General features: G+C 71.5%; 194 protein-coding genes and 9 pseudogenes. 100 read left to right on the top strand and 103 right to left on the bottom strand.

Annotation, left to right across the window (positions count from 1 at the left end; genetic code table 11):
• Window positions 1–30: 30 nt before the first annotated feature.
• The 3 genes from ACFY1E_RS11390 to ACFY1E_RS11380 all read right to left on the bottom strand — a co-directional run bounded on the left by ACFY1E_RS11390 (window position 31) and on the right by ACFY1E_RS11380 (window position 2,892).
• Window positions 31–1,026, bottom strand: coding sequence for an N-acetylglucosamine kinase (locus ACFY1E_RS11390; RefSeq protein ID WP_389074906.1), 996 nt, complete (start codon window positions 1,024–1,026; stop codon window positions 31–33).
• Window positions 1,027–1,055: 29 nt separating this feature from the next.
• Window positions 1,056–1,733, bottom strand: a complete 678-nt coding sequence (locus tag ACFY1E_RS11385) for a uracil-DNA glycosylase (RefSeq protein ID WP_389074135.1) — start codon at window positions 1,731–1,733, stop codon at window positions 1,056–1,058.
• 73 nt (window positions 1,734–1,806) lie between these two features.
• Window positions 1,807–2,892: a WD40/YVTN/BNR-like repeat-containing protein gene (locus ACFY1E_RS11380; RefSeq protein WP_389074133.1), complete on the bottom strand. Its 1,086-nt coding sequence runs from the start codon at window positions 2,890–2,892 to the stop codon at window positions 1,807–1,809.
• A gap of 280 nt (window positions 2,893–3,172) precedes the next feature.
• Here ACFY1E_RS11380 and ACFY1E_RS11375 point away from each other — a divergent pair, with 280 nt between their 5' ends.
• The 3 genes from ACFY1E_RS11375 (at window position 3,173) to ACFY1E_RS11365 (ending at window position 6,196) form a co-directional block, all read left to right on the top strand.
• Complete coding sequence (locus ACFY1E_RS11375) at window positions 3,173–3,757, top strand: hypothetical protein (protein WP_389074130.1); 585 nt, start codon at window positions 3,173–3,175, stop codon at window positions 3,755–3,757.
• A 216-nt stretch (window positions 3,758–3,973) separates the two neighbouring features.
• Entirely contained in the window at window positions 3,974–4,801 is an 828-nt protein-coding gene (locus ACFY1E_RS11370; protein WP_389074128.1) for an MIP/aquaporin family protein, read from the top strand.
• 171 nt (window positions 4,802–4,972) lie between these two features.
• Window positions 4,973–6,196 (top strand): MFS transporter, encoded by a 1,224-nt coding sequence (locus ACFY1E_RS11365; protein WP_389074126.1) that lies wholly within the window; start codon window positions 4,973–4,975, stop codon window positions 6,194–6,196.
• A gap of 56 nt (window positions 6,197–6,252) precedes the next feature.
• Here the strand turns inward: ACFY1E_RS11365 and ACFY1E_RS11360 are convergent, their stop codons facing one another.
• The 5 genes from ACFY1E_RS11360 to ACFY1E_RS11340 form a co-directional block, all read right to left on the bottom strand.
• Window positions 6,253–8,136 (bottom strand): phospholipase C, encoded by a 1,884-nt coding sequence (locus ACFY1E_RS11360; protein WP_389074123.1) that lies wholly within the window; start codon window positions 8,134–8,136, stop codon window positions 6,253–6,255.
• A 204-nt stretch (window positions 8,137–8,340) separates the two neighbouring features.
• The gene (gene efeB / locus ACFY1E_RS11355) at window positions 8,341–9,564 is read right to left on the bottom strand and encodes an iron uptake transporter deferrochelatase/peroxidase subunit (protein WP_389074120.1); all 1,224 of its coding nucleotides are present in this window, start codon (window positions 9,562–9,564) and stop codon (window positions 8,341–8,343) included.
• Entirely contained in the window at window positions 9,561–9,797 is a 237-nt protein-coding gene (locus ACFY1E_RS11350; protein WP_389074118.1) for a hypothetical protein, read from the bottom strand. The genes efeB and ACFY1E_RS11350 overlap by 4 nt, the downstream gene beginning before the upstream one ends.
• Entirely contained in the window at window positions 9,794–11,023 is a 1,230-nt protein-coding gene (locus ACFY1E_RS11345; RefSeq protein ID WP_389074115.1) for an EfeM/EfeO family lipoprotein, read from the bottom strand. Before ACFY1E_RS11345 ends, ACFY1E_RS11350 begins: the two co-directional genes overlap by 4 nt.
• Window positions 11,024–11,225: 202 nt before the next feature.
• Window positions 11,226–12,908 (bottom strand): acyl-CoA dehydrogenase family protein, encoded by a 1,683-nt coding sequence (locus tag ACFY1E_RS11340; RefSeq protein WP_389074113.1) that lies wholly within the window; start codon window positions 12,906–12,908, stop codon window positions 11,226–11,228.
• A 72-nt stretch (window positions 12,909–12,980) separates the two neighbouring features.
• Here ACFY1E_RS11340 and ACFY1E_RS11335 point away from each other — a divergent pair, with 72 nt between their 5' ends.
• The 3 genes from ACFY1E_RS11335 (at window position 12,981) to ACFY1E_RS11325 (ending at window position 18,735) form a co-directional block, all read left to right on the top strand.
• Window positions 12,981–13,724, top strand: a complete 744-nt coding sequence (locus ACFY1E_RS11335; protein WP_389074111.1) for a PaaX family transcriptional regulator C-terminal domain-containing protein — start codon at window positions 12,981–12,983, stop codon at window positions 13,722–13,724.
• Between the two features lie 169 nt (window positions 13,725–13,893).
• Complete coding sequence (locus tag ACFY1E_RS11330; RefSeq protein WP_389074108.1) at window positions 13,894–14,406, top strand: hypothetical protein; 513 nt, start codon at window positions 13,894–13,896, stop codon at window positions 14,404–14,406.
• A gap of 9 nt (window positions 14,407–14,415) precedes the next feature.
• Window positions 14,416–18,735: an HAD-IC family P-type ATPase gene (locus ACFY1E_RS11325; RefSeq protein ID WP_389074106.1), complete on the top strand. Its 4,320-nt coding sequence runs from the start codon at window positions 14,416–14,418 to the stop codon at window positions 18,733–18,735.
• 7 nt (window positions 18,736–18,742) lie between these two features.
• Here the strand turns inward: ACFY1E_RS11325 and ACFY1E_RS11320 are convergent, their stop codons facing one another.
• Window positions 18,743–19,819 (bottom strand): NADH:flavin oxidoreductase/NADH oxidase, encoded by a 1,077-nt coding sequence (locus ACFY1E_RS11320; protein WP_389074103.1) that lies wholly within the window; start codon window positions 19,817–19,819, stop codon window positions 18,743–18,745.
• 92 nt (window positions 19,820–19,911) lie between these two features.
• Between ACFY1E_RS11320 and ACFY1E_RS11315 the strand changes: the two genes are divergently transcribed.
• Complete coding sequence (locus tag ACFY1E_RS11315; RefSeq protein WP_389074100.1) at window positions 19,912–20,277, top strand: ArsR/SmtB family transcription factor; 366 nt, start codon at window positions 19,912–19,914, stop codon at window positions 20,275–20,277.
• Here the strand turns inward: ACFY1E_RS11315 and ACFY1E_RS11310 are convergent.
• Window positions 20,200–21,585 (bottom strand): nucleobase:cation symporter-2 family protein, encoded by a 1,386-nt coding sequence (locus ACFY1E_RS11310; protein ID WP_389074097.1) that lies wholly within the window; start codon window positions 21,583–21,585, stop codon window positions 20,200–20,202. The two genes, ACFY1E_RS11315 and ACFY1E_RS11310, sit on opposite strands and share 78 nt — an antisense overlap.
• A 132-nt stretch (window positions 21,586–21,717) precedes the next feature.
• Entirely contained in the window at window positions 21,718–23,073 is a 1,356-nt protein-coding gene (locus ACFY1E_RS11305; protein ID WP_389074095.1) for an FAD-dependent oxidoreductase, read from the bottom strand.
• Between the two features lie 190 nt (window positions 23,074–23,263).
• Here ACFY1E_RS11305 and ACFY1E_RS11300 point away from each other — a divergent pair, with 190 nt between their 5' ends.
• Window positions 23,264–23,731 carry a DUF6214 family protein gene (locus ACFY1E_RS11300; RefSeq protein ID WP_389074092.1) on the top strand — a complete coding sequence of 156 codons (468 nt, stop codon included), beginning with the start codon at window positions 23,264–23,266 and terminating at the stop codon, window positions 23,729–23,731.
• Here ACFY1E_RS11300 and ACFY1E_RS11295 read toward each other — a convergent pair.
• Entirely contained in the window at window positions 23,716–24,405 is a 690-nt protein-coding gene (locus ACFY1E_RS11295) for a TetR/AcrR family transcriptional regulator (RefSeq protein ID WP_389074090.1), read from the bottom strand. The two genes, ACFY1E_RS11300 and ACFY1E_RS11295, sit on opposite strands and share 16 nt — an antisense overlap.
• Window positions 24,406–24,603: 198 nt before the next feature.
• Between ACFY1E_RS11295 and ACFY1E_RS11290 the strand changes: the two genes are divergently transcribed.
• Window positions 24,604–24,852, top strand: a complete 249-nt coding sequence (locus ACFY1E_RS11290) for a DUF2630 family protein (protein ID WP_389074087.1) — start codon at window positions 24,604–24,606, stop codon at window positions 24,850–24,852.
• A gap of 16 nt (window positions 24,853–24,868) precedes the next feature.
• Here the strand turns inward: ACFY1E_RS11290 and ACFY1E_RS11285 are convergent, their stop codons facing one another.
• The 3 genes from ACFY1E_RS11285 to ACFY1E_RS11275 all read right to left on the bottom strand — a co-directional run bounded on the left by ACFY1E_RS11285 (window position 24,869) and on the right by ACFY1E_RS11275 (window position 26,839).
• Entirely contained in the window at window positions 24,869–25,558 is a 690-nt protein-coding gene (locus ACFY1E_RS11285) for an HAD family hydrolase (RefSeq protein ID WP_389074084.1), read from the bottom strand.
• Window positions 25,555–26,229 carry a phosphatase PAP2 family protein gene (locus tag ACFY1E_RS11280; protein ID WP_389074082.1) on the bottom strand — a complete coding sequence of 225 codons (675 nt, stop codon included), beginning with the start codon at window positions 26,227–26,229 and terminating at the stop codon, window positions 25,555–25,557. The genes ACFY1E_RS11285 and ACFY1E_RS11280 overlap by 4 nt, the downstream gene beginning before the upstream one ends.
• Before the next feature lie 61 nt (window positions 26,230–26,290).
• A complete protein-coding gene (locus ACFY1E_RS11275) occupies window positions 26,291–26,839 on the bottom strand; it encodes a DUF5134 domain-containing protein (protein WP_389074079.1) in 549 nt (182 codons plus the stop codon).
• Window positions 26,840–27,003: 164 nt separating this feature from the next.
• Here ACFY1E_RS11275 and ACFY1E_RS11270 point away from each other — a divergent pair, with 164 nt between their 5' ends.
• The 4 genes from ACFY1E_RS11270 (at window position 27,004) to ACFY1E_RS11255 (ending at window position 32,227) form a co-directional block, all read left to right on the top strand.
• The gene (locus ACFY1E_RS11270; RefSeq protein WP_389074077.1) at window positions 27,004–28,668 is read left to right on the top strand and encodes an FUSC family protein; all 1,665 of its coding nucleotides are present in this window, start codon (window positions 27,004–27,006) and stop codon (window positions 28,666–28,668) included.
• Window positions 28,665–29,207: a MarR family winged helix-turn-helix transcriptional regulator gene (locus ACFY1E_RS11265; RefSeq protein WP_389074074.1), complete on the top strand. Its 543-nt coding sequence runs from the start codon at window positions 28,665–28,667 to the stop codon at window positions 29,205–29,207. The genes ACFY1E_RS11270 and ACFY1E_RS11265 overlap by 4 nt, the downstream gene beginning before the upstream one ends.
• A 101-nt stretch (window positions 29,208–29,308) precedes the next feature.
• Window positions 29,309–31,909, top strand: coding sequence for a cellulosome protein (locus ACFY1E_RS11260; RefSeq protein ID WP_389074904.1), 2,601 nt, complete (start codon window positions 29,309–29,311; stop codon window positions 31,907–31,909).
• A 24-nt stretch (window positions 31,910–31,933) separates the two neighbouring features.
• Window positions 31,934–32,227 (top strand): DUF1905 domain-containing protein, encoded by a 294-nt coding sequence (locus ACFY1E_RS11255; RefSeq protein WP_389074901.1) that lies wholly within the window; start codon window positions 31,934–31,936, stop codon window positions 32,225–32,227.
• Here the strand turns inward: ACFY1E_RS11255 and ACFY1E_RS11250 are convergent, their stop codons facing one another.
• Window positions 32,228–32,992 (bottom strand): VOC family protein, encoded by a 765-nt coding sequence (locus ACFY1E_RS11250; protein WP_389074072.1) that lies wholly within the window; start codon window positions 32,990–32,992, stop codon window positions 32,228–32,230.
• A gap of 176 nt (window positions 32,993–33,168) precedes the next feature.
• On the opposite strand from ACFY1E_RS11250, the gene ACFY1E_RS11245 reads away from it, so the two are divergent.
• Together ACFY1E_RS11245 and ACFY1E_RS11240 are read left to right on the top strand one after the other, a co-directional pair.
• Window positions 33,169–34,083 carry an N-acetyltransferase gene (locus ACFY1E_RS11245; protein ID WP_389074069.1) on the top strand — a complete coding sequence of 305 codons (915 nt, stop codon included), beginning with the start codon at window positions 33,169–33,171 and terminating at the stop codon, window positions 34,081–34,083.
• A gap of 87 nt (window positions 34,084–34,170) precedes the next feature.
• Window positions 34,171–34,767, top strand: a complete 597-nt coding sequence (locus tag ACFY1E_RS11240; RefSeq protein WP_389074067.1) for a response regulator transcription factor — start codon at window positions 34,171–34,173, stop codon at window positions 34,765–34,767.
• Between the two features lie 79 nt (window positions 34,768–34,846).
• Here ACFY1E_RS11240 and ACFY1E_RS11235 read toward each other — a convergent pair whose 3' ends face one another.
• Window positions 34,847–35,239 carry a VOC family protein gene (locus tag ACFY1E_RS11235; RefSeq protein WP_389074064.1) on the bottom strand — a complete coding sequence of 131 codons (393 nt, stop codon included), beginning with the start codon at window positions 35,237–35,239 and terminating at the stop codon, window positions 34,847–34,849.
• A gap of 70 nt (window positions 35,240–35,309) precedes the next feature.
• Here ACFY1E_RS11235 and ACFY1E_RS11230 point away from each other — a divergent pair, with 70 nt between their 5' ends.
• Entirely contained in the window at window positions 35,310–35,849 is a 540-nt protein-coding gene (locus ACFY1E_RS11230; RefSeq protein WP_389074062.1) for a GNAT family N-acetyltransferase, read from the top strand.
• Between the two features lie 19 nt (window positions 35,850–35,868).
• Here the strand turns inward: ACFY1E_RS11230 and ACFY1E_RS11225 are convergent, their stop codons facing one another.
• On the bottom strand, window positions 35,869–36,552 hold the full coding sequence (locus ACFY1E_RS11225) for a glycerophosphodiester phosphodiesterase (protein WP_389074059.1): 684 nt from the start codon (window positions 36,550–36,552) through the stop codon (window positions 35,869–35,871).
• Between the two features lie 393 nt (window positions 36,553–36,945).
• On the opposite strand from ACFY1E_RS11225, the gene ACFY1E_RS11220 reads away from it, so the two are divergent.
• The 6 genes and pseudogenes from ACFY1E_RS11220 to ACFY1E_RS11195 all read left to right on the top strand — a co-directional run.
• The gene (locus ACFY1E_RS11220) at window positions 36,946–38,343 is read left to right on the top strand and encodes a DUF6421 family protein (RefSeq protein ID WP_389074057.1); all 1,398 of its coding nucleotides are present in this window, start codon (window positions 36,946–36,948) and stop codon (window positions 38,341–38,343) included.
• Window positions 38,340–39,134, top strand: coding sequence for an SDR family NAD(P)-dependent oxidoreductase (locus ACFY1E_RS11215; protein ID WP_389074055.1), 795 nt, complete (start codon window positions 38,340–38,342; stop codon window positions 39,132–39,134). Before ACFY1E_RS11220 ends, ACFY1E_RS11215 begins: the two co-directional genes overlap by 4 nt.
• Window positions 39,131–40,201, top strand: coding sequence for a threonine aldolase family protein (locus ACFY1E_RS11210; RefSeq protein ID WP_389074053.1), 1,071 nt, complete (start codon window positions 39,131–39,133; stop codon window positions 40,199–40,201). The genes ACFY1E_RS11215 and ACFY1E_RS11210 overlap by 4 nt, the downstream gene beginning before the upstream one ends.
• 63 nt (window positions 40,202–40,264) lie before the next feature.
• Window positions 40,265–40,693, top strand: coding sequence for a PH domain-containing protein (locus ACFY1E_RS11205; protein ID WP_389074051.1), 429 nt, complete (start codon window positions 40,265–40,267; stop codon window positions 40,691–40,693).
• A 71-nt stretch (window positions 40,694–40,764) separates the two neighbouring features.
• Window positions 40,765–41,358, top strand: a complete 594-nt coding sequence (locus ACFY1E_RS11200) for a transglutaminase domain-containing protein (protein ID WP_389074049.1) — start codon at window positions 40,765–40,767, stop codon at window positions 41,356–41,358.
• 1 nt (window position 41,359) lies between these two features.
• Window positions 41,360–41,569 (top strand): annotated as a pseudogene (locus ACFY1E_RS11195) (cytoplasmic protein); the annotation flags it as partial.
• Between the two features lie 79 nt (window positions 41,570–41,648).
• On the opposite strand, the gene ACFY1E_RS11190 reads toward ACFY1E_RS11195, so the two are convergent.
• Together ACFY1E_RS11190 and ACFY1E_RS11185 are read right to left on the bottom strand one after the other, a co-directional pair.
• Window positions 41,649–42,377 carry a lysophospholipid acyltransferase family protein gene (locus ACFY1E_RS11190; RefSeq protein WP_389074047.1) on the bottom strand — a complete coding sequence of 243 codons (729 nt, stop codon included), beginning with the start codon at window positions 42,375–42,377 and terminating at the stop codon, window positions 41,649–41,651.
• 184 nt (window positions 42,378–42,561) lie between these two features.
• On the bottom strand, window positions 42,562–42,978 hold the full coding sequence (locus ACFY1E_RS11185; protein WP_389074045.1) for a DUF4395 domain-containing protein: 417 nt from the start codon (window positions 42,976–42,978) through the stop codon (window positions 42,562–42,564).
• A 75-nt stretch (window positions 42,979–43,053) separates the two neighbouring features.
• Here ACFY1E_RS11185 and ACFY1E_RS11180 point away from each other — a divergent pair, with 75 nt between their 5' ends.
• The 4 genes from ACFY1E_RS11180 to ACFY1E_RS11165 all read left to right on the top strand — a co-directional run bounded on the left by ACFY1E_RS11180 (window position 43,054) and on the right by ACFY1E_RS11165 (window position 46,234).
• The gene (locus ACFY1E_RS11180; RefSeq protein WP_389074899.1) at window positions 43,054–43,467 is read left to right on the top strand and encodes a TlpA family protein disulfide reductase; all 414 of its coding nucleotides are present in this window, start codon (window positions 43,054–43,056) and stop codon (window positions 43,465–43,467) included.
• Window positions 43,468–43,672: 205 nt separating this feature from the next.
• A complete protein-coding gene (locus ACFY1E_RS11175) occupies window positions 43,673–44,188 on the top strand; it encodes a flavin reductase family protein (RefSeq protein ID WP_389074043.1) in 516 nt (171 codons plus the stop codon).
• A 220-nt stretch (window positions 44,189–44,408) separates the two neighbouring features.
• Window positions 44,409–45,197, top strand: coding sequence for an electron transfer flavoprotein subunit beta/FixA family protein (locus ACFY1E_RS11170; RefSeq protein ID WP_389074041.1), 789 nt, complete (start codon window positions 44,409–44,411; stop codon window positions 45,195–45,197).
• Window positions 45,198–45,271: 74 nt separating this feature from the next.
• Window positions 45,272–46,234: an electron transfer flavoprotein subunit alpha/FixB family protein gene (locus ACFY1E_RS11165; protein WP_389074038.1), complete on the top strand. Its 963-nt coding sequence runs from the start codon at window positions 45,272–45,274 to the stop codon at window positions 46,232–46,234.
• Between the two features lie 58 nt (window positions 46,235–46,292).
• Here the strand turns inward: ACFY1E_RS11165 and ACFY1E_RS11160 are convergent, their stop codons facing one another.
• On the bottom strand, window positions 46,293–47,225 hold the full coding sequence (locus ACFY1E_RS11160) for an endonuclease/exonuclease/phosphatase family protein (RefSeq protein WP_389074036.1): 933 nt from the start codon (window positions 47,223–47,225) through the stop codon (window positions 46,293–46,295).
• Window positions 47,226–47,435: 210 nt separating this feature from the next.
• On the opposite strand from ACFY1E_RS11160, the gene ACFY1E_RS11155 reads away from it, so the two are divergent.
• Both ACFY1E_RS11155 and ACFY1E_RS11150 read left to right on the top strand, forming a co-directional pair.
• Window positions 47,436–48,740 carry a DUF6986 family protein gene (locus tag ACFY1E_RS11155; protein ID WP_389074033.1) on the top strand — a complete coding sequence of 435 codons (1,305 nt, stop codon included), beginning with the start codon at window positions 47,436–47,438 and terminating at the stop codon, window positions 48,738–48,740.
• Between the two features lie 96 nt (window positions 48,741–48,836).
• Window positions 48,837–50,714 carry a protein kinase gene (locus tag ACFY1E_RS11150; protein WP_389074031.1) on the top strand — a complete coding sequence of 626 codons (1,878 nt, stop codon included), beginning with the start codon at window positions 48,837–48,839 and terminating at the stop codon, window positions 50,712–50,714.
• Window positions 50,715–50,726: 12 nt separating this feature from the next.
• On the opposite strand, the gene ACFY1E_RS11145 is transcribed toward ACFY1E_RS11150, so the two are convergent.
• A complete protein-coding gene (locus ACFY1E_RS11145) occupies window positions 50,727–51,482 on the bottom strand; it encodes a hypothetical protein (protein WP_389074028.1) in 756 nt (251 codons plus the stop codon).
• 7 nt (window positions 51,483–51,489) lie between these two features.
• On the bottom strand, window positions 51,490–52,539 hold the full coding sequence (locus tag ACFY1E_RS11140) for a LacI family DNA-binding transcriptional regulator (protein ID WP_389074026.1): 1,050 nt from the start codon (window positions 52,537–52,539) through the stop codon (window positions 51,490–51,492).
• A 260-nt stretch (window positions 52,540–52,799) separates the two neighbouring features.
• Here ACFY1E_RS11140 and ACFY1E_RS11135 point away from each other — a divergent pair, with 260 nt between their 5' ends.
• Window positions 52,800–53,747, top strand: a complete 948-nt coding sequence (locus ACFY1E_RS11135) for an ROK family protein (RefSeq protein WP_389074023.1) — start codon at window positions 52,800–52,802, stop codon at window positions 53,745–53,747.
• Between the two features lie 41 nt (window positions 53,748–53,788).
• Here the strand turns inward: ACFY1E_RS11135 and ACFY1E_RS11130 are convergent, their stop codons facing one another.
• Complete coding sequence (locus tag ACFY1E_RS11130) at window positions 53,789–55,807, bottom strand: NPCBM/NEW2 domain-containing protein (RefSeq protein WP_389074021.1); 2,019 nt, start codon at window positions 55,805–55,807, stop codon at window positions 53,789–53,791.
• Window positions 55,808–56,074: 267 nt separating this feature from the next.
• Between ACFY1E_RS11130 and ACFY1E_RS11125 the strand changes: the two genes are divergently transcribed.
• The 6 genes from ACFY1E_RS11125 (at window position 56,075) to ACFY1E_RS11100 (ending at window position 61,663) form a co-directional block, all read left to right on the top strand.
• A complete protein-coding gene (locus ACFY1E_RS11125) occupies window positions 56,075–57,343 on the top strand; it encodes an ABC transporter substrate-binding protein (RefSeq protein WP_389074019.1) in 1,269 nt (422 codons plus the stop codon).
• 19 nt (window positions 57,344–57,362) lie between these two features.
• Window positions 57,363–58,280, top strand: coding sequence for a carbohydrate ABC transporter permease (locus tag ACFY1E_RS11120; protein ID WP_389074017.1), 918 nt, complete (start codon window positions 57,363–57,365; stop codon window positions 58,278–58,280).
• Window positions 58,277–59,209: a carbohydrate ABC transporter permease gene (locus ACFY1E_RS11115; RefSeq protein WP_389074014.1), complete on the top strand. Its 933-nt coding sequence runs from the start codon at window positions 58,277–58,279 to the stop codon at window positions 59,207–59,209. The genes ACFY1E_RS11120 and ACFY1E_RS11115 overlap by 4 nt, the downstream gene beginning before the upstream one ends.
• A 75-nt stretch (window positions 59,210–59,284) precedes the next feature.
• On the top strand, window positions 59,285–60,268 hold the full coding sequence (locus ACFY1E_RS11110) for a TIGR01777 family oxidoreductase (protein WP_389074012.1): 984 nt from the start codon (window positions 59,285–59,287) through the stop codon (window positions 60,266–60,268).
• Window positions 60,265–60,471 carry a hypothetical protein gene (locus ACFY1E_RS11105; protein WP_389074009.1) on the top strand — a complete coding sequence of 69 codons (207 nt, stop codon included), beginning with the start codon at window positions 60,265–60,267 and terminating at the stop codon, window positions 60,469–60,471. Before ACFY1E_RS11110 ends, ACFY1E_RS11105 begins: the two co-directional genes overlap by 4 nt.
• A 148-nt stretch (window positions 60,472–60,619) precedes the next feature.
• Entirely contained in the window at window positions 60,620–61,663 is a 1,044-nt protein-coding gene (locus ACFY1E_RS11100; RefSeq protein WP_389074007.1) for an NUDIX domain-containing protein, read from the top strand.
• 149 nt (window positions 61,664–61,812) lie between these two features.
• Here the strand turns inward: ACFY1E_RS11100 and ACFY1E_RS11095 are convergent, their stop codons facing one another.
• Window positions 61,813–62,868: a protein kinase family protein gene (locus tag ACFY1E_RS11095; RefSeq protein WP_389074004.1), complete on the bottom strand. Its 1,056-nt coding sequence runs from the start codon at window positions 62,866–62,868 to the stop codon at window positions 61,813–61,815.
• 331 nt (window positions 62,869–63,199) lie between these two features.
• On the opposite strand from ACFY1E_RS11095, the gene ACFY1E_RS11090 reads away from it, so the two are divergent.
• Both ACFY1E_RS11090 and ACFY1E_RS11085 read left to right on the top strand, forming a co-directional pair.
• Complete coding sequence (locus ACFY1E_RS11090) at window positions 63,200–63,526, top strand: hypothetical protein (RefSeq protein ID WP_389074002.1); 327 nt, start codon at window positions 63,200–63,202, stop codon at window positions 63,524–63,526.
• Between the two features lie 145 nt (window positions 63,527–63,671).
• Entirely contained in the window at window positions 63,672–64,247 is a 576-nt protein-coding gene (locus ACFY1E_RS11085; protein ID WP_389073999.1) for a HutD family protein, read from the top strand.
• Window positions 64,248–64,339: 92 nt separating this feature from the next.
• Here ACFY1E_RS11085 and ACFY1E_RS11080 read toward each other — a convergent pair whose 3' ends face one another.
• Complete coding sequence (locus ACFY1E_RS11080) at window positions 64,340–65,695, bottom strand: dipeptidase (RefSeq protein ID WP_389073997.1); 1,356 nt, start codon at window positions 65,693–65,695, stop codon at window positions 64,340–64,342.
• A 132-nt stretch (window positions 65,696–65,827) separates the two neighbouring features.
• Between ACFY1E_RS11080 and ACFY1E_RS11075 the strand changes: the two genes are divergently transcribed.
• Window positions 65,828–67,063, top strand: coding sequence for a geranylgeranyl reductase family protein (locus ACFY1E_RS11075; RefSeq protein WP_389073994.1), 1,236 nt, complete (start codon window positions 65,828–65,830; stop codon window positions 67,061–67,063).
• Here ACFY1E_RS11075 and ACFY1E_RS11070 read toward each other — a convergent pair.
• The gene (locus tag ACFY1E_RS11070) at window positions 67,053–67,502 is read right to left on the bottom strand and encodes a nitroreductase family deazaflavin-dependent oxidoreductase (RefSeq protein ID WP_389073992.1); all 450 of its coding nucleotides are present in this window, start codon (window positions 67,500–67,502) and stop codon (window positions 67,053–67,055) included. The genes ACFY1E_RS11075 and ACFY1E_RS11070 overlap by 11 nt on opposite strands.
• A 170-nt stretch (window positions 67,503–67,672) precedes the next feature.
• Here ACFY1E_RS11070 and ACFY1E_RS11065 point away from each other — a divergent pair, with 170 nt between their 5' ends.
• From ACFY1E_RS11065 to ACFY1E_RS11055, 3 genes are all read left to right on the top strand, one after another.
• Window positions 67,673–68,359, top strand: coding sequence for a TetR/AcrR family transcriptional regulator (locus ACFY1E_RS11065; RefSeq protein WP_389073990.1), 687 nt, complete (start codon window positions 67,673–67,675; stop codon window positions 68,357–68,359).
• A 93-nt stretch (window positions 68,360–68,452) separates the two neighbouring features.
• Window positions 68,453–69,703: a sensor histidine kinase gene (locus tag ACFY1E_RS11060; protein ID WP_389073988.1), complete on the top strand. Its 1,251-nt coding sequence runs from the start codon at window positions 68,453–68,455 to the stop codon at window positions 69,701–69,703.
• Window positions 69,700–70,365 carry a response regulator gene (locus ACFY1E_RS11055; RefSeq protein WP_389073986.1) on the top strand — a complete coding sequence of 222 codons (666 nt, stop codon included), beginning with the start codon at window positions 69,700–69,702 and terminating at the stop codon, window positions 70,363–70,365. Before ACFY1E_RS11060 ends, ACFY1E_RS11055 begins: the two co-directional genes overlap by 4 nt.
• Here the strand turns inward: ACFY1E_RS11055 and ACFY1E_RS11050 are convergent.
• Window positions 70,326–70,610: a DUF6332 family protein gene (locus ACFY1E_RS11050; RefSeq protein ID WP_389073983.1), complete on the bottom strand. Its 285-nt coding sequence runs from the start codon at window positions 70,608–70,610 to the stop codon at window positions 70,326–70,328. The two genes, ACFY1E_RS11055 and ACFY1E_RS11050, sit on opposite strands and share 40 nt — an antisense overlap.
• Before the next feature lie 72 nt (window positions 70,611–70,682).
• Window positions 70,683–72,167: an MFS transporter gene (locus ACFY1E_RS11045; RefSeq protein ID WP_389073981.1), complete on the bottom strand. Its 1,485-nt coding sequence runs from the start codon at window positions 72,165–72,167 to the stop codon at window positions 70,683–70,685.
• Window positions 72,168–72,253: 86 nt separating this feature from the next.
• Between ACFY1E_RS11045 and ACFY1E_RS11040 the strand changes: the two genes are divergently transcribed.
• Complete coding sequence (locus ACFY1E_RS11040) at window positions 72,254–72,646, top strand: MarR family winged helix-turn-helix transcriptional regulator (RefSeq protein ID WP_389073979.1); 393 nt, start codon at window positions 72,254–72,256, stop codon at window positions 72,644–72,646.
• On the opposite strand, the gene ACFY1E_RS11035 is transcribed toward ACFY1E_RS11040, so the two are convergent.
• From ACFY1E_RS11035 to ACFY1E_RS11020, 4 genes are all read right to left on the bottom strand, one after another.
• Window positions 72,633–73,373: a maleylpyruvate isomerase family mycothiol-dependent enzyme gene (locus ACFY1E_RS11035; protein WP_389073977.1), complete on the bottom strand. Its 741-nt coding sequence runs from the start codon at window positions 73,371–73,373 to the stop codon at window positions 72,633–72,635. The two genes, ACFY1E_RS11040 and ACFY1E_RS11035, sit on opposite strands and share 14 nt — an antisense overlap.
• A 181-nt stretch (window positions 73,374–73,554) precedes the next feature.
• Window positions 73,555–74,895: a jacalin-like lectin gene (locus tag ACFY1E_RS11030; protein ID WP_389073974.1), complete on the bottom strand. Its 1,341-nt coding sequence runs from the start codon at window positions 74,893–74,895 to the stop codon at window positions 73,555–73,557.
• A gap of 119 nt (window positions 74,896–75,014) precedes the next feature.
• Complete coding sequence (locus ACFY1E_RS11025) at window positions 75,015–75,572, bottom strand: hypothetical protein (protein WP_389073972.1); 558 nt, start codon at window positions 75,570–75,572, stop codon at window positions 75,015–75,017.
• 92 nt (window positions 75,573–75,664) lie between these two features.
• Window positions 75,665–76,855, bottom strand: coding sequence for an Ig-like domain-containing protein (locus ACFY1E_RS11020; protein WP_389073969.1), 1,191 nt, complete (start codon window positions 76,853–76,855; stop codon window positions 75,665–75,667).
• A gap of 165 nt (window positions 76,856–77,020) precedes the next feature.
• Between ACFY1E_RS11020 and ACFY1E_RS11015 the strand changes: the two genes are divergently transcribed.
• Window positions 77,021–78,073 carry an alpha-hydroxy acid oxidase gene (locus ACFY1E_RS11015; RefSeq protein WP_389073966.1) on the top strand — a complete coding sequence of 351 codons (1,053 nt, stop codon included), beginning with the start codon at window positions 77,021–77,023 and terminating at the stop codon, window positions 78,071–78,073.
• A 54-nt stretch (window positions 78,074–78,127) separates the two neighbouring features.
• Here the strand turns inward: ACFY1E_RS11015 and ACFY1E_RS11010 are convergent, their stop codons facing one another.
• Entirely contained in the window at window positions 78,128–79,372 is a 1,245-nt protein-coding gene (locus tag ACFY1E_RS11010; protein ID WP_389074896.1) for an MFS transporter, read from the bottom strand.
• A gap of 165 nt (window positions 79,373–79,537) precedes the next feature.
• Here ACFY1E_RS11010 and ACFY1E_RS11005 point away from each other — a divergent pair, with 165 nt between their 5' ends.
• A complete protein-coding gene (locus ACFY1E_RS11005) occupies window positions 79,538–81,076 on the top strand; it encodes a CHAD domain-containing protein (RefSeq protein ID WP_389073964.1) in 1,539 nt (512 codons plus the stop codon).
• A gap of 146 nt (window positions 81,077–81,222) precedes the next feature.
• A complete protein-coding gene (locus ACFY1E_RS11000) occupies window positions 81,223–82,005 on the top strand; it encodes a VOC family protein (protein ID WP_389073961.1) in 783 nt (260 codons plus the stop codon).
• Window positions 82,006–82,092: 87 nt separating this feature from the next.
• On the opposite strand, the gene ACFY1E_RS10995 is transcribed toward ACFY1E_RS11000, so the two are convergent.
• The 3 genes from ACFY1E_RS10995 to ACFY1E_RS10985 are packed head-to-tail and all read right to left on the bottom strand — an operon-like array spanning window position 82,093 to window position 85,273.
• On the bottom strand, window positions 82,093–83,361 hold the full coding sequence (locus tag ACFY1E_RS10995; RefSeq protein ID WP_389073959.1) for a sugar ABC transporter permease: 1,269 nt from the start codon (window positions 83,359–83,361) through the stop codon (window positions 82,093–82,095).
• Between the two features lie 5 nt (window positions 83,362–83,366).
• On the bottom strand, window positions 83,367–84,146 hold the full coding sequence (locus tag ACFY1E_RS10990; RefSeq protein WP_389073956.1) for an ATP-binding cassette domain-containing protein: 780 nt from the start codon (window positions 84,144–84,146) through the stop codon (window positions 83,367–83,369).
• Window positions 84,147–84,184: 38 nt separating this feature from the next.
• Window positions 84,185–85,273 (bottom strand): substrate-binding domain-containing protein, encoded by a 1,089-nt coding sequence (locus tag ACFY1E_RS10985; RefSeq protein ID WP_389073954.1) that lies wholly within the window; start codon window positions 85,271–85,273, stop codon window positions 84,185–84,187.
• A gap of 250 nt (window positions 85,274–85,523) precedes the next feature.
• On the opposite strand from ACFY1E_RS10985, the gene ACFY1E_RS10980 reads away from it, so the two are divergent.
• Window positions 85,524–88,058 carry a SpoIIE family protein phosphatase gene (locus ACFY1E_RS10980; RefSeq protein WP_389073952.1) on the top strand — a complete coding sequence of 845 codons (2,535 nt, stop codon included), beginning with the start codon at window positions 85,524–85,526 and terminating at the stop codon, window positions 88,056–88,058.
• Complete coding sequence (locus ACFY1E_RS10975; RefSeq protein ID WP_389073950.1) at window positions 88,055–89,137, top strand: sugar ABC transporter substrate-binding protein; 1,083 nt, start codon at window positions 88,055–88,057, stop codon at window positions 89,135–89,137. The genes ACFY1E_RS10980 and ACFY1E_RS10975 overlap by 4 nt, the downstream gene beginning before the upstream one ends.
• Before the next feature lie 125 nt (window positions 89,138–89,262).
• Here ACFY1E_RS10975 and ACFY1E_RS10970 read toward each other — a convergent pair.
• The 3 genes and pseudogenes from ACFY1E_RS10970 to ACFY1E_RS10960 form a co-directional block, all read right to left on the bottom strand.
• Window positions 89,263–90,533 (bottom strand): annotated as a pseudogene (locus tag ACFY1E_RS10970) (carbohydrate ABC transporter substrate-binding protein).
• Window positions 90,530–91,558: a hypothetical protein gene (locus ACFY1E_RS10965; protein ID WP_389073948.1), complete on the bottom strand. Its 1,029-nt coding sequence runs from the start codon at window positions 91,556–91,558 to the stop codon at window positions 90,530–90,532. The pseudogene ACFY1E_RS10970 and the gene ACFY1E_RS10965 overlap by 4 nt, the downstream one beginning before the upstream one ends.
• Window positions 91,555–92,667: a hypothetical protein gene (locus ACFY1E_RS10960; protein ID WP_389074894.1), complete on the bottom strand. Its 1,113-nt coding sequence runs from the start codon at window positions 92,665–92,667 to the stop codon at window positions 91,555–91,557. The genes ACFY1E_RS10965 and ACFY1E_RS10960 overlap by 4 nt, the downstream gene beginning before the upstream one ends.
• Before the next feature lie 71 nt (window positions 92,668–92,738).
• Between ACFY1E_RS10960 and ACFY1E_RS10955 the strand changes: the two genes are divergently transcribed.
• Entirely contained in the window at window positions 92,739–93,038 is a 300-nt protein-coding gene (locus ACFY1E_RS10955) for a hypothetical protein (protein WP_389073946.1), read from the top strand.
• On the opposite strand, the gene ACFY1E_RS10950 is transcribed toward ACFY1E_RS10955, so the two are convergent.
• The 3 genes from ACFY1E_RS10950 to ACFY1E_RS10940 form a co-directional block, all read right to left on the bottom strand.
• Window positions 93,023–95,332: a tetratricopeptide repeat protein gene (locus ACFY1E_RS10950; RefSeq protein ID WP_389073944.1), complete on the bottom strand. Its 2,310-nt coding sequence runs from the start codon at window positions 95,330–95,332 to the stop codon at window positions 93,023–93,025. The two genes, ACFY1E_RS10955 and ACFY1E_RS10950, sit on opposite strands and share 16 nt — an antisense overlap.
• Window positions 95,333–95,372: 40 nt before the next feature.
• Window positions 95,373–96,692, bottom strand: coding sequence for a serine protease (locus tag ACFY1E_RS10945; protein WP_389073941.1), 1,320 nt, complete (start codon window positions 96,690–96,692; stop codon window positions 95,373–95,375).
• A 151-nt stretch (window positions 96,693–96,843) separates the two neighbouring features.
• Window positions 96,844–102,057: a family 43 glycosylhydrolase gene (locus ACFY1E_RS10940; protein WP_389073939.1), complete on the bottom strand. Its 5,214-nt coding sequence runs from the start codon at window positions 102,055–102,057 to the stop codon at window positions 96,844–96,846.
• 199 nt (window positions 102,058–102,256) lie between these two features.
• On the opposite strand from ACFY1E_RS10940, the gene ACFY1E_RS10935 reads away from it, so the two are divergent.
• On the top strand, window positions 102,257–103,672 hold the full coding sequence (locus ACFY1E_RS10935) for a phytoene desaturase family protein (protein ID WP_389073937.1): 1,416 nt from the start codon (window positions 102,257–102,259) through the stop codon (window positions 103,670–103,672).
• Window positions 103,673–103,690: 18 nt separating this feature from the next.
• Here the strand turns inward: ACFY1E_RS10935 and ACFY1E_RS10930 are convergent.
• A pseudogene (locus ACFY1E_RS10930) lies at window positions 103,691–103,949 on the bottom strand (gamma-glutamyl-gamma-aminobutyrate hydrolase family protein); the annotation flags it as partial.
• Between the two features lie 19 nt (window positions 103,950–103,968).
• On the opposite strand from ACFY1E_RS10930, the pseudogene ACFY1E_RS10925 reads away from it, so the two are divergent.
• Window positions 103,969–104,201 (top strand): annotated as a pseudogene (locus ACFY1E_RS10925) (cytochrome P450); the annotation flags it as partial.
• A gap of 4 nt (window positions 104,202–104,205) precedes the next feature.
• On the opposite strand, the gene ACFY1E_RS10920 reads toward ACFY1E_RS10925, so the two are convergent.
• The 3 genes from ACFY1E_RS10920 to ACFY1E_RS10910 all read right to left on the bottom strand — a co-directional run bounded on the left by ACFY1E_RS10920 (window position 104,206) and on the right by ACFY1E_RS10910 (window position 109,347).
• Window positions 104,206–106,377, bottom strand: coding sequence for a GH92 family glycosyl hydrolase (locus ACFY1E_RS10920; RefSeq protein WP_389073934.1), 2,172 nt, complete (start codon window positions 106,375–106,377; stop codon window positions 104,206–104,208).
• Between the two features lie 164 nt (window positions 106,378–106,541).
• Complete coding sequence (locus ACFY1E_RS10915; RefSeq protein WP_389073932.1) at window positions 106,542–107,990, bottom strand: arabinose isomerase; 1,449 nt, start codon at window positions 107,988–107,990, stop codon at window positions 106,542–106,544.
• A gap of 58 nt (window positions 107,991–108,048) precedes the next feature.
• Window positions 108,049–109,347, bottom strand: coding sequence for an MFS transporter (locus tag ACFY1E_RS10910; protein WP_389073930.1), 1,299 nt, complete (start codon window positions 109,345–109,347; stop codon window positions 108,049–108,051).
• Between the two features lie 250 nt (window positions 109,348–109,597).
• On the opposite strand from ACFY1E_RS10910, the gene ACFY1E_RS10905 reads away from it, so the two are divergent.
• Window positions 109,598–113,572, top strand: a complete 3,975-nt coding sequence (locus ACFY1E_RS10905; protein WP_389073928.1) for a glycosyl hydrolase — start codon at window positions 109,598–109,600, stop codon at window positions 113,570–113,572.
• On the opposite strand, the gene ACFY1E_RS10900 is transcribed toward ACFY1E_RS10905, so the two are convergent.
• Window positions 113,555–114,574 carry a LacI family DNA-binding transcriptional regulator gene (locus tag ACFY1E_RS10900; RefSeq protein WP_389073927.1) on the bottom strand — a complete coding sequence of 340 codons (1,020 nt, stop codon included), beginning with the start codon at window positions 114,572–114,574 and terminating at the stop codon, window positions 113,555–113,557. The two genes, ACFY1E_RS10905 and ACFY1E_RS10900, sit on opposite strands and share 18 nt — an antisense overlap.
• Window positions 114,575–114,684: 110 nt before the next feature.
• Window positions 114,685–115,650: an alpha/beta fold hydrolase gene (locus ACFY1E_RS10895; RefSeq protein ID WP_389073925.1), complete on the bottom strand. Its 966-nt coding sequence runs from the start codon at window positions 115,648–115,650 to the stop codon at window positions 114,685–114,687.
• Window positions 115,651–115,697: 47 nt separating this feature from the next.
• Between ACFY1E_RS10895 and ACFY1E_RS10890 the strand changes: the two genes are divergently transcribed.
• The gene (locus ACFY1E_RS10890; RefSeq protein ID WP_389073923.1) at window positions 115,698–117,683 is read left to right on the top strand and encodes a BTAD domain-containing putative transcriptional regulator; all 1,986 of its coding nucleotides are present in this window, start codon (window positions 115,698–115,700) and stop codon (window positions 117,681–117,683) included.
• On the opposite strand, the gene ACFY1E_RS10885 is transcribed toward ACFY1E_RS10890, so the two are convergent.
• Complete coding sequence (locus ACFY1E_RS10885; RefSeq protein WP_389073920.1) at window positions 117,664–118,005, bottom strand: cupin domain-containing protein; 342 nt, start codon at window positions 118,003–118,005, stop codon at window positions 117,664–117,666. The two genes, ACFY1E_RS10890 and ACFY1E_RS10885, sit on opposite strands and share 20 nt — an antisense overlap.
• A 173-nt stretch (window positions 118,006–118,178) precedes the next feature.
• Between ACFY1E_RS10885 and ACFY1E_RS10880 the strand changes: the two genes are divergently transcribed.
• Window positions 118,179–119,654, top strand: a complete 1,476-nt coding sequence (locus tag ACFY1E_RS10880; RefSeq protein ID WP_389073918.1) for a glutamate--cysteine ligase — start codon at window positions 118,179–118,181, stop codon at window positions 119,652–119,654.
• Window positions 119,655–119,677: 23 nt separating this feature from the next.
• On the opposite strand, the gene ACFY1E_RS10875 is transcribed toward ACFY1E_RS10880, so the two are convergent.
• Window positions 119,678–120,853 carry an FAD-dependent monooxygenase gene (locus ACFY1E_RS10875; RefSeq protein WP_389073915.1) on the bottom strand — a complete coding sequence of 392 codons (1,176 nt, stop codon included), beginning with the start codon at window positions 120,851–120,853 and terminating at the stop codon, window positions 119,678–119,680.
• Between the two features lie 441 nt (window positions 120,854–121,294).
• On the opposite strand from ACFY1E_RS10875, the gene ACFY1E_RS10870 reads away from it, so the two are divergent.
• The 3 genes from ACFY1E_RS10870 (at window position 121,295) to ACFY1E_RS10860 (ending at window position 124,812) form a co-directional block, all read left to right on the top strand.
• On the top strand, window positions 121,295–122,254 hold the full coding sequence (locus ACFY1E_RS10870; RefSeq protein ID WP_389073913.1) for a LysR family transcriptional regulator: 960 nt from the start codon (window positions 121,295–121,297) through the stop codon (window positions 122,252–122,254).
• A 152-nt stretch (window positions 122,255–122,406) separates the two neighbouring features.
• On the top strand, window positions 122,407–124,341 hold the full coding sequence (locus ACFY1E_RS10865; protein WP_389073910.1) for a collagenase: 1,935 nt from the start codon (window positions 122,407–122,409) through the stop codon (window positions 124,339–124,341).
• 207 nt (window positions 124,342–124,548) lie between these two features.
• Window positions 124,549–124,812 carry a hypothetical protein gene (locus ACFY1E_RS10860; protein WP_389073907.1) on the top strand — a complete coding sequence of 88 codons (264 nt, stop codon included), beginning with the start codon at window positions 124,549–124,551 and terminating at the stop codon, window positions 124,810–124,812.
• 372 nt (window positions 124,813–125,184) lie between these two features.
• Here ACFY1E_RS10860 and ACFY1E_RS10855 read toward each other — a convergent pair whose 3' ends face one another.
• Window positions 125,185–125,469 carry a hypothetical protein gene (locus tag ACFY1E_RS10855; protein WP_344398743.1) on the bottom strand — a complete coding sequence of 95 codons (285 nt, stop codon included), beginning with the start codon at window positions 125,467–125,469 and terminating at the stop codon, window positions 125,185–125,187.
• Window positions 125,470–125,723: 254 nt separating this feature from the next.
• On the opposite strand from ACFY1E_RS10855, the gene ACFY1E_RS10850 reads away from it, so the two are divergent.
• Window positions 125,724–126,482, top strand: a complete 759-nt coding sequence (locus ACFY1E_RS10850) for an IclR family transcriptional regulator (protein ID WP_389073905.1) — start codon at window positions 125,724–125,726, stop codon at window positions 126,480–126,482.
• A gap of 113 nt (window positions 126,483–126,595) precedes the next feature.
• Complete coding sequence (locus ACFY1E_RS10845; protein ID WP_389073902.1) at window positions 126,596–127,756, top strand: PP2C family protein-serine/threonine phosphatase; 1,161 nt, start codon at window positions 126,596–126,598, stop codon at window positions 127,754–127,756.
• Between the two features lie 19 nt (window positions 127,757–127,775).
• Here the strand turns inward: ACFY1E_RS10845 and ACFY1E_RS10840 are convergent, their stop codons facing one another.
• The 3 genes from ACFY1E_RS10840 to ACFY1E_RS10830 all read right to left on the bottom strand — a co-directional run bounded on the left by ACFY1E_RS10840 (window position 127,776) and on the right by ACFY1E_RS10830 (window position 130,559).
• Window positions 127,776–128,903 (bottom strand): Gfo/Idh/MocA family protein, encoded by a 1,128-nt coding sequence (locus ACFY1E_RS10840; RefSeq protein WP_389073900.1) that lies wholly within the window; start codon window positions 128,901–128,903, stop codon window positions 127,776–127,778.
• Window positions 128,873–129,583: a ThuA domain-containing protein gene (locus tag ACFY1E_RS10835; RefSeq protein ID WP_389073897.1), complete on the bottom strand. Its 711-nt coding sequence runs from the start codon at window positions 129,581–129,583 to the stop codon at window positions 128,873–128,875. Before ACFY1E_RS10835 ends, ACFY1E_RS10840 begins: the two co-directional genes overlap by 31 nt.
• Window positions 129,584–129,695: 112 nt before the next feature.
• A complete protein-coding gene (locus ACFY1E_RS10830; RefSeq protein WP_389073895.1) occupies window positions 129,696–130,559 on the bottom strand; it encodes a class I SAM-dependent methyltransferase in 864 nt (287 codons plus the stop codon).
• A gap of 74 nt (window positions 130,560–130,633) precedes the next feature.
• Between ACFY1E_RS10830 and ACFY1E_RS10825 the strand changes: the two genes are divergently transcribed.
• Window positions 130,634–131,074, top strand: coding sequence for a helix-turn-helix domain-containing protein (locus tag ACFY1E_RS10825; protein WP_389073893.1), 441 nt, complete (start codon window positions 130,634–130,636; stop codon window positions 131,072–131,074).
• A 25-nt stretch (window positions 131,075–131,099) separates the two neighbouring features.
• Here the strand turns inward: ACFY1E_RS10825 and ACFY1E_RS10820 are convergent, their stop codons facing one another.
• The gene (locus ACFY1E_RS10820) at window positions 131,100–131,489 is read right to left on the bottom strand and encodes a winged helix-turn-helix transcriptional regulator (protein WP_389073890.1); all 390 of its coding nucleotides are present in this window, start codon (window positions 131,487–131,489) and stop codon (window positions 131,100–131,102) included.
• A 148-nt stretch (window positions 131,490–131,637) separates the two neighbouring features.
• On the opposite strand from ACFY1E_RS10820, the gene ACFY1E_RS10815 reads away from it, so the two are divergent.
• Window positions 131,638–132,483, top strand: coding sequence for an NAD(P)H-binding protein (locus tag ACFY1E_RS10815; RefSeq protein WP_389073889.1), 846 nt, complete (start codon window positions 131,638–131,640; stop codon window positions 132,481–132,483).
• A gap of 309 nt (window positions 132,484–132,792) precedes the next feature.
• On the opposite strand, the gene ACFY1E_RS10810 is transcribed toward ACFY1E_RS10815, so the two are convergent.
• On the bottom strand, window positions 132,793–133,926 hold the full coding sequence (locus tag ACFY1E_RS10810) for a S1 family peptidase (RefSeq protein ID WP_389074892.1): 1,134 nt from the start codon (window positions 133,924–133,926) through the stop codon (window positions 132,793–132,795).
• A gap of 320 nt (window positions 133,927–134,246) precedes the next feature.
• Here ACFY1E_RS10810 and ACFY1E_RS10805 point away from each other — a divergent pair, with 320 nt between their 5' ends.
• From ACFY1E_RS10805 to ACFY1E_RS10785, 5 genes are read left to right on the top strand one after another with little or no spacing between them, the layout of a single operon-like run.
• Complete coding sequence (locus tag ACFY1E_RS10805) at window positions 134,247–135,185, top strand: PmoA family protein (RefSeq protein ID WP_389073886.1); 939 nt, start codon at window positions 134,247–134,249, stop codon at window positions 135,183–135,185.
• Window positions 135,186–135,235: 50 nt separating this feature from the next.
• The gene (locus ACFY1E_RS10800; RefSeq protein WP_389073884.1) at window positions 135,236–136,519 is read left to right on the top strand and encodes an ABC transporter substrate-binding protein; all 1,284 of its coding nucleotides are present in this window, start codon (window positions 135,236–135,238) and stop codon (window positions 136,517–136,519) included.
• Window positions 136,516–137,460: a carbohydrate ABC transporter permease gene (locus tag ACFY1E_RS10795; protein WP_389073882.1), complete on the top strand. Its 945-nt coding sequence runs from the start codon at window positions 136,516–136,518 to the stop codon at window positions 137,458–137,460. The genes ACFY1E_RS10800 and ACFY1E_RS10795 overlap by 4 nt, the downstream gene beginning before the upstream one ends.
• Window positions 137,457–138,317 carry a carbohydrate ABC transporter permease gene (locus ACFY1E_RS10790; RefSeq protein WP_389073880.1) on the top strand — a complete coding sequence of 287 codons (861 nt, stop codon included), beginning with the start codon at window positions 137,457–137,459 and terminating at the stop codon, window positions 138,315–138,317. Before ACFY1E_RS10795 ends, ACFY1E_RS10790 begins: the two co-directional genes overlap by 4 nt.
• A 5-nt stretch (window positions 138,318–138,322) precedes the next feature.
• Window positions 138,323–138,949 carry a hypothetical protein gene (locus ACFY1E_RS10785; protein ID WP_389073878.1) on the top strand — a complete coding sequence of 209 codons (627 nt, stop codon included), beginning with the start codon at window positions 138,323–138,325 and terminating at the stop codon, window positions 138,947–138,949.
• Here the strand turns inward: ACFY1E_RS10785 and ACFY1E_RS10780 are convergent.
• From ACFY1E_RS10780 to ACFY1E_RS10740, 9 genes are all read right to left on the bottom strand, one after another.
• Complete coding sequence (locus ACFY1E_RS10780) at window positions 138,879–140,435, bottom strand: metallophosphoesterase (protein ID WP_389074890.1); 1,557 nt, start codon at window positions 140,433–140,435, stop codon at window positions 138,879–138,881. The genes ACFY1E_RS10785 and ACFY1E_RS10780 overlap by 71 nt on opposite strands.
• A gap of 127 nt (window positions 140,436–140,562) precedes the next feature.
• A complete protein-coding gene (locus ACFY1E_RS10775; RefSeq protein WP_389073876.1) occupies window positions 140,563–140,991 on the bottom strand; it encodes a VOC family protein in 429 nt (142 codons plus the stop codon).
• A 65-nt stretch (window positions 140,992–141,056) separates the two neighbouring features.
• Window positions 141,057–141,902 carry a helix-turn-helix domain-containing protein gene (locus tag ACFY1E_RS10770; protein WP_389073873.1) on the bottom strand — a complete coding sequence of 282 codons (846 nt, stop codon included), beginning with the start codon at window positions 141,900–141,902 and terminating at the stop codon, window positions 141,057–141,059.
• A 33-nt stretch (window positions 141,903–141,935) separates the two neighbouring features.
• Entirely contained in the window at window positions 141,936–144,218 is a 2,283-nt protein-coding gene (locus ACFY1E_RS10765) for a Tat pathway signal sequence domain protein (protein ID WP_389073871.1), read from the bottom strand.
• 112 nt (window positions 144,219–144,330) lie between these two features.
• A complete protein-coding gene (locus ACFY1E_RS10760; RefSeq protein WP_389073869.1) occupies window positions 144,331–144,999 on the bottom strand; it encodes a class I SAM-dependent methyltransferase in 669 nt (222 codons plus the stop codon).
• Window positions 145,000–145,062: 63 nt separating this feature from the next.
• Window positions 145,063–147,444: an ATP-binding cassette domain-containing protein gene (locus ACFY1E_RS10755; protein WP_389073867.1), complete on the bottom strand. Its 2,382-nt coding sequence runs from the start codon at window positions 147,442–147,444 to the stop codon at window positions 145,063–145,065.
• 55 nt (window positions 147,445–147,499) lie between these two features.
• A complete protein-coding gene (locus tag ACFY1E_RS10750; RefSeq protein WP_389073864.1) occupies window positions 147,500–148,762 on the bottom strand; it encodes an MFS transporter in 1,263 nt (420 codons plus the stop codon).
• Between the two features lie 464 nt (window positions 148,763–149,226).
• Complete coding sequence (locus ACFY1E_RS10745) at window positions 149,227–149,961, bottom strand: YqjF family protein (protein WP_389073862.1); 735 nt, start codon at window positions 149,959–149,961, stop codon at window positions 149,227–149,229.
• Between the two features lie 80 nt (window positions 149,962–150,041).
• A complete protein-coding gene (locus ACFY1E_RS10740) occupies window positions 150,042–151,097 on the bottom strand; it encodes a LacI family DNA-binding transcriptional regulator (RefSeq protein ID WP_389073860.1) in 1,056 nt (351 codons plus the stop codon).
• Between the two features lie 191 nt (window positions 151,098–151,288).
• Here ACFY1E_RS10740 and ACFY1E_RS10735 point away from each other — a divergent pair, with 191 nt between their 5' ends.
• The gene (locus ACFY1E_RS10735) at window positions 151,289–152,341 is read left to right on the top strand and encodes a glycoside hydrolase family 5 protein (protein ID WP_389073857.1); all 1,053 of its coding nucleotides are present in this window, start codon (window positions 151,289–151,291) and stop codon (window positions 152,339–152,341) included.
• Between the two features lie 72 nt (window positions 152,342–152,413).
• Here ACFY1E_RS10735 and ACFY1E_RS10730 read toward each other — a convergent pair whose 3' ends face one another.
• The 3 genes from ACFY1E_RS10730 to ACFY1E_RS10720 are packed head-to-tail and all read right to left on the bottom strand — an operon-like array spanning window position 152,414 to window position 154,382.
• A complete protein-coding gene (locus ACFY1E_RS10730) occupies window positions 152,414–153,220 on the bottom strand; it encodes an SAM-dependent methyltransferase (RefSeq protein ID WP_389073856.1) in 807 nt (268 codons plus the stop codon).
• Window positions 153,217–153,507 (bottom strand): DUF397 domain-containing protein, encoded by a 291-nt coding sequence (locus tag ACFY1E_RS10725; RefSeq protein WP_344398717.1) that lies wholly within the window; start codon window positions 153,505–153,507, stop codon window positions 153,217–153,219. The genes ACFY1E_RS10730 and ACFY1E_RS10725 overlap by 4 nt, the downstream gene beginning before the upstream one ends.
• Window positions 153,504–154,382, bottom strand: a complete 879-nt coding sequence (locus ACFY1E_RS10720; protein WP_389074887.1) for a helix-turn-helix domain-containing protein — start codon at window positions 154,380–154,382, stop codon at window positions 153,504–153,506. The genes ACFY1E_RS10725 and ACFY1E_RS10720 overlap by 4 nt, the downstream gene beginning before the upstream one ends.
• 191 nt (window positions 154,383–154,573) lie before the next feature.
• Here ACFY1E_RS10720 and ACFY1E_RS10715 point away from each other — a divergent pair, with 191 nt between their 5' ends.
• Complete coding sequence (locus tag ACFY1E_RS10715; RefSeq protein ID WP_389073853.1) at window positions 154,574–155,014, top strand: ATP-binding protein; 441 nt, start codon at window positions 154,574–154,576, stop codon at window positions 155,012–155,014.
• A gap of 21 nt (window positions 155,015–155,035) precedes the next feature.
• On the opposite strand, the gene ACFY1E_RS10710 is transcribed toward ACFY1E_RS10715, so the two are convergent.
• Window positions 155,036–156,475 (bottom strand): PP2C family protein-serine/threonine phosphatase, encoded by a 1,440-nt coding sequence (locus ACFY1E_RS10710; protein WP_389073851.1) that lies wholly within the window; start codon window positions 156,473–156,475, stop codon window positions 155,036–155,038.
• A 45-nt stretch (window positions 156,476–156,520) separates the two neighbouring features.
• On the opposite strand from ACFY1E_RS10710, the gene ACFY1E_RS10705 reads away from it, so the two are divergent.
• Both ACFY1E_RS10705 and ACFY1E_RS10700 read left to right on the top strand, forming a co-directional pair.
• Window positions 156,521–157,333, top strand: coding sequence for an SAM-dependent methyltransferase (locus tag ACFY1E_RS10705; RefSeq protein WP_389073849.1), 813 nt, complete (start codon window positions 156,521–156,523; stop codon window positions 157,331–157,333).
• Window positions 157,334–157,450: 117 nt separating this feature from the next.
• Window positions 157,451–158,293, top strand: a complete 843-nt coding sequence (locus tag ACFY1E_RS10700) for an SMP-30/gluconolactonase/LRE family protein (RefSeq protein ID WP_389073847.1) — start codon at window positions 157,451–157,453, stop codon at window positions 158,291–158,293.
• Between the two features lie 18 nt (window positions 158,294–158,311).
• Here the strand turns inward: ACFY1E_RS10700 and ACFY1E_RS10695 are convergent, their stop codons facing one another.
• Together ACFY1E_RS10695 and ACFY1E_RS10690 are read right to left on the bottom strand one after the other, a co-directional pair.
• A complete protein-coding gene (locus ACFY1E_RS10695; protein ID WP_389073844.1) occupies window positions 158,312–159,484 on the bottom strand; it encodes an acyl-CoA dehydrogenase family protein in 1,173 nt (390 codons plus the stop codon).
• Window positions 159,485–159,588: 104 nt separating this feature from the next.
• On the bottom strand, window positions 159,589–160,767 hold the full coding sequence (locus tag ACFY1E_RS10690) for a CdaR family transcriptional regulator (RefSeq protein ID WP_389073842.1): 1,179 nt from the start codon (window positions 160,765–160,767) through the stop codon (window positions 159,589–159,591).
• A gap of 204 nt (window positions 160,768–160,971) precedes the next feature.
• Between ACFY1E_RS10690 and ACFY1E_RS10685 the strand changes: the two genes are divergently transcribed.
• The 6 genes and pseudogenes from ACFY1E_RS10685 (at window position 160,972) to ACFY1E_RS10660 (ending at window position 165,094) form a co-directional block, all read left to right on the top strand.
• A complete protein-coding gene (locus tag ACFY1E_RS10685; RefSeq protein WP_389073840.1) occupies window positions 160,972–161,904 on the top strand; it encodes a substrate-binding periplasmic protein in 933 nt (310 codons plus the stop codon).
• Window positions 161,905–161,914: 10 nt separating this feature from the next.
• Window positions 161,915–162,355, top strand: a pseudogene (locus tag ACFY1E_RS10680) (ABC transporter permease subunit); the annotation flags it as partial.
• Window positions 162,356–162,477: 122 nt separating this feature from the next.
• Entirely contained in the window at window positions 162,478–162,660 is a 183-nt protein-coding gene (locus ACFY1E_RS10675; RefSeq protein WP_389073838.1) for a hypothetical protein, read from the top strand.
• Complete coding sequence (locus ACFY1E_RS10670) at window positions 162,657–163,451, top strand: amino acid ABC transporter ATP-binding protein (protein ID WP_389073836.1); 795 nt, start codon at window positions 162,657–162,659, stop codon at window positions 163,449–163,451. The genes ACFY1E_RS10675 and ACFY1E_RS10670 overlap by 4 nt, the downstream gene beginning before the upstream one ends.
• Entirely contained in the window at window positions 163,448–164,713 is a 1,266-nt protein-coding gene (locus ACFY1E_RS10665) for an NAD(P)/FAD-dependent oxidoreductase (RefSeq protein ID WP_389073833.1), read from the top strand. Before ACFY1E_RS10670 ends, ACFY1E_RS10665 begins: the two co-directional genes overlap by 4 nt.
• Window positions 164,714–164,773: 60 nt before the next feature.
• Window positions 164,774–165,094, top strand: coding sequence for a hypothetical protein (locus ACFY1E_RS10660; RefSeq protein WP_389073831.1), 321 nt, complete (start codon window positions 164,774–164,776; stop codon window positions 165,092–165,094).
• A 57-nt stretch (window positions 165,095–165,151) separates the two neighbouring features.
• Here the strand turns inward: ACFY1E_RS10660 and ACFY1E_RS10655 are convergent, their stop codons facing one another.
• From ACFY1E_RS10655 to ACFY1E_RS10625, 7 genes are all read right to left on the bottom strand, one after another.
• Complete coding sequence (locus ACFY1E_RS10655) at window positions 165,152–166,531, bottom strand: Tat pathway signal sequence domain protein (RefSeq protein ID WP_389073829.1); 1,380 nt, start codon at window positions 166,529–166,531, stop codon at window positions 165,152–165,154.
• Between the two features lie 112 nt (window positions 166,532–166,643).
• The gene (locus tag ACFY1E_RS10650; RefSeq protein WP_389073826.1) at window positions 166,644–167,369 is read right to left on the bottom strand and encodes a type 1 glutamine amidotransferase; all 726 of its coding nucleotides are present in this window, start codon (window positions 167,367–167,369) and stop codon (window positions 166,644–166,646) included.
• A gap of 104 nt (window positions 167,370–167,473) precedes the next feature.
• Window positions 167,474–168,046 carry a MarR family winged helix-turn-helix transcriptional regulator gene (locus tag ACFY1E_RS10645; protein ID WP_389073824.1) on the bottom strand — a complete coding sequence of 191 codons (573 nt, stop codon included), beginning with the start codon at window positions 168,044–168,046 and terminating at the stop codon, window positions 167,474–167,476.
• 434 nt (window positions 168,047–168,480) lie between these two features.
• Window positions 168,481–170,109 carry a protease pro-enzyme activation domain-containing protein gene (locus ACFY1E_RS10640; RefSeq protein WP_389073821.1) on the bottom strand — a complete coding sequence of 543 codons (1,629 nt, stop codon included), beginning with the start codon at window positions 170,107–170,109 and terminating at the stop codon, window positions 168,481–168,483.
• A gap of 140 nt (window positions 170,110–170,249) precedes the next feature.
• Window positions 170,250–173,180: an AAA family ATPase gene (locus ACFY1E_RS10635; protein WP_389073819.1), complete on the bottom strand. Its 2,931-nt coding sequence runs from the start codon at window positions 173,178–173,180 to the stop codon at window positions 170,250–170,252.
• A 79-nt stretch (window positions 173,181–173,259) separates the two neighbouring features.
• The gene (locus ACFY1E_RS10630; RefSeq protein WP_389073817.1) at window positions 173,260–174,690 is read right to left on the bottom strand and encodes a DUF2079 domain-containing protein; all 1,431 of its coding nucleotides are present in this window, start codon (window positions 174,688–174,690) and stop codon (window positions 173,260–173,262) included.
• Window positions 174,691–174,856: 166 nt separating this feature from the next.
• Window positions 174,857–175,924 carry a glycerophosphodiester phosphodiesterase family protein gene (locus ACFY1E_RS10625; protein WP_389073815.1) on the bottom strand — a complete coding sequence of 356 codons (1,068 nt, stop codon included), beginning with the start codon at window positions 175,922–175,924 and terminating at the stop codon, window positions 174,857–174,859.
• A gap of 414 nt (window positions 175,925–176,338) precedes the next feature.
• Between ACFY1E_RS10625 and ACFY1E_RS10620 the strand changes: the two genes are divergently transcribed.
• The 3 genes from ACFY1E_RS10620 (at window position 176,339) to ACFY1E_RS10610 (ending at window position 180,041) form a co-directional block, all read left to right on the top strand.
• A complete protein-coding gene (locus ACFY1E_RS10620; protein WP_389073812.1) occupies window positions 176,339–177,451 on the top strand; it encodes a GNAT family N-acetyltransferase in 1,113 nt (370 codons plus the stop codon).
• Between the two features lie 108 nt (window positions 177,452–177,559).
• Window positions 177,560–178,543, top strand: coding sequence for a S1C family serine protease (locus ACFY1E_RS10615; protein WP_389073810.1), 984 nt, complete (start codon window positions 177,560–177,562; stop codon window positions 178,541–178,543).
• Between the two features lie 493 nt (window positions 178,544–179,036).
• Window positions 179,037–180,041 carry an alpha/beta fold hydrolase gene (locus ACFY1E_RS10610; protein ID WP_389073808.1) on the top strand — a complete coding sequence of 335 codons (1,005 nt, stop codon included), beginning with the start codon at window positions 179,037–179,039 and terminating at the stop codon, window positions 180,039–180,041.
• 6 nt (window positions 180,042–180,047) lie between these two features.
• On the opposite strand, the gene ACFY1E_RS10605 is transcribed toward ACFY1E_RS10610, so the two are convergent.
• Together ACFY1E_RS10605 and ACFY1E_RS10600 are read right to left on the bottom strand one after the other, a co-directional pair.
• Window positions 180,048–180,596 carry a hypothetical protein gene (locus ACFY1E_RS10605; RefSeq protein ID WP_389073805.1) on the bottom strand — a complete coding sequence of 183 codons (549 nt, stop codon included), beginning with the start codon at window positions 180,594–180,596 and terminating at the stop codon, window positions 180,048–180,050.
• 161 nt (window positions 180,597–180,757) lie between these two features.
• Window positions 180,758–181,537, bottom strand: coding sequence for an SDR family oxidoreductase (locus tag ACFY1E_RS10600; protein WP_389073803.1), 780 nt, complete (start codon window positions 181,535–181,537; stop codon window positions 180,758–180,760).
• 312 nt (window positions 181,538–181,849) lie between these two features.
• Here ACFY1E_RS10600 and ACFY1E_RS10595 point away from each other — a divergent pair, with 312 nt between their 5' ends.
• Both ACFY1E_RS10595 and ACFY1E_RS10590 read left to right on the top strand, forming a co-directional pair.
• Complete coding sequence (locus ACFY1E_RS10595; protein WP_389073801.1) at window positions 181,850–184,594, top strand: AAA family ATPase; 2,745 nt, start codon at window positions 181,850–181,852, stop codon at window positions 184,592–184,594.
• A gap of 120 nt (window positions 184,595–184,714) precedes the next feature.
• Entirely contained in the window at window positions 184,715–185,533 is an 819-nt protein-coding gene (locus ACFY1E_RS10590; protein ID WP_389073798.1) for an alpha/beta hydrolase, read from the top strand.
• Between the two features lie 17 nt (window positions 185,534–185,550).
• Here ACFY1E_RS10590 and ACFY1E_RS10585 read toward each other — a convergent pair whose 3' ends face one another.
• From ACFY1E_RS10585 to ACFY1E_RS10565, 5 genes and pseudogenes are all read right to left on the bottom strand, one after another.
• A complete protein-coding gene (locus ACFY1E_RS10585; RefSeq protein ID WP_389073795.1) occupies window positions 185,551–186,501 on the bottom strand; it encodes an NADP-dependent oxidoreductase in 951 nt (316 codons plus the stop codon).
• A gap of 221 nt (window positions 186,502–186,722) precedes the next feature.
• Window positions 186,723–188,237, bottom strand: coding sequence for an amidohydrolase (locus tag ACFY1E_RS10580; protein WP_389073793.1), 1,515 nt, complete (start codon window positions 188,235–188,237; stop codon window positions 186,723–186,725).
• Window positions 188,238–188,280: 43 nt separating this feature from the next.
• Entirely contained in the window at window positions 188,281–188,934 is a 654-nt protein-coding gene (locus ACFY1E_RS10575) for a hypothetical protein (protein ID WP_389073790.1), read from the bottom strand.
• 129 nt (window positions 188,935–189,063) lie between these two features.
• Window positions 189,064–190,905 carry a glycoside hydrolase family 15 protein gene (locus ACFY1E_RS10570; protein WP_389073788.1) on the bottom strand — a complete coding sequence of 614 codons (1,842 nt, stop codon included), beginning with the start codon at window positions 190,903–190,905 and terminating at the stop codon, window positions 189,064–189,066.
• Between the two features lie 226 nt (window positions 190,906–191,131).
• Window positions 191,132–191,313 (bottom strand): annotated as a pseudogene (locus ACFY1E_RS10565) (hypothetical protein); the annotation flags it as partial.
• An 80-nt stretch (window positions 191,314–191,393) separates the two neighbouring features.
• On the opposite strand from ACFY1E_RS10565, the gene ACFY1E_RS10560 reads away from it, so the two are divergent.
• Genes ACFY1E_RS10560 through ACFY1E_RS10550 form a run of 3 tightly spaced genes read left to right on the top strand, consistent with a single transcriptional unit; the run spans window position 191,394 to window position 193,366 of the window.
• Window positions 191,394–192,275, top strand: a complete 882-nt coding sequence (locus ACFY1E_RS10560) for an SIS domain-containing protein (RefSeq protein WP_389073785.1) — start codon at window positions 191,394–191,396, stop codon at window positions 192,273–192,275.
• Between the two features lie 28 nt (window positions 192,276–192,303).
• Window positions 192,304–192,474 (top strand): hypothetical protein, encoded by a 171-nt coding sequence (locus ACFY1E_RS10555; RefSeq protein ID WP_389073783.1) that lies wholly within the window; start codon window positions 192,304–192,306, stop codon window positions 192,472–192,474.
• A 31-nt stretch (window positions 192,475–192,505) separates the two neighbouring features.
• Window positions 192,506–193,366: a ketose-bisphosphate aldolase gene (locus ACFY1E_RS10550; RefSeq protein WP_389073780.1), complete on the top strand. Its 861-nt coding sequence runs from the start codon at window positions 192,506–192,508 to the stop codon at window positions 193,364–193,366.
• On the opposite strand, the gene ACFY1E_RS10545 is transcribed toward ACFY1E_RS10550, so the two are convergent.
• On the bottom strand, window positions 193,367–194,500 hold the full coding sequence (locus ACFY1E_RS10545) for a methyltransferase (RefSeq protein WP_389074884.1): 1,134 nt from the start codon (window positions 194,498–194,500) through the stop codon (window positions 193,367–193,369).
• A 68-nt stretch (window positions 194,501–194,568) separates the two neighbouring features.
• Between ACFY1E_RS10545 and ACFY1E_RS10540 the strand changes: the two genes are divergently transcribed.
• Together ACFY1E_RS10540 and ACFY1E_RS10535 are read left to right on the top strand one after the other, a co-directional pair.
• Entirely contained in the window at window positions 194,569–195,210 is a 642-nt protein-coding gene (locus ACFY1E_RS10540; RefSeq protein ID WP_389073779.1) for an alpha-ketoglutarate-dependent dioxygenase AlkB family protein, read from the top strand.
• Between the two features lie 36 nt (window positions 195,211–195,246).
• Entirely contained in the window at window positions 195,247–196,488 is a 1,242-nt protein-coding gene (locus ACFY1E_RS10535) for an ROK family protein (protein ID WP_389073777.1), read from the top strand.
• 163 nt (window positions 196,489–196,651) lie between these two features.
• Here ACFY1E_RS10535 and ACFY1E_RS10530 read toward each other — a convergent pair whose 3' ends face one another.
• Window positions 196,652–196,960, bottom strand: a complete 309-nt coding sequence (locus ACFY1E_RS10530; protein ID WP_389073774.1) for a hypothetical protein — start codon at window positions 196,958–196,960, stop codon at window positions 196,652–196,654.
• A 103-nt stretch (window positions 196,961–197,063) separates the two neighbouring features.
• On the opposite strand from ACFY1E_RS10530, the gene ACFY1E_RS10525 reads away from it, so the two are divergent.
• From ACFY1E_RS10525 to ACFY1E_RS10510, 4 genes are all read left to right on the top strand, one after another.
• Entirely contained in the window at window positions 197,064–198,107 is a 1,044-nt protein-coding gene (locus tag ACFY1E_RS10525) for a LuxR C-terminal-related transcriptional regulator (protein WP_389073772.1), read from the top strand.
• 25 nt (window positions 198,108–198,132) lie between these two features.
• Window positions 198,133–198,588 (top strand): RpiB/LacA/LacB family sugar-phosphate isomerase, encoded by a 456-nt coding sequence (locus tag ACFY1E_RS10520; RefSeq protein ID WP_389073770.1) that lies wholly within the window; start codon window positions 198,133–198,135, stop codon window positions 198,586–198,588.
• A gap of 74 nt (window positions 198,589–198,662) precedes the next feature.
• A complete protein-coding gene (locus ACFY1E_RS10515; RefSeq protein WP_389073768.1) occupies window positions 198,663–199,841 on the top strand; it encodes a PfkB family carbohydrate kinase in 1,179 nt (392 codons plus the stop codon).
• The gene (locus tag ACFY1E_RS10510; RefSeq protein WP_389073766.1) at window positions 199,838–200,794 is read left to right on the top strand and encodes a pseudouridine-5'-phosphate glycosidase; all 957 of its coding nucleotides are present in this window, start codon (window positions 199,838–199,840) and stop codon (window positions 200,792–200,794) included. The genes ACFY1E_RS10515 and ACFY1E_RS10510 overlap by 4 nt, the downstream gene beginning before the upstream one ends.
• 15 nt (window positions 200,795–200,809) lie before the next feature.
• On the opposite strand, the pseudogene ACFY1E_RS10505 reads toward ACFY1E_RS10510, so the two are convergent.
• Window positions 200,810–201,020: pseudogene (locus tag ACFY1E_RS10505) on the bottom strand (LysR substrate-binding domain-containing protein); the annotation flags it as partial.
• 168 nt (window positions 201,021–201,188) lie between these two features.
• Here ACFY1E_RS10505 and ACFY1E_RS10500 point away from each other — a divergent pair.
• Complete coding sequence (locus ACFY1E_RS10500; RefSeq protein ID WP_389073764.1) at window positions 201,189–201,716, top strand: SMI1/KNR4 family protein; 528 nt, start codon at window positions 201,189–201,191, stop codon at window positions 201,714–201,716.
• A 9-nt stretch (window positions 201,717–201,725) separates the two neighbouring features.
• Here the strand turns inward: ACFY1E_RS10500 and ACFY1E_RS10495 are convergent, their stop codons facing one another.
• From ACFY1E_RS10495 to ACFY1E_RS10475, 5 genes are read right to left on the bottom strand one after another with little or no spacing between them, the layout of a single operon-like run.
• Window positions 201,726–202,121 carry a tautomerase family protein gene (locus ACFY1E_RS10495; RefSeq protein ID WP_389073761.1) on the bottom strand — a complete coding sequence of 132 codons (396 nt, stop codon included), beginning with the start codon at window positions 202,119–202,121 and terminating at the stop codon, window positions 201,726–201,728.
• Window positions 202,122–202,143: 22 nt separating this feature from the next.
• Entirely contained in the window at window positions 202,144–203,055 is a 912-nt protein-coding gene (locus tag ACFY1E_RS10490) for a phosphotriesterase (RefSeq protein WP_389073759.1), read from the bottom strand.
• On the bottom strand, window positions 203,049–203,633 hold the full coding sequence (locus tag ACFY1E_RS10485; RefSeq protein WP_389073757.1) for a DUF4865 family protein: 585 nt from the start codon (window positions 203,631–203,633) through the stop codon (window positions 203,049–203,051). Before ACFY1E_RS10485 ends, ACFY1E_RS10490 begins: the two co-directional genes overlap by 7 nt.
• Window positions 203,634–203,644: 11 nt before the next feature.
• Window positions 203,645–204,055: a cupin domain-containing protein gene (locus tag ACFY1E_RS10480; protein WP_389073755.1), complete on the bottom strand. Its 411-nt coding sequence runs from the start codon at window positions 204,053–204,055 to the stop codon at window positions 203,645–203,647.
• Between the two features lie 12 nt (window positions 204,056–204,067).
• The gene (locus ACFY1E_RS10475; RefSeq protein WP_389073753.1) at window positions 204,068–204,637 is read right to left on the bottom strand and encodes a TetR/AcrR family transcriptional regulator; all 570 of its coding nucleotides are present in this window, start codon (window positions 204,635–204,637) and stop codon (window positions 204,068–204,070) included.
• 189 nt (window positions 204,638–204,826) lie between these two features.
• On the opposite strand from ACFY1E_RS10475, the gene ACFY1E_RS10470 reads away from it, so the two are divergent.
• Genes ACFY1E_RS10470 through ACFY1E_RS10460 form a run of 3 tightly spaced genes read left to right on the top strand, consistent with a single transcriptional unit; the run spans window position 204,827 to window position 208,418 of the window.
• Window positions 204,827–205,114, top strand: coding sequence for an SHOCT domain-containing protein (locus ACFY1E_RS10470; RefSeq protein ID WP_365833641.1), 288 nt, complete (start codon window positions 204,827–204,829; stop codon window positions 205,112–205,114).
• On the top strand, window positions 205,111–205,860 hold the full coding sequence (locus ACFY1E_RS10465) for an ABC transporter ATP-binding protein (protein ID WP_389073750.1): 750 nt from the start codon (window positions 205,111–205,113) through the stop codon (window positions 205,858–205,860). The genes ACFY1E_RS10470 and ACFY1E_RS10465 overlap by 4 nt, the downstream gene beginning before the upstream one ends.
• Window positions 205,857–208,418: an ABC transporter permease gene (locus ACFY1E_RS10460; protein ID WP_389073747.1), complete on the top strand. Its 2,562-nt coding sequence runs from the start codon at window positions 205,857–205,859 to the stop codon at window positions 208,416–208,418. The genes ACFY1E_RS10465 and ACFY1E_RS10460 overlap by 4 nt, the downstream gene beginning before the upstream one ends.
• 248 nt (window positions 208,419–208,666) lie before the next feature.
• Here ACFY1E_RS10460 and ACFY1E_RS10455 read toward each other — a convergent pair whose 3' ends face one another.
• The gene (locus ACFY1E_RS10455; protein ID WP_389073745.1) at window positions 208,667–209,197 is read right to left on the bottom strand and encodes an ATP-binding protein; all 531 of its coding nucleotides are present in this window, start codon (window positions 209,195–209,197) and stop codon (window positions 208,667–208,669) included.
• 230 nt (window positions 209,198–209,427) lie between these two features.
• Entirely contained in the window at window positions 209,428–209,751 is a 324-nt protein-coding gene (locus ACFY1E_RS10450) for a hypothetical protein (RefSeq protein ID WP_266963703.1), read from the bottom strand.
• Between the two features lie 326 nt (window positions 209,752–210,077).
• Between ACFY1E_RS10450 and ACFY1E_RS10445 the strand changes: the two genes are divergently transcribed.
• Window positions 210,078–211,202 carry a PLP-dependent cysteine synthase family protein gene (locus ACFY1E_RS10445; protein ID WP_389073742.1) on the top strand — a complete coding sequence of 375 codons (1,125 nt, stop codon included), beginning with the start codon at window positions 210,078–210,080 and terminating at the stop codon, window positions 211,200–211,202.
• 149 nt (window positions 211,203–211,351) lie between these two features.
• Here the strand turns inward: ACFY1E_RS10445 and ACFY1E_RS10440 are convergent, their stop codons facing one another.
• Both ACFY1E_RS10440 and ACFY1E_RS10435 read right to left on the bottom strand, forming a co-directional pair.
• Window positions 211,352–211,828, bottom strand: a complete 477-nt coding sequence (locus tag ACFY1E_RS10440) for an SRPBCC family protein (RefSeq protein WP_389073740.1) — start codon at window positions 211,826–211,828, stop codon at window positions 211,352–211,354.
• Between the two features lie 92 nt (window positions 211,829–211,920).
• Window positions 211,921–212,739, bottom strand: coding sequence for a DeoR/GlpR family DNA-binding transcription regulator (locus tag ACFY1E_RS10435; RefSeq protein WP_344398670.1), 819 nt, complete (start codon window positions 212,737–212,739; stop codon window positions 211,921–211,923).
• A gap of 286 nt (window positions 212,740–213,025) precedes the next feature.
• Here ACFY1E_RS10435 and ACFY1E_RS10430 point away from each other — a divergent pair, with 286 nt between their 5' ends.
• On the top strand, window positions 213,026–215,380 hold the full coding sequence (locus tag ACFY1E_RS10430) for a hypothetical protein (RefSeq protein ID WP_389073737.1): 2,355 nt from the start codon (window positions 213,026–213,028) through the stop codon (window positions 215,378–215,380).
• On the opposite strand, the gene ACFY1E_RS10425 is transcribed toward ACFY1E_RS10430, so the two are convergent.
• The 4 genes from ACFY1E_RS10425 to ACFY1E_RS10410 all read right to left on the bottom strand — a co-directional run bounded on the left by ACFY1E_RS10425 (window position 215,350) and on the right by ACFY1E_RS10410 (window position 220,042).
• Entirely contained in the window at window positions 215,350–217,794 is a 2,445-nt protein-coding gene (locus tag ACFY1E_RS10425) for a right-handed parallel beta-helix repeat-containing protein (RefSeq protein WP_389073736.1), read from the bottom strand. The two genes, ACFY1E_RS10430 and ACFY1E_RS10425, sit on opposite strands and share 31 nt — an antisense overlap.
• A 108-nt stretch (window positions 217,795–217,902) precedes the next feature.
• Window positions 217,903–218,508, bottom strand: coding sequence for a hypothetical protein (locus tag ACFY1E_RS10420; protein ID WP_389073734.1), 606 nt, complete (start codon window positions 218,506–218,508; stop codon window positions 217,903–217,905).
• Between the two features lie 222 nt (window positions 218,509–218,730).
• Complete coding sequence (locus ACFY1E_RS10415) at window positions 218,731–219,558, bottom strand: MOSC domain-containing protein (protein WP_389073731.1); 828 nt, start codon at window positions 219,556–219,558, stop codon at window positions 218,731–218,733.
• A 43-nt stretch (window positions 219,559–219,601) separates the two neighbouring features.
• On the bottom strand, window positions 219,602–220,042 hold the full coding sequence (locus tag ACFY1E_RS10410; protein ID WP_389073730.1) for a DUF6643 family protein: 441 nt from the start codon (window positions 220,040–220,042) through the stop codon (window positions 219,602–219,604).
• 301 nt (window positions 220,043–220,343) lie between these two features.
• Between ACFY1E_RS10410 and ACFY1E_RS10405 the strand changes: the two genes are divergently transcribed.
• Together ACFY1E_RS10405 and ACFY1E_RS10400 are read left to right on the top strand one after the other, a co-directional pair.
• Window positions 220,344–221,669: a TerD family protein gene (locus ACFY1E_RS10405; protein ID WP_389074882.1), complete on the top strand. Its 1,326-nt coding sequence runs from the start codon at window positions 220,344–220,346 to the stop codon at window positions 221,667–221,669.
• A 329-nt stretch (window positions 221,670–221,998) separates the two neighbouring features.
• Window positions 221,999–222,388: a hypothetical protein gene (locus ACFY1E_RS10400; RefSeq protein WP_389073727.1), complete on the top strand. Its 390-nt coding sequence runs from the start codon at window positions 221,999–222,001 to the stop codon at window positions 222,386–222,388.
• 45 nt (window positions 222,389–222,433) lie between these two features.
• Here ACFY1E_RS10400 and ACFY1E_RS10395 read toward each other — a convergent pair whose 3' ends face one another.
• Window positions 222,434–223,633, bottom strand: a complete 1,200-nt coding sequence (locus ACFY1E_RS10395) for a glycosyltransferase (protein ID WP_389073725.1) — start codon at window positions 223,631–223,633, stop codon at window positions 222,434–222,436.
• Between the two features lie 39 nt (window positions 223,634–223,672).
• Here ACFY1E_RS10395 and ACFY1E_RS10390 point away from each other — a divergent pair, with 39 nt between their 5' ends.
• The 3 genes and pseudogenes from ACFY1E_RS10390 to ACFY1E_RS10380 form a co-directional block, all read left to right on the top strand.
• Window positions 223,673–224,458 (top strand): glutamate racemase, encoded by a 786-nt coding sequence (locus ACFY1E_RS10390; protein ID WP_389073722.1) that lies wholly within the window; start codon window positions 223,673–223,675, stop codon window positions 224,456–224,458.
• A 47-nt stretch (window positions 224,459–224,505) separates the two neighbouring features.
• Window positions 224,506–224,690, top strand: a pseudogene (locus tag ACFY1E_RS10385) (glutamate racemase); the annotation flags it as partial.
• A 47-nt stretch (window positions 224,691–224,737) separates the two neighbouring features.
• Window positions 224,738–224,865, top strand: a pseudogene (locus ACFY1E_RS10380) (glutamate racemase); the annotation flags it as partial.

The raw sequence follows: 224,865 nt of genomic DNA, 5'->3' as shown, positions 1-224,865 counted from the left end.
TACGGATCAGAAGCTTGGGGCGTCCGGAGATCAGCCGTCGTCGCCGGTCATCACGCTCAGCATTGCTTCATCACTCGGGAGAGTGAGTGTTCCCGCCGCGAGATCGTCGGCGATACGCACCGAGCCGGCCAGTGGATCGCCGGCGGCCGCCACCAGCGGTGCGTGCGGCAGCCGCTGCGACAGCTCTTCCATGAGGGGGACGAGCAGAGGATCGCCCATCTTGAACAGGCCGCCTGTGACGGCAACGTGAGCGTCTCCCGCGGGTGGACAGACCGCGGCCGCGGACTCCGCCATGTGCCGGGCCGCCGCGCGCAGGATGCCGGCGGCGACCGGGTCGCCGTCGGCGCAGGCGGCCACCTGGGGTGCGAAGGAGGCGAGCACGGCGGGCCGGTCCTGGCGCGGGTAGAGCCTGCCCGGCAGCCCCGGCATCGGACCGAACACCTCCTCGGCGCGGGCCAGCAAGCCGGTCGAACCGCCGGGTCTTCCGTCGAACGCACGCAGGGCCGCCTCCAGCCCGGCCCGTCCGATCCAGGCGCCGCTGCCGCAGTCGCCCAGCAGATGCCCCCAGCCGTCCGCGCGGTGCCAGCGCGTCAGGTCCGTACCGATGGCGATCAGGCCCGTCCCGGCCGCGACCACGGCGCCCGGGCGGGGCCCGAGGGCGCCGACATAGGCGGTGACGGCGTCGGCGACGAGGGCGACGGAGCGGATGCCGAACTCCCGGCCCAGCGCACCGGGGAGTTCGGCACGCAGGGCATCGCCGAGGGAGGCGAGCCCGGCGGCACCCACGACGGCCGTGCTCAGTGCGGAGACACCGGTCTCTGAAATCAACTCCCGTACCATTGGCGCGATTTGGGCCATGAGATGGCCCGGATCGATCCCCCGGGCTCCGGTGCGCACCGGTTCCCGGGACTCCCGCTGGGCCGGCGGACCGCCGTCCGTGCGCTTGACGACGACCCGCAGACCCGAGCCCCCCGAGTCGACCGCGAGGATTCCCGTCGTGCCGGCCCGCGTCCCGTGCGCCGCCACGTCCGTACCCGGTCCGTCCCCCGCACCGCTCACGGCAGACGCCAGTCCACCGGCTGCCCGCCCTGTCTGATCAGCAGGTCGTTGGCCCGGCTGAAGGGACGCGAGCCGAAGAAGCCGCGGTCGGCCGACATCGGGGACGGGTGGGCGGACTCCACCGACGGGAGGCTGCCGAGCAGCGGGCGCAGATTGCGGGCGTCCCGGCCCCAGAGGATGGACACCAGAGGCTTGCCGCGCCCGGCGAGGGCCCGAATGGCCTGCTCGGTGACTTCCTCCCAGCCTTTGCCGCGGTGCGCGCCCGGTTTGCGCGGGGCGGTGGTCAGCGCCCTGTTGAGCAGCAGCACGCCCTGCTGTGTCCACGGCGTCAGATCCCCGTTGGACGGCTGGGGCAGGCCCAGGTCGGTGGTCAACTCCCGGTAGATGTTGATGAGACTGCCGGGCAGCGGACGCACCTCGGGCGCCACCGAGAACGACAGCCCCACGGCGTGCCCCGGCGTGGGATACGGGTCCTGGCCGACGATCAGGACCCGTACCTCGTCGAAGGGTTGCTGGAAGGCCCGCAGAACATTCGCTCCGGCCGGAAGATAGGTGCGCCCCGCGGAGATCTCCGCGCGCAGGAAGTCCCCCATCTCGGCGATCCGTCCGGCCACCGGTTCCAGGGCCTTCGCCCAGCCCGCTTCGACGATTTCATGCAACGGTCGTGGTGCCACGGGCGTCACCCTACTGCCGTACGGGCAGCAGAGATCAACCGGTGGCCAAGGGCGTGCGCTCCCCCCGCAGCACTCATCCGATCACCGCGGCCCGCACGCACAGCACATCCGGCAGATGCGAGGCCAACTGCCGCCAGCTGTCGCCGTCGTCGGCCGATGCGTACACCTCGCCGTTGCGGTTGCCGAAGTAAACGCCCGCAGGGTCAGCGCCGTCGGTGCACAGCGCGTCGCGCAGCACCGTGCCGTAGTGGTCCTCATGCGGCAGGCCCGCGGACAACGGCTCCCAGATCTTGCCCGCGTCGGCCGTGCGGAAGACCCGGCAGCGGCGGCCGGCGGGCACCCGGTCCGCGTCCGCGTTGATCGGGAACACATACGCCGTGTCGCCGCGGTGCGGGTGTGCGGCCGCGGCGAAGCCGAAGGTGGACGGCAGCCCTTCGCCGATGTCGCTCCAGTGCCCGCCCGCGTCGTCGCTGCGGTACACGCCCCAGTGGTTCTGCAGATACAGCCGGTCCGGGTTGGCCGCGTCCCGCGCGACCTTGTGCACGCACTGCCCGAACTCCGGGTTCGGATCCGGCAGGAACACCGCGGAGACACCGGAGTTGGACGGCGCCCAACTCGCCCCGCCGTCAGTGGTCCTGAACACCCCGGCCGTGGAGACGGCGACGGTCACCGCCTGCGGGTCGCGCTTGTCGGTGAGCACGGTGTGCAGGCCCTCACCGCCGCCGCCCGGCACCCACTTCGAGCGCGTGGGGTGCTCCCACAGGGGCCGCACCAGCTCGAAGGTCTCCCCGCGGTCCTCCGAGCGGTACAGGGCGGCCGGCTCCGTGCCCGCGTACACCACGTCCTGTTCCGCGGCCGCCGGATGCAGCTGCCACACCCGCTCCAGCGAAGCCCCGGTGTCCTTGGGGAACTTGACGGCCGGCCGGGCCGGTTCCGTCCAGGTGCGGCCCAGGTCGTCGGAGTGGAACACGGATGGGCCCCAGTGGGCGCTGTCGCCGCCGGCCAGCAGACGCGGACGGTCGCCGCGGGTGTCGATCGCGACCGAGTACACGGCCTGCGCGTTGAAGTAGGGGGTCTCGTCGAACTCCCATGCGCCACCTCGCCGACGCCCGATGAACAGGCCTTTGCGCGTGCCCACGGCGAGCAGTACCTCGGTCATGCCGAATCACCTCCGCTGTGTCTGTGACGGCTCTGTCCCAGACATCGGCCAGTCTGCACCCCACCACTGACAGTCCTCCTCTGCATCAGCATCTCTGCAGGTCAAGGCGGTGTCGGCGGATCGGGAGGCGATGACCGGCCCCGCTTGCGAGGACACCTGCGCGAGCGAGGTGACGCAGGCGACGGTCGAGTCGGTGGAGTCGACCTGAGCATCCGGCGGCCTTCGCCCGTATGGGAGGGAGGTTCCGGATGATCGTGCGCTCATGAGGAGGATGCCTTCGATGGCGTTCCGTGGTCCGAAGGTGTGGCTGTGGCGCTGGCGGCGCAATCCGCTGAGGCGTCGCGCCGACGCGGTGGAGGCGTGGGTCGTTCTCGGTACCTGGCTGGTCACCGTCCTGGTCGGTGTGCTCGCGGGTCTGGCGACCACGAGGTCCGTCGAGGACGGTCTGGCCCGCGAGCGCGTCGAGTGGCGGCAGGTCGCGGCGCGGCTGACGGAGAAGGCGCCCGGTTCGGCCTCCGACCACCCCGCCACGTTCAGCGGCGACCGGGTGTGGGGAAACGTGCGCTGGACCGCCCCGGACGGCACCACGCACACCGGTCAGGTCCGGGTCGGCCCCGGCAGCAGCGCCGGCACGGCGGTCACCGTCTGGACCGACCTGCAGGGCCACCTCGTCTCCCGGCCCGCCACCGCCGCCCAGGCCCAGCTGCGGTCCTCGCTGATCGGCGCGCTGGTGGGCATGACCGCGGCTGCGGCGCCCTTCGTCGGCGGACGTGTCCTGTGCGGGCGCCTGGAACGCCGCCGCATGTCGCAGTGGGACACCGAGTGGGCCCGCTTCGGACCGCTGTGGGGGCGCAAGACGAGCTGACGAGGACGCCTCCCGACAGAACCGCCGGGGGTCGTCGCGCTGCGGGTTCCGGGTCCCTGTGCCATCGTCGTAGGTGACGCCCTCGAGGCGGCACACAGGCGTAGCCCCAGGGCCGAAGTGGTGGCGGTTACTCCAGTTGATGCTGGGCCCCTGGACGCCTCGCGCCGGAGAACTACCCTCGCGGACACAACCATTTCTGGCGGAAGGCGGTGCCTCATGGCGGAGCAGACTTCCAGAAGGGAACTGGTCGGCGAACTGTCGGCGGAGTTCCTGGGCACCATGATCCTGATCCTCTTCGGCTGCGGTGTGGTCGCCCAGGTCGTGGCCGCCGGGATCGGAGATCACGACAGCATCGCCTGGGCCTGGGGCCTCGGCGTGACCATGGGCGTCTACGTCGCCGCCCGGCTCAGCGGCGCCCACATCAACCCCGCCATCACCCTGGCCCTGGCCTGCTTCAAGGGCTTCGAGTGGAAGAAGGTCGGGCCGTACGTCGTGGCGCAGACCGCGGGGGCTTTCGTCGCCGCGCTGCTGGTGCGCTGGAACTACACCGAGGTCCTCGCCAAGGCCGACCCCGGCCACACCATCAAGACACAGGGCGTCTTCTCGACCCTCCCGGGCAACGGCGCCCTGCCCGTGAGCGAACTCGGCGCGCTGCGCGACCAGGTGATCGGCACGGCCATCCTGGTCCTGGTCATCTTCGCCATCACCGACCTGATGAACACCCCGCCCGGCGCCAACTTGGCACCGTTCATCATCGGTCTCCTGGTGGTGGCGATCGGCATGGCCTGGGGCACGGACGCCGGCTACGCCATCAACCCGGCCCGTGACTTCGGGCCGCGGCTCGCCAGCTTCATCACCGGGTACGGGACCGCCTGGCGGGACCAGTACGGCAACATCTACTTCTGGGTGCCGATCGTCGGGCCGCTGGTCGGCGGTGTGCTCGGTGCCGCCATCTACAAGTTCTTCATCTCGCAGTTCCTGACCGGTGAGGAGGAACAGGAGCCGGGCCGCATCCCGACACCGGACGGCGAAGACATGGCCTAGCGGGCACGGCCCGCATCGAGCCGGGCGGGAGGCGGCCTTCACCAGGAGGGGGGCCCGTCACCCGTCCGGCCGCTCTCGGCCCGACGAGTGCGGTTACCGTCGTACGCAGCGGTGTGCGCCCGTTCGCGCAGGGCGACGAAGTCCCGCACGCCGGGCGAGGAGCGCCACGGCATGGCCGGGAGGGGCGGCAGGACCACGCCGACGGTCGCGGCGGCCGGGCCGGGGATGCGGCCGTGGCGGTTCGTCGTCACCTTCGGCACCGTCAGCCTGCTGGCCGACTTCGTCTACGAGGGCGCCCGATCCGTCACCGGCCCGCTGCTCGCCTCGCTCGGTGCGTCCGCCCTGGTCGTCGGCGTGGTCACCGGCGTCGGCGAGGCCGCCGCGCTGGTGCTGCGGCTGCTCTCCGGGCCGCTGACCGACCGCACCCGCCGCTTCTGGGCGTGGACGATCGCCGGATACACGCTCACGGTGGTCTCCGTGCCGGTGCTCGGCCTGGCCGGGGTGCTGTGGGTGGCGAGCGCGCTGGTGATCGCCGAACGCGTGGGCAAGGCGGTGCGCTCCCCGGCCAAGGACACGCTGCTGTCGCATGCCGCGGCCGCCACCGGGCGCGGCCGCGGCTTCGCCGTCCACGAGGCGATGGACCAGATCGGAGCGCTGATCGGACCCCTGGTGGTGGCCGGGGTGCTGGCCGCGACCGGCGACGACTACGCGCCCGCGCTGGGCGTGCTGGCCGTCCCCGGCGCCGCCGTACTGGCCCTGTTGCTGTGGCTGCGTCACCGGGTGCCGGATCCGGCCGCCTACGAACCCGAGGCGGAACCCGCGGCGGCCGTGGGACAGGCGGGCAGGGCGCGGTTGCCGCGCACCTTCTGGGTGTACGCCGCCTTCACGGCCGCGACGCTGGCCGGGTTCGCGACCTTCGGCGTGCTCTCCTACCACCTGGTCCAGCGGCAACTGCTGCCCACCGCCGCGGTGCCGGTGCTGTACGCCGCCGCCATGGGCGTCGACGCGCTCGCCGCGCTGGCCACCGGCTGGGCCTACGACCGGTACGGCGCCCGCACCCTGGCCGTACTGCCCGTCCTCGCTGCCGGTGTGCCCCTGCTGGCCTTCACCGACACCGTCGCCCTGACCGTGGCCGGCACGCTGCTGTGGGGCGCCGCCATGGGCGTACAGGAGTCGACCCTGCGGGCCACCGTCGCCGACCTCGTCCCGCCCGGTCGCCGCGCCACCGCGTACGGCCTGTTCGCCGCCGTCATCGGCGCGGCCACGCTGATCGGCGGCATCCTCGCGGGAGCCCTGTACTCCCGCTCGATCCCGGCGCTGATCATCGTCACCGTGGCCGTCCAGGCCCTTGCGCTCGTCCTGCTCGCCGTCACCCGGCCGGGGCGTACGTCCTGAAACGCGCGGACGGTCCGCGGGGCGAGCGCCCAGCGGACCGTCCGGTGCAGATTCTCCTAGCTCGCGGCGTGCCCGACGCGCCGCTTGCGGCGGTGCAGGGCGAACGCGGTGCCGGTGGCCCCCGCGGTGAGCAGACCCGCGGCCAGGGCCATCGGGAGCGCCGGGGAGGCCGAACCGGTGTCGGCGACGTTCTGCGCCTTGAGGTCCTGGACGTAGGGCGGGTAGGCGCCCTGCGCGGAGACGGCGGTGACCGTCCCGCTGTGGTGCGGGATGCCCTTCACGGACTTGACCGAGCCGTCCGAGTTCAGCAGCACCTGCTTGTTGTTGGGGTGCTTGAAGTCGAACAGCCCGCTCAGGGAGCCGGAGCGCCGGTCGAAGGAGGCGTCACCGATGCGGCCGGTGTGCCAGTTGTTCTCGATGAACCTGGTGATCGACGCCTGCTCGGTGGCGGTGTGGTCGATCGAGTTGACCTTGCTGTAGGGGGAGATGACCAGCAGCGGCTGCCGGGTGCCGGGGCCGCAGCGGTCCGCGTAGCCGCCGGCCGCAGCCGGGCCGGACTGGCAGGCCGGGCTGTCCAGGGCCTTGCCGTTGGAGCCGACCGTGGAGTCCTTGGAGCCGTTGAGCACCTTGGCGGCCACGTGGTCGTACCAGCCGTCGGAGTCGTCGTAGGCGACGACGACCGCGGTGGACTTCCACTGCGGCGACTGCTGCAGCGCGTTGATCTCCTTGACCAGGAAGTGCTGCTCGTCGATCGGGTCCGAGTAGCCGGCGTGACCGTCCTGGTACTCGGCCGCCTTGAGGAAGCTGACCGCGGGCAGGCGGCCGGCCTGGAGGGCGGCGTCGAAGTCCGTCAGGTCGTAGTTGTGGTTGGCCCGGCCGGCGTGTCCGATCTCGGCGATGCTCTTGGGGGCCAGGTGGTGAGGGTTGGACGTCGACTTGTAGTACTCGAACGGCGAGTGGTGCGGGCTGTAGTCCACGGATGCCGCGCCGCCGATGTTGGCGTGGGTGGTGCCGCCGCACTTGGCGTAGTCGCCCTGCTTGCCGTCCCAGGCGGTGCTAGGCCGGAAGCCGCCCTGGAACCAGCCCCAGCTCACACCCTTGGAGTTGAGCAGGTCACCGATGTTCTTGCCCTGCATGACCGCCAGCGCGTTGGTCGACGTGTGGTCCTTGTCCGAGCAGTCGTCGAAGGCCGGGTCCGGGTCGTTGACCAGCGTGCCGACACCCTTGGCGTCGGGGGAGAGGACCGTGTACGGGTCGGGCTTCGAGGTCTGCTTCGGGTCCTCCGTGCCGGAGGCCGGGTCGACGGAGATCACGCCGTGCGTCTGGCCGGAGATCAGGTTGAGCGCGCCGGGTGTGGAGGGCCCGTAGACCGAGCTGAACGACTTGTCGTTCAGGGCGTAGTGCTGGGCGTAGTTCCACAGCGCCGTGACGGTGTTGCCGTCGTAGTAGTCCATCACCAGGCCGGGCTCGCCGAAGAGCCCGCTGCACTTGTTGACCTCGGTGTTCTCGACGTACTTGTTGGCCTTGCCGCCGTCGGCCGCGTACTGCTCGGGGCCGTAGGAATGGTTCTGGTCGCAGGTCATGGCCTGCGAACTGGCCAGCCGCTTGGGCTGGTAGAGGTTCGGGTTGTTCTTCAGGAGTCCGGCGTTGAGGAGGTTGTCGGCCTTCGGGGTGTGCGCGGCCGCCTTGAACTTGGTGCCGTCGGTGTTCGCGGCCTTCGGATACGTGGCGAAGTAGTGGTCGAACGAGATGTTCTCGTCGTAGATCACCACCAGGTGCTTGATCGGTGTCGCGGTGCGCGCGCCCGAGGCGGCCTGAACGCCGGAGGCCGCCGAGGCGGGGACGGCACCGCCCGCGCTCGCCAGGGCGGCCGCACCGAGCAGGGTGCCTACGCGCGTCAACCGGCGCCGCGCCCTTGGACTTCTACCTGTGCCGATCATGCTGTCTCGCCTTCCGAGAGCACGGAATTCCACTGCAATTCCACCGAATCCACTGCCACGATCCGTGGCCATGACATCTACGGCTCGATCCTGGGCAATGGTGGCGGCGGGGCGGAGGAGTGGCAATGACGCGTCAGCGAATCTTCGGTCAGGAAATCCTCATTGTCTCTTGGCATGCCCTTGACCGGCATCGGCAGGGTGGGATCAGGCCAGCAGGGCGCGTCCCAGCCAGTCGGAGCCGTCCCGGACACCGGGCAGGGCGAAGAAGTAGCCGCCGCCGAACGGGGTGATGTAGTCGACCAGCGGCTCACCGGCCAGCCTCTTCTGCACCGTCTCGAACTGGCGGGCGAGGTCCTGCTGGTAGCAGCAGAACAGCAGGCCCATGTCGAGGTTGCCGTTGCTGTCCGTACCGCGGTCGTAGTTGTAGCCGCGCCGCAGGATGCGCTGGTCCTCGGTGGCGGCGGTGCGCGGATTGGCCCGCCGGATGTGGCTGTCCAGGGGGATCACATCGCCCTGGGGGTCCTGCGGGTAGTTGGGGGCGTCGGTCTCGTGACGTCCGTCCAGGGGTGCGCCGGTGTCCCGGGCGCGGCCGAACATCCGCTCCTGCTCGGTGATCGAGACCCGGTCCCAGAACTCCACCAGCATGCGGATCAGCCGTACGACCTGGTAGCTCCCGCCCACGGCCCAGTCGGGCTCGCCGGTGCCGCTGCCCACCCATACCAGGCGGTCCATCGTCCGGGCGTCGCGCCGGTCCGGGTTGGCGATGCCGTCCTTGAAGCCCAGGTGGTTGCGGGGCGTGCCCGAGGGGCGGGGCGGGCTGATGAAGCCGTCCATGCGCCAGCGCACCTGCATACCACCGCGGGTGTGCCGGGTGAGGTCGCGCAGGGCGTGGAGCACGGTGTCCTGGTTGGCCGCGCACAGTTGCACGCTCAGATCGCCGTGGCACCAGGCGGCATCCAGGTCGTCGTCGGGGAACGACGGCATCGTGGTGAGCCGGTGCGGCCTGCGGGAGCCCAGGCCGTAACGGTCGTCGAAGAGCGAGGCGCCGACGCCCACGGTGACGGTCAGGGCGTCCGCCGGGACGTCCGGGCCGAGGGTGCCGGAGTCGGCGGGCGGCCCGGTGATGCCCAACTCCTCCGGGCTGCCACCGGAGGTGAGGAACCGGGCCCGGTCCGTCACCGTACGCAACAGCTCCGCCAGTTCGCCCCGGTTCTCCGCGGTCGCGTCGAAGGCCACGAACGCCGTGGCCCGCTGGGCCGGAGTGACGATGCCCGCCTGGTGCCGCCCGTGAAAGGCCACGCGCCCCTCCTCACGCACCGGCCCGGCGGCCGACGCGCCCTGACGACCGGCGGCCACAAGCCCGGCCCCGGCAGTGGCGGCTGCGGCGGCCAGCAGGCCGCGGCGTGCGATGTCGGGGGGCGGGGTCACGTGGTCCTCCGTATGCCGGTGGAGGCGGGCCGGGCGGGAGGTCGCTCGACTGCCGCTCCCGGGTCGGTGTCGACGGTCTTGCGGTGCGTGCGGAGTCGCGCGGCGGGGGAGAGGGCGGCCGGCGGGCCGTGGAGTGCGATGTCGGGCGGCCGGTTCACGTGGTGCTCCGTGTGCCGGCGGGGCTGGGCGGGGGCCAGGAGGCCGGGGCTGGTGATGTCCTGCGGCGGGCTCACGCAGTTCTCCGTACGTCCGTGAGGGTGGCCACGGCGGCGAGGTGCTCGGCCAGTTCGCTCAGGTCTGCGTCGAGCTTCTCCCGCTGGGCGCGGGAGAGGCGGTCCAGCGGTGTCCAGTGGCCGTCGTGCTCGGCGGCGTCGAGCGTGTGCCGGGCCCGGGTCATCCAGGAGTCCAGGTCGGGCAGGCCTTTGTCACGGGACTTCAGCAGTGGACGCAGACAGCCGAGCAGCACGCCGGTGCCGTCGAGGTTGGCGCGGGCGGTGGCCAGATTGGTGCCGCTGCCGTAGTCGGTACGGCCCGTCAGCTCGAACTGCACGGTGTTCTCCACGATCTCGTGCGCGCGCAGACCGACGTCGGCCGGATCCATCCGCTGGTCGGGCCAGCCGTCGCGCAAGGCGTGCACGGCCTTGGCGAGCCGGTCCGCCGGCCCGCGCAGGCTGCTCGCCGGCTCGCCGTGCCACAGCCCGTACTCGACCCGGTGGAACCCCGTGAAGCCCGCGTCGTGCACCCCGCCGGACAGTCCCGCCGTGGTCCCGTTGATCGCCGAGTCCGCGTCACCGAAGGTGCCGTAAGCCGCGCCCATCCGCTCGTACACCAGGTGTGCGGGAAGCCAGTCGGCCCGCGCGGCCGAGAGGTCCCCGCGGTCGATCGCGTCGCGCAGCACGTCGGTCTTGTCCGCCAGCTCGACCGTGCGGGCCCCGATCCACCTCTGGTAGGCGAGTGTGGGCGGGATGAGCTGCTGCTGGGTCACCGGGAGGGCGGCCGGACCGCTCCGCACGTTCCCGCCGGTGATGTGCACGGTGGGGCCGGTGACGGCGTCGGCGTCGTCGGGCAGGCACTTGAAGGCGTACGAGCCCTTGCCGAGCGTGACGCGTATCGGGCGCTCGGTGCCCGGGGCCAGCCCTTCGACCTCGCCGTAGACGGCGCCCGTCTTGGCATCGGTCAGATAGACCTCGGCCGCCGAGCCGGAGGTGTTGCGCAGCTCGAAGACCTGACGGCCGGGTTCCGGGTGGGTCCAGCCGCGGCCGCAGGCGGCGGACGTGACCTCGACGGTCGTGTGCCGCAACCCGTCCGCGGCCCTGGCTGGATGCTGTCCCGCGCCGGAACACCCTGCGGCCAGCAGACCGGCCGTCAGCGCAGCCACCGCCGCGAGGGCTCCGCCCGCGAGCAGCGCGGTGCGCCGCCGGGCCCGGGGAACGGGTGGACCGGATGCGGTGTCGGGCATGCCGGCCCTCCTTGACAGTCGTACGAACGAGTCGGCGCCGAATGATCCTAAGCAGGCCGCAGGACCGCGACGGCGTTCCTGACCGCTTCCTGACCGGAGGAAGAGCCAGAATTCGGCCGGGGTTCACCCGCCCGTCGGGCAGCGTGGCGGCGTCTCACCTGCGAGGAACCCCGGTCCACGGCGCCCCGCATCCCCCGTCGGCTCAACCTCCGCCCGGCAGCGCCCGCCCCAGCACGGCGTCCAGATCGGCGGCGTCCGGCAGAGTGCCGAAGGCGTGTCCCCAGTCGCCGCCCAGCCGGGTCGCGCAGAAGGCGTCGGCGACGGCGGGCGGGGCGTGCCGGACCAGGAGCGAGGCCTGCAGGGTCAGCGCCATCAGCTCCACCAGGCGGCGGGCACCGGCCTCGGACCCGGTGGCCAGCAGGCCCTCGAGCCGGACCACGGCGGAATCCAGCCGCTCGTCCGCGCCCCGCGCCAGGGCGAGCTCGTCGAAGAGAGCCTGCGCGGTGCCGGGCTCACGCCTCAGCGCCCGTAGGACATCAAGTGCGTTGACGTTCCCCGAGCCCTCCCAGATCGACAGCAGCGGAGCCTCGCGGTAGTGGCGGGGCATACCCGACTCCTCCACATAGCCGTTGCCGCCGAGACACTCCAGGGCCTCCGCGGTGAAGGCCGGGCCCCGCTTGGTCACCCAGTACTTGCCGACGGCGGTCGCGATCCGCCGGAACGCCGCCTCCCCCGCATCCCCGCGCACCGCACGGTCCGCGGCACCCGCCAGCCGCAGGGCGAGCGTCGTCGCGGCCTCCGACTCCAGCGCGAGGTCCGCCAGCACATTGCGCATCAGCGGCTGGTCGACGAGGCGCGCCCCGAACGCGCTGCGATGGCGCACATGGTGACCCGCCTCGACCAGCGTCCTGCGCATCAGCGTCGCCGACATCATCACGCAGTCGAGCCGGGTGCAGTTGACCATCTCGATGATCGTCTTGACGCCACGGCCCTCCGGCCCGACCAGCCAGCCCACCGTCCCGTCGAACTCGGGTTCGGAGGAGGCGTTGGACCGGTTGCCCAGCTTGTCCTTGAGCCGCTGGATGCGGAAGGTGTTACGGCTCCCGTCGGGCAGGATCCGCGGCACCAGGAAGCACGACAGACCACCTTTGTCCCTGAGAGGGGATGCCTGCGCCAGCACCAGGAAGACGTCGCACATCGGCGCCGACGTGAACCACTTGTGCCCGCGCAGCTGGTACACGCCCGGCTCGGCGGTCGGCCACGCCGTGGTCGTGTTCGTACGGACGTCGGAGCCGCCCTGCTTCTCGGTCATCCCCATGCCGGCGAGCAGGCCGCGCTTCTCCGTCGGCACCCGCAGCCCCGGCTCGTACTCACGGCTGGTCAGCAGGGGTTCGTAGATCCTCGCGAGCTCGGGCTGCGCCCGCAGGGCGGGTACGGCCGCGTATGTCATCGAGGTGGGACAGCCGTGCCCCGCTTCGGTGTGCCCCCACACCAGCCCGCCCGCGGTACGGGCGACATGGGCGCCCGGCCGGTCCTCCGCCCACGGAGCGGCGGCCAGGCCCTCGGCGACCGCGGCCCGCATCAGATGGTGCCAGCTGGGATGGAAGTCGACCTCGTCGATGCGGTTGCCGTAGCGGTCGTGCGTGCGCAGCACCGGCTCGTGGACGTTGGCCTGCTCGGCCCACTCCTGCGCCTCGGCGCTGCCGGCCCGCAGGCCGATCCGCCGGACGTCCTCCTCGGCCCATCCGGCGCCCTCCCGGCGCAGGCCCTCCAGCAGGGCCGTGTCCTCGGAGGCGTCGTACGGCGTCAGGGCGGGCGGCTGGTTGGTGACGTCGTGCGTGGCGTACTGCCGGCGGGGCTGCGCGGGCGAGGGTGTCGAGACCATGCGGTCATGTTGCACCTTGCCTGCGGCCGTAGCAATATTGCAACAACAAGCGCGCACGTAGAGTACCTGCCCATGCGGATGAACATGTCGGTGCAGCCCGGCGAGGTCGACCTGCCGCCGCTGTCCGCGCGGTCCGTCGTGCTGAGCCTGCTGCTGGGCACGCACCCACCGCAGCTTCCGGTGAAGGACCTCGTCCGTGCGGTGGAACCCTTCGGCGTCGGCGGCTCCACGCTGCGCGCAGCGCTCAGCCGGATGGTGGCCGCCGGTGACCTGCGGCGCACCGACGCCGTCTACCGGCTCAGCGACCGCCTGCTGGCCCGCCAGCGGCGCCAGGACGAGGCCGTGGAGGCCCGCACGCGCGCGTGGGACGGCGACTGGGAGATGGTGGTGATCACGGCGACGGGCCGCGGCCCCGCCGAACGCGCCGACCTGCGCACCCGGTTGACCGCCCTGCGCCTGGCCGAACTCCGCGAGGGCGTCTGGCTGCGCCCCGCGAACCTCAGCCGTTCCCTGCCCGACGATCTGGCGCAGGTGGCCCAGTCCTACACCGCCCGCCCCGACCGGCCCGCGCGTGAACTGGCCGCGCAGCTGTGGCCGTTGGACTCCTGGGCCGCCACCGCGCGCTCCCTGCTCGCCCACGTCGCCGAGGCGCACCGCCCGGCGGACCGCTTCACCGCCTTCGCCGCGGTCGTCCGCCATCTGCTCGCCGATCCCGTGCTGCCGCCCGAGCTCCTTCCCGAGGACTGGCCGGGCGCGCCGCTGCGTGCCGCGTACGGGGCGTACCAGGGGGAGATCACCCGGTCGATCGGGCACTGAACCGATCGGAACCCGACACGACGGCGGCCGCACGCGCCACTCGTAGGTGATGCCTCCCCTCGGGGCCGGACGGGAATGTCATCTCGGCACCCCGAGCGCGGGTGACGTCGCATTTCGCGGGAACCCGGTGCGCACACGAAGGGCCACGTCATACGAGGTGAAGAGAGCTATGGACACGCAGCAAGCGTCGACGACTCTGCTCGAGCCGCTGCGGACCGCGGCCTCGGCGCTGCGCAGGGTGCCCGGTGCGGGGGTCGTGACCAGGGCCACCGAAGGTGCGCTGGACCGGATCGGAGCCGTCTCACCGCAAGGGCGCCGGATAGCCGTGTACACCGGAGCCGGAGTGCTCGGCCTCGCCGGTGTGGTCGAGTGGCCGGTCGCCCTGACCGGTGCAGCCGTGGCCTGGCTGACCCAGCCGAAGCCGGAGGACAGGCCGACCACGTCCGCCCGGAGCGGGAGCACGGCGTCCGGCACCCGCGGCAGGATGACCGCGACACTGACCAAGAACACGACGGCACAGACCAAGAAGGCCACCGCACTGGCCAAGAAGGCCACGGGCCAGAGCGCGAAATCCAGCGGTCCGGCCAGTGGGTCCACCGTTCAGAGGACGGCGTCCGCCGGTCGCGGCAGGTCCACCGCGTCCGACGGCTCGACGGCCCACCGCAGCAGCGCAACCGGCTGAGGGTGAGAGATGGTTCTGCAACTGCTCACGCGGCCGGCGAGCGCCGCCGTCGGGATCGTGTCGGTCGGCCCCCGGCTGCTCGCCGGAGGGGCCGCTCCCGCGGTGGGTGTCGCCGCCGGAGCGGTCGCAGGCACGGCTCGGGCCGGGGTACGGGGCGCGGACGCCGCGGTTCGTGTCGCACGGGTCGCCCGCAACGCCGTACCGCTCACCCCGCATCCCTGGCAGGCCGGATCCCGGGCGCACCTCGCGCTGCGGCCCGCCCAGCCGGACCGGGTACGGCACGCGGGCGGCATGGAGCATGCGGCGCGCCGGGTCGCCAAGGCGCTGGCCGAGCGGCCTGACGTGGCCCTCGCGTACTGGGACGGCGGACTGGGGCGGCTCGTGGTGACCGCGACCGAGGAAGCCCTCACCGACCGGGTCGTGGAGAAGGCGACGGAACTCGCGGCCCGGCACGGTCTGGAGCAGACCGACGAGGTGATCGACGACGTCCCGCACCCGGCCGATCCCGCCGGGGTGCGGGCCGCGGCGACGGCGCTCGCGGTGGACGGCGCGGGCATCGCGGCCGCACTGATCGGCTACGGCCTGCGGCTGCCGGCCTCGCCACGGGCGGTGACCGCGCTGGTCACCATGGTGCGGGAGAACCCGCGCTTCCGCGGCTGGCTGCGGGCCCGGATCGGCCGGTCCCGCATGGACCTGGCGCTGGCCGTCGCGAACGCGGTGGCCCATGGCGCGGGCCGGACGCCGACGCCCCTGGTCCTCGACAGCGCGTTGCGTGCTCTGCAGCTCGGCGAGACCGTGGCGCGCACGGCTGCGTTCGACGCGGTCCACGACCAGGTCTGCCTGCCGGAGCGGGACAGCATCGCCACGGGGGACCGCTGCCCACGCCCGCCGCTGCGTACCTCACCGGCCCAGGAGTACGCCGCGAAGGCGGAGACCGGCAGTGTGCTCGGCGCCGCTGCCATGCTGCTGGTCAAGCACGACGGCAGGGAGGCGGCGGAGGCGGTGCTCGCGGGCTCTCCCAAGGCCGCGCGCTACGGGCCCGCCGCCTTCCACGCCGTCCTGAGCGGCGCGCTGTCCCGTGCGGGCGTGCTGGTGCGGGACACGGAACGGCTGCGGCAGCTGGAGATGGCCGACACGGTCGTCCTGCATCCGAGCGCGCTGCGGGCCCCGGGCGAGGGCGCCGACGCGTGGGCCGAGGCCGTACTGGACGTGGCACGACGCGCGCGCCTGCGGGTGGTGATGGTGGACGACCCGGCCCTGGCCGACTTCACGAGCCTCGTCGACCAGGTGGTGAGCGCCGAGCGGCCGCTCGCCGAGGTGGTGCACGCGCTGCACGACGACGGCGCCGTCGTCGTGACGGTCGCCCGGCCGACGGCGTCCGACGACGACGTCCTGACCGGGCTGCTCGCCGGAGACGTGGCCCTCGCCGTCAGCGACGGCGACAGCGCCGTCGTGTGGGACGCGGACGTACTGGCCCTGAACGGTCTTGTCGACGTCTGGCGGCTGCTCACCGCGGTCCCGGCCGCACGCGCGGTGGGCCGCAGGTCGCAGACGCTCGCACGGTCCGGTGCCACGCTGTCCGGGCTCCTCGTGACCATCGGCGAATCCCGCCGTGGACGCCCCACCCCATGGCCGGGCCTGCGGCACACGCCCGTCGACGTGAGCGCGGCCTGGGCCCTGCTGAGCGGAACGCGGGCGGCCCTCGCTGTGGCGGCGGCCCGCGCCCCGCACCCCCGGCCGCGCGTGGCCTGGCACGAACTGCGGCCGGCCGAGGTGCGCGACCGGCTGGAGCACGAGACGGAACCGGAGCCGGCCTTCGCCGAGCAGCTCACGGACCGGGCACGCACGGCGATCCGCACACTGGGCAGGCAGCCCTTGCTGGCGCCGGTCCGGGGGTCCCTGGAGCTCGCCCGGGCCGTGCGCCGCGAACTCGACGATCCGCTGACCCCGGTGCTGGCGGTCGGCTCGGCCGCCGAGGCGATCCTCGGCTCCGTCGTGGACGCCCTGCTGGTGGTCGGCGCGCTGGACCTGAACGCCCTCGTCGGCGGCGTCCAGCGGCTGCGGGCCGAGCGGGCGCTGTCCAGGCTGCTGGCCGAACAGAAACCGAAGGCACGGGTCACGGAGGAGGAGACGTCCACCGAACCGCACCTCGTGGACGCCACCAAGCTCTCGCCCGGTGATGTGATCGAGCTCCGGGCCGACGACGTCGTACCCGCCGACGCCCGGATCCTGTGGGCGGACGGCCTGGAGGTGGACGAGTCCGCGCTCACGGGAGAGTCACTGCCGACCGACAAGGGCACCGACCCGACCCCGCACGCCGCCGTGCCGGACCGGCACTGCATGGTGTTCGAGGGCACCACCCTGGTGGCCGGACGGGCCCGGGCCGTCGTGGTGGACACCGGCGAGCGGACCGAGGCCGCCAGGGCCGTCCACCTCGCCGCCCGCACACCGCCGGCCGCCGGGATGCAGGCCAGGTTGCGCGAACTCACCAACAAGGAACTGCCGTTGACGCTGGCGGGCGGGGCCGCGGTGACCGCGCTCTCGCTGCTGCGCGGCGCACCCGTCCGGCGTGCGGTGAGCGGCGGCGTGGCGGTGGCGGTGGCCGCCGTCCCCGAAGGGCTGCCGCTGGTCGCGACCGTGGCGCAGATGGCGGCCGCACGCCGGCTGAGCAGTCGCGGCGTCCTCGTCCGCACCCCGCGCACCCTGGAGGCCCTGGGCCGGATGGACACCATCTGTTTCGACAAGACGGGCACCCTCACCGAGAACCGTTTGCGCCTGGTGCGGGTGAGCGACGCGGGCGGCACCGCCCATGCGCCGGACGCCGAGGCGGCCGACACCACGCTGCGGACCGCGGCCCGCGCGTGCCCCCGGCTGAACGGCGGCACGGAACAGCCCGTGCACGCCACCGACGAGGCCGTCCTGGACGCGGCCGCCCCGGACCCGCGGTGGACCCAGACCGCGGGGCTGCCCTTCGAGGCCGGCCGCGGGTATGCCGCCGCTGTCGGCCAGGAGGAGGACGGCGCGCCCCAACTCGTCGTCAAGGGCGCCCCCGAGACCGTGCTCCTCGCCTGCCCCGGCCTGTCCCCGGAAGCCTCGGACGCGGCGCAGGCCCTCGCCCGCGACGGACTGCGCGTACTGGCCGTGGCCCGGCGCCGCCTGGACGCGGACACGGCCTCGGAGATCATCGAACAGCCCCTGCAGGACCTGGAGTTCACCGGGCTGCTCGCGTTCGCCGACGTGCCGCGCGACACCTCCACGGCCCTGGTCCAGGGCCTGCGGGCGGCCGGCGTACGACCCATCGTGCTGACCGGCGACCACCCGCAGACCGCCCGGGCCATCGCCGCCGACCTGGGCTGGCCGGAGGACACCGGCGTGGTCACGGGCGACGAACTGGCCTCCGCGGACCGGGAGGCGCGGGCCCGGATGCTGCGCGACATGGGCGTCGTGGCCCGGGTCGCGCCCGAGCAGAAGCTCCAGGTCGTCGAGGCGCTGCGGGACGCGGGCCGGGTGGTCGGGATGGTCGGCGACGGCGCCAACGACGCCGCGGCCATCCGCGCCGCCGACATCGGCGTGGGCATCAGCGCCCGCGGCTCCGCGGCCGCCCGCAACGCGGCCGACCTCGTCCTGACCCTCGACGACCTCACGGTCCTGATCGAGGCGGTCGCCGAAGGGCGGGCCCTGTGGCACAGCGTCGCCGACGCCACCACCATCCTGATCGGCGGCAACGCGGGCGAGGTGGGCTTCGGCATCCTGGGCACGCTGCTGTCGGGCGCGGCACCCCTGTCCACCCGTCAGATGCTGCTGGTGAACCTGCTCACGGACCTGTTCCCGGCGATGGCCGTGTCGGTGACACCGCAGGCGCCGGGGGACCGGCACCCCGACTCGCCGGACGGCGCGAACGGCGCCGAAGGGACCGAGCCACTGGGTACCTCACTCCTGGGCGCCCCCCTGATGCGCAAGATCCGCCACCGCGCCCTCACCACCACCCTGGGCGCGACCACGGCCTGGCTGTTCGGCCGCTTCACACCGGGTACGGCCCGCCGATCCGCCACGATGGCGCTGTGCGCGCTCGTCGGCACCCAGCTCGCCCAGACGCTGGCCGACCGCCGCAACAGCCCGCTGGTGGCGGCCACCGCCCTCGGATCGGCGGCCGCCCTGTTCGCCGTGGTGGAGACCCCGGGCGTCAGCCGGCTCTTCGGCTGCACCCCGCTCGGCCCGCTCGCCTGGACCGGCGTCACCGCGGCGATCGCGGTCGCGGTGGCCGGTCAACGGGCGGTGCCGCACGTGGAGCGGGCCGTGCTCCGCCATGTGCCGGCAAGGATGCGGTGAGGGTGGCTCAGACGGACCGGTGGTACTGGTCGGGCACGTGCACATCCCCGCCGAGCTCCCGCGCGGCCTGCCGCGCCCACGACGGGCTGCGCAGCAGCTCCCGCCCCAGCAGCACCGCGTCCGCCTCCCCGTTGGCGACGATCTTCTCGGCCTGCTCGGCATCGGTGATGAGCCCCACCGCGGCGACCGGCATCGTCGTCTCGGCCTTCACCCGGGCGGCGAAGGGAACCTGGTAGCCGGGGCCGACAGGGATGCGGACGCCCGACGCGTTGCCGCCGGTGGACACGTCGACGAGGTCGATGCCGTGGGCCCTGAGGTCGGCGGCGAAACGGACGGTGTCGTCGGCCGTCCAGCCTCCCTCCTCCAGCCAGTCGGTGGCCGAGATGCGGAAGAACAGCGGCTTGTCGTCCGGCCACACCTCCCGTACGGCGTCCACGACTTCGAGGGCGAAGCGGGTGCGGTTCCCGTACGAGCCGCCGTAGGCGTCGGTGCGGTGGTTGGAGTGCGGTGAGAGGAACTCGTTGATCAGGTAGCCGTGCGCGCCGTGGATCTCGGCGACCTCGAACCCGGCGGCCAGCGCCCGGTGGGCGGCATCCGCGAACTGGACCACGATCTCCTGGATCTGATCAGTGGTCAGCTCGGTCGGCACCGGGTGCTTGTCGTCGAACGCGACCGCGCTCGGCGCGAGCGCCTGCCATCCGTGCGCGTCCGCGCCGACCGGCGCGCCGCCCTTCCAGGGCCGGTCGGTCGAGGCCTTGCGACCGGCGTGGGCGAGCTGGATTCCCGGCACCGTGCCCTGCGAGAGGAAGCGCGTGATACGGCGGAAGGCCTCGACCTGGGTGTCGTTCCAGATGCCGAGGTCGTAGGGCGAGATGCGGCCCTCGGGCGAGACACCGGTGGCCTCGACGATGATCAGCCCGGTGCCGCCGGCCGCGCGCGCCGCGTAGTGCGCGAAGTGCCAGTCGTTCGGCGCACCGGTCTCCGGGCCCTCGGGGGCGGCCGAGTACTGGCACATCGGGGGCATCCAGACCCGGTTCGGGATGGTCACGTCGCGCAGGGTGAAGGGCTGGAAAAGGGCGCTCATGGGGAGCTGCTCCGTTCTCGCGGGACCGAAGGACGGCTCGTACGATAGCCATCGTAGTACGGGAGATGTCAAACTACGACACCTCTCGTACAATGGAAGGCGTGAGTACCCCTGCCCCCGCCACCGCCGGCCGTGATCTGCCGCACCCCGCGCGAACCGAGATCCGGTTGGAGGCCGTGCTGCACGCCCTCTCCGACCCGATGCGGCTGCAGATCGTGCGGGAGCTCGCCGCCGAGCGCGACGAGCTCACGTGTTCGCACTTCGACCTGCCGGTCACCAAGTCCACGTCCACGCACCACTTCCGGGTGCTGCGCGAGGCGGGGGTGGTCCGGCAGTGCTACCGGGGCACGGCCAAGATGAACGGCCTGCGCCGGGAGGACCTAGACGATCTCTTCCCGGGGCTGCTCGACAGCCTGCTCGCCGCCGCCGCTCGGCAGGCCGCCCGCCTCGGCGGCTGAAGCCGCCTTCGAGGGAAGGTGGTTGAAGAGCAGGTTCAGCAGGATCGCCGTCAGACAGCCCGCGCTGATGCCGCTGTTCATCACCGTCTGGAACCAGTCCGGGAACTTCGCGTAGACCGTCGGGACGCCGACCGGCAGCATGCCCACGGCCACCGACACCGCCACGACCGTGAGGTTGTGGTTGTCCTTGAAGTCCACCTGGGCGAGGGTCCTGAGGCCGCTCGCGGCCACCGTCCCGAACATCACCAGACCCGCCCCGCCCAGCACCGGCGCGGGTATCGCCGCGACCACCGCACCCAGCTTGGGCAGCAGGCCGAGCAGCACGAGAATGCCGCCCGCGGTGGCCACCACCCAGCGGCTGCGCACCCGGGTCATGCCGACGAGGCCCACGTTCTGCGCGTACGCCGTGTACGGGAAGGTGTTGAACACACCGCCCAGCACGGTCGACAGACCGTCGGCGCGCAGACCGTCCGCCAGTGAACGCGGCTCGACCCCGCGTCCGGTCATCTCCCCGACCGCGATCAGGTCGCCGGTCGTCTCGGTCATCGTCACCAGCGCCACCACCAGCATCGAAATGATGGCCGACGCGTGGAAGGTGGGCGTCCCGAAGTGGAACGGCGTGCTGATGCCCAGCCAGTGGGCGTCGCCGACGCCGCTGAAGTCCGTGAACCCGAAGGGGATCGCCACCGCCAGGCCCACCGCGATGCCGATCAGCACCGCGATCCGGCTGAGGAACGCCGGCGCGAACCTCTGCACACCCAGCACCACCAGCAGCACGAAGAGGGCGAGACCCAGGTTCTTCGGCTCCCCGAAGTCCTTCGCCCCGACCCCGCCCGCGGCCCAGTTGCCCGCGACCGGCAGCAGCGACACCCCGATGATCAGGATGACGGTGCCGGTGACCAGAGGCGGGAAGAAGCGCAGCAGCCTGCCGAAGACCGGAGCGAGCAGTACGATCGCGAGCCCCGCGACGATCACGGACCCGTAGATCGCGGGCAGTCCGCCGCCCGTCGTCCCGATCAGCACCATCGGCGACACGGCCGCGAACGTGCAGCCCTGCATGATCGGCAGCCGCACCCCGAACCGCCAGAAGCCCACGCACTGGATGAGCGTCGCGATGCCGCACACCAGCAGATCCGCGGTGATCAGATACGCCAGGTCCGCGGGCGACAGTTTCATCGCACCGCCCACGATCAGCGGCACCGCCACCGCGCCCGCGTACATCGCGAGCACGTGCTGCAGACCGAAGGCGGCCAACTGCCGTACGGGTGGGACCTCGTCGACGGGATGGACGGGGGTGGTCGTGGCCATGGGCACTCCAGAGCGGCGGCGAGGGGGAGGGGCACATCCGAACAGCACGAGACCGTAAAAGGCTTGAACAGTTTGTTGATTTCAGCGTTGTTGCCGATGTGTGTCCTGCCCACTGGACGCCGTTCGACTCTGCTACGACACCTGCTGCGAGCCCGCCGCCCGCGCCGCCGCCAGCAGCGACTCCCAGTCCGCCAGCTTGACGACACTGCGCCCGAGCGAGGCCCCGAGGGCCGCCTCTGCCTGCTCGATGGCCTGCCAGCCCGTCCAGGAGACCGGTTCGATCCCCTCGGCGCGCAGCGCCGCGAGCGGATCCTCGGGGAGTTCCTTGCGTACGAGCACGGGAGCGTCCTCCAGCAGTGACAGCACCGTCTCCTTGGCGCACGGACGGTTGGTGCCGATGACGCCCGTAGGGCCGCGCTTGATCCAGCCGGCCACGTACTCACCCGGTGCGACGACGCCCGCGCGCAGCACACGTCCGGCCAGATGCGGCACGGTGCCGCTCGCCGCGTCGAAGGGCAGCCCCTCCAGCGGCACCCCGCGATAGCCCACCGAACGCAGCACCAACTGCGCCTCGATCTCCTCGTAGCGTCCCGTGCCCGTCACGCCGCCCCGGCCGTCGGGCTCCGTCCGTTCGAAGCGCACCGCACCCACGCGCCCCCCGTCGGCGAGCAGTTCGACGGGGCGCAGGAAGAAGCGCAGCCGGATGCGGCGCGGCGCGTCCTGGGCCGGCGCCTCGGCCCAGCCGCGCAGCACGTCCACGTTGCGGCGCTGGACCGCCGGCAGCGCGGCAGGCTCCACGTAACCCGGATCGATCTCCAACTCCGCCGGATCCACGAGGAGTTCGGTGTTCGGGAGGCCGCCCAGCTCGCGCAGTTCCTTGGTGGTGAAGCGGGCCTGGGAGGGGCCGCGGCGGCCCACCATGTGGATGTCGCTCACCCGGCTCGCGGACAGCGAGCTGAGCGCCGCCTGCGGCATGTCGGTCGGGCTCAGCTCCGCCGGACCGCGGGCCAGCATCCGCGTGACGTCCACCGCGACGTTCCCCACGCCGATGACCACGGCGGACCGGGCGTCGCGCACGAAACCGTCGTCGGCGGAGTCCGGATGGGCGCTGTACCAGGACACGAACTGCGTCGCCGACCAGCTGCCCGGCAGGTCCTCGCCCGGGATCCCCAGGTGGCGGTCGGTGGCGGCACCCACGCAGTACACGACCGCGTGGTACAGCTCGCGCAGCCGGGCGGCCGGCAGTCCGCCGGGGCCGACCTGGATGCCGCCGAGGAACCGCACCCGTTCGTGCTCCAGCACCGTGCGCAGGTTGTTCTGCAGTGACTTGATCTTCTCGTGGTCCGGTGCGACGCCGTAGCGCACCAGGCCGTAGGGGCACGGCAGCCGGTCCAGGACGTCGACGAGCACCCCGGGGTCCAGCTGGACGAGGTTCTGGGCGGTGTAGACCCCGCTGGGCCCGGAACCGACGACGGCGACACGCAACACGGCGGAACTCCTTACGAGAGGAGATCGCTGACAGCTCCAGCATCGCACCGCCGGTGCTCCGCTGACAGGGTGCAGGCGCGGCACCGACGTGCGTGTCCACCCTTGCCGAATGTGATCAAGTGGTTACGTTCCGCGTGTGCTAGACGCATCCTTTCTTAATCTTTCTGATCGTTGTCCGACGGACGGCACGGTGTCCGTATGGCCCGCGTGGGAAGTGCGGGAGGACGAGCGTGCCACCTCGTGGTTCACCGTCCGGCTTGCGTTCACCGACGGTGCCCGGATCGACGCGCTCGCCGTGGTCTGCGAGGGCTGTGCCTCGCTGGAGGAGGTCCGCTCCCAGCCGGCGCTGTCCCTGCACGACCTCGCGGAACTCGCCGAGTGGATCGAGGAGCCGCTCTTCGAGGCGTGCGGCCCCGGGGCGGATCCGGCCGCCGGGGGCGACGGCTCCCCGGTGCCCCGGCGGGCCCGCCCCGCGTGGCCCCCGGGCGTCGAGGGCCGCTGGCTCGTCGCCCAGGAGTACCGCGCGGCACAGGAAGGGGGCTTCGACCCCGTTCTCGCGGTGATGTGCGCGACCGGTCACAGCCGCCGCAAGTCACTCAGGCTGATCTCGCAGGCACGCGACTCGGGCTTTCTGTCGCCCCGTCACGCGCGGCGCTGACCGGTCTCGGGCCCCGGCTCCTCACCGGTCGCGAAAAACCTCGAAAGATCCGTCTCGCACGTCGCGCCGGAGGCCGCTTCGGCGTCCGGCGGCACGCCCATCTCCCAGTCGAGCCGGTAGCGCTCGAACAACTCGGCCCGCAGGGTCGTGATCGGCATCGGCACGTTCGGCAGCACCATCGCATAGACGGCACCCATCAGCAGGGAACGCAGCAACGGGTAGTCCACGTCGACGTCCTGCGCCCCGTTCCGGGCGACGACGTCCCGCAGCACCTCGGCGAGACGCTGCTGCTCCGGGCACTGCACGAAGCCCTCCGCCTGCAGCAGTCCGGCCATGTGCTGGCGCATCAGCACCGGCCGGTCCCGGGCCAGCCGCAGAATCGCGTCGATGGCCCGCGCCATCCGCTCCCGGCCGTCCTCGGTGCGCGGTTCGCGTTCCACCGCCTCCTCCAGCGTGCGGTGCATCAGCCGGTGCACCGCGGACTGCACGAGCTGGCGTTTTCCCGGGAAGTAGTACGACACCAGGCCGCGCGCCGAGCCCGCTCTGTCGGCGATGTCGCCGAGGGTCGTCGCCTCGTAGCCGTGCTCGCCGACGAGTTCGACGGCCGCCTGCAGGAGCCGCTCCCGGGAACGTCTCCGCAACTCTTCATTGACCGAGGCGCTGCGCGGGGACATGCTGTAACTCCTGCGTTGACTGGCTGCCAGCCAACTATACTCAGAACGTCCTGATCGGAGCTCCATAGGGGCTGGTCAGGGCTGCCGTCTGCTTCGGGCGACGCGGGGGATCGTCCGAGGCGGGCGGCCTCCTCGCCCTGAAGGTGTCCTCAGGCTACTTTCAGGGCGACCGGTCGCGCATTGTCTGGAGGCCCGGACATGGAACAGGAACAGCAGATTCTGGCCAGAATCACGGAGATGGTCGAGGACGAGCGCAAGCTCCGTGAGTCCCTCGCGTCCGGCGAGATCGACAGCGCGACGGAACACCAGCGGCTCGGCGTGCTGGAACGCGAACTCGACCAGTGCTGGGACCTGTTGCGGCAGCGGCGCGCCAAGGCCGAGTTCGGGGAGAACCCGGACGACGCACACGTACGGCCGTCCTCGCAGGTGGAGGGATATCGGGGCTGACCGCCCGGCGCGGCCGTCAGCCCGCCAGCTCCAGCACCGGCCGCAGCCCGTCCGGCCGCTCGGCCGCCAGCAGATGGTCCACCAGGTGCACCCGGCACCCCAGGGCCGCCGCGCCGCCGTCCGCCCGCCGGTCGTCACCCACCATCAGGGTCTCCCGCGGATCGACCCCGAGCGCCTCGCAGGCCACCGCGAACAACCGGGGGTCGGGCTTCTGGATGCCGTGCTCGTACGACAGGACGTACGCGTCGACATACCGGTCGAGGCCGTGCTCGCGGAAGACCGGGCGCAGATCCCAGCCGATGTTGCTGACCACGCCGATGCCGATCCCGCGCTCGCGCAGCGCGGCCAGCACCTCGGTGGCGTCGGGGTAAGGGGTCCACGCGGCCGGCGTCTTGTGCCGGTCGTACAGCGCGTCGTGCAATCCCGGGTCGGGGAGCGCCACTTGGCGGGAGAGTCCGGTGTAGGCGGCACGGTGCAGTTCGGTGCTCTGGTCCCGGATCCGCCACACCTCGGACAGTTCCTCGGGCAGTTGCGCCGGATTCGCCCCGCCGGGCAGGGCGCCCGCCACCTCCAGCGCCTTCGCCGCCTGTGCCAACTCGGGCTCCGGCAGCGTGAGGCCGGCGTCGTCCAGCACCGCACGCAGCCAGGACGCGGTGGACTCGATGCGGAAGAGAGTGCCGGAGAAGTCGAACAGGACAGCCGTCATGAGCGGATCTTACGTTGATGGACCAGCACGGCCAGCGCCACCAGCATCGCCCCCAGCAGCCAGCCGCCCACCACGTCGGAGGGCCAGTGCACGCCGAGCCATACGCGCGTGAGCCCCACCCCGAGCACCGAGACCACCCCCACGGCCAGGGCCGTACGCCACACGGCGCGGCCGGGCCCGTAGTGGTGCAGGAGCCACAGCAGGAGGCCGCAGACGACCGTGGCGGTCATCGCGTGCCCCGACGGGAAGGCCGCGTAACCCGCCGAGTCGACGGGGTCGGCCCAGACCGGGCGCGGTCGGTCGACCGCGGCCTTGAGGGTCTGTTGCAGCAGGCCGCCCAGCGTGCAGGTGGCCGCCAGCCACAGTGCCGTCCACCATGCCGAGCGCCGCCACGCCAGCCAGACCACGGCGACCGCGCACACCAGACGCATCGTCCAGGGGTCCCAGACCCAGTCCGTCAGGATGCGGAAGGTGTGGGTGAGGCCGGATTCGTCGACGGCCCAGCGGTGGGTGGTGCGGGCGATGTCGCCGTCGACGCTGATCAACGGGCGCCACTTGACGGCGACCAGGGTGAGCAACAGCGCGGAGCACAGCGCCAGAGCGGCCGCGGCGCGGGTGGTGGTGCGGTGGTCCGGCGGGCGGGGCGGGGAGTCGACGGGCGCGGAATGCATACAGCGATCGTCGCCGACCGACGGGGTGCGAGGCCAATGCCCGTGGTCGCGCAGCCCCGCGTCAGAGCGTGATCAGCATAGCCACCATCGCGATCCCCATCGACAGTCGGCACGCCCGCGCCAGCTCCGGACGGTCGCCCCAGCCCACCGAGCCGCCACCGGCCGTGGCCACGCCGGGCATCAGCCGGACACCGGCCAGCAGCACGAATCCCGTGAAGTAGAGCAGCAGCACCCCTGTCACCAGCGGCACTCCGCCCGAACTCCCGTGCCCGGCATGGTGTCCCGGGGTGGCCGCCATCACGACCGCCATGTACACCATGGCCGAGGCGCCCACCAGGTGGTGCAGATGGTGCGCGTTCGTCCGCGCCGCCCACAGGGCGCGCAGCGCGGCGACGCCGAAGACGGCCGCGTACCCGGGCCAGGCCCAGGTCGGCGGGCTGAACGCAGCCGCCGGTACGGCCATGGCGGCCATGCCGAAGCCCATCAGCGCCTCGCCGCCCGCGGCCCGGCGCTGCTCCTCGACGGTGCTGCGCATCCGCAGCAGACAGTAGGCCCCGGTCGCCGCACACAGCGCGACCAGCAGCCAGCCGGGCGAAGCCGGTCCGTGCACGCGCACCTCCCCGCTCGACGGTGTCGACAGTCGGTGGTTGCCCGCAACACGCGGCGCGCACGCAAGCGCAAGGATGTACACGGGGAGCATTCGCGGGAGCACAACAGGTGAGCGAGTGAACGCAAAATCATTTACGAGTAAAACACCTGCTAAACTCATGCACCATGAACCGTGTGACGCCCGCTCCCGCCACCACCCCGCGTGTCCGCCGTCTCCCGCTGGCGGGGGTGCTGCGGTTGGGCCGCCCCGCGGACATCTGGTTCAAGCCCGCACTGAGCGTGGTCGCCTCGGTCGCCCCGCCCAACCTGGCGCTGCTGGCCCTGGGCCGGCTCGACCTGGCGATGTACACGATGGCCGGGGCGCTGTGCGCGCTGTACGCCCACAACCGTCCCTACGCCGCCCGGGCCCGCACCCTGGCCTGGGTGGTCCTCGGCATGGTCGGTGGTCTCGCGGTCTCCCTGGTCGCCGCCTCGCTCACCCACAGCGCCGTCGTGCTGGTCACGATCGGTGCACTGCTGGCCGCCCTGCAGAAGGCGGTGTGCGACGCGACCCGCATCGGCCCGCCCGGCAATGTCGTCCCGACCTTCATCACCTCCGCGTCCCTCTTCGCCCCGCAGACCCTCGGCCAGGTCCCCGCCCATCTCGCGCCGGCGCTCGCCGCGGGTGGCTGGGCCTGGGTGGTCGGCATGGCGCCCGGGCTGCTGCGCCCGCACGGACCGGAGCGCCGGGCCACCGCGGCCGCCCTGAGGGCCGCCGCCGCCCACGCCGTCACCCGCGGCACCGGCGACGGCCACGCCCGGACCCGTACCGCGGCGGCCGCCGCCGCCCAGGCCGCCTGGCAGTCGCTGCTGTCCACCCGCGACACCGGCACCCGGCGCGCCCTCGAACGCCTCGTCGTCCGCGCCGAAGTCGCCCTCGCCGCCCCCGCCGACACCGACCCCCAGCAGCTGCGCGCCTGGGCCCGCGAGCTGACCGGGACCGGACCCGTCCCGGAGGTCCACGACCCGGCGGCCACCGCCGAACTCCTCGGCGTGGACGCCGAACTCGCCGTCCCGCCCCGCCCGTTGCGGCAGCGACTCGGCCCGCTCGCCCCGATCGCCGTACGCACCGCCCTGGGCTGCGCCCTCGCCGGCTACGCCGCCCTCGCCCTCGGGATCGGCCGCCCCTACTGGGCCCTGGTCACCGCCGCCTCCCTCTACCAGGCCAATCTCGCCCTCACCTGGAGCCGGGGCGTCCAGCGCGTCGTCGGCAACCTTGTCGGCGTGTTGCTCTTCGCCGCGGTCGTCCCGCTCGCCCACCTGGGCCCGGCGGCCCTCGTGCTGTGCTGCCTCGCCCTCAACTTCGGCGCCGAGGCCCTGATGGGCCGCAACTACTGGCTCGGCAGCGTCTGTGTGACCCCGATGGCCCTGCTCATCACCGAGTTCACCCGGTTCCAGGAGCCCGGGCGGCTGATCGCCGAACGGGTCGTGGACACCCTCGTGGGTGCACTGGTCGGCCTCCTCGCCGCCGTCGTCGTCACCAACCGCCGCGCAGGCGACCGGGTCGAGCAGGCGCTGGCCGCCGCCGAGCGCGCCCGCGAGCACACCGCCCGCCTGCTGGCCGAGCCCGTCCCCGCGCCCGCCGCCCTGGAGGCCGCCCGCCGCTCCCTCGCCGCCTCCCTGGCCGACCTGCGCGCCACCGCCGACGCCGCGTCCGGCGAGTGGTGGCAGCGCGCCCTGCCCCAGGAGCGGGTCGTGCACGCCGAGCAGGCCGGACACCGTACGCTCGCCGCGACGGCACGACACCAGGGACTGCACCGGAGCGCGAGAGCGGAGGGCGTACGGCCATGACGGCAGCGAACGGACGGCAGGCGGCGGCGACCAGGGGCGAGGACACCGTCTCCGCGGTCGTCCGGCAGTGGCAGGCCGTCCACCCCGACCTCGACACCGGCCCCATGGAGATCATCGGCCGTATCAACCGCTGCGCCGCCCTCCTCCAGCAGGCCGAGGACGCCCCACTGCGCCGCGCCGGCCTCAGCCGCCCCGAGTTCGACCTGCTCGGAGCGCTGCGCCGCACCGGCCACGAGCTGACCCCCGGCGAACTCGCCCGCGAGACCTTCTCCTCGGGCGCCGCCGTCACCAAGCGCCTCAAGCAGCTCACCGAGCGCGGCCTGGTCGAGCGCCGCGGCGACACCCGTGACCGGCGCGTCGCCCACCTCCGCCTCACGGACGCCGGCCGTGATCTCGTCGACGGCATCCTCCCCGAGCAGCTGGCCTACGAGACCTCCGTACTGGCCGTCCTCGATCCGCAGGGGCAGGGCGAACTGGCCGGGCTGCTGGGCGAGTTGCTCGGCCGGCTCGAAGGCCGCCTCGGCGCGCTCCGCGTCTGAACCCGCGCTGACCGCCGCCTCCGGAACTTTCGGAGGCCGTAGGCCCGTTGACGTGATCGACACCGACTCCCTACGGTCGACCGGGCCGGTTCGGATCGTCGATCGGCGTACGACATGCCGAACGAAAGGGCGATGCCGTGACAGCCGAAACGCTCACTGTCGACCTGGGCACGGAGACCGGTCCCTTCCACGGCGGCGCGAGCGGCACGCTCTACGGCCTGTACGGCGACGGCGTGCCCAGCCGTGCCGTCGTCGAGGGCATGTACGTCCGCACGGTCACCACCAAGGCCCAGGACGGCATCCAGCACCCCGGCGCCGACGCCCTGGAGATCCTGCCGTCCTTCGTCGCCGCGGGCGGCAAGGACGTCTACGTCTACCTGACCGACATCCACCGCGGCTTCCCCTACGAGTGGCCGGGCGCCACCGGAGAGGAACGGCTCACCGCCTACCTGGCGAACATCCAACGCCAGGTCGCCCAGGTGCAGACGCTGGGCGCCCTCAAGTCCCATGTCGTGTACGTGCCGTTCAACGAGCCCGAGGGCAACATGTTCGGCACGGGGGAGTGGAGCTACGACCAGGTCTCCTGGCACACCGAGCCGGGCCCCTACTTCGCGGCCTGGCGGCAGGCGTACCACCTCATCAAGGGCCTGGACCCCCAGGCGCGCATCGCCGGCCCGAACACCTGCATCCTCTACCCGGAGGTGCGCGGCTTCCTGGAGTTCGCGCGTGAGCACGGCGTGCTCCCCGACGTGATCACCTGGCACGAGCTGTCCTCGCCGGACGAGGTCCGCAGGAACGTCGCCAAGTACCGGAAGCTGGAACGGGACTTGGGTATCGGCCCGCTGCCCGTCAATCTCAACGAGTACGCCCACAACTACCATCTGTCCGTCCCCGGGCAGATGATCCAGTGGATCGCCGCGATCGAGGAGTCCAAGGTCGACGCCGACATGGCGTACTGGAACATCGCAGGCAACCTCAACGACTCGGCGGTCGAGGCCAACAAGGGCAACGGCCAGTGGTGGCTGTTCAACGCCTACGGGCAGCTGTCCGGCAACACCGTCCGCGTCACCGCACCGCACCCCAACGTCCAGTACACGCTGCAGGGCGTCGCCACGCTCGACCGGCTCAAACGGCAGGCCCGCGTGCTGTTCGGCGGCGCGGGCGGAGGCGCGGACCTGGTCCTCGAAGGCGTCGACGCGGACGTGTTCGGCACGAGCGTCCACGTACGCCTCCAGGAGATCGCCTGGAGCGGCCAAGTCGGGGCGAGCGCCCAGTCCCTGCGACTGCTCGACGCCGAACTGCCGGTCGTGGACGGCCGGGTGACGCTGACGCTCACCGACCTCGACGAGATGTCCGCCTATCAGTTGATCGTGGCCCCCGGCGGCCACGGCGCCGCCCTGCTGCCGCCCGCGGCGGGCCGGCGGCTGACCTACGAGGCCGAGGACGCCACGTACACGGGCGGCGGCTACGTCAGGCACGGCCCCGAGGGATCCCCTTCCGACGTCGACAAGTTCGCTACCTCCGGCGGCCACCACATCGGCGGCCTGCGCACCGGCTCCGACGGCGTGCTCGCCTTCGACGTCGAGGCCCCGCAGGACGGGACGTACGACCTGCGGGTCTTCGCCAACTCCCACAACCTGGCCGACCTGGTGCGCGAGCACGGCCCCACCAACGTCTTCCTGCGCGTCGACGGCAAGGACGCGCGCGAACTGCGGCTGCCGCTCGGCTACAAGTGGGCGGTGTGGGGCCACACCGACACCGAGGTCGAACTGACCGCCGGCCCGCACCGGATCACCCTCGCCGCGCAGGACCCCGACCTCGGCACGACCCGGGGGGACGCGGTCGTCGACAAGCTGGACCTCGTGCTGCGCGACGACCAGGAGGCCCTGTACGAGGCCGAGTTCGCCGCCCTCGACGCGGGCGCACGGGTGAGCTACGCCGGCCTCGGCGCCTCCGGCCCCGGTGCCGCCGTCCTCCCGCGCGGCGGCACCGTCACCTTCTGGGTGCATGCTCCCGACGACGGCGAGGCGACGGTCACCGTCGACCTGCTCGGCCCCGGCGAGGGCCTGCTCACGGTCAACGGCGAGGAACTCGGACCCGTGCAGCGCGGTGCCGTGCCGCTCTTCCTGGCCGGCGGCATCAACAAGGTCACCGTCACCGGGACGTCGGACCGCCTGGTCGTGGACCGGCTGCGCGTCGGCGCCTCCCGCTCACTGCTGCCCACGTCCGTTACCGCCGCCGAGGACGGCGTCCTGACCGGCAGCACAAGGGTGACGGGCCACTCGTACGCCACCGGAGGCAAGGCCGTCGACGGCATCGGCGCCGGCCCCGGCAACGCGCTCACCCTGACGGTGACGGCCGAGCGCGCCGGGCGCCACGCACTCACCATCCGCTACTCCAACGGCGAGCAGGCGCCCGCCACCCACTACAACCCCGACCCGGTCTGCCGGCACGCGGACATCTCCGTCAACGGCACGGCACCGCAGCGCGTCCTGTTCCCCACCACCTTCCACTTCAACAACTTCTGGAACCTGTCCGTCCCCGTGACCCTCCATCAGGGCAGCAACACGCTCAACTTCACCGCCGACGAACTCCCCGACTTCGACGGCCGCACCAAGAACGCATACGGCCGGCGCTCGGCGTACGCCCCGGTCATCGACCAGGTCACGGTGACACCGCTGGCCCGAGGGGCCCTGTCGTGACGGGCACGAGGAAGGGACCTGATGCTGGAGTTCACGTTCGCGGGCCGGGTGATCGAGTGGCGCGGCCCGGCGCCCTACTACTACCTGCCCGTGCCCGACGAGGAGGCCGCGGACATCCGGGAGGTCGCCGCGCAGGCCGGCTACGGCTGGGGCGTGATCCCCGTGGCCGCGCGGATCGGCGAGGCCGACTTCGAGACCTCGCTGTTCCCCAAGGACGGCGGCTATCTGCTGCCGCTGAAGGCCGCGGTCCGGGCGCCCCGGCAGATCAGCGTCGGCGACGAGATCACCGTGGAGATGACCGTCCGACTCCCGCACTGATCAGTGCTCGTCGCCCGCCCGGTACACGCCGAACACCGCGGCCTGCGGATCCCGCAGCACCGCGATCCGCGGCCCGTCCGGCACCGAGGTGGGCTCCATGAGGACGGTGCCGCCCGCCTGTGTCGCCGTGGCCGCGGAGGCGTCCACGTCGGCCACCGCGAAGTACGGCAGCCAGTGCGGCGGCACCTCGTGCGGGAACTTCTCGTCCATGCGCACCATGCCGCCGAAGTCCGCGCCGTCGATGCCCCATTGCGGGTAATGCTCGGAAGGGCGGACGCTCCAGCCGAACACGGTCGTGTAGAAGCTCTCTGCGCGCTCGGGCGCGCGGGTCAGCAGTTCGACCCAGCCCAGTGAGCCGGGTGCGTTGAACAGTCCGGCACCCGGGAAGGCCCGAGCCTGCCACAACTGGAAAGCGGCACCCGCCGGATCGAGCGCCACCGCGAAACGGCCCAGGTCGAACACGTCCATCGGGCCCAGCAGAACCGTCCCGCCGGCGGCGGTCACCTGCGCGGCGGCGGCATCCGCGTCCGCCACCGCGAACGACACGTTCCACGCGACGGGCTGCGACTCCTGGTACAGCGGGGTCAGCGCGGCGACCGCGGCGTCCCCGAGGTGCGCGACCGTGTATCCGCCCGCCTCCTGACGCGGATCCGTCTCGCTGCGCCAGCCGAACAGCTCCGCGTAGAACCGCTTGGCCTCCGCCAGGTCGCTGGTCCCGAGCTCGGTCCAGCAGGGCCCGCCGGTCACCGGCTTGTCGAGCTTCATGGCGTCCTTCCGAAGCCTCGGGCGAACAATGGCCCCTCCAGCACGCTAAGCCCGGCCCCGCTCTCCGGCCATCCGACCGAACCCCTCGCGCCCGGCACCGGCCCCGACGTACGCTCGCCCATGTACCGCACCGCATGGCGGCCTCCAGCCCACGTCCTTGCCCCGGAGGTTCCCGCATGCCCGCGCCCACGGTGCGCCCCTTCCGCCGCGACGACCGCGACCAGCTCACCGACCTGATCAACGCACATGTCGCCGCCGTCGTCCCCGGCGTCTCCGTCTCGGTGAACACCGTCCTCACCGACCTGGAGCGACAGCCCGGCGAGTTCATCACCGACCCCTGGGTCGCCGAGCGCGTCACCCTTGTCGCCGAGCAGCGCCACCACGTCGTGGCCGCTGCCCATCTGCTGCGCTACCGCTCCGGCGCGGAGGTCGGCGAGCACTACCGGGACGCCGGTGAGATCGACTGGTTCGTGCACCGGCCACCGGCCTCCTTCTGGCCCGACTCCGAGGAAGCCGCGGACCAGCTGATGGCCGCGTGCCTGGCCCAGTTCGCCCGCTGGGACGTACGCGTCCGCTACGCCGACGGCGCCGTCCCGGCCCCCGTCGTCCACGGCCTGCCCCGCAACTGGCCGCACATCCGCGCCCTCTACGAACGCTCGGGCTTCCGCCACGTCGGAGACACCGAGGTGATCCTGATTGCGCGGGTGGCCGACCTGCCGGCCCTCGAACCCCGTGCGGGCCTGAGGTTCGAGCGGTCGCTGGGGGAGTGCGGCACCCGTTTCACGGCCTACGCAAAGACACGCGCGGCCGGCTTCATCGAGGTCGACACCGCCCTGTCCCGCCCCGAACGCCATACCCGTGCGGCGGGCCTCGCCGACATCGGCAACCTGTACATCGGTCCGGCCTTCCACGGCGAGGGCCTGGAGCGACAGCTGCTCGCCCGGGCAGCCGACTGGCTGTGCCTGTGCGGCACGGACCGTCTCTTCGCCTACGAGCCGGCCGACGACCGGGCAGCCCTCGACCGTCTGCTCGCCGCGGGTTTCCGGGAACTGACCCGCACCGACCGCCGCTGGGAACACCGCGTGCGTTGAGGAGCTGAAACCACCGAACTGAAATTCCGGGCATGAAGGTCGATAATTTTCTTCAGGTCTGCGGAGGGTGGAGCGACATTGATCCGCGTGCTTCTCGTCGAGAACACCCGCCTGGTGCGGGGAGCCTTCGCCGCCCTGCTCTCCCGCGAGGACGACATCGAGGTCGTCGCGGAGGCCGCGGGCGACGGCGAGGTGCTGGCGCGGGCACTGCTGTGCCGCCCCGACGTGGCCGTGATCGACGTCGACTCCAAGGAGGGCGAGGAACTCGCCGCACGGGGCGAGCTGAAGCGGCGGCTGCCCGAGTGCCGAGTGCTGCTGATGATGGCCTCGCCCACACCTGCGCGGTTGCGGCGGATGCTCGATCTGCGGGCCGCCGGGGTGATCAGTACGAACGCTCCGGCAGACCGGCTGGTCCACGGCATCCGCAAGCTGGTCAGGGGACAGCGCTTCATCGACCCCGAGTTCGCACTGGCCGCGCTGGAGGCGGGAGCGAACCCGCTGACCCCGCGGGACGTGGAGATCCTGCGGCTGACCGCCGACGGCGTCCCCACCCGGGAGGTCGCCGAGCGGCTTTCCTTGTCCGTGGCCACGGTCCGCAACCACCTGTCGGCGATCACCAGGAAGATCGGGGGACGCACCCGGATCGACGCCATCCGGATCGCGCGGGAGTCGGGCTGGATGTGACCATCGCCCCGAGGCGGAGCGGGCGGTGGCCGCCGCCGGGCCGGGTTCCTCAGTCGCCGCTGATCGCGTGGCTGCTCGCTCAGATCCCCGGCCGGTAGCGGATCGGATGGTCCGCCGGCACCTCGACCAGCACGATCCGTGTCCCGTCCGGATCCGCGATCCACATCTCGACCAGCCCCCACGGTTCCTTCGCGGGCGCCCGCACGATCTCGACGCCCTTGGCCCGCAGCTCCTCGTGCGCCGCGGTCACGTCCTCGACCTGCAGCCACAACCGGACGGCGGGGGAGGGCGGGGTCTCGGAGCGGCCCGAGACCTCCAGGAAGCCGCCGCCGAGGAAGTAGACGGTGCCGCGCTGTGGCCCCGTGCCGAACTCGCGGTAGACGGCGAGGCCCAACTGCTCGCCGTAGAACCTGCGGGAGCGCTCGGGATCGCTCGGCTGGAGAAGGGTCCGGCTGCTGAGAACGTGCACCATGCATCCGCAGCCTAGTGGCAGGGTTACCCTCGTCCCTGCCCGTGCCGAGCCGGAGACCGGAGTGACACCCATGGAGACCACCGCCGACGGACTGACCTTCCGCGACGCCACCGACGCCGACGTCGACGTGCTGGTCGCGCTGATCGAGTCGGCGTACCGCGGGGACTCCAGCCGGGCCGGGTGGACCACCGAGGCGGACATCCTGCAGGGGCAGCGCACCGACCCGGAGGGCGTGCTCGCCGTCATCAAGTCGCCCGACAGCCGGCTGCTGACGGTCGAGCGGGACGGCGCCGTCGTCGCCTGCTGCCAGCTCGAACACCGCGGGGAACACGCCTACTTCGGGATGTTCGCGGTCAGCCCGCAGCTGCAGGGCGCGGGCCTCGGCAAGGTGATCATCACGGAGGCGGAGCGTACGGCGCGCGAGAGCTGGGGCGTGCGCGAGATGCACATGACCGTGATCTCCGTGCGAGACGACCTCATCGCCTGGTACGAGCGCCGCGGCTACCGCCGTACGGGAAAGATGACCCCGTTCCCGTACGGCGACGAGCGCTTCGGCATCCCGCTCCGTGACGACCTTCAGTTCGAGCTGCTGGTCAAGGAGCTGGTCTGATGGGGAGCTGGTCCGAGGCTCAGGCCGTGAAGCGGCCGGTGCGCTTGATCTCCGGGTAGTCGGTGGTCGCGCCGTCCAGCTGCAGCGCCCGGACGAGTCGCAGATGGTCCTGGGTGTTCACCACCCAGCCGATGATCCGCAGGTCCGCCTTGCGGGCCTGCTCCACGATCTCCAGGGTGAGGCGGCGGATGTTGAGGCAGACGGTCGCGGCACCGGCCTCCACGGCGCGCTCCACGATGTCGGTGCCGTAGCGGCTGCCGATCAGCGCGGTCCGTACGCCCGGCACCAGACGGGTGACCTCGGCGATGGCCTCGTCGTGGAACGAGGACACCTCGACCCGGGAGACCAGGTCCCGTTTGAGCATGAGCTCGGCCAGCGCGCGTGCCGCCGCGATGTCCTTGATCTCGGCCTGCAGAGGTGCCCGCACGGCTTCGAGGACCTCCTCGAAGACCGGGACGCGCTCGCCGCGACCCGCGTCCAGGGCGCGCAGCTCGGCAAGGGTCTTCTCAGCGATCGGGCCGGTGCCGTCGGTCGTGCGGTCCACGTCGGTGTCGTGCATGACGACGAGGGCGCCGTCCTTGCTCAGGTGCAGATCGAGTTCGATCACGTCGAGCCCCGCGTGCTGGGCGGCGACGAAGGAACGGAGGGTGTTCTCGGGCTCGGTACCCATGACTCCGCGATGACCGATGGTAAGGAAGTTCAAGGTTCAACTCGCTTCCGTCGACGGCGGCTCGGCTCCGCGCGCGGACCGGAGCGGACGGCCGCGCGGGCAGAGCCGCAGCCTAATGGCCCGGCCCGGCGATGAACCCGCGCGTACACGGGGTATCGGCGTGCCGTCGGGCCCGTGCCTGGCCTGTACCCGTCGGGGATCACCCGGGCGTGGGCGAGTCCTTCCGGCGTTGACCGGTGGCCGGTTTCGACGCTCCGTCACCGGGTAGCTGCGCGATACCCAAATGTCTGCCGGACGGGTTTCTGACAGGAAAAAGTTCGGTGACCAAGGAGAAGCGCAGGATAATCTCCCGAGGCTCCTCTTGCTGAGAGGAAGTCCGTATGTATACGGTCTCCATACGCAAGCTTCTCCCGTGGAGGATGGGACATGACGGAAATTCTTGTGCAGGCGGCTGCGGAGGAGCAGGTTTCTCCGGTGACCAGGGTGGTTGAGCACCCGGCCTGGGCCGTGCTCAAGAATGCCGTGGAGCAGATCCGGCCATGGCAGTCCAAGGACGGGTCGATCGACCTCGAGGCCGAGGGTGCACCCGAGCGCGCGGACGCCGAGGCGGCCGTACGGCGTGTCGTGGCGGCCGTCGAGGAACTCTCCCCGCTGCTCCCGCACGACGCCGACTACCACGAGGCCCTGGCCAAGGACCTGCTCCGGTGGGCCGAGGGCGGCTTCGAGGTGCCCGACTTCCTGGACTCTCTGCTGGCCTTCCAGCCCGCCGCGAACCGTGCGGACGGCCTGCAGCACCTGGTCGTCTTCCCGATGTACACGCAGAACGGCAACCCGGACCGCAACCTGGAGGCGGTCGTGCTGCGCATGGTCTGGCCCGACTGGCTGGCCGAGCTGGAGCGCACCCGCTACGACAACCCGCTGTTCTGCGGCATCAAGTTCGAGGACTTCACGGCCGGCTACGACACCAACTCCGCCGTGCTCTTCCCGGAGACCATAGCCGTGCGCGAAGCGCCGGAACGTTTCTCCTGGGGTGGCATCTTCTGTGACCGCGAGGCCGCACGCTTCCGCCGTGTGACCGACGCCGCCGTCGACATCCTGGGCCTCGACCTGCCCGAGGACATCGCCGCGATGGTCCACGACCAGAAGCGCTGCGAGGAGGCCTTCGTGCTGTGGGACATGGTCCACGACCGCACCCACAGTCGCGGGGACCTGCCCTTCGACCCGTTCATGATCAAGCAGCGCCAGCCGTTCTGGATGTACGGCCTCGAAGAGCTGCGCTGCGACCTCACCGCCTTCAAGGAGGCTGTGAAGCTGCAGGCCGACGGCATCCCGCAGGCCCGTGACGTGCAGTACGCGGTGCTGTTCGACCGCATGTTCCGCTTCCCGGTCACCGGCGAGCGCGTGCGCAACTACGACGGCCTCGGCGGCCAGCTCCTCTTCGCCTATCTGCACAAGCACGACGTGATCCGCTGGACCGACAACAAGCTGCACATCGACTGGCAGCGCGCCCCGCAGGTCACCAACCAGCTGTGCGGCGAGATCGAGGACCTCTACCGGGCCGGCATCGACCGTCCGAAGCTGGTCCACTGGTTCGCCGCCTACGACCTGGTGTCGCAGTACCTCGCCCCGCACCCCGGCTCCCGCTGGGCCAAGGGCCCCGACGCCCTCGACCTGAGCCGCCCGCCGCGGAAACTCGTCGATGACGTGCTTCCGGACGAGTTTCCCCTGAGCATGTTCTATGAGGCCCTCTCCAAGAAGCTGAAGAACGTGATCGCCTCCACCAAGGGCATCACGGCGGAGAGCCCCGAGCGGGTCGCCGCATGAGCGACCGCAACACCAGAACCACTGCTCAGGAGGCGAAGACCATGGCGGGGAACGGAGCTCTCAGCGGTGCGGTGATCGCGGTGGCCGGAGCGGGCGGACCCGCCGGGCGCGCGGCACTGATCCGGCTCGCGGAGGCGGGCGCGACCGTCGTCGCCGCGGACAACGATCCCGAGCGGCTCGCGGAGGCCGTGGACGCGGCGCGTTACGCGTCCGGCGGCGCCACCGTGACCGGCGAGCCCGTCGACCTGCTGGACCTGGAGTCCACCCGTGAGTGGGCCATGCACATCGAGAAGGAGTTCGGCCGTGTCGACGGCCTGGTCCACCTCGTGGGCGGCTGGCGCGGCAGCGAGACCTTCATCAAGACCAGCCTCGACGACTGGGACTTCCTGGAGCTGCTGCTCATCCGCACCGTGCAGCACACCTCGCTCGCCTTCTCCGAGGCGCTGCAGCGCAGCGAGCGCGGCCGCTACGTCCTGATCAGCGCGGCCGGCGCGACGAAGCCCACCGCGGGCAACGCCGCGTACGCCGCCGCCAAGGCGGCCGCCGAGGCGTGGACCCTCGCCATGGCCGACTTCTTCCGCAAGGCGGGGGGCGCCGAGGGGCCGACGTCGGCGGCTGCGATCCTGGTGGTCAAGGCGTTGGTGCACGACGCGATGCGCGCCGAGCGACCCAATGCGAAGTTCGCGGGCTTCACGGACGTCAAGGAGCTGGCCGAGGCCATCGCCGACGTCTGGAACAAGCCCGCCGCCGAAGTGAACGGAAAGCGTCTGTGGCTGACCGAGAAGCCGTGAACCCCCCGAGGACCGACGCGCGTCGCCATCACGACCCGCAGGTCCGCGGCTTCGCCAGCGACAACTACGCCGGGGCCCACCCGGAGGTGCTCGCCGCCCTGGCCCTGGCCAACGGCGGGCACCAGGTCGCGTACGGCGAGGACGACTACACCGACAACCTGCAGGGCATCATCCGCAGCCACTTCGGGGCCACGGCCGAGGCCTTCCCGGTCTTCAACGGCACCGGCGCCAACGTCGTCGCGCTCCAGGCGGTCACCGACCGCTGGGGCGCGGTGATCTGCGCCGAGAGCGCGCACATCAACGTCGACGAGGGCGGCGCACCGGAGCGCATGGGCGGCCTCAAGCTGCTGACGGTCCCGACGCCGGACGGCAAGCTCACCCCCGAACTGATCGACCGGCAGGCGTACGGCTGGGACGACGAGCACCGCGCGATGCCGCAGGTCGTCTCGATCACCCAGAGCACGGAACTCGGCACGCTCTACACGCCGGACGAGATCCGCGCGATCTGCGAGCACGCCCACGCGCACGGCATGAAGGTGCACCTGGACGGCTCCCGGATAGCCAACGCGGCCGCGTCCCTGGACGTCCCGATGCGGACGTTCACCAACGCGGTCGGCGTCGACATCCTCTCGCTCGGCGGGACGAAGAACGGCGCGCTGTTCGGCGAGGCGGTCGTCGTCATCAACCAGGACGCCGTCCGCCACATGAAGCACCTGCGCAAGCTGTCCATGCAGCTCGCCTCCAAGATGCGCTTCGTCTCGGTGCAGTTGGAGGCCCTGCTCGCCAAGGACCTGTGGCTGCGCAACGCCCGCCACTCCAACGAGATGGCCCAGCGCCTGGCCGAGGGCGTGCGCGCCGTGCACGGCGTGGAGATCCTCTACCCGGTCCAGGCCAACGGGGTGTTCGCCAAGCTCCCGCACGACGTGAGCGAGCGGCTGCAGAAGCGGTTCCGCTTCTACTTCTGGGACGAGGCCGCGGGCGTGGTGCGCTGGATGTGCGCCTTCGACACCACCGAGGAGGACGTGGACACGTTCGTGGCGGCGCTCAAGGAGGAGATGGCGCGTTAGGTCTGCGTCAAGCCTCCGCGGCGGCGGTGTCGTCCCGGGAATTCCGGCGGTATGCCATGAGGCATGGACAGGACCATCCGCAACCCGTGGACGAACGGGCTGAGCTGCGTCGGGATCCTGATGCTCGGCGCAGTGGTCCTCAGCCTCGTCACCGAGGCCCCGGAGCCGGTGCAGCCCTTTCTTTTCCCCGCCCCGGCGGTGGCGATGACATGGCTGGCCTGGCGTGCCCTCTCCAGCCGGCTGCGGGTGTCCCCGGAGGGCATCCGCAGCCGTGGTCTGTGGCGGACCCGGTTCGTGGCGTGGGACGACATGGTGGTGGTCGAGAGCAGGATCGACTGGTCGACGAGGGGCGCCCTGTGGGAGCTTCCGGTGGCCATCCTCCTCGACGGCAGTGTCGTGAGCCTCACGGGTGTGTACGGGCTGCGCAGCGAGGGCGAGTCACGAGTCGATCGGATCGCGAAGGAGCTGAACAGGATGTGCGACGAGAGCTGATCGATGCATGAGTATGCAGAGCTCTGCAAATTGATTGACTGGCGATGATCGCATTCCTATGCTCTTCAGGCATGGAGCTGATCCAGAACACCCCTGACCTGTCCGCCTACTTGGCTGCTGACGAGGTCGTAGACCATGACCATCCAGTGGTACGGGAGGCGGCCGCCCGGCTCGCCCGGGACGTATCGGACTCGTATGCCTATGCGCGGGCCGCCTTCGAGTTCGTGCGTGACACCATCCCGCACTCCCAGGACTCGGGCGACCTGCGCGTCACCTGGCGGGCCTCCGACGTACTGCGGCAGGGCACCGGCATCTGCCACGCCAAAGCCCACGCCCTCGCGGCCCTGCTGCGGGCCGAGGACATCCCCACGGCGCTCTGCTACCAGAGACTGGCCCACGACGACGGCGACGGCCATGCCGTGCACGGGCTGATCGCCGTCCGCTTCAACGGCGCCTGGCACCGGCAGGACCCCCGCGGCAACAAGCCCGGCGTCGATGCCCAGTTCTCCCTCGAAGGCGAGCGGCTGGCCTGGATCCCCGATCCGGAGTCCCAGGAGGTGGACTATCCGGACCTGTACGCCGAACCGCATCCCGTGGTCATCGAAGCCCTCAAGGCCGCCGCCGACCGGCCCCGTCTCTGGAAACTGCTCCCCACCGCACTCTGACCCCGGGTTCACGCATGTCGCCATCGAGGCGCACGGCCAGGTCAACCGGCCCAGCATCGAAGAGAGTTCGGAACTGCTGGACGAGGCGGCCGCACGCCTGGACGGGCGCACGAGGACCCGCACATGGTCGCCTGGTGCGACACCTGCACGGAATTCGGCTCCAAGCCCCTCACGCACCCGCAACTCGGCCGAGGCGCCGGCGAAACGGGCACCGCCTCACCGAGGACCCCAACTGCTGGAGAGGTTCAGCCCCGGGGCACGGATCACCGTCCACGCCCCGGCGTGACGATTCAGCGGGCCTCGGCCGCCTTCACCTCTTCAGGGGTCGGCGCCGTGCCCCCGAGGTGGGCGGGCATCCACCAGGTGTCGTCCGGACCCTTGGGCCGTACGGGATAGGCGCGCTGCGCCGCCTCCAGCAGCTCCTGGACGCGCTCGCGCAGCCGCCGGGTGATGGCGCCCGCGTACTGGTCCTGGGGGGCCTCCACCGGCTCGCCCACGCGAATGGTGATCGGCGTGTGGCTGCGCTTGAAGTTGCGCGGGTGGCCCTTGGTCCACAGCCGCTGGGTGCCCCAGAGCGCCATCGGAATGAGCGGCACGCCGGCCTCCTGGGCCATGCGCGCGGCACCCGACTTGAAGCTCTTCAGGGTGAAGGACTGCGAGATCGTCGCCTCCGGGAAGACGCCGACGATCTCGCCGGACCGCAGCGACTGCAGCGCATGCTGGTACGCCGTCTCGCCCTGCTTGCGGTCCACCGGGATGTGCCTCATACCGCGCATCAGCGGGCCGGAGATCCGGTGCCGGAACACCGACTCCTTCGCCATGAAGCGCACCAGACGCTTCTGCGGGAGGGCGGCGAGACCGTCGAAGATGAAGTCCAGGTAGCTGATGTGATTGCTCACCAGCACGGCGCCGCCCGAGCGCGGAATGTTCTCCGATCCCTTGAGGTCGATCTTGAGGTCCCAGACCTTGAACAACGTTTGGGCGAGACCGACGACGGGACGGTAGACAAGCTCAGCCATGGACGGGGTGGACCCTTCTCTCTGCCTGGATGGGTGCTCCCGGCGGGAAGTTACGCAGCCGTAGGTTTACGGCATTGCGCAGATCGTGCCCCAAGAACGCACGGGGGGCCAGTCCTGGCGCCGCAGAACGGCGAGATCCTCGTCACGTCCCACAACTGATCCACCTCGGTTTTTTAAGCCGCCTTTACTCCGTACGGACCGTCACCCGCCGTACGAGCAGGTACATCTCGCAGCCCAGGCAGTACCCGAACGCCGCATTGAGGAACGCGGCGGCGAGCGCGGCGGCGGTCGCCGCGAGCCCCAGCCAGGTCGGGCCGAGTCCGAAACCGACCAGCCCCACGCCGGCGAAGACCAGACCCACCGCCTGCGCGAACCGCGGCGGCTCCGGCGACTCGAACTCGGTCGGCGGCCCGAGCCTGGGACGCACCACCCTGCGGAACAGCCAGCCGTACGGCGAACGGCCGACCCCGCCCGCCGCGCCCAGCGCGAACGCCAGCGTCTGCCAGGCGAGCAGCCAGGCGCTCCCGGTGATCAGCACCACCGCCAGGACGACGGTCGTCACGGCCGCCCCGAAGCGGGGTCCCCTCACATCAATGTCCATGAAGCAAGCATTCCGTATGGGAAAAGATCCGGGGAGTCGGGAATCTTTGCAGTCTCGTGAATGCTTGTGCAGGTGATGACCGGACTTGTGGTGTGCGCGATGGTGCTCGTGGCGGCGAGCGCCTACGGAGTGATTCATCGGCAGCGGAACGGGAGGGTACGCGTGCGTGGGCGCGACGGCGGGAAGCGGCTCGCGGCGGCCGAGTTGGGCGCGGAACTCGGTGAGCGCGCCACGCTCGTGCAGTTCTCCAGTGCCTTCTGTGCGCCCTGCCGGGCCACCCGCCGCGTCCTCGGCGAGGTGGCCGGGATGGTCCCGGGCGTGACCCATGTCGAGATCGACGCCGAGGACCATCTGGACCTGGTGCGCGAACTGGACATCCTCAAGACCCCGACCGTGCTGGTCCTTGACGCCGACGGCCGGATCGTACGGCGTGCCACCGGTCAGCCGCGCAAGGCCGACGTCATCGCCGCACTGGGGGAGGCGGTTTGACGGCTGTGCTGCGGACGGTGAGGCATCTCCCATATGCCGGAACGTACTTGACTGCGCGCACCACCTATCGTCAGCCTGACCGTATGCCTACGGAACTCCTTCTCTACGGGCGGGTCCACGTCGACCTCGCCCGCACTGCGAGCGCGCGCTGTCCGAGCTGTTGAGCAGCCACGACGCCCGCCCCTCCGCATAGAAGGACAATTCCATGACGGCCACGCCCGACCTCGGCACCCGTACCCCTCAGCTCGCCTCTCCCGACCTGCTGCGCTCCGTCTTCCGGCGGCACGCGGCAGGAGTCGCCGTGATCACCGCACGAGGCGACACCGGCCCGGTCGGCTTCACCGCCACCTCGCTCACCTCCGTCTCCGCCGAACCCCCGCTGCTGTCCTTCGGTATCAGCACCGGGGCCTCCAGCTGGCCGGCGATATCGGTGACCGACCACATCGGCGTCCACATACTCGGCGAGCATCAGCAGGAGCTTGCGGCCACCTTCGCCAAGAGCGGCGCCGACCGCTTCGGCGCGCCCACCGCCTGGCGTACGGGCCCCGAAGGCGTTCCCGTCCTGGACGACGTCCTCGCCTGGCTGGTGTGCCGGATCGTCGGCCGCGTCCCCGCCGGGGACCACCGCATCGTGCTGGCCGAGGTCGTGCTCGGCGACCCCACGGGCCCCGGCCGCCCGCTCCTCTACCACCAGGGTCATTTCAACGGCCTGCGCGACTGACTACCGGGCGGCTCCGCCTGCGAAGCGGTCGAGTTCCGATTACGCTGCGTTGCAAAGGTCACAGTTCAAAGCGCTTGCTTAGCGGGAACGAACTGGGTGTACTGACGAGTAATGTTTCGCTCGGAGCGTGGGTCGCCCCGATCGGGATCGGCCGCTTGAGGCGCCTATGCTGCCTGAAAGTAGGCAGCACCGAAATGACGATTGCAGTAGGAGAGCCGGCGTGAGCTTGAGGATCGTTGTCACTGTGAAGTACGTGCCCGACGCCACTGGCGACCGGCACTTCGCCGATGACCTGACCGTCGACCGGGACGACGTGGACGGTCTGCTCTCCGAGCTGGACGAGTACGCGGTCGAGCAGGCGCTGCAGATCTCCGAGAACTCCGACGACGACGTGGAGATCACCGTTTTGACGGTGGGTCCGGAGGACGCCAAGGACGCGCTGCGCAAGGCGCTGTCCATGGGCGCCGACAAGGCCATCCACGTCGAGGACGACGACCTGCACGGCACGGACGCGATCGGCACCTCGCTGGTGCTGGCCAAGGCGATCGAGAAGGCCGGCTACGACCTGGTGGTCTCGGGCATGGCCTCCACCGACGGCACCATGGGCGTCGTTCCGGCGCTGCTCGCGGAGCGTCTGGGCGTGCCGCAGGTGACGCTGCTGTCCGAGGTGTCGGTGGAGGACGGCACGGTCAAGGGCCGCCGCGACGGGGATGCCGCGTCCGAGCAGCTGGAGGCGCAGCTTCCGGCGGTGGTGTCGGTGACCGACCAGTCGGGTGAGGCGCGCTACCCGTCCTTCAAGGGGATCATGGCGGCCAAGAAGAAGCCGGTCGAGTCGTGGGACCTGTCCGACCTGGAGATCGACGCGGAGGAGGTCGGTCTGGCGGGTGCGTGGACGAAGGTCGAGTCGGCGGCCGAGCGTCCGGCCCGTACCGCGGGCACGATCGTCAAGGACGAGGGCGAGGGCGGCAAGCAGCTCGCCGAGTTCCTCGCGAGCCAGAAGTTCATCTAAGGGACCTGTAGTCCCTTCACGGCTCAACTCCCTCACCGCCCCTCAGACTTCGCACATCGCAGGAGAGCAATCCCATGGCTGAAGTTCTCGTCTACGTCGACCACGTGGACGGTGCCGTCCGCAAGCCCACCCTGGAGCTGCTGACGCTGGCCCGCCGCATCGGTGAGCCGGTTGCCGTCGCGCTGGGCAACGGCGCCGGTGACACCGCCGCCGCGCTGGCCGAGCACGGCGCGACCCGCGTCCTGACCCACGAGGCGTCCGAGTATGCCGACTACCTGGTCGTCCCCAAGGTGGACGCCCTGCAGGCCGCCGTCGAGGCCGTCTCCCCGGCCGCGGTGCTGGTGCCGTCCTCCGCCGAGGGCAAGGAGATCGCCGCCCGTCTGGCGCTGCGCATCGGCTCCGGCATCATCACCGACGCCGTCGACCTGGAGGCCGGCGACGAGGGCCCGGTGGCCACCCAGTCGGTGTTCGCCGCGTCCTTCACCACCAAGTCCCGTATCAGCAAGGGCACGCCGGTCATCACCGTCAAGCCGAACTCCGCCGCCGTGGAGGCCGCGCCGGCCGCAGGCAGCGTCGAGGCCCTGACGGTGTCGTTCTCGGAGAAGGCGACCGGCACGAAGGTCACCGGCCGTACGCCGCGGGAGTCGACCGGGCGTCCGGAGCTGACCGAGGCCGCGATCGTGGTCTCCGGCGGCCGCGGCGTCAACGGCGCCGAGAACTTCCCGCTCATCGAGGCCCTCGCCGACTCCCTCGGCGCGGCCGTCGGCGCCTCCCGTGCCGCGGTGGACGCCGGCTGGTACCCGCACACCAACCAGGTCGGCCAGACCGGCAAGTCGGTCTCGCCGCAGCTGTACATCGCCAACGGCATCTCCGGCGCCATCCAGCACCGGGCCGGCATGCAGACCTCGAAGACGATCGTGGCGGTCAACAAGGACCCCGAGGCCCCGATCTTCGACCTGGTCGACTACGGCGTGGTCGGCGACCTCTTCGACGTCGTCCCCCAGCTCACCGAGGAGATCAACGCCCGCAAGGGCTGATCACCCGAAGGCCGGCCGAGGCCCCCGCGACTGCACGAACAGTCGCGGGGGCCTCGGCTCATTCCAGACTGAGCGAGGCCTGTACGGGCAGATGGTCGCTCGGGAACTGGCCGTCGAGGGAGAAGGTGTCCACCGACGCACGGTGTGTCCTCACCCGTGGTGTGGTGAGGATCCAGTCGATGCGGTCGCCGTTCGGGGTGAGCCCCTTGTAGCCGTGGAAGGTCCCGTACGGGGCACTGCGGTGCGCCGCCGCGTCCCAGGTGTCGAGGAGTCCCGAGCCCACCAGCGTGCCGTAGACCGGGTTCCGGTGCGCGGCGGCGTTGAAGTCGCCGGTCACCACGGCCGGGAGCGAACGGTCGAGCCGGGCGATCCGCTGCACCATCAGCGAGGCGCTGCGCTCGCGCGCGTATTGGCTCGCGTGGTCGAAGTGGGTGTTGAGGACATAGAACTGCCGTCCGCCGTCGGCGAGATCGCGGAAGCGGACCCAGGTGACGATGCGCGGGAAGGCGGCGCCCCAGGTGTTCGAGCGGATGACCTCCGGGGTGTCGGAGAGCCAGAACGTGTAGTGCTCGACGGGGGCCAGGCGCCGGTTGTCGTAGAAGATCGCCGTGGACTCGTCGCGGCTGCCGCCCTCGCGGCCGGTGCCGATCCAGTCGTAGGACGGGCCGAGGTCGGAGTCGATGTCGCGCAGCTGCTGGTAGAGGCCCTCCTGGGTGCCGATGACGTGGGGGTGCGCGCGACGCAGCAGCTCACCCATCACCGGTCTGCGGTCCCTCCAGCTGTTGGGTTCCTTCGTGCTCGCGAAACGCAGGTTGAAGGTCATGACCTCGAGCCGGGGCGCCCGGCGCGCCTGTGTCGAGGGGGACGGCGCGGGCGAGGCGGACGAGGCGGACGAGGCGGAGATCGCGGCGCCGGCGAGCGGCACGGTGACCGCCGCGGCCAAGGTCGCCTTGAGGCCCAGACGGCGGGTGACTCGGCGGTGGTTCGGCACGGAGGCTCCTTCGGTGGCGGCGGCCGGACGAGTCGTGCGAGGGCGAGTCGTGCGCAGGGAAGTGTCATACCCGCGTGTGAGATGGACGTGAACATGCCGAGATCACGGCGTTGCTCCCCCGTGGACATGGTGTTGACCACCGGAAGGTGCCCAGATAACTTCATTCTACGGATTGTTGATTCCGTACAGTGGAAAACAGGAGGGTATGGGATGGGTCAGGGCCAGCAGGAGAAGGTGGCGACGAGCCTCGCGGGCGCGATCAGCGAGGAGATCAGCGCCTCCCTCGCCCCGGTCGACGCCGAACTGGAGCGCCGCTACCCGGGGGACCCTGGCACCCGCCAGCCCGTCCACACCGTCTATGTCCCGGGTGACGTCTTCGACGCCGACACCATCCGCTCCTGGGGAGACCGGGCCCTTGCGGCCCTCGACGAACACGCCCCGGACGCCGCCTCCTTCGCGGCCGTCCTCGGCCTGTCCGACGAGCTCGCCGAGCCCGTCCACGCGCGTGTGCGCGCCAAGCTGGAGCGTGAGCCCATCGAGGACCTGCGCGTCGACTTCGAGGACGGCTACGGCCCCCGCCCGGACGCCGAGGAGGACGAGGCGGCCGCCCGGGCGGCCCGTCTGATCGCGGAGGCGTACGCGAAGGGGACGGCGGCCCCGTACATGGGCATCCGCATGAAGTGCATGGAGGCGCCGGTACGCGACCGGGGCATCCGCACCCTCGACATCTTCCTCAGCGGTCTGATGGAGGCCGGCGGGCTGCCCGACGGGCTGGTGCTGACGCTGCCCAAGGTGACGTACGCCGAGCAGGTGACCGCCATGGTGCGGCTCCTGGAGGCCTTCGAGAAGGCGCGCGGGCTCGAACCCGGCCGGATCGGATTCGAGATCCAGATCGAGACCAGCCAGTCCATCCTCGCCACCGACGGCACCGCCACGGTCGCCCGCATGATCCAGGCCGCCGAGGGTCGCGCCACCGGACTGCACTACGGCACCTTCGACTACAGCGCCTGCCTCGGCGTCTCCGCCGCCTACCAGGCCAGCGACCACCCGGCCGCCGACCACGCCAAGGCGATCATGCAGGTCGCGGCGGCCGGCACGGGCGTACGCGTCTCGGACGGCTCCACCAACGTCCTGCCGATCGGCCCGACGGAGAAGGTCCACGACGCCTGGCGGCTCCACTACGGCCTCACCCGCCGGGCCCTCGCCCGCGCCTACTACCAGGGCTGGGACATGCACCCCGGCCACATCCCCACCCGGTACGCGGCCGTCTTCGCCTTCTACCGCGAGGGCTTCGAGCAGGCCGCCGCCCGCCTCGCGCGGTACGCCAACCGGGCCGGCGGCGACGTCATGGACGAGCCCGCCACCGCCAAGGCCCTCAGCGGCTATCTGCTGCGCGGTCTGGACTGCGGCGCGCTGGACATCGCCGAGGTCGCCCGGCTGACCGGTCTGACCCGGGCCGATCTCGAAGGCTTCGCGGCACCCCGGCGCGGCGACCTGACCGCGTCCGCCAAGTAGCGGACCCGTCACAGCAGTCACCACCGGCTGGCGTTGTCACCCCCGCCCCGTAGTCTGTACGGCACGCATTGGCATGTCACAGGAACGGGGCGGGCGGTGTCTTCGGGGGAGTCCTCAGGCGGGAACGGCCAGGCTGACGGGACGGGGCGGCTGCTGGCAGGGCGCTATCGCGTCGTGGCGCAGCTCGGCCGCGGAGGCATGAGCGTCGTCTGGAGAGCCGTCGACGAGGTGCTGGGCCGTGAGGTCGCCGTCAAGGAACTGCGCACCTACACCGACGCCGACGGGCCCGAACTCGCCGATCTGCGGCTGCGGATGCAGCGCGAGGCGCGCGCGGCGGCCCGGGTGCGCCACCCCGGAGTCGTCGCCGTGCACGACGTGACCGAGGTCGACGGCCGTCCGCTCATCGTCATGGAGCTGGTCGACGGGCCGTCCCTGGAACAGGTGTTGCGCGAGCGGGGCTCCCTCGACCCGGTCGAGGCCGCCGGTATCGGCGCCAAGGTGATGGACGCGCTGGCGGCCGCCCACCGGGCCGGCGTCCTGCACCGTGACGTGAAGCCCGGCAACATCCTGCTCGAGGGGTCCGGCCGCGTCGTCCTGACGGACTTCGGCATCGCGGCCATGGAGGACCCGGGCGACGGTGCGACCGCTCACCTGACGCGCAGCGGAGCGCTCGTCGGCTCCCTGGACTACCTGGCGCCCGAGCGGGCCCAGGGCGCCGAGGCGAGCCCGGCCTCCGACGTCTGGGCCCTGGGAGCCACGCTGTACGCGGCCGTCGAGGGGGCCTCGCCCTTCCGACGCACCTCGACGTACTCCACGCTCACCGCGATCGTCACCGAGCCCCTGCCGGAGCCGGAGCATGCCGGGCCGCTCACGCCCGTGCTCCGGCAACTGCTGGACAAGAGGCCCGAGACCCGCCCGGAGGCCGAGCAGGGGCGCGCTCTGCTGCAGGCGGTGGCGGACGCGGGCGGCACGGACACGCCGACGACGACCCTGCGCGATCACGCGGCGCCGAGGGCGCAGACGCAGCCCGACGTCCCGTCGCTGCCCCCAGGGTTCCTCATGCCGGGAGCGGCGCAGGGTCCCGCTCCCACCGAGCAGCGAGGGCCGGTGCCGCCCGGCTCCGACCCGGCCGCACGGCACGACCAGTCGGCGCCCGGCTCCAGTCCCGCGCCGTTCGCCGCACACGCACACGCGACGCCGGGCTTCGGCCCGCCCGCGACGTACAACCCGGCACCGGACCTGGCGACGGTCCCCACCGGGCCCATACCGCCCTCGACCTCCCCGCGCCGCAAGGGCCGCGCCCTGCTCGCCGCCGCGGCCGTCACCGTCGTCCTCGCGGCGGCCGGCGGCACCGTCGCCCTGCTGAACGCCCGGAACACGGAAGCGAACACGCGCACCTCCGCGTCCCGTTCGGACGCCCAGGGTTCCGCGTCCGTCACCGACCGCACCGACGCAGGCCACTCGGACGGCCCCAAGCCGACGGAGCAGGGCGACAAGAAGACCCCGGCGCCGACGAAGACCGCCGGTCAGAAGGGCGGGGCCACGCCGACGAACCGGGCCTCGTCCTCGGCCAAGTCCCCGGGCGGCGGCACCACCGGGGGCGGTACCGTGGGCGGTACGACCTCAGGCGGCACCACCACCGGCGGCGGCAGCGGCGGTACGACGGGCGGAGGGGGCGCGACCACCCCGGCACCGGCCTGCACCTCCATAGGCGGCGGCAAGTACAACTGCACGGTCTGGCGCACCGCCAAGTCCTACACGGCCTCCGGCACCGAGGTCGGCGTCCTCGGCGCGGGCACCAACTACTTCTACTGCCAGCAGAACCTGGGCCGGCGCGAGACCTACGGCCAGTGGACCAACGTCTGGTGGGCGAAGACGGACGACGACAGCGGCAACACGAACGTCTACGTCAGCGACGTCTACGTCAAGGGCGGCGACAACGACCAGCCGATCCCCGGGCTCCCGGTCTGCTGACGCCCCTCACGCTCACCCCTCCGCCACGTACCGTTCCAGCCCCGACTCCGTCACCAGCTTCTCCTCGGCGAACACCCGGGTGCCCCGCTCGCACAGCTCCGCGTCGGCACGCGCCCGCCTGCAGAACTCCTCGGGTGTGACACCGAACAGCTCCCTCAACCGGGCCGAACCGACGAGGAGTTCGGTGAGCAGCGCCCGCTGAGCGATCGGCCCGCGCGGTGCCGCCGAACCGTTGCGCAGGACCCCGCGCCGGTTGACGTAGACGTACGCACCGGGCAGCCGCGTCCCGTCCTCCAACTCGATCCCCACCTCCGGCTCCTGCAGCCAGGCACGCCGGAAGTTGCCGAACCGCAGCGGTACGCCCTCGCTCGCGTCGATCAGTGCGAGCTGCCCGGCGTCCAGCCAGGTCACGAACAAGTCCCGTACGGTGCCGGGCGCCTCGACCGGTGAAGCGGACACATAGCCCAGGCGGCTGACGTGTGCGGAGACGCCCACGTCGATGCCGGTGACCCGCGCGCGCACCATCGGGATGGGGGAGGTGATCCCGGACTCGTCCATCTTGTGGCGCAGTTGGCCCGGGCAGGCGTTGGAGCCGACCGCCAGCACGGGGACGCGGTCCTCGTGCACCAGGCGGTCGAGGGGCAGGAAACGGCCGCCGTCGAGGAGCCCGGACCGCGTGGGCCAGGCTCCCGGGTAGAGCAGCGGGTGGTCACGCGGGGCCGCCGCGAGGCCCAGGGCTTCGAGGCTGTGGTCCGCTCGACCGTCCATGGGCGGCTCAGTCCGCCGGCGGCAGCTCGCCCGAACCACGGGTGATCAGCCGGGTCGGCAGCTCGATGCGCTCCGGGGTGAGCAGAGCGCCGTCGAGCTGGCGGAAGAGGCGGTCGGCGGCGGTGCGCCCGAGGGCCGCCGCGTCCTGGGCGACGACGGTGACGCCCGGCTGCAGCAGATCGGCGAGCTCGAAGTCGTCGAAGCCGACCAGGGCGACCCGGCGGGGCTGCTCGGCGAGGACCCGGACCACGGTGACCGTCACGCGGTTGTTGCCCGCGAACACCGCGGTGACCGGGGCGGGCCCGGAGAGCATCTCCTCGGCGGCCCGGCGCACCCGCTGCGGATCCGTCACGCCCAGGGACATCCAGGAGTCCTCGACCGGGATGCCCGCGTCCTCCATGGCGGCGCGATAGCCCCGCAGGCGCTCGGCGGCCGTGTGGATACGGGGCATGTCGCCGATGAAGCCGATCCGGCGGTGGCCGTGGGCGATGAGGTGGGCGACGCCGTCGCGGGCGCCGCCGTAGTTGTCGGACAGGACGACATCGGCGTCGATCTTCCCGGCGGGCCGGTCGACGAACACCGTGGCGACACCCGCCCTGATCTCGGGCTCCAGATAGCGGTGGTCGTCACCGGCCGGAATGATCACCAGGCCGTCCACCCGCCGCGCGCACAGGGCCAGCGCCAGCTCCTGCTCGCGATCGGGGTCCTCGGCGCTGGAGCCGTTGATCAGCAGGGCGCCGTGCGCGCGGGCCACCTCCTCGACCGCGCGGCTGAGGGGGCCGTAGAACGGGTCGGCGAGGTCCTCCAGGACCAGGCCGATGCTGGCGGTGCGACCCTTGCGCAGCACGCGCGCGCTGTCGTTGCGGCGGAAGCCGAGCGCGTCGATGGCCTCCTGGACGCGGCGCTCGGTCTCGGGGGTGACGCCGGGCTCGCCGTTGACCACGCGGGAGACGGTCTTCAGGCCGACTCCGGCGCGCGCCGCAACGTCCTTCATGGTGGGACGGTTGCCGTACCGCGTTGCGGAGAGGGGGGCTGTTCGGCGAGCGGTCTCGGGCACGATGCGCTGTCCTGTCCTGTCTCGTCCACGGGTCTCATCCACGGGTCTCGTCCACGGGGATGCGTCAGACCATGAGTTTGTATGAGGATGTGGCGTCGAGCATAGAGCCTGGACAACGTTGTCATAAGCGCGAGAGACTGTCCATCGCAATCTCCGGCCTGCGCCCCCACCGCAAGGTCGGCCGCCCATCTCCGTAGTTGAAGGGGGAACCTTCCCCTGGCCAACGGGGATCCGATGGTTTTCGGGGAGATCCGACACTGATGCACACCGACCTCGTGGCAGCGCTCGACATCGGCGGTACAAAGATCGCCGGGGCGCTGGTGGACGGCCACGGCCAGATCGTGGTGCGCGCTCAGCGTGCGACGCCCGCGCAGCAGGACGGCGAGACCGTGATGGGTGCCGTGCGGGAGGTCCTCGGCGAGCTGACCGCCGCGCCCCTGTGGGGCCGCGCCACGGCGCTCGGGATCGGCAGCGCGGGCCCGGTGGACGCCTCCGCGGGTACGGTGAGCCCGGTGAACGTGCCGGGCTGGCGCGACTTCCCGCTCGTGCGGCGGGTCCAGGACGCGGTCGGGGGGCTGCCGGTCGAGCTGATCGGTGACGGCGTGGCGATCACGGCGGCCGAGCACTGGCAGGGCGCCGCCCGCGGCCACGACAACGCGCTGTGCATGGTGGTCTCCACGGGTGTCGGCGGCGGCCTGGTGCTGAACGGTCAACTGCACCCCGGCCCCACCGGCAACGCGGGCCATATCGGCCACATCAGCGTCGATCTCGACGGCGACCCCTGCCCGTGCGGCTCGCGCGGCTGCGTCGAACGCATCGCGAGCGGCCCCAACATCGCCCGCCGCGCCCTGGAGAACGGCTGGCGGCCCGGCCCCGACGGCGACACCTCAGCGGCCGCGGTGGCCGCCGCCGCCCGCGCCGGGGATCCGGTCGCCCTCGCCTCCTTCGAGCGCGCCGCCCAGGCACTGGCCGCCGGCATCGCGGCCACCGCCACGCTCGTCGAGATCGACATCGCGGTGATCGGCGGGGGCGTGGGCAAGGCGGGCGACGTGCTGTTCACCCCGCTGCGCAAGGCCCTCGGCGACTACGCGACCCTGTCCTTCGTGCAGCGCCTGGAGATCACGCCGGCCCAGATGGGCACGGACGCCGGGCTGGTCGGGGCGGCCGCGGCCGCGCTCGCCAAGCGGGCGGACGCGGCCGCGGTCTGAGAGAGCGGTGACATCGGGCCGACGGGCCTTCCAGAGCGGACTCAGCAGGTCAACTGCGCGTTCGCCCAGTCCGCATGGTCCGAGTCGATGCCGTCGCCGCCGTCGGTGACGACCAGGCGGACCACCTGGGCGCCGGTCACATCGGCGGTGAGCGGCTGGGCGGGCATCGCATTGGTCAGCACACCGGTCGAGGCCACCTTGGTGCCGTCGGCCCAGATCTCGAACGCGACGGTGCCGTTCGCGCCCTTCTCGTCGTCGACGCCGACATCGGCGGTGACCGTCCTGCACGCCTTGCCGGTGTAGTACTCGACGGCGCTCTCCGCGTGGACGCCGAGTCCCTTGCCGTACACCACCCCGCCGATGGTGAGGGGACGGCCGTCGCCCGCGGCGCTCTCCCCGTTGCTGGTGTTGCGCTCGACCGGCCCATAGCCGTTCGTGGCCGACAGCCACGGCAGATCGCCGAGTCCCGACGTCCCCGAGGGCGGCGGCACGACGACGGAAGCGGTCAGCGGGACCGAGCTGACGACGCGGTCACCGCTCGCCGAGCGGTAGCTCACCTTGAGGGTCACGTCGTACGACCCTGTCGGTGTTCCCGCCGGGGCGGTGAGCGACCACTGGGTGCGCAGGGAACGGCCCGTCGGCAGCGAGGCGGCCGTGGTCCGTGAGGTCGCCTCGACGGCCCAGCCCCGGGGCCCGGTCAGCGAGACGGACACGCGCCGGGCGGGCGTACGGCCCAGGTCGGTGACGGTCGACGTCAGCGCGGCCGCCTTGCCCGCCTCGACCAACGGGCTGCCGTCCGGGCCGAGTTCGACGGCGGGCGGGTGCGCCGCCCACTTGGGGTCGGCAAAGACCCGTACGAGGACCGTGCCGTGCGCCGGAACGGTTGCCGAGATGGCGCCGGCGGTGTTGTAGCTCTTGTGCTGCCACAGGTCGCGCAGGGTGTAGGCGTCGGCGGCGGGCAGGCCCACGGCCTCGGCGGTGGTGCTGATGTGCTGGGCGGTTCCGGACTCGTTGAACAGGGCCACCGCCCGGCTGCCGTCCTTCATCTCCTTGGCGACGACCCAGCGCCCGCCCTGGGAGGAGACGACCGTGCCCTGCTTGCCCAGGGGGTCCTGGTCGACGGCGACGACCTCCTTGTTGTCGAGGATGTCGAAGGTCGCCCGGGAGGCGTTGCGCAGATCGGAGCCGATGAGGAGCGGGGCGGCCATGATCGACCACATCGAGAAGTGCGAGCGGTACTCGGTGTCCGTCATGCCGCCGTTGCCGACCTCCAGCATGTCGGGGTCGTTCCAGTGCCCGGGGCCCGCGTACGGCGCGAGTGGCAGGTTCTTCTTCAGGATGGACAGCATCGAACCCCAGTTGTCGCTGATGTCGCCCGTCGTACGCCACAAGTGGCCCACGTCGGCCGCCCATTCCCAGGGTTTGTTCTGGCCCCATTCGCAGATGCTGTAGACGATCGGCCGACCGGTTGCCTCGATGGCGTCGCGCATGGTCGTGTAACGCACCTTGGCGTCCACACCTTGGTTATTGCAGTTGTCGTACTTGACGTAGTCCACGCCCCAGTCCGCGAACTGCCGGGCGTCGCTGTACTCGTGACCGAGCGCGCCCGGGAATCCGGCGCTGTTGCACGTCTTCGTGCCCGCGCTGGTGTAGATGCCGAGTTTGAGCCCCTTGGCGTGAACATAGTCGGCGACCGCCTTGATCCCGTTCGGGAAGCGGGCCGGATCGGGTACGAGTTTGCCGTCGGTGTCCCGGGCCGGCAGAGCCCAGCAGTCGTCGAGGTTGACGTACTGGTATCCGGCGTTCTTGAGGCCTTTCTCGACGAAGATGTCCGCGATTCCCTTGACCATGGACTCGTTGAACTCGGCACGGCAGTGCGTGGAGTTCCAGTTGTTGAAGCCCATCGGCGGGGTCAGGGCGAGGCCGTCGGCCAGGGCGGGGGCGGCGGGTGCGGTGGTTGCCGCCACGGCGGGCGCGGCGAGACCCGTGGCGCCCAGCAGCCCTGCGGTGAGCGCTCCGACCACTCTTCGACGGGTTGTGCGGGTGGGAAGGTGACGCATCGTTACGTTCCTCCGGGCACAGGAAAGGTGGGATGACGTCATGTCCGCGTCATCTCTGCGCGTTTACGGTAAGACCTGTCGGACTCTGTTGGAAGAGAGTAGGTAACGGTTGTTCGATATCCCGTCAGACCCCTTGACTGCATGGCCAGACGGAGGTGTGATCCGACTCACGCGTTCGGTTGTGTTGGGTGGCACTCCTGGGAGGGGCACATGGCACAGTCCTCGTTCGATCCGTTGGTCCAGCCCAAGGTTGGGGCAGGTCATCGGATGTCCCGGCGGAGTCTCTTACGCGGCTCAGCCCTTGCTGCGGGTGCGGTCACGCTGCCCGCACTGCTGTCGGGGTGCGGTGCGGGACCCGGCGGCGACAAGAAGGAAGTGACGGTCGGCTCCAACGCCTCGGACGCGGTACCGAAGACGGCATACGCGGCCGCGTTCCAGGCGTACGAGAAGAAGACCGGAAAGAAGGTGAAGGTCAACACCAAGGACCACAACGACTTCCAGGAGAACATCAACCGCTATCTTCAGGGCACCCCCGACGACGTCTTCATGTGGTTTGCCGGCTACCGCATGCAGTACTTCGCGGAGAAAGGCCTGTTGACCGAGATCAGTGACGTCTGGAAGAGCTTCTCGGGTTTCTCGGACGCCCTGAAGGCGCAGTCCACGCACGACGGCAAGCAGTACTTCGTGCCGTACTACTACTATCCGTGGGCGGTCTTCCACCGTAAGAGCCTCTTCCGGCAGAAGGGCTACCAACAGCCCGCCAAATGGGACGACTTCATCGCGCTCGCCAAGCAGATGCAGAAGGACGGCAACCCGGTCGCGTTCTGCGACAAGGACGGCTGGCCCGCGATGGGCACATTCGACTACATCAATCTGCGGCTGAACGGATACGAGTTCCACAAGTCCCTGATGGCGGGCGAGGAGTCGTGGACCGACATCAAGGTGAAGAACGTCTTCGACACCTGGCGCGAACTCATGCCGTACTACCAGAAGGGCGCCCTCGGCCGCACCTGGGAGGAGGCCGGACAGAGCCTGCAGCAGCGCAGGACGGGCATGGCCGTGTTCGGCATGCCGCACCCCGGCACCCAGTTCCCGGCGAGCCAGCGCGACGACATCGACTTCTTCGCCTTCCCGGAGATCGACCCGCAGTGGGGCCAGGACGCCGTCGAGGCGCCCATCGACGGCTTCCTCGTCGCGAAGAAGTCCAAGAACCTCACCGGCGCCAGGAACCTGCTGAAATGGCTCGGCAAGCCCGAGGCCGAGGACGTCTACCTCACGCACGACCCCAACAACGTGGCGGTCAACTCCGGTGCCGACACCTCGAAGTACAGCGCCCTGCAGAAGAAATCCGCACAACTCGTCTCCGGCGCCCGGCAGATCTCGCAGTTCCTGGACCGCGACACCCGGCCCGACTTCGCATCGACGGTGATGATCCAGTCGATCCAGGACTTCATCGGCAATCCGAAGGACGTCGACGGGCTGTGCAACAGCATCGAACGGCAGAAGAAGACCATCTTCTCGCAGCCCGTCGGCTGATCACCGGGGGAGTTGTTCCATGGCGCTCACCTTCCCGCGACGCGCCGGACGACGGCGGCGCCTGAGGCGGTTCACCCGCCGCGACGTCGCCGTCCTCGGCCTGCTGCTCGGCATCCCGGTCCTGCTCGACATCGCCGTCGTCTGGGGCCCGACGCTCGCCTCGATCGGTCTGTCCTTCACCGCCTGGGACGGCATCGGAGACATCCACTGGGTCGGCCTCGACAACTACAGGAACCTCGCCGACAACTACCCGCCGTTCTGGCCGGCGGTCCGCCACAACATCATGTGGCTGCTGTTCCTCGGCCTGATCGCCACGCCCTTCGGCCTGTTCCTGGCCGTACTCATCGACCGGGGTGTCCGCTTCAGCCGCTTCTACCAGTCCGTCCTCTATCTGCCGGTGGTGCTCTCGCTCGCCATCGTCGGCTTCATCGCCCAGCTGATCCTCGGCACCGACCAGGGTGTGGTCAACACGATCCTGGGCCACCGCGACGACCCCGTCGACTGGCTCGGCGACTCCCGCCTCAACCTCTGGATGATGATGCTCGCGGCGAGCTGGCGGCACGTCGGCTACGTGATGATCCTCTACCTGGCCGGGCTGAAGTCCGTCGACCCGCAGCTCAAGGAGGCGGCGGCGATCGACGGCGCCAACGAGCGGCAGACCTTCTTCCGTGTGGTCTTCCCGACCCTGCGCCCGGTCAACGTCGTCGTCGGAGTCATCACCGTCATCGAGGCCCTGCGCGCCTTCGACATCGTCTACGCCGTCAACAAGGGCCGCAACGGCCTGGAGCTGCTGTCGGTCCTCATCACCGACAACATCATCGGCGAGGCCAGCCGCATCGGCTTCGGCTCGGCCATCGCGGTCGTCCTGCTCGTCGTGTCCCTCGGCTTCATCGTGACCTTCCTGGTCCAAGAGCTGCGAGGTGCGCGCGAGCGATGACGGCAGACATCCGAACCACCGCGTCCACCGCGCCCCGTCGCCGGATGCCGGCACCGGCCCGCAGCCCGAAGTCCCGGCCACGGCGCGGACGTTGGGGCGTGCACATCTTCCTGACGGCGGTCTCACTGGCGTTCCTCGCGCCGCTGCTGCTCGCCGTCTACGCCAGCCTGCGGCCGTACGAGGAAACCGCGCAGCACGGCTACCTCTCCTGGCCCAGGCACCTTTCGTTCGCCTACTACCGCCGGGCCTACACCGAGTCCGGCATGGGCAGGTACTTCACCAACACCTTGCTGATCGCGATGCCCGCCGTCGTCGTCACGCTCTTCCTGGCGTCCTTCGTCGCGTTCGCGGTCTCCCGTCTCAAACTGCGCGGCGGCATCGTCCTGCTGATGTGCTTCACGGCGGGCAACCTGCTGCCGCAACAGGTGATCGTGACACCCCTGTACGTCCTGTTCAACAGGATCCCGCTGCCCTGGTGGATGTCCGACTCGCTGACGATGTACGACTCCTACTGGGCCGTCATCGTGGTCCACATCGGCTTCCAGACGGGCTTCTGCGTCTTCGTCCTCGCCCATTTCATGCGCACCCTGCCGCAGGAGATCCTGGAGGCGGCGATCGTCGACGGCGCGGGCGTGTGGACCCAGTTCTGGCGCATCACGCTGCCGCTGTGCCGCCCGGCTCTCGCGGCCCTGGCCACCCTGGAGTTCACCTGGATCTACAACGACTTCCTCTGGGCCCTGATCTTCATCTCGAACCCCGACAAGCTGCCGATCACGTCCTCGCTGAACAATCTGCGCGGGCAGTTCTTCACCGACTACAACCTGCTGGCCGCCGGCTCGGTCCTGGTCGCCCTCCCGACGATCCTCGTGTTCCTGCTGCTGCAGCGGCACTTCATCGCCGGCCTGACGCTGGGCTCGACGAAGGGATAGGGGAGAGCCGACCAGATTTTTTGAACGCGTTCAAGTTCCTGGGTTAGGCTTCAGCCCTACGAAGGGGGAAGCCTGATGAAGATCGTCATTCCCGGTGGGACGGGGCAGGTCGGCACGATCCTGAGGCGGGCGCTGACGGCCGCCGGTCACGAGGTCGTGATCCTCACCCGGCGGCCGGTGCGCGAGGGCGAGGTCCGCTGGGACGGCGAGCATCTGGGCCCCTGGGCCGAGGAGATCACCGGCAGCGACGTCGTGATCAACCTGGCCGGGCGCAGCGTCAGCTGCCGGTACACCCCGGCCAACCTGAAGGCCATGATGGACTCCCGGGTGAACTCGGCCCGGGTCGTCGGCGAGGCGATCGCGTCCGCCGCGCAGCCGCCCCGCGTCTGGCTCCAGATGAGCACGGCCACGGTCTACGCCCACCGCTTCGACGCGCCCCACGACGAGAGGGCCGGCGTGATCGGCGGCAGCGAGCCCGGCGTCCCCGGCTACTGGGCCTACAGCGTGGAGATCGCCAAGAACTGGGAACGGGCGCAGGAGGACGCCGACACACCCCGCACCCGCAAGGTCGCCCTGCGCTCCGCCATGGTGATGAGCCCCGACCGCGGAGGAGTCTTCGACGTCCTGCTGCGGCTGGCGCGGCTCGGCCTCGGCGGCCCGGTCGCGGGAGGCGCGCAGTACGTGTCCTGGATCCACGAGCGCGACTTCGTCCGCGCGGTGGAGTTCCTCGTCGACCGGGACGACCTGGCCGGACCGGTGAACCTCGCCGCTCCGGGGCCGCTGCCGCACCGCGCCTTCATGCGGGCCCTGCGCACCGCCTGGGGCATGCCGGTCGGGCTTCCCGCCACGCGCTGGATGGCGGAACTCGGTGCCTTCGCCCTGCGCTCGGACACCGAACTCCTGCTGAAGAGCCGCCGGGTCGTCCCCGGCCGGCTGCTCGAAGCGGGGTTCGCCTTCGAGTACGCCCGGTGGCCCGAGGCCGCCGCCGACCTGGTGCGCCAGGTGCGCGACGGACGAGGGCGTGACCCGCGGGCGGTTTCACAGTTGAACCGGGCATGAAGAAACGCAGCATGCTCGCCATCGCCTCCCTCGCGACCGGTTTCGTCGTCGCGGCCATCAGCCCCTCGCAACACGCCGACCACCAGGTGGTCGGTGATCACCAGACGCTCGGCGACCTGGGCGTCGAGGACACCGTCGGCACGGTCACCCACACGACCGGGGACGAGGGCCTCGCCGGCCCCGGCAAGGCCCTCGGCCAGTAGCACCGAGGCGGACGAGGCCGGACCGCGGCGCCGGTGCCCCTGCAGCAGGGGCACCGGCGCCCTCCTTTTGCGCCCCCTCAACTGGGGCTGGTTTCCGTGGCAGGGTGGAGCGGGCAAGCCTCAGGGGGCCAATGGAAGAGGGGGACCTGTGACCGTCGTCTGGATCAACGGCGCGTTCGGTGCGGGGAAGACCACCACCGCACGGGAACTGATCGAGCTGATCCCGAACAGCACGCTCTTCGACCCCGAGGTGATCGGCGCAGCGCTCACGCACCTGCTGCCGCCCAAACACCTCGCCGAGGTCGGCGACTACCAGGACCTGCCGATCTGGCGACGTCTCGTGATCGACACGGCGGCCGCAATGCTCGCCGAACTCGGCGGAACCCTGGTCGTTCCGATGACCCTGCTGCGCCAGGAGTACCGCGACGAGATCTTCGGCGGCCTCGCAGCACGCCGTATCTCCGTCCGGCATGTCCTCCTCGCCCCGGCGGAAACGATCCTGCGGGAGCGAATAGCCGGCCGGGAGGTGCCGCCCGACCTGCCGGACGGCGAGATGCGGGTACGGCAGTGGTCGTACGACCACATCGAGCCGTACCGGACCGCCCTCGCCTCCTGGCTCACCGCCGATGCCTATCCCGTCGACACCGGGGCCCTCACTCCGTATGAGAGTGCGCTCCGTATCGCCGAGGCGGTCACCACGGGGGAGGTGGTGGCATGTGACATAGTGCAAACGCCCGAGCCCACCGCCGAGACGCTCGCCGCCGGCGTCCTCCTCTTCGACGAGCAGGACCGCGTCCTTCTCGTCGACCCCACCTACAAGGCCGGCTGGGAGTTCCCCGGCGGTGTCGTCGAACCCGGCGAGGCGCCTGCCCGGGCCGGCATGCGCGAGGTCGTCGAGGAGACCGGCATCCACCTCGACGAGGTCCCCCGCCTTCTGGTCGTCGACTGGGAGGCCCCCGCACCGCCCGGCTACGGCGGACTGCGCCTCCTCTTCGACGGCGGCCGCCTCGACTCCACCGAGGCCGCACGGCTCCTGCTGCCCGGCCCCGAGCTGCGCGACTGGCGGTTCGCCACCGAGGAGGAGGCCGCGGACCTGCTGCCGCCGGTGCGCTACGAGCGGTTGCGCTGGGCCTTGCGGGCACGCGAGCGCGGGGCGGCGCTGTATCTGGAAGCGGGCGTCCCGGTCGGCTGACCTGCACGAGTTCCACCGCCAGTGCGCAGCTCAGCTCTCTCGCGGCCGCTCGGCCGCTTCGACAAGGCGCGGAGCCTCCGTCGGCCGGAGGAGGGGCGGGCGCGCGCAACGCCGAGCACCTCGAGGTCGTACTGCCCGGTCGCCTGCCGCTACGCGGAGAGCGTGGAGCTGTTGTGGGCGAGCCGCAGTTCCTCGTACGGGTAGGGGGTCTGCCTGCTCTCGGTGCGCAGGCGGCCGAGGAAGCCGTTGAGGACGGCGGTCAGTGTCGCGTCGCGCTTGATGATCGCGGCGGCGGCCTCGGGGATGCCGTCGGGGTGCGCCCCGACGGCGCAGGCGCGCACGAAGGCCTCCCGCTCCTGCCTGTCGTACCCGTACAGGGCGGTGACGAGCCAGTTCACCAGGTGGGCGCGGCTGTAGACGAGGTCGTAGTCGCGATGCCGCTCGAAGAAGACGCGCTCCGGCCGGGAGAGCCGGAACCGCGAACTGAACGCGAGCCCGTAGTCCGCCAGGAAGAACTCCTCGCCATCGGTGAGGACATTCTGGAAGTGGGCGTCGCAGTGCAGTAGTTGGCCTTCGCGCAGGAAGCCGGTGAGTGCGCCCAGCCACTCGTCCACCTGGGTGCAGATCCGGTCCGAGTCGGCGGTGCGCACCTGTGTGTCGAGCCAGTCGTGGAGGGTGTGGGGGAAGTACTCCAGGAACAGGGTCAGGCTCGCGGACGAAGCGCGCAGGGCTTCCAGGCGCTCACGGACCTGTGGGGAGCCGCCGCAGTAGGCCACCGTCCCTTCCACATCGGCCAGTTCATCAGGGAGCGGCTGGACGGCATCCGGCAGCACCCGCCAGTGGTGCATCAGAGGGAAGCCGGTGAAGCGGTCGGAGAGCACCCAGTTCGTCGTCATCGTGTGCACGGCCAGCTCGCGCCAGGCGCCGAAGCCGGGGCTGTGGCCGGTGCCGTAATGGCAGAAGGCCGGCAGCTCGAACAGGTTCGCCGTGGACCGAGCGTTCTCGGGCAGCAACTCGACGTCCGTGAGTGGCATCCGCTTCACGAAGACCCGCCTCCCGTCCACCTCGACCAGCAGATAACGCCCGCCGATGCCGACGCCCGCTGGGGTTCCCGAGGCCAGGAGGCCCGCCAGCTCGTGGTCGCTGAGAAGGGAGAGGGTGGTGGCGAGGTCGGCGTGGACGGCGCGGCGCGCGGCGGAGGACATGAACTCCATGGTCAGGGTGACGGCGGCTGCGTGTCTGCCGATCGGTGAAGCGCCGTCCTCGCGTGTCCGGTCGTGACGGCCTGCCCGGGCACGGGGCTTGAGCGAGTGTCAGGTCCATCATGCCTGGTCGAAGACGCTTTCGGTAGGACGTAGCGCACGCCCGTTCGACCTTGTGCCGGATGGTGCCGCACCCGCAGACTCGTCGTCATCCACTCTCCGGCCCACGTGCCGGCAGCCGTCATCGGCTGCCGGCGCGTTCGCCGTGCTGTCTCGCCGTGTGACACGCACCGGTCGGGGAGGGGCGGGACGAAGGGGATCGATGGACCGGGACATGGTTGTGCTGGCAAAAGTCCGGCTGCTCAGTGCGAACCGGTGCGTGGTGCGGGGCGCCGAGGGACTGTGGATCTACCGACTGCTGACGCAGGTCGAGCCCGAGGTGTACGGATCGAAGCTGGTGTACGTCCTGGTGGAGGAGAGCGGCTCACCCCTGGTGCGGGAGTTGCCCGAGCGACGGCTGGCCCTGCTGGACGAGGCCGTGGACGTGGCGAAGGCCCTCAGCACGGCGAACCCCTACCGGGCGAAGATGCTGGCGAGGGCACTGGCCGCCAGGCAGCGCGAACTCGAGGCCGGCGCGGCAAAGCCGCGAGACCTCGAATGACCCGGTAGGCGACTGGCGCCGCCCGGAACATGGGGCCCCGACCGGGGTCGGGGCCCCTCCCAGGGCTTGCCTATCCTGGTGCCGGGCCAGGTGATCGGTGCAGACGCGGCCGCCCACGCGGCTCCTGGACGAGGAGGAGTGCGAGATGACGGTGCGCGTTCTCAGAGCGGACGAGCGCCCGGCCGTGCCGTGGAAGAACGGGGGCGGACTGACCCGCGAGATCGCCTCTTCTCCCAGCAGGGCAGGGATGTCGGACTTCGTGTGGCGGGTGAGTCTCGCCGACGTGGCCGAACCGGGGCCGTTCTCCCGCTTCGAAGGTGTCGACCGGATCATCACTCTGGTCGACGGCCCCGGCATGGTGCTGACCTTCGACGGCACCTCGCACACCGTGGCCGAGCGGTACGTCCCCTTCCCCTTCCCGGGGGAGGCCGCCACCGACTGCCGGCTGCTCGGCGGTCCGCTCGTCGACTTCAACGTGATGGTCCGGCGCGGACGGGCCACCGCGCAGGTCGAGATCGTACGGGACCGGGTGGCGCTCCCCGCTCTCGCCGGGACGACGCTGCTCGCGGTCGTACTGGACGGCTCCGCGGTTCTCGAGGCGTCCGGCCCGGTTCTCCACCGCTTCGACGCGGCCCTGATCACCGACGCTCCCGACGAAACCCTCAAGGTGAGCGGCACCGCAGCACTCGTCACCCTCACCGGCACAGCCGCGGAGGGGTAGTTCGGGGGTGCGACCGGGCGGCCAGGGCGAGGACACGCACAGGGGAAGGGCCCCCGCCCGTGGGCGAGGGCCCTTCCCGCGTTGCGGAGCCGTCAGTTCGCGGCGTAGTTCTGCAGGAACAGGGCCTCCGCCACCGACAGCCGTTCCAGTTCCTCGGGCGAGACGCTCTCGTTCACCGCGTGGATCTGGGCCTCCGGCTCGCTCAGGCCGATCAGGAGGATCTCCGCCTGCGGGTAGAGGGCGGCGAGGGTGTTGCACAGCGGGATCGAGCCGCCCTGGCCGGCGTACTGCATCTCCTGGCCGGGGTAGGCGACCGCCATCGCCTCGGCCATCGCCGTGTACGCCGGGCTGGTGGTGTCGGCGCTGAACGGCTGGCCCTGGCCGACCTGTTCGGTGCGCACCCGGGCGCCCCACGGGGTGTGCGCCTCCAGGTGGGCCTGCAGCAGCTTGGTGGCCTCGGCCGCGTCGACGCCCGGCGGCACCCGCAGGCTGACCAGGGCCCGGGCGCCCGCCTGCACCGACGGGGTGGCGCCGACGACGGGCGGGCAGTCGATGCCGAGGACCGTGACCGCCGGGCGCGCCCAGATGCGGTCGGCGACCGAGCCGGAGCCGATCAGCTGCACGCCGTCCAGCACCTTGGCGTCCTGGCGGAACTGCTCCTCGTCGTACTGCAGGCCCTCCCAGCGGGTTTCGGGGGTGAGCCCGTCGATGGTGGTCGAACCGTCCTCCGCGCGCAGCGAGTCCAGTACGCGGATCAGCGCGGCCAGGGCGTCGGGGGCGGCGCCGCCGAACTGGCCGGAGTGGAGGTTGCCGCGGAGGGTGTCGATCTGGATGCGGACCAGGGTCATGCCGCGCAGCGTGGAGGTGACCGTCGGCAGGCCCACCCGGAAGTTGCCCGCGTCGCCGATGACGATGGTGTCGGCGGCCAGCAGGTCGGGGTGGGCCTCGGCGTACCGCTCCAGACCGCCCGTGCCCATCTCCTCCGAGCCCTCGGCGATGACCTTGATGTGCACGGGCACGCCGCCGTTGGCCTTCAGGGCGCGCAGCGCGAGCAGGTGCATGATCACGCCGCCCTTGCAGTCGGCGGCGCCGCGCCCGTACCAGCGGCCGTCGCGCTCGGTCAGCTCGAAGGGCGGGGTGGTCCAGGCGGCCTCGTCCAGCGGCGGCTGGACGTCGTAGTGGGCGTAGAGCAGGACGGTCCTGGCGCCCTCGGGGCCGGGCAGGTAGCCGTACACGGACTGTGTGCCGTCGGGGGTGTCGAGGAGGGCGACGTCCTGGAACCCCTCGGCGGTCAGCGCGTCGGCGATCCAGTTCGCGGCGCCCTCGCTCTCGCTCCTGGGGAACTGGTCGAAGTCCGCCACCGACTTGAACGCCACCAGTTCGGCGAGCTCCGCCTGCGCCCTCGGTATCAGCGAGGCGACGGTCTCGGCGACCGGATTCGACGACATGGGCACGCTCCTTGTGGGTGCGACGTTGTACGTGTGGATATCGGGATCCTCCCACAGCGGCCTGCGGTGATGTCCGCCGTAGGATGCGGGGGACAGGTGCGGCAGCGGCTTGATCGGGAGCAGTAGACCATCGTGAGCAGCGAGAACTCTTCGGCGGACGACGTGCGGCGGGTGTGGGACGTCGTCGTGGTGGGCGCGGGACCCGCGGGGGCCTCGGCCGCCTATGCGGCGGCGGTCGCGGGGCGCAGCGTCCTGCTGCTGGAGAAGGCGGAGCTGCCCCGCTACAAGACGTGCGGCGGCGGGATCATCGGCCCCTCGCGCGACGCTCTGCCGCCCGGCTTCGAGCTGCCCTTCCGGGACCGGGTGCACGCGGTGACGTTCTCGAGCAACGGGCGCTTCAGCCGCACCCGGCGCTCCAAGCAGATGCTGTTCGGGCTGATCAACCGGCCCGAGTTCGACCAGCAGCTCGTCGAGCACGCGCAGAAGGCGGGCGCCGAGCTGCGCACCGGCGCCACCGTGCAGCGTGTGGAGCAGCACGGCTCCGCGGTGCCGGACCGGCGTACGGTCGCGGTGTTCCTGCAGGGCGGCGAGACGCTGTTCGCGCGGGCCGTGGTGGGTGCGGACGGCAGCGCCAGCCGCATAGGGGCGCACGTCGGGGTGAAGCTGGACCAGGTGGATCTCGGTCTGGAGGCGGAGATCCCGGTGCCTGAGACCGTCGCGGAGGACTGGAAGGGGCGGGTGCTCATCGACTGGGGCCCGATGCCCGGCAGTTACGGATGGGTGTTCCCCAAGGGAGACACGCTGACCGTCGGGGTGATCTCGGCGCGCGGTGAAGGAGCGGCCACCAAGCGGTACTTGGAGGAGTTCGTCGGACGGCTCGGTCTCGCCGGGTTCGAGCCGAGCATCTCCTCGGGCCACCTGACCCGGTGCCGGGCCGACGACTCGCCGCTGTCCCGCGGGAGGGTGCTGGTGTGCGGGGACGCGGCGGGGCTGCTGGAGCCGTGGACCCGCGAGGGCATCTCGTTCGCGCTGCGCTCGGGGCGGCTGGCGGGGGAGTGGGCGGTGCGGATCGCCGAGGCGCACGACGCGGTGGACACCCGGCGCCAGGCCCTGAACTACGCGTTCGCGATCAAGGCGGGACTCGGCGTCGAGATGAGTGTCGGCAAGCGTCTGATGACGGCGTTCGAGCGCAGGCCGGGCCTGTTCCACGCGGCGCTGACCGGGTTCAGGCCAGCGTGGAACGCGTTCCGGGACATCACGCGCGGCTCGACGTCCCTCGCCGAGATCGTGCGCACCCACCCGATGGCCCAGCGCGCGCTGACCGCGCTCGACCGTCGCCCGGTGGCCGGCGGCGAGGTCAGCTCCTGACCGTGATCAGGAAGACCGGGTGGTCCGGGGCGATACGGCGCAGCTCGGCGTCGGGGGAGTCGGGTCCGACCCCGTTGAAGAAGACCCCGACCTCGGCCTTCCATCGCTTGAGGTAGGCGCGCAGCAGCGGGACCTTGTCGTCGTCGGCGACCTCGGTCGCGGTGAACACGTCCACGTTCTTGCCGAGACGCAGCTCGCCACCGCCGGCCGCCCGCATGTTGTGCGTCCACTGGACGTGGCCGCGGGGGGCGAGCAGATACTGCTGCCCGTCCACCGTCAGCAGGTTCACGGGGGTGGTGCGCCACTCGCCGCTCTTGCGCCCGCGGACCGCCAGTACTCGTGAGCCCCAGACGCTGATGCCGCGGCGGGTCATCCACGCCACGGCGCGGTTGAAGACGTTGACGGTGAACCAGCCGGGCTTCTTGACGTGCGTGGACATGTGGACCCCCATCGGTGCCTGAGAGATCGCCGCTCACTTTTGTGAGCGCTGCTCTCGCTTGATGAACAGTCTGCACCGGATCGGCGATCAAAAGCAAGAGCGGTGCTCTCTTTTTTGTTCACCGCTCTCGATTGTGTGCACTGCTCTCGTTTCATGGGAGACTGCTCCCCATGAGCACCACACACGGCGCCCGCGCCCGGGCCAGGATCGAGGTCACCGCAGCCATCAAGGAGGAGGCGCGCAGACAGCTCGCGGCCGAGGGTGCCGCCAGGCTCTCGCTGCGCGCGGTGGCACGCGAGCTCGGCATGGCGTCCTCCGCGCTCTACCGCTACTTCCCGAGCCGCGACGACCTGCTGACCGCCCTCATCATCGACGCGTACGACTCCGTGGGCGAGGCGGCGGAGGCGGCGGACACCGCCGCGGCCGACGCCGGACCCGTGCAGCGCTGGACCACCGTGTGCGAGGCGGTGCGCGAGTGGGCCCTCGCGCACCCGCACGAGTACGCGCTGGTCTACGGTTCGCCGGTCCCCGGCTACACGGCCCCCGAGACCACCGTCCCACCCGCCGCCCGCGTCGGTCTCGTCCTGATCGGCATCGTCCGCGACGCCCGGCTGGGCCCCGGCCTGGACCTGCCCGCCCTCCCCGCCGAACTGCTGCCCGAGGCCGAACGCATGGCAGCCGACTTCGCCTCCGACCTGCCGCCCGCCGTCGCCCCGGCCCTCGTAGCTGCCTGGGCCCAGCTCTTCGGGCTGATCGGGTTCGAGCTGTTCGGTCAGTTCCACCGGGTCGTGGAGGAACGGGCGGCGTTCTTCCGGCATGCCGCGGGGCAGCTCGCCCTCGGTGTCGGGCTGAGGTGAGCGCAGGCGGGGGGTCGTACTTCCCGGGGAGTACCGCTGATCACCACGCCCGGCGGACGCCCCGCGCACCCGGTCACGTCTAGCGTGGCCGTCATGGACGAGCAGCGTGGGCACGGCGGCGGGCCGCCCCAGTGGTGGCGGCACGGGCCGCCGTGGCTGAACCGCTGGGGCGAGGAGCACCACCAGGCCCGCTGGCCGTGGCTGTCCACCGTGCTCCTCACCGCCTTCGTGCTCGTCGGCTCCCACTACGCGGCGCATCAGCAGGAGGGCAAGCGGGCCGCCCTCGACGTCTTCGCGAGCGTGCTGCTGCTGGTGGGCTCGGGACTGCTGCTGTGGCGTCGGCGCCATCCGGTGCTCGTGGTGTACGGCACGGCGGCCGCCGCGATGGTTTACCTCGGGGCCGGGTACGCGTACGGGCCGGTCTTCTTCACCGTGGTGGTGGCCTGCTTCAGCGCGATCGTCTCGGGGCATCGACGGGCCGCCTGGGGTGCGGTGGCGATGCTGTGGGGCGGGCACATGCTGGTGGCCCACTGGCTCTACCGCTGGCTGCCGCCGTCGCACGACTCGGCGGCCCCCTGGGCGCAGGAGGGCGTGATCGCCGCGTGGGTGGCGGCGATCGTGGCGGTGGCGGAACTGGCCCGGATCCGGCGCGAGCAGTGGGCCAGAGAGCGGGCCGAGCGGGCGCAGGCGGCGCGTCGGCGGGCGGACGAGGAGCGGCTGCGGATCGCCCGGGAGCTGCACGACGTCCTCGCCCACAGCATCTCGGTGATCAACGTCCAGGCGGGCGTCGGGCTCGCCCTCCTCGACACCGATCCCGAACAGGCGCGCAGCGCGCTCACCACCATCAAGGCCGCCAGCAAGGAGGCGCTGGGCGAGGTCCGCCAGGTCCTCGACACGCTCCGCACACCGGGAGACGCCCCGCGCGCTCCGGCACCCGGCCTCGACCGGCTGCCCGAGCTGGTGGAACAGGCGGCGAGCGCAGGCCTCACGGTCGACGTCGAAGGCGAGCCTCCCCTCCTCCCGCCCGGCGCCGACCTCGCCGCCTTCCGCATCGTCCAGGAGGCCCTCACCAACGTCGTACGGCACTCGGGTTCACGCCATGCGCGCGTGCACGTCGACCACGACGAGCGGACGCTACGGCTGCGCATCGACGACGACGGGCCCGCGACCGGCGCCGACGCGGGCGGCAGCGGCAACGGTCTGGCCGGAATGCGGGAGCGTGCCGCGGCGCTGGGTGGCACGATCGAGGCGGGCCCGCGCCCGGACGGCGGCTTCCGGGTGCTCGCCGTACTGCCGCTCAAGGTCAAGGCCAAGGCGAAGTCGAAGGAGGAGGACGACCGGTGATCCGCGTACTGCTCGCCGACGACCAGGCGCTGGTGCGGGCCGGCTTCAAGGCGCTGCTCGACGCGCAGCCGGACATCGAGGTGGCCGGGGAGGCCGCCGACGGCGAGGAGGCGCTGCGCAAGGTGCGCGAACTGCGCCCGGACGTCGTCCTGATGGACATCCGCATGCCGCTGCTGGACGGTCTGGCGGCGACCCGCCGGATCACCGACGAGGAGGCCCTGCAGGGCGTCAAGGTGGTCATGCTGACCACCTTCGAGCTCGACGAGTACGTCTTCGAGGCGATCCGCTCCGGCGCCTCCGGCTTCCTGGTCAAGGACACCGAACCGGAGGAACTCCTGCGTGCCGTAAGGGCGGTGGTCGAGGGCGACGCACTGCTCTCGCCCGGTGTGACCCGCCGGCTGATCGCCGAGTTCGCGGCCCGCTCCAAGGAACCCGCGGCGGCCGGCACCCTCGCCGAACTCACCGAGCGGGAACGGGAGGTGATGGCCCTGGTCGGCATCGGCCTGTCCAACGAGGAGATCGCCCGCCGTCTGGTCGTCAGCCCCCTCACCGCGAAGACCCACGTCAGCCGCACCATGGTCAAGCTGGGCGCCCGGGACCGGGCCCAACTGGTCGTCCTGGCCTACGAGTCGGGGCTGGTGCGGCCGGGCTGGCTGGGCTGAGCGCCCCGCCGGAAGCGCACCATCACGCTCACGACCCGGACCACGAACACGATGGGTGCGAGCGTCACCCCGACCAGCAGTAGCAGCCTGGACAGCAGGTCCGGCAGGTCGAAGAGCAACGCCGGTCCGGCGACGGCCCCGAAGACCACTCCTGCCACGAACACCGCACTGACCAGCGCGTAGCCGATCTCGACGATCATCGCGTCCTGCTCGGCCTTGTGGCGCCGTCCCCCGTATCCGTCCATGCACCCAGTCTCACAGCGGTGCGCCCGGCGGGACAAGCGGGCCCCGCCGGGCGCACATGGGGAGGCGTCCCCCTAGTCGCGTACGGGTACGCGCTCCGCCTCCAGGGATGTGGACTTGGCGACCACGACGGACTGCTGGGTACGGCGCGTCCGCAGGCCCGTGAGGGTGATCAGCAGGCCGGCGACGGCGATGCCCGTCACCACCACCAGCCCGGGCCGGTAGCTGTCCAGCACGGCCTGCGGGGTGGCGTGTTCGGGGGCCCCCGCGGTCACCACCGCGGTCACGACGGCCAGGAAGATCGCACCGCCCACCTGCACCGAGGTGTTCAGCAGCCCGGAGACCATGCCCTGCTCGTGGTCCTCGACGCCGTTGGTGGCCTGGATGTTGAGCGAGGGGAACACCAGCGCGCAGGCCGCGCCGATCAGCAGCATCGACGGCAGGATGACGGCGGCGTACACCGGGTCGAGGTTCACGCGCAGGAACAGCGCGTACCCGACGACCATCAGTGCGAAGCCCGCCGCGATCAGCCGCTGGGTGCCGAACCGGTCGACGATCGAGCCGACCTTCGTCGAGGACACCGCCACCAGCGCGCCGGCCGGCAGGAAGGCGAGCGCCGTGTGCAGCGCCGACCAGCCGAGCAGCGACTGCATGTACAGCGTGACCAGGAACTGGAAGCCGACGTAGGACCCGAAGAAGGCCATCGCGCCGAGCTGGGCGCGGATCTGGCTGCCGGAGCGCAGCACGCCGAGCCGGATCAGCGGACCGGCCGAGCGCCGCTCGACGAGCACGAACACGGTCAGCAGTGCGGCGACCGCCAGGAATGACAGCAGCGTGCGCGCCGAGGCCCAGCCGGCCTGCGGTGCCTGTACGACGGTGAAGACGAGCAGCAGCATCGACGCGGTGCCGATGACGGCGCCGGGGATGTCGTAGCCGTTGTGGTCCTTCTCGCGTTCGCTGCGCGGCAGCAGCTTCAGGCCCGCCACCAGGGCGATCAGGGCGATGGGCGCGGGCAGCAGCATGGTCAGGCGCCAGCTGGCCTCGGTGAGCAGACCGGAGAGCACCAGACCCATCGAGAACCCGGTGGCCGCGCAGGTGGTGTAGATGGACAGGGCCCGGTTGCGCAGCGGGCCCTCGGCGAAGGTCGTGGTGATGATGGACAGGCCGGCAGGCGCGGTGAAGGCCGCGCTCAGGCCCTTGACGAAGCGGCTGGCGATCAGCAGTGGACCCGAGTCGACGAGCCCGCCGAGCAGGGAGGCGAGCGCGAACACGCCCAGGGCGATCAGGAAGACCTGGCGCCTGCCCAGCAGGTCGGCGGTGCGTCCGCCGAGCAGCAGCAGACCGCCGTAGCCCAGGATGTAGCCGCTGACGATCCATTGCAGCGCCGAGGTGGACAGATCGAGGTCGGAGCCGATGGACGGCAGCGCGACACCGACCATCGACACGTCGAGCGCGTCCAGGAACATCGCGGCGCAGAGCACCAGCAGGGTGCCCCACAGCCGGGGAGTCCAGCGAGCCGCCGAGGACGGGGCCGCAGGGGTGGAGAGCGGAGAGGTCATGAACACAGACACTACATGCGCATGCATCGAATGCAAATGCATTTAATTCTGATGCAACAAATTCGTTTCTCTGCTACGGTGCGCCCATGGCGGCGAAGAAGGCCGAGCAGGCGCTCGTGGACCAGTGGCGGGACATCCTGGCGCTGCATGCGCGCACCCAGTGCGAACTGGACCGCGCACTGCATCAACACGGTCTGTGCGCCAGCGACTTCGAGGTGCTGGACGTACTGTCCGGCGACTCGTGCAACTACCGTGTGCAGGAGATCTCCGAGCGGGTCCATCTCAGTCAGAGCGCGCTGTCACGGCTGATCGCCCGGCTGGAGAAGGACGGCCTCGTCGAGCGCGCCATGTGCCCGGAGGACAGGCGGGGTGTCCGCGTCGCCCTCACCGCGAAGGGGCGCACGCTGCACGGCGAGGTGCTGCCGGTGCAGCGTGCGGTGCTGACGCGGATGCTGGCGGGCGACGTCAGCTCCAGGTGACGGCCGACCTCTCGCTCCACAGTGCGGCGACCGCGGTGTCCCCGGTCACGGCCGGGAACGGCAGCCGGTTCCACAGCGCCAGGTACAACTGTGCGGCAGGCCCGGCCACTTCGCAGTCCGCATCTCCTGCCGACTCCCGCACGGCCACCGGCGGCTCCTGAGACAGCCGTACGGTCCACACCGCGTCGCCCGTGTCCGTCGCCCGTACCCGCAGCACCCGGGGCTCCTCGCTGCGGACCTTGCTCTTGGGACGCGCGTGGAATCCGCGCAACAGCTCGTCGATGCCGTCCACCGCGAAGCCGGGGTCGATCGTGCTCGGTCCTCCGCCCCTCGCCGACTCCGCGTCGACCCGGTGCACCGTGGTCTCGTGCGCCTGCCGGCGCGCCCAGAACGCGAGCGGTGACGGCGCGGGCAGGAAGTGCCAGCACTGCACGTCGGGCGCGGCCGAGGCGAGGGTGTCGACGAGATACCGGTGTCCCTCGCGGAACCAGGCCAGAAGCTCGTCGCCGTCGAGGTCGGGCAGCCCGCCGTCGGGGTGGTAGGAGGAGTGCCCCTCGGCGACGAAGGCGGCCGCCCACCGGTGCACCATCCCCGTGTGCCGCAGCAGGTCCCTCACCTGCCAGTCCGGGCAGGTCGGCACCTTGGCGTCGGTCCCGGCCTCCTCGGCGGCCGCGGCCAGCAACCGGCCCTCCCGGTCCAGGATCTCCACGAACTCGGCTGTCTCCATGGGGCGAGTGTGCCAGGACATCGCCGACACCGTCGGCTGCATCGTCACCCCCCGCCACGTCGCCGTAGCCGGGCTCCGCGTACGCCCCACCGAGCAGGCATGAACCGGAGTCGAGGCCGACCCGACGCCCCCGCTCAGGGGCGGCCGGCGCGCAGCCGCCCCTGAGTGGCCGTCAACTGCCTTACCGCTGGGTGTAGATGAAGCCGACCTTGTCGACCTCGTCGCCCGTGCGTCCGTGGAAGCCCGCGATCTGCCAGCCCGAGGGGGCGGTGCGGGTCACGCAGTCGGAGGTCGTGGTGCCGCCGGCGAGGGTTCGGCCCAGGTTGGTCGTGAACTTGGCGTAGAAGATCCGCGTGTGGTCGTCCTTGGCGCCCTGGCAGAGGTAGGCGGTGGTGACGTACTCGCCGCTGCCGAGGGTGAGGGAGGACGCGGTGCCGCCCGTCCCGCCGTGGGTGAGCGTGGTGCCGTTCGTGAGGGTGAGGCTCAGCTGGTCGACACGGGAGCCGGAGCGCAGCGCGATGGTGGTGGCACGGGCGCCGGCGGGCACGCTGTCGATGTCGTTGTAGTAGTCGCCGTGCGGGCCGCCGAACTGCTCGCTGAACTGGTAGGACGAGGTGCGCGACCAGTTGAAGCCGACGGTGACCGGGTCGTGGTCGGAGAGCATCAGCCCGGCGTCCGTGAGGAACTTGGCGTGCTCGTTGTTGTACGACGTCGCGTTGAGCGAGACCAGCCTGCTGCTGCGGTAGAGGACCTTGTCGACGACCTCGCAGGTGTTGGGCACGGTCGCCCCGGACTGGTCGCAGACCAGGGCGTCGCTGCCCTTGGCGGGCGGGGTGCCGCCCCGTATCAGCTGCACCCAGGCGTCGGTGAGGCCGTTGGCCGCCGCGAACTCGGCGATGGTGTCGGCCGAGCGGGTGTAGCGGGTGTTCGTGTCACCCATGACGACGACGGCGTTGCCCGCGGAGTGCGTGTTGATGAAGGCGGTGAGCTGGTTGAGGTTGTCGGCGCGGGAGGCCTCGTCGCCGTCGTTGGTGCCGGCGTTGGTGTGCAGGTTGTAGAAGTCGACGTAGACGCCCTCGGCGAGGCGCTCGCGCATGAAGGTGAAGCCCTTGGGGGTCAGGCAGTCACCGGAGTCGACCTGGCAGGAGTTCCAGTGGACGCGCTCGAAGTCGTCCGTGTCGTAGGGGATTTTCGACAGGGTGTTGAGCCCGCTGCCGATGCCCGCGCCGCCGCTGGTGGGGGTGCGGTAGGCGTGCGCGGTGTCGGCGGCGTAGAGGTAGGAGTGGTAGTTGAAGTCCTCCTCGACGTGGACGATGTCGTACGGCGCGATCCGCTGGCCGATCGCGGTGGTGCTGGACTCGCGGGGCGTCGGCGCGCTGTTGACGGCCGCGGGCAGGCCGGCCACGTTGTAGCTGAGGACGCTGAAGCTGCCCGAGTCGGCCGCCGCCGCGGAGGGCGCGGCGGCGGTGAGCCCACCGAGGACGGCGGTGGCCGCCGCCAGGCAGGCGAGGAGTCTGCGCATGGGGTGTGTCTCCTGTGGAGGGAAAGCGGTTTCGGCGTGAGCCTGACAGAAGTTACCGCCGGTTACCCCGGGCCTGTCGAGTGTTTGGACGCTCTTCCGCAGGAGTTGTCGCTGAGGACTCATCCCTGCGTCGTATACGGCACCACGCTGATGCGCAGGGTGAAGGCGGCGCGTGCGGCGCCCGCCACGTCCGGCGCCTTCGCCAGCGCGGTGACCACGGCCGCGCCGCCGCGGGTGCCGGCGCACCGCAGTACGGCGTGGGCCGTTCCGTCCGCGTCGAGCCGCCATCCGGAAGCCGGCACGAGGGCCGGTGCGGAGGTGTTCACGGCGCTCCACCGCTTGTCGTCCGTCCGGGGCCGCAGCACAAGGGACACCACGGTCCCCGGCCGCACGCACAGCCGCTGCTCGACCGCGTCACCGGGGGAGACGCTGATCTCCGTGTGCCCGGCGGCGCAGTGGCCCGCCGGAGTCGAGGGCGGCGTCGCCGACTTGCTCGGACCCGGCCCGGAAGGGGACGCGGGGGCGGCTGTGGGTGCCGTGGAGGACGGCCGTGCCGAGCTGCTGCGGGAGGCCGACGCCGGTCCCGTGGATCCGCCGCCCGCCGACGTGCCGCACGCCGCCAGTACGACGATCCCGGCGATCCCGGCGATCATCCATGCCCCGGACCACCACCGCATCCCAGTACCTCCCGACCCCTACGTACCGAAGACAGCATCCCGCGGAATCCGGCCGGCAGCAGCAGGCCGCCGCCGATTTTCACGGCAGGGCGCTAGTTGAGGGCGCTGCCCTTCTTCCAGGTGGCCCAGGGGACGTTCCAGTCGCCGTAGCCGTTGTTGGCCGCGACGGTTTCGACGGAGTGGACGACCGTGACCGGGTCGCCGAGGTGGACCCGGGCGTAGAACCACTGTGCGTCGCCGGTGCTCATGCCGATGCAGCCGTGGCTGCCGTTGACCACGCCGAACTTGCCCTCGTTCCAGGGCGCCGCGTGCACATAGGTGCCGGACGGGGTGAGCTGGACGTCCCACTTGACCGCGCCCAGGTCGTACGCCTCGGGGCCGAAGATCCGCACCGTCGAGGAGTCCATGCGGATGGTCGGCACCTTGCCCAGGACGACCATGGTGCCGTTCCAGGTCTCGTAGCCCTTCTTGCCGCTGGAGACCTTCAGGGTGCGCAGCATCCTCCCGTTCTTGCGCACCGTCATCGTTTTCGTCATGACGTTCACCGTGCTCGTCACCGCGTCCCCGATGCGGAAGTCCACGACGCGTTGCTGGGTGCCGTAGAGCCCGTTGCCCGCGTTCACGCCTGCCAGGTCCATGCGCAGGGTGACACGGGTGCCCGGCTGCCAGTAGTTCACCGGGCGGTAGTCGACACGGTCCTTGCCGTCGCGGTCCTTCATCCAGCTCCAGGCGCCCTGGACCGCGGGGGAGGCGGTGACATGGAGCTTCCGCTCGACCGCCGCCTTGTCGCGGATCGGCTTGTTGAAGGTGATCGAGACCGGCATGGCGATACCGACCGTCATACCTCCGTCGGGGTGGTACTCGCCGACGAAGGCGTTCTTCGGCGTCTCGGTGGTGAAGGAGGCGGTCTTGTCGAGAGCCGACCCGCCGTCCGTCCTGCCGTGCGCCGTCACCGTGTAGGTGGCGCCCGGGGCGAGCGGCGTGGTCGAGGTCCACACGGTCCTGTCCTCGGACCAGGTGCCGGAGATCCGGCCCGGGCCCGGGGAGCCCACCTGGACGGAGATCAGGGATCCGCCCCGTGCGTGCACCGTCACCTTCCGCCCGACCGGCACCTTCGCACTGCCGGCGTCGGGCTGCACGACTATCGCGGGCGGTCCCCCCTTGTCCCCGCCGTCCGCATCGCCGCCCGAGCTGCATGCGGCGAGAAGGACGGCGGCGGCCGACGCGAACGCGACCGGAGGTGCGGTCCGGCGGCCCCACGATGCCGGCAGGCGCTGTCGCATGGGACTCTCCCCTTCCCCAAGGGCTTGCTTGCGTTTCCTGGTGCGTTGCTTTGTCGCTTTCCTGGTACCCCGGGAAGGCACCCGGCCGACCGGCCCATCGGGTGACTGCTTAAGGTGGGCGCCAACTGCGCCCTCCTTGGGCCACGATTCGACCGGGGGTCGGCGGTGACGGAGATCGGTCGTTGGACGGACGGCCTGGAGGAACAGGCCGCCCGCGCTCTGCCGCCCGAGATCTACGGCTATTTCCGCCGAGGTGCCGGCCAGGGCATCAGCGCCGCCGAGGCGGCCACCAGCTGGGACCGGCTGCGACTGCGGCCCCATGTGCTGCGCGACGTCTCCGTCTGCGACACCTCGACGACCGTGCTGGGCACACCGGTCGGCACCCCTGTCCTCGTCGCGCCGAGCACCTTGCAGCGCCGCGCCCACCCGGAGGGGGAGGCGGCCACCGCGCGCGGTGTCGCCCGTGCAGGATCGCTGCTGGCGGTCACCTCCAACACGGCGATCCCCTTCTCCGCGCTGCCGGCGAGCGAGGCGCCGTGGTGGGTGCAGGTCTACGTGGCGCGGGACCGGTCGTTGACCGTGGAGGTGCTGGAACGGGCGAAGGCCGCCGGCGCCCGGGCGGTCGTGCTCACGGCCGACACCCCGGTCATCGGCTCGCACGACAGGCCCGGAGCCCATGTGGCGGACTTCGTCGGACCGGAGGACCTGTACGGCAACATCACCGGCATCCCCACCCGGGAGGCTGCCGAGCACGCGCCCGACCTCACTCCGGACGTGATCGGCCGGCTGCGCCAGCAGACGGGACTCCCGGTCGTGGTCAAAGGCGTGCTACGTGGCGACGACGCGCGAGAGTTCGTGGCAGCCGGCGCCTCCGGGCTGCTGGTCTCCAACCATGGCGGACGGCAGTTGGACGGGCTGGTGCCCACCGCCTGGGCACTCCCCGAAGTCGCCGATGCGGTGGCCGGCACCGGTACGGAGGTCTACGTCGACGGCGGGCTGCGCCGGGGCACGCACATCCTGGCCGCGCTCGCGCTCGGCGCCCGTGCGGTGTTCGTCGGACGGCCGGTGCTGTGGGCGCTGACGGTCGGTGGGGACGCCGGAGTCGCCCGGTTGCTCGGCGAGCTCACCGGCGAACTGGCCGAGGCGATGCGCCTGACCGGCATGTCGTCCCTGGACCGTGTGACCCGCGATCTGCTCTGGAGCGGGCCTCCACCGTGAGCTGAGGGGTGCGGCGAGTACCGGAGGCCGAGACCTTCGGTGCGGCACGACGTGTTACTCAGGTTTGCCGCGCGATGTCCGCGCCGGTGACGCCGGCCGGCTTGCTTTTCTGCCGGGGTCCGGGGGCCGTCCCCCGGGAGAACGCAGTACCAGCCCGATGAGCGCGGCGACCGCTGCCAGCAGCGCGACGCTGGTGAGGGCGGTGGGCAGGGAGAACCAGTCGGCCATGAAACCGATCGCGGGCGGGCCGAGGAGCATGCCGCCGTAGCCGAGGGTGGAGGCGGTCGCGACGCCGCTCGGGCCGGCGAGCATCCCGGCACGTTCGACGGCGACCGGGAAGAGGTTCGCCAGACCGAGTCCCGTGACGGCGAAGCCGATCAGCGCGGCCCACAGGGAGGGTGCCAGGGAGCCGGCCACCATGCCGAGCGCGGCGGTGGTGCCGCCCGCGATGACGGTGCGGGTGCGGCCGAGACGTTCGAGCAGGGCCGTCCCCGTCAGCCGGCCGACGGTCATGGCGAGCGCGAAACAGGAGTATCCCAGCGCCGCGGCTCCCGCGGAGGCGCCCAGGTCCTGTTCGAGGTGCAGTGCGCCCCAGTCGGCCATGGCCCCCTCGCCGTATGCGGTGCACAGGGCGATGAGCCCGAAGACGGCGACGAGCCCGCGGCGTCGGCCGTCGAGGCGGCGCGGACCATGCTGTTCAGGGTCGCCTGCGGGCTCGGGCGGCTTCGGTGGCCGCCGGCGCAGCAGAAGGCGTCCCGTCACGGCTGTCACGACAAGCCCGATGAAGGCCAGGCCGAGGAGATGCCGGGTGGGGGAGAGGTGCCCGGCGACCAGCCCGCCGAGCCCGGCGCCGAGCATGCCGCCCAGGCTGAAAGCGGCGTGGAAGCTCGGCATGACCGGTCGGCGCAGGGCGGCGACGAGGTCGACGGCCGCGCTGTTGAAGGCGACGTTGATCCCGCCGTAGGCGGCGCCGAAGACGAGGAGCACGGCGCCGAGCGCGAGGGCCGAATGGGTCAGCGGCGGCAGGGCGACGCTCAGGGACAGCAGGATGCCGCAGACCACGGTGACGGCGTGGCTTCCGTAGCGGCGGCACAGGCGTCCGGTGAGCATCATCGTGATCACGGCGCCTGCGGACACACCGAGCAGGGCGAGTCCGAGGGCGCTGGCGGAGGCGCCGGTCTGCTCCTTGATCGCGGGGATGCGCACGACCCAGCCGGCGAAGACGAAGCCGTCGAGGGCGAAGAAGACGGTGAGGGCGAAGCGGAGCCGGGTGAGGTCGGTGTTGTCGCTGCCCGGCACGACCTTGCGCGTTCGGGATTTGTTTATTTGCGGCACAAAACCACGCTAGGGGGGCGCGGGGAGCAGGGCAAGGGGGCTGCTCGACCCGGACGGGCGACCCCTGTTCAGGGCGTTTTCGGTGCCTCGCCCGGGTTTGAGTCGTGCTGAGGTGTGTACGCGATCGGTATGACCAAGTCGAAGCGTGAGACAGAGCGAAAGTACGATGCTCCGTCGGCCGAGGACGCCTCGTGGCTTCCGGAGCTCACCGGCGTGGGCGGCATCGCGGCGGTCGTGGAAGGGGGCACCGACGACCTGGACGCCGTGTACCACGACACCGAGGACCTGCGGCTGGCCCGCGCGTCGGCCACGCTACGGCGCAGGACGGGCGGGCCCGACGCCGGCTGGCACCTGAAACTGCCGCTGTCGCAGGACAGCCGGGAGGAGGTGCAGGCCCCGCTGTCCGAGACGGTTCCGGACACCCTGCGTGAGCTGACGCTTTCCCGTACCCGCGGGGCAGAACTGAGGCCGGTCGTCCGCATCCGGTCCACCCGCCGCACACGGCACCTCGTCGACTCCGAGGGCGCGACCCTCGCCGAACTGACCGTCGACGAGGTCCGCGCCGAATCCCTGGGCGGCATGACCACCCTGGCCGCCTGGACCGAGATGGAGGTCGAGCTCGCCGAGGACACCGAAGTCTCGCTGCTGGAGGCCGTGGACAAGGCGCTGCACAAGAACGGCATCGACCGTGCGGCCAGTCCCTCCAAGCTGGCCCGGGCCCTGGAGGAGACAGGAGTGGGCGGGGTGCGGCTGCCGGACCTCCGTGCCGAGACGGTCGAACCCGGCTCGGCCGGGGACGACGTCCTCAGGTACGTGAGCGACCAGGTGGACACCCTGGTGCGCCTCGATCCCGCGGTACGCCGTGACGTACCCGACTCGGTGCACCAGATGCGCGTCGCCTGCCGCCGGCTGCGCAGCATCCTGCGCTCCTACCGCCCGGTGCTGGACCGTGAGGTCACGGATCCGATCCGCGACGACCTCAAGTGGCTGGGCGGCGAACTGGGCGCGGAGCGCGACCAGGAGGTCCTCTTCGAACGGCTCGGTTCGCACATCGAGGCCCTGCCCGCGGAGCTGGTCCTCGGACCTGTCGCGGCCCGGCTGAAGGCATGGAACGTCGCCGCCGCCGACGAGGCCCACCGGCGCTCCCTCGCCGCCCTGCGCACGCCCCGCTACCTGGGCCTGCTGAACTCCCTGGCTGCGCTCACCGAGCAGCCGCCGCTGCGCCGCAAGGCCGCTCGCACACCGGAGAAGGTCACCGCCAAGGCGATCTTCAAGGAGTACGACCGGCTGGCCCGCCGGGTGGCACACGCGCTGGAGCTCTCCCCCGGGGCGGAACGCGACGTGGCCCTCCACGAGGCCCGCAAGTCGGCCAAGAAGACGCGCTATGCCACCGAACCGGCGCGCGCCTCGCTGGGTAAGCCCGCGAAGCGGCTCGGCAAGCGGGTGAAGGCCGTGCAGAAGGTGCTCGGTGACCATCAGGACAGCGTCGTGGCGCGGGACGCCCTGCGGAACCTGGCTGTCGCTGCGCACGCCGCGGGCGAACCCGGTTTCACCTGGGGTGTGCTGTACGGCGAGGAGCAGTGCGTGGCCGCAGACCGCGAACGCGAACTGCCGGACGCATGGGCCGAAGCGTCGAAGCCCGGTCTGCGCAAGAAGCTCGCCCCCTGACGGGTGCGCTGCGCAGGGGGCGGGTCGGATGCGGGGCGCCCGCCCGGGTGAAACCCCCTGGACCTCCGGAGCTGTGCACCGAGTCCGGCCCGGACGGGGCGGCATCGTTGCGGAGTCCCGACACCGGACTTCGCAGGAGGAAAAGCATGCTCGGCACCGACTTCCGCACCGGATCACCCAACTGGATCGACCTCGGCAGCCCCGACACGGACGCGGCCGCCGCCTTCTACGGCGCCGTCTTCGGGTGGCAGTTCGCGTCCGCAGGGCCCGAGGCCGGCGGATACGGGTTCTTCCAGAAGGACGGGAAGACGGTCGGCGCCCTCGGGCCGCTGAGCGAGGAGGGTGCCGGTTCGGCCTGGACGACGTACTTCCGGAGCGACGACATCCAGGCCACCGCCCGCGACGTGGTGGCCGGCGGAGGCACCGTGCGCACCGAACCCATGGACGTCATGGGTGAGGGCTGGATGGGCCAGTTCACCGACCCCTACGGCGCGCAGTTCGCCGTCTGGCAGCCGGGCAGGACGAAGGGCCTGGAGAAGGCCTCGGAGGACAACACGCTGGTGTGGGTGGAACTGCACGTCGCTGACCCGGAGGCGGCGATCCGCTTCTACGCCGGTCTGTTCGGCTGGCGTTCCCAGGAGATGCAGGCACCCGGGATGACGTACCGGGTGCTCAGCATCAAGGACGGCGACCAGCAGGAGGGCTCCTTCGGCGGTGTCGCCCCGCTCCAGGGCGAAGGGGAGGAGACGCGCTGGGTGCCGTACTTCGCCGTGGCCGACGCCGATGCCGTCGTGACGAAGGTGCAGGAGAACGGCGGATCGGTGCTCATGCCTGCCTCGGATGTGCCGGACGTCGGCCGGATCGCCTGGCTCGCCGACCCGGCCCAGGCGGTGTTCGCCGTACTGAAGCCGAACCCGCGGCAGGGGTGACGGCTCCTCTGGTGGGTGCCGGAGGTGTGCGCAGGGGCGGCCACGGCCATGGGTTCGTCAGGACGTATCGGCTAGAAAGCCGAGGTGTCAGGCCCGTCCGTGTGCCTCCTGCGAGCGTCGTGACAGGGCGTCGATGACCACCGCGGCGAAGAGCACCCCGCCCGTGATGACGAACTGGATGGCCGTGGGCGTGTCCGTGATCGCCATGCCGGACGCGATCGACTGGATGACCAGCATGCCGAGCACCGCGGACCAGGTCGTACCGCGTCCTCCGAACAGACTGGTGCCGCCGATGACGGCTGCCGCGATGGCGTTGAGCAGCAGGACACCCGATCCCGAGCTCTGGCTGACCGAGGTGATGCGCGAAGCGAGGAACAGGCCCCCGACCGCGGCCATCGTCCCGGAGACCGCGAGCACCGCGGTCTGGATGCCGATCACATTGAGGCTGGCGCGACGGGCCGCCTCGACGCCGCCGCCCAGTGCGTAGACCTGTCGGCCGTAGTGCGTGTGGCGCAGGACGATGTCGAGTCCGGCGACCACCGCGAGGAAGATCAGAAGGGCGAGCGGCAGTCCCTGGAACCGATTGAGCAGATACGCCGTGGTGAAGGCGACCACCGCGAGCCCTCCCGCTCGTCCCACGATGTCCCGCATCGAGCGGTGCGGCATGCCGGCGGCCACGCGGCGGCGCCGGTCCAGGTACGACATCAGGAAGAGGAGGCCCGCGCAGAGCGCCGCCAGGCCGTAGGCGACGGCGTCATTGGTGAAGTAGTAGCTGGTCAGCCTGGCGACCAGCCCGTTCTCGTCGAGGTTGACCGTGCCGCTGGTACCGAGGACGTAGAGCATCAGACCGTTCCAGGTGAGCAGCCCCGCCAGCGTGACGACGAACGCCGGTACCCGGGTCTTGGCGCAGGAGAAGCCCTGCAGGGCTCCCGCCCCGGTGCCCGCGAGGACCGCGAGGATCAGGGCGATCCATTCGGGCACGCCGTTGTTCACGTTCAGCACGGCGAAGATGGCCGCGGCGAAGCCGCTGATCGAGCCCACCGACAGGTCGAGTTCACCGAGGAGCAGTACGAAGACGATGCCGACCGCGATCAGGCCGGTGCCCACGATGTCCACGCTGAGATTCGACAGGTTCCGGGGCGAGAGGAAGTTGTCGTTGAGGGACTGGAAGATGATCCAGACCGTGGCCAGAACGAGGACCACGGGCAGTGAGCCCAGTTCACCGGCGCGGAACCTGCGCCGCAGGAGGTCGGCCCCGTCCTTCACGGCGAGGACCAGGGCCGCCCGGCCGTGCGGCCCGCGGGGCTCGGCGGCCGCGGCCTCCTCGGCCGGCGTGTTGTCCGTCATACGGCGCATCCCTTTCACCACGCCTCGTGGGTGGCCGGCCGGCGGGGCACGTTCTCCGTGGCACCGGTGATGGAGGAGATGATCTGTTCCTGGGAGGCGGTGTTCACGTTGAAGAAGCCGTTGTTGCGGCCGAGTCGCAGCACGGCGGCCCGGTCCGCGAGCGCTTTGACGTCCCCCATGTTGTGGCTGATGAGCAGCACTCCCATGCCGCGGTCGCGCAGCGCGTCGACGAGGTCCAGGACCTCGGTGGTCTGCTCGAAGCCCAGCGCCGCGGTCGGTTCGTCCAGCAGGAGAACCCGGGGCTCGCCGAGGAGCGAGCGTGCGATGGCGACCGTCTGGCGCTGGCCGCTGGACAGGGAGACCACCGGGGCGCGCAGGGCGGGCACGCTCCTGGTGAGGCGTTCGAGCAGCTCGATGGTGCGGCTCTCCATCTCCATCTCGTCGAGGAACCCGAACCTGCGGATCTCCCGGCCGAGGAAGAGATTGCCGACGACGTCGAGGTTCCCGCACAGCGAGAGGTCCTGGTAGACGGTGGCGATGCCGAGGTCCCGGGCGTCGTGCGGGCGCCTGATGTGCACCGCGCGCCCCTCCCACTCGATGACGCCCCTGTCCGCGGGGGCGACGCCGGAGATCACTTTGACGAGGGTGGACTTGCCGGCTCCGTTGTCGCCGAGCAGGGCGACGACCTGACCGGCGTGGATCTCCAGCTCGACGTCCTTGAGGACCTCGACGGCACCGAAGCGTTTGCACACGCCGTGCAGCGCCAGCAAGGGGGAATCCGGCACTCGGACCATCTCCTTCCCGGGGCTCGGACTCGGCGAAGCCGGTTTTGTCAGGTCAGTCCGGACCTGCTGCAGGCGGCCTGGAGTCGGGGGACGCAGATCTGCCGGACGGTGTAGAAGCCGTCCTTGACCAAGGTGTCCTTGATGGTGGCGGCGGTCACGGACACGGGGGTGAGCAGGACCGCGGGAACGGTCTTCCGGCCGCTGGTGGTGACCTTGTCCTTGGCGACCTGCTCGAGGCCGGTCCGGCGCGCCGCGGCCACGGCCATGGCGGCACCGGCGGAGGCCTCGGGGCCGAAGGGCTTGTAGACGGTCATGTACTGATCGCCGGCCACGATCCGCTGCACGGCCCCGAGTTCGGCGTCCTGCCCGGTGACCGGGGGCAGCGGGTCGACCTTGTTCGCCTTGAGGGCGGAGATACTGGCCCCGGCGAGACCGTCGTTGGCGGAGTACACCCCCTGGATCTTGGCCACGCCCAGGGCGGCGATGGCGCCGGACATGTTCGTGTTCGCGATCTCCGGGCGCCACTGCGGTGTGTCGTACGCCTTGCCGATCTTCACTCTCCCCGTGAGCACGGACAGCGCGCCCTTCTTGAACGACACCGCATTGGGGTCGCTGGGATCGCCGTTCATCATGACGATCTGTGGCAGTTGGCCGTGCTTGCCCATGGCCTTCAGCAGAGCCCTGCCCTGGAGCCTGCCGACCTCCTCGCCGTCGAAGGAGACGTAGCCCGAGATCGGGCCCTGCGCGAGCCGGTCGTAGGCGATCACCGGGATGCCCGCCTGAGCTGCCTCCTGCACGGACGTGGCGAGCGATCTGGCGTCCACCGCCACGAGCACGATCGCGTCGACGCCCTTGGTGATCACGGAGTCCATCTGCTCCTGCTGGAACGCCACATCGCCCTTGGCGTTGGCGGACTCGATCGTGCAGCGCCGGCACAGCTCCATGATCTTCTTCTCGAGCAAGGGCCTGTCCTGGGTCTCCCAACGGGCCGTGGTGGCATCCGGCAGCAGCAGGGCGATCTTCGGTGCGGTCCCCCCGTCGGGGGTGCTTCCGGTGCCCGACCCGCAGGCCGACACGGCGACGGCCGTCGAGACCGCGGTCATGACCATGGCCGCTCCCCGTATGCAGGCCTTCATGCGCGAGACCTCCCTCCGAGCGCGGGTCGGGTGGTCACGCCGGCATGGAGATCCAGAAAACACTGGTCGCTGCCCGCACGCGGCGACACCTGGCCCTCTCACGTGAGCGGCAAGACGACCATGCCGTCAGTGTGGCACCGGCTACGGCGATCTGCGAATGCAGTGGCGGTTTGCTCCGATATGCGATTCTGTTGTGGGGACGCCCGATCTCAGCCGCATCCGCGGCACGGACGGGAGGTAGGTTGCGGACATGCCTGAAGACGGCGGTGCCCGGGCCGGAGTCTCTCAGCTGCGGGCATCCGGAGCCGATGCCGCGGAGGTGGGCGGGCTGCCCGCGGTGCCGGAGGCGGCAGCGGACGAGCGCGCTCTGACCTTCGCCGGAGTGGTCATGGCGGCCGTCTACGTGCCCGCCGGCGACGCGGACGAGCTGCGACTGGCGGAGACGGCCCGCTGGGCCGTTTCCGACTACCGGCTGCCCGAGTGTCTGCCCCTCTCGGGGGGCTCGCCCGCCGCGCACGCCTTCCGCACCGACCGGCCGCTGTGGCTCACCCCCGCGGAACTGGCCGCCTACTCCGAGGGCACGCCCACCCCGCCGCACACGGAGGCCTCGCTCGGTGCCCTGCCGCTGGAGGCGGACGGCAGCCGGCTCGGCTGCCTCGTGGTCGTGGGCGCCGGTGCGGAGGGCTTCGAGGACGAGCAGCGCCGCTTCCTGGAGCGGTACGCCGATGCCGTCGCCGGTGTGCTGCTGGCCGCCGCCGGCCGGTCCCCGCCGTCGCCGCTGCTGAGTCCCGCGCTGCGGAGCCTGCGTGTCGGCTCGTTCGTGCTGGTGCCCGACACCGGACTGATCGACGCGGACGACGCCCTGCTCGAACTCCTCGGTATCACGCCGGCCGACTTCGACGGCAAGGCGGACACCCTGCTCGCGCACGCCCTGCCCGAGGACATGCACGCGCTGGTGTCGGTCCTGGAACCGGCTCCACAGGCGTTCGGCCGGCGGGAGCTGGAGTTCCGGGTGCGCGGCCCGACGGGGGAGATGCGCTGGCTGAGCCTGAGCTGCCGGGTCCTGGCGGCCACCGACGAACGCCCCGAGCAGGTGCTGGGCGTGGTGACGGCGACCTCCGTGCTGCGCCGCGGCCCCGACGACGTCTCCAGGATCCAGTGGCTGACCGCCGCACTCGACGACGCCACCACCGTACGCGACGTCAGCCGCGTCGTGGTCACCGCGCTGCGGGAGCCGCTGGGCGCCGACCGGGTGGCCCTCGCGGAGCTGCAGGGCGACCGGCTCATGGTCACCGTGCTCGATCCGCCGCAGCCCGCCGCCTGGCCTCAGGCCTGGCGCGCCGAGTGGCGTACCGAGTGGCCCGACGCACCGGTCAGCGCCCTGCCCACCCTCCAACTCGCCCTGCGTGACGGACGGTTGGACCTGTGGCCGGCCGGCACGGTCTTCGAACCGAACCTCGCGGGCATCGGCGACGGAGGTCTCGCCGTCCTGCCGCTGCCCGCCAAGGGCCGAGTCGCCGGCGTCTGCATGGTCGGCTGGGACCAGCCGCACGAGTTCGCCCCCGACGAACGGTCCCTGCTGACCGCCACCGCGGCGCTGGTCGGACAGGCCCTCAAACGGGCGCACGAGCACGACGCCGAGCAGGAACTCGCGACGATGCTCCAGCGCAGCCTGCTGCCCCGACGCCTGCCCGAGCTGCCCGGCGGCACGGCCGTGGCCAGGTATCTGCCCGCCAGACGGGGCCTGCAGGTGGGCGGCGACTGGTACGACGTCATCGCCCTGTCCGAGGACCGGGTGGCCCTGGTCATCGGCGACGTCCAGGGGCACAGCGCGGGAGCGGCGACCATCATGGGCCAGATGCGTACGGCCGTCAGGGCGTACGCCGTGGAGGGCCACCCGCCCGACGTGGTCGTCTCCCACGCCAACCGACTGCTCGTCGGCATGGAGACCGACCTCTTCGCCACCTGCTGCTACGCCGAACTGGACCTGGAGCAGGGCAACACCCTCTTCGTCCGGGCCGGGCACCTCGCTCCCCTGGTGCGCCACCCCGACGGCAGCACCGAGGAGATCGAGGTCGAGGGCGGACTCCCGCTGGGCATCCTCGACGAGGCCGAATTCCCCATGACCTCGGTGGAGTTGTCTCCCGGCACGGTCCTCGCCCTGGTCACCGACGGCCTGGTCGAAGCCGCCGGACTGCCCCTCGACGAGGGCATGCGCCAGACCCGCACGGCGCTCGCCGCGGCCGATCCGGAGGATCTGGGGCGCATGGCCGACCAGCTGCTCGGTGACGTCGGGCGCCGCGAGGACGACGTCGCGGTGCTGCTGCTGCGCTACGACGGCATGGGCACCCGGCCGATCAGGGCCGGCTGGGTGGTGTGGCGGCTGCCCGACGCCGTCATGCACGCCCGCCGCTTCACCGCCCGCACCCTGCGCAACTGGCAGGCCGACGACGTGGCCGACGCGGTCCTGCTGGTCGTGTCCGAACTCGTCACCAACGCCCTGGTGCACACCCAGGGCCCCGTCCGCCTCGACCTCATGCTCCGTGGCGACCGCGTACGGGTCTGCGTGGCCGACTCCTCGCCCCGTGCGCCCGCGAAGCCGGTGATCGTGGACTGGGAGTCGACCGGCGGCCGGGGACTGCTCCTGGTCGAGGCGATGTCGGAGTCGTTCGGCTCGATGCCGGTGGCCGGCGGCAAACAGGTGTGGAGCGAGATCGTCCTGCCGGAACGAGCACCGACGCCCACCGCCTCGGACCCGGGAACGGAACGAGGGGACCGGCGGTGAGAACCCGCCTGTGGCCTGTCGTCGCCGCCCTCGTCGCGGGACTCATGACGATGTCCCAGGCGGCCTGCGGCGGTGATGGCAAGGCGGGGTCGGACGGCTTCACCGTAGGCCTGCTGCTCCCGAGCCGATCGGTCCCCCGCTGGGAGCACTCCGACCGGCCGCTGATCGAGAAGCGGCTGAAGGCGCTGTGCCCGCGCTGCGCCGTGAAGTACGCCAACGCCGAGAACGATGCGGACCGGCAGCGGCAGCAGCTGACCTCCATGATCACCACGGGGGTCCGGGTCCTGATCCTCGACGCCGCCGACGCGAAGGCGCTGCGGTCCTCCATCATCGAGGCACACCGGGCGGGCGTACCGGTCGTCGCGTACGACCGGCTCGCGGAAGGCCCGGTGTCGGGCTACGTCACCTTCGACGGCGCACAGGTCGGCAGGCTCCAGGGCGAGGCGCTCCTGAAGGCCATGGACGGGCGGGTGAACAGCAGCCAGGTCGTCATGCTGAACGGCGATCCGACCAGCCCCAACGCCGCCTGGTACAGAAAAGGCGCCCTGTCCGTGCTGGCGGGCAAGGTCAGGATCGGCAGGTCGTACGACATCCAGGGCTGGAGCACGGACGACGCCCACGCCCAGATGACCGCCGCCGTCGCGGCCCTGGGCCCGGACCGGATCGGCGGGGTCCTGGCGGCCAACGACGCGATAGCCGCGGGTGCCCTCTCCGCGCTCAAACGCGCGGGCGTCAGGCCGCTTCCCCCGGTCACCGGTCAGGACGCGGACCTCGACGCCGTACGGCGCATCGTCACGGGCGAGCAGTACATGACGGTGTACAAGCCGTTCCGGGCGGAGGCGGACGCGGCTGCCGCCATGGCCGTGGCGCTGGGGCGTGGCGACGATCTGAGCAAGGTCGCCACCACGACGACCGACAGCCCCACCACCAGCGGTATCCCGTCCGTGCTGCTCACCCCGAGGGCTGTCACGGCCCGCACCATCAAGCAGACACTCGTCAAGGGCGGCGTGTACAGCGTCGACGAGATCTGCACCCACGCGCTCCGGCCCGCCTGCCGGCAGGCCGGACTCACGCAGTAGCCACCGTCCGTGAAGCCGGCCGCCTGGCCCTGCCAGGTGAGGGGTGGCCCGAGCAGCCGGATCCCGGACCGGGCCGCAGTCTTGTACTGCTTGCCGGGATCCGCCCGTTCCGACCTCCCGACCGCTCAGTCCGTGCTGCAGACCGTCTTCGGTGCCGCACTCGTGCCGGGCTGTGCGTCCTGCACTGCCTGTATGTCCTTGAGGAGGCCCGGGATGTCGGGGTCCTGGTGGTGGGGGGCAGCGGCCCTTGCCAGGGTCAGCAGGACGGCCTCGTAGAAGGCGTCCCGGACGGCCGGGGCCATGACGTCGGAAGCGTCCAGACAGCGCGGGCCGTCACCGGTGAGCCGCTCGGCGATCTCGTCCTCGACCCGGCCTTCGTGGGGATGTACCCGGCGGTTGGCCGAGAAGACGTGCGCCACCTTCGCCCATTGCTGCTGGCCCTCCTCGGAGGCCAGTCGCTCGATCAGGTCCTTGGCCGGGCGGCGGTCGCTGAACAGTGCGGCGAAGTCTCCGGTCACCTCATGGGCCCGGACCCGGTCCGGGCCTCCGGGCAGCAGCGGAGCGGAGTCCATCAGCTCCGCGTGCTTCGCGTCGGTCTCTCCGTAGAAGGAGCGGGCGAAGGAGCCCTGGTGCTCCAGGGTGCATCCGCGCCGGCCGCCGAACAGCAGCCCGTTGCCGCCCGGGGTGCCGCGGTGATCGGTGAGCAGGGCGTGCGCGGCCGCAGCCCTGTTCTGCTGGAACCCATGGGCCCATGCCTCCCAGGCGTCGCGCACCGCAGCACTGGTCCACCACTTTTCCTTCTTGTCCTTGCCCAGCGCCCACCTTCCGTAGATGTCCGGGCCCGAGCGCTGCAGCACCAGGTCCTCGATCCAGTCGGTGCCGGGCCAGCCGGAGGCGCCGTCGTCCCCCATGCCGATGCACCAACTCCGCAACGGCGCCGGTGCGTCGGCGGGCCTGTGGCCCTGTCGGTACCAGACGATGCTCTTCAGGTCCGCCTTGACCGGGACCCAGTACACGTCCCGGGAGGTCCCGCTCGCCGCGCTCCACGGCGAGCCGTACTGCCGAGGGTCGTAGAGGCCGTTGAGGCGCTTGAGCCGCTTCTGGTCCGCGTACTCGGCGAGTTCCCCGATACCGGGCATGATCACGATGTCCGGGGGCTCGCCCGACTGCACCTTGGAGAGCAGCACCTCGCGCTGCGCTGCGGTGCCCTGGTAGCGGAAGGGGATGCCGAAGCTCTGCAGCACCTCCTTGAACTGCTTCTCCTGGGTGCCGGTCCAGGTCCGAGGATGGTCACCGGCTGCCGGCCGTCCCGCTCCGCCCACACCACCACGACGCCGGTGGCAGCGGTCAGCAGCAGCACCACGACGAACACCAGCACCTTGAACCGCCGGGTCACCGTCGCCTCCAGTAGTCGCTGTCGAGTCGGAGCACGAGGCCTGTCGCAGGCAGCAGGACCACCAGCAGTCCGCCGATCAGGGTGCCCCGGTACACCCTGTCGGTCCAGGCGTCGTCGGCCAGTTCCCCCCGGACCTCCTCGGACTTCTCCGTGACCTCTTGCTGCGCGCCGACCAATGCCTGGCTGCAGCAGTTCTGACCGGACACCTCGGTGATCGTCTGCAGGTCGCCGAACGCGTTGTCGAGGTCGTCCTCGGTGGAGGACGTCGTCATCAGCGGGACGACCGCGAGCAGCACCGTGAGGACGAACCCTGCGAGCAGGTACGGATTCCAGTCGCGGCCGCAGCGGTCGCGCAGCACGAAAAGCGCCGATACCAGGGTCAAGGCGAGGGCAGCCAGGGCGAGTTCGGCGATCCACCAGCCGCTGCGCTGCATCCAGCCCATGGCGGCGGTGGCTTCGGCGTGCTTCAGCTGCACCTGCTGCAGTCGGTCCAGCCGGGGCACGAGTCCCACGCCCGGGCGGGTGAGCAGCGACTCCGCCTCCCTGAGCTTCTGCTGCTGCATGTAGTACTGACCCTGGTACAGGGACGTGCCGAGGTTGAGGGAGTTGCCGTAGGTGGCGAGCAGACCGTTGACGGTGCCGAGGTCCTGGTCCGTCCGGTCCGCGATCCGGGACAGGCTCTGGTCGGCGGCGGAGAGCTGGGACCGGTAGGTCTCGCCGGAGCCCGAGACGCGGACGAGGTCCTTTTTCAGCAGGACCTTGGTCTCCCACTCGGCACGCAACACCGCGAGCCGGGCGGCGGCGAGGCCTTGGACGGCCGGCGCCTCCCGGGACGAGAGCGCCTCGGCGCCGCGCTGGGTCTGGTGGTAGGAGAGGAGCAGGGAGCCCACCGCCACCATCGCGCACACCGCCAGGAGCAGGAGGTGCGCCTCCAGCAGCCGGCGGGTCCGAAAGGGGCTCAGGCGTGCGCGCCAGAAGGCGGTCGGGGAGTAGTCGCGCCGGGGCGCGGCGGTGCCGGTCGTCACAGCAGCTCCTTCCCGCAGGCGATGCAGTAGCGGGCCTCGCTCCCGGCCGGGGTCGAGCAGTGTCTGCAGTGCGGGCCCGGCCGCGGGAAGACCGTGTCGGTGAGGGTTCCGCCGGGATAGGAACCGGCGCGCAGGATCATCGGGCGGAGGGCGCCGGAGTCGACCGCGGTCGGCAGCCGGACCCGCCCCGCGGCGGCGTCCTCGATGTCGGCGACTTCGCGGATCTCGCCCAGCACCCAGTCCGCCTCGAACCTCTCAGCCATGCTCGCGGCCTGCCCCAAGCAGCGTTCCGCGACCTCCCGTTGGCCTCTTTGGAGAGCTTCCAGGCCCTCCCGCAGGGCATTGCGCATGGCGGCGGTGCCGGTCAGGAAGCGCACGCTGGCAGCGCCCGCCGAGGCGTGCGCAGGCGCCGGCCCGGGGCGGTGCCAGCGGGCGACGACGGGCGCATGGACCTCGCCGATGGAGACCATGGCGAACTGCAGGTCGGCCTCCAGCGGGTCGGCGTCCGCGTCGGCGACGAGGGTGAGCAGATAGTCACGCCTGCCCTGCTCCTGCCACTGGTAGGTCGGGAAGCTCCAGCGGTGCGGCCGGTCGGGGTGGGACTGTGCGCGCAGGCGGCGCGGCCGGGGCGCCTTCTCGCTGAGCGAGACCTGGCGCACGGAGGGCCGCACGGTCACCTCGATCGGCAGTTGCGGGGTGTGCACCCGGCGCAGCCGCTCGATGGCGCCGGTGATCGCCACGCCGAGCCCCTCGTCCACGAACTCGGCGGTGCCGTGCAGCCGTTCGGCCAGGGCCAGCAGCGGGTCGGGGTTCCAGTTCGCGCCCACGGCGAACACATCACAGGTGAACTGTCCGGCGCAGGCCTCCAGTTCCTCCTCCAGCCGGGTCTCTCCCGGGGCGCTGCTGCCGTCGGTGATCAGCACCAGATGGCGTACGGACAGCGGGCGGCCGGTGAGCAGGGCGCGCGCAGAAGCCGCCCAGACGGCGTACCCGGCGGGCCGCGGACCGTCCCGGTGCAGCGGGAGCGCGCCTGCGGCGAAGACGGCCCGGCGCCGCACGGCGTGGTCGGCGACGGCCCACTCGGCATCGCCGCGCGGATAGCACCGCACCGGCTCGGGCCCGCTGCCGAGCACGGTGAAGGAGATGCCGTCGGCAGGGCGCGCAGTGCGGCCGGCAGGGCGTGCCGCACGGCCGGCCGGTTGGCCTCGGCGACGTCCACCGCGATGATCACGGCGAGTTCCACCGCGGGCAGGTCGACGGGAGCGCTGTCGGCGGCCATGTCGACCCGCAGATGCGCCTCGATCTTCGCGCTGCGGTGCGGGCGCAGGTCACCGTCGAGATCGACGTGCAGCTGGATGGCCGGCTGCAGCGGCAGGGTGTGGCTGCTCATGCCGTACGTCACCGCTCCTTCCCCTTCGTCGCCGTTCGGGCTGTCGGTCGCCGTGCGGTCGGCGCGGCGGCCCGTCAGAACACGGTCTGAGGCCGTATCGCGTGCAGCAGGTCCACAAGGTGCTCATGGGCGGCGGCCGACTCCCGGTTGCGGGCGGCCAGTTGCCGGTAGTGCGACTCCAGCTGTCTGCGCAGTTCGCGTTCCGCCGCGCTCATGCGTCTGAGGCTGCGGACGTACAGCCGTCCGGCGTCCCCTCCCGCGGGGCCGGGCCGGTCGTCGAGGCTGCGCAGGGCGTCCAGTTTCCACTCGTGCAGTTCGGTGCTCAGGCGCAGTGCCTCGTCCTCCGACAGGCTCGGCTCACCGGCGCCCGGAGCCTGGTGCACCAGGCGGGCCAGCTCGGCCAGCGCCGCGTCGACGTCGGTCGGCGCGGGCAGCTGATCGCGCTCCCCGGGCAGCCGGGCCGCGCGGATGCGCAGGGAGGCGATCCGGGCGACCGTGTGGTCCAGGGTGCCGGGGCGGACCCGGCCGAGCACGTCGAGGGCCGCCCGGCGGTCGCCCGCCCGCAGCGCGAGGCGGGCCAGGCCCAGGGCGGCGCCGCCGTGCGCGGGGTTGCGGGCGAACACGGCCTCGTACAGTTCCTTGGCGGTCGGCCCGGCCCGGTCGTCGCCGAGCCGCTCCCCGCAGTAGGCGAGGGCCAGTTTGGGCGCATACTCGCCGGGCAGTTCGAGGTACACCTGGGCGAAGTGGGTCCTGGCCTCGGCGACCTGCCGGGGGTCGTCGTGCAGACCGGCGCTGCGCAGGGCGAGCAGCGCGCGGTGCCACTCCAGCCGCCACCGGCGCACGGCGGACGGCCCGGGGATGGAGTCGGCGGTGTCGAGCTCCAGTTGTGCCCGGTCCAGGTCGTCCTCCGTGTTGCGGTCCAGCAGGACGCGCACGTTGTGCAGGCAGATCTCCACCGAGCGCGGCTCCCTGTCCTCCTGGTCGAGGAGTTGGCCCGGGTCGTAGCCGCTGCTCACCTCGAACCGCGCGGTCTGCGGATCGCCCGGATAACGCCGCGGCACCGGCAGACAGCGGGCTATCTCGGCGGGGGTGGGCGCGCCCAGGTCGAGGGCGGGGGCCACCGGCGGTTCGTAGCGGAACCGGCGGGGGCGCTCCAGCCAGTGCTCGATGCCCGGGACCGTGCCGAGCCGGGCACCGAGCAGCTGCGGGGACGGCCGGAAGTGGTCGGAGGGCTCGGGCGGGTCGGTCTTGCCGCGCAGCGCACGGATCTCCCGCAGCGCGCCACGCAGCTGGCCGGCCATCTCCCGGGCGTCGGCGAACCGCTTGCCCGGGTCGGTCCGCACGGCGCGCTCGACGACCTTCCAGAAGGAGGCGGTGCCGAGACCGGGCACCTTGTCGACGGCCCAGCCGCCGAGTTCCCGCAGGGTGACGCCGACGGTGTGCAGGTCGTGGGCGACGGTGGGGCTCGGCAGGTACGCGGTCTCGGGCGCCATGTACGGGGGCGTGACATGGGCCGGGGGCCGGGTCTGGCCCAGTTCGCGCATGCCGCCGAGGTCGATGACCTTGACGCCGTCCTCGTGGTGCACGACGTTCGAGGGCTTCATGTCCCCGTACACGAAGACCCGTTCGCGGCCGGCGTGCAGATGGACGAAGGCCTCCAGGATCTGGCAGCCGTACGCGGCGACATGCTCGATGTCGAGGACCGTCTCACCGCGCCGGGTCTCCTCGACGACCTTCTCGAGGGTGCCGTCGCCGACGTCGTCCATGACGATGTAGCCGCCGGTCACCTGGCCGTCGGCGTCGCTGCGGGCGACGAAGTCGCGGATCTGGACGATGCGCGGGTGGCGGATGGCGACGAGGTTCTGGCGTTCCACGTCGGCGAGGCGGGCGCCGTCGTGCTCGTACCGGTTGAGCAGTCCCTTGACGGCGACGACGTCACCGAGATGGGTGTCCCGGGCGAGGTAGACCCAGCCCTGGCCGCCGTGCGCGATGGGCCCCATGATCCGGTACTGGTCGCGCAGCATCTCGCCCTCGGCGAGTTCGGGACGGTACGAGTAGGGCTTGCCGCAGACCGGGCAGTGCCCCTCGGTCGGCACCGGGCCCTCGGTGTAGGGCGGGGCGAAGGTGATGCCGCACTCGGCGGACGAGCAGGCCATGGTGATGCGCAGCGGTGCTTCGGGGTCGATGAGGCGTTCCTCAGGGGGGCGCGGCACGCGCTGGGGCAGCGCGAGGAGTTCGTCGGGCCCCAGGTCCCGCGGGTTCTCGGGCAGCGCGGGCAGTCGGGCAGTGCCCTCGGCGCGGCCGCAGTCGGAGCAGTACCCGGTGGGCAGCACGGTGCCGCCGCAGGGGGCGCCGCTGAAACGCCGGTGCGGGCAGGCCGTCATGCTCGCGTCCTCCTCCGCCGCCCGGGCCGGGCAGAGCCCCTCATCCCTGGCCTCCGTGCTGCCGCAGGTCGGCGCGCACGGTCTTGATCAGCCCGCGCAGCCGGGACAGTTGCTCGTGCGGGTCCGTGAGGCTTTCGACCACGCGGAGCTCGTGCCGCCGCCGGTCGGCCGTCTCGGTCGCGCGGCTGAGGGAGGCGCTGTCGACGACGCCCCGGCGGATCGTGCGGCCGAACTCCTCCGTCTGCAGACGGGTGATCAGCACGTCTGCATGGCCGAGCAGCGCGGGCCGCAGGAGTTGGTCGCGGGCGGCGTTCCAGCCGGTGCCGCCCTCGTGGCGGAAGACGAGCAGCAGCCGGACGCCGAGGATCCGTAATCGGACCAGGAGTTCGATCAGCGGGCCCGGCTCGGGTTCTTCGTCGAGGCGGTCGACGAGGACCGTGACCGGGCGGACGGGCGCGCGGTCGGCCGCCCGTGCGGGCTGGGGCTTGCGGCCGAGCAGCCAGTACCAGTACGCCAGGTACTCGCCGGTCGGGACGGTGATCCTGTCCAGGGCGCGGTCGGCGAGGTCCGGTCTGCTTGCGCCGCCGCGATGCACGACGTCGGCGCGGTGCAGCAGATGGCGCAGCGAGCGGTCCTTGCCGCTGCCCGGGGTCACCACGGTGATCTTCACCGGGTCCTCGTCCGGGTCCTCGAACCACCGGATCGACCGCTCCTCGAAGTCGCGGTCCCATGCGGACGGGCGGCTCAACTCCCCGACGAGCGGCGAGAGTGCGGCGATGCGCTCCATCGGGATCAGATACGAGAAGGCGAGCCGGTTCTTCTCGGGCAGCACCTCGTTCCTGTCGCCGCGCCAGCTGACGACGAGGCCGACCACGCGCACGGGAGGTCCTTCGCGCGGCCCGGTGCACACGCCGGCGCCGCTGAAGCCCCGGCGGACGACCTCCGCCTTGGTGACGGCGTCGAGCTGCACCAGATCGCCGCTGGCCCCGCTGATCCGGCCCCACAGGCTCATGCCGTCGTCGAAGCCCACCGCGTAACCGGTCGCGTACACCTGCATACCGCTGTGCAGTGTGCGTTCCAGCGGGGCGGGGTGCGCCTGCGGGCGTGGGCTCTCCAGGCGCAGCACGGCGACGTCCTCACCGCGGTCGGGCAGCCAGCCGCCGGGCAGGACACGCGCGGCCACCGGTTCCACGTCGCTGTTCTCCGCGAACTCCAGCCACATCACGGCGTCCGGATGGTCCACCACATGTGCGCAGGTCAGTGCCGTGTTCTGGTCGACGAGCACGCCGGCCCCACAGATGGGCCCATGAGCGCCCTCGCGCCGCAGCCTGAGTCTCCAGTCCGCACGCAGTTCCCCCATGGTGCCTCAGACTACGCTCGGAGCATGCTGTGCCCCTAGACTCGTGACCAGGATGGATCGGTCAAACAACGGAATCCGGCCGCTGGTTGGCATGGGGGCCCGAACTGGTTGCAGCTCCCCGCGCCCCTTTTGGGACGCGGGGAGTGTGCGCCTAGTGCCGGTGGTCACCGATGCTGACGGTGCCGGTGGTCCTCGTACCGTCCGGGTTGTCGTAGACGACGTCGCCGGTGGACTTCTTCCAGATCCTGATGCGGTACGTGTCCGGGCCGTCGGTGGCGGTGATGCGGAACGCGTAGCCGCCGTGGCCGTCGACCGTGCCGGAGCCCTGGTAGACGGCCCTGGAGCCGGTGATCACCAGCCAGTCGGAGCCGGTGGAGCGGAAGGTGAGCTTGGCGGCGCCGAAGGCGAACACCGCCTCCCCGGTGGGGGTGTTGGCCCCTTTTCGGTACCGGGCGCCGAAGGAGAACGCCGCCCTGCCGGTCAGGCCGGGCTTGGCCGGGAAGGCGCCGGCCGGTGACGTGATCGTGCCGGCGCCGAACGCCGGACCGGCGCCGCGGTCGTAGACGATCACCTCGGGGAGTGCCCTGCTGTCCGTGCCCCCGTCGTCGTCGGACACGGTGATCACCGGGCGGTGGATGCCTGCGGCGGCGTAGACGTGCTCGGCCCGGCAGGCGTCACCGGAGGCGGTGGTCCGGCCCGGTGTCGGCCGGGTGCCGTCCTTCCAGTCGATGGTGCAGGCGTGGCTGTCGGACCTGCCCGGATCGGTGAAGGAAGCGGTGACGACCACCGGCTTCCCGACCGGAGTCGGGGGCGCCGGGCCCGTCGCCGAGGTGATCGACGGGGCGGCGTTGGAGACCGTGACCGTGGTGGTGTCGGTGCTGCGGCCGCCGGTCAGGGTGAGCTCGAAGGTGCCGTTGTCGGTGCAACTGACCGTGGTGCGGGCCGAGTTGGGGTCGGTGACCGTACAGGGTGCGCCGCTCTCCACCGTCCACTTGGGCGTGCCCGCACCGGAGACGGTGCCGGCCAGCGGGATGGCGTCGCCCTCGGTGCCGGTGGCGTCCGGGCCCGCGTGGACGATGGTGACCGGGTCGATGCCGGTGAGCGTCGGGACGACCTTCTCGATCAGACCGTCCGAGTCGAACTCCATCTTGTCGATGGTGGTTTCACGATGCGTGCCGTCTCCGCCGGGGATGGCGAAGCGGTGGTAGGCGATGTACCAGTCGTCGGTGTTCGGGACGTGTACGACGCTGTGGTGGCCGGTGCCCTTGATGCCCTGGGAGAGGTCCTTCGAGAGGATCACGCCCCGCTTGGTCCAGGGGCCCGTGGGGGAGGGGCCGGTGGCGTAGGCGACCCGGTAGTTCTCGTCCCGGGTGTCGTTCTCCGACCACATGAAGTAGTAGGTGCCCTTGCGCTTGATGACGAAGGAGCCCTCGTTGTAGCCGCTCGGGGTGATGTCCTTGACCTTCGAGGTGTCGATGGAGGTCATGTCGGCGCCCAGCGGCACGACGTACGCGTGGCCGTTGCCGAAGTACAGATAGGACTGGCCGTCGTCGTCGGTGAAGACCGCGGGGTCGATCATCTGGCCGCTGAACTGGCCCGCCTTGAGCAGCGGCTTGCCCAGTGCGTCCTTGAACGGGCCCGTCGGCGAGTCGGAGACCGCGACGCCGATGTTCGCGTCGGCGCAGAAGTAGAAGTAGTACTTCCCGTCCTTCTCGGCTATGGTCGGCGCCCAGGCCCTGCTGTCCGCCCAGGAGACGTCCGGTCCGAGGTCGAGGATGACGCCGTGGTCCTTCCAGTGGACCAGGTCGGTCGAGGAGTACGCCTTGAACCGCGTACCGCTCCAGCCCTCGAAGCCGTCCGTGGTCGGGTAGATGTAGAAGGTGTCGCCGAAGCGCACGATGTTCGGATCGGCGTTCAGGCCCGGCAGCACCGGGCTCTTCATCACGACGGCTGAGACCGTCCAGGTGCGCTTCTTGCCGTCGGAGCCCGTCACCTCGTACGTCACCGGCTTGCTGAAGTCCTGGACGCTGCCCGAGGCGGGGCTGATCGCCGCGCCGTGGGCCAGGGTGAACTCCGGTGCCAGCGCCGTGAGATCGGTGCCTTCCTTCATCGGCAGCGTGATCCTGCTGTCCGCGTTGTCGACGATGGCGTCGACCTTCAGGTCGGGGTGTGTGGCCTTCGCGATGCCTGCCGTGTTGCCGCTGAGCTCCATGACCTCCGTGGCCGACAGGGCCCGGTCGTAGATGCGGAAGTCGTCGACCTCGCCGCCGAAGTACGGGTCGGCCGAGTACAGGGAGCGGCCGATGTAGCCGCTGTAGTCCTTGTTCGCGTCGTACAGCTCCGACGGCTTGATGGTGGTCGTCGTGCGGGCCGCCTCGATGCCGTCGACGTAGAGGATCATCGTGCCGGTCGAGCCGTCGAGGGTGACGGTGACGTGCCGCCACTCGCCGGGCGTGAGCTGCGAGCCGGCCGTGAGCTTCGACTCCGCCGACCAACTGGCCTTGGTGATCGCCGAGTAGAGGCTGGAGCCGCCGTTGGAGGGGGTGGCGAAGAGGTACTTGTTGCTGTCCGGGCCGAGCCCGAACAGCCACTGGAAGCTGCTGCCGCCCTTCCACTTGGCGTATGTCGACACGGTCACGCTGTCGGCGTTCTTCAGCACCCCGTTCGGGATCTTCACATACGGCGAAGTCGACGCGTCCCCGGACATCTTGAACGAGCCGCCCGTCACGCCTGTGCCGAAGCCGGGCGTGTGGACGTAGGTGCCGTGGTAGCCGTGTCCGCTGGAGTCGTGGGCGATGTTGCCGCCCGTCTCGTCGAAGTCGTAGCGCAGGAGCAGGTCGGCCGGGACGTCGGCGCCCTCCTCCGACACCGTGACCTCGGCCTGGACGGGGACGGCGGTGCCGTCCGGCAGGCTGCCGGTCACGGTGAAGGTCCCGGGGGTCGCGTAGGCCGAGGCCGGGACGTCGTCCCAGGTGACGGCGACCGGCCGGTCGACCCCGTCGGCGTACTTCGCGATCACGGTGGCCGGCAGGACCGGCGCCTGACCGGTCTTCGTCCTCACCTCCACGCCCTCGACGCTCTCCACCAGTTGGTCGGGCTGGTAGGCGCGCAGCAGACGGTCGTACTCGGCCTGGGTGACGGGCAGGACGGTGCCGTGGCGGGGCTTGGCCGGCAGGTCGTAGCCGGTGGACGGGGTCCAGTTGCCGGAGGCCAGGTCTGTGGTCTCGAACGGGATGTAGCCGCGGCCGCCGAACTCGTCCAGGAAGGCGTACCACTTGTCCTCGGTGTTGGACCTGAACACCAGCGGACCCTCGGCCGCGCTCATCGTGCCCTTGCCGATGCCCTCGGCGACCGGGTCCCAGGAGCCCAGGATCGAGTCGCTCTTCTCCTCGAAGATGAACTTGCTGTTGGGAGTGGGGGAGGTGTTGTTCCGCTCGTCCTTGGACAGGCGGTAGTACGTCCCGTCGTGCTGGATCATCGTGGAGTCGATGACCGAGTAGCCGCGGTCGATCCACACCTTGGGCTCGCTGAAGGTGTAGAAGTCGCGGGTGGTGGCGTACATCATGCGGTTGTACGTGTCGCCGCTGTGCTCGGCGTTGTCGTACAGCTTCGACGCCCAGAAGACCGCGTACTCGCCGCGTTTCGCGTCGTAGAAGGCCTCCGGCGCCCAGGTGTTGCCCGCGCTGTCGGGGGAGATCTTCACCAGCCGCTGGTTCGTCCAGTGCACCAGGTCGGTGGACTCCCAGATCATGATGGACCTGCTGCCGGTGCGCTGGGCGGCGTCCCAGTCGCCGTTGCCGTAGATCCTGAGGTCGGTGGCGATCTGGTAGAACTTGTCGCCCTCGGGGGAGCGGATGATGAACGGGTCGCGCAGGCCCTTCTCGCCGAGGGTGGAGGTCAGGACCGGCTTGCCGTCGTTCAACTCCCGCCAGTGCAGCGGGTCGTTGCCCTTGCTGAGGGCGTTGTAGATCTGCTCGCCGTCCGCGGTGCCCTCGCCGGTGAAGTAGCTGAACATGTAGCCCTTGAGGGCCGCCATGGCGGGCAGTTCGGGCACGTGCGCTGTGAAGGTGCGGGCGGCGGTCGCCCCGCCCTTGGTGACGGTGGCGGTCAGCTCGACGGTGGTGGCGCCGTCGCCGTGCGCGGGGCGGTGGACGACACCGTCGGCGGAGACGACCTCCGGGTTCGCGGAGGACCAGGTGACCTGCGTGGCGTACGAACCGCTCGTCGGGAGGGTGAGGTTGCCGCGTACGTCGTCGAGGTTGTGGACGCTCAGCGCGTCGGCGGCCTGCCGGGTGGCGGTGGCGTCGTCGAAGTCGGGCAGGACCGTGACCTCGAAGGTCCTGGTGTCGGTGACCGTGCCCTTCTTCAGGGTCGCCGTCAGCGTGGCGTGGCCGTCCGGTGAACCGGCGGCCGGGCGGGTCACCTTGCCGGAGTCCGAGACGACGGCGGTGTTGTCGCTGGCCCAGCTGATCGTGGAGCCGCCCGCCGTACCGGTCCTGGGCAGGTCCAGGTCGGCGGTGACGGCGCTGGTGTCACCGAGGCTCAGGGCCGCCTTGTCGTCGGCTACGCCCTGCGTGTCGACGGGGAGGGCGAGTTGCTCGACCTCCGAGCCGGCCAGTGCGCGGTCGTACACGCGGAAATCGCGGATGCGGCCCTTGAAGAGCTTGTCGCCCGAGTACACGGACCTGCCTATGTAGTTGGCGGTGGTGGTGCCGGAGCCGATCGCGCCGGGGGTGATCGTCACCGACGTGTTGCGGCCCACCTCGACGCCGTCCTCGTAGAGCACGCCGGTGGTGCCGGTCTGGGTGTAGGCGAGGTGCTTCCAGACCGCGCGGGTGAGGTTGTGGGAGTCGGACGGCTTCGTGGTCTGTTCCGTCGACCAGTTGCCGGTCGCCACCGAGGTGCGCAGGGAGTTGCCGGTGGTGAACAGGTAGCCGTTGCCGTTGCCGCCGCTGGTGTTGCCGAAGCCGTAGAGGAAGTACGGCGTGCTCTGCGCGGAGTCGAGGAGGACGTCCAGGGAGACGGTGATCGAGTCCATGCCCTTCATGACGTCGTCCGGCACCTTGATGTAGGTGTCCGATCCGTTGAAGGCGAGCCCCTGACCGGAGGCCGACCAGTCGGCGGTGCCGTTGACCGTGCCGTCGCGACCGTTGCCGGAGGCGTCGCTCACGGTGGTCCCGGATCCGCCGTCGAGTTTGTACCAGAGGGCGAGACCGTCGGTGAGGCCCGAGGCCTCGGCCGTCGGTGCCGCCTGCGCGGGGAGGGCGGGGCCGGCGAGGGGCAGGAGCATCGCGGCGGCGGTCAGTCCGGCGAGATGGCCCGCCAGGCGTCTCGCGCGGCCGCGAAGTCGTGCGCTGTGCGTCATGTCGGGATTCCCTGCTGAGACACGGCTGATGAGGGGGGAAAGACTGAATGCGGGCAAGCGGGAGCGGGCCGACAGCGCATGCGCCGAGGGCCTGGTGTTACGTGGAGGTGACGTCGTGTTGCGAGAGTTTCAATCGGCGTCCTGCGGAGCGTCAAGAGGTTTCGAACGATGTGCGACAGGTCGAACGAAAGGAGTCGGGATGAGTACGGCGACCGTCGTCGGCGCCGGGCCCAACGGTCTGGCCGCCGCCGTCGCCCTGGCCCGGGCAGGCCTGCGGGTCACGGTGCTGGAGGCGGCCGACACGATCGGCGGCGGCACCCGCTCCGGCGAGGCCATCGTGCCGGGACTGCTGCACGACTTCTGCTCGGCCATCCACCCCATGGCCGTCGGCTCGTCGTTCCTGAACTCGCTGGGCCTCGACCGGTACGGGCTGCGGTGGGCATGGCCGGAGATCGACTGCGTGCATCCGCTCGACGGCGGCACGGCCGGGGTGCTGCACCGCTCGGTGACCGCGACCGCCGCCGGTCTCGGCGCCGACGGCCGGACCTGGCGGCGGCTGTTCGAGGGCCCGTCGGCGGCGTACGACACCTTCGGCGACGACATCATGGCCCCGCTCCTGCGCCCGCCCCGGCACCCGCTCCACCTCGCCCGCTTCGGTGTTCCCGCGCTCGCCCCCGCCTCCCTGCTGGCGAAGGCGTTCAGGACCGAGGAGGCCAGGGGGCTGTGGGGCGGGGTCGCCGCGCACGCCTTCCACCCCCTGGAGCGGCCGCTGACCGCGAGCATCGGCCTGGGCATCGTCACCGCGGGCCACTGCTACGGCTGGGCGGTGGCGGAGGGAGGCTCACGCCGTATCACCGACGCGCTGGCGGCGCTGCTGCGGGAGCTCGGCGGAACGATCGAGACCGGTGTACGCGTGCGGTCGCCCGCCCAACTCCCGGACGTGGACGTGACGTTGTGGGACGTGGCCCCCACCGCGCTCGCCGACATCCTCGGTGATCTGCTGCCGCCGCGGACCGCCCGTGCCTACCGGCGCTACCGCTACGGACCGGGTGCGTTCAAGGTCGACTTCGCGGTCGAGGGCGGAGTCCCCTGGCGTGCCGAGGCTGCACGACGGGCCGGCACGGTGCACCTCGGCGGCACCTACGCGGAGATCGCGGCCGCGGAGCGGGACGTCCATGCCGGGCGGATGCCCGAGCGGCCGTTCGTCCTGGTCGGGCAGCAGTACCTGGCCGACCCGTCACGGTCGGCCGGCGACGTCCATCCCGTCTGGTCGTACGCCCACGTCCCGAACGGGTACACCGGCGACGCCACAGCGGCGATCACCGCCCAGATCGAACGGTTCGCGCCCGGCTTCCGGGACCGCATCATCGGCACCGCGGTGCGCACCACGCCCGGCTTCGCCGAATACAACCCCAACTACGTCGGCGGCAACATCATGACCGGCGCCACGGACATCCCCCAGCTCCTCCTCGGAACGCACCTCACCCTGCAGCCCTACGACACCGGGGTCCCCGGCCACTATCTGTGCTCGGCGGCCACCCCGCCCGGCGCCGGCGCCCACGGAATGTGCGGAGCCCATGCCGCGGCACGGGCCCTGCGGCGGCTGCGCGCGTGACGCGGGATCTGTGAGCCGTCAGTGCCCGTCCCTGGCCGCCCGAACCAGGGCGTCGAAGAGGCCCTGCTGCGATGTCCTCGTGGGCGGTGACCTCCGGGTGCCATTGAACGGCCGTGAACCATCCGTGGGTGTCGGGGAGTTCGAGTCCCTCCACCGTGCCGTCCGTGGCGCGCGCGGTGACCGTGAGCCCCCTGCCGGGGCGGTCCAGCTGGTGGTGGCAGCAGGACGCCTCCACTTTCTGCACGCTCGTGGCCGGCTCGAGCAGGGTGCCGGCCCGGCAGGGATCCCGTCACCCGGCGTCCCCCGTCCACCACTTCGGCCCCACCGCGACCCGGAGCGTGGAGCTGGGCGGCAAGCAGGTCAGGGAGGGCGACAAGGTCGTCATGTGGCTCGCCTCAGGCAACCGCGACGAGGAGGTCTTCGGCACCCCCTACGACTTCGACGTCACCCGGCCCGGCGACGTGCCGCGCGTACGTCCAACCTAGTCAACGGCATCAAGAAGCCGCCCGTCGAGGTGACCCTGGCCTGAGGGATCAGGACGTCATCCCGTAGTGGAGCACACCGCCCGAGGTCAGCACCCCTTCCGGAAGGAAGGGGCCGTTGACGGGGAGCCCGTTCAGCCTCAGTGACCGTACGTGGGTGTGCGTGGCCGAGGCGTCCGGGGCGAGGAGGCTGAGGGTGACCCCGTTGCCGCGGTGCACCGTGGCGGCCGGGAAGAGTGGCCCCGCCAGTGCGAGTTGGGCGCTCCCCGGGACCTGGGGATACATGCCCAGGCAGGCCCAGACCGCCCATGACGACATCTCGCCCAGGTCGTCGTTGCCGACCAGACCGTCGGGCCGGTCGGTGAAGAGAGTGGTGAGGGCCCGCCGCACGATGTCCTCCGTGCGGTCGGGGCGGCCCGCGTAGTCGTACGCCCAGGGGATGTTGAAGGACGGCTCGTTGCCGAGATAGGCGTACGGCTTGTCCGCGCCCGCGTTGAGCTGGGTGAAGAAGGTGTCGAGACGGGCGGTGGCCGCGGCGGTGCCGCCCATGGCGGTGAACAGACCGGGCAGGTCGTGCGGCACCAGCCAGGTGTACTGCGCGGCGTTGCCCTCGACGTACTCCCCGTGCTGGGTGGGGGAGAAGGACGGCCAGCTCCCGTCGGCGTTGCGGGGCTGGATGTAGCCGCTCACCGGGTTGAACAGGTTGCGCCAGTTGCCGGCGGCGCGGGTGAGGACCGCCTGGGTCTTCGTGTCGCCGAGGCGTCCGGCCAGGTGGGCCAGCGCGGCGTCGGCGATCGCGTACTCCAGCGTGGTGGCCGCGCTGCCCCAGACGCCCTTGGTGCCGGCCGGGATGTAGCCCAGGGTGTCGTACTGCTGGTGCCCCGGCCGCTGCCGGTCGTCCTGCCGGCCCGCCACGGCCGCGCGCAGCAGCCCCCGGGCGTCGAAGTCGGTGCCGCCGAAGGCGTGGATGGAGGCGGCCATGGCCGGCAGCGGGTCGCCGACCATGACGCGGGTGCCGCCGTTGGCCACCGTCCAGCGGTCGAAGTAGCCCGCCTGGCGGCCCTGTTCGAGGATCGACTGGGCGACGTCCGACGCCTCGTGCGGCGCGATCAGAGCCAGCAGCTGGCCCTGGGAACGGTAGACGTCCCAGCCGGAGAAGTCCGCGTACTGCACATGCCCCGGCCGGGTGCGGTGGACGCGGCCGTCCATTCCCCGGTAGCGGCCGTCGGTGTCGCTGAAGGCACTGGGGTGCAGCAGCGCGTGATACAGCGCCGTGTAGAACACCCGGCGCTGGGTCTCGGTGCCGCCGCGCACGGCGATCCTGCCCAGCCACTCGTTCCAGCGGTCACGGGCGGCCCTGTGCAGCTGGTCGTAGGAGCGTTTGCCCTGCTCCACGGCGACATTGCGGCGGGCGGCGGCGACGTCCACGAAGGACACACCGACCCGCGCGGTCACCGTGCGGGTCCCGGGCGCGAAGGAGACGTACGCCCCGGAGGTCTTCCCGTCCAGGGGCTCGGTGTGCGCGAAGGGCCGGTCGAAGACGACGTGGAAGTAGAGCCGGTAGCGGTTCGAGGAGTGGCAGAAGCCGCCGCTGTCGGTGTAGCCGGACAGGGTGCGCGACCCGATGCTGATCTTCCCGGTGGCCTTGTTGAAGGCCCGCCCCGCGTCCACCGTCAGCCCGGCGGGCCGCGCGTCGCCGGCCGGATAGGTGAAGCGCGCGATGCCGGAGCGCTGGGTGACGGAGATCTGCGTACGGATGCCGTTGTCGAACCGGACCCCGTAACTGCCCGGCGACGCCTCCTCGTTGGTGTGGGAGAAGGTGGCGTGGCGCGCGGCGGGATCCGGATCCGGGCGGCCGGTGAGCGGCATGAACGGCACATTGCCGTAGTCGCTGCAGCCCGCGCCGGAGATGTGGGTGAGGCTGAAGCCCCGGATCCGGTTGTCCTTGTACGCGTACCCGCCGTGCTGGCGGGTGACCGTGTCGGGGCTCCACTGGATGCCGCCCAATGCCGCCGAGGCGCCGGGGAAGGTGTTCCCGGCCCCTCCGCCGTGGCCGAAGTCGGTGCCTCCCGGAGCGGTGCCGACGAACGGGTTGACGTAGCCGGCGGGGTCGTCCGTGGCGCGCGCGGGCTCGGCCGTGGCCGGGGCGGCGGATGCCGCCGGGAGCGGCGAGGCCAGCAGCACGGCCGAGGTCAGGGCGGCCGCGACAGGGTGCAGGCGCAAGAAGCTCTCCTCGAGACGGTGGGACGTCGCGGTGGCGAACGACGACGGAATGCCCACCTTCCCGGCCTAACGGCGTGGTTGCGCGGCGCCTTGCCGGGGAACGCGCGTGGATCAGGCTCACGGCGCAATGCACCGGAGTGAACAGGGGCGCGCGGGAGGGGAGCTCACACCTCCCGGTGGTCGATGTCCAGCAGGCTCGCCGCGGCCCGGAAATCGGCGCTGTGGCTGCCGACGGCGAGGGACCAGTGGTGGCCGACGCCCGTCGCGCTCCAGGCGTCGACCCATTCGCCGGGGTCACGGCCGAAGTCGACGCGGCTGGTGGTGTTGCCGATCTCCAGCAGGGGGCCGGGCACGACGGTGCCCTCGGAGGTGATGAACGACAGGCTGCCGTCGGCGTCCTGGCCGAGGCCGAGCAGGGTGACCGGGCCGTGCCGGACGTCGAACTCCACGCTGACGCCCCAGCCGCGCTTTCCGTGGTAGACGCCGAGACCGCGCAGCAGCGGGTCACGGGCGCTGACGGCGAGATGGGCGGGCCCGTCGTGGCCCATCTCCACCACGCCGTCCTCGAAGTCGAGGGCCTGGATCTCGGTGAAGGAACCCCCGGCGCCGACGCTCTGCGAGACCAACTGGGCGACGCTGGTGCGCAGTTCGTACTCGCCGGCCGCGGGTACGCCCCGGGCGGTGAGCAGGGAGGCGCCCAGGATCATGCCCGCGCCGAGCCGTTCGTGCAGTTCACCGTCGAGGCCGCGGTGGTAGTAGGCGAGCGTGTCGAGGCCGAAGTCCTCGACCAGCCGGTCCAGTGCGACGGACACCTTCGCGCCCCACGCGAAGTCCTCCTCCGCCACGCTGTCGTCGAGGGTGAAGACCCGGCGGGCCAGCGCCATGCGCTCACGGGTCTCCGCCTCGGTCACCCGCTCCACCCGGTGCCGCAGGTCGTCGAACTCCAGTACCTCCACATGCGAGCCGAAGGTCGCGGGCAGCAGGGTCAGATCGGTCGACACGTCCAGCATCCCCGGGTACAGATGCCCCATCAGGCCGTGCCGGGCGTGCCGCAGCGCCGCGCGGACCCGGGCCGCGCGGATCCACTGCTCGATGCGCCGCCAGGCGGACTCCTGGCGCAGCCAGCCCGACACCGACCGGAAGGGGATGCCGGCCCGGCGGAAGACATTGCCGACCTCCGGCACCGAGCACTGCGCGCAGTACGCCAGCCAGGCGCCCGTGTCGAAGGTGGCGTGGTCCATCCGCTCGGACGGCTGGAGGTCGACGACCAGCACGGGGGTGTGCGAGCGCCGGGCGATCGGCAGCACCATCGACGAGGTCAGATACGTCGTCAGGAACAGCACGATCAGGTCGCAGTCGGCCCGGCGCAGCTCCTCGGCGGCGAGGGCGCCCTCCTGCGCGTCGGAGATGAACCCGACGTCCGTCACTTCCGCGTCCAGCTGCCCGAGCCGCTCGGCCATGTACCCGGCCGACTCCTTCAACTGCGGCAGCAGACCGGGAAACTGGGGCCAGTAGGTGCCGAGCCCGCCGGAGACCAGGCCGACACGGGTACGGCGCCGGTGCACCGGCGGCAGCAACTCCATCAGGGACACGGGGCGTTCGGCGGTTGCCATGGCGTGGTGCAGCTCCTTCGGGGGTCACAGTCTGAATCAGGGGGTGCCCGGGCCCTCCCTACGCCCGGGCCACTCCCAGGTCCGCCGGAGCCGCGGCGGCGCCGGGGGAGCGCCGGACGAGGACACGGATGATGTACACGCCTGCCACCGCCGACAACGCCATGCAGAGGGTGATCGACCAGAGCAGCAGGGAGGCGCTGTACTCCATCAGGGCGGGCGTGACGAACGCGATGCCCGCGAAGACCCCGCGCGCCAGGGCGTAGGTGAGGCCCTGGGTGGTGCCGCGGGTGTCCGGGGGCAGGGTGAGCTGCGACCACACCTTGTAGTTGGCCTCCCCCGCGAAGGGATAGGAGATCTGGTAGAGCACGAAGAAGACCAGCATCCCGAGCAGGGCGCCGGCGGTGAGGGAGGCGATGCAGAAGGCGATGATCTGCACGACGGTGAACACGTAGAACAGCCGGTCGCGCAGGGGAGTGTCGGCGATGCGCACGAACACGAAGGTCAGCACCAGCGCGACCGGGAGGAAGGCGAGGTTGATCCCGGTGGCCAGGCTCTGCGAGGCACCGCTGACGGTGACCAGCAGATAGGTGCCGAACTGGCCGAAGGTGTTGGCCCCGATGCCCCAGGTGACGTAGTAGGCGAAGGTCGCGACCATCGGCAGCAGCGCGGCACGGTTCAGGAGGTTCTTCAGGTCGATGCCGCGCGGCGCCTCCAGTGCGGCCGCCTCTTGCGCCAGCTCTGCGTCCGAGGGTTCGTCGGCCAGCTTCAGCCGGGCGCGGAGCTGCCAGGTGAGGAACGCGGCGACGGCCAGATGGCCGGTGATGATCCGCGCCCCGGTCATGCCCGTGTGCGACAGCAGATAGCTCAGGAAGATGACGACGACGATGCCCGCCGTCCACATGACCTGGGTGAAGGACACCAGACGCGCCCGGCCGTCGGCGGGCGCCGCGTCCGAGACAACCGCCAGGGAGGTCGGCAGGTCGGCACCGGCCGCAAGGCCCGCCACGAGCACGCCGACGAAGAGCACGATGTCGTTCGGCGCCAGGGTGATGACGACCGCGCCGAGCGTGAAGCAGAAGATGTCCCAGTTGTAGACGCGGCGGCGCCCGAACATGTCGGCGAGCCGCCCGCCGACCAGGGAGCCGACCGCGATGCAGCCGGTGACGATCGCGCTGATCGCGCCCGCCATCCACACGCCCATGTCGTAACTGTCGCGGTAGATGGCCAGGTTGACGGCGATGCTGACGATGAGGGCGGCGTCGAGGTAGGAGGCCATGCCCGACAGGGCCGCCACCTTCCAGAGCCGCCAGGGGATGGGTTGTTCCGAGCGTTCGCGAGCGGTCGGGGTTCGGACCATGATGCGACTCCGTCGTCTGGGGATGGGCCGAGCGGAGAGGGACGGCGCGGCTCTGAGGCCGAGTGGTGCAGTGAATATAGGGTCGGAAAAACGTTCCAACAACCCCTCATGCGCCCATTTGCAGGAAGCCGTGTCGGCATGCTTCCCGCACCCGGGATCCGGTGCGAACATTCCAGGTTGTCGGTGACCAGACCATGTAAAACGTTTTGATACGCGAGGGTGCCCAGCCGTACTCGGAAGGACCGTGTCCGTGATCTCCTCCGCGCTGCAGCAGCTGTTCGACGACCCGCCAAGGGACTTCGGCCCCACTCCGTTGTGGTGGTGGTCGGGTGCGAAAGTCACCCGCGAGCGCCTCGCCTGGCAGCTGCGCAGGTTCGCCGAGGGCGGCGTCCACAACCTCGTCGTGATCAACCTGGCGCCGGCCGGCCCGAGCTTCGGCGCCCGCGCGGACGATCCGCCGTGGTTCGGCGAGGAGTGGTGGGCACGCTTCACCGAGGCCTGCGAGATCGCCCGGGACCTGGGCATGCGCCTGTGGTTCTACGACCAGATCGGGTTCTCGGGTGCCAATGTGCAGGGCGAAGTGACCCGCTCGCAGCCTGAGGCGGCCGGCCTCGCCCTGCGCTGCCGCACGGCGACAGTCTCCGACGGCGCCGTCCCGCTGGGGAGTTCGGAGACGCTGCTGGGCGCGTACTCCCCGGAGGGCCGGCGCCTTCCTGTCACCGGCACCGCGATCGCGGCCGCCGACGGCAGCGAGGTGCAACTCGTCACCGCCGTCCCCACCGCCTTCGACTACCTGGACCCCGGCGCCGTCCGCCTGCTCCTGGACGCCGTGCACCACGAGTACGACCGTCGCGTCCCCGAGTACCTGGGCAATGTCGTCGCCGGAAGCTTCCAGGACGAACTGCCCGGCACCAACGCCTGGAGCCGCCGCTTTCCCGCGGAGTTCCTCGCCCGTCGCGGCTACGACCTCCTCGACCACCTCCCGGCCCTCTTCCACGACACCCCCGACGCCGCTCGGGCCGCGAAGGTCCGCGCCGACTACTACGCGGTCCGCGCCGAACTCACCGAAGAGGCCCTGTTCAAACCCCTCGCCGCCTGGCACGACGAACGCGGCATGCTCCTCGGCTGCGACCAGAGCCACCCCGCCCGCTCAGGCTTCCCGGCCCAGTCCACACAGATCTACTCGGACTACTTCCGCACCCACCGCTGGTACGGCGCCGCGGGCAGCGACCACCACGGCGACGCCAAGGTCCACTCCTCCATGGCGCACCTCTACGGCCACGAGCGGGTCTGGATCGAGGCGTTCCACTCCTCCGGCTGGGGCGGCACCCTCGAGGACACCTACGACTGGCTCCTGCCGTTCCTGCGCAGCGGCGCCAACCTGTACAACCCGCACGCCAGTTACTTCGGCACCGCGGGCGGCTGGTTCGAGTGGGCACCACCCTCCACCGACTGGCGCCAGCCCTACTGGCCGCAGTACCCGGCCTTCTCCCGGGCCGTCGCCCGGCTCTGCTCGATCCTGTCCTGGGGCACCTACAGCGCCGACGTGGCCGTCCTGCACCCCACTACCACCATGCAGTCGCTCATCCCGCTGGACGCCCCCGTCAAACACTTCGGCGACGGCCGCCTCGGCGACGGCCACGCCGAGGTCGACGAGACCCAGCGCCACTACCTCGACCTGTGCGGCACCAACAACTGGCTGCGGCCCCACATCGGCGCCCTGGACCGGCACGGCGTCTCCTACGACGTCATCGACGACGCCTCGCTGCAGCGGGCCAGGCCCGCCGACGGCGCCCTACGGGTCGGAGACCTGGCGTACACCGCGGTGCTGCTGCCCTCGGCGAGCGTCCTGGAGCAGGCCACGGCACGACGGCTGACCGAACTCCTCGACGCCGGGGGACGGGTGGTGGCCGTGGGCCGCCCGCCGACCGCTGCGGCAGGCCTGGCCGGCGACGACGCCGTCGTAGCGGCGCTGTGCGCACATCCCGGGCTGGAGCGGGCGAGTGACGCCGAGGCGGGCGCCGCGGCCGTGGCGGACACCACCGGCTATGCCACCAGCGACGTGCCGCTGCTCGTGCGGCGGCGGGGAGAGGAAGCGGTCGCCCTCGTGACCGGGGCCTTCCCCGACGCCCGCGCGCATCCGCCCGAGGGCAACCACGACATCGACCCCGCCCGCTACGCCCCCACCAGGTCCCTCACCGTGCGCGCCCCGGTTGCAGCGGCCGAGGTCTGGAACCCGGCGAACGGCGCCCGACGCCCCGCGCGCGTCACCGTCACCGACGGCGTCTCGACCATCGAGGTGCCGCTGGAAGGCGCACCCGCCGCCCTCGTCGTATGGCGGGAAGGCACCCCGGTGTCCCCGAGCCCCGCTCCACCGCCCGAGCCGGCCCGGACCATCGACCTGTCCAGCGGCTGGGAGGGCCGCCTGGCGCCCACCATGGACAACACGTGGGGCGACCTCGCGCTGCCCGCCGGGTCGTCCGTCGAGGAACCGCAGATCTGGACCATGCGGTGGACCGAGAGCGACGCCCCCGACGCACCCTGGGAGCAGACGCGGGCGACGTACGGCAACCGGGCACGCGTGCTGCCACCGGTGCCCGCCGCGAAGGCCCCCGACCCGCTCGACCAGGCCTCCGTCGCACGGGTTCTGGAAGGAGAGCAGCCCCTTGTGCCCTGGGACGAGAGCTGGAGCGTGGCGCTCTTCTCGTCGAGCCGCGGAATCCCGGACCCGGACGGGCTGCTGGGCAACAAGGGGCTGGTGACCGAGGAGTTCGTGCGGGTCCCGGTGCCGGGCCTCGGAACCGTCGCCCGGGTCCGGTCGATCGTCGAGACCGACCACCGCGGACCCGCCGATCTGCACGTCGGGGCGGCAGCGGCCAAGCGGGTGTGGTGGAACGGCGAGAGGCTGCCCACGGGCCGCGGATACCTGGCGTCCGCCCGGGTGGAGGTCGACCGGCCGCGCAACGTCCTGGAGTACGAACTGTCCGACGCCGAGGACCGCCCCTCGATGATCTCGGCCACGGCCCAAGCCCCGTTGGGCAGTTACTTCAGTCTGTCTCTTCCGGACGGGTTCGCTGCGCGTCCGCAGTTCATGTGTCTGCCGGACGGCGTACGGCCGGACGGCGTACGGCCGGACGGCGGCGTCACCTACCGGGGCCGTCTGCGACTCTCCGACGGCGGAGAGCGAGCGGTGCTCGTGGTGGGCGCCGCGGCGGGAGTCACCGTGCTGCTCGACGGCGCGGTCGTGGCGCGGCAGGAGAAGGTCGAGTACTACGAGTCCGACTGGGGCGCCGTGCCGATGTTCTTCCGCCACGAACTGACCCTCTCCGCCGGCGATCACGTGCTCGACGTCGTGGCCGACAGCGTCCGTGCACGGGATGCCGTGTTCGTCGACCTCGTAGCCGGAGAAGGGGTGACCGCGCTGGTCAGCGGGGCCGGCTGGGAGGCCGAGACCGGCCGGTGGCGCGGGCGTACCGTTGAACACGAGGGCAGGTGGGGGGAGTTGCAGCACTGCCACGCCGCCGTACGACCGCACCCCTTGCCGGACACCGAGTGGCTGACCGGCGGACCGGTGCTCGGCACCGCGGTCCTGCCGCTGCGCTGCACCGACGAAGTCCGCCCCCGCGCACAGCGTTTCCGCTTCACCGTGCCTCCGGGCACCGTGTCGCTCAGGCTGCCACTGGCCCTGCCCGCACGGGTGAGCACTGCGGACGGAGCGGAACGGCCACTCGAAGGACAGGTACTGTCGCTGCCCCAACCCGTGTGCGAAGCAACGGAGTTCGAGGTCGTCACCGAGCCGACCGCCGTGCTGCGAGGCGGCTCCGCCTGGTGCGGGCCGGTGCGCGTGCGTACCGTGGCGGCGCCCCTGCCCCTCGGGGACTGGCAGTCGCTGGGTCTTGGCGGCTGGAGCGGCGGTGTGACGTACTCGCGCGAGGTGGAGGTGCCCGCCGGGCCGGACCCGGTGCTCGACCTGGGGCGGGTGCGGGGGAGCGTCGCGGTTCTTCTCGACGGGGAGCCGGTCGGCGAGGCGTTCTGCGCGCCGTACCGCTTCGAGCTGCGCGGTGCCGCCGGGCGTACCGTGCGGATCGACGTCACCGTCCACAACACCCTGGCCCCGTATCTCGCCGAGGCCACCCCCACCGCCTGGGCCTTCCCCTCCCAGTTGACGTCCGGGCTGCTGGGGCCGGTGACGCTCCGGATCCCGGGGTCAGCCGCGGGTGAGTGACCGGGTGGAGTCCCGCAGGACCAGTCCGGGCGCGAACACCCTTGTCTCATGGGCGTGTTCGGAGCGGGCCTCCACCTCGTCCAGGAGCATCTCCACGGCGGCCCGGCCGAGATCCTCGACGGGCTGCCGGACGGTCGTCAGGGTCGTCCCCACGAAGCTCGCGATGTCGAGGTCGCCGTAACCGACCACCTGTACGTCCTCGGGGACCTTCATACCCCGCTCGGCGAGGCCCCGGCACAGTCCGGCGGCGAGGAAGTCGTTGGTGCAGAACACCCCGTCGGGCAGTTCGCCGAGTGCCTGGGCGATCTCCGTGCCGTAGGCCACCGTCATCTCCTCGGCGACCACCTGGCCGAGCCGTGCCTCGCGCCGGGTGCGCACGGCCTGCCGGGCGCCCTGGTAGCGGTCGGCACACTGCCGTATGGACCGTTCGCCGTTCACGACGAGGATGTCGCGCGCCCCGCACTCCAGGAGGTGCTGTACGGCGATACGGCCGCCGGCGATGTCGTCGACGGAGACGGAACAGCCGTCCTGCGCGGGCATCGCACGGTCCGCAAGGACCAGGGGAATGCCCCGCTCGCGCAGTCGTGTGAGCCGGGTGGGGTCGGCGCTGAGCGGGACGACCACGGCGCCGACGGCGCGCTGTTCGACGAGCATGGTGAAGTAGCCCTGCTCGCGCTCCGGGGCGTCCCCGCTGTGGCAGAGGACGAGGGAGTAGCCGTGGTCGTAGGCGGCATCGGCGGCGCCCCGTGCGATGCGGGCGTAGAAGGAGTTGGTCACGTCGGGCAGGACCAGGCCGATCGAGGACGTGTGGCCGGTGCGCAGTCCGGCGGCGCCCGGATGGGGCACGTAGTCGAGCGCCGCGACCGCGTCGCGGACCCGCTCGGCGGTGGCCGCGTTGACGCGCTCCGGGCGGTTCAGCACGTTCGACACCGTCGACACCGACACTCCGGCGGCGGCCGCGACGTCCTGGATCCGGGCGGGGCGAACCGGGATGGCGTCCACCCCCCTCGCTGTGACAGCCGTGCGACCAGGCACGACGTGGTCCTCATGGGCGACGCAAGTCTACCCCGCCGGCCGGCTGAAACGTTTTTCGCATGGGCGAGGCGCCGAGTTCAGCGGGCGAGCAGTTCTCTGAGCTCCTCCGTGACCTGATCGGGGGCCTCCTCCGCCATGAAGTGACCGCAGTCCACGGTGCGGTGGGTCAGCCGCCGCGCCCAGGCCGACCACAGGGCACGGGCGTCGAAACCGAGCGCGGCGCCCCAGTCCTGCTGGAGCACGGTGACCGGCATGTCCAGCACCCGGCCCGCGTCCCTGTCGGCCTGGTCGTGTACGAGGTCGATGCCGGCCGAGGCACGGTAGTCGGCCACGATCGAGGGCACCGCGGCTCGGCACGCGGCGAGGTAGGCGGCGCGGACGGGGGCGGGGACGGCCTTCGGGTTCCGGGCCCACAGGTCGAGGAAGTGGCCGAAGAAGTCGTCCGGGGCGGCGGCGATCATCCGCTCGGGCAGCCCCGGCGGCTGGGCCATCAGATAGAGGTGGAAGCCCACGGCGGCACCGGTGCCGTGCATCACCTGCCACATGTCCAGTGTGGGCAGCACGTCCAGACAGGCCAGATGGGTGACGGCGGCCGGGTGGTCGAGCGCGGTGCGGAACGCGACCAGGGCTCCGCGGTCATGGCCGGCCAGCGCGAATCGCTCGTGGCCGAGTGAACGGGCCAGGGCGACGGTGTCGGCGGCCATGACGCGCTTCGCATAGGTGGCCCCGTCGGTGTCGGCGGGCTTGTCGCTGGCGCCGTAGCCTCGCAGGTCGGGGCAGATGACGGTGTGGTCGGCCGCGAGATCCGCGGCTACGTGCCGCCACATCAGGTGTGTCTGCGGGAAGCCGTGCAGCAGCACGACCGGGCTGCCCGAGCCGCCGACGGCGGTGTGGAGGGCCACGCCGTCGGCGACCTGGATGCGGTGCTGCTCGAAGCCGGGAATCGTGGGGAGGGCGCGTGTCACGGTGTGCTGCTTTCGTCGGTGCGGAGGACGACCGCCGGCAGGCGGACACGAGTGAGCCTCCCGCGCGCGAATCAGCATCCGGTCAGCACGTACTGTGGCGGCCGAGGCGGCCGCGGGAGGTGGGGATGGAGCGGATCACCTTCGGTGTGCTCGGGCCGGTGGTGGCCTGGGACGGCGCCGGCGGCGTACTGGCGTTGAAGGGCCCGCGGCACCGGGCGGTGCTGGCCCGGCTCATCACGGCCCGCCGGCGTGTGGTTCCGGTCGCCCGCCTCGTGACAGACCTGTGGGACGACCCCGGGCCGGGCGCCGTCGGGGCCGTGCAGACCTTCGTCGCGGCACTGCGCCGGGTCCTGGAGCCGGACCGCCCGGCGCGCGCACCGGCCCGGCTGCTGGTGACGGAGGGGCCCGGGTACGCGCTGCGGGCGGCGCCGGGGAGCGTGGACGCCTGGCGGTTCGAGGAAGCCGTCGTGGGCGCGGCACAGCTGCCGCCCGCTCAGGCACTCCAACAGCTCGAAGAGGCACTGGAGTTGTGGCGCGGGCCCGCCTACGCCGGGTTCGCCGACGAGGACTGGGCCCGCGGTGAGTGTGCCCGTCTGACCGAGCTGCGGCTACGGGCGGTCGAACAACGCGCCCAGGCCCGGCTGGACCTGGGGCGCGCCCCCGAGACGGTGCCCGACCTCGACGCCCATGTGGCCGGACATCCCTGGCGCGAGGACGGCTGGCGCCTGCTGGCCCTCGCGCTGTACCGCGCGGGCCGCCAGGCGGACGCGCTGGACGCACTGCGCCGGGCGCGGGCCATGCTGGCCGGGCAGCTGGGCGTGGACCCGGGACCCGAACTGCGCCGTCTGGAGAGGGACATCCTCACGCAGGACCCACGCCTCGACCTCCCGGCCGGCCCGTCGAGCGCGGCCGGCCGGCTGTGGAGCCGGGTGGCCACGGACTTCGACCGTACGGTCGCGGCGGGCGCCCGGGCCCGGCTGGAGTCGACCGTCGGCCTGGTCCGCAATCTCGCGGTCACCGGAGGCGGTGGGCTGCGGGCCGCCGGGGAACACCGCCTCGCGGCCGTCGCAGCGGCCGAGGAGTCGGGCGACCCGGAGCTGACCGCCCGGGTGATCGGTGCCTACGACGTCCCCGCGATCTGGACCCGCAGCGACGACCCCGAGCAGGCGGGGCGGATCGTCGCGGCCGCCGAGCGCACCCTGGCCGCACTGCCCGACGACGGCGCGCACGAGGCCGCGCGCTGCCGGCTGCTGGCCACCATCGCCCTGGAGATGCGCGGCACTCGCTCCCCGCGCGGACCACGGGCCGCACACGAAGCGGAGGAGCTCGCCCGCGGGCTTGACGATCCCACGCTGCTGGCGTTCGCTCTCAACGGGGCGTTCATGCAGTCCTGCACCCGGGCGGGGCTCGCGGCGCGGCGGGACGCGATCGGCGCGGAGCTGGTCGAACTGGCCGCGCGGCACGGCCTGGAGAACTTCGAGGTCCTCGGCCGCCTGATCCGGATGCAGGCGCGCAGCGCGCTCGGTGACTTCCCGGCGGCGGACGCGCACGCCGCGGCGGCGGACCGGCTCGCCGAGCGGCACGAACGGCCGCTGGTCGGCGTCTTCACGCAGTGGTACGGCGCGCTGCGGCCGGCCGCCGCCGGACGTACGCGCGAGGCCGAGGCCGTCTACGAGGTGGCCGCGGCAGGGCTGCCGGCTGCCGGCATGCCCGGCGTGGAGAGCGGCCTGCTGCCCCTCACGCGGCTGTCGCTGCGCCTGGCCGGTGCCGGAACCGGCTTCCGCCAGGCCGCCGAGCACATCGACCCGGACGCCGACTGGGGTCCGTACCGGCCCTGGATCGAGCCCTACATCCGACTGCGCGAGGGCGACCGTACGGCCGCCCTGGCCAGTCTGCACGCAGCGCCGGAACCGCCCGCGGACCTCCTGTACGAGGCGCTGTGCTGCGTGCAGGCAGCGGTCGCCCTCGACCTGGGAGACCGGACGACGCTGACCCGCCTGCACACGTCTCTTTCCCCGGCCGCGGGCGAACTCGCCGGGGCGGGCAGCGGTCTGCTCACCTTCGGCCCGGTGGCCCGCTGGCTCGCCGCCCTCAGGCAGGCTCTCGCCTGACGAGCATCAGCACGCCTTCCGCGCTCACCCATGGGCCGTGCTCCGTTCCCGGATGCCGGTACGCGTACATCCCGGCGGTGAACGTCTCGCCGAGGCGCAGGTCGGTGAACGAGCCTTCGACGAGGTACACCTCCTCGAAGTAGTCGTGCCGGACGCCGCCCTGGGCGCTGGTGTCCGTCCCCGGTTCGTAGCGTTGCAGCACGGTGGCGTCCCCGGTCTGCGGATCCTCGGCCAGCACCTGCTCCCATACACCGTCGGCGGCCCCGGGCGGGCGCAGCCAGGGCGCGCCGGGGCGGTGGAACTCGGACTGCGGTCTGCTCATCGGCGATGCTCCTCACGGTGTGGACCGAGTTCAGCAAGGATGCGGCGGCACCTTCACCCTCTGTCGTATCACCGAGCACTTGTGGTGATCGGCACGTCGCCGACTGTGCCGGACCGGTTCGAGGTGGGACGCTGGGACGAGAGGTATCCGTCGAGGGGACTCGGGAGGGCCCCATGGGACGTGACGTACCTGCCCTGGTGTTCACACGCGAGGACCGTCGCCGGTACCGGGACAAGATGCACCTCTGTCTCGACGTGCTGGCGCAGATGCTGCGCGAGTCGGGCTTCGAGAGCGAGCGCCCTCAGGTCGGGCTGGAGATCGAGCTCAACCTGGTGGACGGCGAGGGGCGGCCCGCGATGCGGAACACCGAGGTGCTCCAGGCGATCGCCGACCCCGCCTGGTCGAGCGAGCTCGGCCGCTTCAACCTGGAGATCAACATTCCGCCCCGGCAGCTGACGGCCGGCGGCCCGGGCGCCTGGGAGCAGGCCATCCGCGATGCCCTCAACCACGCCGAGGAACGCGCCTCCGCCGTGGGCGCACACATGATCATGGTCGGGATCCTGCCGACCCTGGGGGAGTCGGACGTGGGCGAGTCCGCCCTGTCCGGCGATCCGCGGTACAAGCTGCTCAACGAGCAGATCTTCGCGGCCCGCGGCGAGGACCTGCGGATCCGGGTGGACGGTGTGGAGCGTCTGTCGATGTACGCCGACGCCATCACCCCGGAGGCCGCCTGCACCAGCACCCAGTTCCATCTGCAGGTCGCCCCGAAGGAGTTCGCGCCCTACTGGAACGCGGCCCAGGCCGTCGCGGGCGTACAGGTCGCCCTGGCCGCCAACTCGCCCTTCCTCTTCGGCCGGGAGCTGTGGCGCGAGACCCGCATCCCCCTGTTCGAGCAGGCCACCGACACCCGACCGCAGGAGATCAAGGCCCAGGGCGTACGGCCGCGGGTGTGGTTCGGCGAGCGCTGGATCACCAGCGTCTTCGACCTCTTCGAGGAGAACGTCCGCTACTTCCCGGCCCTGCTGCCGCTGTGCGACGAGGAGGACCCGCAGGCGACGCTCGACGCCGGAGGCGTCCCGCAGCTGGGCGAACTGACCCTGCACAACGGCACGATCTACCGCTGGAACCGCCCCGTGTACGCCGTCACCGAAAGCGGCCCGCACCTGCGCATCGAGAACCGCGTCCTGCCGGCGGGCCCGACCGTGGCCGACATCATCGCCAACGGCGCCCTCTACTACGGCCTGACCCGTGCCCTGGTCGACGAGGACCGGCCGGTGTGGACACGGATGTCCTTCGCGGTGGCCGAGGAGAACCTGCACGCGGCCGCCCGCGACGGCATCGACGCCCGCCTGTACTGGCCCGGCGTGGGCGAAGTCCCGGTCACGGAACTGGTGTTGCGGCGCCTGCTGCCGCTGGCCCACCGGGGCCTCGACCTGGCCGGCATGGACGCGACCTGGCGCGAACCCCTGCTCGGCATCATCGAGCAGCGCTGCGTCACGGCCCGCAACGGCGCCCTGTGGCAGGCGGAGACGGTCCACCACCTGGAGAAGACCGGCACCGACCGTCAGGAGGCGCTGCGCCGGATGACCACCACATACATGGACTACATGCACCTGAACGCGCCCGCGCACACCTGGCCCGTGGACTGACACGGTGGACGTTCCTCGTCCCGTCAGGAGTGCTCGTCGACGACGTCGACCCCCCACTCGGTCGCGACGGGCATGAAGCGGTGCTCGGCCGCGTACGCCGCCATGCGGGCGTTGCGCGCCTCGGCCTCGGGGCCGTCCGGCAGGTGGAACTCGTCGCCGGTCCGCGCGGAACGGGCCTGCATGCTCGTGGCGGCCGCCAGGCGCCTGCGCACATACCGGTCGAGGGCGTCGGGTACGTCGGTGGGCCCCGCCTCCGTGAGGCAGTCGCCGAGCACGGCCGCGTCCAGGACCGCCTGTGCCGCGCCCTGGGCCTGGAACGGCACCATCGCGTGGGCGCTGTCGCCGAGCAGGGTCACCCGCCCGCTGTGCCAGCGGGGGAGCGGGGTGCGCGTGTAGATGCTCCAGCGGAAGACCTGCCCCGCGCGTTCCAGGACGCTGCGCACCCGGAAGTCCCAGCCCTCGAACGCGCGCAACTGTTCTCCCGGCGCGGCCTGCGCGGTCCACGACTCCTGGGCGGCGGTCTCCGTCCCGAACACGGCGACCACGTTGAGGAGTTCACCCCGGCGCACCCGGTAGTGGACGAAATGCCGCCCCGGTCCCAGCCACACCCCGGTGTCGGGCAGGCCGAGACCGGCCACCTCGCCGACCGGGAGCAGCGCCCGGTAGGCGGCGGTCCTGGAGAACACCGCCTCGTCCGCGCCGAAGAGCCACTGGCGGGCCGCGGACCGGATCCCGTCCGCGGCCACGACCAGGTCCGCACCCAGGCGTTCACCGCTCGCCGTCGTCACATACGCGGTCCGGTCGTCCTGGTCGATGCCCACGACCAGGGTGTTCAGCCGCACCCACCCCTTCGGCACGGCGGCGGCCAGCGCATCGCGCAGATCAGCCCGGTGCACCTGCAGATACGGCGCCCCGAACTCGTCCTCGACCTCGCGGCCCAGGGCGTAGCTGCAGATCTCGGCCCCGTCGGACCAGGTGCGGAAGCTGATGGCGGCAGGGCGGGCGGACTGCGCGGCGACCACGTCGAGCAGCCCCAGTCGGCGCAACTCGCGCGTGGCGTTGGGAGCGAGCTGGATCCCGGCGCCGACCTCGCTGAACTGCGGTGTCTGTTCCAGGAGCGTGACCTCGTGACCGGCGCGGCGCAGACTCAGCGTCGCCGCGAGTCCCCCGATGCCCGCCCCCACGACGATCGCTCTCATGGCACGACCTCACTTCGACGAACGCGCGGTCCCTGCACCGGTCAAGTGTCAACCCCTCGGCCCCGCACGGCACTTACGCGAACCGGTCACCTGCGTCAGCACACCGGTTCGGCCGTGACTTCGACCCCCTCATAAGGTAATGTGAAGGCAAAGAAAGTTTCGGTGCATGGCAAAGGAGGCGACGGTGTTCGATCTTCGGACAGAGGCGGAGATGAGGCTGCACTCGGAAAAGACGGCCAGGGAACTCGCCCTGAGGAAGCAGCGTGAGGAGACCCCGACGGCTCCTGGCGCCGGCGAGGAGAGTGCGAGCGCTGAAACGCAGCCGCCGCCGACCTGGCGTGCCAGTCGGTTCCCTCTGGCGGAGGGTGGCTGACCTGCGTCTTGTGTGTGGGGTGGCGTGATGGAACGCTTCCTGTCCACGGCGGCAGGGGAGCGTATTCGATGGATCTGGAGCTACGGCATCTGCGCGTCCTGTGTGCGATCGCGGATGCCGGGAGCGTGGGTCGTGCCGCCTCGGACCTCGGCTACTCGCAACCCGCCATGAGTACCCAACTCCGGCGGATCGAGCGCCACTTCGGGCAGTCGCTGTTCGAGCGCGGGGCGACAGGAGTCAGGCCGACACGGTACGGCGTCGAGGTCGTCGCCCAGGCCCGCGACGTCCTCGCCCGCGCCGCGGCGATCGGGTGCCGTCCGGCCGCCGGTGCCACGAGCAGCCGTAGCACCCTGCGCGTCGCGGCGACCAACTCGCCGGTGCTGTCCGGCATGGTCTCGCGGGTCCGGGCCCGGCTGCCGGACGTCACACTCGCGGTCAGCAGCGTGTACGCCTCCTCGCGGATCGTCGAACTCCTGGAGGGCGGCGAGGTGGACGCGGCCGTCGCCGCGGACTACCCCGGGATGGAACTGAAGCATGCGGACACGGTGACCCACCGGGGGATCGTCACCGAGCCCACCTTCGTGGCGCTGCCCACCCGCCATCGCCTCGGACACCGCGCCCAGGTCTCGCTCGCCGATCTGGCCGAGGACGCCTGGTTCCTGACACCGGACGACGGAGCAGGCTGGCCGGGCGTCTTCTACACGGCCTGCGCCGCGGCCGGTTTCTCACCGGTCGCCGTACATGAGTTCCTCGGTGACCAGCTGCAGTTGCAGCGCATGATCGCCGACGGCCTCGGGGTCTCCGTCGTGCAGGCGACGCTGCGGCCGATCCCGGACGTGGTGATCAGGCCGCTGATCGGTACGCCGCTGTGGTGCCGCTATGTGCTGGCCTGGCGGCGTGACGCGGTTGCGGAGGATGTGGTGGAGGAGCTGTTCCATTCAGCCGACTCTGCATACCGCGAACTTGCCGGGCGGTCACCGCACTTGAGGGCGTGGGCCGCGCGGACTTGGCGGGGAAGCGGGGCGTAGACGGAGCAGGGGGCGGGGCGGCCGGGTGTTATGGCCGGGCGCCGCACAGTGCTATGTCACATTCCATTGTTGGGGGCAGTCGGCGCTGAGATGGTGCCTCACGCGCCTCAACACCCTTATCGAGGCGCATCCCTCCGCAGAGGAGTACAGAGATGCGCTACCTCTTCGCGCTGCCCAGACGCGCCGCCGTCACCCTCGCCGTCTGCACGACCCTCGCAGGCATGCTGTCGGTGCCGGCGCTCGCGGCACCCCCCGCCCGGCAAGGCGCCACCCCCACGACACTGGTCCGGAAGACGCCGCCGCCGACCGGCTCGACCGCCACCGCGGCCGAGCAGCCGGCCGTGCAGGCCCGCCCGCTCGCCACGGCCCAACTGCCCCCGTTGAAGCCGACCGGACCGAAACCCAAACCGAAGCCGGTCTCGTGCACCCCGGACGACTTCGCAAGCAGGACCGGTTCAGCGCTCGTCACCTTCGTCGAAGCCTCGGCCACGGGCTGCGTGAACACCCTGTTCGCAGTGACCGGCACCGAAGCCCGCGACATCTTCCGTCAGTCCCAGATGGTCACCGTGGCGAAGGCCTTCGGACGAGAGGCGCAAAGGTATCGGGGCGACAACTCCTCCGGAGTGTGGCAGCTCGTCCTGTTCCTGAGGGCCGGCTACTACGTCCAGTTCAACCACCCGTCCGACGTCGGCCCGTACGGCGCACCCCTGGCCCAGGCCACCACCCGCGGCCTGGACGCCTTCTTCGCCAACCGGCACTCCCGCGACGTCACCGCGGCGAACGGAGACGTGCTGGGCGAGGCCGTCGTCCTCACCGACAGCGCCGACCAGCAGGCCCACTACCTGAAGACCTATCGGCGCCTGCTCAACGCCTACGACAGCTCCTATGACGCGGTCCCGAGCATGATCACCGCCGTCAACGACGTCTACACCCCGCTCTGGCGCGGCAACTGGAACCCGGACTACGTCAACGCGGTGACCGCCGACCCGGGCATCGCGCGGACCCTGCACGGTTTCGCGCTCAAGCACCTCGACCTGCTCGGCACCGACCGCGCCTACCTCGACTCCAACGCAGGGATGAACGTCGCCCGTTACGTCGAACACACCGCGCTGCGCGCCACGGTCCAGCCGCTGGCCAAGGACCTGCTGAACGCCTCGAAGATCACCGGTCCCACGGCCGGGCTGTGGGTCGCGGTGGCGACCCAGGCCGACTACTACAACCGCCCCGACTGCTCCTACTACGACATCTGCAACCTGTCCGCCCGGCTCACCGACGCGGCCCTGCCCCTCATCCACACCTGCGACGCGACCCACACCGTCCGGGCCCAGGCGCTCACCTCCGCCGAACTCGACGCCGTATGCGCCGACCTCGACGCCCAGGACCCGTACTTCCACGATCTCGTCAAGGACGACGGCCCCATACCGGGCCAGTACCTGTCGAACGTGCAGCTCGTCGTCTTCGCCAGCCGCGCGGACTACCAGACCTACGCCGGGGCGATCTACGGCGTCAGCACCGACAACGGCGGCATCACGCTGACCGGAGATCCGGCCGACCCCGCCGACCAGCCGCTCTCGATCATGTACCAGAAGCCCTTTGACGACGGCTTCACGGCCCGCGTCTGGAACCTCAACCACGAGTACACGCACCTCCTGGACGCCCGCTTCGACATGAAGGGCGACTTCACCCGGCAGACGTCGGTGCCGGACGTCTGGTGGATCGAGGGCCTGGCGGAATACGTCTCCTACGGCTACCGAGGCATCACCGACGAGCAGGCCGTCGGCGAGGCGGGCAAGCACACCTACCGGCTGAGCACGCTGTTCCAGAACACCTATGCGAACAGCGACGTGATCCGCACCTACCCGTGGGGGTATCTCGCGGTCCGCTACATGTTCGAGAACCACCCGGCGGACATCCAGCGCATGCTCACCCGCTTCAGGGTCGGCGACTACACGGGCGGATACGCCGTCTACGACTCCGACATCGGTACCCGCTACGACGCCGACTTCGACCAGTGGCTCACGGCATGCGCCGCCGGCGCCTGCTCCGACACGCCCGCCCCCGGAAGGCGTAGCGCGTCGGTGTGGTAGTCCGGACGGGGCGGAGGCCAGTGCTGGGGCGCGAGCGGCGTGCTGAACGCGAAACCGAGGGCGTGACGCCGGACTCCTGCGGATGCGCCGCGGGCCGAAATGGAGTATTGGACGCGCCCAAGATCCCAAATTACTACTTAGTGCATGTATATGCTCACACTAAGTAGTCAATCCAGGGCTTTGCGCCCAGGTGAGAAAGGGTCAACCATGCGCAGGTTTCAGCGCGCTGCGGTCGTAGCCGTAGCGGTGGCGGGGCTGTCCGTTCTCGGTGTCGGTGTCGGCTTCGCCGACGACGCCGACGGGCCGCGGCAGGCCACCGAAGTCACCCCGCAGTGGCACTTTGCGCCGGCGGTGAGTTCCAAGAAGGCGACGCCGGAGCAGGCACCCAGATACACGGTGCCGGAGTTGGATCTCAATCGGTTCCTCGATGCGTTCGTCGCCCCGGTTTCCAAGGATGCGAGCGACAAGTAGCCAGGCGCCAAGGGGACGAGCGGCTCCGTAGCCCGCACCCCGGTCGGCCCACATCTGTCAGAGCAGCAAAGGCAGCCCGGACGCGCAGACACCCTCAGGGTGCGCGCCCGGGCTTTTGCCGTTTCCGCCACCGCCCCCTCCATCGCCCCCTCCAAGGCGGCACACGTTCCGTCGCCCGGGGTCCGTGATTGGAAAGACCTCTCCAGCCAGGGCAGGGAAAACAATCACCTGTATTCACGAATGCTGGACCGGGGCGGGTTCCCGATCCGGTATTTCGGCTTTCCGGGATACCGGCGGACGGCCGGCTTTTCCGTGCATGCGAAAACCCCGGTGCCCCGGCTTGTGGCCGGGGCACCGGGGTGAGCTTTTGTGTTACTTACCGCCGACGCTGTTGTTGCAGCCCATGGACGAGCCCAGCGAGGTCGACTGTGCGCCCTCGTTGCCCTCGCCGTTCAGGGCGCCGCCCAGCAGGCCGTTGAGCAGTCCGACCTGGCCGAGGATGTCCAGGTTCAGGTCGTGTGACCTGCAGGTGGTGCTCTGCAGGACGGTGCTGCCGCCGCCCTTTCCGCCGTCGTCGTGGGCCTGAGCGGTGCCGGCACCCAGAAGTCCGACGCTGACGGCGGCGACCAGGACGGCAGCCTTGCGAAGCTGGTGCATGTCATCTCCGGTGGAGTGAAGTGGATGCGACCTGCGATAGATCGACTTCGTGCAGTTGTGGAGGTTAATAAGAAATATCCCCGGAACATCCGGCGGCGCGCCGAATTCGGGGAATGACTCACTACCCTGGTCGATGGCCCGGAAAATAGGCCTTGTGAGTGAGGCACCGCGTAAGCAGATATTGAGGCCTGCCAACTTGGCCGACTGCCGGGCGAGTTGTTGCGCGCCCTGTGCAGCTGGCGCACGCTGGTCACATGGGTGAGCACGACGGCCCCACGCTGATCACTTCCGTCCAGCGGGCCTTCCGGCTGCTGGAGGCGGCGAGCGCGCACGAGAACGGCGCGCCGGCGAAACAGCTGGCACGGGAGACGGGCCTGCCCCTGGCCACCGCCTATCACCTGCTGCGGACGCTGGTCCACGACGGATACCTGCGGAAGCTGGGCGACGGCGGGTTCGTGCTCGGCGACAGACTGCAGACCCTGCAGACCACGGGCCGTGGACAGGCACTGCTCAGCCGGGTCCGCCCCACGCTCGCCGCACTGCGGGACGAGTTCGCGACCGCCGCCTATCTCACCTTCTACGAGGACGGCGAGATCCGCGTCGCCGAGATCGTCGACAGCGCCCGCGCACCCCGCGTCGACTTGTGGGTCGGGTTCGAGGATGCGGGGCACGCCACCGCGCTGGGCAAGTCCGTGCTGCGGGAACTGGACGAGGAGGCCCGCAAGGACTACCTGTCCCGCCATCACCTCGCCGACCTCACTCCCCGGACGATCACCAGCCGCCCGGAGCTGCTCCGCAGGCTGGACACCTCACCCGTGGCCCCGGCCGTCACGGACCTGGAGGAGTACAGCCTCGGCACGGTCTGTGTCGCCGTCCCCGTCTACAGCGGCGACACCCTCGGCTCGCTCGGCGTCTCGATGCCGGCGGAGCGGCTCTCCCGGCTGCCGGAGATCCGGGCGCGGCTGCTCCCGACGGCAGACCGCGTGACGAGGAGCCTGTCGCTCACTATCTGAAAAACCTCTGCTTGTGACGGCCGGTCCTCGCCCCGTTTCCTGGATGAAACCGACATTTCAGTGGCGGGCTCCAGGACCGACGGCCCCACACAGATGAGGACTGCAGACAGAAGATGAGTCAGGCCCGAGACCATGGCGGCGGACACTGGCCCATACGGTCGCTCAGACGCGCCGTCGCGCAGCTGGCCGCGGGGGCGCCCGTCCTGCCCGTGCTGATCGTCTCCGTGATCGTGCTCGCCGACCTGGCCGGCGGAGCCGGGGTCACCTGGCTGCCGATGCTCGCGGCCGGGCCCGCCCTGGCCGCCACCACCAACGGCCCGCGCGGTGTCCTGTGCGTCGGCACCCTCGCCGCGGCGCTGGGCGGCTCGCTCGGCACCCGCAACGGTGTCCCGGGCAGCGAGCTGGCGGCCGTACTGTCCGCCCTGGCGGCCGTCACCCTGGCGAGCGGTCTGGCCAGCGCACTGCGCGGACGCCGCGAACGCGTGCTCGCCGCCGTCCGTTCGGTCGCGGAGACCGCCCAGCATGCGCTGCTCACGCCCGTCCCGGCGACCGTCGGCCCCTTCCAGGTGGCCGTCCGCTACAGTGCCGCCGCGGCCGAGGCCCGTATCGGCGGCGATCTCTACGCGCTGATCCCCACCCCGTACGGGGTACGGCTGATCGTCGGCGACGTGCGCGGCAAGGGGCTGCCGGCCGTGGGAACCGCCGCGCTGGTGCTCGGGATCTTCCGGGAGGCCGCCTACGACGAGCCCGATCTCCTGGCCGTCGTCGACAGGATCGAACGGAGCCTCGCCCGCAACCTCGGCAGCGACGACTTCGTCACCGCCGTGGTCGCCGGATACCCGAGGGCCGGGCAGCTGGAGGTGGTGAACTGCGGACACGCGCCCCCGCTGCTGGTGCGCGGGGACGGCAGCGTCACGGCGGTGGAGTCCGCGCACCCGGCCCCGCCCCTCGGGCTGCGCGCGCTCACCGATCACGCCCCTCGGCTCCAGGTGCTGCCCTTCGCCGAAAGGGACCAGCTGCTGCTCTACACCGACGGCGTCACCGAGGCCCGCGACCGCGGCCGCGCGTTCTATCCGCTCGACGAGGGGCTGGCCCGCCATGTGTCCGACGACCCGGCCCGCACCCTCGGCGCGCTCCACGACGAACTGCTGGCCCATGTCGGCGGCCGTCTCCACGACGACGCCGCGCTGCTCCTGATCCGTAAACCTGCCCTCGCCGAGCTCGTCGCCGACGCGGAGCCCGGCGGCAGGGACCTGGCCTCCGAGGCCGCGTGACGGGAAGGTGCTGCCGGTTTCACCGTGCGGCGGTTCGGCCGGCGGTCGGTTCTCTCCATGTCTCGGCGGCCGTGAGGGGAACCAGGGCCGGCGGCAGCACCGAGGTCGTCAGCTCGATGCGGCGTCCCTCGGCCGACGAGCGCAGGAGGGCGGTCATCGTCTCCAGCACGTGCAGGGCGAGATCGCCGCTCGCGCGGGGCGCCCGCCGCCCGTCGGCGCTGAGGAAGTCGAGCAGACCGAGGCCGCGTGCGCCGTCGACGTAACCCGCCGACGGCGGGAGTGTGCGCCACTGCGTGCCGCCGAGTTCGAAGAGACGCACCTCGCCGTCGAAGTGGTTGGGATCCGGCACCGTCAGCGTGCCGGTCTCGCCGTGGACCTCTATCGGGGCGGCCGTGGTGGCCACGCCGTCGAAGCTCGTCGTGATCGTGGTCAGGGCACCGCCCACGTGCTCCAGCACACCGGAGACATGACTGTCCACCTCGACCGGAATCCGTTCGCCCGCGCGCGGGCCGGAACCGATCACGCGCTCGGTGCGCAGCCGGCCGACCGCGCCGATCACGGCACGCACCGGACCCAGCAGATGAACCAGGGACGCGAGATAGTACGGCCCCATGTCGAGCAGGGGGCCGCCACCGGCGGTGTAGTAGAAGTCGGGGTGGGGGTGCCAGCGCTCGTGTCCGGGAGTCACCATGACGGCCGAGGCGAACTGGGGGCGCCCGATGCTCCCCGCCTCCAGGGCCGACCGCGCCGTCTGTACTCCGGTGCCCAGGACGGTGTCCGGTGCGCATCCCACGCCGACCCCCGCCTTCTCGGCGGCTGCCATGACGGCCTGGGCGTCGGCGAGGGTGGCGGCCAGCGGCTTCTCCCCGTAGACGTTCTTGCCGCGGGCGATCGCGCCCAGGGCTATCTCGGCGTGGGCGGCAGGGACGGTCAGATTGAGCACCGTGTCCACGTCCGGGCTGCTCAGCAACTCCTCGACGGTCAGCGCCCGGGCGTCGGGCAGCTCGGCGGCCACCGCGGCCGACCGCGTGGGGTCGAGGTCGGCGACCGCGGTGACGCGTACGGCGGGATGGCCGAGGAGCGTGTCCAGATAGGCACGGGAGATGACGCCGAGACCTACGACGCCGATGCGGTGCGCGTCGCCCACAGCATGCCCCTCTCGATGACGGTACGGACGTTCGGGTTCTCCAGTACGTCCAGGCTGTGCCCGGGTGTCGTCACCACGATCCGCCCGGCGCCCCACTGCCGGGCCCAGATCGCCGGCGAGGTGACGGGCCGCTGCCAGGGCTGCCAGGCGCGGGCGGGGTGCGTGGTGGTGGCGAGGACGTCGATCAGGTCGTCGTGGAGCACCCAGTACTGCTCGGTGCACAGCGCGAAGTCGTCGAGTCCTTCGGTGACGGGGTGCTTGCGGCCGAGCTCGGTGATGTCGATGGTGTGCGGCAGGAAGTTGTCCTCCGCCTCGCCCCGGCGCTCGCACGGCTCCTTGCCGGGGTGGCACGCGAACTGGCCTCCGACCAGCTGGAGATAGTCGGAGGAGGCGCGGAAGGAATCGGCGATTCCGCCGTGCCAGCCGGTGAAACCGGTGCCGGCCGCGACCGCCGCGCTCAGTCCCGACACCTGCTCGGCGCTGATCTCCGACATCGAGATGCACTGCACCACCAGGTCGGTGCGGGCCATCTCGGCGGTATCGGCGTAGACGTCGGTCGACTCCTCGACCCGGACGGTGAAACCGCTGCTTTCGAGGAAGGGCAGGAACAACTCGGTGGCCTGGACCGGCCGGTGCCCCTCCCATCCGCCTCGGACCACCAGGGCTCTCTTCGGCTGCATCCTGTTCCTTCACCCCGTCGTACGGAGTCCTCACTATGCGTCAGTCACCCGCGCCCGGCAACGGGCTGCCGGATACACGAAAGTTTCGCGGCTGCGGAGCCCTCGACCCGGGTCAGCGGGTGGCCGAGGTGACCGACGCGCGGGCTTCGACCAGCCAGCAGGCAGCGGTGAAGCGGACCTCCGTGCCGTGCACAAAGGGGTCGAACGCGGCGCGGACCGTGTCGATGACGTGTGCGCGGGTCGGCTCGTCGACCCCGTTCAGGGCCAGACCGACCGGACCGAGCCGGGTGAGGTAGTGGACCAACTCGCTCTCGGGCAGGGCACAGGACACGTCGATGGGCCGGATGTCGATCCCCCTCCAGCCGCTCTCCGTCAGGATGCGGCGGACCCGGTCCGGGTCCGCGAAGGCGAACTGGCCCGGCTCTTCCGGGCGGCGGACGGGCAGGTCGGGCAGCAGCGGTGCCGCCGCGCGTTCGGCCGTCGTCATGAACGGGTTCTCCGCAGGGCCGCGCCAGGCGATGAACTGCAGCAGGGCACCGTCCGCGGCGGCACGCCGGAGGTTCGCGAACGCCCGCACGGAGTCCTTGAAGAACATGACACCGAAGCGCGAGATGACGGCGTCGAAGGCGGCGGGCTCGAAGGCGTGGTCCTGGGCGTCACCGAGGACGAAGGACGCCGGTGTGCCCTCGCGTTCGGCACGCGCCCGGGCGGCGGCGATCACCGGTTCGGAGATGTCGACGCCCACGCTGCGGCCCGCCGCACCGAGCCGCCGCGCGACGGCCAGCGTGACGCCCCCGGTGCCGCAGCCGACATCGAGCACGCGGTGCGCGTGTCCGGCGGCCACGGCATCGACGAGCAGGTCCTCGAAGGGCTTGAACATCCCGTCCAGCACCGCCTGCAGCTCGACCCAGGCATTGCCGCCGGGCCCCTTCCAACGGGCCGCCTGATCGTCACCGCTCCCGCGCCTGACGTCCATGAACGCCTCCTCCGCTTGCCTTGGTCGGGTCGAGATGACACCGTGCCACTTCAAGTCGACTTGAGGTAAAGAGAATGACAGAGCTGGACATCGCCGAGGTGGTGCAGCGCGCCGGAGTTCCCGCCTCCACCCTGCGGTTCTACGAGGAAAAGGGGCTGATCGCCGCGAGTGGCCGGCGGGGTCTGCGCCGCCAGTACGACCCCGCCGTACTGGAGCGCCTGGCGCTGATATCGATGGGGCGCACCGCCGGGTTCTCGCTCGACGAGATCGCGCGCATGTTCGCACCGGACGGGCAGCCGCGCATCGACCGCCAGGTGCTCGCGGCCAAGGCGGAGGAGCTCGACCGCACGATCCGCGAACTGGGCGTCCTGCGCGACTCCTTGCGGCACGCCGCAGCCTGTCCCGCCCCGAGCCACATGGAGTGCCCCACTTTCCGCCGCCTCCTCAGGGCGACCGCCTCGGGGACTGCCGCCGTACCGAGGAAGCGGGCTCCGCGCTCGCCGCAGGAGCGCTGACGGATCCTGCGGGACCGACAGCCCCTCAGGCCGAATCGGCGTCGTAGTGCTGCCGGGACTGTTCGACCTTCTCGAGGTTGTCGGCGGACCATTCGGCGAGATGCGCGAAGAGCGGGGCGAGGCTGCGGCCGAGTTCGCTGATCTCGTACTCGACGCGGGGCGGGACCTCCGGATGGTAGGTGCGCACGACGAGACCGTCGCGTTCCAGCTGCCTCAGTCGCTGGGTCAGGACCTTCGGCGTGATCCTCGCGATGCGCCGCTCCAGCTCCACGAACCGCTGCCGGCCGTGCGTGTGCAGGCTCCACAGGATCGGTGTGGTCCACCGGCTGAACACGATGTCCACGACCGGACCGATCGGACACGCAACTTCCGGGTCGGTCCCGGCCGTTGCCGCCTGCATGCCTTTGACCGTCATGCGCATCCCTCCGGGATAGCCACTTTCCTCTAGGTACCTACTATATCGGCGGTGTTAGCGTCCTGGAGGCGCCCGGGGCACAGCATCCCGCGGCGTTCACGCCCGATCAGGGCATCGACAACACACCGAATCCACAGGGGAGTTGACCGTGATCGTAGTGACGGGGGCGACTGGCAACGTCGGCCGATCGCTCGTGCAGACCCTCGCAGCCGGCGGTGCGCAGGTGACCGCGACCTCCCGGAACGTATCGGCCGCGGACGCGCCCCACGGTGTCCGCCATCGAAAGGCAGACCTGACCGATCCGGAGAGCCTCCGGCCGGTGTTCGACGGCGCCGAGGCGCTGTTCCTGCAGAACGGCGGCCCCAGCGCACACCTGCTCAGCCCGGGAGACATCCTCGACGTCGCCAAGACCGCCGGGATCGAACGAGTCGTGCTGCTCTCCTCCCAAGGGGCCGCTACCCGGCCGGAGTCGGCCTCGCACGGGGGTGTCGCACGCGCCATCGAGGACGCCGTCCGGCAGTCGGGCCTGGACTGGACGATCCTGCGGCCCGGCGGCTTCAACTCCAACACCTACGCCTGGGCCGAGTCCGTGCGCACCCGACGGACGGTCGCCGCGCCGTTCGCCGACATCGGCCTGCCCACCATCGACCCGGACGACATCGCCGAGGTCGCCGCCGCGGCCCTGCGCGAGGACCGCCACGCCGGACAGACCTACGAGCTGACCGGACCCGCCCTCACCACGCCCCGCCGACAGGCCGAGGCGATCGGCGACGCGCTCGGTGAACCGGTGCGCTTCATCGAGCAGACCCGCGACGAGGCCCGCGCACAGATGCTGCAGTTCCTGCCCGAGCCCGTGGCCGACACGACCCTCGACATCCTCGGCAATCCCACACCTGCCGAGCAGCGCATCAGCCCCGACGTCGAGCAGATCCTGCACCGCGCGCCCCGCACGTTCGCCGACTGGGCGCGGAGTCATGTCGCGGCGTTCCGGTAAGCCCTTGCGGCTGCGCAAGGCGTGGGCGGGCCGCGTCGGCTGATGCGCGGTGAAGCCCGCTCAGTCGCATCGGTGGGAGCGCAGGCGGTGTGCAGGGTCAGCCTATGGGGTGGGTTGGGCCGAGCTACCTGCCGAGCAGTGCATCAGCCCCGCCGTCGAGCAGATCCTGCACCGCGCGCCCCGCACGTTCGCCGACTGGGCGCGGAGTCATGTCGCGGCGTTCCGGTAAGCCCTCGTACATGCCAAAAGACCTGTGCGGGCTTCGCCGGTTGAGTCCGGCGAAGCCCGCTCGGCCTCGGCGGCGCGGACTCAGGCAGTCTGCAGCGTCAGCCCGTACCGGTTGAGGATCTCGTTGACCGGCTGGTACCAGGTCTCGCCTCCGGAGCTGCAGTTGCCCCAGCCGCCGGAGGTGACGCCCTGCGCCTGGTCGCCGCTGATGAAGGAGCCGCCGGAGTCGCCGGGCTCGGCGCAGACGCTGGTCTTCGTCAGCTCGTGGACGGCGCCCTGGCTGTAGTTGACCGTCTCGTTCTTGGCCAGGACGGTGCCGCAGTGCCAGTGCGAGGTGGAGCCGGAGCGGCAGATCGACGCACCGACGGGGGCTTCGGCGGAACCGCGCACGAACTGGTCGGAGACGGTGCCCCAGCCGAGCACCACCGGCACGGTCCACCAGCCGCTGCCCACGTTCACCCAGGCGTAGTCGTTGTCCGGGAACGACGAGCCCTGGAAGTTGCCGACGTAGGAGCCGTCCCAGCCGTACACCGCGCCCGTGTGCTGGTCGCAGTGCCCGGCGGTGACGAAGCCGCCGTACACCGAGAAACCTATGGAGCAGCGGACGTTGCCGGTGTAGTACGGGTCGCCGCCCACGGTGCCGGCGGCGAAGGTCCGCGGCGCGTCGGCGGTCTGCCGCACCGTGACCGGGCCGGAATGGCGGGCCTGGGCCAGGAAGGCGCGGACATCGTTGTCACGACGGTGTGCGGCGACGACGTCCACGACGACCTTGTTGGTCTTGGCGTCGACGTACCAACTGCTGATGCCTGTGGGCGCGGAGTGTGCGTCGATGCGTGCCTTCGCCGCGTCCAGTTGCCGCGCGCTGTGCCGCACCAGGCGTACGGTCGCGCCGGTCGCGCGCACGGCTTCGGTGTTCGCGCCACGGGTGACAGCGACGGTCAGCTTGCCGCTGGCGGCGTCGAACCAGGAGCCGCCGTACGACGACCCGGCGGCACGCCTCGCCTCCCGTTCCACGGCCGCCGCCGTCTTCTCGGCGGCCAGACGCGCCTCGGCCTGCCCCCTCGTCAGGCCCAGGTCGTGCTGCATGGCGGAGAGCAGTGAGGCGGAGGCCGGCGGTTCGGGGGTGCGTGAGGGGGAGTCGGCGGCAGAGGCCGGCACGGCACTCGCGGTGGCCCAACTGCCGAGCAGGAGAAGTGCGGACAGTGCGGTGCGCATGGCTGTTGTGCGTCTCAAGGGAGTGGCCCCTTCGTTGTTCCAGCAGGGTGGGGTGGAACAGCAGAACGTTGAGAGCGCTCTCACTTCATGCGCGGCAGAGCCTAGCGGGGGCTCGAGGGGAGGTCCATACCAATCCCCGAGCGAGATGGAGGCGCGACGAGCTCGAGCACCTCGGGCCTGTTCGCTCGTGCGGACTCCCATCACTGCACGGGGGGTTGTCCTGACATTCCCCCGCACCTAAGGTCACCTTCGGGCGCAAGCGCTTTCTGCAACAGGCCAGGCATGGCGACCACCCCCACACTGCGCCCCGAGGAGTGCGCATGAGCATTCGCGTCAGTCACGCGTACGGCGACCACATCGCGGTCGCGGCGCTGGACGGCACCGAGATCCTCCGCTACGTCTACCGTCCCGACCCCGATGCCTTCGAGGCGCGCAAGCCCTACGCGCACCCGGTGCGCACCCTCGCCGGACGCACCGTGACCGGCTACCGCCCCAGCGACCACCGCTGGCACAAGGGCCTGCAGATGACGGCCAGTCACCTGTCCGGGCAGAACTTCTGGGGCGGCAACTGCTATGTCCACGGCCGTGGTTATCTGCCGCTGCCCGACCGCATCGGCTCGATGCGCCACGACGGCTTCCGCGCGTTCACCGTCGAGGACGACCGGCTCGCCTTCACGGAGGCCCTCACCTGGGTGGAGAACGGCGGTGCCGAGTGGGCGCGCGAGGAGCGCGGGCTCACCGTCCACTCCGTCGACCAGGAGGCCGGAGCCTGGGCCCTGGACTGGTCGATCCACCTCACCAACCTCCGTGAGGAGCCCCTGGCCTTCGGCTCGCCCACCACCGAGGGCCGCGAGATGGCCGGCTACACCGGACTGCAGTGGCGCGGCCCCCGCGACTTCACCGGCGGCACCGCCTTCGGCCCCGACCTCGACGGGGGAGCGGGTTCGGACGCGGGCAAGCTGATGGGCACCCAGGGCCCCTGGCTGGCCTTCACCACCGAGCACGACGACGTCGACGCGCACTCCACCCTCGTCTTCGTCCACGCACCCGAGAACCTCGACGGGCGGTCCGCGATCCACGACTCGCACTGGTTCGTGCGCTCGGAACCGATCCCCACGGTCGCGTTCTCCTGGGCGTTCTTCGAGGAGTTCGCGCTGCCGTCCGGCGAGTCCTTCGCCTACCGCTATCGGCTCGTCGTCGCCGACGGCGCCTGGGACCGCGACCGGGTCGCCGGCCACCTGGCCGGTCTGGCGTGGTGACCGACCTGTCGTGAGAGCAAGCAGCTGTGAGGAAAAGAGGTGACCTCGGCATGCCCGGACACAGGACAAAGGGGTTCTGCGCAGCGGCCGCCGCACTCGTGCTCAGTGCGGTGCTGGCCGGCTGCGGGGGATCCGGGGAGTCGGCCGGCGGCGGCAAGGTCGTGCTGCGTTACACGTGGTGGGGCAACCCCGACCGCGCGGCACGCACCGAACAGGCCGTCGCCCTGTTCGAGAAACAGCATCCGAACGTGCGGGTGCAGACGTCGTTCTCCGGCTACGACGCCTACAAGCAGAAGCTCGCCATCCAGGCCACGGGCGGCGACGCACCCGATGTGATGCAGCTCGACTACCGCCAGATCGACCAGTACGCCTCCGGCCATGTCCTGCTCGACCTCGGCAAGGTCAAGGACGTCCTGCGCACGGCCGAGATCGACCCGGGCCTGCTGGCCACCGGACGGGTGAACGGCACCCAGTACGCCATTCCGCAGGGCCGCGGCACCGAGACCGTCGTCTACGACGTGAAGGCGTGGAAGGCGTCCGGGGTGCCCCTCCCGCGCAAGGGCTGGACCTGGAGCCAATGGGCCGACAGCGTACGGGAGTTGGCCAGGAAGACCGGCAGGCCCGGCTCCACCGACCCGGGCCAGAGCGAGGACGCCTTCGAGGTGTGGCTGCGCGGCCAGGGCAAGGCCCTGTACACCAAGTCCGGCGGCCTCGGCTTCACCGCCGGCGACCTCGCCCGCTGGTGGACCTTCACCGACCGGCTGCGCCGGGAGGGCGCCGTCTCCCCGGCCGAACAGACCACCCAGCTCGACGGCTCTGTTGAGAACACCCCGCTCGGCCGCGGAAAGGCCACCGCCGACTTCAACTGGGACGCCCCGTCCAGCGGTTACCTCGCACTCGTCAAGGGCGGCGTCGCGCTCGCACCGATGCCCTCGGGGGAGGACGGCACGCCCGGACAGTACTTCAAGCCGTCCATGTTCCTCGGCATAGGAGCCCACACCGGCCACCGCAAGGAGGCCGCCGCACTCGTCGACTTCCTCCTCAACGACCAGCAGGCGGCGAAGATCCTCGGCGCGACCCGCGGCATCCCCGTCAACGAGACCATCCGCGAGCAGACGGCCTCACAGCTCAAGGACTTCGACAAGACGGTCGCCGACTTCCAGTCCTCCCTGGAGGGCTCACTCAAGGACCCGCCGCAGGCCCCGCCCTCCGGCGACAACGCCCTGCAGACCACCTTCCAGCGCGACTACGACCAGGTGTCGTACGAGCGCATGTCGCCGCGCCGGGCGGCCGAGAACTATGTCACCGAGGCGAAGGCGGAGCTGAGGTCATGACCACCACCGACATCCCCGCACCCACCGCACGCCCGCCCCGGCCCGCACCCACAGCCGAACGCCGCCCCAAGCGCGAACGCGAGGGCGCCGCCTGGGTGTTCCTGTCCCCGTGGGTGCTCGGAGCAAGTGTCCTCACGCTGCTGCCGATGGCCGTGTCGCTGTATCTCTCCTTCACCGACTACGACCTGTTCAGCCCGCCGCACTGGGTGGGCCTGCGGAACTACACGCAGATGTTCACCGAGGACCCGCGGTACTGGCGGTCGGTCGTCACGACCCTGACGTACGTCGTGATCGCGGTCCCCCTGCAACTGGCGCTCGCCCTCCTGGTCGCGCTCGCCCTCAAGACCATGAAGCGCGGCAAGGGCTTCTACCGCTCCGCCTTCTACGCCCCCTCGCTGCTCGGCGCGTCCATGTCCATCGCCCTCGTCTGGCGCGCGGTCTTCAACGACGGCGGCACCGTGGACCACCTCCTCGGCACCGGCGGCTGGGTCAACAAGCCCGGCTGGGCGCTGCTCGCCGTAGCGCTGCTGACGGTGTGGCAGTTCGGTGCGCCGATGGTCATCTTCCTGGCCGGGCTGCAGCAGATACCGGCCGAGCTGTACGAGGCGGCGGCCGTGGACGGGGCGGGCAGGTGGCGGCAGTTCCGGTCCGTCACCGTGCCGATGCTGTCCCCGGTGCTCTTCTTCAACCTGGTGCTGCAGACCATCCAGGCGTTCCAGGTGTTCACGCCCGCCTTCGCGGTCAGCGGCGGCAAGGGCGGCCCCGCGGACTCCACCCTCGTCTACACCCTCTACCTCTACGACCGCGGGTTCGTCGCCTCCCACATGGGCTACGCCTCCGCCATGGCCTGGGTGCTGCTGCTCGTCATCGGCGCCGTCACCGCGGTGCTGTTCCGCACCTCGCGCTCCTGGGTCTTCTACGCCTCCGAGGGGGAGCGATGACCACAACCGCCGTAGCCCGAAATCCTGTTCGCCGGGGCCGCATCGCCGTGCACCTCGGCTGTCTGGCCGCACTGCTGGTCATGCTCTACCCGCTGGCCTGGCTCCTCGCCACCTCCCTGAAACCGGCCGACGAGGTCATCGCGAGCCTCAACCTCCTGCCCAGCCATCTGGAATGGTCGAACTACAAGACCGCCCTGGACGGCGTGAACGACGTGTCCGTCTGGCGGCTGCTCGGCAACTCGCTGCTGATCGCGGGCGGTGCGGTCGTCGGCAACGTCGTCAGCTGCTCCCTTGCGGCCTATGCCTTCGCCCGGCTGCGTTTCCGCTTCCGCGGGCCGATGTTCGCCTTCATGATCGCGACGATCATGCTGCCGCACCATGCGGTGCTGATCCCGCAGTACATCATCTTCAACAAGCTCGGCATGGTGAACACGCACTGGCCGCTGATCCTGCCGAAGTTCCTCGCCACGGAGGCGTTCTTCGTCTTCCTGATCGTGCAGTTCATGCGCGGACTGCCGAGGGAGCTGGAGGAGGCGGCGCGCATCGACGGCTGCGGGCCGTTCCGCAGCTTCTTCCAGGTGATCCTGCCGCTGACGCGCCCCGCGCTGATCACCACGGCGATCTTCACCTTCATCTGGACCTGGAACGACTTCTTCACCCAGCTGATCTACCTCTTCGACCCGGACAAGTTCACGCTCACGCTTGCGCTGCGCTCGTTCGTGGACGCCTCCAGCCAGTCGGCTTTCGGGCCCATGTTCGCGATGTCGGTGATCGCGCTGCTGCCGATCGTGCTGTTCTTCCTCGCCTTCCAGCGGTTCCTGGTGGAGGGCATGGCCGGCTCCGGACTGAAGGGGTGAGCGGGGTGAGCGATGCGCGGACGCGCGAGCCGGGCGAGGTCTTCGGGCCGCGCATGACCCTGTTCGCCGACATGCTGAGCGTCGGCCTCGCCACGGCGGCGGCCTGCCTGCCGCTGCTGACCGCCCCGGCAGCACTGTCGACGGCCTGCGCGGTCCTGCGGGGCGCACGGGAGGACCAGCCCGTCACCGCCGGTCGCTACGTCGCTCTGCTGCGGCGGCGCCTGCGGGCGGGCGACCTTGCCGCAGGCGCCGCCGCGCTGGCGGGTGCGCTGCTGTTCGCCGCGGACCTGGCGCTCGCGGGGGCGGGACTGCCGGGCGGGCCGCTGTTCGCGGTGACCGCGGCCGTGATCGGCGCCTGCGCCGCCGTGGTCGCCCTCAGGGCCTGCGCCCGCCCCGCGTCCTTGGACGACTGGCCGACCGCCCTGCGTGAGGCCGCCCGGGACGCGGTACGGGACCTGGGCGGCAGCGGCCTGGTGCTCCTCGCCCTGGCGACGGCCGCCGTGTGCGCCTCGGTGCTGGTGCCGCTGGCGTTTCTGGCGCCGGGGCCGCTGGCGCTGGCGCTCACGGCTGTGGATGTGCGGCGTACACCTCGGGCCGGCGCTGGGCGGGGATCGCCGCTGTCGGGCGGGTGATGCCGGACAGATCGCGGGCGGTCATGCTGTTGCGGTCGGTGACCGAGCGGCCGAGGGCGTGGTGCGGCCACAGTCCCGCGGCCACCCGGCGGCTGCGCTCGGTCCATTCACGGGCCGCGGCGCTGCTCGCCTTGTAGTGGTTCACGGCGTACCCGCCCGAGTGGATCCGCAGCAGACAGAACCCGCCGGGATAGTCCTTGACCGCGCTGACCTCCTGCATCGTGACATGCGGGGCCTGCGGCAGCACCGTGCGCTTGTTGCGGTGGGTGTGGCCCGCGTGATGGAGGAAGACGCCGGGTGCGCTCGCATAGGCGTCGAGGATGGAGCGGGCCTGACGGCGGCCGAGGCGCTGCCCTCCGGTCACCGGGAAGACGGAGTCCCGCACGGCCAGCGGATGGTGTCCGAACACCACCGTGGGCTGGTCCCCATTCTCCCTCAACTTGGCCCGGAACCAGGCCAGTTGCTCGGCGCCGAGGCCGCCCGAGTCGGCGCCGTTCCCGTCCTTCTCGTAGGTGTCGAGTCCGACGATCCGCAGTCCGCCGAGGTCGCGCGCCAAGTACGCGGGCCCGTCGCCGTCGAGGAAGCCGTCCCGGAAGGAGTCCCCGCAACCGCCGTCACATGAGCGGCAGTTGCCGTGCCCGGGCCGGTCATGGTTGCCGCGTACCACGAAGTAGTCCTGACCGTGGGCGCCGAAACCGTCCAGGATCTGCTTGGCCTCGGCCAGGTCCTCGGCCGCCCCGCCGGCCGAGATGTCCCCGGCCGCCAGCAGCACGTCCGCCCCGCGCCGGCGGGCCTCCTCGACCACGGCCCGGCTCATGATCTCGGGATACGGCGCGCGGCCGTGTTCCTGCCTGATCCCCCGCATCAGAGGCATGCCGGTCACCAGGCCGGCGGTGGTCTCACCCAGGTGCAGATCGTTGCAGAGCGCGATCGACAGCAGATGCCGCCCCGGCGGCGGCTGCGGCGTGGTGAAGGAGTACGGGCCTCCGGCCGAGCCCAGCCCGTGGCGGTTGGTGCCGACGGCGTTGCCGCGCACGAGATGCAGCGGCGTCGGCGTCGCCGATACGCCCCGTGAGCGGGCCTGGTAGTAGTACGTCTGCCCGGGCTCCAGGTCCGTGAGCTCCACGTAGTGGTGCGCCACCGGACCGTCCTCCGCCGCGACCCGGGTGAGGCGGCCGGGATGGGTGCCGTAGACGACCTCGCCCTCGGTGACCGCCGGGAGCATGTGGCCGAAGCCGTCGTCGGTGCCGGGCACCCCGGTGTACCAGGTGATGACGGCGCGGTCCTCGGTCAGGGTGACCAGTTCCAGATGGACGGCGGCCAGTCCGTCGCGGTGGCTGTGCCTGTTCCTGCCCGCCGGGCCGCGCAGGGCATCGGCGGCGGTCCGCAGCAGGGCAGGGGTGAGAAGGGCGCCGGAACGCAGGATCTGACAGGGGTCCGGCAGGGCCGAGAGAGCGGCGAGGGGAGCGGACAGGCAGCAGCGCATGCCCCAGTGTGCCCATCCGCAGTGAACGGCGGCAGTGATGTGGATGCCGGGGCGGCGGCCGGAGGGCGACAAATCCCAGGTCGGCCCCCTGCGACCGGTCCGGGTGAGAATGCTCACCTCATCATGATCAGCGCGGTTCGCCCCGATATGTCCCGAAGTACCATCGGTTGCCTTCGGGGTCGCGGGCGGCGAAGTCGCGGGAGCCGTAGTCGGTGACGTGAAGATCCGTGGTGATCTCGGCGCCGGCGGCCTTGGCGCGCGCGTGGACGGCGTCCGGGTCGGCGGTGACGACGTAGGCGCCGAAGGCACCGGGCGGCGTCGGGCCGGTGCCCGGCTCCTTTTCCTCGCGCACGGAGCCCAGCATGATGCCGCCACCCTCGGGCCAGCTGAGCTGGGCGTGCTGTACCAGGTCGCCCTCTGCGTAGACCACGGTCTCCTCGAAGCCGAAGGCCTCGACGAGGAAGCGGATCAGCGCGCGGGCGTCGTGGGCGCGCAGAGTGGGCCAGACCTGCGGGGCGGGCGGCTGCTTGGCGGTGTCGGGCGTACTGGTCGTCATGGCGGTGTGCCTCCGTTTCGCGGGAGCCGGGAGCCTGCCGGGGTGCCCGGCCGCTCTCACCAGGGTCACGCGGGCGGATGGTGCCCGGCTTGGATGTTTCGGAACTCCTGAGCCAGCCAGGCGCTCGGTGTGCAGGAGGCCAGGGCGGCGAACTCGCGGTCGAGGTGGGACTGGTCCGCGTAGCCGCAGTCGGCGGCCAGCCTCGCGAGGTCGGGCAGGCCCGGGCGGGCTGCCAGACGGCGTCGTGCCAGGTCGAAGCGGATGACCCGGGCGGCAGCCTTGGGAGTGAGGCCGATGTCGGCGCGGAAGCGGTTGCGCAGATGCCGCTCGCTGAAGCCGGAGTCGGCGGCCAACTTGTCGATGCGCAGGCGACCGCCGGCGGCCAGCAACCGCTGCCAGGCGTCGGCCACCGGGGTGATCGTTTCCGCACCGTCGCCTCGGGACATGCGGTGCAGCAGCCAGTGGTCGAGGACGGCGAACCGGGCGGCCCAGTCCGGAGCCTCCCGCACCCTGTCGTGGACCTCGCGCATGCCCGCCCCCAGCACGTCGTCGGCGTGGACGTCGGTCCCGGCCAGCTCTCCCGCGGGCAGCCCCAGCAGGACGCGCGCGCCGAGCGGGCTGATCGCGACCTGGATGCCGGACTGCCGTCCGGGGATGTCGATCAGCGCGGGCGTCAGGTGCAGGCCGCCCAGCAGGGTGGGGTAGTCGCCGGGGGCGGCGCCCGGATCGGGATGGGCGGCCATGCTGAGCGGCTCGTCCAGGGTGATGATCAAGGTCAGCCACGGGGAGGGCAGCCCCCGGTGCCGACCGTGCGGGATGCCGCGCTGACGGTAGCCGGAGTACCAGCCCACCAGTCCGCGCAGCGGCGGCGCAGGCGCCGCCCGCACCGCCTCGTCCACCGGCTCACCCATGCGGTCATTGTCCTGCGCCGGGCGCGGACGGCGCTACGGAAGCCCCCACGCCGCACCGGGCTCGGTCACCGCCACCGGCGCGATGACGAGATCGGGCCGGTCGCCGGTGTACAGCAGGACCTCACGGCCCTTGGGGAGGTCGATCGCGAGGGTGCCCTCGGCGGTGGTGCGGGTGTGCGCCGGGCGGCCGTCGTCGAGGACGGCGGTCAGCCGGCCGTCGGGCAGCCCGTGGCGCAGTTCCAGCGGCTCGCCCGCCAGGCTGCGCACGCGCACGAAGCGGGTGATCCCCTCGGTGCGGACCGCGCTGACCAGGAAGGCGCCCTGGGCGCGGAAGTCGTGCAGGGTGACGTCCGGCCAGGAGGACGGGACGGCGGGGAAGACCCGTACGACACCGCCCCAGCTCTGGCACAGCATGTCGTGCAGGGACTGCGAGGCCGACAGCGGCGTCTCGATCACCGGACCGGCCTCGGTGTAGTGGGTGTTGGCCCGGCACGGATAGCGGGTGGTGGGGTCGAAGAACTTCTTCAGGTACGTCAGCGCCGTGTCGCCGCGGCCCATCATCGCGTACATCGACGCGGCGCCCGTGTAGCTGTAGCCGCGGTGCGCGCCGGTCAGCGCGTGCCATCGCACCACCGTCTTCTCGATCAGCTCCCGCTGCTCCGGCTGGTCCCAGTTGACGAGGTAGAGCGGATAGACCATCAGCAGATGCGAGTAGTGGCGGTGGGACTGGGCGTACGGTGTCTCCGCGCCGATCATGAAGCCGTTCTCGTCGACCGGATACGGGGTCAGTCTGGCCAGGATCTCCTGCCAGCGCTGCTTCAGCGGGTCGTCGATCCCGAGTCGTGCGGTCGCGTCCAGGAGTGTGGTGCAGCCCCAGCGGATCAGCGCCAGGTCGTAGTTGGTGTCCCGTGGGGGGACCACCGGGTACTCGGGCGAGAGTGTCGAGGGCAGGTGGAGCCTGCCGTCGTCGCCGGGCTGGAGGAAGTGCCCGTAGTAGTTGATGGTGCGGCGCAGCAGCGGGTAGATGGTGTCGCGCAGCAGGGCCTCGTCCATGGTGTGCCGGTAGCTCAGCCACGCGTTGTGCAACGCCCAGGTCAGGTCGCCCACTTCGGCGCCGGCGCCGGGCATGCCGACACTGCGGTCGGCGAACATGTCGGAGCTGCGGCCGATGCCGGCACTGTCCGGGCGGTAGGCGGAGGGCACATTGGCGACCAGCTGCTCCTGGCTCTGCCTCAACGTGCTGACGAGCGAGTCGAGTTCGAGATGGTTGGAGCCGTGGATGAGCCAGTACTCGAGCTGGACGTTGAGGTTCCACCACACGGCCGGCCAGGGCGTCGCTTCCAGCCACGGCCCGGAGGTGGCCATCACGGGGCCGCCCGCGCGGCTCGCCGACGCGACCTTGTACAGCTGGATCCAGTGGAAGCTCTGCAGCCGCTGGTCGGGGATCGAGACGAAGCTCTTGCGGTAGAACGCGTGCCACCAGCGGGTGTGCTGGGAGCGGAGCTTGCCGTAGGAACCGGCGCGCTGGATCTTCCTGAGCGAGACCTCCCCGGCCCTGGTGTCGGAGGGGTGGCTGTGGGCCACGCTGAGCAGGAGGGTGTCGCCGGAGCGGCGGTGCGCCGTCGCGGTCTGGCCGCCGCCGGCGAGCGGCTGCAGGACCTGTTCGACATCGCCGGTGGTCTGTGTGGTCCAGGGCGGGTTGGCGACGTATCCGGCCGGTGGCGCCTCCTGGATCTTGCGGGGGCTGATGGCCTCCTCGGGGTGGAAGGTCCAGCGGACCTGCTCCTCGCCGTCGGCCGTCACGTGTGCGGCGAGTATCCCGTCGTGGATGAGCGCGGAGAGTGTCAGGGTGCCCTTGTCCGTGCTGACCGTGCCGGTGAGCTCGGCGTTCCACAGGCTCAGCCGCCAGTCGACGGAGGTGATGGTGCCGGCCGGGTCCAGGGTCAGATGCCCCACGGGCAGCCGGGCGGTGCCCCAGCCGCTGCCGAACTCCGGCCGGTGGTCCTGCACTTCGCCGTGCTGCACGGTGAAACGGATGCTGTTCGCGTCCGGCTCCCGGTACACCATGCTGCCCAGGCGCCCGTCGCCGAGGAACGGGCCCTCGTACCAGACCGTGGGCAGCCGGTGCCACACCAGATCCTGCCCCCGCAGGAATCCGGCCCAGGCGCCGTCGGAGTCCATCCGGTTGCGAAGTTGCCAGCGGCCGTCGGCCGCGGAGGCATCCGGGGGAGCGGTGGCGGCAGCGGCGACGCCGGGTAAGGCGGCGGCCGTCGTGGCGCCGAGGGCTGAGCCGAGCACGGTTCGTCTAGAGGTCATTGCGGGGTGCCTCCACGATGCGAACGGACGGTTCTGACGGTTCGATTCATCGGATCTATTTTTCGGAGGAGCGTAGGACTTGCGCGCAGTAGGCGTCAACGTTCTCAACCAATCAGGAATTGATCCGATGTACGGTGTCGTTCGCGGGCTCTGCGACGGCGATGAACCGGCCCGCCACCGGCCGGATGCGAACCGACCACCCCAGCGCGGTGAGGTCGCGCGTCAGCGTCCGGGGATCGTGGAAGACCTTCACTATGCGGTACTCGCTGCCGTCGTCGAGCCGACGCACCGCCGCCGGGACGGGATGATCCGCGAGGACGACCTCCGTCGCGGCCTCGGCGGGCCCGTCGTCGATGAAGATCACTTTGCCGCCGGGAGCGAGCGCTTCGGCGACGGTGCTCCAGAAGCGGGGCAACCGCGCCGGCGGGACATGCGAGAGCCAGAAGGAGAAGAACACGGTGTCGTAGCGCCGCGGCGGCCGCCACGCGAACAGGTCGGCCTCGACGAACTCGACCGTGGGGGCGTCGGTGCGCGCACGGGCGAGGGCCAGCGTTTCGGCCGCCGCGTCGACGGCCGTCACCGAGCGCGCCCGCGTGGCGAGCAGCCGGGTCCACTGGCCCGTTCCGCAGGCCAGTTCCAGCACATCTCCCGTGATCGGCAGAGTGTCGACGGAGGCCAGCAGGTCCTGCAGGTCTGCGAGCTGCGCATAGGGCCGGTCGTATTCGGCCGCGCCGGCCCGGTAGTAGGCCAACTGTTCGGCCAGCAGTGCGTCGTCATCCATACCGCCACGGTCGGCCCTGCCCCTTGGGCAGGGTCAAGGCCGACCGGACATGTGGCGCCGCGGTCAGGCGCCGACGTACTGCGCGAGGTGCTCGCCGGTGAGGGTGGAGCGGGCCGCGACCAGGTCGGCCGGGGTGCCCTCGAAGACGATGCGGCCGCCGTCGTGGCCGGCGCCGGGGCCGAGGTCGATGATCCAGTCGGCGTGCGCCATGACCGCCTGGTGGTGCTCGATGACGATCACGGACTTGCCGGAGTCCACCAACCGGTCCAGCAGACCGAGGAGTTGCTCGACGTCGGCGAGATGGAGGCCGGTGGTCGGCTCGTCGAGGACGTAGACACCGCCCTTCTCGCCCATGTGCGTGGCCAGCTTCAGGCGCTGGCGCTCACCGCCGGAGAGCGTGGTGAGCGGCTGGCCGAGGGTGAGATAGCCGAGCCCGACGTCCGCGAGACGCTCCAGCACCTTGTGCGCGGCCGGGGTGCGGGCCTCGCCCTCGGCGAAGAACTCCAGGGCCTCGGAAACCGGCATCGCGAGCACCTCGGAGATGTCCCGGCCGCCGAGCCGGTATTCGAGGACCGAGGCGTCGAACCGCTTGCCCTCGCAGTCCTCGCAGGTGCTGGCGACCCCGGCCATCATGCCCAGGTCGGTGTAGATGACGCCCGCGCCGTTGCACGTCGGGCAGGCGCCCTCGGAGTTGGCGCTGAACAGCGCGGGCTTGACGCCGTTGGCCTTGGCGAACGCCTTGCGGATCGGTTCGAGCAGACCGGTGTACGTCGCCGGGTTGCTGCGCCGCGAACCCCGGATCGGGCTCTGGTCGACCGAGACGACCCCGAGCTCGGCGGGGATCGACCCGTGCACGAGCGAACTCTTGCCGGACCCCGCGACACCGGTGATCACGGCGAGCACGCCGAGCGGGATGTCCACGTCGACGTCGCGCAGGTTGTTCGCCGTGGCGCCGCGGATCTCCAGCGTGCCGGTGGACCTGCGCACCCCGTCCTTGAGCTTCGAGCGGTCGTCGAGGTGGCGTCCGGTGACGGTGTCGCTGCCGCGCAGCCCGTCGAGCGGGCCCTCGTAGCAGACGGTGCCGCCCGCCGTGCCGGCGCCGGGGCCGAGGTCGACCACGTGGTCCGCGATCGCGATGACCTCCGGTTTGTGCTCCACGACGAGTACCGTGTTGCCCTTGTCCCGCAGCCGTAGCAGCAGGCCGTTCATCCGCTGGATGTCGTGCGGGTGCAGGCCCGCGGTCGGCTCGTCGAAGACGTACGTGACGTCGGTGAGGGAGGAGCCGAGGTGGCGGATCATCTTCACGCGCTGCGCCTCACCACCGGAGAGCGTGCCGGCTGGCCGGTTCAGCGAGAGGTAGCCGAGACCGATCTCGACGAACGAGTCGAGGGTCTGCTGCAGCGAGGTGAGCAGCGGCGCCACCGACGGCTCCGCGAGTCCACGCACCCAGTCGGCCAGGTCCCTGATCTCCATCGCGCAGGCGTCCGCGATCGAGATCTTCTTGATCTTCGAGGACCGGGCGTGCTCGGCGAGCCGGGTTCCCTCGCACTCGGGACAGACGGTGAAGGTGACCGCACGCTCCACGAAGGCCCGCACGTGCGGCTGCATCGCCTCCTTGTCCTTGGACAGCATCGACTTCTGCAGGCGCGGGATCAGACCCTCGTAGGTCATGTTGATGCCCGCGATCTTCATCCGGGTCGGCTCCCGGTGCAGCAGGTCGTGCAGCTCCTTCTTGCTGAACCTGCTGATCGGCTTGTCCGGGTCGAAGAAGCCGGACTCCGCGTACAGCCGGGAGTTCCAGCCGCCGCCGGTGTAGCCGGGGATGGTGAACGCACCCTCGTTGATCGACTTGCTGTCGTCGTAGAGCTGGGTCAGGTCCAGGTCGGATACCGAGCCGCGGCCCTCGCAGCGCGGGCACATGCCGCCCACCTTGTTGAAGGTGACCTTCTGCTTGGCGCCGCCGCCCACGGAGATGGCACCGGCCGCGGAGACCGAGGGGACGTTGAAGGCGAACGCCCCGGGCGGGCCCACGTAGGGCTTGCCGAGCCGGCTGAACAGGATCCGCAGCATCGCGTTGGCGTCGGTGGCGGTGCCGACCGTGGAGCGCGGGTCGGCGCCCATCCGCTGCTGGTCGACGCTGATCGCGGTGGTCAGACCGTCCAGGACGTCGACCTCGGGCCGCGACAGGCTGGGCATGAAGCCCTGCACGAAGGCACTGTAGGTCTCGTTGATCAGGCGCTGCGACTCCGCGGCGATCGTGTCGAAGACCAGCGAGCTCTTGCCCGAACCGGAGACCCCCGTGAACACCGTCAGCCGGCGCTTCGGGATCTCGATGCTGACGTCCTTGAGGTTGTTCTCGCGCGCACCGTGCACGCGGATCATGTCGTGGCTGTCTGCGGCGTGCAGCGCGGGCACCTGCGCGTTCGTCCTCTTCGCCGTGGTCATCGTCTCTCCATGGGTCGGTCCGGGCGGGCGCGGGAGTCGTCGTTCTGCGGTCACGTTAGCCGCGGCTCACCAGGGCGCGCTTCTCGATTCCTGATCGGTTCCTGCGCCGGGCGAGGAGCAGGACGCACGCGAGCGCGCCGAGCGCCACGGTGGCGAGCCCCGAGCCCCCGAGCGTCGCGCGCGGGCCCAGCGCCGTGGTGAGCGGTCCGCCGAGCACCGTGCCCAGCGGCGACGCGGTGAGGAGCACCGCGCTGCGGGCTGCGAGCATCGCCGCCAGGTGCTGCGGGGGCGACTCGGCCTGCATCAGCGTCACCGACAGCGCCACGAACGGGCCGTAGATCGCTCCGCCGAGGGTGAAGCACGCGACGGTGACGGCCGTCGGCGCACCGGTCCCGAACGGCACCAGTACGAGCCCCCAGGCCGTCACGATGCCGACCGTCACGGGCCACAGCGGCAGCCGCTGCAGCGCGCCGACCGCCAGCGAGCCGAGTACCGCGCCGCAGCCGAACAGCATCCAGTACAGGCCGAGCAGCGTGCCGGGTGCGTGCAGGTCCTCGGTCACATGCAGCGGCAGGGCGACCTCGACCGGGCCGTACAGGAAGCTGAAGAACCAGGTGAGCGCCAGCAGCCCGAGCAGCTCGGGACGGGACCGCAGCAGCGCAAGCCCGCCGCGGGCGGCCGTCCCGTCGACGGGGGAGACCTGCCCCGACTCCGGCACACGGGTGCGTACGACGAGCACGGCGAGGAACACATAGGTGAGGGCGTCCAGGCCGAGTACGAGCGGCGGGCTCCCGTAGGTGACCAGCATTCCGGCGAGGGCGGGCCCGGCGATCGTGGCGGCGAAGTCGAGCGAGCCGACGAGGGTGTTCGCGGCGAGCCGCTGCTCGTCCGGGAGCAGTTCGGCGAGCAGGGTGTACTTGCCCGCACTGCCCCAGGCGTGCAGCAGTGACGAGACGGCGAGCAGCACGACGTACAGCGATGGCGTGAGCAGCCCGGCGAACCAGGCGAGCGGTACGGCGCCGAGGAACACACCACGCACCACGCTGTCGGCGATCAGCAGCCGCCTGGCCGGCACCCGGCGCAGCCTGCGGCCGAGCACAAGCGCGCCGAGCACGCCCGGCAGGGTGTACGCGGCGACCGCGCCACCGACCCACAGCCCCGCCCCGGTCTGCGGCGCGAGCTCGATGGCGAGCCATGCCACCGCCACGAAGCTCATGCCGTCGCCGAGGCAGGAGACCGCGAAGCCGAGGAACAGCCGCCGGAACAGCCGGTGGGCCAGGACCGGCCGGTACGTGGAGGGAACGAGGTGTCGGATCACCCCGATCACGCTAGGTGTGGGCGAGGGCGCGGCGCTTCTCGATTCCTGATCGCTCTGTACGGGGGTTCCCGGCGAGCGACCGTCGGCGTCCACGCGTACCCCTGGTCGTACCCTCATCCGTCCGGGGCAGGGCGGAACAGCGCCGACAGGGAGACTCTCCTGTTGCCGCACCCCGGCAAAGGTGGAGGCCATCGCCGGACCGACCAGCTGCAAGGCCAGGATCCGGGTGGAGGCGCGCCCAGGCCGGGCGGGACAGGCAACTGGGCGCGGCGGGCCCGACACCGCAGCCTGGATCTTCGTGACGCCGGTTCCCGGTCCTCCAAGCAGGACGGGCGGAGTGCACTGCGGTTCGGTCGCGCTCTGAAGGCACGCGGGGCTGCATCCGTAGAGGGCTCCCCCGCGCGGGCCAGCCACGATGGCGCCCAGTCGAGCGACGGCACGGGGCGGCACTTCCCGCGGAGCGCTCAGCGCGCGGCGGACGGTGTCCCGAACCGGACCGAGACGCCCGGCGAGTACAGCACGCTGACCGGCGCCTCAGCCATCCGCGGCAGACCGGCCGCCGTGATCAACTCGTCGTCCAGATCGAGAAGTTCGGCCCGGTGCAGCGGCCAGGGCGCATGCTCGTTGGGCAGGTGCATCGTGCGGCCGTGCCACGGGACGTGCATGCCCCAGCGGGCGGTGAGGAACAGCTCCAGGGGCGTGGGTTGCGCTATGGGCGCGCCGGGTCGCACCACGACCCGGCTTCGGGGGCCGCGGGCTGCGGACCGTCCGCGGCGGCAGGTGTAGGTGATCCTGTCGTTCTCGCGGTGCAGCCGCATCGCCGACCACACATAGGGCAGTCGCACGCCCAGCCGCCCCACCAGCACGGGCAGCAGCCGGGTCGCGTCCAGGGAGCGGAACACGACACCGCGGCGGCCCCGCTCGTCCACCGAGTACAGCCGTACGTTCGTCTCGCAGAAGGTCCCGAGATACGGCAGGCCGGGCCCCGGACCGAGGCCCACGCCGCGCATCAGGAACGGCACGAGGCCGACGTAGGTGACGCCGTCGAGCGTGTCGGGGCGGGTCCCGGAAGGCAGCAGCGGAGCCACCCGCTCCGGCTCCACCGGCCAGTGCAGGAAGGTCAGTTCGTGCCAGCCCTGCACCAGGGTCGGCCTGCGAACGGGCCGCGGGGTGGACGGGGTGACCGGTTCGATCTCCATGACCAGGCTTGTAGCACGCGGGCAGCGGCCCGGCCGCCCCAACGGGCCCGGGTTGGCCGGTGTTGTGCGCAACGGCACAGTCATCGATGCCGGTCCGGTGGGGGTGCGGTGCTGTGCCTGACGACCAGGGTGGTCGGGACGAGATCGGTGCCGGGCTTGGAGTCGCCGCGGGTGCGGATCTGCTGGAGGGCGTCCTGGACGCAGCGGCGGCCGACCTCCGCGAAGTCCTGGTGGACCGTGGTCAGCGGCGGCACGAAGAAGGCGGCGTCGGGGATGTCGTCGAAGCCGACGACGCTGATGTCCGCGGGCACCCGCAGACCGCGCTCGTGGAAGGCCCGCAGCAGCCCCAGCGCCATCTGGTCGTTGGAGGCGAACACGGCCGTGCAGTCCGGCTGTTCGGCGAGTGCGAGGCCGGCCGCGTAGCCGGACTCGGCCGACCAGTCGCCGTGCAGGGGCGGTGGCACCGGGCGTCCCGCCTCCTCCAGGACCGTGCGCCAGGCCTGGGTGCGGCGCTGCCCGGCGAAGGACGTCTCCGGTCCTGTCACGTGCCAGACGGTGCGGTGGCCCAGGTCGAGCAGGTGGCTGACGGCCTTGCGGGTGCCGTCGGCCTGGTCGGTGTCGACCACGCTGTAGCGGTCACCGGCGTCGGAGTCCACCACGACGACGTGCACGCCGGGCGGCAGCTGCACCGTGCCCGTGTCCAGCAGATGGATCTCCATGATGACGATGACGGCGTCGACGGCCAGCTCTCCCATGCGCGTGAACGCGCCCAGCACGTTGTCCTGGGTGGGGACGTCGATGGGGATCAGGGTGATCGCATAGCCCTCGGCCGCGGCATGGGTGGCGATGGCCTCCACGGTGCGGCTGTTGCCCGTCGAGGAGAGGCTGAAGAGGATCACGCCGATGGTGTTGAACTGGCCGTAACGCAGGGCGCGCGCCGCGCTGTTGGGCCGGTAGCCCAGATCCCGCATGGCCGAGAGCACCTGCTCACGGGTCGAACTGATCACCCCGGGATAGCCGTTGGAGACCCGTGAGACCGTCTGGGAGGACACGCCCGCGAGCTTGGCGACATCCGCCATGGAGACCCGTTGCTTGCGGCGTCCGCCCGGGACGCCGGTGCTGCCCCGTTCCACCACTGGTGCCTCCCTCGGGTGCCCGACCTGTTGCGCGACGCACCGGATGTTACGCGTGAGGAGCCTTGACGGCCGCTGGGGCGGATGCCACGATTCCGGCGCCGCCGAGTTTACGTAAACATCCGTTGCGACGACAGCGCATGTTTACGTAAACATGCGGGCGCCGAGCCGCCACCTCCCGAAAGGCCACGTCGATGCGCAAGACCCCCACCCACCGCCTCGCTCCCCGGCTGCGTGCCGCCTGCGCGGCGGTCGCGATCGCCGCGGTCAGCGGCGCGACCCTCACCGGCAGCCCCGCATCCGCCGCGCCGAAGACGGACACCACCCAGTTCAAGGGCGTCAACTGGGCCGACCCGCGCGACAACTACGCCGACGACCCCGTCGTCCTGTCCGGTCTGTCGCTCTCCGACACCTACGCCCAGACCTACACCAAGGCGAGCCGGGTCATCTCCGCCTTCCGCGCCAACCTCGGTGCCAACACCGTCCGGCTGCCCATCAACCCGTACACCGTCAACGGCTCCTACTGGAAGTCGTACCGCGGTGTGATCGACGCGGCGACGGACAAGGGCTTCAAGGTGATCCTGTCGTACTGGGAGGGCACGGGCGCCCAGAAGGACGGCTTCATCGACGACGAGGCCACCTACTGGCCGATGTGGAACACCGTCGTCAAGGCCTACAAGGGCAACTCGAAGGTCTACTTCGAGCCGATGAACGAGCCGCACGGCTACACCGACACCCAGTGGGCCGACATCGCCGCCAAGTGGCTGTCGACATACGGGTCCGTCCCGCGGGGCCGCGTCTTCGTCAGCGGTGCCGGCTACAACGACCACGTCACCTCGGTCTGCGCCGACCCGCGGCTGAAGGGCACCTATCTGTCCCTGCACCACTACGGCTTCTGGAAGTCGTACGCCACCTACGACCAGTGGACCGCCGACCTCAAGGAGCGCATCGGCGACTGCGCGAACCGTACGGTCATCGACGAGTTCGGCGCCCCGATGACCACCGGCCTGAACTACGACAAGCCGGCGCCCGACGACAACTACGTCAACTTCATCCAGGCCGAGACGGACACCGCCCGCGAGCTGAAGATGGGCTCCGTGTACTGGCCGGGCCTGCGCACCGACGACATCTACTCGATACAGAAGCTCGTCGGCGACGCCTCCCGCCCCTGGCTGGAAACCACCAACCAGTCCGGCGCCGACCGTCTCGCCTGGGCCTGGGGACGCGGCCGGCCCGTCCAGCCCTGACCCCCGCACCAGCCGCCGGACGGTCCCGGAGCCACTGGGCCCGGGGCCGTCCGGCACCCTACGACGTCCCTGCTACGGCTTGATGCCCACCCCGGTCCAGAGGCTGACCTCGGCGTCCGTGGCGTCGGGCTCGCCGTCCGGGCGCCAGCGGTGGCCGACGGCGACTCCGGGGTCGAGCAGATCCAGTCCGCTGAAGAACTTGGCGACATCGTCCTTCGAGCGGAACTGCACCGGCGTGCCCGCATTGGTGTAGATGTCGGTGACCTTCTGCCAGGTCGCCGGGTCGAAGTCGGGAGTGCAGTGGCTCAGGGCCAGTGCGCTGCCCGAGGGCAGGACGGCCAGCAGACGGTCCACGATGCCGTACGGGTCCTGCGTGTCCGTCACGAAGTGCATCAGGGCGTTGAGTGACAGGGCCACCGGCTGGTCAAGGTCCAGGACCTCGGCCAGGGCGGGGGAGTCCAGCAGCGAGGCCGGGTCGTTGACGTCCGCCTCGATGTACGTGGTGCGGCCCTGGGCCGTGCTGCGCATCAGGCGCTCGGCGTACTTGAGGACGAGCGGGTCGTTGTCCGCGTAGACCACTCTGGCCTCGGGGACCACGGACTGGGCCACCTGGTGCAGGTTCGGCTCGGTGGGGATGCCGGTGCCGATGTCCAGCCACTGGCGGATGCCGTGCTCCTGGGCGAGCACGCGGGTGGCGCGGTGCATGAACGCCCGGTTCTCACGGGCGCACACGAAGATCGCCGGATAGACCGAGGCGACGGTCTCCGCGGCCTGCTTGTCGACCTCGAAGTGGTCCTTGCCGCCGAGGTAGTAGTCGTACATCCGGGCGGAGTGGGGCCTGCTGGTGTCGATGTCCCGCGCGGCGGGCGAGTTGGTCATGCTGTCCCTTTCGGTGGGCGTGGGGGGTACAGGGCCGTCAGATGATCGGCGAGACCTCGTTTGACTCCCGCGACGAACGCGGTGATCTCCTCCGGGGTGTAGATCAGTGCGGGGCCTGCGGGGTCGGTCGACTGCCGCAGGGCCACCCGGCCGTCGGCGAGCTGTTTCGTCTGCACGCACTGGCCCCCGTTGGGGCCGCTCCACGGAGACTCCCAGCCCTGTTCACCGAGGTCCGAGGCCGGCATGCCGTTGTAGACGCCGCGGACAGCGCCGTCGGCGCTGGTCATGAGTACTCCTTTCGCATGCGGTTCAGGAGCGCCCTGCTGTCCGTGTCGGAGGTCAGCAGGGACATGCGGTTGTGCGCCTCGAGATGGGCCGCGACGTCCGAGCGCTGGTCCAGGTACATGGCGCCGGAGAGGATCTCGCTGTAGACGATGTCGGGCAGCTCGGGCTCCTTGAACCGGAAGTAGGTGAAGGGGGCGCACGCTCCGACGTGGGCGCCCGCGGAGAACGGCACGACGTCGACGCTGACGTGGTCCAGCTCCGAAACCTCCAGGAGCCGGTCGATCTGCTCCCGCATCACCTCGGGGCCGCCCACCACCCGGTGCAGCACCGTCTCCTCGAGTACCACCCACAGCGTGGGCGCATCGGGTCTCTCCAGCAGACTCTGCCGGCGCAGCCGCAGATCCACCCGCCGCTCCAGCTCCTCCTCGCTGCCGCCCGGGAAGCCGCCGCGCAGCACCTCGCGCGCGTAGTCGTGGGTCTGCAGCAGCCCCGTCACATAGTGCGGCTCGTAGGTGCGCAGCGTCGTCGCCCCGGACTCCAGGCTCACATAGCCGCTGAACCAGCTCGGCAGCACATCGCGGTACACATGCCACCAGCCGGGCTCGTTGGCCCGCTCGGCGAGGGCGACGAACTCGTCGATCTCCTGCCGGTCGGCCCCGTACGTCTCCAGCAGCTTGTCCACGTACAGGGGCTTCAGGCCGACCTCCGCCTTCTCCAGGCGGCGGATGGTCAAGGAGGTCACCCGCAGGGCCCTGGCCGCGTCGTCCAGCGTCAGACCCGCATCCTGGCGCCGTTCCTGCAGCCGCCGGCCCAGGATCATGCGGAGAACGGTAGGTGCGCTGGGGTTGTTGCCCGCGCCCGACCGACCTTCGTTCACCACGCCCTACCTCCTGAGTCGCCGTCACCGCGACGCTGCCGAAAGCGACTTGACGATGCGGACGGACAGATACCGGCTCCATGAAATTATCAGGCAGCTGGTTGCAGCTTGAACTGCCCTGTGAGCATAGTTACTTGCGTGAATCGCTTCGACGGTCACTGCGCGCCCCGCTCCCCACGGAAGGCAACTGCGTGTCCCCCCACACGACTTCCTCGCCGCAGCTGTTAGACGCCCCGAACCAGGAGCGCACCCACTGGCTCGAACTGCCGCCGCACCGCTCCAGCATCAAGGTCGCCCGGCGTTCCATCGGCGCGCGGCTGAGCGCCTGGCGCCTGCCGGGCGACCTGTGCGCGGACGCGGTCCTGCTCGTGTCCGAACTGGCCACCAACGCCGTACGGCACACGCTCAGCGCCCGGATCCTGTGCGGCATCGGGCTCATCACCGAGCAGTGTCTGCGCCTCGAGGTCCACGACCACGACCGCACGGACCGCGCTCTGCCCCGGTGCGAGCCGTGCCCCGACGACGAGAGCGGCCGCGGACTGCTCATCGTGGAGGCGGTCGCGGACAGCTGGGGCGTCGACCGGTCCAGACTCACCGGCGGCAACGCCGTGTGGGCGCACCTGACGGCCTGAGAGTCTGCCGGGGAAGGGCGTTCAGCCCTGCTGGGGGGTCAGCTCGGCGAGCAGCAGGGTGCGGTCGTCGGCGGCCGCCGCGGAAGGGGTGCTCAGCAGCCGTCGGCACAGGGACTGCAGCGGGTCCTGCTCGCCGGCGGCCGCGGACTCGACGGCCGCCGCATCCACGGCGCGTGCGAGGCGGACGATCTCCTGGTCGATGTCGGCGTCCCGGGACTCCACCAGACCGTCGCTGTAGAGCACGAGCAGAGCGGGCTCGTCCACGGTCAGTACGGTCGCCTCGTAGCTGCCCGTGCCCAGGCCCAGGGGCAGGCCCGGTCCGGTCAGCGCGACCGGCGCGGTCCGGCCGTCGGGGCCGCGCAGCAGCGGGGGCGGGTGGCCGGCCCCCACCAGGGTGCAGGTGTGCCGCCGCGGATCCCACTCGGCGTACATGCAGGTCGCGAACGAGGCTCCCGGGGTGTCGCAGGCGAGTGCGTCGAGGCGCCGTAGGAGATCGGCCGGCGGGATGTCGAGGGTGGCCAGGGTGCGGACGGCGGTGCGCAGCTGGATCATCGCGACGGCCGACTCCGGGCCGTGCCCCATGGCGTCCCCGACGACCAGACTGACCCGGTCACCCGGCCGTCTCAGCACGTCGAACCAGTCACCGCCGATGATGTTGCCCTGCCCGGCGGGCAGACAGCCGTGCGCGATGCGGCAGCCCTCGACCTCCTGTGCCGTGCCGGGCAGCAGGCTGTTGCGGATCGCCAGGGCGGTACGGCGCTCGCGCTCGTAGCGGCGCGCGTTGTCCAGGGCCGTGGCGGCCCGTGCGGCCAGCGCCTCCGCGGCCACGACGTCCGCGGGCCGGAAGGGGGCCCGGTCCGGGCCGCGCGAGCAGGCCACGAACCCGACGGCGGTGCCCCGCAGCTGCAGCGGGACGACGACGAAGGACGACACGTGCAGCAGATCGTCGATCCGCGCGTCGCCGCCGCCGGAGGCCATCAGCCGCTGGGAGGTGTGCGGGTCGATCGTGTCGAGCAACTGCGCGTGCCCGGCGGCGAGCGCACGGGCATACGGCGTCTCGCGCGGAAAGACGATCACCTCGCCGACCGGGAGCACGCCCTCCCAGTCCTCCACCGCGTCCGTGCCGATGCGCAGCGCCAGACGGCGCGCCTCTATCTGGGGCGGGTCCGCGACGGCGTACGCGTTCTCGTCGCGCAGCCAGCGCTCCAGCAGATAGATCGAGGCCGCGTCGCAGAAGCCGGGGGTCAGCGCGTGCACGACATGGCTGCCGGTCAGCCCCAGGTCGAGTTCCGATCCGATGGCGTCGGCGGCGGGGGAGAAGGCCGACCGGCGGGGCGAGGGCAGTGCGACGGGGGGTATGTCGGTACGGCTGCGCGGTTCGTTCCGCAGGGGTCGTGCCTTTCCGGGTGTGGGGCTCCGGGCGCACGGCGATGAGGGTGGCTCGCCGTGTGTCGTCGGCAACTATATGATGTCGCGTCAAGGCCACTGGTCCAAAAGGGAGTTGCAGTGCCCGAGAGTGAAGGTTTCCCGCCGGGGACCGATCCGGACAGGGCGAGCGTCGCCCGTGTGTACGACGCCTTGCTGGGCGGGGAGCACCACTTCGCGATCGATCGGGAGGCGGTGGCGGCCATCACGGCCATCGAGCCCCAGGCGCGCACCCTGGCCCGGGCCAACCGCGCCTTCCTCGGCCGGGCCGTGCGCTTCCTGGTCGAGTCCGGGGTACGGCAGTTCCTCGACCTCGGCTCGGGCATTCCCACCCAGGGCAACGTCCATGAGGTGGCGCAGGCGGTCAGCCCGGGAGCCCGGGTGGTCTACGTCGACAACGACCCGGTGGCCGTGGCGCACAGCACGTTGCTGCTGGCCGACAACCCGGACGTGGACATCGTCGACGCCGACATCCGGCGGCCGGCCGACATCCTGGCCTCGCCGCAGGTACGCAAGCTGATCGACTTCGAGCAGCCGGTCGCCGTACTCATGAATGCGATCCTGCACTTCGTCACAGCGGAGGAGGACCCCGCCGGCCTTGTGGCCGCCTTCAGGGACGCCCTGCCTGAGGGCAGCTACCTGGCGATGTCGCACGGCACGAACCAGGACCGCCCGGACAAGGCCGCGGCGGTGGGCCAGCTGTACCGGTCCAGGGCCACCTCGCCGGTCGTCACCCGCTCCCACGACGAGATCCTCGAACTCTTCACCGGCTTCGACCTCGTGGAACCGGGCCTGGTCTACCTTCCCCTGTGGCGCCCGGACACCGACGACCGGATCCCGGACAAGCCGTGGGAGTACTGGGTGTATGCAGGCGTCGGCCGCAAGAGCGCGTAGCCGGGCCTGCGACATGCATGTGCCAGTCGTCGCGCACTGTCGATTCGGCGGGCCCTCGTTCGTGTAGAGGGTGAGAGGCCGGCACCGGGCCGGCCCGAGCGCAGGGCTGTGAGAACGATGACCCACGTATCCACGCTGCTCACCGGCCGGGGCCTGGTCGAATCACCCCGCTGGCACGACGACCGGCTGTACTTCTCCGACTGGACCGCCGGCGAGGTCCTCGCCGTCGACCGGGACGGCCGCACCGAGGTCGTCGCAAAGGTGCCGTCGCTGCCGCTGTGCACCGCCTGGCTTCCCGACGGCCGACTGCTGATCGTCTCGTCCGCGGAAGGCCGGCTGCTGCGCCGCGAGCCCGACGGGAGCCTCGTCGAGTACGCGGATCTCGGCATCCCGGGCTGGAACGACATCGTGGCGGACGGCCGCGGCAACACCTACGTCAACCGCGCCCACTTCGACCCGATGGCGGGAGAGGACGTCAAACCCGGTTCCGTCCACCTGGCAGCGCCCGACGGCTCGGTGCGTGAGGTGGCCGACGACATCGCCTTTCCCAATGGCATGGCGGTGACGGCCGACGACACCATCCTGATCGTCGCCGACTCCTACCGCCGCCGGCTGCTCGCCTTCGACATCGAGGCCGACGGCGCCCTGTCGCACCGGCGTATCTGGGCCGACCTGGGCCAGGGCGTCCCGGACGGTATCTGCATCGACGCGGAGAACGCCGTCTGGTACGCGGACGTGCCCAACCGGCGGTGCGTACGGGTCGCGGAAGGCGGCACCGTCCTGCAGACCGTGCCCCTTGACCGCGGAGCCTTCGCCTGCGTGCTCGGCGGACCCGACCGCCGCACGCTGTTCATCACCGCGGCACGATGGCAGGGCATGACCGAGACCGAGATGGTGGCCCCCGGAACCGGCCAGGTGCTCGCGGTGCCGGTCGCGGTGCCGGGAGCAGGACAGCCCTAGCAGCGTGCCGCCTCTGCCTCACAGGAACGGCGTGCCCGCATCGAGTCCCGACAGGACCCGTCCGTAGATCTCCAGATTGGTCGCGGGATTGACGAAGGAGTGCAGGTTCAGGGCCTGTACATCGCGCACCACCCGCTGGATGGGCACCTCCCGGTGCAGCGAGGACGCCCCGGAGGCGGAGGCGATCAGATCGACGGCCTCCTTGCACAGCCGCGCCACATAACCGCTCTGGCCGCGGATCCTCGCCCGCTCCTCCTGACTGTACGGTTCGCCGGCCTCGATACGGGCGACGAAGTCGCTGGTCAGCAGCTCGGCGCAGGAGATCTTCAGCGCCGCCTCGGCCGCCTGGAGGTGGGTGACCGTCGCCTCGTTCTGCCGCTGGTGGAACGTATAGGTGATGCCCCGCTCATGGATCCGCCCGGTGAACCCCTCCAGAGCAGCCCGCGCCAGGCCGAGTGCGTTCGGGGCCGTCCAGGCGCAGAACATCAGCAGGACGGGCATCCGGTAGAAGGGGTCGTCGGCGTTGGACTTGGAGGGGAACTCGCCGTTGAGGAGGGGCCCGACGGGCAGCACCCGGTGCGCCGGCACGAACACGTCACGGGCGACCACGCTGTTGCTGCCACTGCCCGCAAGACCGGAGACATGCCAGTCGTCCAGGATCTCCAACTCGGCCATGGGCACGGCGGTCCACAGCACCTCGGGCGGCCCCTCACCGGATTCCACGCGAACCGTCAGCAGATGCCAGTCGGCGTGCCGGCAGCCGGTCGCGAACCCCGAGGTGCCGTTGACGACATAGCCGTCGGTTCTGGCGACCGCGGTGGCGTCCGGGACGAGAGTGCCGCCGACCCGTACATCTGGACCGGTGAAGATCTCGTCCTGCGCCTCGTCGGGGAAGAGCGCCGCGATGAACGCGCAGCCGGCCTGGATCAGTGCCGTGAAGCCGGTCGAGCCGCACGCGGCGGCGATCTCGGTCAGTGTGTCGACCTGGGTGCGCAGCCGGGTCTGGTAACCGCCGTACCGCCGGGGCACGTTCATCCGGTGGATCCCCGCGTCCGTCAGCGCCGCGACGACCTCGCCCGGCACGCTCCTCTCCTGCTCGGTTCGGAGTGCATGCTCGCGGACGAACGGAGCGATCGCGCGTGCGCGTTCGACGATGCCGGCGTCGGAACGTGGTGCTGACGACGGAGCCATGGACGACCTCCGGGCACTCCGGGCACGACGGAGCCCTCACCGTGACGCGGATCGCGTGCACTGTCAACGGCGCCTGCAGCGACCGGAGTTGAACCGAAGGCGCGTCAGCCACTGCCCATCTGGTCGGCCAGGCAGGCGAGGTAGAGGGCCATCGTGGTGCGGTGTTCGCGCAGCGGCCGGCCGGTGATCTGCTCGATCTTGTTCATGCGGTAGACGACGGTGTTGCGGTGGATGTGCAGGGCCGCGGAGGCCCGTACGAGGTTGAATCCGCTCTCGCACCACGCGGTGATCGTGTCGCGGAGCGCCGGCCAGTCCGGCTGGGCGCGCAGCTCCGCGGTGGTGAGGTCGACCAGGCGGTTGCGGGTGGACTGGTTCACCGCGGCCAGGACCTGGTGGACCCGCAGATCGGCGATCAGCTGGACGGGGGAGTCCCCCGTCGAACGCCCGCCCAGGCGCAGCGCGTCGCAGGCGTCCTGGTACGAGTCGTGCAGACCGCCCACCGAGGAGGCGGGCTCGCCGATGCCGACCCGGGCGGTGAGACCGTCCTGTGCGGCGATGACGTCGACGACCCGTCGGCAGTCGGCGACCAACTCCGTTTGGCGCCGGGCCGGAACACGGTGCAGGACACCGATCCGCCCGGGCGCCGTCCCGGCGACGATGTCCTGCGGGTCGGCGAAGACCTCGCGGACGGTGCGCAGCAGTTCTGTGCGGACCAGTGCCACATCCTGGGTGGGCCCGCCGCCCCGGCGTCGTGCGGCCCCCTCGGGCACGGTCACCTCGACGGCCACCGCCACCCGCTGCAGCCGCAGGTCGAAGCCGAGTTCGGCGGCACGGAAGACGAGGAAGTCGCCCTCGACGACCTGGGGATCGTAGGAGGCGATGTCGGCGAGCAGCTTCTCCGCCGCCCGCTCCGAGAGCAGACGGGAGCGCAGCATCACGGACTCCCTCAGCAGGATCTCCGTCTGGCGCTTCACCAGCAGTCCGAAGCGGCGGACCTGGGCGGGGGTGCCGGTGATCCCGACGGTCCCCACCGCCTGGCCGCCCGCGACCAGCGGCAGGGTGACGCCGGGGCGTACCCCGCGCAGCTGCTGGGCCTGTGAGGCGCTGTGCGTGGCCGGTTCCTGGGTACGGAGGACCTCGACCGACGCCTCGTGGAAGGACCCCACACGGCTGCTGTCACCGCTGCCGATGACCATGCCCTCCGCATCGGTGATCAGCACGTTGAAACCGATGACGGCGGAGGTGTCCCCGGCGATCTCCTGGGCGAGTGACGGGCTCAGCACGACGGTTCCTCCCGTGGGGGAGAGCGGGCCGGGGTTGGACGCACCGTACAGGGCAGCGCCTGATTCCGGCCACAAGTTCATACGAAGCGAACGGTGACGCACCAGACGGTGGATCTCTAGCGTATGGGCCCAATCAAGCTCCCGCCGAGGGCACGACGCGGTGAACGGCGGGCCCCTCAGTGCCGATACGGAAGGCCCACGCCGATGATCCGTGTGCGCTCGCTCGCCGTCACCCTGACCACACTGCTGATGATCTCCACGGTCGCCGCCTGCGGTTCGGGCGGCGACGACGCCCCGAAGAACGTGTCCGCGAAGACCGCAGCCCTCGGCACGCTCACGCCCGGCGTCATCAAGGTCGCCGTCCAGCCGTACGCGCCCTACACCACCGTCCAGGGCGGGAAGATCGTCGGCCTGGACGGCGACATCCTCTCTTACGTGGCCAAGAAGCTCGGCCTGCAGGTCGAGCCGCAGGTCACGGACTTCGCCGGCATGCTCGCCGGAGTGCAGTCCCGGCGCGTGGACATCACCATCGGCGGGGTCGCCTGGTCCGCCGAACGGCAGAAGCAGGGCCTGTTCACCGACCCGCCGTACTACTCGCCCCCGGCGATGGCAGTCCGCAGCGGAAAGACCTACAAGACCGTCGACGACCTCAAGGGCCTCAACCTCGGCACCGTCGAGGGCTACGTCTGGGTGAAGTCCATCCAGTCCGTGCCCGGCGCCAAGCTGCACGCCTACCCGGACGCCACCGGCGTCTTCGACGACCTCGGCGCGGGCCGCGTCGACGTCGGCTTCCTCGACCCGCTGATCATCATCGCGGCGCAGAAACAACGCCCGGAACTGAAGATCAAGACGGAGTACCTGACACCGCCGACTGCCGCCGAGGTCAAGGCCAAGCCCGCCTACGCGTACTTCCAGCCGTACCAGACCGGCTTCTACCTCCCCAAGAAGGCCACCAGGCTGGAGAAGGCGGTCTCCGCACAGATCGACGCCATGTACACCAACGGCGAGATGGCCGAGCTCGTGAAGAAGTACGGCGGCGACCCGGAGCAGTTCCTCAAGCCGGCCGCCGACGTCGCCACCGCGCGCCGCGGCGTGGACCGGCCGGGCAACTGGACGCCGCCGTCCATAGGACAGTGAGGGAGCGAACATGTCCGGCCTCTTCCAAGTCCCCTGGTCCGACTACCGGTCCGACCTCCTCGACGCCCTCTGGCGCACCGTCTCCTACACACTGGTCGGCTTCGCCGGCGCGGTCCTCCTCGGCCTGGCGGTGGCGCTGCTCCGGCTGAACCGGGCCTGGCCCGCGCGGGCCCTCGCCGCCGTCTACACCGAGGTGTTCAAGAACGTCCCGCTGCTGGCCATCATCTTCCTGACCTACTTCGGCCTGGCCTCGGCCGGGATCCGGCTGGACGTGTTCACCGCCGGCTGCCTCAGCCTGATCGTCTTCTACGCCGCCTACCTGTCCGAGATCTTCCGTGCCGCGATCAGCGGCGTGCACGCCGGACAGACCGAGGCGGGCGAGGCACTCGGACTGGGGAAGGCGGGCATCTTCGCGCACGTCGTCCTGCCGCAGGCCGTCCGGCAGGCCCTGCCCGGCACCAACACCATGCTGGTCGACCTGCTCAAGTCCACCTCGCTGCTGGTCACCGTGTCCGCCGCCGAGCTGATGTCGAGGGCCGGCTCATCACCTCGGCCACGTTCCGTGCCCTGGAGGTGTACCTGGTCATCTCGGCCATCTACTTCGCCCTGTGCTACCCGCTCTCCCAGCTCCTCCTGCTGCTGGAGCGCAAGGTACGCGCCGGTGTCCCCCTGTCCCCCCGGCGACGGCGCCGGGTGCGCGCCGCCCGTGCGCTGCTCGCCGCCGCGGCAGCCGACCCGAAAGAGGCGGCCGTATGACCGAGCCCGTCACCACGGCGAAGAACCCGCCGACGGCCCCCACCGAGGCGGTCGTACGGATCCAGGGCCTGAGCAAGTCCTTCGACGGCCGCCTGGTGCTCGACCACGTGGACCTGGAGGTCGACCGCGGCCGCATCGTCAGCGTCATCGGGCAGAGCGGCGGCGGCAAGACCACCCTCATGCGCTGCGTCAACCTCCTCGAACGCCCCGACCAGGGAACGGTGGAGGTGGCCGGCGAGGTGGTGCACAGCGGCGGCCGTACGGTCTGCCGCGACCTGCCCCGGCTGCGCCGCACCGTCGGCATGGTCTTCCAGCGCTTCAACCTCTTCCCCCATCTCACCGCCGTCGAGAACGTCGTCCTGGCGCAGCGCCGGGCCGGCGTCCCGGAGCAGCAGGCGCTGGAGCGGGCCGTCGCGCTGCTGCGCCGGGTCGGCGTGGCGCACCGCGGCCTCGCCCAGCCGGACCAGCTCTCCGGGGGAGAACAGCAACGCGTCGCCATCGCCCGGGCGCTGGCGCTGCGGCCCGAGGTGCTGCTCTTCGACGAGCCCACCTCCTCCCTCGACCCGGAGGCCACCCGTGAAGTGCTCGGCGTGATGCGTGAACTGGCCGCGGACGGCATGACGATGCTGCTGGTCACCCACGAACTGCCGTTCGCCCGTGAGGTGTCCGACCACGTGGTCTTCGTCGACGGCGGCCGCATCGTGGAGGAGGGCGCGCCGCAGGACGTCCTCGACCGCCCCGCCCGGGCCCGCACCCGGGAGTTCCTCGCCTCCTACGAGTCGGCGTCATGACCGCGCCCGTGGTGGTCCTCGGTGGCGGCGTCGTCGGGCTGTGCACCGCGTACTACCTCGCCGAGGCAGGCCTCGCGGTGGAGGTCGTCGAACGGCGCGGCCTGGGCTCGGGAGTGTCCCGGGGCAATGCGGGCTGGGTCTGCCTCAGCCACTCGACGCCGGTCCCGGCCCCGGGCGTCGTACGGTACGCACTGCGCTCCCTGGGCCGGCCGGACTCGCCCCTGTACCTGCGACCGCTGCCCGACCCGGCGTTCGTGCGCTGGTTGTGGCGGTTCTGGCGCAGCAGCACCCCGGCCGCCTTCCGGCGCGGCTACGCGGCGATCGCCGAGCTGAACCGCACCACCTTCGACCTCTTCGACGGCCTGCGCGACGCCGGAGTCGACACCACCCTGACCCGCCCCGGCATGGTCCACGCCTTCCTCACCCCGGCCGAGGCCCGCCATCACCTCGCCGTACAACGGCAGATGGCCGACGGCCGCTACCCCCTGCCCGACGACGTCGTCACCGGGGACGGGGCCCGGCTGCTCGACGGCGCGCTGTCGCCCGGGGTGCGCGCGGCGTATCTCGTGGAGGGAGAGGGTGTGGTCGACCCGGAGGCTTTCGCCCTCGGGCTCGGACAGGCGCTGGCAGCGGCCGGGGTGAAGGTCCACGAGGCCGCGGAGGCGGTGGGGTTCCGCACGGCCGGCGGCCGAGTCGCCGCGGTGCGCACAGACTTGGGCGAGATACCGTGCCGGGCCGTCGTCATCGCGGCCGGCATGCGTTCCTCCGGCCTCCTGGGCGCGCTGGGACACCCACTGCCCCTGCAGGCGGGCAAGGGCTACAGCTTCTCCGTGGACCTGGACCCCGCCCCCCGGCACACGCTGTACTTCGGCGAACGCCGGGCCGTCGCCTCACCGATCGGCGGCACGACACGGATCGGCGGCACGATGGAGCTGAGCGGCAACAACAACCGCCTCGACTGGCGTCGCGTCGTCGCCGTCGCCCTCGCGAGCCGGCACTACCTCGGCCGCTGGTTCGACGACCCGGACGACCTGGTCGGCCTGATCCGCGACCCCTGGGTCGGCGGCCGACCCTTCCTCCCGGACGGCCTTCCGGTCATCGACCGGGTCCCCGGCCACGACAACGCCTTCGTGGCCACCGGACACGGCATGCTCGGCGTCACCCTGGGCCCGGTCACCGGGCGCCGACTCACCGAGTACGTCCGCACCGGCCGGCGCCCCGAAGCCCTGGAACCGTTCCGCTTCGACCGGCTGCGCCACTGATGCCGGCGTGATTCAGTGGGCTGGGTACCGGTATCGCTGCAGGACCCCGGAGGAGCGGTTATGACGCCGGCCGAAGAGCGCTTCGACGACCTGGTGAGCGAGCTGCTGGGCCTCCCCGGGGTCACTCCTCCCGGCGGCTCCGGCTTCGGTCGGAGCGCGCTGCGGGTGCACAACAAGATCTTCGCGATGCTGGTCCGCGGGCAGTTGGTGGTGAAGCTGCCCAAGGAGCGGGTGGACGCGCTGGTGGACGCGGAGGAGGGGGACAACTTCGACGCCAACAAGGGCACGCCGATGAACGAGTGGTTCGCTCTCTCTCCGGACTCCGCCCTGGACTGGTCCCCCCTTGCGCGGGAGGCCTTGGCGTTCGTCGGCGGGCACTAGAGGGGCCCTGTGCGGGGGAGGCCGCCGACGCAGCGGCCGGGCACCTCCGGGAGCGGCTCAGTGTCCCCGCAGCGGATTGGCGCGGGCCGCCGCGAGCAGATACCAGGCCGTGGCGCCGAGGTGTCGGTACGGGTAGTAGCCGAAGCCGAAACCGGTGTCCAAGGGGCTGCTGGCCGACACCACGCCCGACCGTTCGGGCAGCGCCTTGTTCCCCACCGTCTGGCCCGCGCCGAGCTGGTCCTGGGCTCGCTCGATGGAGGCGATGAGGCGCGCGGCACGCCGTTCGTCGCCACTCGCGCAGCGCTCCCGCAGGGCGAGGGCGAGGTGGGCGGTGCCCTCGAACCACACGCCGTTGCGGTCGGGCTTGGGCTGGGAGGCTGCGATGGGCGAGCTCTCGTCCGCGACGAGGGACGCCGAACTGAAGGTGACACCTTCGTACGACTGCCCGGCGGGGACCGTGCTGCCCGGCCGGTCGGCGGTGTCCAGCACCGCGAGGTGGTCTGCCGCCCAGTCCACCGACCGGGCACGGCGGCGGTCGTGGAGGGACAGATAGCTCCAGGTCTGGGTGTCCTCGGGCACCGGGGAGGTGTTGACGGTGACGCCGTCGTTGGTCCCGGTGTGGAAGAAACCGCCGGACTCGTTCCACATCTTGTCGAGGAACGCCTGCGCGCGGGCCCGCCGTTCCAGCCAGACGCTGTCTCCGGTGAGTCGGGCGAGACGTGTGAAGAGGCAGGTCAGGTCGATGTTGTGCTCGGTGGAGGTGAAGGGAAGCCTCTGATCGGCGCCGTCGACGCCGAACTTGTAGCCGCCCAGCGGCTCGTCGGTGCGGCCGTGGGCCTCCACCCACTCGCCGATCCGCACGGCACCCGTCAGGAACCGTGCCGCCCCCGTGCGGGCGGCCAGCGTGGCCAGCGCGATGCCCGCCCAGGCCATGTCCCCGACCGCCGTACCGGTGAAGCCGAACTGGGTGCCGACGTTCACGGTGCCGTCCGCGCGCACGAAGCCGTCCGGCTGCGGTGAACCGTCGTAGAAGACGTACGGCCCCACGTTGTACGCCTGCCGGAGCCTGCCGTCCGTGTGCTGCGGGTCGTGGGTCTGTGCGTAGAGCAGTGCGTCCCCGAGGGCGATGGCTCTGGCGCGCGAACCGGGGCCGGAGTGGGCGAGGAGCGCCAGGATCGCGAGTGCGTTGTCGTATGTGAACGCCGTGCTGAAGAGGCCGGCCTGATCGCTGTAGCTCTGGGCCAGGCGGATGCTGCCGTGGTCCGGGTAGCCGTCCATGGCCGCTTCGAGAAAGGCGTGGCCACGCGTCCGGGCATCTCCCGACTCCGCAGCGGGAGTTGAGCCGGCGGCCGCGCGAGCCGTGCCACTGCCGAACACCGCGAGGGCGGCAGCGGCGCTCCCCGCCCCGATGATCGTCCGACGGGCGATCTCGGCCATGGCTGCTCTCCTCGGGGTCGGTGACGCTGCTGGGTCCGAGAGATCAGCTCTTTGAGAGCGCTCTCAAGTGGCCACATTCTGCTGGTGCGGGCAGTGGTGGTCAAGGGAGCTCTCAGGTCGTCCCGTGTCGGTCCGTGGCGACCGCCACCCGGTCGAGGAACCCGTCGACCAGGTTGCGGGCGTTCGCCCGGGCGACCGGTTCCAAGTCGCTGCTCCGGGCGAGGAGTTGGCCGGGGTCGACGCCATGCCGCAGTGCCTCCTGTTCACCGCCGGTCGCCAGCCAGCCGCGCAGCATCCACATGGTGATCTCCGGATGGAACTGCACCCCGAGGCTCCGCCCGACCCGGAACGCCTGCACACCCACCTCGTTCCGCGCCAACTCCCCGGCACCCGGCGGCAGTACGCACCGGTCGAAGTGCCACTGCATCCAGGGGCCCCGGCCCACGAGTGAGGGGTCGTGCGTGTCGATCTCGGTCCAGCCGATCTCGGGACGCGGCGACGGTTCGACCGAGCCGCCGAGGGCCGTGGTCAGCGCCTGGGCGCCGAAGCAGACGCCGAGCACCGGTATGCCGAGGTGGTGGGCCTTGCGGAGCAGTGCGAGCTCCCCGCCGATCCAGCTGCCTATGGCCGTCTCGTCGTACACCGACCAGGGCGCGCCGAGCGAGACGAGGAGATCCCAGTCGGCGGCGTCGGGGAAGTCGAAGGTGACATCCGGGGTGTGGTGACGGTGCTCGGGCACGACGGTCACGACCTCTAGATCGTAACCGCGCTCGACGAGGCGGGCACCGACCAGCCCCGGTTCCGTCGTGTGGTCGTGCTGGACGACGAGTGCGCGCACGGGTGTGACTCCTTGGTTCTCGGCGGACCTCTTCCGGCATGTCGTTTGGGATCAAATAATAGCGGGTGCGTGTCGCGCCCGACAGTGATCACGGTGGCCGAAACTCAGCCCTTCGCCCGTCGGCCACTCCGCCGGGGTGCGGGCTCGGCGCCGTTGAGGAGGGTCTGGCGGCGCTCCTCGCCGTTCTGCTCCACCTGCATCACCACGCGCCGCAGGCCCTCCGCCAGGGTCCGGCACTCCTCGTCCGTCAACTGGCCGGTGACGAAGGCCTCCTCCTCGTTGAAGGCCGGGAACAGCCGCTGCATCAGCTGCTCGCCCTCGTCGGTGAGGCTGAGCAGCACCAGCCGGCCGTCCGTCGGGTGGCCGGCCCGCCTGACCAGTCCGCGCGACTCCAGGGTGCGCGACACCCCGGTCAGCGTCCCCTTGGAGATGCCCGCCTCCTCGGCCACGTGCCGGGTCTCCGACTCGCCCCACACCCAGACGACCCACAGCACGACGAACGCCGTCCAGGTCAGGTCGGAGCCGCGCAGCACCGAGTTCTCCACGTGCTGGCGCACGGCGGAGGCGGCCCGGTAGATGTTGGCCACGGCGGCCATCTGGTCCCGTCGTATCGGGATGCCGCCGAGTTTCGCCGCGGCGAGCTTCTCGGCTTCGGTGATGGATCGCTGGCCGGGCACGGGCGCTCCCTCGTACTTCATTGACCGTTCGGACTCAAATTGTACGGGTAGGTGTTCGCGGACGATGCGCCCGTCGAACACCCGTCAGGTCCACCGCCGACCGTGTACATGTACGCCCGCAGGGCCTCGGCCAGGCCCACACACTGGTCGGGGCCGCGAACGGGATCTTCTCCGTCTCGGTGGCCCGGCGCAGGGGTGGGCTCGCGGCGGAACAAGGTGCCATGGACGACCTGGAGTCCAGACGGGCCAGTGGCCGGCCCAGGCACTGGCTGTACGACGGTCCTGGCGATCCCCGGCCTGGGCGGCGTCCTCGTACTGGAACAGGTGCTGGACGTCCTCAACGCGGCCTGACCGGGCCCCCTGGTGCATACCGCAGCGCGGGCCGGGAGTGGTCCCGGCCCGCGCTTCATCGATCCTTCGTCAGCCGCCCGTCGTCAGCCGAGCAGCTTGCTCGCCAGGGTCGCGGCGTTGTACGACCCCCATCCGGTGGTGAAGTCCCAGCCGGTGGCTGCGGAGTAGGCGCCGTTGCTGCCGCTGGTGATGTCGTGGAAGCCGGTGCCGCTCGCCGAGTAGAGGGCCGGGTTGGCGAAGCCGAGGTTGGCCTTGCCGGCCGCCGCGGCCTGCTGGTTGTAGAGGGCCGCGAACGCCGCCCACTCGGGCGCCGCGGCGCTGGTGCCGCCGACCGAGGACCACGAGCCCTGCGAGTAGATCGAGACACCCGGGCTGGGGTTGGCGTGCGCCGAGACGTCCGGGACCTGGCGGAAGCCGCCGCCGGCGCTCTTCTGGACCGCGGTCTGCCAGCTGGGGATCTTGAAGACGGAGGACTTGCCGCCGCCACCGCCGGACCAGGCGACCTCCTTGCTGAAGGTGTTGGACGAGGTGACGGTCAGCTTGGTGCCGCCGACGCCGGTGACATACGGGTCGCTGGCCGGGTAGTCGACGGAGGTGCCGCCGTCGCCCGCGTCGTCGGAGCCGTCGTCGCCGGAGGCCGCGTAGAAGCCGAGTCCCTGGGCGGCGCCCGCCTTGAAGACGGCGTCGACCGCGTTGATGCCCGAGGTGGTGCGGGCGCTCTCGGCGGCGCCCCAGCTGATCGAGGTGGTGGGGATGCCGCTGTCGACGATGGCCTGGTAGGTGTCGACCTCGCCGGCGTCGGAGTTGGGGCCCTCGAAGACGGTGACGTTGGCCTTGGGGGCGATCGCGTGCAGGACCTCGATGTCCAGTTCGACCTCGACCTGGCCGTCGCCGAGCGCGCCGGAGCCGCCGTCGACCTTCTGCACGGTCGGGTTGGGCGAGCCCAGGCTGTAGTTGGTGTCGTACTTGGTGATGTTGGACTGCTGGAAGCCGTCGAACTCGATCAGTGCGATCTTCTGGCCGCTGCCGGTGTACGTGCCCGAGACGTTGTAGCCGCCCTTGAGCTGGGCCGGGGTGTAGCCGCCGCCGGGGCCGTTGTGCGGGGTGACGGTGGAGGGCGCCTGGTGGTGCAGGCTGAGGCGGTTGTTGAGGCCGGCCACGTCACTGACGAGGGAGGCAATGGAGGCCGGCAGCGTCGGCGCGGTGTCGTTGGCGTAGAACGAGCGCCCCGAGGCCGTGTCCTTCCAGGTCGACAGCTTGGTGCCGAAGGCCTTCTCCAGCTGGGCGGCGGTGCCGCTGGCGTCGACCAGCAGATTGCCCGAGTGGACCTTGCCGACGGTGAGGCCCTGCGCGCGCAGATAGTCCTTGAGCTGCCGGACCTCGGCGGCGGTCCGGCCGAAGCGCGCCGCGAACTGGCCCTTCGTCAGATAGTGGCCGTAGGAGCTCGACCGCGGATCGCTGACCTTGGCGACGAAGGTGTCGAGCGCCTTGTTATTTCTCGGGGTCAGGCTGATGGCCACCGATATCCGCTTCCCGGCGGTGACATGTCCGGTGCGGGTCGCGTTCTTGTTGAGGCCCTTGAGGACGTCTCCGGTGACGGCCGCGCGCGTGGTGTGCGGCTGGGCGGTGCCGGCGGCGTAGGCGGCGGGTACGGCGGCGGCGAGCAGCGCCGGAACGGTGACCAGGCCGAGCAGTTTCAGGCGTGACTTCACTGAAGTCCTCCGGAGGTGGGGGGTGATGTCCCGGAAGTCGGAACGGCTTCAACGTAGGAACATCCGCCCCACCCGCATAAGCGGGGGAACCCTTGCTTCACGTGTTAACAACTGATGTCACGTGAACGCCGGATGTCACGTCAGCGGCGGCCGTCCAGCGCACGGGCCGCCCGGACCCGTGCGGGCTGACTCGACGTCACCGCCTGTACGGCGGGCCCGACCTGGTCGTCGTCGGAGTTCACGGCCGCCGCGCCGGACGCGATGACGGCTACCGCCATCGCATGGGCGAGCGCGGTGCGCGAGCGGACACCGACCTTGCGGTAGACCCGCGACAGGGCGCCTTCCACCGTCTTGACGCTGATGAACAGCTCCGCGGCGACTTCGCGGTTGGTGGCTCCGCCGCCGACGAGTTCGGCGATCCTTGCCTCCGTGGGGGTGAGTTCGGGTCCGGCCGCGCCCGCCTCGCCGCTGCGGTCCCCGGCGTCCAGCCGTGCCAGCTCGTCCCCGGCCCGCGCCGCGAGCGGAGCGGCGCCGATCCGTGTCGCGGTCTCCAGCGCCTCACCGAGGGCGGCCCGTGCCGCGGTCCTGCGGCGGGCACGGCGCTCGACCGCGCCGAGTGCGATCAGGGTGCGCACCAGCTCCATGGGCAGTGGGAGTTGACGCAGCCGGTCCACCGCGCCACGCAGCCGCAGCGCCCCCTCCTTCGCCCGGCCGAGCCCCGCCTCCCGCAGCCCCTCCGCCCGTTCCAGAGCCGCCAGTACGCTGCCGGGCGTATCGCCGGACACCCGGGTGCGGGCCTCGCGGAGCACCGCCCCGGCGCTGTCCGTCTCGCCCAGGATCACCAGGGCTTCGGCCAGGTCGCCGTACCAGTGCAGCAATGGCGGATCGGCGGCGCCCATCGCCTCGCCCAGTTCCCTGACGCGGTGCAGTGCCTCGGCCGCGCTGGCCGCCCCCCGAGGGTCGCCGGCGAGCAGCTCGACCTGTCCCAGCACCGCAAGCGCGCGCAGCAGGAACAGCCGGTCACCGTCCGCCTCCGAGGCCCTGACCGCCTGTTCGGCCAGGCGCCGGGCCTCGTCGGCGGTGCCGCCCGCGGTCGCCGCGAGCGCCGCCGCATACAGGGCGGGAGCCGCCTGTACGCCCGTTTCGGCCAGGCCGCGTGAGCAGCGGGCCGCGGTGCGCAGCGCCTCCCGGCAGTGCCCGGCCCGCACCTGGATACGGGTGAGCGCCACCAAGGTCGCCATGACCTCCTCGACCCCGGCGAACTCACCGATGTCCGCGAGGAGTTCGGCGACCTGCTGTCCGGCTTCGGTGACCCGGTCGGAGTCCAGGGCGAGGATCGCCCTCATCCGGATCAGCCCCCAGCTCTCGGGGCCGGCGTCGGCGCCGCCGACCAGGGTGAGTGCCTCCTCGAGCGCGGCACCGGCGGCGGCCGGTTCCCCGGCCAGGGACTCCACCCGGGCGAGGGTGGCGAGGGCGCCGATGCGGGTGTCGGTGTCGCCTGCCCGGGCCGCCTGCCGGGCAGCGCGCCGGGCATGCCGGGCCGCCTCCGCCAACTCCCCGCAGAGCAGGCCGCGTACGGCCGCCCAGTGGTGCAGCCATCCCTCGGCCTCCGGGTCGCCGTCGGCGTCCCGCAGGCCTTCCTCGATCAGGTCGCGGGCGCCTCCCAGCGCCTGCCCGGCGTTGCGCAGCAGGATCAGCCGGGCCTGCACCCGCTGCCGTGCCGAGCCGGACCCGGCGAGCACGGTCTCGGCCGCCTGCCCCGCCTCCTCCAACTGCCCGGCGTCACATGCGTAGTCGGCCGCGGCCAGCAGCCGGTCGGCGCGGTCCGCGGGGCGGTCGCCGGGAGTGCGCAGGGCGGCGAGCCCGGCCAGTTCGAAGGCGGCATCGGGTGCACCGTCGCGGCGCGCCGACTCGGCCGCGGACATCAGCCTGCGCGCGGTGTCCTCGTCCTCGTACGGGTGCGCGAGAGCGAGGTGGCGGGCCTGCTCCACGGGCTCGGTGACCGCATGGGCCAGCAGGGCGTGCGCCTGCCTGCGGCTGTGCTCCGGGGCGTCGGCACAGACGGCGGCCCGGAGCAGCGGATGGCTGAAATGCACGGTTCCGTCGGCGTCGACCGCCGCCACACCGAGCCGTTCGGCCTCCGCGAGGTCCGCGGCCGGGTCGTCGAGCCCGGCGGCCCGCAGCACCGTGAGGCTGGGGTGGGTGGCCGTGCAGGCGACGAGGAGAGTGTGCCGCACGGTCTGCGGCAGCGTTCGCACCTGGTCCAGCAGCACGGCGCGCAGCCTCCGGGGCACGGGCAGCGCCCGCCCGAAGCCGACGGAAGCCGCGTCGCGCGGGGCCGCCCGGCCCAACTCCGCTGCGTACGACGGGTTTCCGGCAGCGGTGTCCTGGACCGCCCGCAGCACCCCCGGCGGCAGATCGGCACCGATCGCCGTGCGCACGAGGTGGGCCACCTCGGCATCCGTCATGGGCGGCACCGGCAGTTCGACGGTGCCCGGCGGGCAGCAGCGCAGCCGTTCGGGCTGCTCCCCGTCGGCCACCCGCTCGGCGGCCACCACCCGGACGGCGAGGCCTTCGAGGCGCCGTACGGCGAAGGCGAGCACCTCGGCGCTCGGTTCGTCCAGCCACTGGAGGTCGTCGACGACCAAGAGCACGGGGCCGGTGGCGGCAAGGGTGCGCAGCACGTCGACGACGGCGACGCGCACCGCGAGACGGGCCTGGTCGTCGGCGGGTTCCGGGCCGCGCAGCAGGACCGACTGCAGCGCCGTCCGGGGCTGGGGTGCCAGGGCCTCCAGGCAGTGCTCCGGCACCCGCGCGAACAGGTCGATCAGGCCGACGAAGGGCAGCCGGGTGTCCTCCTGGGCGGGCGAGCAGTACAACACCGTGGATGACTTGTCCTGCGCGGCCAGGGACGCCGCCAGGGCGGTCAGGAGCGTGGACCTGCCGATGCCCGCGGGGCCGTGGAGGAGTACTCCGGGGCGGGCCGTCAACTCGGCCAGGGCGGTGTCGAGCAGCGCGCGGCGCCCGCTCAATGACGGTACCCGCGGTGAGCGCAGCAGGTCCCAGGGCATTGCAGCATGTGGACATGACAACCTTGGCTGATCCGGATTGTCAATGACGTCCTTGTCAATGACGTCCGGTGCCTGCCGGTCACGAACTGCGCTTGAGGACGACGTAACCGTAGGCGGCGTCGTCGATCACATAACGGGCGTCGGGGTGCAGCTGACGGGCGTAGCCCTGGACGTCTCCGACCCACTTGCCGGTGTTGTTCAGGGCGATGTAGTCGGGGGTGGTGCCCCGGGTGGCGCCGATCCAGAAGACACGGCAGCGGGAGGTGAGCCGGCTGCTGGGGCCGATGTCCGCCTCGACCGTGGCGCCGTCCGGGATGCGGTCCAGGGCGCGTTCGATGCGGGGTACGCCTTCGGGGGTGTCGTAGGTGGCGGATTCCGTCAGCGTGGACAGCGGGAGCGTCGTCGTGAGGGCCAGGGCCGCTGCGGCGACCGCTGCGGGCACGTGCCGGGCGTACGAACGCAGCCAGGGCCGGGAGCTCATCCGCGCCCGGGCGAGCGCGTCGACGAGGGCCAGCGCGACGACCGGCATCAGGACCGCGCTGTAGTGCCAGCCGGTGCCCCAGTAGTGGTCGTCGGCGGAGCAGAAGCGCCAGCCCAGGGTGGGCAGTGCCACGACGAACAGCGGGGAACGCAGGGCGAGCAGACCGCTGGTGGGGATCAACAGCCAGGCCAGGGTGCGGAGCTTGACGTCCGTGCCGTCGAAGAGGGCGAAGCCGCTGTCGACCTTGGTCCAGTACTCGTACCCGCCGGTGGTGTTGAAGGAGGGGATGACGACGGTGAGGGTGACAAAGGTGGCAGCGAGGCCCAGGACCGCCACCACGAGTGCGTACACGAGCGGGCGCGGGGAGCGGCGGCAGCGCAGGGCGACGACCAGCGCGACGGCGGCCACCGTCAGGCCCAGGTCCTCCTTGACCAGCACCAGCGGCAGCGCCCATAGCAGCGCGGGCCGCCACCGGCGGGTCAGCAGCGCCTCCAGGCTGAAGGCGATCAGGGGTACGGCGAAGCAGATCTCGTGGAAGTCGAAGTCGACCGCCCGTTGCAGACCCCAGGACAGGCCGTACGCAAGGCCGAGGACGAGCCCGCGCGGCCGCCCCAGCAGCCCGGCGGCCGCACGGGTCACCGGCACGGCCGACAGCGCGAAGAGCGCGGCCTGGGCGACGAGCAGCGTGACAGGGGAGGGGAAGAGCCGGTGGACGGGGGCGAGCAGAGCGAGCACCGGACTGAAGTGATCGCCCAGGATGTTGAACCCCGGTCCTTTGAGATCGACGACCGGCGCCCGCAGTTGGGCGTAGCCGCGGACCGCCTGCTCGAAGATGCCGAGGTCCCAGGAGCGGGTCGCCAGGTGCTCGTACCGGAGGATGGACAGGATCGCGTACGCGGCGAACAGGGCGGTCGCCAGGAGGTGGGGATCGTGGCGGCCGGGCGGACGGGGGCGCCGGTCGCGCGGGGGACGCGCGACCGGCGCCGGTATGGACTTGCCGGGGAGAAGGGGAGTGGGGGTGTTGGGCACAGTGGGGGGCGTCCTTATGTGCCGGCACGGATCATCAGCCGCGGGCACTCGATGACTACGTCATCTGCTGTGACCGGGTTCGCCGGCCCCCGGTTCACCCGCTGAGACGTAGATCACTTGTACTGCAGGGGCCGAGGAAACGGGGCTGCCGCCGCTGTGCCTGTGTTCAACGGGGCTGGTACGGCTTGGGCAGGCGCATGCCCCGCTCGGCCATGATCTGCCGTACGTGATTGGGGTAGTTGGTGATGATGCCGTCGACGCCCATGTCCATCAGCGCCTCCACGGTGGCCGGATCGTCGCAGGTCCACGGGATGACCTTCAGGCCCCGTGCGTGGGCCTCCTGAACCATCGTCCGGTCGGAGTAGAAGCGGAAGTCCGGGTCGCCGACCTTTCCGGTCTGCGGGAAGCCGTAGTTGGGGGAGAGGGCTCTGACGCCGGGGATGGTGGCGGCAGCCTTCACGAAGTCGCCGCCGTAGTCGTCGGCGTCGATCCCGCCGAGCCACGGCGAGGCACCCGGCCGGCCGACCTGGAGGAAGTCGTAGTTGGTGAGTGCGACGAGGGGCCACCTCGGGGCCAGTTCGTGCATCGCCTTCAGTGCGCCCCAGTCGAAGGATTCGATGGTGACCTGGCGCTCGATGCCCGAGCGGTGGATCTCCTCGTAGACCCGGCGCACGAACAGCGCGCGCGGCGCGGTCTGTTCGGGGGCGCCCGCCTCGACCTTGGTCTCGATGTTCAGCTTGAGCTGCTTGGCGTGATAGCTCTTCACCAGGTTCAGGACGTCCTTCAGCTCGACCATCCGGAACCCCTTGACCACCTCCTGCTCGGGGAAACCGGGCAGCTGTTGGTAGCCGCAGTCCATGGTCTTGATCTGGGCCAGCGTGAGGTCCTTGATGTACTTCCCGACGTACGGATACATCGGGTCGCCCGGCGTGACGGGAGCCGTGTCACGGCACTTCTGGGCGCTGACCTGCCGGTCGTGATTGACCACGACCTTCTCGTCCTTGGTGATCTGGGTGTCCAGTTCCAGGGTGGACACCCCAAGACGCATCGCCTTGCCGAATCCCTCCAGGGACTCCTCGGTCGTCATGCCGATGCCGCCGCGGTGGGCCTGCAGATCGAAGTGCGTCTTCCCGGGCGGTACGCGGGAGCCGTCGTACGCCGTCGCATGAGCCGCCGCCGGGAAGGCGAGCACGGGAGCCAGCGCCAGGGCGGCGAGGGTGTGTCTTGCGGACATCGAAACCTCACTCGGGTCGGTTCGGGCCACTGCACGACGCTAGTTGGAGCCCGGCCCGGCGAAACGGCCCGCACATGAGGACGGCGTGAAATGTACGTGCGCGCCGGGGACCACTTCTACTGCTGCCGTTTTGTAGCGGCAGGCACTCTTGACAACATGCGTACTGTTTCGCGACGTTTGATCCTCGGCGGACAGTTCGGAACCCGAGGATCGACCGCGGAACGACCGTGTACACGGCCGGGAACCGGCCGATACTCAAAGAACGTGGTAGGACGCGGACAGCGCGCCGCGGGGGGACGTCACGGGGGGAGCGGTCGCGGATGCGATCAATGAACAGGGGTCCACACGCTCTACCGGCCTGCCCTGCGGCCGGGTCGTCCCTCGCGGAGCCTGGGGAAGGGCGGATGATCTGACGTGGACGTCACGATCCACAGAGTCGACGAACTGAGCACCTCGCTGCGTGCGGCGTGGCATGCGGCGATGGACGAGTCCCCCGAGTACGCCAATCCCTTCCTGGCTCCGGAGTTCGCCCTCGGGATCGGCAGATACCGCGCCGGCACCCGGATCGCCGTCCTGCGTGAGGACGGGGCGCCGGTCGGCTTCTTCCCCTACGAACGCAACGCTTTCGGCGTCGGCCGGGCCGTCGGGCTCGGCCTCTCGGACTGCCAGGCGCTGGTGCACCGCCCCGGAGTCACCTGGGACGCCCAGGAACTGCTGAGAGCCTGCGGGCTGTCCATCTTCGAATTCGACCATCTCGTCGAGGAGCAGAAGCCGTTCGGCCGGCATGTCACGGGAATGTTCGCCTCCCCGGTCGTCGATCTGAAGCCCGACGAGAGCGGCTATGCGCCGTGGTTGCGCGGTGCCTACCCAGGGCTGGCCAAGACGACGCTGAAGAAGGAACGCCGTCTCGGGCGCGACGTGGGCGAGGTGCGCTTCGAGTTCGACGAGCGTGATCCGCGGATGCTGCGCCGGCTCATGCAGTGGAAGTCCGCCCAGTACCGCAGGACCGGCCGGATGGACCGCTTCTCACGGCCGTGGATCGTCGACCTGGTGGACCATCTCTTCGAGGTCCGCGAGGAGCACTTCACCGGTGTGCTGTCGGTGCTCTACGCGGGCGACCGGCCGGTGGCGGCGCACTTCGGACCCCGGTCGCGCACCGTGCTGGCCGCCTGGTTCACCGCCTACGACCCCGACCTGCACTACTACTCGCCCGGCCTGATGATGCATCTGCGCACCGCCGAGGCGGCTGCCCGCAACGGGGTGACGCTGATGGACCTGGGGCGCGGCGACAAGGAGTACAAGGACTGGCTCAAGACCCGCGAGCTGCGCGTGGCGGAAGGATTCGCCAGCCGTCCCCACCCGGTCGCGGCGGCCCACCGGCTGTGGCGGAGACCGGTGCGGGGCCTGCGGAACACGGTCAATGCCCACCCCGAGCTGCGCGCACCCGCCGACCGGCTGCTGAAGACGGTCGGCACCCTGCGCACCTCGCGGACGACCTCCGGCACCGCGGGGCCCCGCACACGCTGAACAGGCGCCGACGTCAGCCCGCAGCGAAGTCCGGTCCGCCCGCCGAAGCAAGGGTGTAAGCATGTAATACACGCATGCATGCCCTTGGGCCAGCGGAAAGGTCGACTCGTGGCCGAGACACTTTCCGAGCCCGACCGCTCCCGCCAGGAGCAGGCCGCGCTCGACTCCTACTCGCAGATCGTCACCTCCGTCGCTGCCGAGCTCACTCCGAAGGTGGCGGCCCTGAACGTCGCGCACCGCCGCTCCAGAGGCCGATTCGTCATGGGGACCGGCTCCGCGGTGGTCTTCACCGACGACGGTTTCCTGCTCACCAACGCCCATGTCGTGGGGCACTCCGACGCCGGTACGGCGCACTTCGCCGACGGCACGACCACCCCCTTCCACGTCATCGGCGCCGACCCGCTCTCCGACCTCGCGGTGGTCCGCGCCGACGGGCCGACCCCGCCCCCGGCCCGGCTCGGCGAGGCCGACGCACTACGGGTGGGACAGCTGGTCGTGGCGGTCGGCAACCCCCTGGGGCTGGCCGGCAGTGTCACCGCCGGCGTGGTCAGCGCGCTGGGCCGGTCACTGCCGGCGAGCGCGGGCCGGGCGACCCGCGTCATCGACGACGTCGTCCAGACCGACGCCACCCTCCACCCCGGCAGCTCGGGCGGGGCGCTCGCCACGGCCGACGGCAGCGTGGTCGGCGTCAACACCGCCATCGCCGACGTCGGCCTGGGCCTCGCCATCCCGGTGAACGACACCAGCCGCCAGATCATCGCGACCCTCCTCTCCGACGGCAGGGTCCGCCGCGCCTACCTCGGCCTCGCCGGCATCCCCGCACCGCTGCCGCCCCTGCTACGGGCACGAACCGGCCGCCACACGGGCCTGCGGATCGTCGAGGTCGTGCCCGCGTCCCCCGCCGCCCGGGCCGGACTGCGGGACGGCGACCTGCTGATCACCGCCCACGGCGACCCGGTGACCAGCGCCCAGGCCCTGCAGCGGCTGATGCTGGAGGACGCCATAGGCCGCCCCCTCGCCCTCACCGCACTGCGCGGCGAGGCCCTCGTGGACGTCATCGCCACACCGGTGGAACTGATCGCGGACGACTGAGCGTCCGGCACCCCTGCCGTCGCGGGGGCTTGCGGCCCGGCGAGGCGGATGCTTGCGAAAGCCTGCGCCGGGCCGTGAGCCCCGGAGACCCACCGCAAAACCGCACGCCCCAAGGTGGGCAGTACCAGACAGCGGACGCCTCCACACCGCAACCCCGGAACGCAAGCCCCCACGCCCGTCGAACAATCCAGACGCCAGACCCGGGCCAGAACGCAGACCCAGGCGCCAAACGGTGCGCCCGCGGTGAGCCGTCCAGCGCCTGCGCTCGTCGAGGCACGGGCGTCTGCGGCTCAGCACCCGGACTCGGGCCCGCCAAGGCGCCCGGCGCCCGGCGGCGGGGCCTGTCGGACGGCACTCGCGCTTGCCGCGCAGTATCCGGGCTTGCACGGGTTTGGCGTTTTGCTGAAACGGCAACAGGCATCGACCGCATCGCCGCGCACCCGGCATGATCGTCGCCCGCGCCTCCGGTCACGCTCGTCCCCGGGAGGGACCCATGCCGCAGACTCCAGCCGCCGACCGCCCCCGCCACCGCCTTGTGCCCTCGCCCGCCGGCCGCGCCCACCTGGTCGAGCAGGGCAGCGGGCCCCTGGTGCTGCTCGTGCACGGGTTTCCGGAGTTCTGGTACTCGTGGCGGCACCAGCTCCCGGCCCTGGCCGCCGCCGGTTACCGTGCCGTGGCCCTCGACGTCCGCGGTTACGGACGCTCCTCCAAACCCGGGGACGTGGCCGCGTACCGCATGCTCGACCTGGTCGCGGACAACGTGGCCGTCGTCGACGCCCTCGGCGAGCGGTCCGCGGTGATCGTCGGACACGACTGGGGCGCGACCATCGCCGCCACCTCGGCTCTGCTGCGGCCCGATGTGTTCCGAGCGGTCGGGCTGCTGAGCGTGCCCTACACCCCGCCCGGCGGGCCCAGGCCCAGCGAGGTCTTCGCAGGCATGGGCGGCGAGGAGGAGTTCTACGTCTCCTACTTCCAGAGCCCCGGCCGGGCCGAGGCCGAGATGGAGCCCGACGTACGAGGCTGGCTCGCCGGGTTCTACGCGGCCCTGTCCGCCGACACCATGCCCCCGCCCGGCGCGCCCGACCCGCATTTCGTCGCCCGTGGCGGGACGCTGCGCGACAGGTTTCCGGCGGGCCGTCTGCCGCACTGGCTCGGTGAGGCCGAACTCGACGTCTTCGCCGCGGAGTTCGAACGGACCGGTCTGACCGGGGCTCTGAACCGCTACCGGAACATGGACCGCGACTGGGAGGACCTGGCCGCCCACCACGGCGCCCCCGTCGCGCAGCCCTCGTTGTTCGTGGGCGGAGCCCTCGACGCGTCCACCACCTGGCTGGCGGACGCGATCAAGGCGTACCCCACCACTCTTCCCGGGCTGACCTCCTCGCACGTCCTCGACGGCTGCGGCCACTGGATCCAGCAGGAACGCCCCGAGGAGGTCAACCGGCTACTGATCGACTGGCTCGGATCCCTCGATTCCCCCGACTCTCCTGGTGTCTGATGTGCGTCAGGGCTTGCCCGTCCAGGTGTGGGCCACGTCCACGATCACGTGGCCGTCCACCCGCAGGACGCGGAACGGCAGCCGGGCCCGGACGCCGAGCCCGAGCTGGGTGTCGCCCTCGAAGCTGCCGCCGAACCGCGTGTCCCGGAACGCGCGGTACCCGGTGAGGTCGACGCCCGGCAGCGGACGGCCCGCCCGGGCGGGATAGGTGGGCGCCCCGGTGTCGGGGTCGTAGCCGGGCGCATGGACCCGCACCTCGAGGACGGCGCCGCCGCCGACGGGTATGAGCCGGCCCGATCCGTCCTGGTAGAGGTGGCTGACGTACCTGACGGAGTAGCCGAGGCTGTTCCGGCCCGCTCCGGGGATGTCGATGACCATCCGGTCGTAGCAGGTGTGGCGGCCGGTCCTGACGTTCGTGACCGGCTTCGTCGTGGATGCTGCGCGCGTCTTGGCGAGGCTGCCCCAGCCGGTGGGGCAGGTGACGGTCTGGGCGGTGGCGGCGGGTGCGGCGTCGGCCGGAACCGCGGTCGCTCCCATCGCGGTGCCCAGAAGCATGAGCGCTGCCCATGCGGTCCTGCTGCGTATTGCTCTGCTTCGTCTCATCTCGTCCCCCGAAGCATGGTTCGTACTGGTATTTGATGAGACATACGGGGTGGCTGAAAGGTTGCGGTTGCGGGCCGGTTTTCTCCAGGGTGCGCTGACGCGGCTTCCGTCGGCTACCAGGTCGGGATGAATCCGCCGTCGACCCGCACGTCCGTACCCACCGTGTTCGCGGCCCGGGCTCCGGCGAGGAACAGTACGGCGTTCGCGACCTCGTCCGGCTGCGAGAACCGGCCGGTGACCATCGCGTGCGCGGCGCCCGCCCTCACCGTCGACGGATCGGCGCCGGTCGCCCGGCTCACCGTGGCCGCCACGCCGTCGTCGGCCAGCCACAGGTCGGTGGCGACCGGACCGGGACTGACCGTGTTGACGCGGATCCCGCGGGTGCCCACCTCCTTCGACAGGCCCTTGGAGAAGGCGAGGAGGGCCGCCTTCGCCGCGCTGTAGTCGAGCACCAGGGGATCGGGCAGCGCGGCGTTCACCGAGGCGATGTTCACGATGCTGCCGCTGCCCTGCGGGAGCATGACCGGAAGTGCGGCGCGGGTCGTCCGGACCGCCGCCAGCAGGTTGAGGGTGAGCGAGGCCAGCCAGTCCTCGTCCGTGATGCTCAGGAACCCTTCGGGCCGCACGGGTGCGGCACCGACGTTGTTGACGAGGATGTCCACGCGGTCGCCCGCCCGCGCGACCAGCCGGGCAGGGCCCGACTCCGTGGCGAGGTCGACCTCGACGACCTCGACGGCCTCGGTCTTGGCCAACTCGTCCAGCTCGCCCGACGAGTGGCGGGCACCCGCGACCACCCGGGCCCCCTCACCCGCCAGCGCCCGTACGACGGCGAGGCCGATGCCTCGGCTGGCTCCGGTGACGACGGCGACCTGACCGTCGAGTTCATGGTCCATGACCTGCTCCTTGACGTGTCCGGGAGGGAGCCGGGGCGCTCGCCGCCCACCGAGCCGACCGTACGGGCAAGGCCGAGGGACGGGCTTCGGTCATGCGACTGTTTTCCCGGCGCCGTGCCCTCCTGTGTCCGCCGACGCACGCACCAGTCGGCGCTCTCCCGCCGTGCGACACGCACCGCGCGCACCGGCTGCCACAGGATGGGCGGAAAGGTCGCGAGATGAGCGGGCCCCGGCTCAAGATGGGAAAGGGGCCGCCGCCCCGCGAGCCGTTCGCCTCGGTCTCGCCCGGTCACTGCCGAAACGCGGGGGAGCATGGACGAACTGGACCTGGTGGGGCGCGACACGGAACTGCGGGCCTTGGCGGAGCTGGTCGGACGGCTCCCCCAGGGCGGCGGTGCACTGGTCGTCGCCGGTGCCGCGGGCATCGGCAAGTCCTCGCTGCTGCGCGCCACGGTCCGGCTCGCGCGGGAGGCGGGCACCGAGGTCCTGGAGACGACCGGTGCCGAGTGCGAGGCGCGGCTGCCCTACGCGGGGCTGCACCAGCTTCTACGGCCCCTCGTCGGCACCGCCGAGGCGCTGCCCGCGCCGCAGCGCGGGGCGCTGATGTCGGCCTTCGGCGCCGAGGACGGGCCGCCGCCCGAACCGTTCCTGATCGCGCTCGCGGCGCTGGGCCTGCTGGCCGAGGCCGCCGCCGTACGGCCGGTCCTGGTGGCCGTCGACGACGTGCAGTGGCTGGACCACCCCACCCAGGAAGCGCTGGCGTTCATCGCGCGGCGCGTGTGCCGCGAGCCGTTGGCCGTGGTGGGGACCGTACGGGCGGGCCACCCGGGGCCCTTCCTCGACGCCGGCGTGCCCGAGCTCACCGTGACCGCTCTGGACGACACCGCGGCGCGCCGGCTGCTGGACGCCGGCGCGGACGACCTGCCCCCTGCCGTACGGCAGCAGATCCTGCGGGAGGCGCTCGGCAACCCGCTCGCGCTGGTGGAGCTCCCGACGGCATGGCGCACCAGGCCGCGGCCCGAGGGCGGGGACCCGGTCCGGCTCCTGCTGCCGCTCACCGATCGTCTGGAGCGCACCTTCGCCAGCCGCGTCCTCGAACTGGCGCAGCCCACTCGGGACGCCGTGCTGGTGGCCGCCGTGGACTACGAGGAGCAGCTGCCGGAGATCCTCGCCGCCGCCTCCCTGCTGGCCGGGCACGAGCTCACCGTTCAGGTCCTGGGCCCCGCCGCGGCCGCCGGCCTTCTCCACTTCGACGAGGCACGGCTGCACTTCCGCCACCCGCTGGTCAGATCCGCCGTCCTGCAGTCCGAGCCGTCCATTCGCCGGCTGGCGGCCAACGCCGCCCTGGCCGACGTCCTGGTCGACGAGCCGTACCGCCGTACCTGGCACCGCGCGCAGTCGATCGTCGGCCCCGACGACCAGGTCGCCGACGAACTCGAGGCCAGCCACACCGTGTCGCTGCGCCGGGGTTCCGTCACCGCGGCGATCTGGGCGCTGGAGCGTTCCGCCCAGCTCAGCAGCGACTCCGCCACGCGCGGGCGCCGCCTGCTGCTGGCCGCCGAGCACGCCTTCGGGCTGGGCCGGGCGGACCTGGTGGACCGGCTGGTCACGGCGGCGGAGCGGACCGAGCTGTCGGAGCTGGACCGGGCCCGGATGGAGTGGCTCCGCGAGATCTTCGAGGACGGCGTGCCCGGTGATGCCGTCCGCGTCTTCGAACTGTGCGCCGTGGCGGAGCGGTCCGCGGCCGCCGGCGACCAGGACCTCGCCCTCAATCTGCTGCTGGGCGCGGCACTGCGCTGCTGGTGGGCCGAGACCGGACCCGAGGCACGGGCCCGCGTCGTCGCCGTCACCGAAGCGCTCCCCGGTGCACTGGACGATCCGCGGGGCATCGCGGCCGTCGGCGTGGCCGAACCCCTGCTGCGCGGCAGCGCCGTCCGCGACCTGCTGACCCGGGGCGGCCTGGCCCGGGTCACCGACCCGGACCAGCTGCGCCTGCTCGGCATGGCGGCCCACGCCGTCGGCGATCTCACCCTCGCGGTCGACCTCCTCGGACGGGCCGAACTGAAACTGCGCGAGCAGGGCCGCCTCGGACTGCTCTCCCATGTGCTGAGCATGCAGATCGGCGACCACCTCTGGCTGGGCGACTGGGAGCGCGCCGCGACCGCGGCGGAGGAGGGACTGCGGGTCGCCCGGGACACCGGGCAGCCGATCTGGAGCACCGGATCCAGAAGCCTCGAGGCCATCGCCGCCGGTCTGCGCGGGCAGGGACAGCACGCGCTGGAACTGGCCGCCGTCGCCGAAGCCGCCGCCCACGACCGCCGGCTCAACAACCTGCTGGCCTGCGTGCAGCTCGCCAAGGGCCTGATGTGGCTGACGGCCGGGCGCCCGCAGGAGGCGTACGACGAGCTGATCCGTCTTTTCGACCCGGCCGATCCCAGCCACCACCGGCGCGAGTGCTTCGACGGGGTGATGTTCCTCGCCGAGGCCGCCGCCCAGAGCGGCCACCGCGAACAGGCGCGGGCGGTGATCGCCGGTCTTGAAGAGGTCGCCGAGCTCACGAGTGCACCGCTGCTGCACGTCCAACTGGCCTACGCCCGCGCGGTGCTCGCCGACGACGCCGATGCCGAGAAGCTCTATCTGTCGGCCCTGCGCCAGGACCTGGGCCGCTGGCCGTTGGCCAGGGCCAAGACCGAGCTGGCGTACGGCAGTTGGCTGCGGCGCCACCGCCGGGCCGTCGAAGCCAGGGGGCCGCTGCGGTCGGCCCGGACCACCTTCGACCTCATCGGTGCGAGCGCCTGGGCGGACCAGGCGCGGGGCGAACTCCGTGCCACCGGCGAGCGGGTGGCCGACCGCACCGCCAGGGTCCAGGACGCGCTGTCTCCCCAGGAGCTGCAGATCGCCCGACTGGCGGCCGAAGGACTGTCCAACCGGCAGATCGGCGAACGGCTCTGTCTCTCGCCCCGCACGATCGGCTCCCACCTCTACCGCGTCTTCCCCAAACTCGGCATCACCTCGCGGGCACAGCTCGCCTCCCGTCTGGGACCCGGCGTGCCCTGAGGGCCGCGTCGGCAGTCACCTGACTCAAGCGAAGGCACCGCCGAGCGGAGGAGCATGCGAGACGGACGCATGCCTCCTGGCGCCCGTCGACCGACCCCGAACCGGCGGAAGGACCCGATCATGGCCGGCACCGCCCCACCCGTCGTCTTCATCCACGGCCTCTGGCTGCACCCGACTTCCTGGGCACCCTGGCAGGAGCTGTTCGAGGGCGCGGGCCACCGGACTCTCGCGCCCGGCTGGCCCGGTGTCGCCGAGACCGTCGAACTCGCCCGGGCCAACCCGGACTCCATCGCCGACCGCGGCATCGACGACGTCGTGGAGCACTACGCCGCCGTCATCGACGAGCTGCCCGAACGTCCCGTCCTCATCGGCCACTCCTTCGGCGGGATGATCGCCCAGAAGCTGCTCGGCCAGGACCGCGCGGCGGCCGCGATCGCCATCGACGCGGCCCAGATCAAGGGCGTGCTCCCGCTGCCGCTGTCGGCACTGCGCTCCACCTTCCCGGTCTTCGCCAACCCGGCCAACCGGCACCGTGCGGTGTCGCTCACCGCCGAACAGTTCCGCTTCGCCTTCGGCAACGCGGTGGCGGCCGAGGAGTCCGACGCGCTGTACGAACGCTGGACCATTCCGGCGCCGGGCAAGCCCCTGTTCGAGGCCGCCGCGGCCAACTTCTCCCCGCACTCGCCGGCCAAGGTCGACACCGGCAACGAGGCCCGCGGCCCACTGCTGCTGATCATGGGCGGCCGTGACCACACCGTCCCTGAAGTCGTCACCAAGGCCACGCTCAAGCAGTACCGGGATTCGACGGCGGTGACGGAACTGGTGGAGTTCGCCGACCGTGGCCACTCGCTCACCGTGGACAGCGGCTGGCGGGAGGTCGCGGACGCCTGCCTGACATGGCTCGGCAAACAGGGGTTGCAGCCGGACACCGCGCTCTGAGGAAGCGGTACGACACCTCAGCTCACCCGGAGCACGACCTTCCCTCGGCGGTGCTCGCGCTCCAGCGCCTCATACGCCCCTGCCGCATCCGCCAGCGGCACCACCCGGTCGATGCGTGGCGTCAGCCTCCCGGACTCGAACAGCCGGGCCAGCTCGGTGAGCCCGGCACGGTCCGGTTCGACCACGAAGAACACTCCGCGCGCCTCGCCCGCCCGGCTCGGGTCGGGCGGGGCGACGATGCTGACGAGCACGCCCCCGGGCCGCAGCACCTGCCAGGAGCGGGTCTGGATGTCGCCGCCGACCGTGTCGAAGACCAGGTCGACATCCTTGACCTGGTCCTCGAACCGCTCGCTCGCGTAGTCGATGACGTGCTCCGCACCCAGCTCACGTACGAATTCCGCGTCTTCGGCCGAGGCGGTGGCGGTGACGGAGGCGCCCAGGGCCGCGGCGATCTGCACCACGAAGGAGCCCACACCACCCGCCCCACCGTGCACCAGGACCCGCTGACCCTCGGTGAGGCCGCCGTGGCGGACGAGGCCCTGCCAGGCCGTCAGCCCGGCCAGCGTCAACGCGGCCGCGGCGTCGTGGGACAGCGCCGCGGGCTTGACGGCCAGTACCCCCGCCGGGACGGCGGTGAACTCCGCCGCCGCACCGTCCCGCGTGAAGGGAATCAGACCGAACACCTCATCACCGACCGACAACTCGGACACCCCCGAGCCCAGTTCGGTGATCGTCCCCGAGACCTCCTTGGCAGGGACGATCGGCACACGGGGGCTGCCCGTGCCGTCGAAGCTGTCCGTCCAGGTCGCGTCCCAGCCCAGTTCCCCCGAGGTGATCGAGGCCGAACGGACGGCGACGAGCACCTCGCCCGGCCCGGGTACCGGCCGCGGCGCGACCTCGTGGACGAGCTGCTGCGGCCCGCCGCGCGAGTGCCCACGGACCGCGTGCATGGAGGCCGTGGTGTCCATGAGAGTTCCCTTCGCCGGGGGCATCCCGATGGGGCGGGCGTACACGCGACCACGTCGATCGCCGTACCTGACCATGTTCATCCTCGCGGCTCGGCCCGGCTTGAGTCGGATGACTGAGCCGGTTGCCGATCCTGCTGATCACTCTGCTGATCAGCCTTGATCGCAAGGGCCCAGAATTCCGGGACCGGCCATGAATGGTCTGCCGGTACGGCCGTTCGCCGTCAGTGCGGCCCGTGCGTCCACCGCCCGCCCAGCATGGTGGCGTGCACCGGCATCTCCCGCAGGGTGCGCGCGTCCGCCTCGGTGGGGTCCGCGTCCACGACCACCAGGTCGGCCGCGTCGCCGACCCGCAGCTGCGTACGTCCCCGTGCCGATGCGGCGAGCGCCGCCGTTACCGGGATCCGCTGCTCGGGATGCCAGGCGGGCCGCTCGTCGACCGTCCGGTGTACGGCCGCCGCGATGCCCAGCCAGGGGTCGAGCGGGGAGACGGGAGCGTCGGAGCCGAACTCCAGCCGGGCTCCGGACGCCAGCAGGTCGCTGTAGGCGAAGGCGCGGCCGGTGCGCCCGGCCCAGTGGTGGTCCGCCACATCGCGGTCGTCGGTGGCGTGCGCGGGCTGCACCCCGGCGGTGACTCCCAGCGCCGCGAACCGCGGCACATCGGCCGCCGTCAGCAGCTGGGCGTGCTCGATGCGCCCCCGGCAGCCGACCTCTGCGAACGCGTCGAGCGCGAGGGCGTTGGCCCGGTCGCCGATCGCGTGCACGGCGGGCTCGATGCCATGGGCGGCGGCACGCCGCATCAGACGGACCAGTTCCTCGTACGCGGTCTCCTGGATGCCGTATGCCTCCTTCGTGCCCTCAAGGCCCGGGTAGGGGTCGCAGCACAGCGCCGTCCGCGTGTTGAGGGAACCGTCCGTGAACAGCTTGAGCGGGCCGACCCGGACCAGGCCTCCGGTGCCCGGCAGAAGGTCACCCGTCCCCAGCCCGCGATCGACGACCCCGGCCAGGTGCCGGGGGTGGACGGCGGCCTGCACCCGTACGGCGAGCGCCGCACTCGCCGTCCGGCGACTCCAGTCGGCGAGGTTGTCGGAGAAGTGGAAGTCGATGATGCCCGTCACGCCCCGCGCGGCCGCATCCCGGCAGGCTTGGGCCACCCACTCGTCGAGGACCTCGTCGGGCACCTCGGGGAGCGCCTCCATGGCCTCGAAGCACTCGTGCTCGCGCAGCAGTCCCGTCGCGTGGTCGCCGCGGCCGACCAGCGCCAGGCACGCCGAGTTCAGCCAGACGGCATGCAGATCGGCGCTGATCAGCGCGACCGGCCGGTCCGGGCACACGGAGTCGAGCAGCGCCCTGTGGGGCGTGTCCGGCCACAGGGCGTCCCGGAAGCCCTGTCCCATGACCATCTCGTCCGCGGGCAGACCGGTCGCGTGCAGACGTACGGTTTCAGCGACCGCCCGCGCGGACTCCAGCCCGGCGAGATCGACCCGATGACGGTTGCCGGCCCACTGCGCCGCGTGCACATGGGCGTCCCACAGGCCCGGCAGTACGGTCCGCCCGTCCAGGTCGAGCACCGGGCCGCCGAGATCCCTCGCCACCTCGACGGCGACGACCCGGCCGTCCGCGATGCGCACGCTGCCCAGCGGGCCTCCGGCGCCCAACCTCACCCGGGAGAGCGTCAGTGCGGGTGGTGCGCCGAGTTCGTCCGCAGCGGGGCCGGGTATGCCGTCGAGGCTCGTCATCAAGGCTCCAGTGGGTGAGGTCCCCGGTGATCCGCGTCCGAGGCTACGCGGCGATGGAGTCGTGCAGGCAAGTGGAGCTCCGGTAGGTGGAGATGCCGACGGCCAGTAGCCAGTAGCTGAGGACGGCCCCCATCAGAGCGGTCGTGCCCCAGCCGTTCGCCGCGTAGAAGTGCGCGGGTGTGTTGCCGAAGAACAGGGACGGTACGAAGGCCAGGTTGATCGCGGCCAGGACGTAGGCCGAGCGGCTGATCCAGCGGTGCAGGACGTCGGTGCGTGCGACGGTGTAGCCGACCGCCGTCAGGAACAGGCCCAGCATCAGCCGGGAGATCGACCCGTAGAGGATGTAGGTGCCGCTGACCGTGATGGTCGGATCGACCGGACGGTCGGCGGCGATGACGGCGCCGGCCTCAAGGCCCATGGAGACCAGGGTGATCGTCGCGTAGACCAGCCCCGTGGCGGAGGCGATCGAGCCTGCCCACTCGTAGCCGGGATGCGTGCGTTTGACCAGTTCACGGAAGGCCGTCACGAACACGACCAGGCAGGCCAGGGCGACGATTCCGAGCAGCAGCCGGGCGAGCACGTTCGTGTCCGGCGGCGGGCCCGAGTAGACGAAGTACAGGGGTACTTCGACGATGAGTGCGACCGCGGCGGCGATGCCGGCGACGCCTGTCAGGCGCCTGGCGAAGGTTTCGGTCATGGGTGTTCCCCCGAGTCCGTGAGGTGGATTCCGCGTCGGCCCGTGTGCCGACGTCAGGAATCCTTCCGGCCGCGGGGCCCGCCGTCGCTGGGCCTGAGGACCGGACCCACGGTGTCCTCAGCACCACCCTCAGCCCAGGGCCTTGTCCAGGTTGAAGGCGGCGCTGATGAGGGCCAGATGCGTGAATGCCTGTGGGAAGTTGCCCTGTTGCTCGCCGGTGTGGCTGATCTCCTCGGCGTACAGGCCCAGATGGTTGGCGTAGGTGAGCATCTTCTCGAAGGCGAGGCGTGCCTCGTCTATGCGGCCGGCGTGGACCATGGCCTCGACGTACCAGAACGAGCAGATGGAGAACGTGCCTTCGTCGCCGCGCAGCCCGTCGGGGCTCGCCATCGGGTCGTAGCGGTAGACGAGGGAGTCGGACACCAGGTCGTGGGTGAGCGCGTCGAGGGTGGACAGCCACTTGGGGTCGGTGGGTGCGATGAACTTCGTCAGCGGCATCATCAGGACGGCCGCGTCGAGCACGTCGTCCCCGTCCTCGTGCTGGACGAACGCCTGCCGGGTCTCGGACCAGCCCCGCTTCATGATCCGCCGGTAGATCGTGTCGCGGGACTCGCGCCAGCGGGGCAGGTCGGCGGGCAGACCGCGGCGGTTGGCCATGCGGATGGCCCGCTCGATGGCCACCCAGCACATCAGGCGGGAGTACAGGAAGTTCTTGCGGCCGCCGCGGGTCTCCCAGATGCCCTCGTCGGGCTGGTCCCAGTGCTGGCACACCCACTCCACCAGCATGCACACGTCGTCCCACTGGGCGCTGGATATGGGCTGGGCCCACTTGTCGTAGAGGTAGATCGAGTCGATCAGCGCGCCGTAGATGTCGAGCTGGAGCTGGTCGGCGGCCGCGTTGCCGATCCGTACCGGCGCGGAGCCCTGATGGCCTTCCAGATGGTCGAGTTCGAGCTCGGTGAGGTCGGTGCGGCCGTCGATGCCGTACATGATCTGCAGGGGTGCGGAGTCTCCGTCGGCCGACGGACTGACGTGCCGGGTCAGGAAGTTCATGAACGCCTCGGCCTCTTCGGTGAAGCCGAGCCGCAGCAGCGCGTAGACGGCGAAGGCGGCGTCACGCACCCATACGTACCGGTAGTCCCAGTTGCGTTCGCCGCCCAGCTGCTCGGGCAGGCTCGTGGTCGGCGCGGCCACGATCGCGCCGGTGGGCGCGTAGGTGAGCAGCTTCAGGGTGAGGGCGGAGCGGTGCACCATCTCACGCCAGCGGCCACGGTACTTGGACGCCGACAGCCAGCGCCGCCAGTACGCCACCGTCGTGCCGAACTGCTCCTCCGCCTCCAGCTTCGCGCACCGGCGCGGCTCCACGTCGCCGCCGACCTGGTCCAGCGCGAACACCGCGGTCTCGCCCTCGGAGAGCTTGAAGTCGGCCCGCACGTCAGGCCCGTCGGCCTCCAGTGGCACCGTCGCCGTCAGTGCGAGCGACAGCTCCTCGGATGCGAACACCGCGACCTCGCCGACCAGGCGCACGGTGTGCGGCCGGGTGCCGTAGTCGAAGCGCGGGGCGACCCGCGTGCGGAACGGGATGGAGCCGCGCACGCACACCACCCGCCGGATCAGCCGGTGGCGCTCGGTCTCGACGTTGCCGCCGTTCAGGGGCATGAAGTCCTGCACCTCGCCGACGCCGTCCTCGGTGAAGAACCGGGTGATCAGCACGTTGGTGTCGGGGAAGTAGAACTGCTTCGTCTTCGCCGGCACGGACGCCGCCAGCTCGAAGGAGCCGCCGCGTTCCGCGTCCAGGATCGCCGCGAAGACGCTCGGCGCGTCGAAGGCCGGGCAGCAGTACCAGTCGATGGTGCCGTCGGTGCCCACGAGGGCCACGCTGCGCAGATCGCCGATCAGTCCGTGCTCGGCGATCGGCAGATACCGGGCAGCGGCCCCCGGGACGCCGTGGTCGATCGCTCCTGAGCCCATCGCAGCCTCCCTGCCCCGACCCGCATCCGCGCTCCCAGCCTAGGCCGAATCAACGGGCCGGGCGTGTGGATCGCGGGGGCCGGGGCGCACTGTCGGGAGTCAGATCGTGCCGGCCGTGATCCCCGCCTTCTGGAAGCGCCCCATCGTGTCCACGCTCGCCGCGGTGTCGGTGACCAGGCGTCCACGGACTCGAACGCGCGATGCAGCCGGTTGCTCGCGCATCGACTCGTCCCGTCTTGTAGCGCAGCGGCTGCTCGTACGAGGCCTCGTGCACCCCCGGCGCCGCCCCGGGTGAGGACGAGCGTCCGAGGCCGCCTCCTCGACGTCCAGCCGGCCGCGCTCGACGAGTAGTTCCAGCAGCGACTGCCATCGGCCGTCACGTGCCCTGCGTGCGTCCGAATGCTTGATTCTGCTCGAAAGCTCGCTATATCTTGCAAGAACAATCAAGCATGTCACCGCGTGAGGATCGGAACAGGGGAGGGCCCGGTATGACCCATGTCGAGGACGAGCTGACCAGCCAGCCCGAGAGCTGGATACGGGCCGCGTCGGAGGCCGACCGGCACCGCGGGACGCTCCCGGCGCCGGGGGAGCGGGTCGCGATCGTCGGGTGTGGCACCTCGTACTTCATGGCGCAGGCGGCCGCCGCACTGCGTGAGGGCGCGGGACAGGGCGAGACGGACGCCTTCGCCGCCTCCGAGTTCCCTCACGGCCGCTCGTACGACCGTGTCGTCGCCCTCACGCGTTCCGGCACCACCACTGAAGTCCTCGACCTGCTCGGCCGGTTGAAGGGACGTACGCGGACCACGGCGATCACCGCCGACCCGGACACACCCGTCATGGCGGCCGCCGACGACCTCGTCGTGCTCGACTACGCGGACGAACGGTCCGTCGTGCAGACGCGTTTCGCGACGACCGCGCTGACCCTGCTCCGCGCCCATCTGGGCCTGCACACCGACACCGTCGTCGCCGACGCCCGCACCGCCCTGACGACCCCGTTGCCCGAAGGGCTCGTCGCCTGCACCCAGTTCACCTTCCTGGGGCGGGGCTGGACGGTGGGCCTGGCCAACGAGGCCGGCCTGAAGATGCGCGAGGCCTCACTCGCCTGGACCGAGACCTACCCGGCGATGGAGTACCGGCACGGCCCCATCAGCATCACCACCCACGGCACGGCGACCTGGATGCTCGGCGAAGCCCCCGAGGGCCTGGCCGAGCAGGTGCGCGCCACCGGCGGGCTGTGGATCGCGGGCGGCCTCGACCCGCTCGCCGAACTGGTCCGCGCCCAGCGCCTCGCGGTCGCCGTCGCCGCGGCCCGCGGCCTCGACCCGGACCAGCCGCGCCACCTCACCCGCTCGGTGATCCTTGCGCCCTGAGCGCCCCGGAAAGCCCGAAGGAGAAGCCGTGCTGCTCGTCACGACCGGCGAACTGGTCACCCGGGCCGCCGCCGCGCGCCGCGCCGCCGCGCGCCGCGCCGCCGCGCGCCGCGCCGCCGCGCGCCGCGCCGTCGCGGCCCGCGGGTTCGATTCGGGCCGACTGAGCCATCTCGCCTGCTCCGTGGCCCTCGCGCCCTGACGCACCCAGAAAACGCTGGAAGGGAGAAGCCGTGCCGCTCGTCACCACCGGCGAACTCGTCACCCGGGCCGCCGTCGGGCGCTCCGCCGTTGCCGCCTTCAACATCATCACCCTCGAACACGTCGAGGCCGTCATCGCCGGCGCCGAGTCCGCCGAGGCGCCCGTCGTCCTCCAGGTCAGCGAGAACGCCGTCAAGTTCCGCTACGGCCGGCTGCTCCCGCTCGCCCGCGCGGCCGTCGCCGCCGCCGAACGCGCCTCCGTGCCGGTCGCGCTGCACCTCGACCACGTCCAGAGCGACGACCTGCTGCGCCAGGCGGCGGACGCCGGATTCAGCTCCGTGATGTACGACGCGGCCCGCCTGCCCTACGAGCAGAACCTCGCCGCGACCAGAGCCGCCGTCGACTGGGCGCACGCTCAAGGCCTCTGGATCGAGGCCGAGTTGGGGCAGGTCGGCGGCAAGGCGGGTGAGACCCCGCTGGACGCCCACGCGCCCGGTGCCCGCACCGACCCCGCCCAGGCGCGCGCCTTCGTCGCCGACTCCGGCGTGAACGCCCTCGCCGTCGCCATCGGCAGCAGCCACGCCATGACCACCCGCACCGCATCCCTCGACCACGACCTCCTCAAGCGTCTTTCGGCCGCCCTGGACGTGCCCCTCGTCCTGCACGGCTCCTCGGGCGTGCCGGACCACGAACTCGCCGCGGCGGTCGCGGGCGGCATCGCCAAGGTGAACGTCGGCACGGCCCTCAACATCGCCATGACGGGCGCGATCCGCGACTTCCTCGACGCCCATCCCGAGGCGGTCGACTCACGCAAGTACCTGAGCGTGGGGAGGGAGGCGATGGTGCGGGCGGTGACCGGGATCATCCGGACCGTCGGCATGCCCGCCGCCTGATCACTTCCTGACGGCCTTCAGCACCACGAACTTCGGGTCACTGGCGACCAGTTGACTGTTGCCGAACACCTGGCGCAGCTTCACGTGGTACCCCAGGTGCCGGTTGCCGACAACCCACATCTCACCACCGGGACGCAGCACGCGCCGCGCCCCGGTGAACATCCGCCACGCCGTCGCGTCGGTCGTCGCCTGGTGCGAATGGAACGGCGGATTGCTCAGCACGAGGTCGACACTCCCGTCCGGCAGCCCCGCCAGCCCGTCACCGACCCGGAACTCCGCGTGCCCGGGCACCCCGTTCGCCTTGTACGTCGCCTCCGCCGAGGCCACCGCCTGGAACGACTCGTCGACGAACAGCACCTCGGCCGACGGCTCGGCCACCGCCACCGCCGTACCGACCACGCCGTTGCCGCAGCCCAGGTCCACCACCCTCCGGCCGCCCAGCGCGGCGGGCAGGTGCTGCAGGAAGAAGCGGGTGCCGATGTCGAGGCGGTCGGCGCAGAAGACGCCCGCGTGGTTGACCACGGTGCGCCCGGAGACCGGGCCGATGCCCTCGGGCAGCGCATAGCTGTACGGCCACGGGTTCGCGGGCCGCTCCAGCGCGGTGTCCGGCGTGCAGAAGATCAACCGCGCCTTCCGCTCGGCCAGCGAGGTGCGGGTCGGCCCCAGGATCCGCTCGAACAGCTGCAGTGTCGAGGTGTGGATCTCCTTCACCATCCCGGTGCCGACGACGACCGTCCCCTCGTGCACCGCGGGCGCCAGCCGCAGCAACTGGTCCTCCAGGAGCGCGAGACTCTTGGGGACCCTGACCAGGAGGACGTCGATGCGGTCGGGCGGCGGGTCCTGCGTGGTCAGCAGCCGTACGGCACCGGTCTCGACGCCGGCCCTTGCCAGGTTCGCGCGTGTCGCCTCCTGCGCCAGGAACGAGTCGGTGATCTGCACCGGCCGGTGCGCCGCGAGCGCGGTGACCAGGGCGCCCCAGCGGTCGCCGAGCACCACGACCGTGCCGGACAGCGGGACCTTCTCGGCTTCGAGGTGCCTGAGCAGGTACTCGTCGGAGGCGTCCCAGGCACGCAGCCTCTCGCGCGGGTCCTCGGGGAAACGGGCCAGCGCGAGCTCGCCCCACGGCGTCGTCATACGGTCGTTCATCGTGCGTCAAGGCTAGCCGAGCCGCAGCTCACGGCCGGTGGGGGAGGATGGATGACATGGATGCCGAGCTGTTCCCACGGGAGCGCACGGAGGTTGCGCCCGGCGCGGTGCACGTGCCCGGCTGGCTGGCCGCGGACGCCCAGCGCGAGCTGCTGGACGCCTGCCGCGCGTGGGCGCGCCCACCGGCCGGCCTGCGCACGGTGCGCACGCCCGGCGGCGGCACGATGACCGCCCGGCAGGTCTGCCTCGGCCGGCACTGGTACCCGTACGGCTACGCCCGCACAGTGGTCGACGGAGACGGCGCTCCGGTGAAGCCGTTCCCGGCCTGGCTGGGCGAAGTCGGCCGACGCGCGGTACTGGAGACACTCGGCGAGCCGGCGGCACCGTACGACATCGCACTGATCAACTTCTACGACGCCGAAGCCCGCATGGGCATGCACCGCGACAGCGACGAGAAGTCCGACGCACCGGTGGTCTCCCTGAGCCTCGGCGACACCTGCGTCTTCCGCTTCGGCAACACCGAGACCCGCACGAAGCCGTACACGGATGTCGAGCTGCGCAGCGGCGATCTGTTCGTGTTCGGCGGACCGTCCCGGCTCGCCTACCACGGGGTGCCGCGGGTGTACGCGGGCACCGCGCCCGCGGAGTTGGGGCTGACGGGACGGCTGAACATCACGCTTCGGGTCAGCGGCCTGTAGCCCGGCGTAACTGCGGATCATGGGAGACTCGCCCTCATGAGCGGCAAGGCGGACCCCCGGCAGACGGGGGAAGGGAGCACCTCGAGGACGCGGTTGGACCGGGGGCGCGGTGCGCTCGGGCCCGCGTTGGAGCTCGTGCACACCGGGCGGGCGCCCACGAGGGCGGTGCTCACCGCCGAGCTCGGCGTCACGCGGGCCACGGCCGGCGCGGTCGCGGCGGAACTGGAGGCGCTCGGGCTGATCCGGGTCGACGCCCGGCCCGGCGCGGCGGCCGGCTCGCAGGGCAGGCCCTCGCACCGGCTGGCGGTCGCCGAGGAGGGCCCGGTCGTCCTCGCCGCACAGGTGCACGCCGACGGGTTCCGGGCGGCGCTGGTGGGTCTCGGCGGCCGCATCGTCGCCACCGCGCCGGGCTGCGAGACGGTCGACGCCGACCCGGCGAAGGTCCTCGGCTCGGTCGTGGAGGCGGGCGCCGAGCTGTTGCGTTCGACGGGACGGCGCTGCGTGGGCGCAGGGCTCGCCGTACCGTCCGCGGTCGCCGAACCGGACGGCCTGGCTCTCAACCCCCTGCATCTGGCGTGGCCCGTCGGTGCACCGGTCCGCCGTATCTTCGCGGAGTGCGTGCGCGCGGCCGGAATCACCGGGCCCGCCTTCGCCGGCAACGACGTCAACCTCGCCGCGCTCGCCGAGCACCGGCACGGCGCGGGCCGCGGCGCCCGGGACCTGCTGTGCGTGGCCACCGGCCACCGCGGCGTCGGCGGCGCGCTGGTCCTGGACGGCCGCCTGCACACGGGCAGTTCGGGGCTGGCCCTGGAGGTCGGTCACCTCACCGTCAACCCCGAGGGCCGTCCCTGCCACTGCGGCAGCCGCGGCTGCCTCGACGTCGAGGCAGACCCGCTGGCCCTGCTCACCGCCGCGGGCCGCGATCCCGGCCCCGAGGTCAACCTCCTCCGGCAGGCCGACGACCTGATCCGCCACCACTACGACGACCCCGCCATCCGCACCGCCGCCGAGGCCCTCATCGACCGCCTCGGCCTCGGTCTCGCGGGCCTGGTCAACATCCTCAACCCCGACCGCATCATCCTCGGCGGCCTCCACCGCACCCTCCTCGACGCCGACCCCGAGCGTTTGCACGCCGTCGTCGCCGACCGCAGCCTGTGGGGCCAGAGCGGCGGCGTCCCCATCCTCGCCTGCACCCTCGACCACAACAGCCTGGTCGGCGCCGCCGAGTTGGCGTGGCAGCCGGTACTGGACGATCCGCTGGGGGCGCTCACGCGGTGAGACCGCCGACGCCCTTGGTCGGTTCGTCTGCCAACGGCTCCGGCAGATGTGGTGTGTAGGGCAACGGAAGGCGGACGACGGCGAGTTCGGCACGCTCCGTGGCCGGATCTCCGCCGGGTCGCGTCCGGCGCGGCTGCAGTGCTTGCCCAGGGCCTCGCGTGATTCAGGACAGCGGGTCGAGCGCGGGCCCCTCCTCGGCCGTCTCCAGGATGCGCGTCCGCGGCGCACCGGACAGGGCGGGTGCGTTGTCCGGCGAGGACCACACCGTCGTCCTGAGGAAACCCAGGAACCGCTCCGCGTCCGCCACGTCGTCGAAGTCCAGGTCGATGACGACGTAGGAGGGATCGCCGACCGGGCGCTGCACACGGTGCCGCCGTACGCCCGCGCTCTTCCGGGCGGACGCGAAGTGGTCGAAAGCAGTCTTCCAGGTGGCGAAGTCCGTGATCGGGTGCTCGATGTGCAGGGTCGGCATGGCTCCTCCTCAGGGTTCTCGCGGGGCACCTCCATGCTGGGCGGCGGGCCGGACCGCCGTACATCCCAGATGTGTGGGGGACGGCGCGGCGTACGCTCGGATCATGGCCGACCAGGACCGGCTCTCAGCCCGCCACGAGCGCACCGTCCGGCTGTGCGAGGCCGGCGGCGACGCACGGGAACTGCGCCTGCGGCTCCTGGACGAGCTGCGGGCCGCCGTCGGGTTCGACGCGTACGCGTTCCTGCTGACCGACCCGGAGACCACGGTCGGCTGTGCACCGATCGCCGACGTCCCCTCTCTGGCGGAGCTGCCCCGGCTGATCCGTCTCAAGTACCTGACGCCGACCGGCCGGTGGACCGCGATCCGTGACCTCGCCCTGCTCAGCGACCACCCCGAGCTCGCGCGCGGTCCGCTCTGGCACGACCTGCTGCGGCACTACGGCGTCCGGGACGTCGCCTCGATGGTCTTCAGGGACCGCCACGGCACCTGGGGCTTCCTCGACCTGTGGCGCGGCGACCGCGAGTTCACCCGCGCGGAAGCCGCCCACCTGGCCGGGCTCACCGCGCCGGTCACCACCGCCCTCCGCCGCACCCAGGCCGCCACCTTCGTCGTACGGCCGCACCGGACAACGCGCCCCGGCCCGCTGGTGCTGCTGCTCTCACCCGGTCTCGACGTGCTCGGCCAGACCCCCGAGACGCACGCCTACTTGCGCGTCCTCGTGCCGCCCGAGCAGGGGCGGCCACCCGTTCCGGCCGGCGCCTACAACGTGGCCGCGCAACTCCTCGCCGTGGAGGCGGGCGTGGACACCCATCCGCCACGCGCGCGCGTGCACCTCACCGACGGGCTGTGGCTGACCCTGCGCGCCGCCCGGCTCGGGGAGGAAGGGCCGCCGGAGCAGCGCACCATCGCCGTCACCATCGAGGAGGCCGCACCGGGCGAACGGCTGGCCGTCTTCGGCCGGGCCTTCGCCCTCAGCGCGCGCGAGCGCGAACTGCTCGGCCTGCTCACCAAGGGCGCCGACAGCCACACCGTGGCCCGCAGCATGTACGTCACCGAGCACACCGTGCAGGACCACCTCAAGTCCGTGTTCGCGAAGACCGGCACGCACAACCGACGGGACCTGCTCACCCGCGCACTGGGGGCGTGAGCCCGGCGGAGTTAGGCTCCGGAACATGCGGATCTCGGTTTCCTCGGACATGGACGAACCCGTGGCGCGCTCGCTCGTCGCGGAACTGGGCAGGCGCGGCCACGAGGTCGTGCCCCATGGGGCACTGAGCCCCGGGGACGACCCCCAGTGGGCCGCGTGCTCCGAGGCCGCGGCCCGCGAGGTCGCCGAGGGAAGCGCCGACCAGGCGGTCGTGTGCTGCTGGACCGGCACGGGCGCGTCCATCGCCGCCAACAAGGTGCCCGGCGTACGGGCCGCCCTGTGCACCGACGCGTACACGGCGGACGGCGCCCGCCGCTGGAACGACGCCAATGTGCTGGCGCTCAGCCTGCGTCTGACCTCCGAGCCGCTGCTCAAGGAGATCCTCGACGCCTGGTTCGCGGCGCAGCCCAGCCAGGACGCAGAGGACCGGGAGAACGTGGAGCGCGTGGGCCGGCTCGACACCGGCAGGACCGCCCGCTGACGACGCGCACCGCCGCTCAAGACCCGACGATCCCCTCTTGCTTACTTCGATAAAGGCGCTTTAACTTTGTCAGCATGATGTTGACCCAGCGGGAGCGCGAGATCATCGCGCTGCTGCGCCGCGACCCGCTGGCCGGGCCGCAGGCGATCGCCGACGCCCTCGGCAGCACCCGGGCCGCGGTGAACGTGCACCTGTCCAACCTGGGCAAGAAGGGCGCCATCCTCGGCCGCGGCTACATCCTCCGCGAGGAGAACGCCGTCGTGGTCGTGGGCGGGGCCAACGTCGACGTGAAGGTACGCAGCCTCGCCCCCGTACGGCAGCGCACCAGCAACCCGGGGCGGGCCGGCACCACCGCGGGCGGCGTCGGCCGCAACATCGCGGAGAACCTGGCGCGGCTGGGCACCCCGACCCATCTCATCGCCGCCGTCGGCCGGGACGCGGCGGGCGAGCGGCTCCTGGCCGAGACCGCGGCGGCCGGGGTGCGCCTCGACCACGTGCACCGCAGCGCCCACCCGACGGGGACCTACACGGCGGTCCTCGACGCCGACGGGGACCTGGTCGTGGCGGTCGCCGACATGGCGGCCACCGAAGCCCTGGCGCCCGAGGACCTGCACCCGGCCCGCGAACTGATCGCCCACGCCGACATGCTGGTCCTGGACGGCAATCTGCCCGCCGAGGTGCTGGCCCACGCGATGGACGTCGCGCAGCCCGCCGCCGTACCGGTGGTGATCGACCCGGTCAGCGCCCCCAAGGCGGCCCTGCTCGCACCGCTGCTCACCGCCCGCCGCCCCGTCTTCGCCCTCACCCCGAACCTCGACGAGCTACGGGCCCTGCTGGGTCGGCCCGTCGGCGACGGCGAGGCCGAGGTGACGGCCGCTGCCGACACACTGCATGCCCGCGGGGTGCGCCATGTGTGGGTACGGCTCGGGGCGCGCGGCAGCATCCTGAGCACCGCCGGCGCGGAGGCGACCTTCCTGCCCGCGCCGCCCGCCGAGGTCGCCGACGTCACCGGCGCCGGGGACGCGATGCTCGCCGCGTTCGTCCACGCCCTGCTGGCAGGCGGCGACCCGGTGGACGCCGCCCGCTACGGGCACGCGGCCGCGGCCCTGACGGTGCAGAGCCCGGCGACGGTACGCCCCGACCTGACCCCGCGTCTGGTCGAGGACGCGCTGACCGACCCGACCGAACCGAACGAGCCGACCGACTCGAACGATCCGAACGACCTGAACGATCCGATGCGGAGCCAGAAATGATCACGCCCACCCCCGCCCCGACTCCCGCGACCCCCGTCCCGCATCCGCGTCTCGTGCTGACCGACGAGGTCCGCGAGGCGCTGCGCGACGGGCGTCCCGTCGTGGCGCTGGAGTCGACGATCATCAGTCACGGCATGCCGTACCCGCAGAACGTGCAGATGGCCGTGGAGGTCGAGCAGATCATCCGCGAGGGCGGCGCCGTCCCTGCCACGATCGCCGTCCTGCACGGCCGGCCCCACATCGGGCTGACCCAGGCGGACCTGGAACTCCTCGCGACCGCTCCGGACGTCACCAAGGCCAGCGTCCGCGACCTCGCCTATGTCATCGCGCGCGGCGCCCACGGCGCGACGACGGTCGCCGCGACCATGCGGCTGGCCGCGCTCGCCGGCATCCGTACGTTCGTCACCGGAGGCATCGGCGGCGTGCACCGCGGCGCGCCGACGACGTTCGACATCAGCGCCGACCTGACGGAGTTGGCCGCGACCGGCGTCGCGGTGATCAGCGCGGGCGTCAAGAGCATCCTCGACATCGGCCTGACCCTGGAGACGCTGGAGACCCTGGGCGTGCCGGTCCTGACCTACGGCACGGACGAGTTCCCGGCGTTCTACTCGCGTCGCAGCGGCTTCACCTCGCCCATGCGCGTGGACTCGCCCGCCGAGATCGCCGCCGTGATGCACGCCCGCTGGGACCTCGGCATCCCCGGCGGCGTCAGCATCGCCAACCCCGTGCCCGAGGACGAGGAGGTCCCGGCCGAGCGCATGGACGGCGTCATCGCCCAGGCCCTCGCCGAGATGGACAAGGCCGGCATCACCGGCAAGGACACCACCCCCTACCTCCTCGGCCGGATCGTCGAGCTCACCGGCGGCGAGAGCCTGCGCACCAACATCGCCCTGGTCAAGAACAACGCCCGGCTCGGCGCGCGCATCGCCGTCGAGTACGCCAAGCTCGGCTGATCCCCGGCCCTCGGCTCACAGGCTCCACAGCGCCGCCACCAACGGCCGCCGCAGATCCGCCCGCCGTACGCACAGCCCGCCTCGGGAACGGCTCCGGCGGCGGATCCGCGGGAACCACCGCCCGCCGGTCGCGCACCGCACTGTGCTCCAGTACGAGCCGGGGGACCACGCCCGTGCCGCAGCCCAGGGCGACCAGCGTCAACAGCCCTTCGAGGCCGTCCGGTTCAGTCTTCGTCGCCACCATGACCGCCCAGGTCGACGAGTTCGCCGAACGCGGCCACCCCTGGAGATCGTCAACGAGTCCGTCATCGAGGACGTCGACTCCCTGCTGCCCTGAATGCACGCATCTCCGTCTCCCAGGGGCGTTGTCAGTGGCGGCGGCTAGCCTGCGGGCATGATCGAGACGATCGGCGACGACCGCCGCTTTCCGTCCGCCCTGGCCGCCGTGGCCGGGGTGGAGTTCGACTACGACGACGGCGAGGGCATCGACTTCGAGCCCTATGACGCGTTCGACTCCGCGGAGGAGACCACCGACTGGATCCGGCACTGGACCGGCAACCACGAACTGGACGGCGACGCCTACCGGGTCTTCGGCCAGGACGGCACCGGAGGCCTCGCCGCCCTCTGGTGCGCGCGTCCCGGCCGGCCCCTCGCCGAACAGCCCGTGGTGTTCCTGGGGTCGGAGGGGGAGCGGGGCGTCATCGCCGGAAACCTCTCCGACTTCCTGTGGGTGCTGGCCGACGGACTGGGCCCGATGGAGGTCATCGAGTACGAGCAGCGCGAGTCCCGCCCGAACCCGACGCTGGCGGAACTGGCCGAGCGGCACGCCGGCACCCCGCGCCGGACCGCCCGGGAGATCGTCGCCGAGGCGCAGGCCGAGTTCCCGACCTTCTGCGAGGACCTGGACGAGCTCTGCCGTTGATGCGACCGGTCAGGAGCAGGCCGCATCCAGGTACTGCGCCGCCCCGTGACCGAGCGACCAGTCGGCCGGCCCGTTCTCGGTCACGGTGACGAAAACGTTCCGCGGCTCGGTCCCCGCGTGGGCCTGGGCGAGTTCGACGATCCGTCGGTACAACGCCCGTTTCTGAGCAGCGGTGCGGCCGGAGCGCATCGTGATCGCGACATAGACGATGCCGTCGTCGCGCTGCACGCCGAGGTAACTGCCGTACCGCAGTGTGCTGTTGGTGCCGTCGTGCCCGGTCAGGATCTGGAAGTGGTCGTCGCCGGGGATGCCGAGCGTCTCCACCAACGCCTCGTGCACGGCTCGGCCGAGCGCGTCGAGGCGTGCCGGATCGGCTCCCAGTGCGTCGATACGGACCAAGGGCATGGGCGGTGGTCCTCCGTTCCGCTCAGCGCCACTCGACGGCGAACGCCCGGCCGGGGTTCTCCGTCAGGACGCGGTTCATCAGTTCCCCGCCCAGCTCCCGCGCGAGCCGCGGGCGGACTCTGCGCAGCAGGTACGGCATCCCAGGTCCGCCGTCGACCGACCGCGCCCCTGCGGCCACCGTGTCCCCACCGAGCAACAGCCGGTGCCCGAAACCCGCCTCCGCAAGGGCCCGTACCGCGTCCGGCATGCGCCAGTCCGTGGCGTGATGGGCACGGGACGGGCCGTCGAAGGCCAGCCAGCAGCCCGCCTCCGCAGCCTGGCGCTGGACCACGAGGTCGGGGGAGCGGTTGAGGTGGCCGAGGATCACACGCTCCGGTGGGACACCCAACTCGCCGCACAGCAGGTCCAGTACGTCGAGTGCGCCCGTGCCCATTTCCAGGTGCACGGCGATCGGCGCCCCCGTGGCGTGGTGGGCCTCGGCCGCCGCGGTCATGGTCCAGCGGGCGTGGGCGTCGAGCGCATGGAAGCCGCCGGCCACCTTGACGAGCCCGGCGCGGACGCCCGACGTGCCGATGCCTTCGGTGAGTTCGGAGACGAAGACGTCGGCCAGCTTGCCGCGCAGCTCGTCGAGCAACTCAGGCGTGTAGTGGGCGGCCTGGTGCAGTCCGGTCGCGCAGACCACGTGCACACCGGCCGCTCGGGAGAGGAGGGGCAGGTCGGCGGCCCGACGGCCCATGCCCAGCGGGGTCCACTGGACGACGCTCGATCCGCCCGCCGCACGGAACGCCTCCAACTCGGCCCGCGCGGCTGAGGCGTCGCTCAACTCCTGGCCGGGCAGTTGCGGGCTGCGGAGGAACAGATGGTCGTGCGCATTGCACACCCCGAGGTCCTCGGGCCGCACATCCCCCAGCACTGTACGGACGCCGCTCACCACTGCCGCCCGCGCGGCAACTTCGCACGCCCCGGCGCCGACAGTTGCAGCACCTCGAACACATCGCCGTCGGCCTTCGGCGTGTCGTGCTCCCACAGCGAGAAGTGGACCAGCTCCCAACGGCTCGAGTCCACGGCCGCCGCCGCGAGCACCGTGCCGTCCTCGCCGGCCATCCGCGCGGTCTCCTGCGCCGCGTCCGCCATGATGTCGGCCAACACCACGCCCTCGGGCACCGGTTGACGGCGCCGCACCGCAAACCGCGCCGGTGAGCCTGGCGCGCCGCCCTCCTCGTAGGCCAATCCGGTCCACTGCCGCACCGACGGCCGCCCGAAGTCGTTGCTGAGCCCCTGGAAGGCGCCGCCCCACAGGAAGGTGTTCATACCCTCCATGGTGTTCCACAGGTAGAACGGCGCGTACTGGTTGACCGGTGAGCCGTTCACGCCGCGCTCCCGCAGGAGATACGTCTTGAAGCCCAGGCCCTCCCAGTCGTCCAGCAGATGCCCGATACGGGCGACACGGCCGCGGATGATGCCCGTGTCGTAGTCGGCGGGCAGCGTCAACTCGTACTGCATGGCGTGCATCGGATGCCTCCTCAGGCAGAAGAGCCGCTCGCGGGGTAGTCCTCGGGCCCGACGTGCGCGTCCCACTCCGTGGTGGTGCCGTCCTCGGCGGCCTCGACGACCGCGAGATGCGTCATGAAGGTGCGCGGCCCGGCGCCGTGCCAGTGCCATTCCTCCGGCTCGATCCACACGGTGTCACCCGCGCGGATCGACTCCGGCGCGCCGCCCTTGCGTTGCACGAACCCCTCGCCCTCCAGGACGTGCAGCACCTGACCGTGCGGATGGCGGTGCCAGGCGGTGTGGGCGCCGGGCGCGAAGTGGACGTTGAACATGCGCAGTCGCGACGGGGCCGCGGGCGTGGCTATCTCGTCGAGCCACACCGAGCCGGTGAAGTTCTCCGCCGGGCCCTGCCTGGTGTCGGGGCGTTTCCTGGTGATGCGCACGGACCTGAACTCCTAACGCGGGGCGAGAAGGGAGAGCAGCCCTCGGACGCCGGCGTCGAAGGCGGCGGGTGAGCCGGAGGCGCGGGCGAGGACATAGCCGCCCTGGACGGTCGCGAGGACGGTCGAGGCGATCTCCTCGCCGTCCAGCGAGGGCGCGAACTGGCCCTGCTCCTTGCCCTCTTCGACGATCCCGGCGATCAGCTCGCGGATCGCGTCGAGCGTCTCGTCGACCGGTGCGCGCAGTTCGTCGCTGGCGATGACGTCCGGATCCATCGTCAGCCGCCCGACGGGGCAGCCGCGCAGCACGTCACGCTCGCGCCGCAGATACGCCTCGATGCGCTCGTACGGCGTTCCCGGCCCGCCCAGTACTCCTTCGGCGGTAGCCCGCAACTCCTCGGCCGTCCGCCGGATCGCCGCCAGCGCGAGATCCGGCTTGCCCTTGAAGTGGTGGTACATGCTGCCCTGTCCGGCGCCCGAGCGCTCCAGGATCGCCTTGGGGCTGGTGCCCACGTAACCGCGCTCCCACAGCAGCTCACGGGTGGACTCGATCAGCCGGTCCGAGGTGCTCTCCGAGGTGCTCATGCACTGACTGTACATACTAGTAGTTACAGAAGTCGAGCCCTTTGGGGAAGCAGCGGCCAGGACCCCGCCTACTCCCCGGGAGGTACGCGCACTGCCGCTGGCCGTACGACGACCCGGGCCCCTCCCCGGCGGGAGCCTCGAGCCATCACCACAAGACGCACCACAGACCCACCCAGGAGATGACCCGAGATGCAGACCTTCGCAGACTGGCACGGCGGCCCCGGCCCGTGGATCCTCTTCTTCCCGCTGATCTGGGCGGCCGTCGTGATCGGCGTCGTGACCGTCCTGCGCCGCACCGTGTGGCGCGGCCGCGGCGGCCCGTGGCGGGCCATGGGGGACACCCGCCCCTCCGGCGACTCACCCCTGGCCGTGCTCGGCCGCCGCTTCGCGTCAGGTGAGATCGACGAGGACGAGTACTGGCGCCGACTGTCCGTACTCGACGAGCAGTTCGGCCGGACCAAGGGCGGTGCGGCATGACCACCACGACCGCCCTCCGTACGGCCGCCCGGGTCGTCGACGCCGTGAAGGTGTACGGCCGCGGCGACACCGAGGTGAGGGCCCTGGACGGGGTGAGCGTCGACTTCCCGGCCGGCCGCTTCACCGCGATCATGGGGCCCTCGGGCTCCGGAAAGTCCACCCTGATGCACTGCGCGGCCGGCCTCGACACCCTCAGCGCGGGCACCGCGTACATCGGTGACACCGATCTGGGCGGCCTCGACGACCGCCGCCTGACCCTGCTGCGCCGCGACCGCGTCGGCTTCGTCTTCCAGGCGTTCAACCTGGTGCCGACGCTGAGCGTCGCGGAGAACATCACGCTGCCGCTGGACCTCGCCGGCGGCAAAGGCGACCCCGAGTGGATCGAGGCGCTCATCGATGGCGTCGGCCTGCGCGACCGCCTCCGCCACCGGCCCGCCGAACTCTCCGGCGGCCAGCAGCAACGCGTCGCCGTGGCACGGGCGTTCGCCGGGCAGCCCGACGTCGTCTTCGCCGACGAGCCCACGGGCAACCTCGACTCCCGCTCCGGCGAGGAGGTCCTCGGACTGCTCGGCCGCGCGGTGCGCCAGACCTCCCGCACGGTCGTCATGGTCACCCACGACCCGGTGGCCGCCGCCCATGCCGACGAGGTCGTCTTCCTCGCCGACGGACGCCTGGTCGACCGTATGGAATCCCCGACCGCCGACAGGGTCCTGGACCGCATGAAAGCCTTCGAGGTGGCCTCATGAACGCCTCCGTACGCCTGAGCGTGTCCTCCCTGCGCGCCCACAAGCGGCGCTTCGCCGGGACCTTTCTCGCCGTGTTCCTCGGCGTCGCCTTCCTGGCCGGCACCCTCGTCATGGGCGACACGCTGCGCGCCGGCTTCGACTCGATGTTCGGCAACGCGACCAAAGGCACGGGCGCCGTCGTACGCAGCGCGGACGCCATCACCACACCGGGCGAGCGCCAGGGCGTGCGCCAGCCGGTCGACACGACCCTGGTGAACACCCTCGAGCGGGTGCCCGGTGTCGCGGCCGCCGCACCCGACATCGAGGGCGCCGGCCAGCTCGTCGGCAAGAACGGCAAGCCCATCGGCGGCAAGGGCCCACCCACCCTCGCCGGCAACTGGATCGCCGACGCCGAGCTCAACCCCTACCAGCTGGCCGAGGGCCGCGCCCCGCAGCATTCCGGCGAGGTCGTCGTCAACCGCGGCGCCGCGAAAAAGGGCAACCTGAAGATCGGCGACACCACCACCCTCCGAACCCCCGACCCGGTCAAGGTGACCATCGTCGGCCTCGCGACCTTCGGCGGCGAGGACGGCATGGCACAGGTGACCTTCACCGGCATGACCCGCGCCGACGCCGAGAAATACCTCACCGCCCGCCCTGGCGAGGCGGCGAGCATCAAGGTGCGGGCGGGCCCCGGCGTCAGCGAGAAGGAACTCGTCGACCGCCTGACCCCCGTACTCCCCAAGGGAGTTGAGGCCATCACCGGTCAGGCGTCGGCCCAGGAGAACACCGACATGATCTCCAGCCAGTTCCTGACCCTCTTCACCACCTTCCTCCTCGTCTTCTCCGGCATCGCCCTCCTCGTCGCGACCTTCTCCATCCACAACACCTTCGCGATCGTAGTCGCCCAACGCACCCGCGAGAACGCCTTGTTGCGCGCCCTCGGCGCCTCCCGCCGCCAGGTCACCGCCACGACCCTGATCGAGGCCACCGCCGTCGCCGTGACCGCCTCGGCGGCGGGCCTCGCGGGCGGCATCGGCATCGCCGCCGGGCTGCAGGCCCTGTTCCCGGCGATCGGATTCCCCTTCCCCGACGGCAACCTGGTCATCAGCGCCCTGTCCATGACGCTTCCGCTCGCGGTCGGCATCGTGGTCTGCCTGGGCTCGGCGCTGCTGCCCGCCGCACGCGCCGGCCGCACCGCCCCGCTGGCCGCGCTGCGCGAGACGGCCGTCGACACCTCCGGCGCCTCCCGCACCCGCGCCGTCACCGGCACGGGCCTCGCTGCACTCGCGGTCGCCACCACGCTCAGCGGAGTGCTCGTCTCACCGTCCCTCTGGATGGCGGGACTCGGCGCCGTGCTGGCCCTGGTGGCGTTCGTGGTCCTCGGCCCGGTCGCCTCGACCACGGCCGTACGCATCCTCGGCGGCCCCCTCGACAAACTCCGCGGCGTCACCGGCGGCCTCGCCCGCCGCAACGCCCTGCGCAGCCCCAGACGGACGGCCGCCACCGCGAGCGCCCTGATGATCGGCGTGGCCGTCGTCTCCCTCTTCACCGTCTTCGGTGCCTCGCTGAAGGCCACCATGGACCAGACCGTGTCCCGGTCCTTCGCCGGAGACGTCGCCGTCAGCACACCCTCCTTCGGCGCGGGCGGCAGCGGCCTGAGCCCCCGGCTCGCCGGAGCGATACAACAACTCCCCGGGGTCGACACGGCCGTGGGCCTCGGCCGCGGAGTGGCGAAAGTCGACGGCAGGGGACGGGCGTTGACCGTCACCGACCCCGTCGCCCTGGAACGCACCTTCGACCTCGGCAAGGTCGATGGTTCACTCCACGCCCTCGGCACCGACGGCATCGCCCTCACCAGGGCGGAAGCCGACAAACAACACCTCACCACCGGTGACAGGACCCAACTCACCTTCACCGACGGCAAAACGCAGGCCTTCACCGTCCGCGCCGTCTACGGCCGGTCCGAACTCGCCGGCGACTACGTCATCACCCGCGCCGCCTGGGCCCCGCACCGCACCCAGGACTCCGACACCCTCGTCGCCGTCTCCTTCAAGGACGGCGTGAGCACGGACGCGGGCAAGGCCGCCGTGCAGAAGGTCGCCGACCGGTACGGCAACCCCGAGGTCCAGACCCGCAGCGAGTACGCGCAGTCCTCGGCCGGCGGCATCGACATGATGCTGACGCTCGTCTACGCCCTGCTCGCCCTCGCGGTCCTCATCGCGCTGCTCGGCATCGCCAACACCCTGACCCTGGCGATCCACGAACGCACCCGCGAACTGGGCCTGCTCAGGGCCGTCGGCCAGACCCGCCCCCAACTGCGCGCCATGGTCCGCTGGGAGTCGGTCCTCGTGGCCGCCTTCGGCACGGTCGGCGGCCTCGGCCTGGGCGCCTTCCTCGGCTGGGTCCTGGTCAAGGCGTCGGACGGCGCCGGCGACAGTGCCTTCGCCTTCGTGGTCCCGCCCGTGCAGCTCGCGATCGTGGCCCTGGTGGGCCTGGCAGCCGGCGCCCTGGCAGGCCTGCGCCCGGCCCGACGGGCGGCACGCCTGGATGTACTGCGGGCCATCGCCACGGAGTGACCTCCGGTCGGCAACAAGGCCGTCGAGCCGCCTTGCCCAACAGCACTTCGACGGCCAAACCGGCTCAACGGCACAGGCCCTCCAACGCCCACCGCACCGCCGGACACCGGCCGGGAGGGAGCCGCAGGGGCGCGTCGGTGTCGAGACGGCGAACGCGCGGAGGCGCGAAGCGCTGAGCACGATCGCCGTCTCGACACCGACTGAGGCGCCCCGAAGGCGACCGACCATCACATACGGTCACCGCCCGGTCAGCCGGGAACGGCGGACCGGGCGGGAGCGTGCGTGGGCCTGTGGCTGTCGGCCGCGTGCTCGAGCTCCACCAGCCGGCGGGCCGGCGTGTCGGCCGTACGGCGTGGCGGGCGGGCCGGGGCGGCCACCGGAGCGGGTGTGGTGGGCAGTGCGAACCAGACGACCTTGCCCGAGTCGCCGTCCGGGCGCGCCCCCCAGCTCTCGCTCACCGCGGCGACCATGGCCAGCCCGCGCCCGGTGGTGGCGGAGGCTTCGACGTCCCGTACCTCGGGCAGGCGGGGGTCGTGGTCGTGCACGGAGACCATGAGCCGGTCCAGCACGAGCTCTATCTCCACGGTGCACTGTTTGTCCGGCTGGGCGTGCAGGTGGACGTTGGTCAACAGCTCCGTCACACCGAGCGCGGCCCGGTCGATGAGGGCGTCCAGATGCCAGTAGCGCAACTGCGCAGAGACGATTCTGCGGACCTGGCCGATCCGCGACGGCAGGGCTTGCAGCTCTACCGTGCAGTGCCTGCTTGGGTGACTGATCACGGCTGCGACTCCCCGACTTAAGAGGTCCGGAAGAACACGGAGTACGGATCCAGCAGGTGCCTGAGGGCCTGGCCACCTGCCGTCGTGCCCGGCGGGCTGGTTCGCAGCGTTATCGCCGGTAAACCCAGAGTGACGTGAGAACAGCGTGACCCAGGGGGCGCGGGACCGCAACTCGCGATCGGTTCCACCGACCACGCGGGTGCGTGCCCGCCGCCGTCCTGTGTGCCCTGTCAGCCGCCCCGCCCCGCCGCTTTGCGTACGGCCTCGATGAAGCGGCGCGCCGCGGGCGGCCCCGGCTCGCCCGGCGCGGGGTCGTGATCGCCCAGGGTGAGCAGGTACCGCTTGCCGTTGAGGTCCGCGAGGGCCCGGTCCTCCGCGGCGAACCAGGGCTTGGAGGCGCGCACCGCCTGCACCGGCGCGCTGTCGATCTCGGTGCCGTAACTGGTGAGCAGCGCGAGTCTGCCGTCGCTGATCCGGACCTGCCCGGCCCGGGTGAGCGAACGCAGCCGCTTGCCGATCCGCACGCCCGTCGCCGTGAACTCCGGCTCCGCCATGCCGCCCCCTTGTGGCCGTCCGCTGCGCTGGACCGTACTCCTGCGCGGAGCGTGATCCAGCTCGTGTCCTGATCCAGTGTGCGCCCCCGTTCGGTGCAGTCTGCCCCCACCCGACCTCTGGCACCAGTACGCACGACACGCTCGGGGCGGGCGCCCGGAGCACTTGCGCGAATGCGCCCCCACCTCCGCCCGGCCCCCGGCCCCAGGGTGTTCTTTGGGATGCTCAAAGATGCGTTTATGCAGGTGAGAAGCGTGCGGAAGGTGTTTATGATCGGTGCGTCGGCCGCGCTGCGCGCCGTCGGCGCACAGCCTAAGGAGCACCCGTCGTGAGCACCCCCCAGCAGACCCGGACCGGCAAGACCCTCGATGTCGACCACAGCGACGCCGCCTACCGCGACTGGCTGAAAGAAGCCGTCCGCAAGGTCCAGGCCGATGCCAACCGCTCGGCCGACACGCATCTGCTCCGCTTCCCGCTGCCCGAGAAGTGGGGGATCGACCTGTACCTGAAGGACGAGTCGACCCACCCGACCGGCAGTCTCAAGCACCGGCTCGCCCGCTCGCTCTTCCTCTACGGACTGTGCAACGGCTGGATCCGGCCGGGCCGCCCGGTGATCGAGGCGTCCAGCGGCTCGACGGCCGTCTCCGAGGCCTACTTCGCGAAGCTGATCGGCGTGCCCTTCATCGCCGTCATGCCGCGCACGACGAGTGCCGAGAAGGTCCGCCTGATCGAGTTCCACGGCGCGCAGTGCCACTTCGTGGACGACTCCCGCAAGATGTACGACGAGTCGGCCCGCCTCGCGGTGGAGACCGGCGGCCATTACATGGACCAGTTCACCTACGCCGAACGGGCCACGGACTGGCGCGGCAACAACAACATCGCCGAATCCATCTTCCGTCAGCTGGAGTTGGAGCGGTTCCCGGAGCCCGCGTGGATCGTGGCGACGGCCGGCACCGGCGGCACCTCGGCGACCCTCGCGCGCTACGTGCACTACACACAGCGCGACACCCGCATCTGTGTGGCCGATCCGGAGAACTCGTGTTTCTTCGAGGGCTGGACCACCGGCGATCCGGACGTCACCAGCGACTGCGGCTCGCGCATCGAGGGCATCGGCCGGCCCCGTATGGAGCCCAGCTTCGTGCCGGGCGCCATCGACCGGATGATGAAGGTCCCCGACGCCGCCAGTGTCGCCGCAGTACGGGCGCTGGAGCAGGCCATCGGCCGCAAGGCGGGCGGCTCCACGGGCACCGGACTGTGGAGCGCGCTGAAGATCGTTGCCGAGATGGTGGCCGAGGGGCGGCAGGGGAGCGTGGTGACGCTGTTGTGCGATCCGGGGGACCGGTACCTGGACAAGTACTACTCGGATGCGTGGCTCTCCGAGCAGGGGCTGGACATCGATCCGTACTCGGCGGCGATCGATGCTTTGCTGGAGACTGGCGTCTGGTCCTGCTGAGTGACTGGGCGCGCGCCGGCGTGTGGCATGGTGCCGTCGATCGGCTGCGGCTGCGTCGTGGCTGGTCGCGCCCGCGCGGCGGAGCCGCAGATCGACAAAGCCCCGCGCCCTTGAAGTGGCGCGGTTGAACCGCAGCGGACCTGGCCTGCTCAGCTCTGGCGGGTGAGCCGACGGTCCAACGAGACCACCGCGTCCCGGAACGCCCGACCGAGCCCCGCCCGTGCCGCCTTCACCACGAGCCGGAACGGTGCCGTGCCGTCCGCGGCGAAGGTCCACTGCACGCGAGTGCCCGTCCCGGCCGGTAGCAGCCGCCATTCCTCGGCGAGGGCGCGGGCGCCCGGTGCGTTGGTGACGTCGACCCGGTAGGCGTACACCTCCGCCTCCTTCGCCGCGAGGACCGTCTCCCGGAAGCGCCCGCCGCCCTTGAGCCGGATGTCGCGCCCGGCGCCGTCGTCGAGGGACCGCGCGTGCGTCACGGCAGCGAACCATTCCGCCCACCCCGCCACGTCGTCGTTGAGGGCGTGGAAGACCGCCTCGGGGGATGCGGAGACCTCCTGGGCGAAGACCAGGCGCACGGGTGCGGTGTCGACGAAGTCGAGCCCTACGGGACGCAGACGGTGAGCCATGAGCGCGAACCCCCTTGACAGAGAAGGGTGGTTGACCGGGGCGTGGTCACGATAGCTGGCGACCCGTCAGATGTCAGCAGTGCCCCGAGGGGTCAGCTCTCCGACTCGCCCACCACGACCAGCCGGCGCAGATGCTCGGAGATCTCCTCGCGCGCGTCGCCCGCCAGGCCCGCGTCCGTCACCAGCGTGTCGACCTGCTCCAGTGCCGCGAACGAACTCAGGCCCACGACACCCCACTTGGTGTGGTCGGCGACCACCACGACCCGCCGTGCCGACTGCACCAGGCGCCGGTTGGTCTCGGCCTCCGCGAGGTTCGGCGTCGACAGGCCGGCCTCTACCGATATGCCGTGCACACCGAGGAACAGCACGTCGAAGTGGAGCGCCGCGATCGCCTGGTCGGCCACCGGCCCCACCAGCGAGTCGGAGGGCGTGCGCACCCCGCCGGTCAGCACCACTGTGGCCGCACCCTGCCGGGGGCCGGAGGTGCGCTGCGCCGCGTGGAAGACGTCGGCCACCCGCACCGAGTTCGTCACGACGGTCAGGTCCGGCACGTCCAGCAGATGGTGGGCCAGCGCATACGTCGTCGTACCGCCCGACAGGGCGATGGCGGTACCCGGCGCCACCAGCTGGGCCGCCGAGCGCGCGATGTCCTCCTTGGCCGTCAGCTCGAGGCCCGACTTGGCCTCGAAGCCAGGCTCGTGCGTGCTCGCCTCCACGACCGGCACCGCGCCGCCGTGCACCTTCTCCAGTACGCCCTGGCGGGACAGCGCGTCCAGGTCGCGGCGCACCGTCATGTCCGACACGCCGAGTTTGCGGGTCAGCTCGTTGACACGGACCCCGCCCCGGCGCCGGACCTCGTCCAGGATCAGGGCGCGCCGCTGCTCCGCGAGGAGGTTCTGATTCTCGCTCACGTACGCTCCGGTCCTTTCGCCTCAAGCCGTCCGACACGCCCTGCGCACCTGCTCCGACAAGGACATTCTTCCCTGCCCCGGTGCGCGGACGTCCCATCCTTGCACGGGTGGGCCCCCAGGACGCCATCTGCCCGACGCGCGCATGTCACCAATGCCCCTTCTGTGCCCCGCAGATCACCCGGATCGGGGAGATTCCGTGTTCACGGGTGTACGCCGCCGTCCGAGCGGAGATCCTGGTGCCCGCACGGTGACAAGAAGACGGCGCGTCACGGGGGAAGTGCGAACAGTGGAACGTGCACAGGAACGTGTCCCGACCAGCGGTCCCGTCCAGGGACCCGAGAGATCCGCGATCGCCCTGGAACTCCTGGTCCACGGCGTGGGCGGCACCACGCCCCAGGAGATGCTCGGTGATCCGCGCACGGTGCGGATCACCGGCGACGACACGGCGGCCGTCTTCCGGCGCGCCGAGGACGTCGACGCGGAGAGCAGACCCGAGGACTACCGCGGCAGACCGGTGCCGGAGGCCTACGTCTGGTGCAATCTCACCTCCGGCAACAGCGCGCGGGCCCTGTGGCTGCTGCTCCTGCCGTTCATGGTGGTCAACCTCGCCCACTGGATGCGGCCCACCGCCCGCGGCCACCGGCGCACGGTCCGCCTGTACGGGTTGCTGGTGCGGCTGGCGGGCCTGACGCTGACGGTGCTGCTGGTCGCGGCGGCCTGCGAGGTCGCCCTGGACCTGGCGGCCTGGCAGTGCGCGGGCACGCGCGCGTGCGCCGAGCGGCACTCCTGGCTGGGCTTCCTGTCGCCCGAGGTGTCGCAGAACGGCTGGTGGAGCAGGCCAGGCCGACGGCTCGCCGTCGCGGCCGCGGTACCCGCAGCGCTCACCGCCCTGCTGTGGTACCTCTCCCACCGCACCTGGAGCGCGTACGAGTCCCAGCAGCCGATCGACCGCCGGCCCGAACCCGACGAGGACACCGGCCGCACCGCCCTGGGCCGGCCCGGCTTCTGGTACGGCCGCCGGCTGGTCGCCCGGCTGCGCGCCGCGCACACGGCGGCGGGCCTGCTGACGGTGGCCGCGGCGGTCGCCTCCTCCGCGGCCCGCTTCGACCGCAGGCCCGGCGGCCCGGCGGCACTCGACACCGTGGGCCGGCTCCTGGAGATCGCGCTCGTCGCCACCGCCGCAGTCGTGCTGTGGGTGGTCTGCCGCCGGGGCCGCACCGAGAACCGCGTCGACCAGGAACTCGACGAGCACCTCGTACGACGCCTGCCGCTGACCGCGCTCCTCCTCCTGCTGCTGTGCACGGTGTACGCCGGCTGGGAGCGTCCCGGCTGGCAGTCGGCCGGTCTGCTGCCCGGCGGCGGCACCACCTTCGGCGCCCTCGCCCTGGTCCAGGGCTTACTGGTGATCGCCCTCGCGGTGGTCGCACACCTGCTCCACCGCAGCCACCCCGATGCCCGCACCGTGCTGAGCGGCCAGGGCGGACCCGCCGTCGCCATGCTGGCCTGCGCCCTCGGCGGGGTGATGTCCGGTGGCGTCTCCCAGCGGGTGTCCGACTGGCTGGACGGCACCGGGACCTCCATCGACGGCCCGCCTGTCCTGCTGACCTGGCAGGCGTCCGTGATCCCCGTACTCCTCCTCGTCCTGCTCGTCTTCTGCGCCGGGCTCGGCCGGCGGGCCTGGCTGCTGCGCCGCACCGAACTGGGCACCGTCGAACTCGACTACCCCGGCGAACCGAAGGACGCGGCGCGCACCCGCCGCATCGCCACCACCCGCGCGCTGGCCGCACTCACCGACCGAGGCCCCCTCGTCGTCGCCGTCACCTCCGCCACGACCCTGCTGCTGGGCGCCGGAGCCCTCCTGGGTGCGAAGATCACCGAAAAGGCGCCCGGCGAGGCCGCACAGCACGCTTTGGCCTTCGTGCACGGCGCCGCACAGACCGCCCAGGCGCTGGGCTCCTGGCTGATCGGCCTGGGCTTCATACTCTTCGTCACCTGGGGCAGGCGCGCCTACAAGGACGCCTCCGCCCGGCGCACCATCGGTATCCTGTGGGACGTCGGCACCTTCTGGCCGCGCGCCGCCCACCCCTTCGCCCCGCCCTGCTACGCGGAGCGCGCGGTGCCCGACCTGACCTGGCGGATGGCGACCTGGACGCGTGCCACGGGCGGCCGCCTCGTGCTCTCCGGACACTCCCAGGGCAGTGTGCTCGCGGCCGCCGCGGCCTGGCAGCTGAAGCCGTCGGTCCGCAGACGGGTCGCCCTGCTGACCTACGGCTCCCCGCTCGAGCGCCTCTACGGCCGCTGGTTCCCGGCCCACTTCGGGCCCGCCGCGCTCAGCTCCCTGCACCACGACGTCGACTGCTGGCGCAATCTGTACCGGCTCACCGACCCCATCGGCGGCCCGGTCCGGCTGTCCGGCGACTGCGGCCCCGAAGTGGACCGCGCACCGCTGAAGGACCCCCTCGCCTACGGCCGCACCGCACGGCACCCGCTGCCCGCCCCGATCCTGGGCCACGGCGACTACCAGGCCGACCCGGCCTTCGCCGAGGAACGGGAACGGCTGCTGGCCCGCCTGCGCTCGGAGCTGCCCGGTCCACGCCCCGAACCGCTACCTCAGGGTGACTCGGGCAGGTCCTCGGCGTAGAGCAGGGTCAGATCGTCCGTGCTCGGCTCGTCGACCTGGGCGACCCGGCCCGCATGCCGCTCCACCATCGCCTCGAAGGTCTGGCGTGCGGTCCGGCCGTTGCCGAACGCCGGGCCCTTCGGGAGTGCCGTGAAGTACTTCAGCAGCGCCTCCGCGGTGCCCGGCGCCAGCCGGTACTCGTGCTCCTCGGCCTGCTGCTCGACGATCCGCAGCAGTTCGTCGGGCTCGTAGTCGCTGAAGGTGATGGTCCGTGAGAAACGGGACGCCACACCGGGGTTGACCGAAAGGAACCGCTCCATCTCGGCCGTGTAGCCCGCGACGATCACCACGACCGCGTCCCGGTGGTCCTCCATCAGCTTGACCAGCGTGTCGATGGCCTCCTTGCCGAAGTCCCGGCCCGAGTCCTCCGGCGACAGCGCGTACGCCTCGTCGATGAACAGCACACCGCCGCGCGCCCTGTCGAAGGCCTCCTGGGTGCGGATCGCCGTCGAGCCGATGTGCTCGCCGACCAGGTCGACCCGCGACACCTCGACGAGATGCCCCTTCTCCAGCACACCGAGGGAGGCGAGGATCTCGCCGTAGAGCCGGGCCACGGTCGTCTTGCCGGTGCCGGGGGAGCCGGTGAAGACCAGATGCCGCTTGACGGAGGCCGCCTTGAGGCCCGCCTGCTGTCGGCGTCGGCCCACCTCGATCATGTCGGTCAGCGCCCGCACCTCACGCTTGACGCTCTCCAGGCCCACCAGCGCGTCCAGTTCACCCAGCACGGCCTTCGACGTCCGTGCCGGCTGCTCGGGCTGCGAGGGCTGCGCAGCACCGAGCAGAGGCTCCTGCTCGGTGCTGCGCTGCCCAGGGATCGCGCCCAGCAGGCCCGGTGACTGGGCGGTCTGCTGTACGGCGGTCTCCCGGGCCGCGGGCGGCCTGAGGCCCGCGCTCTCGTCGCTGGTGCAGTCCTCGACGACCGGGCCCGAACCGGGGGCCGTTTCGCTGCCCTCCGCGAACTCGTACCCACCGCGCGCGCACCGCTCCGTGCGGCACTTGCGCAGCGTCGTACGGCTGCCGTCGATCACATGGAAGCCGTAGCCGCCGCTGCCGGTCACCCGGCAGCCCACGAAGCTGCCGCGGCCGCCCGCCGACACATAGAAGCCCGCTTCGGCGGGGGAGTCGACGGTGCAGCGTTCGATGGTGGGGTCCGCGCCCTTGGTGACGATCACGCCGGTCTGGGTGGCGTCGATGGTGCAGTTGCTCAGGGTGCCGCCGCTGCCGTGGTCGCGGAACCAGGCGCCCGTCGCGGCGTCCCGGATGCGGCAGTCGTCGAGTTGCGCGGTCGCGCCGTCGCTCACCGACACGGCCGTGTTGCGGACCTGGGTCAGGTCGCTGTCGACGACGTCCGCGCGCGAGCCGCGGTCCAGGACGAACAGGGCGTCCGGCACGTCGTGCACCCGGCAGGACTCCAGCACCGCGGTGGCGCCGTCGCTGACCCACACCGCCGGGTAGTCGCCCGTGCTGTCGAAGATCTCGCACTGGTTGGCGTCCACGCGCGTGCCCGGGTCCCACACCGACAGGCCGTTGCGCCCGAACTGACGAACCGTCGTGCGGGTCAGCGTGAGCACGGAGCGCGAGCGCAGATCGACCGCGTTCTCCGGGATGTCGTGGATGCGGCAGTCGGCCAGGGTGAGCACCGCGTCCGTGTCCAGCGTGACACCGTCCGCGGTGGTGCGGTGCACATCGCAGTCCGTGAGGTGCGCGGTGGCCCGGCCCGTGACCTGGACGCCGCTGCCCCGCACCTCGTACACCTCGCAACCGACCGCTTCCAGTGCGGAGTTCTCCCCGGTCGCCGACAGTCCTGCCCCCGAGGCGTGATGGATCCGGCACCTCTCCAGGCGCGGGTGTGCACCGCCGCGGACGGCGACGCCCGACTGACCGGCGGCGACGACCTCGCACTCCTCGAACACCCCGCCTCCGCCGTCGAGTACGGCGATGCCGATGCCGGCCGGGTTGTCCACGGTGCACCGTCGAACGGTGGGACGCGCGCCTGCGCGCACCTCTATTCCGGCCGCGGAGCGGGTGATGACCCGAACGTCCAGCAACTCCGGCGTGCCCTCTTCGACCAGCAGGGCGGGCACCGAAGCATCCTGCCCCTCCACATGCAGGTCCTGGACCACCGCCGAGGCACGCACGGTCAGCGGCACCCCGTCCACCGGTGCGATCCGCACCGAACCGGGAGAGCCCTCAGGCCCGCGCAGGGTCACCGACCGCTGGACGACGAGGTTTTCGCGGTAGGTGCCGGGCGCGACGGTGAGGACGTCACCGTCGGCTGCGGCCTCCAGGGCGGCGGCGAGCGATGCGTACTCACCCGTGCGGCGTCGCCACCGCGATGTGCCGGTGTGCGTCACCTGGACCGTGCCCTGTGCCATGGCGTTGCTGTGCCCCCACCTCGTGGTACGCGGGTTGATGCCGATTGCGTTCGGCCGGTCCACCGTAGCGTGCGCGCGGGCGGTGGGTTGACCAGAGCGGTAAGCCCGTCAGCTGCCCGTGCCGGTCCTGCCCCAGTCGGGGCCCGCCCGGTCCCAGGCCTGGTCCCAACGGGCGTACCGGCGGCGGACCATGCGCCAGACGATCAGCCGCCGGGCGCCCTCGACGGCACCCGCGGTGAGCATGGCGGCGCCGACTCCGGCGAGCACCGCATGCGTCGTCGCCGTCGTGGAGTCCAGGGGACGGGCCACCATCTCGCCCTGCTCGTCCGTCCATATCCTGAAGTGGTCGCCGTGGTGCGGGGACTTGAGCTCCGCCAGGGCCGCGCCGTGGTGGCGGGAGCCGTCCGGTGCTGTCCAGTCGGCGACGACGCGGCTGCGCAGGTCCCGCGCCGAGGCCGTCTCGGGGTCGGTGTCCAGGGGAGAGCGGTCCAGTTTGCGCACCACGGTGGCCGTCACCAGGTGGCGGGCCGTGCGCTGGTCGCGGACGGACTGCTGCAGGGCGTCCTGGGCGATGCCGCCGACGAGGGAACCGACCACGGGCGCGACGCCGAGGATCAGCAGCAGCGCGACCAGCGCCACCCACGCCTCGATCAGATCGCTCGTGCGCCGCAGCGGATTGTGCCGCCAGCGCCAGAGTCCGCCGATTGCTCGCACTGTCCCGCACCCCCTTCCCGCTCCGTGATAACCCCCGATGGAGCCGTTCACCCGCGGGCCCGGTCAAAGAGAGATCGAAATCACCTGTCCCCGGGGCCTCTCATGAACTTCTCACGAAAACTCAACGCCCAGACCCCGCACCGGGTTCCCGCGCACCGGTCCTTGGCCGGATCTTTCTCCGCGGGCCGCGCAGCCGTCCGAGGGTCGGAGCCGGCGAGCCGGCTATGCGAGGACCGTCACGGGATCGCCGACCCGGATCGTGCCGGGGGAGAGGGGAACCAGGTTCTGGCCGAAGGCCAGCTTGCCGTCGATGCGGCGGTGGCGTCCCAGTGTGGCCAGGGGCTCCTTGCCGCGCACGGCGCTGTCCTGGTCGGTGGTGGTCACCACACAGCGCCCGCAGATCTTGGCGACGCGGAAGGTGACCTCGCCGATCGCGATGCGGGACCAGTCGTCCTCGGCCCAGGCGGCGGTGCCGGCCACGACCACGTTCGGCCGGAAGCGGTTCATCGGCAGCGGCCCCTCGGCCGGGCGGGCACCTTGTGCGATCAGGGAGTTGAGAGCCTCGAGGGAGGCGACGGTGGTGAGCAGCAGCGGGTAGCCGTCGGCGAAGCTGACGGTCTCGCCCGGCTGTGCGTATTCCGGGTCGAGCGGCCGGCGCGTGGCCGGGTCGTCCATGTGCACGAGGCGCGCACCGATGCCGAGATACTCGCTGCACCAGGCGTGCGCGGCCGCCTCCGCGGCGGGGACCCCCTCGACCTTTTCGCCGAAGATCTCCACCGGAACCGTGCCGACCGCACGGGGTACCGGCACGGTCAGCGGGTCCATGCCCGGCGCGGACAGACGAACGCCGCCGCCGGGCAGGAGCTCGGCGGCGGCCAGCGCGAGGCGCGGCTGCTGACGTTGTGTGACGACCTTTCCCCCGTCGTCGATCAGCACCCACCGCCGGTCTCCGGCCAGCCCCCAGGGCTCCACGACGGCTTCCCGGGGCGCAAGGCCCCGGAACGCCTTCACCGGATGGACGTGAATCGACTGCAGCAGCGAGTTCCCCATCAGGCCATCCTGCCAGGCGGCAGTGACAACCGGGGAGGAGCGGTCAGTAGCCCCGGTACTGCTGCTGGTTGTTGTACGGGTCCTGATACGGAACCGGGGCGGGCCGGGCGGCCGCGGGGCGCATCGCCTCGTAGCCGGTGCCGGTCGCCATCGGCCGTTGTGGCTGCGGCGGCTGCGGGCCGGGGCCGGGATAGCCGCGCGGCGCCGTGGCCTGCTGGGGGATGTAGGCCGCGGGCGCCTGTTGCAGCGGAGCCGGCTGCTGCGCCTGCGGATAGCCGTAGGAGGGCTGGGAGGGGCCCGCCGGAAGGGCGGGCAGGGCCGACGGCAGGGCCGGCAGGTAGCTGCCCGGCGCGTCGTACGCGGCGGGGACCCGGATCGGAGCGATCTGCGGGGTGCCCCGCTCGGCGACGAGCCGGTCGTAGATCGGAGTGTCCGGGAAGGCGGAGTAGTAACCGCCGCCGAAGGTGGAGCGGGGGGAGGTCATGGCTCATAAGTTAAGCCCTCGATGTGCTAGTTGGGGAGACCGATAAGAGGGTTGTTTTGAGTGTTCGCGGTGACGCGGGATCCCCAATGCGAGCGAACTCGGCAAAAAAGGGCGTCGAACGAGGTACCGGTCCTGTAAAGGCCAAGCTCCGAGCGGGTTACCGGCGGGTCGGTCCCTGCTCTTCCTGCGCTCCTCGTGGGAGTTCGCTGTCCCGGGGGAATAGGTTGTGCGGGTAGAGAACCGGAAGAGCCGCCGGGGCCACGGACTGGCGCAGTGACACGTGATGGGGGCGGACATGTCAATGCCGAAAGGATCGAATACCCCGGTGCCGACGACGGCGCTGCGGGTGGAATTGGGCTGGCGTTCCGGCCCCGGTGTCCCGGACGCGGACGCCTCGGCCCTTCTGCTGGTGGGCGGCAAGGTCCGCTCCGACGGCGACTTCGTCTTCTACAACCAGCCCGCGCACGTCTCCGGGGCGGTCCGGCACGAGGGCAAGCGCGACGGCGGCGGCCGCATCGTCGACACCGTCCTGGTCGACCTCGCGCGCGTGGAGCCCGCCGTCGAGACGATCGTCCTCGCGGCCTCCGCGGACGGCGGTACGTTCGGACAGGTTCCCGATCTCTACATCGAGGTCCGCGATGCCGCCCAGGGCGGTGTGGTCGCCCGCTTCGACAGCACGGGCGCAAGTGTGGAAACCGCTTTCGTGCTCGGTGAGTTCTACCGCCGCCAGGGCGCCTGGAAGTTCCGCGCCGTCGGCCAGGGCTACAGCAGCGGACTCGAGGGCCTGGCGACGGACTTCGGGATCACGGTGGACGAACCGCAGCACACCGCCCCCGCGCCCCAGGTCGCGGCGCCGACGACCCTGCCGCCCGTCGCGCCGCCGGTGACCATGCCGCCGCCCGTCGCGCCGCCGGTCTATGCGCCACAGCCGGTCGCACCCCCGGCCGCCGTGCAGCCACCCCCGCCACCCGCACCCCCCGCGCAGCCGGTCCGTCTGAGCAAGGTGACGCTCACCAAGGCGGCCCCGGCGGTCTCGTTGGCCAAACAGGGCGGCACCTCGGGTGCGATGCGTGTGAACCTCAACTGGCAGGTGCGCAAGCAGTTCTCGGGATGGGGCAGCAAGCGCGGCCGCGCGGTCGCCATGCATGCGGACCTCGACCTCGACCTGTGCGCCCTGTACGAACTCACCGACGGCAGCAAGGGCGTCGTCCAGGCCCTGGGCAACGCCTTCGGGTCCCTGCAGCGGCCGCCGTACATCCATCTCGACGGCGACGACCGCACCGGTGCCCTCGCGAGCGGCGAGAACCTCACGATCAACCTGGACCACAAACAGTCCTTCAGGCGGATTCTGGTCTTCGTCACCATCTACGAGGGCGCGCGTTCCTTCGCCGACCTGCACGCCACGGTCACCCTCCAGCCGCAGCACGGCGCCGCGATCGACTTCTCGCTCGACGAGTGCACGGTCCCCTCGACGGTGTGCGCCCTCGCCCTGATCACCAACACGGGCAGCGACCTGGTCGTCCAGCGCGAGGCCCGCTACCTGGTGCCCGAGCGCGGGGTGAGCCCGCAGCGGACCGTCGACCACGCCTACGGGTGGGGCATGAACTGGACTCCCGGCAGGAAGTGAGCGCCCCGGATGATCCATTCCGACGGGCAGTGAGCGCAGGACTGTTTGTCTGGTCGCATCGCTGTGCCAGATCGCGGCGGTCAGCGCGAGGATGTGGTGCTTGCCGCGGGCTGACGGCCCCTCCGGATGTGTGCCGTTCCTCTACGGGCCGGTCGCGGCAGCGGGACTCCACGCTCGGCCGGTTGGGGTTCGAAACCGGGGTGGAGTCCACGACCCGTACGAGACCGGCGGCCTCGCGTAGCCGCTTGTTGTAGCCGGGCTGACGATCTCGGACACCCTCGTTCTCGTCTCCGTAGACACCCCGTGGACCGCACCACCAGGAGGAACCAGTGTCATACCCGCAGCGGCTCACCCCCGAGGAGACGCTCGCCGACGCGAAGAAGCAGCTGAGCCTCCCGGGCATCGTCGTGATCTGCGGCTCCACCCGTTTCATGACCGAGATGGCAGAGGCCGATGTGCGGGAGACCAAAGCCGGAAAGATCGTCGTCAAGCCGGGTTGCGACATGAAGTCGCCGCACCAACTGTGGTCCGATCCTGTCGAGGCCAAGGCGCTGAAGGTCCGACTCGACGAACTGCACCGAGCGAAGATCCGGCTCGCTGATGAGGTGCTCGTAGTCGGCGACTACATCGGCGACAGCACCCGAGCCGAGATCGCCTACGCCCGGTCGCTGGGCAAGCCCGTGCGGTTCACGCACCCTGAAGTCGACCCCGACGCCTGACCGCCCACCCCCAACCCTGCGCAGGCACCCCTTGGAAGTGGTCATCTAGAGAGGGTGCTCGTCCGCGACGGCATCCGGGCGCGCGTAGGTGCGGCCCTTCCAGGCCGCGCCGCGTCCCCTGTAGTGCTGCACCGCGGAGTCGACCGTCATGAGGAGATAGAGGAACGCGGTGAAAGGCAGCAGCGGAGCCAGCCACAGCGGCTGGCGGTAGTAGCGGAGCATCGGGAGGTACGTCCCCGTCATCACCAGCCACGCGGCTCCGCCGACGAGTGCGGCTGTCCCACCCCCGGAGGCCAGACCTGCGACCAGGGCCGCGGGCGGCACCAGATACACCAGGACCAGCCCGGCGACCGTCCCGGCCAGCAGCAGCGGGTTGTGCCGCAACTGCGCGTATGCGCTGCGTGACACCATCCGCCACAGGTCGTGCAGGCGCGGATAGGGCCGCACGCTGTCCACCCGCTCGGCCAGCCCCAGCCAGATGCGTCCGCCGCTGCCCTTGACCGCACGCGCGAGCGCCACGTCGTCGATGACGGCATGCCGGATCGCGTCCGGGATCCGCGCCCGCTCGGCGGCCTCGGTGCGCAGCAGGACGCAGCCGCCCGCCGCGGCCGCCGTCCGCGTCCCCTTCCTGCCGATCCGGCGGAACGGGTACAGCTGCGCGAAGAAATAGACGAAGGCCGGCACCACGAGCCGTTCCCACAGGCTCTCCACCCGCAGCCGGGCCATCTGCGACACGACGTCGAAGCCGCCGCTCCGCGCGGCGGCGACCAACTCGCGCAGGCTGTCCGGCGCGTGTGCGATGTCCGCGTCCGTCAGCAGCAGATATTCGGGCCCACGCGCGCGTGCCAGGTCGATGCCGTGCCGCACGGCCCACAGTTTGCCCGTCCAGCCCGCGGGCGGTTCACCGGGCGAGACGACGGTCAGCGGCAGTCCACCGCAGGTGTCCGAGAGTTCGCGGGCCAGCTCCCCGGTGCCGTCCGAGCTGCCGTCGTCGACCAGGAAGATCTCCGCCCGGCCCGGATACTCCTGGGCGAGCAGCGACGGCAGGCTCGCGGGCAGCACGGCGGCCTCGTCACGCGCGGGGACGACGACGCACACCGACGGCCACTCGTCGGGATCCCGGAGCGGCGGCAGCCTGACGTCCGTGCGCCAGAAGAAGCCCTGACAGAGCAGCAGCCACAGCCAGGCGGCGAGTGATACGGCGGCGATCCACACGATGGCGCTCACCCGCGCAGTCTGCCCCACCCGACCTGCCCGTAAGGGCCCATCGTCTATCGTGGCCGGGTGAAGATCGCGCTCATGGACTCCGGAATCGGTCTGTTGGCGGCCACCGCTGCGGTACGGCGTCTGCGGCCCGACGCAGATCTCGTACTGTCCCTGGACCCCGACGGCATGCCCTGGGGACCCCGGACCCCCGAGGACCTGACCGCGCGCGCCCTGGCCGTGGCCGAGGCGGCCGCCGCGCACCGGCCCGACGCGCTGATCGTCGGCTGCAACACGGCGTCCGTGCACGCCCTGTCCGCCCTGCGCGCCCGCCTCGAACCCGAGCTGCCGGTCATCGGCACCGTCCCGGCGATCAAGCCGGCCGCGGCGGGCGGCGGCCCCCTGGCGATCTGGGCGACACCCGCCACCACCGGCAGCCCGTACCAGCGCAACCTCATCGCGGAGTTCGCCGACGGTGTGACGGTCACCGAGGTGCCCTGCCACGGGCTCGCCGAGGCCGTGGAACACGCCGACGAGGCAGCCATCGACGCCGCCGTCGCCGCGGCCGCCGCCCTGACCCCCGGCGATGTAACGACCGTCGTCCTGGGCTGCACCCATTACGAACTCGTCGCCGAGCGCATCCGCGCCGCCGTGCAGCAGCCCGGCTCCCCGCCGCTCGTCCTGCACGGCTCCGCGGGCGCCGTAGCCGCCCAGGCACTGCGCCGCCTCGGCGAGCAGCCGGCCCCCGGGGCGCCGGCCACCGGAACACTGACGGTGCTGCTGAGCGGCCGCGAGGGCACGCTCCTTGCGCCCGCCCTGGCGTACGAGGAGGGCAGGCTCCTGCAGGCGGTCACTCCCGCACGGTGACCGAAAGCCGCGTAACAGACGCCCGTGGTCTGCGATCGGCACCGTCACTGCACGGCTCCGCGGGCGCCGTAGCCGCCCAGGCGCTGCGCCGCCTCGGCGAGCAGCCGGCCCCCAGGCACCGGCCACCGGAACTTTGACGGTGCTGCTGAGCGGACGCGAAGGCGCGCTGCTCGCGCCTGCCCCGGCGTACGAGGAGGGCAGGCTCCTGCAGGCGGTCAGCCCCGCGCGGTGACCGAAAGCCGCGTAACAGACGCCCGTGGTCTGCGATCGGCACCGTCACTGCACGGCTCCGCGGGCGCCGTAGCCGCCCGGGCGCTGCGCCGCCTCGGCGAGCAGCCGGCCCCCAGGCACCGGCCACCGGAACTTTGACGGTGCTGCTGAGCGGACGCGAAGGCGCGCTGCTCGCG

Source organism: Streptomyces sp. NPDC001604 (genome assembly GCF_042893475.1).
GTDB lineage: Bacteria > Actinomycetota > Actinomycetes > Streptomycetales > Streptomycetaceae > Streptomyces.
The sequence above is the reverse complement of the archived record's forward strand: the minus strand, read 5'-3'. Positions and strand labels throughout refer to the sequence as shown.

What these genes read in the sequence shown, in the direction of transcription:
- ACFY1E_RS11380 (WP_389074133.1), bottom strand. Translation starts at nt 2,892, where the DNA reads ATGACCGAGGTACTGCTCGCCGTGGGCACGCGCAAAGGCCTGTTCATC.
- ACFY1E_RS11375 (WP_389074130.1), top strand. Translation starts at nt 3,173, where the DNA reads ATGGCGTTCCGTGGTCCGAAGGTGTGGCTGTGGCGCTGGCGGCGCAAT.
- ACFY1E_RS11370 (WP_389074128.1), top strand. Translation starts at nt 3,974, where the DNA reads ATGGCGGAGCAGACTTCCAGAAGGGAACTGGTCGGCGAACTGTCGGCG.
- ACFY1E_RS11365 (WP_389074126.1), top strand. Translation starts at nt 4,973, where the DNA reads ATGGCCGGGAGGGGCGGCAGGACCACGCCGACGGTCGCGGCGGCCGGG.
- ACFY1E_RS11360 (WP_389074123.1), bottom strand. Translation starts at nt 8,136, where the DNA reads ATGATCGGCACAGGTAGAAGTCCAAGGGCGCGGCGCCGGTTGACGCGC.
- ACFY1E_RS11345 (WP_389074115.1), bottom strand. Translation starts at nt 11,023, where the DNA reads ATGCCCGACACCGCATCCGGTCCACCCGTTCCCCGGGCCCGGCGGCGC.
- ACFY1E_RS11340 (WP_389074113.1), bottom strand. Translation starts at nt 12,908, where the DNA reads ATGGTCTCGACACCCTCGCCCGCGCAGCCCCGCCGGCAGTACGCCACG.
- ACFY1E_RS11335 (WP_389074111.1), top strand. Translation starts at nt 12,981, where the DNA reads ATGCGGATGAACATGTCGGTGCAGCCCGGCGAGGTCGACCTGCCGCCG.
- ACFY1E_RS11330 (WP_389074108.1), top strand. Translation starts at nt 13,894, where the DNA reads ATGGACACGCAGCAAGCGTCGACGACTCTGCTCGAGCCGCTGCGGACC.
- ACFY1E_RS11325 (WP_389074106.1), top strand. Translation starts at nt 14,416, where the DNA reads ATGGTTCTGCAACTGCTCACGCGGCCGGCGAGCGCCGCCGTCGGGATC.
- ACFY1E_RS11320 (WP_389074103.1), bottom strand. Translation starts at nt 19,819, where the DNA reads ATGAGCGCCCTTTTCCAGCCCTTCACCCTGCGCGACGTGACCATCCCG.
- ACFY1E_RS11315 (WP_389074100.1), top strand. Translation starts at nt 19,912, where the DNA reads ATGGAAGGCGTGAGTACCCCTGCCCCCGCCACCGCCGGCCGTGATCTG.
- ACFY1E_RS11310 (WP_389074097.1), bottom strand. Translation starts at nt 21,585, where the DNA reads ATGGCCACGACCACCCCCGTCCATCCCGTCGACGAGGTCCCACCCGTA.
- ACFY1E_RS11295 (WP_389074090.1), bottom strand. Translation starts at nt 24,405, where the DNA reads ATGTCCCCGCGCAGCGCCTCGGTCAATGAAGAGTTGCGGAGACGTTCC.
- ACFY1E_RS11290 (WP_389074087.1), top strand. Translation starts at nt 24,604, where the DNA reads ATGGAACAGGAACAGCAGATTCTGGCCAGAATCACGGAGATGGTCGAG.
- ACFY1E_RS11285 (WP_389074084.1), bottom strand. Translation starts at nt 25,558, where the DNA reads ATGACGGCTGTCCTGTTCGACTTCTCCGGCACTCTCTTCCGCATCGAG.
- ACFY1E_RS11280 (WP_389074082.1), bottom strand. Translation starts at nt 26,229, where the DNA reads ATGCATTCCGCGCCCGTCGACTCCCCGCCCCGCCCGCCGGACCACCGC.
- ACFY1E_RS11270 (WP_389074077.1), top strand. Translation starts at nt 27,004, where the DNA reads ATGAACCGTGTGACGCCCGCTCCCGCCACCACCCCGCGTGTCCGCCGT.
- ACFY1E_RS11265 (WP_389074074.1), top strand. Translation starts at nt 28,665, where the DNA reads ATGACGGCAGCGAACGGACGGCAGGCGGCGGCGACCAGGGGCGAGGAC.
- ACFY1E_RS11250 (WP_389074072.1), bottom strand. Translation starts at nt 32,992, where the DNA reads ATGAAGCTCGACAAGCCGGTGACCGGCGGGCCCTGCTGGACCGAGCTC.
- ACFY1E_RS11245 (WP_389074069.1), top strand. Translation starts at nt 33,169, where the DNA reads ATGCCCGCGCCCACGGTGCGCCCCTTCCGCCGCGACGACCGCGACCAG.
- ACFY1E_RS11235 (WP_389074064.1), bottom strand. Translation starts at nt 35,239, where the DNA reads ATGGTGCACGTTCTCAGCAGCCGGACCCTTCTCCAGCCGAGCGATCCC.
- ACFY1E_RS11230 (WP_389074062.1), top strand. Translation starts at nt 35,310, where the DNA reads ATGGAGACCACCGCCGACGGACTGACCTTCCGCGACGCCACCGACGCC.
- ACFY1E_RS11220 (WP_389074057.1), top strand. Translation starts at nt 36,946, where the DNA reads ATGACGGAAATTCTTGTGCAGGCGGCTGCGGAGGAGCAGGTTTCTCCG.
- ACFY1E_RS11215 (WP_389074055.1), top strand. Translation starts at nt 38,340, where the DNA reads ATGAGCGACCGCAACACCAGAACCACTGCTCAGGAGGCGAAGACCATG.
- ACFY1E_RS11205 (WP_389074051.1), top strand. Translation starts at nt 40,265, where the DNA reads ATGGACAGGACCATCCGCAACCCGTGGACGAACGGGCTGAGCTGCGTC.
- ACFY1E_RS11200 (WP_389074049.1), top strand. Translation starts at nt 40,765, where the DNA reads ATGGAGCTGATCCAGAACACCCCTGACCTGTCCGCCTACTTGGCTGCT.
- ACFY1E_RS11190 (WP_389074047.1), bottom strand. Translation starts at nt 42,377, where the DNA reads ATGGCTGAGCTTGTCTACCGTCCCGTCGTCGGTCTCGCCCAAACGTTG.
- ACFY1E_RS11185 (WP_389074045.1), bottom strand. Translation starts at nt 42,978, where the DNA reads ATGGACATTGATGTGAGGGGACCCCGCTTCGGGGCGGCCGTGACGACC.
- ACFY1E_RS11180 (WP_389074899.1), top strand. Translation starts at nt 43,054, where the DNA reads ATGACCGGACTTGTGGTGTGCGCGATGGTGCTCGTGGCGGCGAGCGCC.
- ACFY1E_RS11175 (WP_389074043.1), top strand. Translation starts at nt 43,673, where the DNA reads ATGACGGCCACGCCCGACCTCGGCACCCGTACCCCTCAGCTCGCCTCT.
- ACFY1E_RS11165 (WP_389074038.1), top strand. Translation starts at nt 45,272, where the DNA reads ATGGCTGAAGTTCTCGTCTACGTCGACCACGTGGACGGTGCCGTCCGC.
- ACFY1E_RS11155 (WP_389074033.1), top strand. Translation starts at nt 47,436, where the DNA reads ATGGGTCAGGGCCAGCAGGAGAAGGTGGCGACGAGCCTCGCGGGCGCG.
- ACFY1E_RS11145 (WP_389074028.1), bottom strand. Translation starts at nt 51,482, where the DNA reads ATGGACGGTCGAGCGGACCACAGCCTCGAAGCCCTGGGCCTCGCGGCG.
- ACFY1E_RS11135 (WP_389074023.1), top strand. Translation starts at nt 52,800, where the DNA reads ATGCACACCGACCTCGTGGCAGCGCTCGACATCGGCGGTACAAAGATC.
- ACFY1E_RS11130 (WP_389074021.1), bottom strand. Translation starts at nt 55,807, where the DNA reads ATGCGTCACCTTCCCACCCGCACAACCCGTCGAAGAGTGGTCGGAGCG.
- ACFY1E_RS11125 (WP_389074019.1), top strand. Translation starts at nt 56,075, where the DNA reads ATGTCCCGGCGGAGTCTCTTACGCGGCTCAGCCCTTGCTGCGGGTGCG.
- ACFY1E_RS11120 (WP_389074017.1), top strand. Translation starts at nt 57,363, where the DNA reads ATGGCGCTCACCTTCCCGCGACGCGCCGGACGACGGCGGCGCCTGAGG.
- ACFY1E_RS11115 (WP_389074014.1), top strand. Translation starts at nt 58,277, where the DNA reads ATGACGGCAGACATCCGAACCACCGCGTCCACCGCGCCCCGTCGCCGG.
- ACFY1E_RS11110 (WP_389074012.1), top strand. Translation starts at nt 59,285, where the DNA reads ATGAAGATCGTCATTCCCGGTGGGACGGGGCAGGTCGGCACGATCCTG.
- ACFY1E_RS11105 (WP_389074009.1), top strand. Translation starts at nt 60,265, where the DNA reads ATGAAGAAACGCAGCATGCTCGCCATCGCCTCCCTCGCGACCGGTTTC.
- ACFY1E_RS11095 (WP_389074004.1), bottom strand. Translation starts at nt 62,868, where the DNA reads ATGTCCTCCGCCGCGCGCCGCGCCGTCCACGCCGACCTCGCCACCACC.
- ACFY1E_RS11090 (WP_389074002.1), top strand. Translation starts at nt 63,200, where the DNA reads ATGGTTGTGCTGGCAAAAGTCCGGCTGCTCAGTGCGAACCGGTGCGTG.
- ACFY1E_RS11085 (WP_389073999.1), top strand. Translation starts at nt 63,672, where the DNA reads ATGACGGTGCGCGTTCTCAGAGCGGACGAGCGCCCGGCCGTGCCGTGG.
- ACFY1E_RS11080 (WP_389073997.1), bottom strand. Translation starts at nt 65,695, where the DNA reads ATGTCGTCGAATCCGGTCGCCGAGACCGTCGCCTCGCTGATACCGAGG.
- ACFY1E_RS11070 (WP_389073992.1), bottom strand. Translation starts at nt 67,502, where the DNA reads ATGTCCACGCACGTCAAGAAGCCCGGCTGGTTCACCGTCAACGTCTTC.
- ACFY1E_RS11065 (WP_389073990.1), top strand. Translation starts at nt 67,673, where the DNA reads ATGAGCACCACACACGGCGCCCGCGCCCGGGCCAGGATCGAGGTCACC.
- ACFY1E_RS11060 (WP_389073988.1), top strand. Translation starts at nt 68,453, where the DNA reads ATGGACGAGCAGCGTGGGCACGGCGGCGGGCCGCCCCAGTGGTGGCGG.
- ACFY1E_RS11050 (WP_389073983.1), bottom strand. Translation starts at nt 70,610, where the DNA reads ATGGACGGATACGGGGGACGGCGCCACAAGGCCGAGCAGGACGCGATG.
- ACFY1E_RS11045 (WP_389073981.1), bottom strand. Translation starts at nt 72,167, where the DNA reads ATGACCTCTCCGCTCTCCACCCCTGCGGCCCCGTCCTCGGCGGCTCGC.
- ACFY1E_RS11040 (WP_389073979.1), top strand. Translation starts at nt 72,254, where the DNA reads ATGGCGGCGAAGAAGGCCGAGCAGGCGCTCGTGGACCAGTGGCGGGAC.
- ACFY1E_RS11035 (WP_389073977.1), bottom strand. Translation starts at nt 73,373, where the DNA reads ATGGAGACAGCCGAGTTCGTGGAGATCCTGGACCGGGAGGGCCGGTTG.
- ACFY1E_RS11030 (WP_389073974.1), bottom strand. Translation starts at nt 74,895, where the DNA reads ATGCGCAGACTCCTCGCCTGCCTGGCGGCGGCCACCGCCGTCCTCGGT.
- ACFY1E_RS11025 (WP_389073972.1), bottom strand. Translation starts at nt 75,572, where the DNA reads ATGCGGTGGTGGTCCGGGGCATGGATGATCGCCGGGATCGCCGGGATC.
- ACFY1E_RS11020 (WP_389073969.1), bottom strand. Translation starts at nt 76,855, where the DNA reads ATGCGACAGCGCCTGCCGGCATCGTGGGGCCGCCGGACCGCACCTCCG.
- ACFY1E_RS11005 (WP_389073964.1), top strand. Translation starts at nt 79,538, where the DNA reads ATGACCAAGTCGAAGCGTGAGACAGAGCGAAAGTACGATGCTCCGTCG.
- ACFY1E_RS11000 (WP_389073961.1), top strand. Translation starts at nt 81,223, where the DNA reads ATGCTCGGCACCGACTTCCGCACCGGATCACCCAACTGGATCGACCTC.
- ACFY1E_RS10995 (WP_389073959.1), bottom strand. Translation starts at nt 83,361, where the DNA reads ATGCGCCGTATGACGGACAACACGCCGGCCGAGGAGGCCGCGGCCGCC.
- ACFY1E_RS10990 (WP_389073956.1), bottom strand. Translation starts at nt 84,146, where the DNA reads ATGGTCCGAGTGCCGGATTCCCCCTTGCTGGCGCTGCACGGCGTGTGC.
- ACFY1E_RS10985 (WP_389073954.1), bottom strand. Translation starts at nt 85,273, where the DNA reads ATGAAGGCCTGCATACGGGGAGCGGCCATGGTCATGACCGCGGTCTCG.
- ACFY1E_RS10980 (WP_389073952.1), top strand. Translation starts at nt 85,524, where the DNA reads ATGCCTGAAGACGGCGGTGCCCGGGCCGGAGTCTCTCAGCTGCGGGCA.
- ACFY1E_RS10950 (WP_389073944.1), bottom strand. Translation starts at nt 95,332, where the DNA reads ATGACGGCCTGCCCGCACCGGCGTTTCAGCGGCGCCCCCTGCGGCGGC.
- ACFY1E_RS10945 (WP_389073941.1), bottom strand. Translation starts at nt 96,692, where the DNA reads ATGGGGGAACTGCGTGCGGACTGGAGACTCAGGCTGCGGCGCGAGGGC.
- ACFY1E_RS10940 (WP_389073939.1), bottom strand. Translation starts at nt 102,057, where the DNA reads ATGACGCACAGCGCACGACTTCGCGGCCGCGCGAGACGCCTGGCGGGC.
- ACFY1E_RS10935 (WP_389073937.1), top strand. Translation starts at nt 102,257, where the DNA reads ATGAGTACGGCGACCGTCGTCGGCGCCGGGCCCAACGGTCTGGCCGCC.
- ACFY1E_RS10915 (WP_389073932.1), bottom strand. Translation starts at nt 107,990, where the DNA reads ATGGCAACCGCCGAACGCCCCGTGTCCCTGATGGAGTTGCTGCCGCCG.
- ACFY1E_RS10910 (WP_389073930.1), bottom strand. Translation starts at nt 109,347, where the DNA reads ATGGTCCGAACCCCGACCGCTCGCGAACGCTCGGAACAACCCATCCCC.
- ACFY1E_RS10895 (WP_389073925.1), bottom strand. Translation starts at nt 115,650, where the DNA reads ATGCTGATTCGCGCGCGGGAGGCTCACTCGTGTCCGCCTGCCGGCGGT.
- ACFY1E_RS10890 (WP_389073923.1), top strand. Translation starts at nt 115,698, where the DNA reads ATGGAGCGGATCACCTTCGGTGTGCTCGGGCCGGTGGTGGCCTGGGAC.
- ACFY1E_RS10885 (WP_389073920.1), bottom strand. Translation starts at nt 118,005, where the DNA reads ATGAGCAGACCGCAGTCCGAGTTCCACCGCCCCGGCGCGCCCTGGCTG.
- ACFY1E_RS10880 (WP_389073918.1), top strand. Translation starts at nt 118,179, where the DNA reads ATGGGACGTGACGTACCTGCCCTGGTGTTCACACGCGAGGACCGTCGC.
- ACFY1E_RS10875 (WP_389073915.1), bottom strand. Translation starts at nt 120,853, where the DNA reads ATGAGAGCGATCGTCGTGGGGGCGGGCATCGGGGGACTCGCGGCGACG.
- ACFY1E_RS10870 (WP_389073913.1), top strand. Translation starts at nt 121,295, where the DNA reads ATGGATCTGGAGCTACGGCATCTGCGCGTCCTGTGTGCGATCGCGGAT.
- ACFY1E_RS10865 (WP_389073910.1), top strand. Translation starts at nt 122,407, where the DNA reads ATGCGCTACCTCTTCGCGCTGCCCAGACGCGCCGCCGTCACCCTCGCC.
- ACFY1E_RS10860 (WP_389073907.1), top strand. Translation starts at nt 124,549, where the DNA reads ATGCGCAGGTTTCAGCGCGCTGCGGTCGTAGCCGTAGCGGTGGCGGGG.
- ACFY1E_RS10855 (WP_344398743.1), bottom strand. Translation starts at nt 125,469, where the DNA reads ATGCACCAGCTTCGCAAGGCTGCCGTCCTGGTCGCCGCCGTCAGCGTC.
- ACFY1E_RS10850 (WP_389073905.1), top strand. Translation starts at nt 125,724, where the DNA reads ATGGGTGAGCACGACGGCCCCACGCTGATCACTTCCGTCCAGCGGGCC.
- ACFY1E_RS10845 (WP_389073902.1), top strand. Translation starts at nt 126,596, where the DNA reads ATGAGTCAGGCCCGAGACCATGGCGGCGGACACTGGCCCATACGGTCG.
- ACFY1E_RS10835 (WP_389073897.1), bottom strand. Translation starts at nt 129,583, where the DNA reads ATGCAGCCGAAGAGAGCCCTGGTGGTCCGAGGCGGATGGGAGGGGCAC.
- ACFY1E_RS10830 (WP_389073895.1), bottom strand. Translation starts at nt 130,559, where the DNA reads ATGGACGTCAGGCGCGGGAGCGGTGACGATCAGGCGGCCCGTTGGAAG.
- ACFY1E_RS10825 (WP_389073893.1), top strand. Translation starts at nt 130,634, where the DNA reads ATGACAGAGCTGGACATCGCCGAGGTGGTGCAGCGCGCCGGAGTTCCC.
- ACFY1E_RS10820 (WP_389073890.1), bottom strand. Translation starts at nt 131,489, where the DNA reads ATGACGGTCAAAGGCATGCAGGCGGCAACGGCCGGGACCGACCCGGAA.
- ACFY1E_RS10810 (WP_389074892.1), bottom strand. Translation starts at nt 133,926, where the DNA reads ATGCGCACCGCACTGTCCGCACTTCTCCTGCTCGGCAGTTGGGCCACC.
- ACFY1E_RS10805 (WP_389073886.1), top strand. Translation starts at nt 134,247, where the DNA reads ATGAGCATTCGCGTCAGTCACGCGTACGGCGACCACATCGCGGTCGCG.
- ACFY1E_RS10800 (WP_389073884.1), top strand. Translation starts at nt 135,236, where the DNA reads ATGCCCGGACACAGGACAAAGGGGTTCTGCGCAGCGGCCGCCGCACTC.
- ACFY1E_RS10795 (WP_389073882.1), top strand. Translation starts at nt 136,516, where the DNA reads ATGACCACCACCGACATCCCCGCACCCACCGCACGCCCGCCCCGGCCC.
- ACFY1E_RS10790 (WP_389073880.1), top strand. Translation starts at nt 137,457, where the DNA reads ATGACCACAACCGCCGTAGCCCGAAATCCTGTTCGCCGGGGCCGCATC.
- ACFY1E_RS10780 (WP_389074890.1), bottom strand. Translation starts at nt 140,435, where the DNA reads ATGCGCTGCTGCCTGTCCGCTCCCCTCGCCGCTCTCTCGGCCCTGCCG.
- ACFY1E_RS10775 (WP_389073876.1), bottom strand. Translation starts at nt 140,991, where the DNA reads ATGACGACCAGTACGCCCGACACCGCCAAGCAGCCGCCCGCCCCGCAG.
- ACFY1E_RS10770 (WP_389073873.1), bottom strand. Translation starts at nt 141,902, where the DNA reads ATGGGTGAGCCGGTGGACGAGGCGGTGCGGGCGGCGCCTGCGCCGCCG.
- ACFY1E_RS10765 (WP_389073871.1), bottom strand. Translation starts at nt 144,218, where the DNA reads ATGACCTCTAGACGAACCGTGCTCGGCTCAGCCCTCGGCGCCACGACG.
- ACFY1E_RS10760 (WP_389073869.1), bottom strand. Translation starts at nt 144,999, where the DNA reads ATGGATGACGACGCACTGCTGGCCGAACAGTTGGCCTACTACCGGGCC.
- ACFY1E_RS10755 (WP_389073867.1), bottom strand. Translation starts at nt 147,444, where the DNA reads ATGACCACGGCGAAGAGGACGAACGCGCAGGTGCCCGCGCTGCACGCC.
- ACFY1E_RS10745 (WP_389073862.1), bottom strand. Translation starts at nt 149,961, where the DNA reads ATGGAGATCGAACCGGTCACCCCGTCCACCCCGCGGCCCGTTCGCAGG.
- ACFY1E_RS10735 (WP_389073857.1), top strand. Translation starts at nt 151,289, where the DNA reads ATGCGCAAGACCCCCACCCACCGCCTCGCTCCCCGGCTGCGTGCCGCC.
- ACFY1E_RS10730 (WP_389073856.1), bottom strand. Translation starts at nt 153,220, where the DNA reads ATGACCAACTCGCCCGCCGCGCGGGACATCGACACCAGCAGGCCCCAC.
- ACFY1E_RS10725 (WP_344398717.1), bottom strand. Translation starts at nt 153,507, where the DNA reads ATGACCAGCGCCGACGGCGCTGTCCGCGGCGTCTACAACGGCATGCCG.
- ACFY1E_RS10700 (WP_389073847.1), top strand. Translation starts at nt 157,451, where the DNA reads ATGACCCACGTATCCACGCTGCTCACCGGCCGGGGCCTGGTCGAATCA.
- ACFY1E_RS10695 (WP_389073844.1), bottom strand. Translation starts at nt 159,484, where the DNA reads ATGGCTCCGTCGTCAGCACCACGTTCCGACGCCGGCATCGTCGAACGC.
- ACFY1E_RS10685 (WP_389073840.1), top strand. Translation starts at nt 160,972, where the DNA reads ATGATCCGTGTGCGCTCGCTCGCCGTCACCCTGACCACACTGCTGATG.
- ACFY1E_RS10670 (WP_389073836.1), top strand. Translation starts at nt 162,657, where the DNA reads ATGACCGAGCCCGTCACCACGGCGAAGAACCCGCCGACGGCCCCCACC.
- ACFY1E_RS10665 (WP_389073833.1), top strand. Translation starts at nt 163,448, where the DNA reads ATGACCGCGCCCGTGGTGGTCCTCGGTGGCGGCGTCGTCGGGCTGTGC.
- ACFY1E_RS10660 (WP_389073831.1), top strand. Translation starts at nt 164,774, where the DNA reads ATGACGCCGGCCGAAGAGCGCTTCGACGACCTGGTGAGCGAGCTGCTG.
- ACFY1E_RS10655 (WP_389073829.1), bottom strand. Translation starts at nt 166,531, where the DNA reads ATGGCCGAGATCGCCCGTCGGACGATCATCGGGGCGGGGAGCGCCGCT.
- ACFY1E_RS10635 (WP_389073819.1), bottom strand. Translation starts at nt 173,180, where the DNA reads ATGCCCTGGGACCTGCTGCGCTCACCGCGGGTACCGTCATTGAGCGGG.
- ACFY1E_RS10625 (WP_389073815.1), bottom strand. Translation starts at nt 175,924, where the DNA reads ATGTCCGCAAGACACACCCTCGCCGCCCTGGCGCTGGCTCCCGTGCTC.
- ACFY1E_RS10610 (WP_389073808.1), top strand. Translation starts at nt 179,037, where the DNA reads ATGCCGCAGACTCCAGCCGCCGACCGCCCCCGCCACCGCCTTGTGCCC.
- ACFY1E_RS10605 (WP_389073805.1), bottom strand. Translation starts at nt 180,596, where the DNA reads ATGCTTCTGGGCACCGCGATGGGAGCGACCGCGGTTCCGGCCGACGCC.
- ACFY1E_RS10600 (WP_389073803.1), bottom strand. Translation starts at nt 181,537, where the DNA reads ATGGACCATGAACTCGACGGTCAGGTCGCCGTCGTCACCGGAGCCAGC.
- ACFY1E_RS10595 (WP_389073801.1), top strand. Translation starts at nt 181,850, where the DNA reads ATGGACGAACTGGACCTGGTGGGGCGCGACACGGAACTGCGGGCCTTG.
- ACFY1E_RS10590 (WP_389073798.1), top strand. Translation starts at nt 184,715, where the DNA reads ATGGCCGGCACCGCCCCACCCGTCGTCTTCATCCACGGCCTCTGGCTG.
- ACFY1E_RS10585 (WP_389073795.1), bottom strand. Translation starts at nt 186,501, where the DNA reads ATGGACACCACGGCCTCCATGCACGCGGTCCGTGGGCACTCGCGCGGC.
- ACFY1E_RS10580 (WP_389073793.1), bottom strand. Translation starts at nt 188,237, where the DNA reads ATGACGAGCCTCGACGGCATACCCGGCCCCGCTGCGGACGAACTCGGC.
- ACFY1E_RS10575 (WP_389073790.1), bottom strand. Translation starts at nt 188,934, where the DNA reads ATGACCGAAACCTTCGCCAGGCGCCTGACAGGCGTCGCCGGCATCGCC.
- ACFY1E_RS10570 (WP_389073788.1), bottom strand. Translation starts at nt 190,905, where the DNA reads ATGGGCTCAGGAGCGATCGACCACGGCGTCCCGGGGGCCGCTGCCCGG.
- ACFY1E_RS10560 (WP_389073785.1), top strand. Translation starts at nt 191,394, where the DNA reads ATGACCCATGTCGAGGACGAGCTGACCAGCCAGCCCGAGAGCTGGATA.
- ACFY1E_RS10545 (WP_389074884.1), bottom strand. Translation starts at nt 194,500, where the DNA reads ATGACGACGCCGTGGGGCGAGCTCGCGCTGGCCCGTTTCCCCGAGGAC.
- ACFY1E_RS10540 (WP_389073779.1), top strand. Translation starts at nt 194,569, where the DNA reads ATGGATGCCGAGCTGTTCCCACGGGAGCGCACGGAGGTTGCGCCCGGC.
- ACFY1E_RS10535 (WP_389073777.1), top strand. Translation starts at nt 195,247, where the DNA reads ATGAGCGGCAAGGCGGACCCCCGGCAGACGGGGGAAGGGAGCACCTCG.
- ACFY1E_RS10530 (WP_389073774.1), bottom strand. Translation starts at nt 196,960, where the DNA reads ATGCCGACCCTGCACATCGAGCACCCGATCACGGACTTCGCCACCTGG.
- ACFY1E_RS10525 (WP_389073772.1), top strand. Translation starts at nt 197,064, where the DNA reads ATGGCCGACCAGGACCGGCTCTCAGCCCGCCACGAGCGCACCGTCCGG.
- ACFY1E_RS10520 (WP_389073770.1), top strand. Translation starts at nt 198,133, where the DNA reads ATGCGGATCTCGGTTTCCTCGGACATGGACGAACCCGTGGCGCGCTCG.
- ACFY1E_RS10515 (WP_389073768.1), top strand. Translation starts at nt 198,663, where the DNA reads ATGATGTTGACCCAGCGGGAGCGCGAGATCATCGCGCTGCTGCGCCGC.
- ACFY1E_RS10510 (WP_389073766.1), top strand. Translation starts at nt 199,838, where the DNA reads ATGATCACGCCCACCCCCGCCCCGACTCCCGCGACCCCCGTCCCGCAT.
- ACFY1E_RS10500 (WP_389073764.1), top strand. Translation starts at nt 201,189, where the DNA reads ATGATCGAGACGATCGGCGACGACCGCCGCTTTCCGTCCGCCCTGGCC.
- ACFY1E_RS10495 (WP_389073761.1), bottom strand. Translation starts at nt 202,121, where the DNA reads ATGCCCTTGGTCCGTATCGACGCACTGGGAGCCGATCCGGCACGCCTC.
- ACFY1E_RS10485 (WP_389073757.1), bottom strand. Translation starts at nt 203,633, where the DNA reads ATGCACGCCATGCAGTACGAGTTGACGCTGCCCGCCGACTACGACACG.
- ACFY1E_RS10475 (WP_389073753.1), bottom strand. Translation starts at nt 204,637, where the DNA reads ATGAGCACCTCGGAGAGCACCTCGGACCGGCTGATCGAGTCCACCCGT.
- ACFY1E_RS10470 (WP_365833641.1), top strand. Translation starts at nt 204,827, where the DNA reads ATGCAGACCTTCGCAGACTGGCACGGCGGCCCCGGCCCGTGGATCCTC.
- ACFY1E_RS10465 (WP_389073750.1), top strand. Translation starts at nt 205,111, where the DNA reads ATGACCACCACGACCGCCCTCCGTACGGCCGCCCGGGTCGTCGACGCC.
- ACFY1E_RS10460 (WP_389073747.1), top strand. Translation starts at nt 205,857, where the DNA reads ATGAACGCCTCCGTACGCCTGAGCGTGTCCTCCCTGCGCGCCCACAAG.
- ACFY1E_RS10450 (WP_266963703.1), bottom strand. Translation starts at nt 209,751, where the DNA reads ATGGCGGAGCCGGAGTTCACGGCGACGGGCGTGCGGATCGGCAAGCGG.
- ACFY1E_RS10440 (WP_389073740.1), bottom strand. Translation starts at nt 211,828, where the DNA reads ATGGCTCACCGTCTGCGTCCCGTAGGGCTCGACTTCGTCGACACCGCA.
- ACFY1E_RS10425 (WP_389073736.1), bottom strand. Translation starts at nt 217,794, where the DNA reads ATGGCACAGGGCACGGTCCAGGTGACGCACACCGGCACATCGCGGTGG.
- ACFY1E_RS10415 (WP_389073731.1), bottom strand. Translation starts at nt 219,558, where the DNA reads ATGGGGAACTCGCTGCTGCAGTCGATTCACGTCCATCCGGTGAAGGCG.
- ACFY1E_RS10410 (WP_389073730.1), bottom strand. Translation starts at nt 220,042, where the DNA reads ATGACCTCCCCCCGCTCCACCTTCGGCGGCGGTTACTACTCCGCCTTC.
- ACFY1E_RS10405 (WP_389074882.1), top strand. Translation starts at nt 220,344, where the DNA reads ATGCCGAAAGGATCGAATACCCCGGTGCCGACGACGGCGCTGCGGGTG.